We start from the raw sequence: 215,965 nt of genomic DNA, 5'->3' as shown, positions 1-215,965 counted from the left end.
ACGCGCGGCGTACTACGTCAGCGAACTACTCATCGCCAGCATCGTGCTCCGCCTCTGATGACACTTACAGGACACGACCTAGTCGTTCCAGACGGATGTGTCCCCGGCGGCGGTGATTTCACACACAAGGGTCGCTGTGGTGCCTTCCGTTTGCACTGGCGTCATGTACTGGTATTCGTGGGAATCTCCGTGGTCAATGGTTTCGGTGGGGTTATCGAGGTCATAACTATTCTCTAAATAGCGTTCGTTGCCTGGCATCGCGAACTCGTCAAAAATGGCGGTTTTACACGCCGCTATTTCTTCGCCCTTAGTGAGCGCGAACTCGACCGGTGATTCTGACGGTTCAGTGGCTTCGGTGGTCTCCACTGGGGCCGCTGAACCACACCCAGTTAGAACCGAAATTGCGAGCACTCCAACGACACCGACCAGCATCTTCTTCATGAACTGATCGTAACTCGACCATCCAACACCGCCACCCCACCGGGTGGCTCTTTTATGCCCAAAAGGAGGCAACCGCCAAATGTCCGAACGCGAAGCACACATTTACGAAGCCGAAGAAATCAAGACCGACGTCGAACAGATCGAAGAGATACCGCTAGACCACGCCATGGACTCCCCCACTGACGATGAGGCCAGCTAATGGCAACCGTAGACGGACCAAAGGGCGCTGACCGACTTCTTTCGTGGGCACCTATCGGGCGGGCTGGTGCCTGGAAGCGGAATCGTACGGGTTCAAGCCCCGTTGATCCCACCACTTTCATCAGGCGGGATCTAGATCAATCCCGCCCCGGCTCCCTATTCGCAACCCGTCGGCTACCCCGTACAGACTGCACTCCAGGCGGCGCATCCAATCGGCTCATCCAGGCGGCTCGTGCAGGCGCAGCCAATCGAGCAACCCTTCGGCAGGCTCGCCCCCATCCGAAGAAGTGCCACGAGACGGAATCTGTCCGGCGTGTCGCCGCGTGTCGACCCGTCCCGTGGCACTCTTTCAGTACTGAGAGATTGGGAAAGAGGCCTAGTTCGCGAAGTCAGTGATGACCACGCGGTTTACCTGTGGGTCCTTAAGCTTCGCGTAGCCCTCGTTGATTTCGCTCAGTGCGATTTCTGCCGAAACGAGGTCATCGAGGTTGAGCCGTCCGTTGAGGTACAGCTGCGTCAACGCTGCGATATCCCGTTTCGGTACACCCGAGCCCATGAACACGCCCTGGATCGCCTTGCGGTCAAAGATGTTCGGCAGGCTCGCCAATTCGAAAGTGTTGCCGGACATACCGATCTGGTAGAGGGTCCCGCCGCGGTCAAGCATGTCGTAGCCCTGTCGTGCGGTGGCGGCAATACCGACGATGTCGAAGGCGTACTGCACGCCGAATCCGCCGGTGAGCTCCTTCACCGCAGCAACTGGATCAGTGGTTCCCGAGTTAATGACGTGGGTGGCGCCGAACTTCTTCGCGGTGGCAAGCGTCTCGTCGTTGAGGTCAACCACAATAATCTGACCAGCGCCAGCCAATACCGCACCGCTAATCGCATTGAGACCGACCCCGCCCGCGCCAATAATGACAACCGATTCGCCGCGCTGCACCTTTGCTGCATTGAGTACTGCACCGGTACCGGTGACCACACCGCAGCCAAGTACAGCTGCCTGTGGGAAGGGCATTTCCTCGGGAATCTTGACGAGCATGTTCTCGTGTACAAGTGCCTGCTGGGCGAAGCCACCGAGTGCCATTCCCTGCGTCAACGGCTCGCCCTCAGCATCCTGGAGGCGTGGCGTTTCGCCTTCAGCACGCACCGTGTCTTCGGGATTGCGGCAAAGTCCGACCTCCCCCGAAAGGCACCGTTCGCACTTGCCGCAGAACTGTACGAGGCACCCGGCAACGTGGTCCCCCACCGCAAAGGTGGTGACGTTCGGGCCAACCTGCGTGACGACGCCGGCAATTTCGTGGCCGAGCACCGCGGGCGGTGGATAGTTCACCTCGGTGGACATCTCCATGTGGTCGCTGCCGCAAAGACCCGAGGCTCGAATCTCCAGGAGCACCTCGTTTCCTGTTGGCTCCGCGATCTGAATATCTTCTTCAACCCAGCCTCCGCCGAGTTCACGTACGACCATGGCGCGCATTGCATCCACCCCTACTTCTCTTGCTCTGTGACGATGGTCTCTCTACCGTATTGCCCAAACTTTGTGGGCCCTCAGGATTCGACCGGTTCGAGAGCGCTCACCCTTGGCCAGTCAGCGCACACTTCGGGAACTATTCGGCGACAGCGTGACAACGGTTCGCTTACTGGCACCAATGTCAGCCCACAGTGGAATTGCATGCCAATTGAGGTGAACCTAAGTAAGGTGGTTGAAATGCCTTAACGGCAACATGCAATGAAGGAGCCAAGTGACTGAGAAACGTGTTCGTCCCCCGAAGCCACAAACCGTGTTGGAGGTCCTCCGTCGAGAGCAGCTCACCCCGCACATGGTCCGGCTCTTTATCGGCGGACCACACTTCGAGAAGTTCAACGCGAACGACTTCACCGATCCGTACATCAAAATTTTCTTCGCGAAACCAGAACTCGGCCTCGAACCACCGTATAACGTCGCTGAATTGCGCGAGTCGCTCGCACCGGACGATCTTCCGGTCACCCGCACCTACACCGTGCGTGAGGTCAACGCCGAAGAACAGTGGATATCGGTGGACTTCGTAATCCACGGTGATTCCGACGGCCTCGCAGCCCCCTGGGCCGCAGCAGTCGAACCTGGCGAGCGAGTGGTCTTCGCAGGGCCCGGTGGCGGCTACGCTCCCGATCCAACCGCCGACTGGCATCTCCTCGCCGGTGACGAATCAGCATTGCCGGCCATCGCATCCTCCCTCGAAGCAATGTCCGAGGACGCCACCGGTGTTGCCCTGATCGAGGTCGGTGGCAAGGAAGACGAGCAGCCGATTCGCAAACCGGCGGGCATCGATCTGCAGTGGGTCTACCGCGGTGAGAATGAAGAGCCGGGTACTTCGGATGTGCTGGTCGACGCTGTGAAGAATGTCCCGTGGCGAGAGGGCCGAGTTCAGGTATTTGCTCACGGAGAACGCGAGGCCATCAAGAAGCTACGCGATGTGTTCTTCAAGGGCCATGACCTCGAGCGCAAACAGGTCTCGATTTCCGGGTACTGGGCCTATGGCCGAACCGAGGAGAAATTCCAAGCCGAAAAACGCACCCCAATCGGCGTAATCCTCCCACCCGAAGAGAAGTAGCGCTACACGGTCGCTGACTGACTAGTCCCCTTTTCGCGCGACAGTTCGGAGGATGCTCGGGATCGCCGCCCACGCGATGATCACGAGCACTCCGAACACGATCGCCGCAACAATCGCGGCGCCGCGCCCCGCGACCACATCGAACACAAACGCCACAACCCCGACGATGAGTGCTGAGACAGCAGCAAGTGACACAAGAAGCATGATGTTGCCGAATCGTACGGTTCGATCTTTCATCTGCTTCTTGAAGAGGAATCGGTGGACCGCCACCGGAGCGAGCGCAATAATAGCTGACAGGGCAGCGACCACGACAAGTCCCAAATAGAAGACGCGCTGATCCGGCTTGAGATCGCTGAAGGCCGGTTGAAAAGCGAGCGCGAGCAGGAACCCGGTGAGGATCTGCGCACCGGTCTGCAATACGCGTAATTCCTGGAGCACTTCGTTCCAGTTTCGATCCGCGCGTTCCGCGACAGTTTCGTCACGCTCCGCATGTGGGTGACGGTGCGATGTGCTGTCAGGTACTCCGTTGCCAGACATGTACCGACGCTAGCAGCGCTGCCCACAAGAGTCCCGAGCGCTAGGATAAGTAAGTTCGCTCGCGTGTGTCGAGCGAACCCCCGCTTGCTCCGTCATCCGCTGTCGGATCCTTTCGGGTCGTTCAAACAGGAGCACGTGAATGCGTTCCGCTTTCTTTGGCGCAATGGCCGGTTATAAGGCGCTGCCCGGTATAGCTGGCTGGCCCCAAATGGTCATCGCCGTATTCGCGAGAATCCCAGCGGCGATGGTGCCGCTCGGTGCAATGGTGGCCTTCACTGACTCAACCGGATCAATCGCTACCGGCGGTTTAGCAACGGGCTTCGTGGCGATCGCCACCGCAATCTTCTCTCCCCTGATTGGCCAGTGGGTTGACCGCTATGGGCAGCGCCGGGTGCTTTCGATCTTTGCGCCACTTAACGCGATTGCGCTCCTGGCGCTGTTTCTTGCCGCAATATGGGGCCTCGATGAGGCCCCACTGTTTCTGATCTGTGCCCTCACCGGCGCCACCACAATCCCAATCGGATCCTTCACGAGGGCTCGCTGGAGCGAGGTGACACAGAATCCAAAAGAACTGGGTACGGCGTTTTCATACGAGTCCACCGTGGACGAACTTGTTTTCGTACTCGGCCCGGCGTTCGTGGGTTTTGCGGCTTCAGCCGCAGTCTCTGCAGCGCCACTCGGTATTGCCGCGGCACTGGTGATCGTTGCGGTGTTGCCGTTTGCGCTGACCTCGCCAAAACGGATGCCCGCATCCCCTGCGGAAGAGCCGGGTGAGGATGCTCCGGTCACGCGGCCGGGCATCCTCATGACTCTGAGGAAGATCTCACCGGCGCTGATCATCATGGGCTGCATCGGCACGTTCTTTGGGTCGAGTCAGGCTGCGATTACGGAGCGTGCTGCCGAGTTTGGTTCGCCTGACGCTGCGGGGCTTTCCTATGCGCTCATGGGCATTGGTTCGGCAGCGATGGCTCTCCTCATGGTGGTGGTGCCCGACAGAGTGAGCCTGGCCACACGCGTACTGATAGGTGGACTTGGCATGGCGGTATTCACACTGATCACCATCGTTCAGGGAAACCTGGTGATGACTTCGGTGATGCTCTTGTTCACCGGTTTGTTCCTTGGGCCTACCCTGGTAACCGCATTCACCGCCGCGGAAAGGCTCGCGCCAAAAGGAGGGATGTCATCGGCGATGACATCCCTCCAGGCGTCACTCACAGTCGGTGTGTCGGTTGGATCCGCGATCGGTGGTGGCCTTGCCGCAGCGGCCGGGTCGGCAGGTGCCTACCTGTTCGCCGCTGCGTTGCCGGTCGTGATCGTGTTCGTTGGGGTCATACTCGCGCGAATCCGGCCGTAGCCGACTCCTCGGTGGTCTCGCCAGCGTTCGCCGCACCCTCCCGAACGCTTGCGAGCACGGAGTCTGCCCAGGTGATTGCGAGTGCGGGTGCGAGCTCGCGACCACCGGCGTCGTGTCGACCGTAGTCCCCGACTCGCGTGGCCCCGAGTTCAGTGAAGGCTTCATCCATGATCTCGCTGCCGCGAGAGTATGTCTCGTGATAGCTCCGGTCCCCCAGACCAAACATGGCGTATCGAACACCGGCGAGGTCGGGTCGGTCCCGAAGGAGTGCGCCGTGGAACTCGCGCACAGTCGTTGGCAATTCGCCGTCGCCGTAGGTCGAGCACACCATGAGGAAGAGTCGATCCGCACTAAGATCGGCTGCGGTCATCTCCGCCATGTCCACGACGTGCACATCGTTGTGATCAGCAAGATGTGTGGCAAGTTCTTCCGCGACCAGCTCGGAGTTGCCCGATTCGGTGCCGAAAGCGATGGTGATCGCGGTACGAGGTCCGCCAGCAGCCGCAGTGGCAGCGTCATCAATTGAGCGCTCGGTGGGGAGACTCAGTGCCGAGCCGGCAATAAGTCGCAGCTCGTGTTCGTCTGTGATCTTTGCACGCACACGACCGACCGCAGCGTTTCGCTCTTCGTGAGCGTCGATGAGCAACCAACCGTCGTAGCTGGTCGATTTTGCCAGCGCACCTTCGAGCGCCTTTCGACCGGGCTTCTTCGAAGCCGCAACCAAGTCACCAACAATCGTCTCGGCAAGTTCGCGCGAGTCGGTGCGTTGGGAGGGGATGGTGCCACGGGGACCCCGCCTGGCCCATCCGGCAACGTAGAGTCCCGGTTCGATGCGTCCAGATTCACGTGCCTCAGGCGAGACCGCAGCGAGCTGCTGGCCCTCCTGGGCAGCAAAGCCGATCGCGCTGATGACTCCGGAGACTTCCAGCGCCTGTGTTTCGAGACCGTCACACTGCGCAATTTCAAGCTGCGTCACCGCATCCTCACCCAAGATCTGCGCCGGTGAGTAGCCGAACCACCATTCCACGGTCACGCGAGGCTGTGCGGGTCGCGGCTGTCGGATGAGTTCGAGGATGACTTGGGAACGGGCATCCTCAGCGCTTGCGAGTGATTGCTCGCCGACACCGTGAACCACGTGGGCAACATCCTTGAGATCAAGCAGTTCCCGGACCATCACCGGGTCAAATTTGGCGAGGGCGGGGAGAGAGCGCCCCACCGCGTGGATGGTGTGGAGTTGATCGGTGAGCGCCTCATGTGCTGCGTCATCGATGTCGGAACCGTCGAGGTCCTGCGCTTGCTTTGCGAGCAGGCGGATGAGGTCCATGGCGACGTTCCCGTGGCCGATGAGCGCGACGCTCTGGCCGAGACTCTCGATCGTGCGCGATTCGTGCACGTGGCCATTGAGCAGTCGCGTCACACGGCCCGCACCGAAGACTCCTGGGAGCTCGGCGCCTGGCACCACGAGCGGAACGTCTGCGTGGAGACCGTTCGCGAGCACGACCGCATCAAATGCGGAGCGAAGCGAAGCGAGATCGAGGTCCTTGCCGATCTCAATGCCGCCAATGAAGTTGACGTTCTGCTTCTCAAACAACCGCGAGAACTGCTGCGCGACTTCTTTGGTCCCCTGGTGGTCGGAAGCGACGCCGTGACGAACGAGTCCGTAGGGTGTCGGGAGTTTGTCGATGATGTTGATCTCGGCGTCGGGAAGTTGGCGCCGCAGCGCCTGTGCCGTGAAGCATCCCGAGGGGCCCGAACCGACAATGGCGACGCGCTTGGGTGCGGCGGTCGAAGACGCTGCGCCGGTCTTGTCGGTCCACTGCACCGGCATTTTCGTCATGCCACGGAAAACCCAGCCGCCCACTTCGGCGGGATCCTGCGGGTCCAGGCGCAGGTCGGGTAGCCGTTCGAAGAGCTTCGGCAGCGCGGTGGCGGCCACTTCGGCCCGAGCGACCCAGGCTCCGAGGCAGACGTGGACGCCCTTTCCAAAGGCCAGGTGGGTGCCCTCGTTTTCGCGGGTGATGTCGAATCGGGCCGGGTCATTCCATTGGTTCTCATCACGGTTTGCGGAAAGGAGCGAGATGCCGAGTTTGGCACCGGCAGGGAGCTTCACACCTTGCAGCACGACCTCGCGAGTGGTTTGTCGTGAGTACATCCCAATCGGTGCAACCCAGCGAATGGCTTCATCGAAAGCATCGTCCCAGGTTTGCTGTCCGCTACGGATAAGTTCGAGTTGCTCTGGCTGCTGCAGCAGTCCCCAGGCAGCGACGCCAATTGCATCGCGGGGCTCATTGAGTCCGCCACCGATGGTCATTTTGACGTTGGCGCGGATCGACTCAATCGACATTTGATAGTCGGGCAGCCGCAGCAGTGCGGACATGAGGCTGTCATCGGGGTGCTTGCGATGCCAAGCAATCATTTCATCGAGAGCAGCATCCACCTCGTTATAGGAAGCTTCACCCTTCGCCCAGATCACCGGGTCATCGGCGTAGTTGCCGGTTGCGGCGATCATTGTGGTGGACCAGCGCTGCAGGTCTTCAGCAGTGGCATTGTGCAGGCCTATCACTGCGCGGAGGTTTTCTGCCACAAATGGCGAGGCGAAGTCCCACACCAGATCGGCGCCGGGACCCTTGTCGATGAACTCCTGCAGGTACTTATCCGCATTACGTTCAAAAATCGGAGTCCAGGTGCGCTTCACAATGCCCGGGCGAAGCACCGGCTGCCAGGCGCGTCGTTCCACGTAGTGCTCCGGGTCGTCCTTCCGCAGCATCGAGTGGCCCATGGCGCGAATCATGAGCGAGCCCTCTTCGTTCGCCGAGAAGGTCTCTTGATCGAGTTCGGTGTCGTGCGCCGCATCGTAGGAGGTGATGAGGTAGCGCCCGATCGCGGGTACCCAGTGCACGCCACCCTCGGCGCGAAGTCGCTCAAAGCTCGGGAATGGGTCGCTGTACAGCTCGGGAATCGTTACCCAGTCAGCAACGGGTGCGGGACGGCCGGTCGTAGTCATATCGGACTTCCTTGTCGTTCAAGTGGCGCGTCAGTGCGCCGAGTTTTAGGAGTTGAGATTGGTGTTCGGTGGCGATGGATAGCCAGCGGGAGTCGAGTGTCAGGAGTCGCTAATGTCAGGACGGGTCGATTGACAGCGTGAGTGCGTCGAATTCGGTTCCGGGGCGATAGTTTTCAAAGTAGAGATCCGCGCCCTCTTCGGTGAGGGTCGGACTCGAGTAGACGAATGCATGGCCGTCCGAGGTCGATTCTCGCTCCCCCAGGGTCATGAATGGCAATCTGCCTTCCGGTGAGTACGCATCCGCGATCGATAGGATGCTCTGGTCGCCCTCCCCGGTAATCTCCAGGCCCTCAAGAATGAGGGCCAGCATCCCACCGTGGCCGGTGAACTGCACCGCCCCCGCGAAGCGAAGCCCCCCGTCAGTACCAGAGCCAGAGTTCTGAACGGCAGCTTCCTTCTGCACTGGGAAGAAGAAGGAGCCGTCGTCCAGACGAATCGCTCCGTCGAAGACGGTGATATTTCCGTCCCGCATCTTCTCGATATAGGCCGTGAACGAAGCCTTGACCGACCAGCGGATTCCAGCTTGGGTGACCACCGGGATGGTGGTCGACAATGATTGTGCAGTCATGAGCACTCCCTTGTAACTCTTGTTGCTACCAGGATGCTCCGAATCATTCCACTGCGCAAACGGTTTATATTGCGCTGATTCCCAACTTAAACTGCGCTTACGTTGCGATCGTTCTCTGACTTCCGTTCAAGGGCGGCGCCCTCCACATCCACATTCGGCAGGATGCGGTCGAGCCACTTCGGCAGCCACCAGGCAGAACCACCGAGCAGGTGCATAATCCCGGGGATGATCAGCATCCGCACAAGGAACGCATCCACGAGCACACCGAACGCGAGAGCAAAGCCCATCGAGCGGATCATTGCCGAGTTCGAGAAAATGAAGCCCGCAAATACCGAGATCATGATGATCGCGGCAGCAGTGACCACGGTTCGGCCGGCGCGGAATCCTTGCTGCACCGCAACACTGGGATTAGAGCCGTGCGCATAGGCCTCCCGCATTCCCGACACGAGGAATAGCTGATAGTCCATCGCGAGGCCGAACAGGATTCCGATCACGATGATGGGTAAGAAGCTCAGTACCGGACCCGGATCATGGACGCCAAAGACTGAGCCCAGCCAGCCCCACTGGAAGATCGCCGTGATCGCGCCGAAAGTGGCAAAGAGTGACAGCACAAAACCGAGCGTCGCCGTGATGGGCACCAGGATGGAGCGGAATACGAACACCAGAATAAGGAGCGAGAGACCGACCACGAGCACCAGGTAACCGGGCAGCGCATCCGCCAGCTTTTGGGAGATGTCGATATTGCCGCTCGCACTGCCGGCGACACCAATCTCGATTTCGCCGCCAACGGGCGAAAGCCCACGAAGCGTATTGACCAGTTCCTCAGTGGACTCCGCCGTGGGACCATCCACCGGAATCACCTGGAAGGCAAGGACACTGCCGCTATCGGACACACCGATTGGCGCCACAGCGGCCACATTCTCCTGTGCAAGGAGCAGTTCTCCCAGCTCAACCTGCTCTGCGATCGCATTCTCGTCAGCAATCACCTCCGGATAGTCGGCAACCACCAACAGCGACCCGTTTACTCCGGCACCAAATTCTTCCTCGGTGATCTTGAAGGCCTGGTACTGAGTGGAATCCTGCGGTTCGCTCGAGCCGTCGGGAAGACCGAGGCGCATGTCCAGCGCCGGGATGGCGATCACGGCGAGAAGCGCAACACCGATGACCACCGAGAGAATGGCACGACCCGTACCCATCGGCTTGACGTCAACCCGCGGCAGCTCTTCTTGCGCAGTCTGCGTGCGCACCTTGCGAGGCAGGATGCGCATCCCAACCATGCTCAACAGTGCTGGAGTGAGCGTGATCGCGATCAGGATGGCCACCGCGACACAAATTGCGCCTACCGTACCCATCATCCCGAGGAACGGAATACCGGTGACGTTCAGGGCCACGAGCGCAATAATTACCGTGGCGCCGGCGAATACGACCGCATTTCCGGAGGTTCCGTTGGCCAGACCGATGGAGTGTTCGAGGTTCATCCCGTGTCGCAGTTGACTGCGGTGGCGGTGGATGATGAACAGCGAATAGTCAATACCGACCGCGAGACCGAGCATCACGCCGAGTACGGGAGTGATGGACATCATCTCGAAGACCCCGCTGAGGGCGAGCGAACCCGCAACCCCGACGCCCACGCCGAGCAGTGCGTTGATCAGCGGCAGGCCGGCACCGATGAGGGTCCCGAGCATGATGAAGAGGGTGATTGCCGCAATGAGCACACCCACGGCTTCGCCGATTCCGAAGATATTCGGGATGGCCTGCATGAGCTCTTGCGACAGTTCGACCTCTACGCCGTCGATTCCGGCAGAGGTGATCACCGCGGCGACATCGTCTTTGACTTCGGGGAGCACTTCGGTAATCGGCTCCGTGAACATCACGGCCCCCACGGCGGCGCTGCCGCTATCGGATACCTGCTTTACGCCACTGGCGAGCTCAAGGAGCGCTGCCCCGTCATCGAGCGCTTGCTGCTGCGCGTCAAGTTCGGCCAGCCCCTCATCGAGCTCGGCCTGCCCGGCGTCAAGTTCTTCACGAGCACCGTCGAGCTGCGCTTGCTGCGCATCCAGTTCGGCAAATGCCTCCTCGGGATATCCAGCTTGCTCCAGCTGCTCTCGTGCCGCATCAAGCTCGGCCTGCCCCACGTCAAGTTCCGCATAGCCGCCATCAAGTTGTGCTTGGCCCGCCTCGAGTTCCTCACGACCGGCGTCCAGCTGGACCTGGCCGTCTTCAAGCTCCTGCGCCGAATCGGCAATGGTCGATTCCGTTTCGAAGGGGTTAACGGCATCGATCACCCCCTCGCGTTCACTCACCTCGGCAAGCACTGCCGCGATCTCGTCCCGCTGTTCGGCAGTGAAGGCTTCGCCATCGGTGGTGTGGAATACGACCGATGCGGTGCCGCCGCTAGCATCCGGGAAATCTTCGGCAAGTTGATCGGTCACTTTTGCGGTGGCAGTTCCAGGAATGGTTACCGCGGAGTTCAGCGTGCCACCGAGCGTCAAGAATCCTGTGACTGCCAGCGCGAGCAGGACCAGCCACGCGACCAGAGTCTGCCACGCGTGTCGTGCGGTGAAGCGTCCGAGTCGATACAGGAGCTGAGCCATGCGATCCCTTCGAGTGAGTGCGACGGCTGAAGAGTAATCCGTCGCGGAAATACTCATTGATGATACGCGACGTCTCGTCAAGTCAAAATCCGGATAGCATGAGTGGATGAGTCGACACAGAAGTGGGCCGGTCCGCAGCGAGCACGCGCGGCGAGCGATCCTAGAAGCGACCGCGCGCCAGTTCTCCGCGCACGGCTATGACGGTTTCACCATCCAGGGTGTTGCGGATGAAGCGGGCGTCGGCAAGCAGACCATTTACCGCTGGTGGTCTGGCAAACCAGAGTTGCTAACCGACTGCCTCCTCGAGGGACTCCTGTGGGACAAGAGAATGTCCCCAAGCAACACTGGCGACGTGGAAAAGGACGTCAGGGAATGGTTGATGCTTATCGCGCAGGCCGCATCCTCGACCGAGGGGGCGGCGCTGTTGCGCTCGCTCATGTCCGCGGCGACCTCGAATGAGGTCTTTGGTGAGCGACTCCACCAGGCACTGAGTGGTGAGGGCGCTCTCCAAAATCGCTTAGAAATCGCGCAGCGCGATGGTCAACTCGCCGCAGATGCCCCGGTGGCTCTCCTATCAGACCTGCTCATTGGCGCGATCATCCTGCGAACGCTCTCCTGGCAGGACACCGATGCCGAAGTCGTGGCAACCCTCACCAGGTTTACGCTCAAGGTGCAACGCGCAGGGCAATAGGCGCAGCGCAATAGGTGCAGCGCAATCGCCTAGTGGCGAACCTGCCCCTGGCCGTTGACGATCCACTTGGTCGTGGTGAGCTCGGTGATTCCCATCGGCCCACGAGCGTGCAGCTTTTGCGTCGAGATACCGAGTTCTGCGCCGAGGCCGAACATGCCGCCGTCCGTGAAACGCGTCGACGCGTTGACCATAATCGCGGCCGCATCGATCTCGTCAACAAACTGTTCACTCGAGGCAAGCGACTCGGTGAGGATCGCTTCGGTGTGGCCCGAAGTATAGGTGCGGATGTGTTCAATGGCTTCGTCGATCGAGGCCACCACCTTGATCGCCAGATCCATCGAGAGGTACTCGGTTTCCCAGTCCGTGTCGGTGGCAGCCGCAATAGCAGCACCGCCGGGAACAAGGTTGCGAGTCGCGTCATCGGCGTGCAGATTCACACCACTCTCGGTCAGCGCGGCGTAAGCGCGTGGGATGAATTCCTCAGCGACATCTTCGTGCACGAGCAACGTTTCGGCGGCATTGCATACCCCGACACGCTGCGTCTTCGCGTTCATTACGATCGGCAGCGCCTTTTCGAGGTCGGCACTGGCATCCACGAAGATATGGACGTTACCCACACCGGTTTCAATAACCGGCACCTGCGATTCGGTGACCACCGTCTGAATCAAGGCTGCGCCACCGCGCGGCACCAACACATCCACGAGCCCGCGAGCTCGCATCAGCGCAACGCCACCCGCGCGACCATAGTCGTCTACCGTCTGCACCAGATCGCGAGGCAGGCCCTGGGCCTCGAGCGTGTCGCCGATGATCTGCACGAGTTTGCGATTCGATTCCAGTGCGGCAGAACCACCGCGGAGAATCACCGCATTCCCCGATTTCAGGGCAAGCGCGGCCGCATCGACGGTCACATTCGGTCGCGCCTCGTAAATCATGCCAACGACGCCCATGGGCACACGGATCTGCTTCAGTTTCAGACCATTCGCCAGTGTTGAACCCCGTACGATTTCGCCGACGGGGTCGGGCAATGTTGCCACTTCGTGGAGTGCCGCAGCTATCCCGTCGATCCGTGGCACGGTCAGCTCGAGTCGATCGAGCAAGCCCTCGGTGAGGCCGCGTTCACGACCACGTGCCATATCTTCCGCATTCGCCGTGACGATTTCCGCAGCGTTGTCGATCAGCGCGCTGGCGATTGCTTCGAGCAGCGCGTTTTTCGTGGTGCTCGTCGCATTCTGCAGTGATCGGGCAGCCACCTTGGCACGCTTCGCGATATCGCGTACTTCTGATTCGGTCGAAGCATCGAGGGCAGCATCGGGCGTAGTCGTGTTCGTCATGCCCCGAGTCTAGCGGCCACGCACTGACTAATCAGCGACGGGCAGGCCACTGCCGGTCACCACATCCGTCACGGTATTGCGCACCAGGATGAGATCGTCACGGTGCACGATCGATCGCCCGTAGTCCTCACCCAGATCCTCAACCATTTCAGCGGTCGAGCGACCGAGCATGCGTGGGAGTTCAATTGAGTCATAGGCGGTGAGTCCGTGGGCAATCAGCTCACCCTCCTCCGAAACGATCTCGACGGGGTCACCGGTGGCAAAGTCACCGCGGATCTCTCGAATACCAGCGGCGAGCAGAGATGCGCCACGGTCGCGAAGTGCACGCACGGCACCCTGATCAATCACCAGTCGACCGGTCATCTGGGCGGCGTGCTCGAGCCACACCTTTCTTCGCGTTCGCCGCTCATCGGTGGCACGGAACCAGGTGCCAACATCCTCGCCCGCCAACGCGGCCGCAACATCCTGAGCGCGGGTGAGCATAACCGGGATGCCGGTGACTGTCGCCATCTCCGCAGACTGCAGTTTCGTGATCATGCCACCGGTGCCAAAGGAAGAACCACGTCCGGTCACTTCCACCCCGGCCACATCCGTCATGTGCTCGACCACGGCGATGCGCTTGGCCCCCGGATGCGAAGGCGGCGCGTCATAGAGGCCATTGACATCCGTGAGCAACACGAGTGCGTCCGCGCCAATGAGCTGCGCGACCAAGGCAGCAAGCCGATCATTATCACCGAAGCGCAGCTCACTTGTTGCCAGTGCGTCGTTTTCGTTCACGATTGGCACGGCACCGAGCTCGAGAAGTCGCTCGAAGACCTGCAGCGCGTGACGATAGCGCGAGCGGCGAACGGTGTCCCCGGCGGTCATAAGAATCTGACCGACCTGTATGTCATAGGCGCCGAAGGCGTCGGTGTAGGTGGACATCAGCGCAGATTGACCGACGGCTGCGGCCGCCTGCGAGGTACTCACATCGGTTGGCCGCTTATCGAGACCGAGCGGCATGAATCCCGCTGCGATTGAACCGGACGTAACTAGAACGATTTGCTTGCCGCGAGAGACCTCTTCCGCGAGCACATCCACGAGCTTTCGAAGGGCCGGGACGTTCAGGCGACCATCCGTTCGCGTCAACGACGAGGAGCCGATCTTTACCACCACACGGTGGGCATCAGGAAGCTGTGATCTGTCGCGGATCGCTGGTGTCATGCGTCTATTCTGCCGTGGACTCGTGTCTTCATGCGAAGTTGCATCTTCAGCCGCCACACTATTGAGCATGATTGCAGCATTCTCAATTGCCCCTTCCGGTCCCCCGTCCGATGACTCCGTGCTTGCCGATGAACCCGGCTCCTACCATCGCGCCGTTGCCGCAGCGCTCGAAGTGGTGCGTGCTTCGGGCCTGCCGAATCAGACCGACGCGATGTTCACCACGATTGAGGGTGATTGGGAGGAGGTAATGGCGGTGTTGAAAGCTGCGACGGATGAGATCGGCCGCTATGGTTCGCGCGTGTCGCTCGTGCTCAAGGCAGATATTCGCCCGGGACACACCGGAGAGATCCAGGGCAAGGTCGAACGTGTCGAAGCCGAGCTTCAACGTCGCGCGGAAGAATCCTGACGCCCCGCGCACTGTCTGAGCGACGCGAAGGCGGGATGCACCCGGAGTAGTTCCGGATGCATCCCGCCTTCGTTCTCGTTGGGTTGTTGCTACCTACGTGAGGTTTAGAGCGAAGCCCGACGACGCATCACGAGCACGCCGGCACCTGCGAGGGTGATGAGTGCTGCAATTGCGAGGATGATCACGAGGTGGTCGGCACCGGTCTGTGCCAGGCCACCTTCGTGGTCATTGTTGCCGTAGTCGTTGCCGTTGTCGCCCTTACCGCCATTGTCGTCCTGACCACCGTCGTCATCGGAACCGCCAGCGGGGTCCGTTTCCGTCGGAGTCGGGGTTGAGATGGGGCCGGAGCCGTCAGCGATCACTTCGAAGGTGGCGACAACGAGGATCTGCTCACCGTCGGCGGTCTCCTGGATGAAGCGCACGGTGTGCGTACCGGCGGGCATGGGCTCGCCAGTTTCTTCGCCCTCTGGGCCGTAGATAATCGTGCCGTTGAATGCGCCGTCGATAACCTCGCCGGCCTCTTCGATGACGGCAACTTCACCGTTGGGCTCGATCAACTCGATGCGAACGGTGCCCTCGCCAAAGTTCGAGCCGGTGTACTTGATGCCAGCGGCCGAGTCAGCCTGGTTGACGGTCTCGGGGTCGAGCACCACCGATGCAGCTGGCTGCTGCTCACCATCGGTTTCGGTGGGTTCTGGCTCGTCGGTGCCGGTCGGGACCGGAGTACCGGTCTCGGTGGGTTCGGTCGTGTCGGTTGGCCCAGGCGTCTCAGTGGGTTCCGGGGTGTCGGTGGGCTCAGGAGTGTCGGTCGGACCTGGTGTCTCAGTCGGACCCGGGGTCTCGTCAGCTTCTTGGGTGAGCGTCACCTTGTCGACAACTTGGAGACCGTTGACGTTATAGGTGGTAAAAGTCAGCTCGGTGGGGCTGACCTGGACGTTGGTGAAGTCAGGGTTGTTGTCCTGGTTCCACTTTGCGGTCCAGTACTGCTCACCTTCACCGGCGGGGTCGTGGAAGGCGTAGAACTTTGAGCCGCTCGAGGAGTTGGCCGTCAGGTAGAGGACCTCATTCTCGGCAGGAGCGAGCACGTCGCCGGTTGCCGGCTGTGCCTCGGGCACGACCGGGGTGTCACCATTCATGAGGTATGAACGAGTGTGGATGTGGTCGTGTCCGGCGAGCACTGCGTCCACGCCCTGTTCCGACATGACCGGGGTCAGGCCTTCGCGAAGGCGCTCAACGTTGGCGTCATCCCAGTGATTTGCCTGGCTGTATACCGAGTGGTGCCAGGTGACGATCGTCCAGTCGATCGAGTCATCGCGCTGCTCGGCAATCGTGGTTTCAATGAATGCCTTGTGGTCTGCGATGTCCGAAGCGTTGTTTTGGTTCGAATCGAGCGAGAGGACGAGAACGTTGTTGTGCTTGTACCAGTGGTTGCGGTCTGCGACGTTCGGCATGTTGAAGTGCTGATCGTAGGCAACGCTGTTGGTGTCGTGGTTACCCACATTCACACCAAATGGCACCTCACGGACTCCGTTCGGGCTGAAGAAGCCCTGGTACTCGTTGTAGTTACCCGCGGTCTCCACCTGGTCACCCAGGGAGATCATGAACGAGGTGTTGGGGAAGAGCGTGTTGGATGCGCTGACCGCGTTGTTCCAGCCAGCCGTGTCACGCTCAACATCACCGGAGGAACCGATCTGGGCGTCACCGAAGTAGGTGAAGTTGAACTCGTCGCCGAAGGTTTCGGTGGAGTATTCGTAGACATCTGACCAGCCAGCTTCTTCGCTACCCACGCGGTAGATGTAGTCGCTGTTCGCTTCGAGGCCGGTGACCGTCGCAACCCCGGCACGCAGGTCGTTGTACGCGTCGTCGGTGTGGGTTGCTTCAACCACGGTGGTCTGGTCCGCAGGGAATTCTGCACCCGCGGATGCCGGTGCAAACTGCACCTGTTCGGCACCGTCATGGCTGGTCATCCAGTTAAGGTTGACCGAGGATTCATCCGAGCCAACGTTGAGACCGAGCTCGGTGATCGTCGGCGGAGCCGGCGGTACGTAGTCGCTCGACACGAGGCTCTGCATTTCGAAGAAGATGTCGGAGCTGCCAGCCGAACGGTTGTGGAGCGAGATCGCGATGGTGTTCTCACCAGCTACGAACAGCGCTGGGTCGAGCGTGAAGTTGGTCTGCTCGTAGTCGCCGGTCTGACCGTTGCTGTACTGGATGTTGTTCGCAGCAAGATCCTGGCCGTCGAGCGTGTACGTGCGGAAGCCCTCGACACCGTTGACGTAGACCGCAATCCCGTCATCGACTCGCGTCTTCACGTCGAATCCGGTTGCAGCCTCAAGGTCTTCAGCTGGGATATCTACTGTGGTACGGAGGAAGAAAGTCTCGATCGAGTCGCTGGTGCCCGGGTGGTTGAGTTCAAACGGTGTTTCAATCGCCGGTGCACCGCCGCTGGGTTCGTGTCCCATGGTGCCGGTTGCGCCGGGTGTCCAGGCGCTGTCATCAAATTCTGGGAGAGTCCAGTCGAGCGTGTTTCCGTCGCTGACGGGATCGGTTCCTGCGGTCCAGACGTTCCAGGCCGAAGCGCCGTTGAGATATTCGTCACCGATTGCGGCCTGCGCCTGTGTGGGCGCCGCAATAAGTGTCCCGGCGAGGCCGAGTGCAGCAATGAGTGCCACACTTCCGCGCCGAGTTCGGGCAGAGAGTTGCATTAGTCATCCTCAGTTCACGAGTAAAAATGTCAGATTGGTTGGTGTACACCACACGCAACGCGCAGACTTCATCGCAAACAGATAACAAAATGCAGGTCCTCCGGTTACCCGCAGGTTAACGGTCGTTGTCTTTGGCGCCTCGGTTCACCGTTGGAATCGAACCCGTCACTGCCTCGACAACATTATCGAGAGAGTCGTCCTGCTCGTTCCATGAATCAAGACCGACATCCGCAGTGGATTCTCCCCGGTAGAGACGCTCGAATAGGTTCATTGTCGAGTCAATATCGTGATCCTGGACCATCCGCAAACCATTGCGTCCCATCCGATCGCGTTCTTCTTGCGACATCTCCAAAACTCGTTCAAGTGCGAGTTGAAGGTCGGCGACATCCCCGGCGCGGAAGAGATACCCGTTCTCGCCGTGGTGGACGAGGTGCGGTAGCGCCATGGCGTTGGCTGCAACAACCGGAAGCCCAGACGCCATGGCTTCCATCGTTGCGATCGACTGCAGTTCGGCGATGGAGGCGATCGCAAACACGCTCGCGTCCGAGTAGATCTGCCGCAGTTCCTCATCGGTGACGTAGCCGTGGAAGGTGGTGTCCGCAGCCACGCCTAATTCACGACTGAGCTTCTCGAGGGCGTTTTTCTGGTCTCCCCCACCGACGATCTCCAGCTTTGCACCGAGCTTCGGGTTGAGTTTCGCGAACGCACGAATAAGTACGTCGATCTGCTTCTCACCGGTGATGCGGCCCACAAACACGATTCGCGGGGGCTTCTTCGCGCCAAACTTCGGGGAGTAGTCGCTTGCACGCAACCCACAGGAGATGGCGAGTACGCGATCGAGATTGCCATTGCGCTCAAGGAAATCCGCAGCCCGTCGAGTTGGCGTGGTGAGTGCTGCCGTTGCGTCAAAGGTTTTGTGCGCATCGGCCCACCAAATCTTGGAGCCAACCTTTTGCAGTGGCTGCGGCAGCAGCGTGTGCTCGAGGATGTTCTCGAGCATCAGGTGGTTCGTACCAATGATTCGGATGCCTCGTGGAGCGCCCTCGCGAACGGCAGCGCGGCCCAGCACGACGGCGGACTGGTAGTGAATGACATCGGGCTTCACCTCATCAAGTACGCGACGCATGTGCGTACGGGCCCGCCACGGTTTCACGTAGCGTAGCCAGTCGTGGGGCCACCAGCGGTCCGAGGGAAGCCGATGTACCTGAATTGATTGACCGTCGTATTGTTCCCGCCACGTCCCGTGACGTCGGGATGCGGCTGGAACCACGACATGCACGTCGTGGCCTCGCGCTGCCATCTCGGCCGCCAAGTTGACAGTGAACTTCGCCGCCCCGTTGACATTCGGCGGAAAGGTATCGCCCGCGATCAGGATCCGCATGGGACCGTCTTTTGAGTTTGATTGCGGTAGGTCAGGCAAAATCTCAGTTTCCTCGGTGTGGATCGTTGTCGGAGACGCTGACGCACTGCTCCGACGTTCGCATCAGCCTAATTGCCATCCCGCGAATTTGTCGTCATCACGCCCTGCGACTGAAGTATCGAGTTTGCCACGACCATTGTTGTGAAATCATTCGGGTTTTCCAGAAGACTCTTCTGGTGGCACCGTGAGTGCTCCCGTCGCAACCCCGAGCGCACGCCTCCGGGCCGCACGAATTTCGGCCTCCGACTGATTGATCTCCAGCAAAAAAACGCCGGCTACGGCGATCGCGCCAAACACGACGAAGAGCACATAGGTCAGCAGCGTTGCTCCCGCAACCTCACCGAGCACTGCGATTCCGATCGTGACTGCCACGATCGGATCAACCACCGTGAGCCCGGCAATCACCATCTCCGTGCTGCCGGATGCGTATGCGGTTTGCACGAAATAACCGCCGACCACCAGTGTCAAGAGCAAGCCAACCAGGCACAGCAGCACCAAACTGTCGAACCCTTCGGTGCGAAGTCGAGCGAGGATGACTTTGGCGAATGTCGCCACGAATCCGTAGAGTGCACCGCCGGCAACGATATAAAACAGATTCCGAAACTTTGTGTGACGAAGCGCGAGGAAGGCCGCACCGGTAAGCAGCACGTCCACCCCCGCGATAATGAGCACGGTAAACACTTCCCGCTCGGTGACGGGTGAATCGGTAGCGACGGTGGAGGCAACGGTCACAAACCCGGCGATTCCCACCACGCTCGTGAGCACGGCAATGATCTTTCCGCGTCGAAGTGGAATTTTTGTCTGCTTGGCTGCAATGAACGTGGTGACAATGAGCGACACCACACCCAGGGGCTGCACAACCACCAGTGGCGCAAAGAGTAATGCGCCGAGCTGCAGCAGTATTGCCACGCCGATAAGCAGCGTCCCAAACAACCAGCTTGGCCGGCGCAAGAGTTGCAGAAATTGCTGGATGCCCAAGCCGTCGGCACCTTTGGAGCCGCTTTGTTCATCCACTTTCGAAACCCCGCGGTGCTGGAGCATCGCGGAGAGCGACATCAGCACCGCACCGGCGATGGCAATAGGGATACCAATCATCTGAAAGGGCGTAAGGCCCGTCTCAAGTGGGGCGGCGAGAACAATAAGCGACTGGAAATCCACAAACCGGAGTCTACGAGCACAATCATTGGGTGCCCTGTCGGTACCCTTGCTCCATGACAATTCTGCCGATTCGAATCTATGGCGAAACCGTCCTGCACAAGCCCGCCGAACCCGTTGGTGAGATCACCGAGGACATCCGCACGCTTGTCGCCGACATGTACGAGACGATGGACCTCGCTCCGGGAGTCGGCTTGGCCGGACCTCAAGTCGGCGTGAACAAGCGCTTATTCACCTATTCCTGGGAAGACGAGAGCGGCGAGGTACTTCGCGGCGTTGCAATCGATCCGCAGTTATGGATCTCCCCGGCACCTCCCGAATCGCTCGAGGAACTGACTGAGGATGAGGAAGAGGGTTGCCTGTCGGTGCCTGGCGAGCGATTCCCGCTGCGTCGCGCCGAATACGCGCTCCTGCGTGCACGCGATCTTGACGGCAAGCCCTACACGCTTGAAGCCTCCGGGTGGTTCGCGCGCATCCTGCAGCACGAATATGACCATCTCGACGGAGTGATCTATGTTGACCGGCTCAAGCTGCCCCTGTGGAAGCAGGCCTTCAAGGTGATGCGCAAGCGTGGCTGGGTACAGCCGGGGCAGTCGTGGACACCGGGTATCGACAACCTCGAGGGATGACCGTCGCGCCGCTGATGGAACACACTCTTGTTGGAATCAGTCGCGCGCCGGATATGACCGGACCACTGTTTTGTGCGAATGTTGATGCGTGACCGAGCAGAGCCCACCGAACCTAACGACCGTACGCACCCTGAGTGCGCGCGGTCTTACTTGGCGCGGCAGCTACGAACACTTCGAGGACCTCGCCACTGAGGCGGAGCTGTGGATGCAGCAGGACTGGGATTCGGCGCGAACGATTCATGAGGAACGGCTTGCCGAAGAACTGGCACAGTACCCCTTGGCGGGAGATGACCTCGATGAAAGCCGTCGCTACTCGAATGAGTTGTACCGCGAAGACACCAAGAACTGGGCACGTCTGCGGTGGGAACTCGATGGCCCCGAGGCCAAAGTGCAAGTACAGGCGCGGGAGTCTAAAGACACTGAGCTTGGGCTCAGCGGTACTGCCGAAGAAGTGACCACGCTGCTGCGCGAATCGGCCGCATTGCCCATCAGCATCAACCTTCGCGGAAGACTCGACGCATCCAAGCGCATCCGCATCGAGTTTGATGAGAACACTGGCTGCTCGCTCGAGGTCACATCCTCAGACCGCGATTGGCGCAATCGCACCTTTAGCGCCCTTGAGAAGCGAATGCGCGTCTCGCAACCGGGATGGCGCTGGCTTTCCGGTCCAACTGGAATCGCGCTGCGGCTGATTGTGACGCTGGTACTACTCACGGTGCTTGTGCCAATAACGGCGAACTGGCTGCCGACATTCGTGCAAAGCACGATTGCGTATTACCTGGGCCTCGGCCTCATTATCGGCGCACTCGTGTTCTTCTTCTTTGAATGGTTGGCACCACGGTTTCTGATCACAGACCACGGTCGCGCGCGAGTGCGCGTCACGGTGGCGTCGATTTCCGCGGCGCTCATTATTGGATTCCTCGGTGGTCTCGTCGTCAGCTTCCTCCCGCTGTAACCACACGAGACCCCCGAAATCCCCCGACACCGGCTAGAGGTCAACGACCTCAAATTCGAGAAGCTCTGCCCCCGTGGCTACCGGCTTCTTATCCGAGGAGGCACCGTGGGCCGCAGCTGCTCCGTTCTCACGCCAATTCTCGAAATCTTCGCGAGTGGCCCAGGTGGTCACCACGAAATAGCGATCTTCACCGGCCGTGGGGCGAAGGAGCTGAAATCCCTCAAATCCCGGCGAGCTATCGACAGCGTGCTTGCGCGCTGCAAATCGAGATTCGAGTTCCTGACCCTGTCCTTCGGGAACCGAGATTGCGTTAATAACTACGACCGACATGCTGTCTTGCTCCTTTGGTGAGATTACGAATAGTCAAACAAACCACTCGTCTTGCTGATCGTATCGATTCAAAATTGGGCAGGGCTTAAAGGCCTGACCCGGCCGCAGACAATTCCTCTTCGGATTCACTATCGACGCGAAGAATTTGCATGGATGTTTACCTGCAGTTAATCGGATGTGTCATCGTTCGCAGTGCGCGAGTCGTTATTCATTTCATTCGCATTTGGAGATTCCGTTGAGCAAGTCTGAGGTCACGTATGAGTCGTGCACTGTGGCGTGAGCTGCTCGATAATCCCACCGTCGCGCTCGACCCTGAATCTGCAGGCATCACGATTATTTCCAGTGGGCAGGATGCCGCGCATCGATACGCGGTCCGCCGCTGGCTCGGCATCCGCACCGGTGAGCATCGAGACCAGTTGGCCGCAATCGCAGTGATTCTGGCAGAAGCCTTTGCCGATACACGCGCCCTCGAGTCAATGGCGGCGGCGCGCTCGGAACCCTATCCCGATGAAATCGGCCGGTTCGATGCCGCACTCGGACCGCAAAGTCCGGTCGCGGAAGTATTTGGCGAGCGGATTCTGGGAGGTCTGCGGCGGTATCTCGATGAAGAGGCGGACCTACCGTTTACCCTGCTCGCGGCGGCACACCGTTTTGAACTTGACGATCAGGGGGAACTCTATTTGCCGCTGCGGCGAGTCGCAATCGAGCGCACCGCGGGCAGCTCAAGTGCAACTCTTGGCGAGAGTTTCGCAGACCGAGCTTTGGAAACCGCAACCGTAGCGACGCCAAACCGCCCCGAGATTCAGCGAACGGTACTCGCGCAGTGGGGTGTTGACATTCCACTTGACGAGGCACCGATTGAGGAGTCTCGGCCCGGATTCGCGCCCACCCGCTGGATCGCCACTTGCAATCTCATCGCTCGAGTGCGCTCGGTGGGCGTTGCGAATCGACTTATTGAACTTGCTCGTTCCGATTCTTTTTGGGAAACACCAACCACGGATGCCGCCGCCTTCGTGCACGCACTCGAAGCGAGTGTGGGGAGGAATGCGCAAGCTGCGTTGCTTGCCATCACAAGAGCAGACGTATCGGTGTCTCGCACCGCACTGAGGGCACTGAGTGATCGTGAACAACGAGTGATTAATGAGACGCCCTCGGCACGTTCTCGGTTTGACGCGGTGACCGCGCTGCTGCGATCGATTGTGCCCGATACCGCCATCCCCGACGAGGATTCGGCCACGGCAATTATCGAGCGGATCGTCCACGATCGAGAAATGACTGATCGGCAAATCGTTGTCGAAGTACTCCGTCATACCGGTCGCGCGCAATCAACCTCGCTCATCGGGCAGTTTGAGCCGCCCTTCGTGGAGGTGATCGACGCAGTAGTCGCCCTCAGTGGCAATGCGAGTCGCTATGAAAGCGCCTTTGTCGATCCGGCCGAATCGCCCAATGAATGGACGCTCCGATATGTCTCCGACGGCAAGCCGGAGGTCCACACCGTCTACTCGGCTGCCAATCGCATCCCGGAAGCGAGTCTCAGTGACCTCCTCAGGACCATTGCGCACACAGATGCGCCGCGCAGCATCGTCCTGCTCGAGTGCGATGGCTTGGATGCGGTGATCGGACTGCTTGACTCTGCCGCTTGGGAGGAATTGGAAGCGGCGCTAGAACCATAGGTCGGCTAGCACGGTCTTCGAGAATGCCCACGCCACAGGACGCTGCCACTGGGCTAACCTTGCCCTTGGTCTTTTCACTCGGCTCCGGCGAAAGGCGCTCATGAATACGCTGCTGCGCACCCTCATCGACCTCATTCGCGGCGCGCTCATCGGTGTGGTTGAAATCATTCCGGGTGTGAGCGGTGGCACCGTCGCGCTCATCATCGGTGTGTACGAGCGGCTCATCGACTCGGCCAGTGAGTTTGTCCGCGGCGTAGTGCACCTGGTCATTGATCCGCCACGCGGTCGTGGGCTGAAAAAGTCGAAAGAGCACTTCCGTCAGGTTGCTTGGCCACTCCTGATCCCCCTCGGGGTTGGCATGATTGCCGGGCTCCTTGCCGCAGCTGCAACCATCGCACCGATCGTCGAAGCGTACCCCGTGCAATCGCGGGCATTTTTCGCCGGACTCATTGTGATCGCCCTGTGGGTGCCCGCGCGGATGGTTGGCGGCCGCTGGACCTGGCGCGAGTGGGCACTCGCGATCCCGAGCGCGGTGCTCGCATTCTGGTTCACCGGTCTGCCGGGCGGCACCATGTCCGACCCGAGTCTTGTGATTGTGATGCTCGCGGGTGCCGTGGCTGTCTGCGCGCTCGCGATCCCGGGCATGTCGGGTTCCTTCATCCTGCTGCTCTTTGGGCTCTACGAGCCAACGCTCGCCGCGGTGAATAATCGCGATTTTGCGTACCTCGGCACCTTTCTGTTGGGCATGGTGATCGGTTTCGCACTGTTTGTCCGCGGACTCCAGTGGCTCTTAAACCATCAGCGGCGAATCTCCCTCGCCATCATGACCGGATTGATGGTCGGATCGATTCGCGCGCTGTGGCCCTGGCAAACCGAGGACCGCGTGCTCGAAGCCCCCGGTGCCGATGTGGGGGTGACGATTCTCTGGTTCGTCATCGGTGCGGTGATCGTCACGGCCACGCTCCTGGTTGAATCCTGGCTCGTACGTCGCCGGATCGCGAACGGTGTGGATGTGTTCAGGGCTTAGATCGCGCTGCCACCGGTTGCGAGTTTCATCAGATCAGTGTTGAGATCAATGTCATCGCCGCTATTCGCACTGCCGTAGTCGTGCTGGTAGCTATCCCAGTTTGATTCGCGAAGCTGCCGCGAGAATCGCGATTTCATCAGCATCCACAATTCGCGGGATGCTCGCCGAATCCGGCGAGTGAGCGCAGGATCATTCCAGTCCTCGCTTGCTGCAAACAAGGACGTGGGCACCACGAGGGCACGCATATAGGCAAATATCGAGCGCATCTGGCCGTCAACGACGAGTGCGTGGCGAGGGGTACCCGCGGTGGCTTCAAGCACCACCGGAGTCCCGATCAGCACATCCCGTTCCAGCAGCTGGAAGAATCCGTCAAACAGTGCGGAGGAACCGGCCTTGAACACCGGGGTCGCGACAATCACGCCATCCGCCTTCGAGATCGTGTCATTCGCCTGCTCAATCCCGGGACCGCTCAATCCGCTCACGAGTCCGTTGCCGATCTCAGTTTGGAGATCACGTAACTCGATCACCGAGATTCGTAGTTCAGCTCCTTCATCCATCGCAGCTTGGGAGAGGCATTCGCGCGTCTTCTCGGCGAGCATGGCAGTCGATGACGGATTCGATGTTCCGGCATTGACCACCACGAGGTTGTACACGTGGTCGGTGGCAAATTCTGTGGGGTTGGTTTCAATCATTTCGAGTGAGCCATTCCTATTCAAGCTGGTGGTGGATGCGGCGGCAGCGGAGACTATTCGTCGCCACCCTGGAGGTCGATATAGGGCGAGCCGCCGGTGACGTTATCGCCTCGGTTCGCTGCCGGGCGCGGCTGACGAGGTGCGGCGTCACCGTACTTGGCCTTGACGAGCGAAGCGTGCGTTGGCGCATCCGCCGATTCGGTGTCGCGACGCGATGCGATTTCCTTGCGCACCACCGGGATGACCTCTGTGCCGAGAAGTTCAATCTGCTCAAGCACCATTTCCAGAGGCAGGCCGGCGTGGTCTTGCAAAAAGAGCTGCCGCTGATAATCACCGACGGATTCCTGGAACGTGAGAATCTTGTCAATCACTTCCTGCACGCTGCCGACGGCGAGCGGGGTGCCGGAAGAGAACTGTTCGAGGGTGGGGCCGTGACCGTAGACCGGTGCTTCGTTGAAGTATGGGCGGAACTCCTCGAACGCCGACTGCGTGGTCTTGCCAATGTGCACCTGACCGCCGAGTCCCACGATTGCCTGTTTCTTGGTGCCGTGACCGTAGTGTTCAAAGCGCTCGCGGTAGAAGTTTACGAGGCGAACCGCGTGGTCGGTCGGCCAGAAGATGTGGTTGTGGAAGAAGCCGTTGCCGTAATAGGCCGCCTGCTCGGCAATCTCAGGCGTGCGGATCGAACCGTGCCACACAAACGGTGGAACGTCATCGAGCGGGCGCGGTGTCGAAGTGAATCCTTGCAGCGCTGTGCGGAACTTCCCTTCCCAGTCAACAACGTCCTCGCGCCAGAGGCGGTGTAAGAGGTTGTAGCTCTCGAGTGCGAGCGGCAGACCCTGGCGAATGTCCTTACCGAACCAGGGGTACACGGGAGCGGTATTTCCGCGCCCGAGCATCAGGTCCATGCGGCCGCCGGAGACGTGCTGCAGCATCGCGTATTCTTCCGCGATGCGAACCGGGTCATTGGTCGTGATGAGCGTTGTCGAGGTGGTGAGGATAATTCGCTCGGTCTGGGCCGCAATCGCAGCCAGCAGGGTTGTGGGCGAAGAAGAGAAGAACGGCGGGTTGTGGTGTTCGCCGATGGCAAAGACATCAAGCCCGACCTCTTCGGTCTTCTTGGCGATCGCGATGGCGGCGCGGATGCGTTCTGCTTCGCTGGGTGTCTCACCGGTGATCGGGTTACGGGTTACGTCGCTGACCGACATGATTCCGAACTGCATGGCACGCTCCTTTTGGGATCTTTCTATGCGTTTACATAGAATTACAACGCCTGCAGTCGCACACTATTCCCGCTCCCCCAAGATTCTGTGAGCGTTCTTCAGCTTCTGCTCATTCCCTCGATAATCACCGCGCGCTCCCGTTCCACTGGGCGCGATGAGGAAGCTACCGACGCGGCGACGAAGATGGTGCCGACTTGGATGGCGCCGGCCACACACTCGGTGCCTCCGCCATCCTCGGTGGGAGACGGAACTGCTCGGCCCACTGTGCAATCTCCGGGTCAACCTCCCACGCCGTCCAGTCGTGCCCGGTCACTGCTTTGAGGTCTGTGGTCTTCAGCGCACCGGCGTCCTTTTGAATGAGCCGTCCGCGTACGACCCCGCGGGCGTAGATTTCACCGTTAACAACGAAACGCTGCTCAATATAGAACGCGCGCTCATCCGTACCGATCAGTCGGGACTCGAGCGTGAACGCCTGAAAAAGATTCAGCGACTTCCGATAACTCATCGTATTGGAGGCGACAACGGCGTGGATGCCGTGACTCGTCAAGGCCCGGCTCAGCCCGGTACGTTCCGTGAGATCCACGCGTCCCAGATCCATATAAGAGAGGTAGCGGCCATTGTTCATATGCATGAGCAGGTCGACATCGGTCGGTAAGACCCGATAGCGCATCCGCGAAACCGCGGTGAGGTCGAGCCGAGGTAGGCGTCGGCTTCGAACGAAGAGGGCAAGGATCCACTGAAACCACATATTCACTCGCCCGATTATGCTCCTTTGCGGGAATTCGGTCGATTCGGCTGTGGGAAACCCACAGAATCAGCATCGGCATCCTTCGCCGGTACGATTCGAGCATGGATGCGATGGGAACGACCTCGCTCGCTGGCGGAATCCGCATTGCTTGGGCGAATACTCAAGGAACTCCCCGGCGCCAGGTGTCTCGCGAGCTCTTGCGGTCACTGCTCGGTGAGAACTCGCGCGGTCATTCTCTGACCGCTCACGACCTGCCCGCGACGACGACGCCTGCGGCCACGTTCATCCAAGAGTGTCCGGTCTGCGGGGCGGAAGACCACGGTCCGCTGCGGGTGCTGGTACCCGATGCGGTCGCGCCGCTGGTCAGTGTGAGCTACGCAGGGCAGTTCGCGGTCGTCGCCTGCGCGCCGGCCCAGACCCGAGCCTTCGGAATCGATGCCGAGTTCAATACCGCGCGCACTCGCGCCGCGATCGCGGAATCACTCGCGAGCATCCCATTCGATCAATATTCAAGTACCGCGGCTGTCTACACTTGGACCCGGCTGGAAGCCATCGCCAAGGCGCGTGGCACCGGCCTTCGCGGAGAGTGGGAGCTGCCGGATCCATCCGGCTTCGAGTTCATTGATCACGTGCTCCCCACCACACCGGAAGCACTATTTCTGTCCGTCGCGATCCAGCGCTAGGGCGTAGCTGGTGCGATCAGCGGTGGCAGTGCGCGGTCGTAGAGCCATTTCTTCCAGACGTCGTCCTGACCGGTGATGCCACCGACCTCCTCAACGAGGGCAATGAAGTCCTCGCTGGTAACGAGCTGGTGCTTATATTCGACCGCCCAGCGGCGCATCAGGACTCGGAAAGACTCATTCCCGAGCATCCGGCGTAGCGTTTCAAGCAGCAGCGCGCCGCGCTTATAGACCCGATCATCGAAGAGGTCGTGTTCGCCCGGGTCGATGAGCAGGAGGTCTTTCGATTTGCGCGCGAGCTCGGCGTAGTGCTGGTTCGCACATACTTCGATGCTTGGGCCACCGGAAGCCTCCGACCAGACCCACTCCGCGAAGCACGCGAACCCTTCATTGAGCCAGATATCTGACCAGCGACGAATATCTACGCTGTTACCAAACCACTGGTGCGCGAGCTCGTGTGCGAGCAGGCGCTGTTCTTTAGGCGCGCAGTGGTTGATACCAAACGTCGCCATCCCCTGCGCCTCAAGTGGGATCTCAAGTTCTTCCGCGGTAACCACGGTCGTGAGATCCTCTTGCGGATACTCACCAAACCAATCCTCAAACACATCCTTCATCCGGGGAATCGGAGCAAATGCAGTTCTCACCCGTGGCCATTGCGAAGCGGGGGTCAGGATGCGGCCGTCCCCAAGCGAATACTCGCGATACTCCCCCACATGCAGGGCCACCAGATAGGTTGCGGTCGGGACGGAACTACTGAAGGTCCACGTGCGCTTACCGCCTCGGGAGGTGACCGGTCCCTGTGCACCGGTCATCGCCACAAAAAACTCTCGATCACAGGTAAACAGGGCTTCGTACGTCGCCCGGTCATCGACTCGGTCGTTGCAGGGGAACCACGTCGGGGCACCGGTGGGTTGCGAGGCTACGAGTGCCCCGGTGTCGAGCTCTTCCCAACCAATTTTCCCCCACTTCGAGCGAGTGGGAGCGGGCCTGCCCGCATACTCAATGGCGAGGTCGAGTTCTTCGCCGACCAGCAATATCCGATCGAATTTGATCTGGAGGTGTCGCCGACTGTGGGTCACCTGCCGATGCAGCCATCCGTCTACCCGCACCTTTGATGCCTTGAGCCCGATCAAATCCACCCGCAGCGACTTGGTGTCCTCGAGTACGCGGATGCGTAGGGTCGCGGTTCCTTCGAGTCGGTTTGTGCGCGGGGTGTAGTCAAGCTCGAGTCGATATTGGGCGACGGCGTAACGAGTGTCCCCCGACTCGGTCATATAGGCGTTCGGACGTGTGTCAAGGATCGGGAGTTTAAACGTCATCGGGGTATTTCAGCGTGCTCGCTCAATTAGTGGGTGGATTGGTATGGACGCACTTTAACAGCGCGCCAGGGACCGATGGGGTTGCCGCTCCAGCGCGACCCGACGGGTACTGCTTCACCGCGCATCACGAGCGAAGCCGGTCCTACCGTGGCGTGGGCGCCAATCGTAGCTGCGGGAAGAATAACACTGTGCGGTCCGAGTGTTGCGCCCGCTCCGAGTTCGACGGTGTCGATGCTCATGATCCGGTCGTGGAAGAGGTGGGTCTGCACAACGCAACCACGGTTTACGGTGGCACCGTCACCGAGGGTGACGAGGTCAGGCTCCGGTAGCCAGTAGGTATCGCACCACACGCCGTGGCCAATCTTCGCGCCGAGGGAACGCAACCATACCGCCATCGCGGGAGTGCCAATTGCGGACCGGGCGAACCACGGGGCAGCGAGCATTTCGGTGAAGCAGTCACTCACTTCGGTGCGCCACACAAAGCTAGACCACAGCGGGTGCTCCCCCGGGCGAATTGGCCCAACGATGAGCCACTTGGCAATCGTCGTGATCGCAGCGGCTACCGCTCCGGCGACCAGCATGACCACGCCGGAAAGGAGCAGGGTCGCGAGCGGGCCGAGCAGGGGCCAGAGCCAAGCAAAGGTCAGCAGGATGCTCAGGCCCAGTCCGCAGGTAACAAACACCGGCACGATCCGACACAGTTCCCAAATAGTGCGGGCAACCCGGAGTTTTGCGCCTGGACTGTAAGTCCGTTCGTCTTCCACTTCCTGGCTCGCGCGCCGCATGCGTGCCGCTGGTGAGCCAATCCAAGACGAGCCCGCCTTGGCTTTAGTGGGAGCGACCGACAGTACTGCCACGAGAGAGTTTTTCGGCACCTTGTGCCCGGGACCCGCCATACCCGAGTTGCCAACGAACGCGCGCTTACCAATACGTACCTGGCCGATGCGCAGCCAGCCTCGGTGGAGCTCGTATGAGGCGATCATCGTGTCATCGGCGAGGAATGCACCGTCACCGATGCGCGCCATCTTGGGGAGCAATAGCACCGTGGAGGCCTCCACGTTCTTGCCCACCTTTGCACCCAGGAGCCGCAACCAGGCGGAGGTGAACAGACTGGAGTAGATCGGGAAGAGGAAGTTTCGCGCGGCATCGAGGAGGCGTTCAGTGGTCCAGGCTTGCCAACCGATTCGGCTGTGGACCGGGAAGACGCCTTCGTGCATGCCGATTGAACACAGGCGAACGAGCACTACCACGGCGCCGGCGTACACGAGGCCGGCGATCAGGACACCGGGGATCAGCCATGCAAATGCCGCTCCGGCAGCTTGGCCGAGGGTGTCGGAACCGTGCACACCGCGGATCACCGGAAGTGCGCCAGCCGTGAGTGCAATAAAGGGCAAGAGAGCGAGGCCCACGGAGGACAGCCCGTAGGCAAATTTCCAGAACGCTCCTTGTTTTGGCAGCTCTGCGGGCCAGCCATCGAGTGCCTTGCGGCGCTTCGAATCCTTTGCGCCGCCAATGCGAACGGCGGGTGATCCTGCCCAAAGCTGGTCGTGTTTTGCTCGCCCAAAGAGTGAGGATCCCGGTGCAATCTCCGCACCATCATCGATCCGCGTACCAGGAGCGAGGGTGGAGCGTGCACCCACTGTGACGTTCTCACCGATCTGGACGCCACCCAGTCGGAGTACGTCTCCGTCGATCCAATAGCCGGTGAGATCCACTTCCGGTTCGATCGCCGAGCCCTGCCCGACCTCGAGCATCCCGGTAATCGGTGGCAGCGTGTGCATGCTGACGTTGCGGGCGATCTTGGCGCCGAGGGCCCGCGCATAGACCGTGACCCACGGCGCTCCGGCCAGGCCCACGGCGTCAATTTGGGTGGCAAACTGCTCCGCTAGCCAGAGTCGCATGTGCACGGCACCGCCGCGGGGATAGTCACCCGGTTTCACGCCAGCCAGGAGCAGTCGCGCCGCAATCACCGCAATACTCATCCGACCAAACGGCGTCGACACCACGAGCAATGCGATCACAAGCACCCACCAGGGCACCGCGGGAAGCACGGCAAAGGCTTCCCCATCGATGGCGCGCAGAATCGTACCTGCGGTGAGGAGGTAGAGCAGCCAACGAACTCCGCTGGCAATAAACAGGGGAATGCCGGCAAGGGTTTGTGCCCACTGCGTACGACGCGGCGTGGGTTGTGGTTGGTGGTAGCTGTCAGGGTCTGCTTGCGCGCCTGTAGCCGCCACTGCCTTTGCCATCGCGGCGAGTCGAGGGACATCGTAGATGTCGGCGACGGTGAATTCCGGCACTCGCGTACGGATGCGTGACACCAGCTGGGCAGCGGCGAGCGATCCTCCGCCGAGGTCAAAGAAGTCGGCGCGGGTTGAGGGCACCGGCACACCGAGCACGGATTGCCATTGCTCGGCGAGCCAACGCTCAGCATCGGTGAGCTCCGGGTCGTTTTCGATCCCTTCACCAGCTCCCGCCCCGGGGATCGGCCACGGCAGGGCAGCTCGATCGACCTTGCCCGACGTACGGATAGGGAGTTCATCCACCACGGCAAGCAGGGGCATCACGCCTGCTGCGAGGCGTGATGCGAGATATTCGCGGGCGTGCGTGCGGTCGAGTTCCCCATCATTGCCCTCGACAACGAGGTAGCCAACGAGTACCGAAACTCCTGCTTCAGTCTTCCGTACCGCGGAGGCCGCTGCCGTCACACCTGGCAGGTCCTGCAGGGCATTCTCCACCTCACCGAGCTCAATGCGTCGACCGCCGACCTTGACCTGGTCATCGGCGCGACCGAGGAACATCAGTCCCGACTCTTCAAATCGAACGAGGTCGCCCGAACGGTAGGCGCGTTCCCAACCGAGTGACGGCATGGGTGCGTACTTTTCGGCGTCTTTGGCGGGGTCAAGATAGTGTGCCAGCCCCACGCCACCAATAATGAGTTCGCCCTGTTCGCCCGGAGCAACACGATTGCCTTCCGGGTCAACCACCGCGAGATCCCAACCATCCAGTGGCAGGCCGATACTCACCGGGTTCACGCCGTCAAGGATGCAGGCGCAAGAGACCACGGTGGCCTCGGTGGGTCCGTAGGTGTTCCAGATCTCACGGTCTTCGTCGACGAGTCTCGCCACCAGCTCCGGCGGGCATGCCTCGCCGCCCACAATGAGCAAGCGAACATTCTCGATTGTCTCGGCGGGCCACATGGCTGCGAGCGTCGGCACGGTAGAGACCACTGAGATGCTCTGACGGACGAGCCATTGCGCGAGATCTTCGCCGGAGCGGACCAGGGCTCGCGGTGCAGAAACGAGGCAGGCTCCGTGCCGCCAGGCAAGCCACATTTCTTCACAGGATGCATCAAATGCGACAGATAGCCCGGCGAGTACGCGATCGCCCGGACCGAGCGGATCCTTCTGCAGGAACATGTTTGCTTCGGCATCCACGAATGCTGCCGCCGAACGGTGCGTTACCGCAACACCCTTCGGCACACCGGTCGAGCCCGAAGTGAAGATGATCCACGCGTCGTCTTCCAGCTGCGGATAGTCCTCCCCCTCGGCCGGCTGCGCGGGATCGACCTGCGCAGCTTCAGCGCCGTCGTCCGATTCGGCGCTACTGGCTGATTCAGCGTCAACGCTCGTCGCGATTGCCTCGTCTGTGTCCCGCAAGCTGGGCTGAAAGCCGTCATTGGTGATGATCCCCGCGACCTTGGCTTCGCCGAAGACGAGTTCGGCGCGCTCTTCCGTATCGTCCGCATCCACTGGGACGTACGCGGCCCGGGCTCGCATGATGGCGAGAATCGCGATGTACAGCGATTGTGAACCAGAGTCCACGCGGACTCCGACGCGGTCTCCGGCACGCACGCCTTGGGCTCGAAGCACCGCGGCCGTCGCATCAACCTCGTCAATCAATTGTGCGTAGCTCAGCGCTGCTGAGCCATCGTCGATTGCTGAGGCTTCAGGATGCTCAGCTGCGGTCGACAGCAGAATGTCAATGAGCGTGCGTGGTTGAGGAGCCCAAGCACCACGACTGAGGACAGTCTGGGAGCGATCTATATCGGGAATCGCTGGCTCAGCCTCTGGATTTGTATCCAATTGCTCCATACTCCTTGTTCGACGTCGATAGACGCAATGCAAATGTCGTCATTCTTCCACCAGGAAGTGACGCACCGGTGACGCCCGCGCTGCAGATGGCGCAGTTAAGAAAAATCCGGGGTCTGCCTTCGCAGACCCCGGATTCTTATGGAGCTCCCCGAGTTGGATTCGAACCAACAACCTGCCGGTTAACAGCCGGCTGCTCTGCCATTGAGCTATCGGGGATGACAACTCGAATACTCTAACACCAGTTCTCAGCAGAAGTGAAATCGGGTGCCGGTGCCCGTGTCGTCGGTGGTCTTTCCGCGGTTAGTAGCCGATCTTTGGGTCGGCAATACCCACGAATTCGCCCGTCTCCAGGAAAGCTCGGACGTTGTCGCGGATGCGGCCAGCAATGAGCGGACGAACCATATCGGGAGTGTCTGCCGCATGCGGTGTGATGATGCAGCGCTCGTGCGAGTAGAGCGGGTGACCGGCGGGCAGGGGTTCGGGATCGGTGACGTCGAGCCCCGCCCCGTAGATTGCACCGTTGTCGAGTGCCTGCACCAGTGCATCGGTATCCACGAGCGGCCCGCGCGCAATATTCACCAGTACCGCGTTCGGTTTCATGGCGGCGAGTCGATTCGCGTTGATGAGTGAGCGAGTTTCTTCGGTAGCCGCGGCGGCGAGCATCACCACGTCCGCGTCGGCCAGGACTTCGTCAAACTGCTCGAAGGTCACGGTGCGGTCAGCACTCGCCACCTCGGTGGCACGACGGCGCACGATCGTGCTGCGCACGCCAAAGGGTCGCAGCAACCGCAAGTACTCCAGCGCAATACCGCCCGCACCGACGATCACCACATTGGCGCCGTAAAGGGAACGACCAGTCTTCTCTCCCCATTCCGTGGCGCGGAGTCGGACGCCGAGATCACGTTGCAGTGCGAGCGTAAGCATGAGTGCGTGCTCGGCAACGGGTTGCGCATAGGCGCCCTTCGCTGAGGTGAAGAGCACGCCCTGTTCCGCGAAGCCGGTGATTGCCTTGGCGAAGTTATCAATACCGGCGAACGGCAACTGCACCCAGCCGATGTCAGGATGCGCCTCCAGCGTCTGCACGAGCGTTTCCACATCCCTTGGCGAGGTGTAGATCAAGCCCCGCGTAGCATCCGAAAGCGCTGCTACTTCTCCCCCGGCTTCACGCACGGCAGCCGCGGCCGAACCGGCGCCATCATTGTCCGGGAGCACCGAAATCGGTCCAACCTCTGGACGCTGGTCCTCGGCCAACGCTTCCGGCTGCTCTGCCAGAACTTCACTGTGGTTAAACTCCGTCATTTCTCCTCGTCCTCTTCTTCGTGCGCAGACGCGCTCTTTGGCTTGTCACTGCGTGGCTTGTCTTGGTCATCCGATTCATCCGCAGATGTCTCGCTAAAGCGCGCGAACTCCGGTCGACTCTCCAAGAGCGTCCGGCGATCATTCTCTTCCGCTTCGCGCCGAGCCTCTTCAGCGTGCTCATCTTCGTCAGGGAAGAGGCCGCTCACGACGCGATTCACCGCTGCATCCATGTCTTCGGGCATCGTTCCTGCGACCGGTGTGCGAGCAAATTCGCGTGCCTCGCGCATCCGCACCAAATATGGGTCGGTTGCGTTGTCGAGGACCTGATCAATATCACCCTGCGCAATGACGACGCCGCGATGGCAGACGAGCACGCGGTTCGTGAGTCGTTCCACGGTGGCGAGTTCATTGCTGATCACAATGATGCTCATCGAACGCACTCGGTTGAGTCGTTCGAGCAAGGACATGATCGCGGGCTGCGCGAAAATATCCACACCCTGAGTCGGTTCGTCCACGATCAGAATTGTCGGTTCCACGATGAGGGCCTGCGCAAATGCGACGCGCTGTCGTTGACCTCGACTGAGTTCGAAAGGGAACCGATTGAGCATCCCGAGTTCGAGATCCACGGCATCGATGAGCATTGCTGCCGCGCGACCCAGTGCGCGACGATCGAAGTCGCGATCACGCCGCAGTACCGGGTCGGCAATGTTCTCGGCAACGGTGAGGTCATTGCGCAGTCGGTCACCGGAGTCCGGGGCGAGATAGCCGACTTCCAGGGTGAGCCGTCGACGATCCGCGCGCGTCGGTTCACGCAGGTTGATGCCGGCAATTTCGGCCTCACCGCCGGAGATCCACGGATCCCCCGGTTCCGCATCGGAGAGCATCGAACGCCCGGAGAGCACTCGCCCTAGCGCGGTTTTACCGCTTCCCGATGCGCCAACCACGCCGAGGATGCCGCCGCGCGGCACCGTGACGTTGACGCCCGAGAGCACGCGACGATCGGCCGAGCCGAGCTGTGGCCCGAAAGACATCGATAGGTCGAAGGTGCGCAACACTGGCCCGGAATCCTTCGCCTCCGCACGCTCGGTCAAGGCGGTTTGTTCCTCGTCGATAGAACTCACACTCATGCGCTCGAGCCTAGCCGCCAGCGGCCAACAACCTGCCGGTTAACAGCCGAAGGAAGTACATAGAGCAATCTATTGTTCGAGGCTTTCGCGCATATCCCGCTTGCGTCGTTCCACATCAACGAGCCGTTCGCTCAATTCGCGGTGGCGCAGCGGATCGGTTTCGATATCGGTGCGCCGCAGTTCGCCGAGCAGTTCCGCTTTGCGATGCAAGAGATCCCGCTCCACCAGTGCCGCCGTCACCGAGCGGACGTACGCCGCCACCTGCTCGGGTCCGGGTCCTGCCGGCATGGGCGCCATCGACAGATCGTTTACGAGTGGTACGAAGGAACTCGGCACTTCCTCATGGACGCGCGGTAGCCACTGCGGAGTGCCAAGATCTCCCTGTGTGGTCACGATTGCGTCGCGAACGATCGCGAGCGAGGCGTCCGAGAAATTCGCATCAAGCACATTATTGAGTTGCGCATCCGAGAGCATCTTCGGGTACTGCAGTACCGCGGTCAGCGAATCTCGCTCGAGCCGCGTAACCGGATCATCGGGCAGGTCCCGCATCCGCACGGTCGGGATCGCATAGTTCGGTGCGCCCGCTTCTTCCGGCGGGTACTCCGCGGCCTGACGAAGCTGTCGTTCCGCGCTGGCCACCGCATACTTCACCTGCTCGAGATCCATACCCAGCCAGCCCGCGAGCTGCCGCTCGTATTCGGGACGCAGCGCTCGATCACGAATGCCCACAATGATTGGCGCTGCTTCCCGGAGCGCCGCGACACGACCCTCCGCAGTCCGCAAATTGTGCGCCCGCAGTTGTTCGCGAATCACGAATTCGTACATGGGTTGTGGATGCTCAACCATGCTCCGCACAGCCTGATCGCCGCGGTGGAGCCGCAGATCGCAGGGGTCGTAGCCATCGGGAGCGACCGCGACAAAGGTCTGCGCAACGAAACGGTTCTCCTCGGCAAACGCTCGCATGGCCGCTTTTCGTCCCGCCTCATCGGGGTCGAAATTGAAGATCACCCGGCCGCGATGGGACTCATCGTCCATGATCCGACGCAGCACCTTGATGTGTTCCACGCCAAAGGAGGTTCCACAGGTGGCTACCGCAGTGGTCACTCCCGCGAGGTGCGCTGCCATCACATCGGTATAGCCCTCGACCACGACTACCTCGTGATTCCGACCAATGTCCTTTTTTGCCAGATCGAGACCGTAGAGCACTCGAGACTTGTGGTAGATCTCGGTCTCCGGAGTGTTCAGGTACTTCGGGCCCTTGTCATCGTCGCGCAGTCGTCGCGCACCGAACCCGACCGTCTGTCCGGAAGTATCCCGAATCGGCCAGACGAGGCGGCCGCGAAACCGGTCATAACTTGAGCCGCGCTCATTCGTGGAGACGAGCCCCGCATCCTGCATTTCCTGTAGCGAAAAGCCGCGGCCGCGCAGGTGCTTGGTCAGTGCATCCCAGGATTGCGGTGCGTAGCCAATGCCGAATCGTGAAGCGGCGGCCGGGTCGAAACCGCGACTGCCGAGGAAGTCGCGACCGGGCTGCGCGGCAGCGGTCGCGAGCTGGCCTTGAAAGAACTGTTCGGCCTCCGCTGTGGCCTGCAGCAGCCGCACCCGCTTCGAGTGGTCGGGAGCTTCTCCCCCGTCCTCGTAGGTGAGCTGATATCCGAGCGCGCCAGCAAGCCGCTCGACCGCCTCAACAAAGGTGACGTGGTCCATTTTCTGCAGGAACGTGAACACGTCACCGGATTCGCCACACCCGAAACAGTGATAGAAACCGAGCTGCGGCCGCACGTGAAAGGACGGCGTGCGCTCGTCGTGGAAGGGGCACAGTCCCTTCTTCGAACCGACGCCGGCGGACTTCAGCGTGACATACTCGCCAACGATGTCTTCGATATTGGTGCGGGCACGAATCTCATCAATATCTGATCTCCGAATGCGCGCCATAGGGGGCATCCTACGCGGTTAGGGCCGCCGTTGTGCGCCGATGACGCGGCTGTGGAGAGCGAGTGCCGACTGGTCGGTGAGCGAGGCAACTTGATCAACAATCACGCGGCGACGGGCCCGATCATCGGTGGCTTCACGAAAGAGCGCGGTGAAGCCAGCGTCGAGAAATTCCTCTCCGGAGGCCCAGAGGGCGTCGAGCAGTTCCGTGAGCAGTTCACGCTGTCGGGCATAGACCGGCTGCCGCATCGGCAGAGACATCACGAACCCAGATACGGTGCCTTTGAGCAGCGCAATCTCGGCTTCGGTATCGCGCGGAATGATGACGTCCGCCGCAAACCGTGTCAGGCGCGCCGCCTCACCGTAGTGCTCGAGGGTGGCGTGCGTGGCGCTTTGCGCGAACCTGCCGATGAGTTGCGAAGTGAGATTCTTCAGACTTGCCTGGGTGCGCATTGTGCCGTCGTATTCGTGCACCCAGTACGGGGTCGCGATCAGCCGGTCGAGGGCCTGCTCCATTTCTTCCTGCGTGAATTCGCCCTTGGACCAATCGACGGCGTTATAGAGAATAGCCTCGCGGTTCTCGGCCCACTCGAGTTCTTCAAGGGGAATGTATCCCTCGACCACCGCATCCTCGAGATCGTGCACTGAGTACGCGATGTCATCGGCGAGGTCCATGACCTGCGCTTCGATGCATTTTCGGCCCTCGGGCGCATCTTGCCGCAGCCATTCGAATACTGCGCGATCATCCTCGTAGACCCCGAACTTTCCCGTACCCATGGCTTGCGCTGCCTCGTAGTCCCAGGGGTATTTGCAGGATGCGTCGAGGCAGGCCCGGGTGAGATTCAGTCCGTAGGTGCGGCCGTCCTCGCCGATCACTTTCGGTTCCAGTCTCGAAATGAGCCGCAGTGTTTGGGCATTGCCCTCAAAGCCGCCGATATCCTGCGCCCATTCCGCAATCGACCGCTCACCATTGTGACCGAAGGGTGGATGCCCGATGTCGTGCGCAAGACAGGCGGTATCGACAACATCTGGGTCGAGGGCGAGCACTCCGGCAAGTTCGCGGCCCACTTGCGCGACTTCAAGCGAATGCGTGAGTCGGTTTCGGGCAAAGTCAATGCCCTGGGTAGGTGACAGCACCTGGGTCTTTTGGGCAAGGCGACGCAGGCCGGATGAGTGCAGCAGCCGAGCGCGATCGCGCGCGAACTCGGAGCGGTTGCGATTCTCGTGGTGTTCCGGCAGGAACCGATCGCCATCGGACGGGTGATACCCGGGTGCCGGGACTTCGGCATTCGCTAGCGTCACGCCGCTAGCCTCCCGAAATATCAAGCTCGGCCGAAGCAATGTCCTTCGAGTCTGCCGAATTCATGGTGCGTGAATCGAGCCAGCCTTGCGGCAGTGCGGCACGACGCGGTGAACCGGCGCGTCCTCGGGGGCCCATGGCGCTGGATCCGGGCCACGGCTCATCGGGCAGTGCGGCAACGAGTTCTCGGAGTTGGTCGAGGTTTTCGATCAGCGCGAAGGCACGACGAACGTCCCCGCCCACCGGGTAGCCCTTGAAGTAGTTCGCCGCGTGCTTGCGGAAATCTCGGCAGCCGTAGAACTCATCCTCGAAGAAGTCGACCAGCAGTTCGGCATGACGAATCATCGCGGCACCGACTTCGCGCAGTCCGGGCTGGGCACGCTCGGGACGGCCCGCGAAAGCAGCCTCGAGATCGGCGAACAGCCACGGTCGGCCCAGCACGCCACGGCCAACCACGACACCGTCGCAACCGGTCTCGGCGACCATCCGCACGCCATCCTCACCCTCGAAGACATCACCGTTACCGAGGATTGGAATCGAAGAGATTTCCTCTTTGAGGCGGCCGATGGCGGACCAGTCTGCCTTACCCGAATACTGCTGTTCGAGGGTGCGCGCATGCAGGGTGATGCCCGCGATGCCGGAGCCTTCGGCGATTCGGGCGGTTTCTAGATAGGTTTCGAGCTCCTCGTTGATCCCCTTACGGATCTTCACCGTGACTGGGATATCGCCCGCTCGACGGACCGCTTCGCGACAAATGGCTTCGAAGAGATCCCGCTTCCACGGCAGCGCGCTGCCGCCACCGCGCTTGGTGACCTTGGGCACTGGGCAACCAAAGTTGAGGTCGAGGTGGTCGACCTTGTTCTCGTCCACGAGCATCGCCACCGAGTCGCCAACGATTTTCGGGTCCACGCCGTAGAGCTGAATCGAACGCACCTGCTCCTCGGGATGGTGCCGGATGAGGCGCAGCGCGGTGGGATTTCGCTCCACAAGCGCCCTGGTCGTCACCATTTCGGTGACGTAGAGACCCGCACCGTATTCCTGGCACAGTCGACGGAACGCCTCGTTGGTGATGCCCGCCATCGGGGCAAGCACCACCGGTGAGGCGATCTCGATGGGTCCAATTTTTAGCGCCGGGGCCGGTGCGGCCGGGGCGTTCGTTGGTGAAAGTGTCGTGGTCATATGCTCCTGATTAGCAGCCGCGCAGGCGCTCGGCGAGGTAGCCGAAGAGACGGTCGATGGATACGCGTTCCTGCTGCATGGTGTCGCGCTCGCGAACGGTCACTGCCTTGTCATCGAGCGAGTCGAAATCGACGGTGACACAGAACGGGGTACCGATCTCGTCCTGGCGACGGTAGCGGCGGCCAATTGCGCCGGCATCGTCGAAGTCGATGTTCCAGCGACCACCGTTGCGGATTTCGTCGGCAACCTCGCGAGCAAGCGGGGTGAGCTTCTCGTTGCGGGACAGCGGCAGCACCGCAACCTTGTTCGGTGAGAGGCGCGGGTCGAGTCGCAGCACCTTGCGCTTGTCCACCCCACCCTTGGCGTTGGGTGCCTCGTCTTCTGCGTAGGCGTCCACGAGGAATGCCATGAGTGAGCGGGTGAGCCCAAAGGAGGGCTCAATGACATACGGGGTGAAGCGTTCGCCCGCGGCCTGATCGAAGAAACCGAGTTCGACGCCCGATGCCTCGGCATGCGCCGACAGGTCGAAGTCGGTGCGGTTCGCAACACCCATAAGCTCGCCCCACTCGCCGCCTTGGAAGCCAAAGCGGTACTCGAAGTCGATGGTGCGGTCCGAGTAGTGTGCGCGCTCGTCTTCGGGCACATCAAACTGGCGCATGTTCTCCGGGTTGATGCCGAGGTCAACGAACCAGTTCCAGCAGGCCTCGACCCATTCGCTTAAGTGTTCCGTGGCGCTTTCGGGCCGAACGAAATACTCAATTTCCATTTGTTCGAACTCGCGGGTACGGAAAATGAAGTTCCCCGGAGTGATTTCATTCCGGAATGCCTTACCGACCTGGCCAATGCCGAATGGCGGCTTCTTTCGAGCGGTGGTCAGTACGTTGGCGAAGTTGACGAAGATTCCCTGCGCCGTTTCGGGACGCAAATAGTGCAGCCCCTCTTCGTTATCTACGGGACCGAGATAGGTCTTTACGAGTCCCGAGAAGAGTCGAGGTTCGGTCCAGGAACCCTCTTGACCGGTTTCGGGGTCGCGAATGTCCGCGAGGCCGTTCTCCGGTTCTTTACCGTGCTTGGCCACGTACTTCTCGATGAGGTGGTCGACGCGGTAGCGCTTGTGGGTGTGGAGCGATTCAACGAGTGGGTCGGTAAAGGTCTCCACGTGGCCGGATGCGGCCCAGACGTCGCGCGGCAGGATGATCGAAGAATCGAGTCCGACCATGTCGGCGCGTCCCCGCACGAAGTTATTCCACCACTGCTGTTTGATGTTCTCTTTGAGCTCGACACCAAGCGGGCCGTAGTCCCATGCGGATCGCGAACCGCCGTAGATTTCACCGGCCTGGTAGACGAATCCGCGCTGTTTCGCGAGGGCGATTACCTGGTCGAGCTTCGAGGCTGCCATCTAAAGAACACTCCTGGCTGTTGGGGCCGAACCTGCTGGCTGCAGGCTAAAGACAATCAGCTTCCCAGTCTACCGCGGGGATGGCATCCTACGGAAACGACTAAATTGCCGAGTTGCCTGAGGATTCCTCGAGTGTGGCATCCGATTCGGGGCTGTCTACCGCGCCACCGAAGCGACGGTCGCGATCGATATAGAGGCCGATCGCGCGCCACAGGTCCTCGCGCGTGAAATCCGGCCACAGCGTGTCGAGGAAGACCATTTCAGCGTAGGCAGATTCCCAGAGCAAAAAGTTCGAGGTGCGCTGTTCCCCGGAGGAACGCACAAACAGGTCGACATCGGGCAGGTCGGGCTGATAGAGATACTGCTCGATCGTGCGTTCACGAATGCGCTCGGGCTTGACGCGCCCAGCTGCGGCATCCGCAGCAATCTTCCGCACTGCTTCCACGAGTTCAACGCGCCCACCGTAGTTCACGCACATATTGAGCGTCATCGTGGTGTTGTTACGGGTGAGCTCTTCGGCTGCTTTCAGGTCGGTGATTACGCTCTTCCAAAGGCGTCGCTCCGCTCCGGACCAGACCACCCGCACATCCCACGCATTGAGCTGGTCACGTTGACGCCGCAGTACTTCGCGGTTGAAGCCCATCAGAAACCGGACTTCTTCCACGGAACGCTTCCAGTTTTCAGTCGAAAATGCGTAGACGGAAAGATGCTTGACCCCAGCTTGCACGGCTCCCGCGACGACATCGAGTAGCGCTTCCTCACCCGCTCGGTGGCCTTCAGTTCGAGGCAGGCCTCGTCGGTTTGCCCACCGGCCATTGCCGTCCATCACGATCGCTACGTGCCCGGGGACGGAACCGGCGGGGAATTCGGGTGGCGTGAGCCCAGTCCAATCGAGTGGCTTGAACTGTTGGGGGTTCGACTTGCTCATGGAGTTAGATTACTGATCTTGGGGCGTGCTGGCTGCACTCGGTCGGATGCGCCACGCTTCATCAAGCGCGGTGAAGGAACGAAGCGGCCGACCGATGTGGAAGCTCGCATAGGCTTTGATGATGCGGGATGCCGCGGCCCTGATTGCATCCTGGCTTTGACCCGCGACGCGCCAATTGCCTGCGAGCAACGCCCACAGCAGTCGCATAGTGTCGGTGTCGGCAACCATCGTTGCGCCACTCGATGGTGCACAGTCATCGCAGACCGCGCCCCCGGTGGAAAAGGAGATGCGGTGGTGTGGGCCGGGCTTACCGCATTTGGCGCACTCATTGAAGCTCGGTTCCCAGCCCGCCAGCGAGAGCGCTCGCAGCAGATATGAGCCCACTTCCAAGAGTGGATCGTGCGCCTTTGTCGCCAGCGTCCGGAGCCCTCCAATGAGCAGCGCATACTGCAGCGGTGCCGCTTCGGCGTCGATAATCTCGTCCACCGTTTCGACCATCACACTCGCCGCGGCATAGCACTCGAAGTCAGCGACGAGCCGCTCCGCATAGCTTTCCACCGTGACTGCCTGTGTGACGGTTTCGAGCCGGGAACGATCCTCCGGATTCTTTGAATAGAGCTGCGCATCCACAACGGCGAACGGTTCGAGTCGGCCACCGAACTTTGAATTAGTTCGCCGCACTCCTCGGGCCACGGCGCGGATCTTGCCGCGCTCGCGCCCGAAGAGCGTGAGGATGCGATCGGCCTCACCGAGCGGCTGGGCACGCAGTACGACGACTTCTTCGCCGTAGCTGCGCATTTGAGCCACCAAGCGGCCTAGTGGCCGTTCGCGCGCAGTGCCCGGTTGACTGAAGAAACGATTGCCTTCAGCGAAGCGTTGGAGATGTCGGGGTCAATTCCGACTCCCCACAGCCGCTGGCCGTTCGTTTCCAGTTCAACATAGGCCGCCGCAAGCGCATCGCCGGATGCGGACAGCGTGTGCTCCACATAGTCGAAGAGCTTCACTTCGTAGTTCTTGCTTTCGAGTGCCTTGAGGAATGCATCGATGGGGCCGTTTCCAGTGGTCTCAATAGTGCGGGTCTCGTCCGCGACTCGCAGCTTCACCTCGAGTACGGTCGTGCCGTCCATCTCGGTTTGCGTGCGGGTACCGAAGATTTCGAGACGACCCCACTTCTCGCCGTCCTCAGCTGCGGGTAGATACTCGTCGTTGAACTGCTCCCAGATCTGGCCTGCCGAGAGCTCGCCACCGTCGGTATCGGTCTTCTGCTGCACGATTCCCGAGAATTCGACCTGCAGGCGGCGCGGCAAATCGAGGTTGTGGTGTTCCTTGAGCAGGTAAGCGACACCGCCCTTGCCCGATTGTGAGTTGACACGGATGACCGCTTCGTACGTGCGGCCGAGGTCGCGCGGATCGATAGGCAGGTAGGGAACCTCCCAGGCGATGTCATCAACATTCTTGTCGATTTCATCCGCCTTGGCCGACATTGCTTCAAAGCCCTTTTTGATCGCATCCTGGTGCGAACCCGAGAATGCCGTGTAGACCAGGTCGCCGCCCCAGGGGTGTCGTTCGTCAACCTTGAGCTGGTTGCAGTACTCGACCGTGCGGCGAATCTCGTCAATATCTGAGAAATCAAGTTGCGGGTCAACGCCCTGCGTCAGCAGGTTCACCCCGAGGGTCACGAGGCAGACGTTACCGGTGCGTTCACCGTTGCCGAAGAGGCAACCTTCAATTCGGTCGGCACCGGCCATGTAGCCGAGTTCCGCGGCAGCAACCGCGGTGCCGCGGTCATTGTGCGGGTGCAGCGAGATCAGGACGGAGTCGCGGCGATCGAGGTTTCGGTGCATGAATTCGATCTGGTCGGCATACACGTTGGGAGTTGCCATCTCCACGGTGGCCGGCAGGTTGATGATCATCTTGTGCTCGGGTGTGGGCTCGAATTCAGCGATGATCGCGTTGCAGACTTCGAGTGCGTAGTCGAGTTCGGTGCCGGTAAAGCTCTCCGGAGAGTACTCGTAGTAAATCTCGGTGTCGGGGATCATGTCTTCAAAGCGCTTGCACATCCGCGCTCCCTCGAGTGCGATCTGCTTAATGCCCTCGCGATCCTGACGGAAAACCACCTCGCGCTGCAGCGTGCTGGTCGAGTTATAGAGGTGCACGATCGCCCGCTTCGCACCCCGCAGCGACTCGTAAGTGCGCTGCACGAGATGCTCGCGTGCCTGCGTCAGCACCTGGATGGTGACGTCATCGGGAATCTTGTCTTCGTCAATCAGCCGGCGAACGAAGTCGTAGTCGGTCTGGCTGGCCGATGGAAAGCCAACCTCGATTTCCTTATAGCCCATGCGTACGAGCAGGTCGAACATGACCATCTTGCGCTCCGGTGACATGGGGTCGATCAAAGCCTGGTTACCGTCGCGGAGGTCAACGGCGCACCAACGTGGGGCTTCGGTGATGACCTTGTCCGGCCAGGTGCGATCTGGCAGTCGAACCCCAAACTGCGTGTCATAAGAGACATAGCGGTCAATGGGCGAATTCGATGGCTTCTGGAAGTTTTGCATTTCTGGGTGCTCCTGTGGGTGTTTTGCTTTGGCTAAGCCAACACAAACTCCGCGACGAGGAAGGCCTAGTTGCTAAGCCTCGTCGCGGCACAGAAGGAGGAGCGTGCCAAAAGCGTGCATGGATCTAGACTAACACCCGCCGAGGCTGGGAATCACCTAGTAGCTGCCAAAGGTGCGTTGAATCTCAACCCAGCCGTGCACATCCTCAACCACGCGACCGCCGCTTATCCGCACCACGTGATGGCCACGGGTTGCGCTCTCGACGTGATCGGTGGCGTACAGCACCGGCAGCCCGTAGTCGGAGGCAATGACGCGCATGAGCCCCTCGAGCATGCGTCGTTCTCGGAACGGCAGCTGCGAGAACGGATTGTCAGCGGCGAGCATTGCCGGCGCTGGCGCCAGAGCCCGGCCAATCGAGACGCGATGCTGCAGCGCCGGAGGCAAATCATCGACTCGTGCCGTACCGAGTCCGTCGAAGCCGAGCGACTCACCAACGCGTCGGATGCGTTCTTGCCGATCGAGATCGGGCGCCTGGTCGAGCCACTGACCAATATGATCGTCTACCGATTGGCCCGGCTTGGACATCGGCTGTTGGCTAAGCAGGCCGACCTGCAGAGGTGTGAGCGAAATGGGTTCTTCCGGTTGTCGCGACAGCGTGTGGCCCTGCAGCACACTCGCGCCCCGGTCGACGGCTTCAATACCGACCGCTGCCCGAAGCAGCGCCTGCCCAGAGAAGTCCTCGGACAGCAACACGGTCATCTCTCCCGGCTCAGCCGAGAAGGTCGCCTCAGTCAGTGGCGCACGACCCGATCTGGTGAGACTCCGGGCGTGAAATCCCGTCTCCGAACCACCCAATGAGCGTGGAGACAGAAGCGGCGCAGACATGACTCAAGCGTAGGAAAGCTGTCAAATAGTCGCGTCAACAGCGCTACGGAAGCCTGATCATCCGTCAGTATGACTGCGCGATTAGAGCAGACCGTGCTCGTACGCGAATACCACCAGCTGGACTCGGTCGCGAAGTGAGAGCTTCGCAAGGATGCGGGAAATGTGGGTTTTTACCGTGGCTTCCGAGAGGAATTCTTGCGTGGCAATCTCGCCGTTCGACATCCCCTTTGCCGCGAGGAAGAACATTTCTCGCTCGCGTTCGGTGAGGGCCTTGAACTTTTCCGGCTCGCCGCCGAGCCGGTTGGGTGACTGCGAAAAGCGACGAATCAAGTCCGCTGTTGCCTGCGCCGCGAAGACCTCCGAGCCGGTGTGCACCGTGCGGATAGCTGCGAGGAGAAACTCGGGATCGGCGTCCTTGAGCACGAAACCGGATGCGCCAGCCGCCACCGCTTTCGCAACTGCTTTGTCGAGGTCAAAGGTGGTGAGAATGAGGATGCGGGTATCGAGTCCACGAGCAACGATCTGTTGCGTTGCTTCCAGACCGTCCATGATTGGCATGCGCACATCCATCAGAATGACGTCGGGCTTTGCAGTCTGAGCGAGACGGACTGCCTCTGCGCCATCGGAAGCCTCCGCGACAAACTTCATGTCCGGTTGGCTTTCTACCAGCATGCGAATTCCACCACGGAAGAGTTGCTGGTCATCAACGAGAGCGACACGAATTGGCGCGTTGGTTTCGGGTTGTGCGTTCACATTAGGCTCGATTCTGGTTGGGACCGCTTGCGGCAGTTACTGGATCAACATTAGAAGGAAGCTGCTGCGAGTCTTCCTGCCAGCCACCGATACCCGGTTCCGGTTGGTTGCTGGCGTCTTCGGAGTCCGAGGGCCCGGGACTCGGGCACGGGGTCACATACGGGGTCTCGGCGCGAACAACCCAGTAGCAACCTTCTAAGCCAGCGGTGGTGTCGCCGCCCACCGCCAAGAGCCGCTCGCGCATCCCGATCAGTCCGTGCCCACCGCCCGCTTTGATCTTGGGTTCCTCAGCAATCTTATTGCGCACTACGAGCCGGAGCTTATCCTGCCAGTAGGCCTCGAGGCAGGTCGCATCCTTGTTATCGCCGTACTTGAGTGCATTCGTGAGTGCCTCTTGCACTACTCGAAATACCGCCAGTTCGGCGATCGCGCCAATGGGTTGCCGTTCGCCGACGATCTTGACATCTAGTTTGAGTCCGGCAGCACGGATGCGTTCGAGCACCGCGGGGATGTCATCAAGACCTCGCTGGGGGCCTTCGCCCTGGGTGTGGCGAAGCTGTCCAAGGAGCCCTCGGACATCGGCGAGCGCTTCACGGGCGGTCTCGGAAATGGTGGTGAGCACCGGTTCTGCTTTCTCCGCATCCACTTTCATGAGATAGCGGCCGCCGTCCGCTTGAGCAACAACAACCGCAAGGGAATGTGCGACGACGTCGTGCATGTCACGGGCGATTCGGTTGCGTTCCTGCTCAACGATGAGTTGTTCTTGCGTGCGTTGATAGTCAATCTCGGCAAGCTCAGCCGCGTGCCCAAGCTGATTCGCCTTGATCTGAACGCGCTGGATCATCCCCGAAAGCCAAATGAGCATCGTAATGAGCATCAGCGGGAGTGCAAACAGCAGCGTCGTCACAATGAAGGCGCCCGACCCGTAGAAACCATCTCCGGCATACTCGTCGAGCCAGGGCAGGTCCAGCGGGAAAAGAGAGAGATAAATGGCTTGCAACAGCGGGTAGACCACCGCCGCTATGCCCGATACCCAGACGCGTAGGATTGAGCCGTTCGCGGCGAAGCTGAAGAGGACAATGAGCAGCGCGCAGTCACCAAATGACGGTGGTGCTCCCATGAGCAGCTTGATGTTGAACGCCAGCGTGACCGCCACGAACGCCGGCCAGGGCGCCACACGTCGGATGACGATACCGACGGTATACGGCACCCAGCTGGCGAAGAGTCCCCAGTCGAAGTAGACATTCCAGTCCGCGGTAATCGACAGCGGCAGACCGACTGTGAGCATGATGACCAGGCCCACGATAAGGTCCGTGAGCCAGATATGCCGTGGCTGTTCGTGGAGTGAGTCGCCCAGCCATTCGCGGCCGACTCGACCGGGGTTAAAACCCGAGTCGGCCAAGCTGCTTTGCGTCACGTTGCCAATCCTTCGCTACCTTCACGTGCAGCGTCAGACTAATTCGTCGGTCGCTTATTGCGTTGATTGCTCTGGTTGCAAATTGTCGTACATTTTTGAGCCGAGAGCCATTGTGCCCAATGATGATTCCCTTCTGCGTCTCACGTTCGACATAGATGCTCGCGTAGATCTGTCGCTTACCGTCTTCTTCATCCTCATCGAAGATGTCCTCAATGGTGACGGCGATGGAGTGCGGCAGTTCATCGTGGACTCCGGCGAGAGCGGACTCACGGATCAGTTCCGCAACGCGCTGCGAATATGTCTCCTCGGTGATCATGTCGTCCGGGTAGAGCTGTGGCGATTCGGGGAACTGACCAATGAGCTCATCAATCAGCGGCTCAAGGTTGATCGCGTCCACGGAGGAAACTGGAATGATGACGTCCCAGTCACGCAGCGTTTCTACTTCCATGAGCTGTTTCGCGACTTCCGGCCTCGGTACGGTTTCACACTTGGTGACGAGTGCGACTTTCTTCGCCTGCGGTGCTCGATCGAGCCATTCGTTGATCATGCGGTCACCCGGGCCAATTGGTTCGTTGGCGGGTACGCAAAACCCCACGACATCGACGTCGGTCAGTACATCTTCGACGAGGTCATTGAGACGCTGACCGAGCAGCGTTCGCGGTCGGTGGATTCCGGGAGTGTCGACAATGATGATCTGCCCGTGGGGCCGGTGCACGATTCCTCGCACCGCGCGTCGTGTGGTCTGTGGCTTGTCGGAGGTGATTACGATCTTCTCGCCGACGAGTGCGTTCGTGAGCGTTGATTTGCCGACGTTTGGCCGGCCCACGAACGTCACGAATCCGGCGCGATATTGCGGCGCCTCTGGCGAGCGCTCAGTGTCTTCGTTACTCATTGCGTGTCCTCGGCGATCGATTGATTGCGGTGATGTTGCTGCTGTCGCTGACTATAAAGTCTCCCATGTGGGGACTCTTCGCGATCATCGAGCACTCGCGTGAGCGAATCCTCGAGGCCCCCGGGCCACGCATCCTTATCCTCATTCTCGCCAAGCATCCGGACGCTGATCTCAGTCACGCGGTGTCGGCGACCAACACGGTCCGCGGTGAGTTCGAGACCGTGGACAACGACTCGATCTCCCAGCTTGGGGATCTTTCCGAGTTCCTTGGAGACGAGACCGCCGACGGAGTCCACATCCTCATCGTCAATCTCGATATCGAGGAGCTCTCCGAGATCACTCGTGGACATGCGCGAAGACACCCGCATTCGACCGTCCGGGAGCAGTTCCACGTCATCGGTATCTCGGTCATGTTCATCGCTAATCTCGCCGACGAGCTCTTCAATGAGATCTTCAATCGTGACCAGGCCCGCGACGCCACCGTATTCGTCGATGACGATGGCGAAGTGGGTGGATTCGCGCTGCATCCTTCGGAGCAGCTCGCTAGCATTTAGCGATTCCGGCACGAAGGTTGCGGGACGAGCCAGAGTGGCCACAGTCCCCTGTGCCGGAGCCGAACCTCGGAGTATTTCTCGAGAGAGATCCTTTTGATAGGCAACGCCGCGAATATCATCGCTGTCTCGACCCACAATTGGTGCTCGGGAGAAACCTGCGTCGAGCAACTCAGTAAGCGCTTCATTGAGCGTGGTCTCGGCATCAATCGTGACCATGTCTGTGCGGGCAACCATCACCTCGCGCACGAGACGGTCCGAAAAGTCAAAGATCGAGTGAATCAGTTCTCGATCTTCTTCTTGGAGCACATCATCTTCAGTCGCCTCATCAACCATTGAAAGCAACTGTTCCTCGCTCGAGAGCGATCCCGATCTTGCCGTACGACTCGGGGTAACCGAGTCACCGATCGCGGTGAGCAAATCGGCGAGTATGCCCGTAATTACGCGAACGCCACGCACGAGCCAAGAAACGGCGCGCAGGGTTGCTTGCGGATGCGCGTGACCAATGGATCGCGCGCTCGAACCGCTCAGGAGGAAGTGCACGAGCAGCATCACGATTGCGGTGATGAGGAGCGCGAGCCACGGTCCGTCCATGCGGTCCGTAAGCCATACTGCTAGGAGTGCAGTCGCGATCGTCTCGCTACCGGCTCGAGCGAACTTAACGGAGTGCTCATGCCCTTCCGCATTTTGCGCGATACCCGGCAGAAAGCGATTCTTGGGATGATCATCCGCAAGATCCGAGAGTTCAGAGCGCGGAAGTTCGGAGAGTGCAGACTCAGCCGCTGATAGCAGGGTCGAGATCAGCACCAACACGATCAAGATGCTGATCACGAGTAACCAGGTCACTTGCGAAAACCGGCCTTTCGTTCGGCGACTGCGAAGCTCAAGAGGAGGTCTCGCTGCAGGCCAAACATTTCTTTGTGTTCTTCCGGGTCGGCATGGTCGAAACCAAGCAGGTGCAGGATGCCGTGCGTCACGAGCAACAGGACCTCATCAACGGTGGAGTGCCCAGCAGCCTCGGCTTGGCTTTGCGCAACTTGTGGGCACAGGACGATATCGCCGAGGAGTCCCGGCGGCGTTTGCCGCTCGATTGAACCGGGACGCAGCTCGTCCATCGGGAAGCTGAGCACATCTGTTGGACCGGGTTCATCCATCCACTGCACGTGGAGCTCTTCCATCGGTCCGACGTCCACAAACACGACGCTCAGGTCAGCATCCGGGTGAATGAACATTTGGTCGAGCACGTGGGTGGCAAGCCGCAAGATTTGTGTCTCGTCGACCGCCATATTCGACTCGTTATTGATCTCAATGCTCAAAATCGGCCTCCGGATTTTTTGCGTTCAGTTCGTACCTGATTCCTTGCATCGTGTGCAGTGTAGGCGTCGACAATTTCGCTTACGAGCGTGTGCCGGACCACATCCTTACTCGTGAGATACGCGAAGTGAATGTCATCGATGCCCTCGAGGACGCGCGAGGCCTGTTTGAGCCCGGACGCACCGCTCGGTAGGTCCACCTGGGTGATGTCACCGGTCACCACCATTTTCGAGCCAAAACCGAGCCGCGTTAGGAACATTTTCATCTGTTCCGGCGTGGTGTTTTGTGCTTCGTCGAGCACCACATACGCGTCGTTGAGTGTTCGCCCTCGCATGTAGGCCAATGGCGCGACCTCAACCACATTCGTCGACATGAGCTTGACGACAAGATCTGGTTCGAGCATTTCTCCCAGGGCGTCGAAGAGCGGACGCAGATAGGGGTCAATTTTCTCGGTGAGCGTGCCGGGTAGGAACCCCAAGTTCTCCCCCGCTTCTACGGCGGGGCGGGTCAGCACGAGCTTCGATACTTCCTTGTGCTGCAGAGCCTGGACGGCTTTCGCCATCGCCAAGTACGTCTTTCCGGTACCGGCTGGACCGATGCCAAAGGTGATCGTGTGCTCGTCGATGGCATCGACATAGTTCTTTTGCCCGAGCGTTTTTGGACGTATTGTGCGCCCTCGCGAAGTGAGGATTGACTCCCCGAGTACCGCCGCCGGTGATGGCGCTCCCGGTGTCTCGAGCAGCTGATTCGAACGGCTCACCGCTTGCGGATCGAGCAGGGTGCCCGATTTCGCCATTTCAGTGATCTCACGAACGAGCAACTCTGCCCGTGCAACATCATCGCGATGTCCGGAGATGGTGAGTTGATTGCCACGCGCGAGCACCCGTACCCGGGGATGTTCGCGTTCGATAGTGCGAAGAATCTGGTCACCCGGGCCGAGCACGCTCACCATCGGCACATCATCGATGGTGAGCGTACGCTCGACGTTCTCGGGTTGCAGCGGATCAGTTTCCGGCAAGAGTGCCTTCCTCGAGGCCGCCGGCCAGCACGTGTGCATGCACGTGGAAGATGGTTTGACCGGCCTCGGCCCCAGTATTGAAAATAAGACGGTATTGGCCGCCAGCGTGTTCCTCAGCCAGTGACTGTGCGGTGGCCACCACGTGTGCGAGCAGCGAGGCATCAGCCGCGGCAAGCTCTGCAACGTTTTGGTAGTCAGGGGCTTTTGGCACCACGAGTAGGTGCACTGGTGCCTGCGGATTGATGTCACGGATGGCGATCACGCGCTCATCCTCAAACACTATTTCGCTCGGAATCTCACGATTAATGATTTTGGTAAAGATGCTATCGGCCATGGCGGTAATACTACTGCTCACCACCGACGCAGTTTGGTCAATATCGCCGCAACCGCCGCGGGACCCGCAGTGGATGTGCGCAGCACATTCTCACCGAGCCGCACCAGGGATGCTCCACCCGCGCGGAATCGATCGAGCTCACCTGGCGAGATGCCACCCTCCGGGCCGATGATGAGCGCGAGTGTGGGGCTCTCGGTGGATTTTTCCGTGCCTAGTTCAAGTTCGCCAATTCCGGTGTCACCATCTGGGTCGAGTACGAGTACCCGTGCCTGCCCAATTCGCTCAGCCAACTGCTTCGTGGTTGCGACGGGCAAGATTTCGGGGATTCGGGCGCGCATAGATTGTTTCGCCGCTTCCCTGGCAATGGTGTCCCATCGCTGCTGTTGCTTTGGCGTCTTTTCGGGCGACCACTTCGCCACCGACCGCTCTGCTTGCCACGGGAGCACCGCATCCACCCCGAGTTCGACTGCGGCTTGCAGTGCCATTTCGTCACGGCCGCCCTTTGCGAGCGCCTGCACGAGCACAAGTCGCGGTGAAGGCTCTGGTTCCCTCACGGAATCAGCGGTTGCACGAACCCGAAATTCGGTCGCGTCGACCTGCACCACTTCGGCCGCCACACGCGTTCCGCGCCCGTTGAGCAGCAAGATTTGCTCGCCCGCTCGTAATCGCGCAACTTTCACCGCGTGACGCGCCTCCTCACCGGTCACGGTGAGTTCATCCCCGGCAGTGGCGGAATCCCACTCCTGCTGAAGATAGGCGTGTGCCACTAGCGGCCAAACTTTCCACGCAATTTGGAGAACAGACCCGGCTTCTCGCGAGAGAGTTCCGGACCGGCCTCGTGCTTGGAGCGCTCAGCGAACTGCTGCAGTAGCTCTTTCTGTTTGTGATCGAGTTTCGTCGGGGTCCGAACCTGCAGCGTGACCTCGAGGTCGCCGCGCTGAGTGGATCGAAGCCGAGTGATGCCACGACCACGCACCGTGAGGACATCGCCTGATTGCGCGCCGACCGGGATCTCCAACTCAATATCACCGTCGAGCGCTGGCAAGGTGGTGTTCGTTCCAAACACGGCGTCGATCATCGAGATTTCAAGAAGACACTCGAGGTCGTCACCGTTGCGGACAAATACCTCGTGTTCGCGCACTCGCACCTCGAGATAGAGGTCACCATTCGGTCCGCCGCCGGGACCGGCCTCACCCTGGCCCGGCAGGTGGAGTCGCAGACCGGAGTCGACGCCGGCTGGAATGTCGACCGGAATTGTCGCCTGAGCGCGAACACGGCCCTGACCGTGGCAGGTTTCACAGGCGTGTTCGATAACCGTACCGAAGCCTTGGCAAGCGGCACACGGTGAGGTCGAAATAACGGGGCCGAGGATTGAGCGAACCTGTCGACGAACCTCACCGGAACCGCCACAATCCGCACAGGTCACCGGAGAGGTGCCCGGTGCCGCGCCGCTGCCTGCGCAGTCCTCGCAGCGTGCGGCAGTGGCGACTTGCACATCTCGGTGGGTGCCGAAGATCACTTCATCGAGGTCCAGGTCAATCCGCACGAGCGCATCCTGGCCGCGTTGCGCGCGAGAACGCGGCCCGCGACCGCCGCCCTGGCCACCGCCGAAGAAGGCATCAAAAATATCGCCAAAGCCAAATCCGCCGGCAGCATCCTGACCACCCATGTCGTACTGTTTGCGACGCTGCGGGTCGGAGAGCGTGTCATAGGCCGCCGTGACGTCCTTGAACTTCTCCCCCGCCTCCGCAGAAGGGTTCACATCGGGGTGAAGTTTCCGAGCGAGCTTGCGATACGCCTTCTTAATCTCATCTTGAGACGCATCCTGGCTCACGCCCAGGGTTTCGTAGTGGTCTGCCAAAACTGGCTGCCTCCTTGGTTATTCGGCGTGATCGTTGAACACGCGCGAGAGATACCGTGCGACTGCGCGTACAGCCGCAATATTGCGCTGATAATCCATTCGGGTGGGTCCGAGAATACCGAGTCGAGCTTCGCCACTGTCCGCAACATAGCCCGAGGCGAGGATGCTCGTCTCCTCAAACGAAGAATCCTCGTTTTCGTGACCGATCGACACCGCGACTTCATGATCCTGCAAGTCAAGTTCGGCGACCAACCGTAGCAGGACGACCTGCTCCTCCATCGCTTCCAACACCGGCAGAATCGAAGAAAAGTCGCGCTCCGTTCGCGCGAGATTCGCGGCTCCGGCGATGATGAGCCGATCGTCGCGATTCGAGTTGAGCTGGTCCACCAGTGCGGTCACGATTTGTGAGGCGATGGTCTCTTCCGTACCCGTAAAGGGGTCAGTAAGTGGTTCCAATTTGACGCTCGCATCATGCAGCGTTGTGCCGACAAGCGTCTCATTGAAGTGGTGCCGTAATTTGACGAGGGCCGTCTCACTCACCTCGTGGTCGAGCTCGATAATGCGCTGCTCAACCCGACCCGAGTCGGTGATCAGCACCGTCAGGATGCGCCGCTCACTGAGCGCGACGAGTTCCAGTCGATGAATCGACGAGGTCAGCAGCGAAGGTAGGTGCCCGATCGCCACGGAGTTCGTCAACTGCGCGAGCGTTCGAACCGAATGCACCACGAGTTCTTCCGGATCGCTCGAACGTTCGAGGAACTCCTCAATCGCGCGCCGCTGCACCAGCGAGAGCGGTCGAATCCCCGCGAGCTGGTCCACGAATACGCGATAACCCTTATCGGTCGGAATGCGGCCAGAAGATGTGTGCGGCGCGGCAATGAGCTCTGCCTCTTCCAGTTGCGCCATGTCGTTGCGAATGGTTGCCGCAGAGACGCCGAACTTGTGGCGCTCGACAAGACGCTTTGACCCCACGGGCTCTTTCGTCTCGACGTAATCGCCGATGATTGCCCGAAGCACCTCCAGGCTTCGATCACTCACCACCGACACCACTCCATCCTGATCTCATGTTCTGCAGTGCCACCGCGGCGCAGTTTCCACTGCATCACTACTGGCACTGTCAAGGTACGACTGCTAAGTCTACGCGCGTTCCCACGAAAGACACCTTCGCAGCCACCGCACTGAGATACGCTGCCAGCGAGCAAAATCAATCACCACACGAAGGAAGACGTCGTGACGCAGTACCCACCGAACGATCCGAACGGCCCGCAGCAATCCGCAAGTCAGCCCTCGGGACCCGCCCACCAGGGTGATGTGTCGATGTGGGCTCACCTGCTGAACATCGTAACCGTGATCGGCCCGCTGATCTTCTGGCTCGTGATGCGCGAAAAAAGCTCGAACTACGATCGCGAAGGCAAAGAAGCCCTCAACTTCGGAATCACCGTCTTCATCGCTTCGCTGTTGGTAAGCGCGATCACGACGATCCCCTTTATTGGTTGGATCTTGGGCGGCCTGTTGTCATTCGCGCTCGCTGTCGCCGTGATCGCGCTGGCAGTAATGGCGGGAATTCAAACGAACAAAACGGGCGGCTACCGTTACCCGTTCTCGCTGCGTCTCATTAGCTAAGGCCGGTGCCTCATCGAGGCTGCGCGGTATTCGCTACGTGAGTGTCCGAGCGATCACGTCGGCGAGCAACCTGCCTCGAAGGGTCGGAATGATTCGGCCCGCCAATGCTTCTCGGGCATCGATGAGTTCGTTACCGATCAGTTCTGCCACACCGGTGCGGGCGTCCGCCGGAAGCTCGCTAATTGGCAGCCCCTCTCGCAGTCGTGTGCGCAGCAACACGAACTCGTCGAATCGCTGTTCGCTCGTGAGAGCTTCGTGCCCCGCTGCGGGAGACTCTCCGGAATTGAGTCGATTCGCGTAGGCAGCGGGATGCTTGACATTCCAGAACCGCACGCCGTTGATGTGGCTGTGGGCACCCGGACCAAATCCCCACCAGTCGGTGTCTTGCCAGTACGCGAGATTGTGTCGCGAGGGAAATTTCCCACCCTTGGACCAGTTCGACAATTCGTACCATTCGAACCCAGCGTTGCCGAGTAACTCGTCCGCGAGCTCGTACATGTCCGCTTGCAGGTCATCATCCACTTCGGCAATTTCGCCGCGGCGGATTTGCCGGGCAATTGCGGTCCCGGCCTCAATGATGAGCGCATAGGCAGAAATATGATTCGGTGACATCGAGATCGCGTGCTCGAGAGAAGCGCGCCAGTCTTCAAGGCTCTCTCCCGGCGTACCGTAAATGAGGTCCACCGAGACCTCGAGCCCCGCATCCTTCGCGGCCTGCACCACTTCGGGGACACGCGCCGGGTCGTGCGTGCGATCGAGCGTTGCGAGCACGTGCGGAACCGCGGACTGCATCCCGAAACTCACGCGGGTGACGCCACCCCGGCGGAGCTCCTCAAGGTAGGCGCGATCAACCGAATCGGGGTTGGCCTCGACGCTGACCTCGGCACCCTCGCGAATCCCGAAGGTGTCACGCAGCCGAGCGAGCACGTCGATGAGTGCGGATGCGGGTAGCAGCGTCGGTGTGCCACCGCCGAAAAAGATTGTGCTCAGCGGAGCGTCCTGACCCGCATCGACAAGTACGCGGCGCGCGAGCGCGATTTCAGCGAGGACTTTCTCCGGATATGACTCTTGCGATACCGAACCCAGCTCGGTGGCGGTGTAGGTATTGAAGTCGCAGTAACCGCACCGCACCCGGCAGAACGGAATGTGCACATAGGCACCGAACTGTCTACCGGCGATGCCCTCCCGGACAGACTCGGGCAGGGCACCATCGGTGGGTACTGGCTTACCGTCAGGAAGGGCGCTAGGGGGCAACTCGGCCGTTCGCGTTGAAGACCTCGGCGGTGAGCGGCATTTGCTCGGCCCAGAGCGTTTCCATCTGCTCCGCGCACAGTTCAATTTCGCGCTGCGGGAAGGACGGGAATGCCGAGCCTTCGACGAGGCGACGCAGTGACAGGAAGTTCATGAGTGAGCGGGCATTCATGGTCACGTACATCGAAGAGTAAATGTTCAGTGGCAGCACCATACGGGCCACCTCTCGGGCAACACCCTCATCAAGCATCCGCTGATAGCTCGCGTAGGCAGACTCAGACTCCCGGCGAATTTCGGCGGCAACCAGTTCAGTTTGCTCCGGCGTGCCTGGGAAGAACTCGTACTTTCCGGGTCGACCCTCTTGGCGAAGATTGCGTTCCGGCGCGGGAATGTAGAAGGAAGGGCGCAGCTGACGATAGCGGCCCGATTCTTCGTTATAGCTCGCGATTCGGTGCCGCTGGAACTCACGGAATACGAAGATAGGTGCCTGGACGTAGAAGGTCATCGAGTTGTGCTCGAAGGGAGTGCCGTGGCGATCGCGCATCAAAAAGTTGATGAGTCCTCGATCTCGTTTTTGGAGTTCTTCACCGTCGCCTTCGACCGGGATACTCTGTTCTCCGATTGTCGAGACCCGTGCGGCAAAGAGCACATCGCGGTCCTGGGCTTGCGATCGGACAAGTTCGACGGTGACGTCGCTGCGGAATTCAATCTCTTCACTCACTCGTCAAGCCTATCTGTTTCTAGCTCGATTGCCTTCCGCATTGCCTGTCGTGCGCGGGCGGTGTCGCCGGATGCGCGATACGCGAGAGCGAGCCTCGCCCAGGTGCGGTAATCCTCGGGCGCGGCTTCAACTTCTGTTTTCCAACGGGGAAACTCTTCGTCTGCAGCCTGCCGCACCGGGAGCCCCGAAGGTCGCTTGGGCAAGGTGTCCTCGGGCAGTTCACCCGCATCCGCCATTTTGGCGAGCACGCGGTCTCCCTGCTGGGCAAACCGGACATCACGCCAAATGAACACAATTCCTAGCAGCGGGAAAACTATCAGCGCCGCACCCATGATGATGCCGATGAGTTCACCGCTGGTGATCATCCCCCAAACCATGCCACCAATGGCGATCAGGTAAATGACGATCAGCGCGAGTAACACGTAGACACCGATGCGGGCGCCGGACCATCGTTTCACTTGCTGTCGCCGATTCCTAAGAGTCGATCAATGCCCACGGTGAGGCCCGTTGTCTCGGGCCCCGCGTGAATAGCGAGGCGAATCCCCTGCTCATAGGCCTGATTTGACATTGTTTCGTGCCGAATCGTGAGGGTCTCGCCCCTGCCGCCGAAGATCATCTGCTGATCCGCGACCACACCACGCAGTCGAAGCGCGTGTACCGGGATGCCGGCAACGACTTGCCCGCGTGCCTCCTGGTCGGGGTTTGGTGGCGTCGGTTCGTTTCCGCGTGCCGCAGCGATGGCTTCGGCAGCTCGAACAGCGGTACCGGACGGTGAGTCGACCTTTTTGTCGTGATGTGCCTCGATGATCTCGATCGAGTCATAAAACTGCCCGGCAATGGTTGCGAGGTGGGTACCGAGCACTGAACCCACTGAGAAATTTGGGACGACGATGACCCCTCGACCAGCAGGGATGCGCTCTTCGAGACTCGCAAGGCGTTCCTGGCTCCATCCGCTGGTACCGATCACGGCGTTGATGCCATTGTCGAGTGCGAAGTTCACGAGCTTTTCTGAGACTTCGAGTCGAGTCACATCGATCAAAACATCCGCACCGAGCATCTCTTCCGGCGAGGACTTGCTCGTGAGGGCGGCGTGCAGTTCGAATGCGTCCGTCTCCTCGATGATCGACTGGATGAGCGTTCCCATCCGACCGCTGGCTCCCGACAGTGCCACTGAAATTGTCATGGCATCTACGGTACCGCCACCCAGGAACAGTTTTTGCCACACACCATTAGCATTGCGACCATGATTCATCTGGTCGATATCAGCACGGACACCGCGATCGCGAAAGAACTGCTAGAAGAGTACGTTGCCGATCGACTGCGGACCAGACCGGCTTCCGCGTCCGACTACCGTGCGCCACGACCCCACCCATCACAGTTCATCGCACCTGCCGGTCGATTCGTGATCGCCTACGACGAGGATGCTGCGCTCGGCTGCGCGGGTATTCGCAGCATCCAGCCGGGTCGGGAGTTCGTCGACAATGGTTTTGGTGGCAGCCGATGGTACGAACTCAAGCACCTGTACACGCGACCGACGGCACGCGGTCGCGGGATTGGTCAAATCATCATGGCTTCATTGAGTGAGAGTGCCAAAGTCTTTGGCGGTGACCGTCTCGTTCTCGACACTCATTCATCGCTCGATTCCGCCGCCCGCCTCTACACGAAACTCGGGTTCGTAGAGATTCCACGCTTCAACGACAATTCCAATGCCGACCGCTGGTTGGGTAAGACGCTCTAAAGGTCGGGGAACCAGTTCACACCGGTGCGCTCGCTCGGTTCCAAATGCGAGAGGTCACCAAAGAGTTTGAGTTCATCGGGCCGGATCGAACGTCGGCGAAGTACCGTAAGCGCCGTGTTCCCGGTACCGAGGGTGAGCCAATTCCATTCGGGCAAACCGAGCAGTTCTCGTACGAAGTAGCCGATCACGAAGTTGTGGGTCACGAGCAGGGTGTGTTTATCCTCGCGGCTGCGGGTAAAGAATGTGCTGATTGCATCGTTCATTTGTGCCTGGCCGGCTTCGATATCGGCAGGATTCACCCCCGAAAAGAAGCTGTCATAGTGCGCGGGTGCGTCCTCGCCCGAAGACGGCACGCAGTCGAAGAGCAGATTCGTGGGCGTCACGGAGGGGCCCTGCGTGTAGCTGTCGATAATCGCCGCGGTCTCCAGCGCACGGTCCAACGGCGATGTGAAGGACTGCGAGAAAGGCACCGTCGCAAGCCTGCGTCCGATCGCGTGTGCCTGAGCACGACCCCGCTCCGAGAGCGGGCCATCGTCGATACCGTGTTCGGCGTGTTCCTGCTGTCCGTGCCGAACCAGGTAGAGGAAATGGCTCATTAGAGCGCCTCCAACTCCAACTGTGCTTCATCGGTAAGCGGCCCAATGGTTTCCGCGGTCAGATCTCCCGCCACGATTTCCTGGGCAAGCTCCTGAATCTCCTCGCGCGTAGTCGCATTCATCCGCGCAATTGCCGTGTCGAGGTCGATGAATTCGCCCAGTACGAGTTCCGATCGCGACAAGCGATGCATCCGACTATTCATCGATTCGAGGGCGAGTGCTCCCCCACCGGCACCCGCACCCTGGGCATCCGCAAGTTCTTCCTCGGTGACTCCCGAGGCCGCGATCTTCTCGAGTTCGCCACCAATAACGCGAATCGCTTCGGCAGCTTTATTCGGCAAAAATGATGCCGAAACTCCTGTCACGCCAGCATCGGCGTGGCTCGCACCGAATGAGAAGACCGAATACACGAGGCCACGCTTCTCCCGCACTTCCTGGAAAAGCCGCGAAGACATTCCCCCACCGAGAATGTGGTGCAACAGACCGTATGGGGTGCGTCGATCGTCGACCGCGGTGATACCGCGCGTGCCGAGGATGATGTGGGTCTGTTCAAGCTCTCGCGGAATCACTTGAATCCGCTCTCGCCGCTGATAAACGGCTGGGGCGTCGCCACGGCGTTGTATCGGTTGCGCCGCACGACCCAGGTTCCAGCCGCCCTTTTCTAATCCCTGTTCGAGTCGACGCAAGGCCTCATCGTGATCAACACGTCCTGCAATCGACACCACGAGTCGTTCGGGACGGTAGTAACGCTGATAAAAATCCCACACTTCCTCACGCGTGGAGGCGAGGATTGATTCCGGCGTACCGGCGATAGGCCGGCCCAGCGGATGATCGCCAAAGAAGTTGCTGTAGAACCGGTCCCAGAGCACATCCCTGGGATCGTCTTCGGCCATCGCGATCTCTTCGAGGATCACGCCTCGTTCGAGCTCAAACTCAGCGGGATCGAGCAGCGAAGAGGTGATCATATCGCTCAGGACATCGATCGCCATTCCGAGATCTTGGTCACGGACCCGGGCGTGGTACACGGTCTGCTCACGCGAGGTGGCAGCGTTGAAGTCGCCCCCGACACGCTCAAAGTCGAGCGCCACATCCCGTGCGGAACGGTTCGGCGTGCCCTTAAAGAGCAGGTGTTCAAGGAAGTGGCTCGAGCCGTACTCTCGATCGGTCTCGTCCCGTGAGCCCAGCGGTACGAAGAAGCCAATGGCTGCGGACGCCGCGCCCGGAACATCTTCGGTGATGAGGCGGACACCGGAGGGAAGGATGGTTCGTCGAAGCGTGGCACCCCCTGCGACTTCTTCTTCAAGTGAGGGCAGGTCTAATGGCAGCGGAATCGGCGAGGTCATAGCGTGCCAAAGCCTACCTGTTGCCGGTGATACCTGCTGGGGTCGGTGTCGATTCGTGACGTTTGTGTTTAACGATTGCCTTGAGGCGGCTGTCATACCGGCTCTGGCACTCTTGAGATGTCCGAACTAGAGAAAGGGCCACATGTCGACGCCAAATACCCCATCAATCCCGCAGAACAATCCGTACGAGCAGGTACCCGAGGCTCCCGCGATGACGCTCCGGGCAGCGTCCTTCAACGATGGCGAAACGTTGCCGCTGGCGCATGTCGGTGCCTCACACGGTGGTGAGGCACTCTCCCCCGAGCTGAGTTGGGATGCTGTTGAGGGTGCCGAGTCCTATACGGTGACCGTGTACGATCCGGATGCTCCGACGATGTCGGGCTTCTGGCACTGGGTGGTGTACAACCTGCCAGCCGAGTGCACCAGTCTCGCGCAGGGCGCCGGCACCGGAGACCTCGCCGATCTTCCAGAAGGCGCCGCGCTCGGCTATAACGAGGCGCTCGGCCGCGAGTTCATCGGTGCCGCACCTCCTGCCGGTCACGGTCCACACCGCTACTTCTTTACCGTTCAGGCCCTGAACACGCGCCTTGACCTGCCCGATAATCTCACGGCGGCCCGGGTGCACTTCATGCTTCGTGAGCACGTGATTGCTCGTGGTCACCTCATGGCGACGTTCGAGCAACAGGCCTAGATCAGTAGGCGGGCTTCCCGTCCTGGAACATGAATAAGGTCGGCACCTGCGTTTGCGGGTGCCGACCTTATTCATGAGTCGCGTGAGTTGCGGGAATTAGTCTTCCGAGGCGACTTCCTCTTTTGCTTCTTCTTCTTCCTCTACCACTGGCTCCAGCGAGAGCTTGCCGCGGTCGTCAACCTTGGTGATGCGAACGAGCAGCTTCTGGCCGACGTTGAGGACATCCTCAACGTTCTCGACGCGCTTACCACCCACGAGCTTGCGCACCTCGGAAATGTGAAGCAGTCCGTCTTTGCCCGGGAGCAGCGAAATGAATGCGCCGAAGGATGCAAGCTTGACCACGGTACCGAGGTACTGTTCGCCCACTTCGGGGACCTGCGGGTTCGCGATCGCGTTGACGGCGTCACGAGCGGCGTCCGCTGCGGGACCGTCTGCAGCACCAATGAACACGGTGCCATCATCTTCAATCGAGATGTCGGCGCCAGTGTCTTCCTGGATCTGGTTGATGATCTTGCCCTTGGGACCAATCACCTCACCAATCTTGTCGACCGGGATCTGTACCGAGATGATGCGCGGTGCCGTGTCGGCCATCTCGTCGGGCTGGTCGATGACGGGGTTGATCGCACGGTCGATGATCTCGATGCGAGCATCATGTGCCTGCTTCAGTGCTGCGTCGAGCACCTCGGAAGGAATACCGTCAAGCTTGGTGTCGAGCTGCAGTGCGGTGATGAACTCGGGCGTACCGGCGACCTTGAAGTCCATGTCACCAAGCGCATCCTCAGCACCGAGAATGTCGGTGAGTGCGCGGTACTGCGTCTCGCCGTCAACCTCTGCGGACACGAGGCCCATTGCGATACCCGCAACGGGCGCGCGAAGCGGCACACCGGCGTTGAGCAGCGATAGCGTCGAAGCACACACCGAACCCATCGAAGTCGAACCATTCGACCCGAGTGCTTCGGAGACCTGGCGGATCGCATAGGGGAAGTCCTCGCGCGAGGGTAGAACCGTGAGCAGTGCCTTCTCGGCCAGGTTGCCGTGACCGATTTCGCGGCGCTTGGGTGAGCCAACACGGCCGGTCTCACCGGTCGAGTAGGGCGGGAAGTTGTAGTGGTGCATGTAGCGCTTCGAAGTCTGGGGTGACAGCGAATCGATCTGCTGCTCCATCTTCAGCATATTCAGCGTCGTGACGCCAAGAATCTGCGTCTCACCACGCTGGAAGATAGCCGAACCGTGCACGCGAGGAATCACATCCACTTCAGCATCAAGCTGACGGATGTCGGCCACACCGCGACCGTCCATGCGGAGTCCTTCGGCGAGGATACGACCGCGAACAACGTCCTTGGTAACGGACTTGTAGGCAGCCGAGACCTGTGTCGACGCACCCTCTGGCAGCGTTCCCGCTTCGATCTTCGCGGCGATTTCGGCCTTGACGCGAGTCTTGAGCTCATCGTCGGCGTTCTGACGCTCGATCTTGTCGGCGATCTGGTAGACCTTCTCCAGGTCCGAAGTTGCAAGCTCGGTAACGGCTGCGAGAACTTCCTCGGTGTAGGACGGGAAGGTCGGGTATTCCTGTACCTGCTTGTTCACCTGGCCGGCAACGTCGAGCTGGGCCTTGATGAGCTGGGTAATAAACGGCTTGGATGCTTCGAGGCCCTGGGCGACGACTGCCTCGTCTGGCTTCTGGCCACCATCCTGGATGAGCTGCCAAGCGTTGTCGGGTGCCTGTGCCTCGACCGTCATCACTGCGATATCTTCGGAACCGTCCTTGCGGGTGATGAGGCGACCGGCAACGGTGAGTTCGAAGGTGGCTTCCTCTGTAACCTGCGTGTAGGTCGGGAACGCTACCCACTGGCCGTCAATGAGCGCAATGCGAACGGCACCGATTGGTCCCGAGAAGGGAACACCCGAAATCTGCGAGGACATGGAGGCAGCGTTAACTGCGAGCACGTCGTAGGTCTCATTGGGTGCGATGGACATCACCGTAATTACGATCTGCACCTCGTTACGCAAACCATCGATGAACGATGGGCGCATCGGGCGGTCGATGAGACGGCAGGCGAGAATAGCGTCGGTCGAGGGTCGTGCCTCGCGGCGGAAGAACGAGCCGGGGATAACACCCTTCGCGTAGCTGCGTTCCTCAACGTCCACGGTTAGGGGGAAGAAGTCGAAGTTTTCCTTGGTGTTCTTCGAAACACTCGTGGCGCTCAGCAGCATGGTTTCGCCGTCGAGGTAGGCAGCTGCCGAACCCTGCGACTGCTGTGCGAGGCGGCCGGTTTCAAATCGAATCGTGCGGGTGCCGAACTTACCGTTATCGATTACGGTCTCGGCGAACTTAATTTCTGGACCTTCCAAAGGTCATCTCCTTGTGTCGTCCGCACGCGCACAGCACGAACCGCAACCACTCTTGGGTTCCGGGCTGACCGTCAGTAGGAGCTCACCGGATATCTACGTTGCGAAAGCCGGGGTGCCGCCACCGAAGATCAGCATGAGCTAATCCGCGCGCGGGTGAATACGAACTTCCTGATCGTACCAGGGCGCCCCGGCCTTGCCTTGGAGCTACTTCGCCGCGTCGAGTCCCGCGATCAAGTCGGCGATGAGATCCGCCACTGGCTCGATACCCACAGAGAAGCGAAGAAGACCCGCGGTGATCCCCGCAGCATCCTGTGCCTCCTGTGTCATTGAAGCGTGAGTCATCGTTGCTGGATGCGCTACGAGCGACTCGGTACCGCCAAGCGACTCGGCGAGGCTAAAGAGTGCAATGCGTTCCACAAAGCGTCGAGCCGCCTCCTGTCCGCCGGCGAGTTCGAAGGAGAACATCGCACCGAAGCCATTTTGCTGCTTCGCCGCAATATCGTGTCCCGGGTGTGATTCGAGGCCGGGGAAATAGAGCTCTTTGATCGCGGGGTGACCCTCGATGGCCTCAACAATCGCGGTCGCGTTCTCGAGGTGACGTTGGATGCGCACATCGAGGGTGCGAAGGCCCCGCAATACCAGGTGCGAGTCTGCCGGGCTCGCGGTGAGTCCGAGCACATTAGCCCACCAGCTAAAGAGTTCAGCGTGGTCGTTACTCTTGGCGATAACGGCGCCTTGGACAACATCTGAGTGGCCGTTGAGGTACTTGGTGACCGAGTGCACAATGGCATCAACACCGAGATCGAATGGTCGCTGGATGAGTGGCAGGAAGGTGTTGTCAGCCACAACCAGGGCACCGACTTCGTGGGCAACCGTAGAAATCGCCGTGATGTCGGTGATTCGTAAGAGCGGGTTGGAAGGCGTCTCAAGCCACACCAACTTGGGGCTCAGCGTTCGAAGTCGTGCCGATGCGGTTTCTGTGTCAGAAAAGTCCACCGGCTCGAAGGTGAAGTGGCCCTTTTTGCCGAGCTGTTCGAACACCCGCCAGCTACCGCCATAACAGTCGTGTGGGTACGCCACGACATCTCCCGGCTCGAGCAATGCGATCAATGAGAGGGTAACCGCGCCCATGCCCGTGGCGACGATGGTTGCCCCGGCGCCACCTTCGAGTTCTGCAAGTGCGTCGCCAAGCAGGGCGCGAGTGGGGTTTCCGGAACGCGTGTAATCGAATTCTCGAGGCACCCCAAACTCGGCGAAGGTGTAGTTCGAGGAACTGTACAGCGGAGGCACCACCGCGCCCTGTGCCGTATCAGTTTCGATTCCGGCACGGATCACCCGGGTGAGGCTCGAAAATTCGGTCATGACGCACTTCTCCTTGTCTCGACTGCTCATAGTTGAGCGATGCACCGACTGTATGACGGGACAAAGTGTCAACGCTTCGACCGCGACTCTTGACGTCACAATCGATCGCGCGAAATAGTGCGGTGAAATACCAAGCTGCCCCCACCGAATTGGCGGGGGCAGCTGGTAAGTACTGGCTATTCGGCTCGCTGGCCGAGCAGGTTAGCGACGCAGGCCGAGACGACCAATGAGCGCACGGTAGCGCTCGATGTCCACATCAGACAGGTAGCTGAGGAGACGACGACGCTGACCCACGAGCAGCAGCAGGCCGCGACGCGAGTGGAAGTCGTGCTTGTGGAACTTGAGGTGCTCGGTCAGCTCGTTGATGCGAGCCGAAAGCAACGCAATCTGCACTTCGGGGCTACCGGTGTCGCCCTCGTGAGTTGCGTACTCATCAATGATGGCTTTCTTCGTTTCTGCATTCAGCGCCATTGGCGTAGTGCCCCTTCCATTCGCTGCGCGGCGTTCTCGAACCGATTTCGAAAACTCTCTTTACCCGCGGCCGTTACACGGCAACCTTCCGATAGTACCAGACTCGCCGATACCTCTACTACTTTGCGTCAAGCAGATCAATAACGAAGATCAGTGTGCGACCCGAGAGCGGGTGGCCGCCAGCTTCCCCGTAGGCCAATGCTGGAGGAACGATGAGCTTGCGACGCCCGCCCGCTTTCATGCCTGGAATCCCCATCTGCCAGCCCTTCACGAGCATTGCCAGTGGGAATTCAACGGGTTCGCCGCGCGACCAGGAGGAGTCAAACTCATCCCCGGATTCGTAGTCAACGCCCAAGTAGTGCACCTTAACGGTGCCGCCCTTTGCTGCTTCCACACCGTCACCGACAACGAGATCTTCAATCTCGAGCATCGTGGGTGCAGGTCCTTCGGGGAATTCGATTTCTGGTTTCTGCAGTTCACTCATGCATTCAAGCGAACCACATTTTCTCGCTAGTTATCCGCGCGCCGCGGTTCTATTTCTCTGCGTGTCGACGTTTGCGCGCGTCGGCAAGGATCTCCCGATGCGCGCGCGTGGTGTCGAGAAGCTGCTTCTCAATATTGCGTCGTTCAGGATCTTTTTTGTCGATTGCCGCGTGCTCTCTCGCGAATGCGAGGCGTGTCGCATCCGTGATGAACCCTCGCATCGCATCCCCCACCTCGGGAGACTGATTCCGAGCCCACCGAAGTGCTGAGCGGCGCACCGGCCAGTCTGTAATCATCCGCAATTCCCCCGCGGTAAACCAGCCGGCTTTCCGATACTCCCCGAGTCGTAACAGGATGACTTGCTGGTCATGCTCTTGTAATCGAATGAGGAACCACGCAGCAACCATGAACAACGGCACTTGGACCACCGCGTAGTAAATGATCCAGCCGAACGGGTTCGTTGGCTCGATTCCCAGCAGTGGCAGCACCAACACGCTGCCTCCGTTCCACAACGCATGCAAGGCAATCGCGAAGGCCAATCCGCCGATCGTTGCGAGGACGAATCGCCAGATTTCGCTCCGTCGTGCCGCCCAGCCAATGGGCATGCCGATCATCCCGGTGAAGAGCACGTGCGCGAATGGCGACAGGATGCAACGGACGACGAGTAACCACACGAATTCAATCCCCGTGGAACCTGAGGATGCGAAATAAACAATATTCTCGGTAAAGGCGAACCCCGCCCCGATAACCGCCCCGTAAATGAAGCCATCCAGCGGCCCATTGAACTCACGGCGGGCAATAATGAGCAGGATCACCAGGCCCAAGCCCTTAATGAGCTCTTCCGTGACCGGTCCCTGTACAAGCACGGAAAATGCATCCACACTCCCGCTGTCACCCAAAAAGTCTTGGGCAACATCTAAGAGAAAGTTGCCGGTGACCAGCGTGCCCAGAATGGATGCGCCGGCACCGTACAAGAAACACAGGGCCAAGAGCATCGGCGGCTCGGGTTCCCACCGATCAAGCCACCGCACCACGGCGAGCACAATGCCAAGTGGAATGAGCGCCGGAATGGCCATGATGATCGCATTCACCTGCCAGTTGACCAGAAGCCAACCGACCACGATGAGACCCACCATGAGCACTACGGCAAACACCGTCCACCAGATCATTGGCACACGGGGAAGCCGCAAGCGTGCGCGCTGACGCGGGCTTGGTGTACTGGTTGACGAAGCGTTCACTCAGAGTCCACTACTGGTCGAAATTCGGATACAAACCTCACAAAGGGTAGCGCGAGCCACCGACGTCGCGCCTCTAACTCGATCGCGTGTGGGCAGGTAGATTGGAAACATGAAGCGAGTGATGTTTATCGTCGGAGCTGGTGTGGGTTTTGTACTCGGAGCGCGGGCTGGCAGAGCCCGATACGAGCAAATTAAGTCAGCTGCGATCCGCGCGTCCGAGTCAGCGCCGGCGCAGAGCGCCTATCGCCTCGCGCAGCGCGGCAGCGATTTGGCCAGTGATCAACTCGCGAGACTTTCCGGCAAGGTTTCCGAGTCCTCGCGAGAGTTCCCCTCGAAAGTGGTGCACACCACGGAATCGCTGAAGGCGGATCTGCGCCGTCGAGCCGATGATGCGCGCACGAGTCTCGATGAGGCGCGGAGTTCTGCCAAGGAATGGGTGGACCAAACCAAGGAGCGCAGTCTCGAGATTCAAGCGCAAAATGTGCTTGCGGTCGGAGACATGCGCAACGAGGCCCTCGCCGACCTCACCGATGATGAGGATGCGATGGTCGACGAGGGCCGTGCAGACGAGCGAAATCTGCGCGAATAGTTAGAAGAATTCCGCCAGTTCGGTGGTGTCGAGCGAGTCGATCTTGCGTTCCTGCTCCTGGATTTGCTCCTCGGTCAGCAGGTCAAGTGCCTCATCCGGGTGTGGACCAGCAAGCGATTCCGGCACGAGCATCTGATCCACCTGTTCGCGGCTCAAGAGCCCCTCGGATACGACGATGTCGCCGACATTCTCATTCGTCTTCTGCGCACGCTTAGCAACCTTGGAGGCTGCTGCGTAGCCGATGAGCGGGTTGAGTGCGGTCACAAGCCCGATGGAGGCGGCCACCTGAGCCTCGGTCTTTTCCGGGTTCGCAGTGATGCCCGAAACGCAGTTCACGCGCAGCGTGCGCATCGCGCGACGCAACCAGACCGAGTTCTGCATCAGCGTGTGCATCATGACCGGTTCGAATGCATTCAGTTGTAACTGCCCCGCTTCGGAAGCAAATGAAATCGCTACGTCACCGCCGGCAACGATGAACGCCACCTGGCTGACCGCTTCGGGGATTACCGGGTTCACCTTGCCCGGCATAATCGAGGATCCCGCTTGACGCTCCGGAAGGTTGATCTCGCCGAACCCTGCCTGCGGCCCGGAAGACAGCAACCGCAGGTCATTGCAGATCTTGGAGAGCTTCATTGCGCCGCGCTTCATGACTGAGGACAGCGACATAAACACGCCGGTGTCGCTCGTCGCCTCGATGAGGTCGGTCGCGGTTTTGAGGTGGTCGTAACCCGAGATATCGCGCAGGTGTTTGATGACCGATTCTCGGTAGCCCGGGTGCGCGTTGATTCCGGTACCGATCGCGGTAGCACCGAGGTTGAGTTCGAGCAGCAGCGGCTGGACATCCCGAAGTCGCTGAATGTCTTCGCCAATCGTGACCGAAAAGCCGTGGAACTCCTGCCCCAGCGTCATTGGCACCGCATCCTGCATCTGCGTGCGACCGACCTTGAGGATTTCGCGGAACTCGTACCCTTTCTTGCGGAAGGAATCACGCAGCAGCTCGTACTCGGCGATGAGGTTGTGTGTCGAGTGCACGAGCCCCAGCTTGAGCGCGGAGGGATACGCGTCATTCGTGGACTGCGACAGGTTGACGTGGTCATTGGGCGAGATGAACGTGTAGTCACCACGAGGACGACCGGCAAGCTCCAGCGCCCGGTTCGCGATGACCTCGTTGGCGTTCATGTTCGAGGAGGTACCCGCCCCACCCTGAATAACGCCGACGATGAACTGATCGTGGAGGTTGCCGTCAATGATGTCCTGGCAGGCGCGATCAATGAGATCCTCACGTTCCGCGTCGAGCACCCCAATTTCAAGGTTGGCACGAGCTGCGGCCTGCTTTACCTGAGCGAGTCCGACCAGGAAGTCGGGATAGACACTAATTTGACGGCGAGCGATATCGAAGTTCTCCACCGCTCGTGCCGTATTCACACCCCAATACGCATTTGCGGGGATGCGAATTTCCCCGATCGAATCCTGTTCGACACGGAACTCCTGATCAGCCATTTAGTGCTCTCACCTTCGTTGAAATACGGGCTACATTGCCGCAGTCAATTCTAGGATCCAGCCTCTTGGTGATCGGTGTACAAGAGAACGAGCGGGCGTGTTATAGGTTGGTCAAATGCCCAAACGCTGCTTGAGACCCTCGTGCAGCATCGTGACAATCGCTTCCACCTGGATGTCCTCGCTCTGAATTTCGCCCTCATCGGTGCCTTCGAGTGCGCGTGCCGCGAGTCCCTGCTTCGAGTCGATCAGTTCAGCAACATGTGCGTCGATGGTTTGGGAGGCAAGGATGCGCCAGGCCGTGACCGGCTCCTCCTGACCGATTCGGTGCACGCGGTCAATTGCCTGGGTCTGTTCAGCCGCTGTCCAGCTGAGTTCAGCCAGCACGACGTCGCTTGCGACTTGGAGGTTAATACCCACGCCAGCGGCCATCAGCGAACAGATAATTACCTGTACTTCGGGATCCTTTTGGAAGGATGTGATGGCCCGATCCCGCGCGGCTTGGGTTTGGTCGCCGCGAATCGAGGCGGTGCGGATGCCCTCGTTTTCGAACACGGCCTGGGCACGGTCCATCGATTCGATGTGCTTCGCAAAGAACACCACCTTGCCGACCGAGTGCGCGAGTTGCGCGGTGTATTCCGCAGCAAGCTCTGACTTTGCCACACCGATGCGGTGCAACATCGTGAAGATCGAATCGCCGGCCGAGGAAGCTTTGGACTCCTCAATCTCTTGTCGCGCCAGCATCCGCAACCGGTTGACGTCGATGGTGTCTGCGGGAAGATCGGCGGCCGCGAGCATCCGACCGTAGCGGCCAAGAAGCCTGTCAACCAGTAGACGTTCAGCACGTCGAATCGAGTTGCCCTCTTCGCCATCGAGTTCGACGGGCATGTCGATGACCCGCTTGGATGGCAGCGACTTCGCGACATCCACCTTCCGGCGACGCACGATACCGAGATCGATCACGGCCTTTCTAGCTGCCGCGAGGAACCCCGCATCCGAAGGCACGAGACCGGTTTCATCCAGCGCATCCATGAGGACCGGTGCGGGCTTATCACCGTCAAGCCAGCCCAAGAATTGCCAGATCGCCTTGAAGTCTTCGACATCGTTGATCAGCGGCGTACCGGTGAGTGCCATCAGCAAGGGGTCGACACCGGGGATGTGCTTGCGGATGGAGTTCGCCAGCTGCATGACCAACTGTGAGCGCTGCGACTGCAGATTCTTAATGAAGTGCGCCTCGTCAACCACCATGCCGCGGAAGCCGATCTTCTGGAGCCAGCCAATGTGGCGATCAAGAATTTCGTAGTTGACGATGAACACGTCGCTGAACGCATCCACATCCTGACCGTCACCGGAAATCACGGTGGCGCGTCGCCCCGGAGTCCAACGTTCGACCTCTTGCTGCCAGTTTGTCTTCACGACGTTTGGCACCACGCAGAGCAGTGGATAGGCGTCGGCTACGGAGGCGGCGAGGATGGACTGGGCAGTCTTTCCGAGTCCGGGCTCATCTGCGAGCAGGAAGGTACGGTGCCCTTCTCGCACGGACTCGATCAGCTGCGACTGGTGCGCCATCAGTTCGAGATTCTCGGGTGCGACTCGATCGAATCGGGGCGGATCTGGCAACGGCATCGAGGCTGCTCCCCCGCCCGCGCCCGTTTCAAACGCTTTGAGGAGGGAGGAAAGCAACTCCCAATTATGAAGTCTCGAGTAGTGCTGCTCAATTGGCCGGATCTTGTCAAGATCCGGTGCGAGGAACGGCGAGGAACGAACGCGGGTTTTGACGCTCACCGGTAGCACTTGCCGCTCTAGGATGCGCTGCGGCAGCAGCTGGGTTGGCGTTTCCTGCTCGGGCGTCTCGTCGACAACCATGTCGACTCCGCCAGCGAACAGAATCTGCTTCCGCAACTCACGCGCCTGCGGTGTGGTCGGTGCCTTCGCGTCAAGCAGCGCAATCAGTGTGGTGTCGCGTGCAGCGGTCTTCGCGAGGATCGCGGCTAGACCATCGAGACGCTTCATCGACTCGTTGCGCTCTTGCTCGGTCACACTGGCATCGGTCTTCAGCCGTGCGCGCTCTTCGCGCATGAGCAATGCCGCCACTTGGAACTTCGTGCGGTTCGCGGGCGACACTCGGCCACGCGATGCGGCTGCCTCGACCTCACGTGCTGCCTTGGCCAACTGCGGGATCACTCCCGTGTTGTCGACGGAATTGCGGTTGCGACGGCGCGATGCGTGATGGTTCAGGCGCGATCGGGTCTTGGGCGTCATGCCCCTCCTTCGGTGAACAATCTGGCGGTAAACCGCCGATGTCAACGTCTCGCCGCCGCTGTGACGGCAATACGCAAAAACTGTGTGGGCGTTACGATCGGGCCGTAACTGACGCGGACTCGGGGACATACAGAGATCCCGGGAATGCAGGCGTCTTGATAAGTGTACCGCTTCGTGTTCCAGATGGGCGAATCGCCGGGCCATGCTCTGTTTGGACAGCGATGCAATAATTGCCTCCGTGACGACTCCCATTGATCCAGAACACTTGCCCGTTGGTGAAGATTCATTTTCGCGACCCACAAAGAAAAGTTCTGGTGACTGGAGTGCGCATATCGCGACCACCCTTGAGCGGCTCGCAGAAGTGCTCGAGTCGCTCCCCGAAGACCAGTGGCAAGCACAGAGTCTGTGCGATGACTGGCTGGTTCGAGATGTCGTCGGCCACATTATTTGGCGGCTCGGTGAGGGCGGTGGGGCGATGGTCCGCCGTGGACTGCGTGGCATCGGCCGCGCTCGGCTGAGCGCAGCCCGCCTGGTATCCCAAATCGCGATCGACGAGGGCCGCGCAACGAACGAAGAACTTATTTCGAGCCTGCGAAGCATCGCCTCGGAAAAACTACAGGGCCACGGTCGCACCGGATTCATTGAACTTACCGAGGCGGTAGTCCACGCCTACGACATTACCGAGGCCATTGAGGTCCCCATTCGCCTCAGTCCCCGCATTACTGGAGCTGTCGCGCTCGCGCAGTCGCGGTCAATGATGGGTGGCAAATTTGTGAAAATCGCCCGACAGCATTCGCTTCGCGCCACGGACGCACGCTGGCTCATCGGTCAAGGTTCACCCATCGACGCCACCGCCGGTGAAATCATCATGCATCTATACGGTCGCCGCTCGCTCACTGCGTAGTCGCGCGAACAGACCTCTACAGTTGCAATAGCGTTCGAGTTTCGTCCACATCGAGTTGGATGCGGTCGATGAGCGCCTCGAGCGAATCGAATTTTTCCATCCCGCGCAGGCGTCGCACGAAGAGCACCTCGACGCGCTTGTCATAAAGGTCAATGTCGTCGAGATCGATGATGTGCGCTTCAACCTGTTTCTGCGGCACACCCTCAAAGGTCGGGTTATTACCCACCGAGATTGATGCCGGATAGTTCTTACCCTCGGAGCGCAGCCAGCCTGCGTACACGCCGTCCGCGGGGATGAAACCCTCGAGTGTTTCGGCCTCAAGATTTGCGGTGGGAAAACCGAGTTCACGACCACGCTTTGCACCGTGCACCACCGTGCCGCGAAGCATGTGGTACCGGCCAAGGACTTCGGTCGCGCTTTCGACGTCGCCGCTCTCCAAGCATTCGCGCACCCACGTCGATGAAGCGCGGCGACCATTTTCGCCTGCTTCATCCTCCACAATGATCACTTGGTAGCCGAACTCACGCTCGTGCGCGATCAAGAAATCCACGTCCCCGAGTCCCTTGTGACCAAACTTAAAATCCCGACCAATCACAATGAGTCGCATCCCCAATTGCCCGACGAGCAGGTCGCGGACAAATTCGAGGGGTGGCACGTGCGAGAGTTCCCGGTTGAACTCGAGCACGACCGTGGCATCGATATTCTGTTTCGCAATTAGGTCGACTTTTTGCGCTACTGAGACGATCGGCTTCGGCGCCTTTTCTGGCGCAACAAGCGTCATCGGATGACGATCGAAGGTTACCGCGACGGGTGCGAGTCCGCGTTTTTGCGATTCGAGTCGCAACTGCGAGATGAGCTTTCGGTGACCAAAGTGGAGGCCATCAAATTTTCCGATGGTGATCGCTGTCGGACCAATCTCCTTCGGAAATTCGGTTTGATCGGTGACGACCTTCATACTGTGATCACCTTCCCGCGCGGTGCACGCATTGATTCAAGGTAAGAGATTCCCATCAGTGGCAGCACAAGAGGAATGTACACGTATCCCCGACCGAAATCGCTCCAAACAGTATCGGAAGGAAAAAGCTCTGGGTGTATCCCGGAGAGCACCCCGACAATGAGCACTCCCGCGAGTTCAAAGCAGATCGCGAACCACGCGATGGTTGACCAAGCGCGATTGCGATGAGCCAGGGCAAGGGATACGCCAGCCAGCAGGTATACCACGGCCGCAACCGCGCTCAGGGAATACGCCAAGGGCGCGGCATCGAAGTTACGCACGATCTGGTAAACACTTCGACCTGTTGCCGCGAGAAAAAGTACCACGTACACCGCAACCAGGATCCTGGAGGCTCCAGTTTTTGGTTCTGCGTCGGATGGCGTCGAATTCGGCATAGTGAGTCAAGTATCCCACTACTGACGATGCCCGGAGCACTACGCGCTGATGAACGGGGACGAGTCCTGCCAAATCTGCTGCATCCGAAAAACCATGACCGCGATCGAGAGAGCCGCGACGCCAAGAACCGCGTTTGACCAGCGGCTTCTTTCAATGAGCGCCCAAACAATTGCGGCCGGCGGGATGATTACCGCCGTGACCATGTACATCCAGAATTCGAGCCCATCGCCCTGAATCGAATTGCCAAACAACGGTGCCAAAAGCGCCACAATGAGCTGGATAATGGTCAGGATTGCCACGATCACCACGCCGCCAGCGGTGTAATCATTTGGCTTGCGATTCGCGAACGCCGCGATGAGTGCGAAAAGTCCCACTGCGATTCCGATCCCGAACTGCAGCCAGGTGAACCAGACAAACACTACTCAGACTCCTGCCTTTCAGGCATATTCATGACGGTCTTCGTCTTGCCTTCGAGGATTTCCACAAGACCGATGAGTTCTCCCGGCGCATCCAAAACCGCCAGCTCACCCTCGTGGTTGGTGAAGCCTTCGGGAGCGGCGATTCGCTGGCCGTATCGGAGCGCTTTCGCCTGGTCGGCCGTGACCGTTACCGCTGGAAATCGCTTCTGGATTGATTCCGCGGGTGAAATCAACCGGGGTGCGGCTGCTCCAGCATCCAGCTCCTCCCGGGTTGGCAATTCGCGGGCATCCTCGAGGCTCAGGTCGCCGATGCTGGTGCGAGTGAGTTTGGTCAGGTGGGCGCCCACGCCCAGCTTTTCGCCGAGATCCCTTGCGAGCGCCCGAATATAGGTACCGGAAGAGCAGTGCACGCGAATTCTTGCGTCGAAAACCTGCGCCTGCGCGCTATCGGTGCCACTTGTGGTGCGCGGCTCTGCACCCAGCAATTCAATGTTGTGGATGGTGATGGGGCGGGCCTTGAGCTTGACGTCCTCCCCCGCACGCACTCGCTCATGGGCGCGCTTGCCATCGACCTTGATCGCGCTCACCGCACTCGGTACCTGTTCGATTTCGCCGGTGAGCGTAGCCGCGGCGGCAAGGATGCGTTCGGTCGTGATCGCTTGCACGAGCTCCGCGGAGGATGCCCCGGTGATCTCGCCGTCTGCATCCTCGGTGCTCGTAGCCTGGCCAAATCGCACCGTAGCTTCATAGGTTTTGTCCGCACCGACGAAGAACGTCAGCAGTCGCGTTGCATCTCCGACCCCGAGCAGCATCAACCCGGTAGCCATCGGGTCGAGGGTACCGGCGTGACCTACCTTTCGGGTGCCGAGTGCGCGGCGGGTGCGCGCAACCAAATCGTGACTCGTGATGCCGCCGGGTTTATTGAGTGGAAGAAGCCCGTGCGGGCCTTGCGGGCGCGTTGACATAGTCTCAATAGTCTAGTTCGCTCGCGCGCTGCTCGGTTCGCTCCGACCCCTCGTGAGCGATACACTCACGAGGTCTTGGGGTGGTGAGGATGCGGATATCGGTAATCGGGCTCGGCGCAGTTGGCGGCGCCTTAGCCGCCCTGCTCGATCGTGCCGGTCACGAAGTTACGGCAGTCGCTCGTCCAGAGACCGCTGCGGTGCTTTCGGACCGGGGCCTCACCCTCCATGGCTCGCGTGGTGAACACAACGCCCGGCTGATGGTCTCCGCATCCCCAACCTCTGATGCTGAACTGGTGCTTGTTGCCGTGCGGAGCTACGACACGGTATCGGCGCTCCCTCCCCATGCTGAGGCTATTGGGGAGGCCCCGGTGCTGCTCCTGCAGAACGGACTCGACGGGCCCGATATTGCCGCCAGAATCTTGGGCCGCGATGCGAGTCAAGGTATTTTTGCGGGTCTCGCGCTGTTTCCCGCGACTCGCATTTCTCGAAGCGAGGTGCGTTTAACAGGGCCCGGTGGACTTCGAGTCGGCGCAGCGCATCCGGGCGAACACGCGATGGCTGAGGTGATTGCCAAGGTCCTGAACGATGCAGTCCCGACAGTGACCACCACGAATTTGCGGGGTGCGCTGTGGTCGAAGCTGCTCGTCAATCACGTCAACGCACTGCCCGCCATCACCGGCACGAGTGTGCAGTCGGTGTGCCGCCATCCCCTGCTCCGTCACGTACTTGCACAGGCGCTCACCGATGCCGTTCTCACTGCGGATGCGGCGCGGGTGCGTTTCGCTGGCGTCGGTGTCATCGAACCCGCACACGTCGCTCGCATCCGCGCCGGCCGAGCGCTCGAAGTCGTTACCGGGAGACTCGCTACTGCGTTCGGGATCGTCCCGAATCCCGCATCCACCTTGCAGTCAATTCGCCGCGGCCAGCCGACTGAGATCGAGGACCTCGACGGTGCCGTAGTTCGGGCTGCAGCAGCGATGCGGATGCGTGCCCCAATTCATGAGGTAATGGTCGAGATGGTGCACGAAGTGTCGAGAACCGGGCAATTTGTTTCAGCCTCACGGGTGGCCGATGAGGTCGCGCGCCGTCAACGAGAAAGCCTTCGGGGATGAATGGTTCAGTGTCGAGCGTCTCGGCCGAGGCGGTGCGGCGTCAGCAGATTGTGGCGCGAACGATCGCCTGGTTTCAAGCGAATCAGCGCGAGTTCCCGTGGCGGGACCCCAGCTGCGGAGCGTGGGGTGTGCTGGTGAGCGAAGTGATGTCGCAGCAAACACAAATGTCGCGCGTGGAGCCGAAGTGGTTGGAGTTTATGGCGTTGTGGCCGACGCCGACCACGATGGCTCAGTCGCCGGTGGCCGAAGTGATTCGCTGTTGGGATCGGCTTGGCTACCCACGTCGAGCTGTGAATCTGCATCGCTGCGCGACCGCGATTGTCGAGCTCCACAACGGCGAAGTACCGTCCGACCGCGAAGCGCTCCTCGCGCTTCCGGCGATCGGCGCCTACACGTCGGCAGCGGTGGCGTCCTTTGCTTTCAATAAGCGGGAACCTGTTGTCGACACGAATATTCGCCGCGTACTTGCACGTGCGGTGAATGGCGAGGCGGTTGCGTGGCCCGCGAACGTAAAGCGCGATGACACCGAGATGATGGCGCTGCTGCCTGAAGATCCCGATCAAGCCAAGCTCTGGAACGCCGGATCCATGGAGCTCGGGGCACTGATCTGCCAGTCAAAGAAGCCGTTGTGTGACGCCTGTCCGGTAGCGGATCTGTGCGAATGGCGGGCGCGTGACTATCCAGCCGCGACCGTGAAGCCGCGTGTTCAAGCTAAGTTTGCGGGCTCTGACCGGCAATATCGCGGCCGGATCATGGCGCTCTTGCGGGCGCATCCCGAGGGCGTCGAACTTGAGGACATCCCCCAGCTTTTGGGATCGGTCTCAGCGCAATCCGGGTCGTCCGAGCGCCCCACCGAGTCGCGCCAAACCACCGACCGCACTGCCGTGACGAGCGCAGAAGCCTTCCATTCCAGCGAGACGAGCGCAGACGCCTGCCGTTCCAGTGAGTCGAGCGCCGATACTGACCGCAGGAGCACGATGCGCGTCGACATTACTCATGCTGAGCGACTCTTGAGCCTCGCCGATGCGCTCATTGCCGACGGTCTCGCCGCACGAACCGAGTCCCGCATCCATTTACCCGTCAATTAACGATCGCCATCATTGCAGCTAGCGTTCATCATGGCCAGTCGCGCCCGTAATCATTGCAGCTAGCGCTCATCATGGGTCGTACTTCAACCATGATGACCGCTACCAACCCGGGCTACGACGCCCCAGCCGCGGTTATGAACCCGCAACCGCGGTTGCGACGCCGCAACCGGCGTTTCGCCGCCGCAGACGCAGTCACGCCGATCCAATCGGAGTTATACCCCGCTTGCACCGCGGCATCCTCGACCGGGACCGCGAATCATTGCAGCCAGCGGTCATCATGGCCGGTCTCGTTCGTCATCATGGCAGGTGGCAGGCGTCATCATGGCCAGTCGCGCCCGTAATCATTGCAGCTAGCGCTCGCCATGGGTCGTACTTCAACCATGATGACCGCTACCAACCCGGGCTACGAACCCGTAGCCGCGGTTACAACGCCGCAGCCACACCGACGACGCGGCCGCAATGACGACGCAGCCGCAGCTACACCAACGGAATCGGCGCAACTGCGGCTGTGAAAGCGAACGACGAGAACGCACTCTGCGGAAAAGCAGCCCGGACTCTAGTCTTCCTCGTCCAACTCGTAGGGGTTCTCGTCCCCGGCGTAGGACTTGCCGTCGCGCTCCCGAGCGACCACTTCATCCTGAGCCTTCGCTTTGGCAAGCAGTTCCTCAAGGTGAGCGGCATTCTCGGGTAGCCCGTCGTGCACGAACTCGAGCGTTGGTACCAGCCGGATGTTGAGGTTCTTCCCCACTTCCGACCGGATGCGACCGGTTGCTCGCTTGAGCGCGATACCGGAGCTTGTTCGCTCTTCGTCCGTGCCATACACGGTGTAGAAAATCGTTGCATGCTGCAGGTCGCCGGTCACCCGCACGTCGGTGAGGGTGACGAAGCCGAGACGGGGATCGCGGATCCCACGCTCGAGAATCTTTGCCACCAGCACCTTGATGCGGTCAGCCAGCTTTGCAGCGCGGCCATGGTCAGTCACGAGGCTTCTCCACCATCTCGGTCGTCTCGATCTCGTCACCGATCTGCAGATCGTTGAACTTACCGAGACCGATACCGCACTCGTAGCCCTCACGAACTTCGGTCACGTCATCCTTGAAACGACGCAGCGATTCGATCGCGAGACCATCGGCCACTGCAACTCCGTTACGCAGGATGCGTGCCTTGGCGTTGCGGGTGATGGTACCGGACTGCACAAGCGCACCGGCGATGTTGCCGAACTTCGAGGAGCGGAAGATCTCGCGAACCTCGGCCACACCGGACTGGACTTCCTCGTACTCGGGTTCGAGCATGCCCTTGAGGGACTTCTCGATGTCGTCGATTGCATCGTAGATAACCGAGTAGAAGCGCGTGTCCACGCCTTCGGATGCAGCCTTCGCGCGGGCCTTCTGGTCCGGGCGAACGTTGAATCCGATGATGACAGCGTTATCGATGGTTGCCAGGTCGACATCCGACTCGCTAATCGCACCAACGGCACGGTGGATGATGCGCAGCTGTACCGAGTCGTCCACCTCGATCTTGAGGAGCGAGTCTTCCAGTGCCTCAACGGCACCCGAAGCGTCACCCTTGAGGATGAGGTTGAGCGACTGGACCTTGCCCTCTTCGAGTGCGCGAGTGAAGTCCTCAAGCGACATGCGCTTGCGAGCCTTCGCGAGCTGAGCATTGCGCTCGGCTGCCTCACGCTTCTCAGCGATCTGTCGCGCGGTGCGGTCGTCGTCGGTCACGATGAACGTGTCACCGGCGCGAGGCACCGAGCTCAGACCCTGGACCTGTACCGGTCGCGAGGGACCTGCGGCCTTGACCGAGTCACCGTTCTCGTCGATCATCGCGCGAACACGACCGTGGGCCGTACCCGCGACGATGGAGTCACCAACGTTGAGCGTTCCCGACTGGATCAGCACGGTTGCAACCGAACCGCGACCGCGGTCGAGCTTCGCTTCAATCGAGGTACCGCGCGCATCCTTATTCGGGTTTGCACGCAGGTCGAGCGCAGCATCTGCCGTGAGCAGCACTGAGTCGATCAGGTCGCGGATACCCTCACCCTGCTTTGCCGAAACATCGACAAACATGGTGTCGCCACCGAACTCTTCGGCAATCAGTCCGTACTCGGTGAGCTGCGAACGCACCTTCTGTGGGTTCGCGCCCTCAACATCGATCTTGTTCACCGCCACCACGATCGGCACATCTGCCGACTGTGCGTGGTTCAGCGCCTCAATCGTCTGCGGCATGATGCCGTCGTCGGCGGCAACCACGAGGATCGCCACGTCAGTCACGTTCGCACCGCGGGCACGCATGGCGGTGAACGCCTCGTGGCCCGGGGTGTCAATGAAGGTGATGGCGCGACGGACTCCGTCGTGCTCGCCCCAGACCTGGTAGGCACCGATGTGCTGGGTGATGCCACCAGCTTCGCCACCACCGACGTCGGCTTGACGGATAGCGTCGAGCAGTCGCGTCTTACCGTGGTCGACGTGACCCATGACGGTCACGACCGGCGGACGTGCCTCGAGCATGTCATCCGACTCTTCGGCTTCTTCAGCTTCGAGATCGATATCGAAGTCCTCGAGCAGCTCGCGGTCTTCGTCCTCGGGCGAAACAACTTCGATCCGGTAGCCGAGCTCTTCACCGAGGACCTCGAAGGTGCCTTCGTCGAGCGATTCGGTCGCCGTTGCCATTTCACCGAGGTGGAACAGGATGGTTACGAGATCGCCTGGCGAGGCATCAATCTTGTCGGCAAAGTCCGAGATGGATGCGCCGCGACGCAACCGGATCGGGGTTTCGCCGGTACCGCGCGGGACCTTTACACCGCCAATTGACGGTGCCTCCCGCATTTCAAATTCTGCCCGTTTCGTCCGCTTCGACTTGCGCGACTTGGACTTGCCACCGCCGCGGCCGAATGCACCAGCGGTGCCGCCGCGACGGCCACCGCCGCGACCACCACCGCCGCCACCGGGACGAGCAGTTGTGAAACCGCCGGGACCGCCGCCACCGGGACGACCGCCGCCGCCACCGGAACCGCCGCGACCCTTGCCGGGGCCCTGTGGACGCTCGCCCGGCAGCACGCGGGGCTGACCCGGACGTGGCGCGGATGGACGTGCGCTCGTACCTGGCGTGGGCGCACCGCCACCGCCCGACCGGTTCCCCGGACGGTCGTTACCGGAGCGCTGGCCACCGCCGCCGCCCTGCTTCGAGGCAAACGGGTTGTTCCCGCCGCGTGGCCGTCCCATTCCCTGCGCGGATGCGTAGGGGTTGTTTCCGGGGCGGGGTCCGCGAGGGCGTGGGATGTTGTTGGGATTCGGTTTGGGGCCATCCTGACCGGGCTTCGGTGCGGCAGCGCCAGGTTTCGGTGCGCCCTGGCCGGGCTTCGGAGCCGCCTGACCCGGCTTTGCCGCAGTCGGCTTGGTACCGCCTGCTGCCGGCGCGGGCTTCGAGCCCTGCTGCGCCTTGTCATCCTTTTCGGCCGGGGTTGGCGTAGGCGCTACCGCGGAACGAGTAGGCGGTGCCACGGGCGCCGTAGAGTCCGGCGTCGGTGCGACGCTCGAACGACTCCGCGGTTCGGGAGCCGCTGCTGGCTTCGGCGCGGGAGCCTTCTGCCCAGGCTTCGGCGCAGCGGATCGCTGACCGGGCTTTGGCGCGGCTGGACGCTGACCCGGTTTGGGTGCAGCGGGACGCTGGCCCGGCTTCGGCGAAGCGGGGGTCGGTCCAGACTTCGGCGTCGCCGCGGGGGCTGCCTTGGGAGCCGGCGTTTCCGCGGGCTTCTCCGCTTGAGCGGGCTTCGCCTTTGCGGGAGCCGGCGCTTCGGCAGCACTATCTGAACCCTCGCCGGCTTCGGCGCGTCGCTTGAATTCATCGCGAAGTCGACGCGCGACCGGGGGTTCGACACTGGACGATGCCGTCTTTACGAATTCGCCCATCTCTTGCAAGGTCGATAGGACGACCTTTGATTCGACGCCTAATTCGGCGGCGATCTCATGTACGCGTGGTTTTGCCACTTTTCTCCTCACCAGGGTCTGCCCCGGTGGGGAGCAGACCAATTAACTTCGGTTGTGCCTCATCGTGAGCCACTCATGATTGGTCCATAGTCCGATCAACAACCTTTGCTGTCTGTGTCGAGGCGGGCGCCCCGACCACTTCTTCGGCATACTTGCGTATATCCGTGTCGTCTACATCGCGAATGCGCAAAGCCCTTCGGAAGGCCCGCCGTTCAAGTGCGTTTCGCACGCACTTTTCGTTCGGATGTAGCCATGCCCCGCGACCAGGTTGGGTCGCTTCCCGGTCAACCCGGAGGCGTCCCTCAGACACGACAATGCGTGTGAGTTCTGATCTTGGGGCGCGCGATCGGCAACTGATGCACGTTCGCACTTGACCCATAGTACTCCTTCTACGACTCGTCGGAGTCCTCAAGGATCGAGTCGGGCTGAATATCAATGCGCGCGCCGGTCAGTTTCGCGGCGAGCCGAGCGTTCTGGCCCTCTTTTCCAATCGCGAGCGAAAGCTGGAAATCGGGCACGAGTGCGCGAACGGCTTTCGAAGCGGGATCGAGCACGAAAGAACTCGAGACCTTCGCGGGGCTGAGCGCATTAGCGACGAAGGTGGCGAGGTCTTCGGCGTAGTCCACCACATCGATTTTCTCACCGCCGAGCTCGTTGGTCACTGCACGCACTCGCGCACCAAGTTCGCCAATGCAAGCGCCCTTAGCGTTAATGCCCTCGCTATTCGCGCGAACTGCGATCTTGGTGCGGTGACCCGCTTCCCGAGCCAGGGAAATAATCTCGACCACACCATCCGCAATTTCGGGAACCTCGTGTGCGAAGAGCTTCCGAACCAGTCCCGGGTGGGTGCGTGACACGGTGATCTGCGGACCGCGAAGTCCGCGCTCCACCTTCGTCACGAAGACGCGGATGCGGGTGCCGTGTGAGTAGTCCTCGCCCGGTACCTGCTCTTCCGGGGGCAAGACAGCTTCCACGGTTCCCAGATCCACCTGGATCATGCGCGGGTTTGGTCCCTGTTGGATCACGCCGGCGATGATGTCGCCTTCGCGGCCACGGAACTCGCCGAGTACCTTGTCATCGCCCAAGTCGCGCAGGCGCTGGTTGATCACCGATTTTGCGGCCGCCGCGGCAATTCGCCCAAAGTCTTCGGGCTCTTCAACGGCTTCGCCGATTTTCGCGCCGTCTTCGTCCAGCTCCGGCACGAGGATGTTCACTTCGCCGGTCTTCCGGTCAAGAACAACGCGCGATCCCGCTGGCGGAGGTGTCTTGTCGGCTTCCGCAATCGCATGCTTTTCATATGCGGTCAGGATGGCCTGTTCGATGATCGAGGCTAGCTCCTCGAAGGGGATCTCTCGTTCCCGTTCGAGCAGTCGCAATACTGCCAGGTCAATCTTCATTGGCACTCCTTATTCAGCTATGACGGTATTAAAATTTAACCGCCGAATGGAAGGCAAGAAGCACTTCCTATTTAGCAGCAGCCTCCAAGGATACCGCACGAGCTGCAAGGAGCGTGTTAATGGCCTGGTCGATCGCAACCTTGCTTCGCTCGTTCGTGCGACGGTTCCACAGCTCAACTTCGCCATCGGCAGCGGTTTTACCGGCGATGATGATCCACGGCACACCAATGAGTTCGGCGTCGCCGAACTTCACGCCCGGAGATTCCTTCGGCCGATCATCGAGCAGCACCTCGAGGCCGGCAGCGTCTGCTTCGGTGGCGAGAGTTTCGGCGACCTGGAGCGGCACATCCCCACGACCAGTCGCGACAATGTGCAGGTCAAAGGGTGCGAGTGCTTCAGGCCAAATCAGCCCGCGGTCATCGTGATTCTGTTCGGCAACCAGCGCAAGGTTTCGCGTCACGCCGATACCGTAGGAACCCATCGTGACCACAACCAGCTTGCCGTTCTTGTCAAGTACCCGCAGATCGAGTGCCTCCGCATACTTGCGTCCGAGTTGGAAGACGTGTCCGATCTCGGTGCCTCGACGCGTGGTAATTGGTCCCGAGCCGTCGGGAGCGAGATCACCATCCCGCACGTTCGCCGCTTCGATTCGGCCATCGGGAACCACGTCCCGGCCGATGACGAGATTGTAGAGGTGGGTGTCGGCCTTATTGGCGCCGGAGATCCAATTGGAGCCCTCACCGATGCGCGCATCAAGGTAGTAGGGCACACCCCAGGCCTGTTCAGCTCCGAGGACTTGATTACCGTCCAGCCAGGGACCGATATAGCCAGCGACGAGATCAGGATGCGACTTGAGGTCATCCTCGGTGGCAATTTCAACCTCGCGTGGGCTGAACGCAGCTTCGATGCGCCCGAGGTCTGCCTCTCGATCCCCCTCGAGCCCGACGACGATGACCTCGCGGTTACCTTCGAAGTCGACGAGGGTGAGCACCACGTGCTTGAGGGTGTCAGCCGCAGTCCATGCCTCGTCACCGGGTACTTCAGCATTGGCCGCCGAGACGAGTGTCTCAATCGTGTTGGAGCCGGGCGTCGTGAATTCGGTGACCGCACCGTCGTCGCTGAAGTCGCGTGACGGTGTCTGGGTCGAGACATAGGCTTCGACGTTCGCTGCGTATCCGCCAGCCGATACCACGAAGGTGTCTTCACCGACGTCTGTGGCATGGAGGAACTCTTCTGACTTTGACCCGCCCATGGCGCCAGCCTGCGCATCCACAATCACGTACTCGAGGCCAAGGCGCTTAAAGATGCGCTCATAGGCATCCCGCTGCTTTTGATAGCTCGCGTCGAGGCCCTCATCATCCACGTCGAAGGAATACGCATCCTTCATCGTGAACTGCCGACCGCGCAATAGCCCCGCGCGGGGACGTGCTTCATCGCGGTATTTGTCCTGGATCTGGTAGATCGTCAGCGGCAAATCCTTGTACGAGGAGTACATGTCCCGCACCGCAACCGTGAAGGCTTCTTCATGGGTGGGCGCAAGCACCATTGGGGCGCCCTTGCGGTCTTCCAGCCGGAACATTGAGTCGCCGAAGTCGTTGATTCGTCCGGTGGCCTCATAGGTTTCGGCGGCAAGCAGCCCCGGGAACAAGACTTCCTGGGCACCTGCCCGCGCCATCTCCTCACGGATGATGTGCTCGACCTTTTGCTTCACCCGTAATCCGAGTGGGAGCCAGGCAAATACCCCGGGCGCTTGGCGACGAATATATCCCCCGCGCACGAGCAGTCGGTGGCTGGCAACTTCCGCATCCGCCGGGTCTTCACGCAGCGTACGGACAAACAAAGTAGAAAGGCGATCAATCACGCGAGCTATCGTACCGCCCCACGAACTGTCTGGCTGACCTACCAGGGCTCATCCACCTGGCCGCCGCCACCGCCGCCCCAGTTTTCATCGTCCTCGAGCTGATCTTCGCGGTCCTCGCGGTTCCCGTCGAGTCCGTCTTCTAGCTCATCGAGTGCGTCCGGGCTGGGTTGCGACTCGGGTGGTGGGGTACTTTCCGGGTCTTGCTCATCGGGTTGCGGCTGCTGTTGCTCTTGTTGCTGCAGCTTTTCTTCAATCCGCACCTGGCTGTCGTCGAGCGAGCGGTTGGATGTGCTTTGGTCGCAGGATTCATCCTGCGCCGCAATCATGTCGAGTGCCTCACGATATTTGGTCAGGGCACCCTCGGTGTCGCCTTCCGCCATGAGACCGTCGCCTTCACGCTCGATTGTGATCGCATAGTTCGCACGGATGGGACACTGTTCCGCCGGTGACGCAAGCCCCAGCGCGGTGGTGAACTGCTCCCCTGCCTCGGTGAGGGCATCGAGTTCGAGATAGCTCGTACCCATGTTGTAGTGCGGTTTCCAGCGCTCAACGAGATTGACGAGCGCGAGCTGACCCGAGGTGTTGAGCGCCTCTTCGTGCTCCTCATTCAAATGCTGAGTCACCGCGGTTCTCGCAATCAAGTGCTGACCAATCAGGATCAATCCAAAGGCGCCCACCAGCAACACAACGGGTAGCGTCCAGAGGATCAGCCGTCGGCGCAGTTTCCGGCGTTCAGTGCCGTGTTGCGTTGTCATTCCACCAGCTCCCGTGCTCGACGCAATTCGCTTGCTGCCCGCCCAAGCACCCACACTTCAACGAGTAGCCAGCCAAGGACCACCAGTGCAAACACCCAGTACAGCGGGAACGTAGTGAGCTGTGTTGAGCTACCTTCGAGGGCCTGGCCTCGCCCCGGATCCACCTGTGCCGGGGTAATTTCGTCCTCGGCGCTACGCAGCTCGTAGGGCACACTGAGTTGTTCGGCTATCTCGACGAGGTTCTCTTCCTCAAGCTCTGAGATCGCGTCTTCGTCATTCTCATCCTGGATATAGTCCCCAGTCGCACCGTAGCGGCCATACTCAATCATCTGCCCGCCCGCTTCGGTGCCGTAGCCGTAGACGGCACCGCCCTGAATGAGATCCGCCGAGTCGCCAAAGGATTCGGGCGATTCCTCCGCGGTTTGTTCACCATCGCCGAGGTAGTAGACCACACGCACGCGGTCCGGATAGTCGGTGCTCGCACTGTCGAGAATTTCGTGGACCAGCTCCGCCGCCGCACCGACCGAAGAGCCCTGTGCATAGGCCACATCCTCTGGCTGCAGCCGCTCAACCGCTTGGCTCAGGGCCGAAGCATCGGTGGTGAATGGTAGCCGCTGCACCGCATCCGAACCGAAACTCACGAGTGAGTACCGGGCACCGGGATGCTGCTGGGCAAGCGTCGTGACGTCTTCGGCCATCCCTTCAAAGCGCGGACGACCATCAGCCCAGTCCTCCGCCGCGGAGGAAGCGGAGGCATCCACCACGAACAGCACATCCACGGATTCGTCGGCAACTTCCGCCGCCACCGAACCGACCCCGGGGCGCGCGAGTGCGCCGATCAGTGCGACCACCATGACAGCGCGGCCCAGCCACAGCATCCGCGTGCGCCGCGACGCACGAATGCCCGAATAAATCACCCAGGCCAAAAGAGCCACACCGAGCAGCACGAGGAGCCAGCTTGGCAGCAATGGATTGAATGTCACAGCCGCAACCTCCTCGCGGCGACGAGGTATATCGGGACGAGCACGAGCATCCACCACAGCCAAGTTTCGGGGCGATCGATCACCAAGAGCTGCGGTGTGCCCTGAATCATATTGGTCTGGTCGCTCGTAATCTCATCGACGATGGCATCGATAGCGGTTTCGTCCTCCAGCTCGTAATAGGTGCCACCGTGTTCCTCGATCACCGATTCATATTCGGCGGCGTAGGCGTCACCGAGGTTATTCGCGTCGAGTGCGTAGACGTTGACGAAGTGTTGCTGCGCAAATTGCGCGGCCTGCGGCAGGGACACCGTTTGCGAGCCGTTGACGACATTGTCGGTCGCGAGGATCACCGAGCGAGAGCGATCGTCGTCGACGGGCTGGTCGCCTTCCGAGGGCGAGGCACCCTCGAACTGCATGATGCAGGATGCGAGCCCGTCACCCACGAGCGAGGCGCCGGGGCTATTGAGCGTGCCGGTGTCGTAGTAGCTCGTATTGCTTCCGGTGCGCATGGCATCCCGCACCTGCGTGAGCTGCTCTTCAACAAATCGATAATCATCGGTGAGCGGGAAGACCGGCACCGCGGATGAGTTCCACAACACGAGCGACATCCGCTCCCCTTCGAAGCCGGGCAGCATCTCGAGATATCGGTCGATCACCTCGGCGTCAAAATCCACCATCGATCCGGAGACATCCAGGCAAAGCACGATGTCACGGTTGTACTTTTCTGGCGTCTCGACCTGGGTATATACCCAGCGCGCGCCAGCCATCGTCGTAACCCCAATGAGGCACACAAGCACGACGCCCGTGAGGATCGCCGCGAAGTTCGCTCGGTCAATGGCCTTGAGGTAGCCCGGGAGCTTCGTGAACCGTTCCGAGTTTGCAATGGGCACGCCACCAACCTTCCGGCGGGGTGACCGGACGAATACGACGACCGCGAGAACCACGACCACCGCAGCAACGAGGAAGGGCAACCACCAGTACGCTAACGCCATCCGGCAAGCACCTCCCTCGCCATTTGGATGCTGCGATCGAGATCGCGATCCGGCTCGGCACCGAAGACGCCCGGGTAAAACTGCTGAACCGCGCGAGTGGTGCCGACGAGGTCCGTGCGCTGCAGATCGGCGAGCGTCATATGGTCGGCGGGGATGCCGGTGGACTCGGCAACGTAGTTGCGCACCACCGCGCTCAGCTGCTCGTGGGCGGATCTGGTGTCGATCTCGCCCCGCATCGAAGCGGTTTCGATCTGCGCAACGCGGTCGTATGCCTCGGTCTGGAGCTGGGCAATGTCGACCGGAGGTTCGATGGATTCCGCGGTTTCGTTGGCCCGTGACCGTACCGAGGTCAGCAGTGCCACCACAACGTAGAACGCCACGATCAACGCAATGATCGCGATACCGAGCACGAGCCAAAAGGGGCTGTACCCGACCAGCGGCATTACCTCGCCGGGGTTCGGTTCCTCGGTGCTCGCAGCGAGCACCTCGCTCGTGAACAGGTTTGCGGTGAAGATGTAGTGTGCGTCAGCGACGAGCATGTTGCCTCGCCTTCAGCGCCCGCAAGAGTTGCGGCACCGCATCATCAGTTCGCCCGATGCGTACCACGGTGACCCCGCGATGTTCCAGCAGCTCGCGCATCCGCTCGCGCCGGGTATCGTACTGCTGCAGAAATTCCCTGCGCAGGCGTGAGTTCTCACGCAGTGCCGCGGGCATCTCCCATTCACCTGCGACATCGAAGATCCGAGCTTCCTTGCGCGCGTGGTTGGTGGGGTCGGCATCCAGCACTTCTACCCAGAACAACTCGTGTTGCGCCGCCAGGGCAATCACGCTCGTCTCAAGCTCTTCGCTGAGTCCGATCTCGTCGGTCACCACGACGACCATTGCGCGATGCTTGAGGGTTGTTTGTGCTCGAGCAAGCAGTGCCGACATATCGGACACCGGCGCCTCGAGTGAGGCGGAGTCATTGATTTCCCGCAGCATCCGCTCGAGTGCACCCTCGGTGCTAAGAAATGGCCGCTGTCGGACGCTGTCTTCGTCCCCCGAGATCAGCCCCACTTCGTCCCCGTGCCGAATGGCGAGGTAGCCGAGGGTTCCCGTCACAGCGACGGCTATATCTCGCTTAAGGTCATCCGCGATCGATCGAGCGGCCATATTCCGTCCCGAATCCACGATGAACATCACGCGGTGGCGCCGTTCGTCGGCCCAGCGGCGTACCAGCGTGGTGCTTGCGCGCGCCGACGCCTTCCAGTCGATATCACTCACGGCATCCCCCGGCACGTACTCGCGCAGGTCGTCAAAATCAAGGCTTCGACCTCGGTGGATGGATGCGTAGTGCCCGTCGAGCAGGTGCGTCGCCTTTCTCCGCGAACGCAGAAAGAGCTTGGATTTGATGCGCTGCAGTAGCGGTGCCGTCACGTTATGGTGTCCGAACCGAAGCGAAAATGGCGTCGACTACGCGTTCCGGTGTCACCCCGGTCGCTTCCGCTTCGTAGCTCAAAAGCGTACGGTGACGCAGGATGCGGTGGCCGAGTCGGCGCACGTCCTCGGGAATGACATGGTCCCGGCCTTGGAGCAACGCTGCCGCTCGAGCTCCCGCGATGAGGTTGATTGACGCGCGCGGTGAGGCGCCGACTTCCACCAGCCGAGCGAGTTCCGGTTCGAGATATTGCTCAACGTGCCGCGTGACGTAGGTGAGTGAGACCACGTATTCGGTGATCGCGGGGTCGACGTAGATGCGCTTCGCGAGCCGCTGCAATTCATTGATCTCAGAGAGGGATGCGACCGGCTCACTGTCCTCTTCAAATACGCCCGCGTCGATACGGCGGAGAATTTCCGCTTCTTCCGCGGGAGTCGGATAGTCGAGGACGTCCTTGAGCATGAAGCGGTCCAGCTGCGCTTCGGCGAGCACGTAGGTGCCCTCTTGCTCGATAGGGTTCTGCGTTGCCATCACGAGGAAGGGTTTCGGCAGTTCGTGACGCTCGCCACCGATCGTGGTCTGCCGCTCCTGCATTGCTTCGAGCATTGCCGATTGCGTTTTGGCGCTGGAGCGGTTGACCTCATCGAGCAACACGAAGTTGGCGTGCACCGGACCGAGTTTCGTGAGGAACTGGTTCTGCTGGGCGTCATAGATCTGGGTGCCAATGATGTCGCTCGGTAGCAGGTCGGGGGTGCACTGAATGCGGCGAAAAGAACCGCCAAGCGAGGCGGCGAGTGCCTCTGCCGCCGTAGTTTTCGCGAGCCCCGGAACCGATTCCAATAAGACGTGGCCGCCAGTCAGCAAAGCGACTAAGAGGGTCTCGCGCAGTTGATTCTGGCCGACGACCTTCCGGCTAAACGCCGATACGATTCCCCCGATGACCTGATTCGCGTTGGCAAGTTCTGCTGGGGTAATGCGTTGGCGTGAAGAAGTCATGGCCCTCATCGTAGGTGTTGGAAGCGTCACGATTCGTCATCCCGAAGTTGCCCGGGGTCTCCGGCCGGGGTTGTTTTGACGCGTAATTGCGGGTGACAGCCTAGGTGAGCACTTCTGGGCTGCCCACGGATTCCGTCGGCATGTCTGCGGCAATCCGCTCAGCCTCAAGAATCAGGGTCTCAACAATCTCGGATTCCGGGACGGTGCGAATGACTTCGCCCTTGACGAAAATCTGACCCTTCCCGTTGCCGCTGGCGACGCCGAGGTCCGCTTCGCGTGCTTCGCCGGGTCCATTGACGATGCATCCCATGACGGCAACGCGAATTGGCACCGTGAGGTGTTTGAGGCCCTCCTGCACCGAGTCGGCGAGGGTGTAGACATCCACCTGTGCGCGACCGCAGGACGGGCAGGACACGATCTCCAAGCGCCGCTCTCGCAAATTGAGTGACTGTAGGATCTGGAACCCCACTTTGATTTCTTCCACCGGCGGTGCCGAGAGCGAGACTCGGATGGTGTCGCCGATGCCGTCCGCGAGAAGTGAGCCGAAGGCCACGGCGGACTTGATTGTGCCTTGAAATGCGGGGCCTGCCTCGGTGACGCCGAGGTGCAGTGGCCAGTCGCCACGCTCCGAGAGCATCCGGTATGCCTTGACCATCACTACCGGGTCGTTATGTTTTACGGAAATGCCGAAGTCGTAAAAGCCGTGTTCCTCGAAGAGGCTCGCTTCCCACACTGCGGATTCCACGAGGGCCTCTGCGGAGGGTCGGCCGTACTTCTCAAGCAATGATGGCTCGAGCGAGCCGGCGTTCACGCCAATGCGCAGTGCCACTCCGGCGTCGCTCGCGGCCTTTGCAATTTCACCAACTCGGTCGTCAAACTTACGGATGTTCCCCGGATTCACGCGGACGCCAGCGCATCCCGCGTCGATCGCTTGGAAGACATAGTTGGGCTGAAAGTGGATATCGGCGATGACCGGAATCTGGCTCTTCATCGCAATGATCTTGAGCGCTTCGGCGTCTTCTTTTCGCGGTACCGCGACCCGCACGAGGTCACAACCCGCCGCGGTGAGCTCAGCGATCTGCTGCAGGGTTGCGTTGATGTCGTGCGTGGGTGTCGTGGTCATTGACTGCACCGTCACCGGAGCATCGCCACCGACGTATACCGATCCCACCTTGACCTTGCGCGTTTTTTTGCGCGGGGTGATGAGTTCGGGGATCTTTGGCATTCCGAGATTCACAGCAGACACGTTCGCCAGTCTACGTGGCCGCAGTGTGGAAGGTTCCTACTCGAACAGCCGGATGGGGTTGACGAGGTCGGTGAAGATAAACAGGGCGCCAATGATGAGCCAAACGATGGCCATGACCATGGTGACCGGCAAGAGTTTTGCCGCGTCGAAGGGGCCGGGATCTGGCTTGCAACGGATTTTCGCGAACCAGCGTCGGAGTCCGTCGTAGAGGGCCGCCGCCACGTGACCGCCGTCCAGAGGTGGCAGCGGGATGAGGTTGAAGATCGCGAGGGCAACGTTCAAGGAGCCCAGGATCTGCACCACCGTCGCGATCCGATCGACAACCGGGATCGTGTCTTGCGCCACGATTTCACCGGTGATCCGTCCCACACCGACCACACTCATCGGCCCGTTCGGGTCACGCTCTGCCCCGAGGAATCCTGCCTGGAACATTTGCATGACGCGCTCCGGCAGCGTGACGACCACGCCCACGACACCGTTAACGGTCTGCCCGTACATTTCTCCGACATACGCAATGTCCTGCTGCGTGCGCTCGCTCGTGGCAGTGAAGCCAACAAAGCCGACGGTCTGCGTAACCGGTTCGCCATTTTCGTCCTCGAGCACCGCACCGGTCGCTTCGTCCAGCACGTACACCTCGTTCGGACGAGGCGTGACCGTGAGCTCGAGTTCGGTGCCGTCTCGGTTGACGGTCAGGTTCATCGGCTGGTCGACGCTCTCGCGGATGCGCCCCTGGAGTTCATCCCAGCTCGAAATCGGCTCACCATCAATGGCAAGCACCTCGTCCCCCGGTTCGAGCCCTGCGGCAGCACCCGGTGCCGGTTCGGGGCACACCTCGGGGACCTCTTCGGTTCCCGCGGGAACGACGCATTCATAGACGTCACCCACGGTCGTGGTGGGTTGGTAGACGCCGAATCCGAGCCCCACGATCGCGAAGCACACGCCTGCGATGACGAGGTTCATGAACGGACCGCCGAGCATAATTAGCAGTCGCTGCCACACTGGTTTGCGGTAGAACGCCCGATCCTCTTCTCCCTCGGGAATGCTCTCGGCGCTGGCTTGTCGACCATCCTCGATCATTCTCGAGACGAAACCGGGGTTTGACGAGGCGGCGCCGCGGTCCCGTTTCGCGGCCTCATCACTGCGGCGCTGTTCGGCGCCATCCATGACGGGCGACACAAATCCGGTGCCCTGGGCTGTCGCGCGCTCGCCCGGAGCCGGCGGGTACATCCCGATCATGGAGATATAGCCGCCGAGCGGAATCGCCTTTATCCCGTACTCAGTTTCTTTGCTTTGCTTCGACCAAATCGTTGGGCCGAAACCAACCATGTACTGCGGAACACGCACGTTGAACAGCTTCGCGAAAGATAGGTGTCCGATTTCGTGGAGCGCGATGGAGATCGCGAGCCCAATGAGGGCCGCGACGATACCAATGATAAAAAGCAGTACGCCGGTCACGGGCGACTAGCCTACGCCGGGATGCGCTGATGTGCGGCTGAGCGTGCCCAGGTCTCAGCTTCCAGCAGGGACTCGCGGGTCACCTCGGCGTTAGTCGCCGTCCACTGGTCGATGACCGCTCGTACCGTGTCCAGGATGCCGAGGAAGGGAATCTTTCCGGCATGGAAGGCATCCACCGCCTCCTCATTCGCCGCGTTGAACAGCGCCGGGTATGCGCCGCCGGCTGCGCCCACTTCTTTGGCGAGTTGCACTGCGGGGAATGCCTCGTTATCGAGCGGTTCGAAGGTCCATTCTTGGGCTCTGGTCCAGTCCATCGGGGTGACTGCGCCCGGGACTCGCTCGGGCCAGTTGAGTGCGAGCGCGATGGGCAGGCGCATATCCGGGATCGAAACCTGCGCAATCGTCGCCCCGTCTACGTACTCGACCATGGAATGAATGATGGATTGTGGATGCACGACCACGTCAATTCTGTCGAAGGGCATATCGAAGAGCACGTGCGCTTCAATCACCTCGAGTCCCTTATTGACGAGCGTCGCGGAATTGGTGGTGACCACACGTCCCATATTCCAGGTGGGATGCGCAAGGGCTTGCTCGGGCGTGACGCTGACGAGTTCTTGGCGCGATTTGCCTCGAAACGGACCTCCGGATGCGGTGAGCACGAGCCGGGCGACTTCCTCTTTTCGCCCGGCCGTGAGGCACTGAGCGATGGCCGAGTGTTCGGAGTCAACGGGGATGATTTGGCCGGGCTTTGCAAGTGCTCGAACGAGTGGCGCACCGACGATGAGTGACTCTTTATTGGCGAGCGCGAGGGTTCGTCCACCCGCGAGTGTTGCGAGGGTTGCACCAAGACCCGCGGAGCCGGTGATGCCGTTCACGACGACGTCGGCCTCGATGTCTCGAGCAAGCAGCTCAGCCTCTTCCGCGCCCAATGCGGTTGCCTCCGGTGACACACGAAACTCGGTGGCCAACTGGTGCAGGGCGTCGACCTGGGTACCGGCGCTGAGTCCGACCACTCGATAGCGATGCGGGTTGCGGCGGATGATGTCGAGTGTTTGCCTACCGATCGACCCGGTGGCCCCCAAAACAAGCACCGTGCGCGGGGATTCATTCATCGTGGTTCTCCTCGAAGTAGTCTCGTCAACGGTAGCCGGATCGCGAGAACCGCGTAGCATGGCGTAGTTACTCACTTTGGTGCGGAGGTATTTGGTGGCAGGCACATTCTTGGGCAAGGATGCGGTGGAATTAGCCGTGGTCACGCGCGGAAATTTCATTGAGTCGCGTCACCTGGGTGCCGCGGCGGTGGTTGACGCCGATGGCGAATTGCTCGCTTCCTTGGGGAATGTCCGCGCACCGATTTTTCCGAGGTCCACACTGAAGTTCGTGCAAGCTCTCGCGTCGCTTGAGGCTGGCGCAAGCTTGGACGGCGAGCACCTCGCCGTGGCGTGTGCCTCCCACGTCGGCACTCCCCTGCACATTGCGCTCGTGCGTGACGTGCTGGGCCGTGCCGGGCTCAATGAGGATGCGCTGCAATGTCCCGCGGCGTGGCCCGCGGATCGTGCCTCGCGTGACTCACTCATCCGTTCCGGTGAACCGAGCGCGAAAGTGTACATGGAGTGTTCCGGCAAGCACGCTGGCTTCCTAGCGGCCTGCGCTACCGCGCTGTGGCCAACCGAGAACTACTTGTCACCCGATCACCCGCTGCAGAAGCTCGTGCGCGAATCGCTCGCTCGCTTCGCTGGCGAGCAAGTCAGCATCACCTCCGTTGACGGCTGTGGGGCGCCAATTTTTGCGGTGTCGCTCGCCGGTATGGCCCGCGCAATGTCGCGCTTCGCGACGTCACAGTCGACCTCGCCGTTTGGGATATTCCGGAATGCCGCCAAAATCTGGGATGCGACGCTGCAGCATCCATGGACCATCGCCGGTCACAACCGTCCCGATTCGGTGGTGATTGAAGAGCTCGGCATCCTCGCAAAAACGGGTACCGAAGGGGTCCTGGTATTGGTCGCTCCCGACGGTACTTCCGTGGCAATCAAGTCACTGGATGGTTCAAGTCGCGCCAATATGCTTCCCGGGTTGCAATTGCTCGTTGCAGCCGGTGCGCTCGATGCGGGTAAGGCCGAGGCCGTCCTACCGAAATTGCGGCTCGGCATCATGGGCGGCGGTCAGCCCGTCGGTGGGATCATGCTTGGCTCCGATATCCCAAGTGTCATTGAACGCCACTCGTGAAGTGGAGTTCGGCTCCTCGACTGCTGTGGTTCACCTGCGCTTGCAGCTGTACCGGTGCACCTTCGTGGAGGGCAACTCGATCGACTTTCCCTGATGGATGGCGCAGCAGTCCCCGTGCGAATGGATCCGCCAGCGCCGGGTAGATTGGATCACCGCGAAAAATTCCACGCCATTCCCCCGGTGTCATTCCGATAGCAAGCACCGGGACCCGCTCGGCGAGTTTCGGCAGGGTGCCATAGGACGCGTTCCACTGATCAGTGTCGCCGAGGATGACTTGGCCACCGATTTCAACGGCCAAATCGCCGGTTCGCATCGCAGCGGCGTTCGGGACCCCGCCGACCGAGTGACCGAGTGCAGTGAGCGCTTCACGGACGGGACCGAGTCTTCTGCCGGTGACAAGCAGGCCCTCCTTGGGCACCCTGAACGATTGCCACTGCTGGTGCGCTACTTGGCTGTCTAGGTCGTTTCCCGGGCTTGCTTTCGTTATTTGCACGAGCATCCGGCCGAGTCGCCCACGGCCCGGTGGCAGTGATTCAGTCCAATCGCCGGGGTCGGCTCCCTGTAGGACCCACTCTTGTCGCGAGGGTGCGGCAAGGAACAGAGTGGCGCCGCAGAGGCTGCGGAGTTTCTGTAGCGATCCGCTCACCCGTCGGGCAGTGATTATTACGCTGAGGCGAAGCTGGGTGGCGCTTCTGAGCAGTCGTTGTACGCGATCGAGCCATTCGGATCGGTGTTCTTCGTCAAGGTGCTGCTCGATGAGGTCAATGTCGTCGATCAGCACCACTCGCCACACAGGCGATGGTCCTCGCAAGAGGTGTTCCACTCGATCCCATGCCGCTTCGATCTCGGGGCCGATTCGCACCACGGGAATGCTGCGCTGTGCAGCCCCCTCGGCGACCGCGTCAATCATGCCGCTTTTGCCGCTCTCGGCCATTCCCACCACGAAGATGTGCTCGCCTGGCCGGTCAATTCCCACCACCGGTTGGAGTTGTCGCTCAGGTAGGTCGCCCATCCCGAAGGGAATGCCGCCGGGGATGGTTGCCAGTTGCAATTGCTCGGTGCGTAATTCAAGCGGGAGCGAGGGATGCCATGGGCGAGCAACTGCCCCTCGGTGCTCGGCGCTTCGGCGTGCCTCCTCGCGCGTCGCCAGTTCCGCCACAATTTGCGGTCGGGCAAGTGCGACTTGGACGGTGCGAATCTCGCCGCTCCCGATTCGTACGAGCGCTCGCCCACGCAACCCGCGGTCCAGATGGGCACCGTCCGGTGCTCCGAGAAGCGTGGCGGAGTCGCTGGGTTGTTCAACACGAAGACATACTCGGATTGCGCAGTTCGCGAGGAGATTTTCGCGAAATGTACCCGTCGGCCGCTGCGTACACAGAATCAGGTGGATGCCGAGGCTTCGCCCGCGCGCACCGAGGTCACCAAATACCTCCTGCAGTCCCGGATGTGCTTCGAGCAGTGCTTGATATTCATCCACCATGACCACCAACCGCGGCATCACTCCAGGCATGAGAGCGGCTATATCCCGGACTCCAAGATCGCGTAGTTGTTGCTCGCGTTTTCGCACTTCTGCGCGCATGCTCGAGACCACGCGAACCGCTTCATCTTCGTCCAGGTCGGTGACCACGCCGACGCAGTGTGGCAACTCCGCGATGGCATCAAAGGTGGCGCCACCTTTAAAATCGACACAAAGAAAATTGCATTCCTCGCTCGTGTGGCTCGAGGCCAGTGCGGCAGCCCATGCAATCAGAAGTTCACTCTTTCCGCTCCCGGTTGTTCCGCCAACAACCGCGTGGGGACCGTCGGTGACCAGATCGAGCGTGACGGCGCCATCGGCACCAACCATGAACACCGCGCCGATTCCGCCCGGTGGGGCGGCAGGCAAGTCAACGAGGTCGCAGCTCGACGGCACAATGGACGCTGCACGAACTCGTGCTCGCTGGGCAGCAACCACACGAGGCAACCAGGCTGAAAGTAGTCCCGCGCTCAGGGAATCAACGTCGATTCGTGTCATGCGACCATCCGGTGCCGTGAGCACGCTCGCACCACCAACGCCGATTCTGATGCTCGCTTCGTAGTCCTGCTCCCAATCATCCGCTCCCGAAACTCGCGGATCGGTATTTGCGCCAATGACCACCTCCGCCTCGTGAACGCTGCTGAGCTCAACCCCCGCCATCCGGAGTTCACCAGCCACAGCGGCGGAAAGGTCACCTGTCAGTGCAATCGGTGCCGCAGGATCTTCGGTAAGTAACTGCACCACAAGCGCCCGGACCGCACCGGACACTTCCGCACGCGGTCCGGTCACTGCGATGCTTCGGCACTCCACCGAAACCGGGGCACCCGCAAGGCGACCGGCGAATTGCGCCAGTGCCCTACTGCGTTCATCACTACCGGTGCCCTCTGTGCGCAGTCCGCTTGCCACAGTGGCCACGCCGACTGCGATCCCCTGTTCTACGCGAACCGCACCGGCAATGAGGTCGCGAGCAAGCGGCAGCAGCGCCCGCTTCCGCGCAATAAGCCGACGATGCGCCGCATTGATTTCTGCCGTTGCAAGGACTGCCTGCACTTCGAAGTCGGCCTCGGCGCGCCGGCGCCGACGTCGCCTGCCGATGCGCTGATCAATAACATTTGCCGTGCCAAGGACCGGCCCCAGTACCGCAAACATCAGCACATATGGTGTTTTCAGAATTGCGAAGAGTATGAGTGCCACTACGACAGGCGCAACCACCATCAACACTGGAAACCCATTCGGCGCGGGTTCCTCAGGAATACTCGGGAGTCGAATCGCTGGTTCTTCGCGGTCGGCCGGGGCCTCGACAATGAGTGTCATTCCGTTGCCTCAAGCAGTAGATCGAAATCATCCTCCGTAAATCCACCCGTAGCGCCGACCTCGCGAATCCACCCCGGCGTAATCGAGTTCTCGCTCATTGCGTACACGATTCGCGCGAGGGGAATATCTTCGCTGCCATCCAACGCCTCGTGAGCGTAGTAGCTGGCCAATGAACTTGACCCACGAGCCCATTCCAGCCAGCTCAATGCGGCTAACGCAGTCGAACGGTCGGTGCCGGGCGAAAGCGTGCCAATGATCGTGCGAAGGATTACCGCACCATTCGCGGTGCGTTCGAGGTCAATCGGCTCCGTTTCGATTCGTTCGGAGATGATGCTGTCAATGTACTGGTCGCCGTCGTTGAGTAATGCTGACCAGACACGTTCCAAGTCCAGCGAAGCCTCGGAGCCGTATACCGCGTTGGCCAGGATGCACCCGGTCATCAGCGGGTCTCGGAGCCCCACGGCAACGCTCGCGCGGGCGCGCACCAATAACTCCTCCGAGCTACTTGTACTCCCGTCGAGCAGAGTCTCCCACGCCATGAGGACTTCGGGCCCATCGAGCGCTTTGATCCCGGCACCCTCACGCATTGCTTTTCGCAGTGCACGTCGCGCTGCTGCATCAACTACGGGGATTTGTGCAAATTCTTCGAAACTCGATGCAACGGTGTTAGGAATTGCCCGATCAAGGTCTCGGAGGGTGCCGCGCTCCTCGCCGTTGTAGCTCATCCAGCCATTGCCAGCACAGCACAGGGCCCACTTGACCCGTACTCCGTAGAAGTCGATATAGGCCATGAGCGTCGCCATGTGCAAGCTAAACGGAGCGCGGTCATCGATGATGGGGTTCTCGGAGAACAGGCAGATGATTACGCTGCTCGTATCTCGCAACTGCTGCAGTTGTTCGACGACTTTGACGGCGTACTCGGTCGGACTTACGCCCTCATTTGCGGGCAGATCGACGCGGATGCACGCGCGTCCGTGACCGTAGGTAAGTGGGATTAAGACGAGTGAGTTATTGGGGAAATAACCGACCATTTCTGGCGCGGTGGCAAGGATATCGAGGGCGGTTCGGAGTTTCTTAGGCTGCTTCATGCCGCACACAGTACGAGGGCCGGTGAGCGTAATGCTCACCGGCCCTCGTTTTCTGTGGAGAAGCTTGGTTCAAGCGTTCCTGTGGAGAACTCTCGCGCTAGTTGCTCGAGCCATCTGGCTTGTTGCCGTAGGGGTTATCGCTATTCGGGGTGTCGTTGCCGTACGGGTTATCGGTTTGTCCCGACTGTCCGCTGGACTGCCCAGGTGCCTGGTACCCGCCGGACTGTTGACCCGACTGACCCGGTGCCTGATATCCACCCGACTGACCCGGTGCCTGATATCCACCCGACTGCTGGCCAGGTGCCTGGTACCCGCCGGACTGCTGACCCGACTGACCAGGAGCCTGGTAACCACCGGACTGCTGACCCGACTGACCGGGAGCCTGGTAGCCACCCGACTGACCTGGAGCCTGGTAGCCGCTCGACTGACCCGGCTGTCCGCTGGACTGTCCTGGTGCCTGGTAGCCACCTGGCTGCTGGCCAGGAGCCTGGTACCCACCGGACTGCTGACCCGACTGACCTGGAGCCTGGTAGCCACCCGGCTGCTGGCCAGGAGCCTGGTACCCACCGGGCTGACCCGACTGACCAGGTGCCTGGTAGCCACCCGGCTGGCCTGGCTGCTGGTAGCCGCCGGGCTGCTGACCAGGTGCCTGGTAGCCGCTTGCCGAGTATGGGGTCACACCGACGCCAGCTGCAGCGGCGGTCGGTCCGGGACGTGCGCCGTCAGGAAGGCCGCGCCACTTCGAGCTGTCAAAGGCGAGGATACCCATCCAGATGAGACCGAGGAAGAAGTAGAGGACGACCCATGCACCACTTTTGCCGAAACCGACGCCGATCCGATAGGCGGCCATGCAGAGGAAGACGAGGGCAACGATCGAGCCGATCCAGCCAATAAAGGGGATGAATCCCGCGAAGTTAAGCAGGATGATCCAACCGGGATATCCACCAGCTTCAAGGAAGACCCAGTTATTGAAGACTGGAACCCAAGCCTTCCAGCTATCGATTCCCATCTTGTTGAAGATTTTCATCAAGAAGAAGGCCGAGATGGCGTAGAGCAGCAGACCAAAAATAAAGATGACGCCGATATATGCCAGGAGGAATCCGAAAACGGTTTCATCCGATGTGGAGTAGGAGTACAAGGAGTACATAGGGGTTCCTACCGTTCCTTTCGGTTCGTTGGGGACGGCTGGATTAGCCACCCTAGGACATCGTTAGAGTAGCGCGGATAAGCGGTGCCACACCACAAAAACGCGAACGGTTCGCACTTCCGCAACAGTCCGGTCACCCAGACTCAACTCGCTACTGAACCAGCGTCATCCTGAAGTATGACCACGGACAATATTGATGAGGTTGTCCTCGCCTCGTGAGACCTCAAAGTCTGGGCTTACGGCACTTGCAAGCGCTTCGAGCGTGGTTGGTTCTTCACCGCCGGTACAACGCTGGGCAAGCAATCGGACAAACTGGCCCTTAGCCTGCTTATTGAAGTGATTGAGCGAGCGCAGCGACCCGTCATCCATTCGCTCTGCAACATTGCCCCACGCACTGCGCGTGCTAGATGGCACAGGACCTAAATCCACGTAACCCTTCGAGCGAAGGTCGAGAATCGGGCCGGGATGCACCGCTAGCGCTTCGCTAATCGCGTCACGCCACCGTGCTTTCAGCGTCGCACCGCCCAGTCGTGAGTTATGCGAGAGTCGATAGGCGGCAATGCCGTCGTTCGCACTCACTAGGCCGTACAGCGCGGAGTGAATTGCGACGTGTTCGCCGAGCCATGCGCGTTGCTCCTCGGTCAGTGAAGCCGCGTCGAGCGCGTCATAAAGCACGCCCGTATAGCGCTCCGCCGCGGGCCGCAATGGCGGTGAATCAAGTAGCTTGAGATTCCTCGACAGCTCAATATCGGCAAGCTTCGCCGAAATCTTCAGTGCCTTTGCCGCATCCCCTGGTGCGCCTCGAGACAGTTCGACGAGATCCGCTCGAGTTGCTTCGCGTACCGGCTCGAGACTCGGCCACTGTGGACTACTGGGAAACACACTGTTGCCGCCATCCGTTTTCGTTTCGGATGGCGGCAACAGAATTAGGAGACGCTCGCTCACAGGGTGACTGCGGCCTCGCCAGCAATTACGGTCACGAGGTCGTTGGATACCGAGAGGAAGCCCTGTTCGGCCTGTGCCGAGACGGTCTTACCTTCAGCAGTGATTACGCGCACCTCGCCTACGGCGAGCGTTGCGAGCACCGGGGTGTGGCCGGGGCGGATACCGATCGATCCCTCGGTGGTGTAGGCAATGACTTCTTTCGCCTTGCCTTCCCACACCTGTTCGGTGGCGTTCACAACGTTCACGTTCAGCATCGGTACACCGAGACTCTCTGCGTTCGACACTAACCGAGTTCCTTCTGGAGCTTGGCGTATGCCTCGAGCACGTCGTCGATCGGGCCGACGTTGAAGAAGCACTGCTCCGGAATGTGGTCGAACTCACCCTTGGTGATGGCGTCGAATGCTTCGACGGTGTCCTTCACCGCAACGGTTGAACCCTCAACACCGGTGAACTGCACAGCGGTGTAGGTGTTCTGCGAGAGGTACTGCTGGATACGGCGTGCGCGAGCAACCGTGATCTTGTCCTCTTCCGAGAGTTCGTCAACACCGAGGATCGCGATGATCTCCTGGAGTTCCTTGTTCTTCTGCAGGATTTCCTTCACCGTGGTGGCCACGCGGTAGTGGTCCTCACCGACGTACTGTGGGTCGAGGATGCGGCTCGTCGAGGCGAGCGGGTCCACGGCCGGGTACAGACCACGCGAAGCGATTGCACGCGAAAGCTCGGTGGTCGCGTCAAGGTGGGCGAAGGTGGTCGCGGGAGCGGGGTCGGTGTAGTCGTCAGCAGGGACGTAGATTGCCTGCATCGACGTAATCGAGTGACCGCGGGTCGACGTAATGCGCTCCTGGAGGATACCCATTTCGTCAGCCAGGTTGGGCTGATAACCCACAGCCGAAGGCATACGGCCCAGCAGAGTCGACACCTCTGAACCGGCCTGCGTGAAGCGGAAGATGTTGTCGATGAACAACAGCACGTCCTGGTTCTGCACATCGCGGAAGTACTCCGCCATGGTCAGACCCGTCAGTGCGATGCGCAGACGCGTCCCGGGAGGCTCATCCATCTGGCCGAACACCAGCGCGGTGTTCTTGAGCACGCCCGACTCTTCCATCTCGAAGATGAGGTCGTTACCCTCACGGGTGCGCTCACCAACACCGGCGAATACTGACACACCACCGTGGTCCTGGGCAACACGAGTAATCATCTCCTGGATGAGCACCGTCTTACCCACACCGGCACCACCGAAGAGACCGATCTTTCCACCCTGTACGTACGGGGTGAGCAGGTCAATCACCTTGATACCGGTTTCGAACATCTCGGTCTTCGACTCAAGCTGGTCGAAGGCCGGTGGCTCACGGTGAATTGGCCAGCGCTCGGTGATCTCGTAAGGCTCAGAGAGCATCGACTCATTGAGCACGTCACCGGTGACGTTGAAAACCTTGCCCTTGGTGACGTCACCGACGGGGACGGTGATTGACTCACCGGTGTCGACAACTTCCTGACCGCGAACGAGGCCGTCAGTCGGCTTCATCGCGATTGCGCGGACAAGGTCATCACCGAGGTGCTGCGCAACCTCAAGTGCGAGCTCAAAGCTCTGCTCGCCCATGTTCACGTGGGTGGTGAGCTTGTTATAAATGCCGGGCATTGCGTCGTGCGGGAACTCGATGTCTACCACCGGGCCCGTGACACGCGCGATGCGACCGACGCCGGCGGGCTTAGCCTCCGCCTGCTGATCGAACGTCGCGTTCGTCGTCATTTGCGTTCCTTTTCTTCGTGTTCAGCGCGGGTTAGGAAGCGAGCGCGTCCGCGCCGCTCACGATTTCACTGATCTGCTGCGTAATCTCGGCCTGGCGCGCGTTGTTCGCCAACCGGGTGTAGTCGTCAACCAGTTCTTGTGCGTTGTCAGACGCCGACTTCATCGCGCGCTGGCGTGCGGCCTGCTCTGAAGCAGCCGAGTGCAGCATTGCGTTGAAGAGTCGCGATTCGATGTAGATCGGCAGCAATGCGTCAAGCACTGCTTCCGGATCTGGCTCGAACTCATAAAGCGGAAGAAGCTCATCATCCGAAGGCTCCTCCACACCGTCGACTACTTCAAGTGGGAGCAAACGAACGACTGTCGCTTCCTGCACCACCATGTTCTTGAAGCGGTTGTAGATGATGTGGATCTCTTCGACGCCACCCTCTTCAAAGGGTGCCGTGAAGTGGTCCACGAGCGCGTTGCCGATTTCTTTTGCGGTCGTGAATACCGGCTGCTCAGTAGAGCCAGTCCATTCACGCTCGAATTCGCGGTCACGGAAGGTGAAGTACCCTACGGCCTTACGGCCAACGAGGTAGTACACAACTTCCTTGCCCTGCTCGCGCAGCAGCTTCGTCAATTGTTCGGCCTCTTTCAGGACGTTCTGGGAGAACGCACCGTTGAGACCGCGGTCACTGGTGAACAGCACGACTGCTGCTCGGCGAACCTGCTCCGGCTCCGTGAGGAGCGGGTGGTCGATGGTTGCCGAGTGAGTCGCTGCTGCCGAAACTGCCTGGGTCACGGCGCGGGCGTAGGGGTTTGACGCCTCCATCCGCGCGCGTGCCTTGGTAATGCGCGAGGTCGCAATCAGCTCCATGGCGCTCGTTACCTTCTGCATCGTCTGCGCAGATTTAATCCGCGCGCGATACTCGCGAAGCTGTGATCCCATGGTTCTCCTGTACCTCTAGTCTCTCGCCGGGCTAACGCCTAGTGGCGCTTCCCGCGGACGATCTGCTCTTGCTCGACGTCCTCTTCCGAGGTCGCCTCAAACTCTTCACGTCCTACTGAGTAAAGGGACTTGCCGTCAGAGAGCTGGAACGTCTTCGAGAACTCGTCGATGTTCGATTCCATCGCTTCAAGAACCTCGGGCTCGAGCTTTCCGCTGCTGCGAAGGTCGTCAAGGACGGTCGAGTTGCGAGCGAGGTAGTCGTGCAGCTCGGATTCGTAGCGAAGCACGTCTTCAACGGGAACGTTGTCGATCTTGCCGTTGGTGCCGGCCCAGATCGAGACAACCTGCTTCTCAATCGGAAACGGGTTGTAGTTCTTCTGGCGCAGGAGCTCGGTGAGGCGTGCACCGCGTTCAAGCTGACGCTTGGTCGCTGCGTCAAGGTCCGAAGCAAACATCGAGAACGCTGCGAGGTCGCGGTACTGTGCAAGTTCGAGCTTGAGGGTACCGGAGACCTTCTTGATGTGCTTGCGCTGTGCCGAACCACCCACACGCGAGACCGAGATACCCACGTCAACAGCGGGGCGCTGGTTTGCAAGGAAGAGGTCGGACTGGAGGAAGATCTGGCCGTCGGTGATCGAGATCACGTTGGTCGGGATGTATGCCGACACGTCGTTCGCCTTGGTTTCGATGATCGGAAGACCGGTCATCGAACCGGCACCGAGGCCGTCCGAGAGCTTCGCGCAACGCTCGAGCAGACGCGAGTGAAGGTAGAACACGTCACCGGGGTATGCTTCACGCCCTGGTGGACGACGCAGGAGTAGCGACACCGAGCGGTATGCTTCAGCCTGCTTCGAGAGGTCATCGAAGATGATCAGCACGTGCTTGCCGCCGTACATCCAGTGCTGGCCGATGGCCGAACCGGTGTATGCCGAGAGGTACTTGAAGCCTGCGGGGTCAGACGCGGGTGAAGCCACGATGGTCGTGTACTCGAGTGCACCGGCTTCTTCGAGCGCAGCGCGAACGGATGCGACGGTGGAGCCCTTCTGGCCGATTGCAACGTAGACGCAGCGTACCTGCTGCGAGGGATCACCGGTTTCCCAGTTCGCCTTCTGGTTGATGATGGTGTCGATCGCAATTGCGGTCTTACCGGTCTGACGGTCACCAATGATGAGCTGACGCTGACCGCGGCCGACTGGAATCATGGCGTCAATCGCCTTGATACCGGTCTCCATCGGTTCGTGAACCGACTTGCGGTCCATCACGCCGGGAGCCTGGAGTTCCAGCGCACGGCGGCCATCAACGTCGGTGATTGCACCGAGACCGTCGATGGGCTCACCGAGTGGGTTGACCACGCGGCCGAGGTAGCCCTCACCGACGGGTACGGAGAGCACTTCACCCGTGCGGGTGACGCTCATTCCCTCAACAACACTGGCGAAGGGGCCGAGAACGATTGCACCGATCTCGTCTTCGTCGAGGTTCTGGGCGAGGCCGAGCGTGCCGTCCTCGAATTTGATGAGCTCGTTGGCCATGGTCGAGGGCAGGCCCTCGATGCGGGCGATGCCGTCGGCGGCGCTAACTACCGTACCGACTTCGGTGGCCGACGCACCCTGTGGACGGTACGAGGTCGCGAAGCTGGCAAGCGCATCGCGGATCTCGTCCGGATTGATCGTAAGTTCTGACATGTTCTTCCCTTGTCGTTGGGGCTGTGCCCCGAAGTTCACGTGCGCAGCTAAGCGAGCTGCAGGCGAAGGTCGTGGAGTCGAGCCGCCGCGGTGTCGTCGATTACGACGTCACCGAACTCAATGCGCATTCCGCCGATCACAGCGGAATCGATGAGCTGGTTGACCGCTACCTCTCGACCGAAGCGAGCCGCGAGGCCTGCCCGAAGACGAGCGAGCTGCGTATCACTCATGGGCTTTGCCACGGTGATGACGGCAACCTGGCGATTTGCCTGGTCAGCGATCGCTTCCCGCGCCCAGCTAACGAGGCGACGCGTACGGCGGCCGCCCGAGTGGGTGAAAAGCGAGTTCAGGATGCGGATCGTGTCACCGCTGAGGCGCTGGCCAAAGAGACGATTCACCAGCTCAACCTTGGTGTCGGCAGTCTGCAGACGAGTTCCGAGCGAAAGCTCGAGATCCCCGTTCGAAAGCACAGTGTCAAGGAATGCGTCCAACTCGTTACCGAGCTGATCGTGATTGCCGGTGGCTTGAGCGAGCGCGCGGATCGCAGCTTCTTGGGTTACGTGAATCAGTTCTGCGGCCGATTCCCACTTCTGTGCAGCCACAGTTGCGAGTACCCGGGTGGCGGCGCCACCCAACTGCGAACCAAACACGCGCTCAACCAGAGTGCGCTTTGACTCGGGGGAAGCCCCCCGCTCAACAAGCGCCGACGCCAGAAGCTTGGATTCAGCGAGGGCATCCACGACACCGAACAGATTGCGCACCGAATCGGTGTCCATCTGGGTGACCGTGTCAATCTCGCGCTTTACCGCGGCGAGTGCGTGCTGTGTCGCGCTGCGCATTATCGGTTCGTCCCCGCCTTCTGGTCGAGTTCGTTAAGGAAGCGGTCGACGTAAACGCTGGAGCGCTGGTCGTCAGCGAGGTTCTCCCCCACGACGCCCGACGCGAGGTCAAGCGCAAGCGAGCCAACTTCTTGACGCAGCGAGACGATTGCCGACTGGCGCTCTGCCTCGATCTGGTCCTTCGCTGACTTGGTCATGCGGTCGAGCTCGTTCTGGGTCTCCTGCTTCTTCTCAGCCTTGATCGATTCGCCTTCGGCGCGTGCCTTTTCGCGAATCTCTGCGGCTTCAGTGCGGGCCTCAGCCAGCAGCTGCTCGTACTCGTCCTTGCGGGCATCGGCTTCAGCCTGAACGGCCGCTGCTTGTTCGATGCCACCTTCAATCTTGGAGGCGCGCTCGTCGAGAATCTTGTTCAGCTGCGGAAGGACGAACTTCCAGAAGAACAGCAGGAGCACCACGAACACAACAAGTGACCACACGATGTCGTACGTCGCGGGAACAAGCAGGCTGGGGTCCCAGCCAAAGCTATTGTTGTCGGTTTCCGCAGCGAGTGCTGCGGGCCCGTTGTTAATGATGCTCATTGGTGGAAGTGCCTAACTAACCGAAGATGAAGGGGGTCGCGATACCGATGAACGCGAGCACCTCGGTGAATGCAATACCAAGGAACATCGTGGTCTGGAGACGGCCGGCCATCTCAGGCTGGCGTGCCATCGACTCGACGGTCTTGCCAGCAACGATGCCAATACCGATGCCGGGACCGATTGCGGCAAGGCCGTAACCGATGGTTGCAATGTTGCCGGTTACTTCGGCGAACGTGGTGGTGTCCACAGGGGGTTTCCTTCCGGTTGGGCGATTCCGCCAGGTCAGCGGAAATCGTCGTTATAGGTATTCGAGTGGGGGTTGAGGATCTATCGCAGAACTAGTGTTCTTCGGCAACAGAAAGCTGGATGTAGCTGGTCGTGAGCAGTGCGAATACGTAGGCCTGCAGTACCGAAACCAGAATCTTCACGAGCGTCATGAACATCGCACCCGCGAAGGTCAACACGCCCATCGTGCTCCAGACGTTGAGCAGACCGACGAAGAACCAGGTCGCGGAGAAGGCCAGCACAAGCAGGAGGTGCTCAACCATCATGTTGAGGAAGAGACGCAGTGCAAGCGATACGGGGCGGACCACAAAAGTGTTCACGAACTCAATCGGCGTCAGCAGAATGTACATGTACCAGGGCACACCGGATGGGAAGAGTGCGTTCTTGAAGAACTTGCCCCCACCGACCTCGCGAATACCTGCGTAGATGAATGCGATATACGAAGCTACCGCCAGTACCAGCGGCATACCGATCAGTGCGTTACCCGAAATATTGAGTAGTGGCACCACACCCGTGATGTTCATAAACAGCACGCCGAAGAACACCATCAGGATGTACGGCAGGTACTTCTTACCGATCCGCTCGCCCAGCATGTCGAAGACAATGCCGTCACGGACGAAGCCAACGCCCATTTCGATGAGCGACTGCAGCTTGCCCGGTACAACCTTCGGCTTGCGAAGCGCGAGCCAGAAGATGAGCATCAGCACGGCGACAGCGATGAGGCGAACCATAATGATTCGGTTGATCTCAAAAGGAGTGCCATCGAATAGAAGCGCGGGAGGGAAGAACTCCTCATCCACATTCGGTGCGTGGAACTCGCCACCGGCGGTGACCGCGATACCCGTCATCAGATTCAGGGCTGTGGGAATCAGGGGAATCTCCTGTCTCGAGGCGCAACTCTTGGGGCAGTTGCGCGGCATGTGACGGTGTGGGGTGACGGTCACAGATTTGTAACTGCCAACCACGGAAGCCTATCAACAAATCACCAGGTTCATGACCAGAAGAGCGGCAATCTCGTGGAGTTTTGTAAATTTCGGCCCGAACCACTAGGTGTTATCGGTGCTCGGTCGGGTTTCTTCCGATTCCGGCAGCTGGACATCACTTACATACGGCTGTCGTGAACGCAGCACAACAATTACGTCGATGGCCAAATGCCCAACGAGTGCGACGAGCATGGTGGACCACAGCATCCAATCGTGAGTGAAGTCAAAGGCTCGAACCACCGCAAGCACCCCGAGGAATGCGAGCAGCTTCACCAACCACGCACCGAGGATGACGGCCATGAAGAACGTACTCGGCATGCGTGCCGCAAAGATGATTGATATCGCCGTGACCGCGGTGAACATCAGCACGACTCCGGCAGCCACCACCGCAGACCAGGTACCGGGCCACCCGGCAATGAACCAGCCGATCACACCGCCGACCACGGCGATGATCACTGTCAGGATGACAGACCACCGCAACACGGTGTGCATGATTGGCACGCTAGACGGGACTGAATCTTGACTGGACATTATTGCTCCTGGTTGGGGGTCTTGTCGCCACGCGATCCAAGGTTGCGTAGCCGTTTGCCGAGTGCAACGGGCGCGGGATGGTTGGCACGGACTTTATCGGCGTGGTCGAGCCCGAGACGATCGAGTGGATCGAAGTGATCGTCGTCATCGCCATAGGCTGAACGCTGTGCCTGCGCCTCGAGTCGTTTACGCTGCGAGAGCGGTGCCACGGTGAATACCGTACAGACAATTAGGCCGACGATCATAAATACGATCGCGATCCACAGCGGCCGGACGAGGAAGGTCAGCAGCGCTCCCCCGCCAATGACGATCGCCCAGCCATAGAACAGCAGCACCGCTCGTCGCTGCGTGTGTCCCATATCCAACAGCCGGTGATGCAGGTGCTTTCTATCGGCCGAGAACGGTGATTTCCCGGCGAGAAGTCTCCGCAGTACTGCGAGGGTGAAGTCAACCAGTGGCACAATCAACACCGCGAATGGCAGCACGAGCGGCAAGAAGGCGGGAAAGAGCGCGTCTCTGCTGATCAGGCTAGGGTCGACCTCGCCGGTGACGGCGATGGTTGAGGTCGCCATCAGGAGCCCGACGAGTAGCGCCCCGCCATCACCCATAAACATCTTCGAGGGATTCCAGTTCCAAGGCAGGAATCCCGCGCAGATACCGACGACTATCGCCGAGAGTAGCGCCGCGAGCGAGAAACGACTGGTTTCCATCGATTCGCTGAGAAAGAAGGTGTAGATGAGGAAGATGCCGTTCGCGATGATCGCGATTCCGGCGACCAGGCCGTCGAGGCCGTCAATAAAGTTCACGGCATTCATCACGAGCACGACAGCGATCACCGTGAACGCGACACTCATCCACTGCGAGGCGACGGTGATCCCGCCGATGGGCAAAGACGTGATCGCCACGCCGGAGAATGCGAGGATCAGCCCGGCAACTATCTGCGCGGCAAGTTTGATCATCCAGTCGAGATCAACAATGTCGTCGATCACGCCGACGACAACAATCAGCAGGGCTGCGCCTAAGACGCCGAGGACGCGGTTCGGTGACGAGAAGACGATGTCGAACCAACTGATCTGCGAGGCCACCGCCAAGGCAATGACGAACGCGAGGAACATGGCTGAGCCGCCCACGCGGGGTTTCGGTGTCGTGTGTACGTCCCGCTCGCGAATTTTTGGGTACCAGCGGAAGCGCATAGCGAGTTGGTACACGACCGCGCAAAGAATGAACGAGGCCACCGCCGCGACCACAAAGATAAGAGCGAGGAATCGCAACTAGTTGGTCGCCTCTGCTGGTTTCAGGAGCTCGCCAAGCACTTCGGCGATCGCTTCTCGGGAAAGCGCACCCTGTCGAACGATGCTGGCGCCGCGACTGGCCTCTGCTGTCCCAGCAGCGAGCCCGGTGGCGTCAAGAATCGTCGAGGGCTCACCACCGACTTCACCAGCGTCGAGAAAGATTTCCACATCCTCACCGAGCTGGTCGATCGCTCCGTCGACGGTGGCGGGCGCGGGTTGCCCGTGTTTGTTCGCGCTTGAGACGGCGAGTGGCCCAGTTGACTGCAGCAATTCGAGCGTCATTGGATGATCGGGGATGCGAAGTGCGACGGTACCGCGGGTCTCCCCCAGGTCCCAGGAAAGACTCGGTTGTGCCGGCAAAATCACGGTGAGCGGCCCGGGTGCGTATCGCTCCAGCAGCGTTCGAATGACATCTGGAACCTCGGAGGCAAGTGCATCCACCGTTGCGACGCTCGCGACAAGCACCGGTGGTGGCGATTGCCGAGTACGCCCCTTGGCCTCCAGCAGTGCGGTCACCCCAGCAGGTTTGAACGCATCTGCGGCAATGCCGTACACCGTGTCGGTAGGGATCACGACGACTTCGCCGAGGGTGAGTGCTCGCTGCGCTTCACGCATGCCAGCAAGCAGTTCGCTCGGGGCAGCCAAGTTATAAGTTCGTGCCATAACGATCACATTCTATGCCGCGGGTCACGCGTGGCGAGCCCACGTAAATCGATTTCGTCCGCTGAGGTCCTTTTCGGTGTTTGCTTCACGGAGCCCTGCCGCCGTAAACAGCGCACGCACCTGTTCACCCTGCTGTTCGGTGTGTTCAACCGCCACCAGGCCATTCGGCTGCAGGAGTGCCGCCGCGGTGGTGGCGATCCGGCGAATATCGGTGAGACCGTCGGCGCCCGAATACAGCGCCATTTCTGGATCGAAGTGGCGCACTTCCGGATCCGCCGGAATCTGCGCGGCAGGTACGTACGGTGGATTCGACAGGATGCACGCATACCGGCGGGCTGGCTGCTGCGCGGCAAGTGCGTGGATGCGCTCATGCCAGTCACCGAACTGGGCGTTGACAGTCGGCGCGAGCCTACGAAGATTTCTCAGCAGCCAAGGCCAGGTAAACGGGGAGCCCTCGAACGCGAGCACATGTGCATCCGGATATTGAGTCGCAACCGCGGCCGCGATCGCTCCCGAACCGGATCCGAGGTCGGCAACCAATGGCGCGGGAATGCTGGAGTCGCGGAGGAAGTTCAGGGCAAATTCGACGAGAACTTCAGTTTCCGGGCGGGGTACAAACACGCCCTCGCCGACGTGGAAATCCAAGCCGTAAAACGGTGCTTGGCCCGCAAGATGCTGCAGTGGTTCCCTTCGAGCACGTCGCCGCGCGGCTCGAAGCAGGCTGTTAATGTCCTCACTCGCGAGTGATCTGCCGAGCAAATGATCCAGCTCAATATCACCGAGCGAACGGCCAAGAATCGCAGACATCAGCAGATCCGCTTCGCGATTCGGATTCGCAAAGCCAGAATGCGCCAGTTCTTCGCGAACCTGGGCCCTCGCCTGTGTCATATCCATTTGTTCCCCCAGTTCGAGTGTTTCGCATTGCGGCCGAAAGTATGGCCCAAATGACTACGTATTACAGTCCCGACGGAATTTTCCGGACTCCCAAAGGTTGCTACGACTAATTTGGAGGGTGTTCGGTTGCATTGTCCTGGTCACTCAAAATGCCAGTGAACTTCGCAAGAAAACACCCGCTGCAAGAAAGGCAGAAATGGCCGAGAAGATTTATAACGACGTCACCGAACTGGTTGGTGGCACGCCACTGGTTCGACTCAACCGCATCAACGAGACCGATGCGAACGTATACGCGAAACTCGAATTCAACAACCCCACCGCGAGCGTCAAGGACCGTCTCGCTTGGGGTGTTATTCGCGCCGCCGAGCGTTCGGGTGAACTCAAGCCGGGTGGCACCATCGTCGAAGGTACTTCCGGAAACACCGGTATCGCACTCGCCGCGATCGGTGCTGCTCGTGGCTACAAGGTGGTCATCGCAATGCCCGAGACCATGTCGATCGAACGTCGTGCGCTGATGAAGGCGTTTGGCGCCGAGCTCGTACTCACGCCGGGCCCCGAGGGCATGCGTGGCGCGGTAGCCAAGGCCGCAGAGATTCAGGCTTCGACGGAGAACTCAATTCTCGCCAGCCAGTTCGAGAACCAGGCGAACGTCGAAATTCACCGTGAGACCACCGCTGAGGAAGTGTGGAATGACACCGACGGCAAGGTGGATATCTTCGTTGCCGGAATCGGCACCGGCGGCACCGTCACCGGTGTTGGTCAGGTCCTCAAGGATCGCAAACCCGAGGTCAAGATCGTTGCCGTTGAGCCCGCTGACTCACCGTTGCTGACCGAAGGTCGTGCCGCAGGACACAAAATCCAGGGGCTTGGCGCCAACTTCATCCCGGAGATCCTCGACCAGTCCGTCATCGACGAAGTGATTGATGTCGCCCTCGAAGACTCGCTTCGGGTCTCCAAGGAACTCACCAAGTCCGAGGGATTGTTCTCGGGTATCTCCTCCGGCGCGAATGTCTGGGCTGCGCTCGAAGTGGCAAAGCGTCCCGAAAACGCCGGCAAGAACATCGTCGTGATCGTGGCCGACACCGGAGAACGTTACCTCTCGAGCATCCTCTTCGACGACATCCGCGAAGCTTAAGCTGCCTGATCGGGCACAATAGCTCTATGCCAGATTTGCAGCAGTACCGCCCCCGCCACCGTGTCGATGCCTTCTTCCGCACTCTGCGCGAAGATATCTACGCGGTGCGCCGGGGCGATCCTGCTGCCCGAGGCAAAGCCTCAATAGTCTTGAACTACTCCGGGCTGCACGCCGTGTGGGCCCACCGCGTCGCCCGCGCTCTCTGGGTGCGCAAGCAGTATCTCCTGGGGCGGATGGTCTCCCAGCTGAGCCGGTGGCTCACCGGAATCGAAATTCACCCCGGTGCTCAGATCGGTAAGCGTCTGTTTATCGACCACGGCATGGGCGTCGTGATCGGTGAGACCGCCGAGATCGGCGACGACGTCATGATTTATCACGGCGTGACCCTCGGCGGGGTATCCATCAAGCGAGTGAAGCGCCACCCGACGATTGGTGATGGGGTCATGATTGGTGCGGGCGCGAAACTACTCGGGCCAATCGAGATCGGTCACGACTCGAGCGTCGGCGCGAATGCGGTCGTCACGAAGTCCGCACCCCCAAACTCCATCCTCACCGGCATCCCGGCGAAGGCCAGGCAGCGTAAGGCTGCTGGCCACGCCGAGCCCGGTGACTGGATTATCTAGCTGTTCCCCAGTTTCGCGAGCCGGGCTTCTTCGTCGGCGACAATCGCTGACTCAATAACCGGCCCGAGGGCGCCGTCCATGACCTGGTCGAGGTTGTAGGACTTGTACCCGGTGCGGTGATCCGCAATTCGGTTCTCAGGGAAGTTATACGTGCGGATGCGTTCCGAGCGGTCCATCGACCGAATCTGCGAAGCACGCTGATCAGCCTCGGCTGCGGCCAATTCCTCTTGCTGGTGGGCAAGGAGCCGTGCCTGGAGCACGCGCATGGCCGCTGCGCGGTTTTGAATCTGCGACTTTTCGTTCTGCATCGACACGACAATGCCGGTGGGAATGTGCGTGATCCGTACGGCCGAGTCAGTGGTGTTCACCGACTGTCCACCAGGACCCGAAGAGCGATACACATCGATCTTCAGATCATTCTTATCAATCGACACTTCTTCTGGCTCATCCACTTCGGGGAACACCAGCACACCGGTTGTTGAGGTATGGATACGTCCCTGTGACTCAGTCGCGGGCACACGTTGGACGCGGTGCACCCCGCCTTCGTACTTCAGCGACGCCCACACCCCGTCAGCGGGATCGTTCGACGTTGACTTCACCGCAAACTGGACGTTCTTATACCCGCCCAAATCGGATTCGGTCTTGTCGAGCAGCTCGATTTTCCAACCGCGCTGTTCGGCAAAGTGCGAGTACATCCGCAGGAGGTCTGCGGCGAACAATGCGGATTCTTCGCCACCTTCGCCGCCCTTAATCTCCATGATCACGTCACGGCCGTCATCGGGGTCGCGTGGAATCAGCAGTCGACGGAGCTTCTCGATTTGTACCTCGAGCTGCGCTTCGAGCCCCTCGGCTTCCTCCGCAAAGGCCTCGTCTTCATCCGCGAGTTCACGGGCTGCTTCGAGGTCGTCTTCAATTCCGGATGCACGGTCATCCGCTGAGAGGATCTGTGAGATCTCGGCGTAGCGGCGATTTACCTTCTTTGACCGGGCCGGGTTGGAGTGCAGTTCCGGATCAACGAGCTGTTCTTGAAGTTCCGCGTATTCGGCGCGAAGAGCAGCGAGGGATTCACCGAATTCTTCACGGCTCACTGGGCACTCACCGGGCTAATTGGGTTCGCCCGCACCGAGGACAGGAAGTCCTCGTTCGATGAGGTCGAGGAAATCCGCTCCAGCACAGCCTCCAGCGATGCCTGAGCATCCCCGTGGAGTGCCCGTCGGATTCCCCAGGTCACTTCGAGTTCATTCGGGCTCAACAGCTGTTCCTCGTGCAGGGTTGAGGACTGCTGAATGTCGAGTGCCGGGAAGATTCGCTTGTCGGCGATTTCGCGCGAGAGTCGCAACTCCATGTTTCCGGTACCGACGAACTCTTCGAGGATCACCTCGTCGGTGCGGGATCCGGTCTCCACCATCGCGGTGGCGAGGATCGTGAGCGATCCGCCGTTTTCCACCTTGCGGGCGGCACCGAAGAAGCGCTTCGGTGGGTACAGCGCGGAGGCATCCACGCCACCGGCAATAATTCGGCCGGATGCGGGTGCGGTCAGGTTATAAGCACGGCAGAGCTGCGTGATGGAATCGAGCAGCATCACCACGTCGAGCCCCAGTTCCACCAAGCGCTTGGCGCGCTCAATGGCGAGTTCGGCAATGGTCGTGTGGTTCTCGGCAGGCATATCGAAGGTGGATGCGACGACCTCACCCTGGATGGTCCGTTCAAGTCGCGTGACCTCTTCCGGACGTTCGTCCACAAGGACGAGCATGAGGTGAGTGTCGGGGCTGTTCTGAGCGATTGCGTTCGCGATCCGCTCGAGCATGATCGACTTACCCGACTTCGGCGGTGCAATGATCAGACCCCGAGTTCCCTTGCCAATCGGGGCAAAAAGGTCAACCATACGCTGTGCGGCATGACCGCTCTCGGTCTCAAGTTGCAGTCGCTCATTCGGGTACAGCGGGGTGAGCTTGTCGAATTCTGGGCGAACACGGTTGGTGTCGGGTGCCTCACCGTTAATCGTGTCAACGCGCACGAGTGCGTTGTACTTCTGGCGGCCGCCCTGGTGCTCGCCCTCTCGTGGCTGGCGGATCGCACCAACGATCGCATCGCCCTTTCGCAGGCCGTACTTTTTCACCTGTCCGAGCGAGACGTAGACATCATTCACGCCGGCAAGGTAGCCGGAGGTCCGGACGAATGCGTAGTTGTCGAGGACGTCGAGGATGCCGGCGATTGGCAGCAAGACATCGTCCGGTGCTACCTCTGGGTCGGCATCATCGCGGTGGTTCCGCTTGCGGTCACGCTGACGCTGGTTCTGGTTTGGCTTCTGGTCATCACCGCGGCCGGACTGCTGCTGCCTGCTCGACTGCTGCTCATCCTGCTTCTGGGACTGGTCGTCATTCTGTTGACCCTTGCCGCGGTTGCGGTTCCGGTTACGCTTGCGGCTACCGGACTGGTTATCGCCGCGCGAGGAGTCCTGACCCTGGTCTTCGTCCTCTTCGCGAGCGGGCGGCAGGATGATGTCGTCAAGCGTCTTCGGCGAGCTCGACTTGTCATCGCTATCGGCCTTGTCGCTCTGCTGACGATCGCTCTGCTGACGGTCGGACTGCTGCTGTCGGCCACGCTGCGAACGGGAGCGGCCTCGCTGACCCGCGGACGCATCCTTCGTCTCTTCGTCATCAGCGCTGTCACCCGAGGGCAGCTGAATTTGGTCAAGCGAAGTGATTTCGCCCGACTCTGACTTCGCGGGTGTGGCGTCCGCTTCTGGCTTTGCTTCCGCCGCGGACTCATCCTTGCTGGCTGGCTGCGTCGACTGGGTCGTGACTCGGCGGCGCCGCGAGGCGGTCTGCTGCTTTGGCGTAGATTCGGCCTCCGGCTGAGCCTCAGCCGCTGCGTCTGACCGCTGCGGAGCATCCTGCTTCGAGTCGCTCTGCTTCGCGGCATCCTGCTTCGAGTCGTCCTGCTTCGGCGCTTCCGCTTCTGCCTGCTTCGGAGCAGTCTGCGTCGCCTCAGCAGCGGGCTGCGACTTGTCCTTCGAGTCGGCGGCTGCAGCGGCAGCGCCCGTGTTACCCGCTCGCGCGGACTCGATTGCTTCAATCAGGACCGTCTTGCGCATCCGGGCTGCGCCCTTGATGCCGAGGCCCTGTGCGATTGCCTGCAGTTCGGTAACGCGCTTTGCGCTGAGTGGCTGATCGCTATTTGCTCCTGCAGCCGACTGAGTGTCGGCGCTGTTCGGAGTGTCGTTCATAGTTGAAAAATTCCTTGTGGTGAAGTGCACTCGCTCGAATTGCGAGGCACGTAGTCAAGCGAGGCCACGGTAATCTCGAACGCCCTTGCGCGATACCGGCAAGAACTGATCCGCATTGAATTACGGCGTTGCCTCACATCAATTCACTTCAGAGGCTGCGCGCTACTGCGCTAAGCCGACGGTGACACCGTCTGTTTCGAAGCTTCCTCCACTGTAGCACCCTGAATGTCGACCGCAGTGAGATATGCGGTCCACTTCGTGTCGGTTCGTGCCTCGGCAATCTCTGCGGCACGCAATCGAGCGGCCGGCTCGTCCGCGAGGACGAGAACGCTGGGGCCCGCACCCGACACCACTGCCGCGAGACCTTGAGCGCGCAACTCGTCGATGAGGTCCTTGGTCTTCGGCATCGCCGATGCACGGTAGCTCTGGTGCAGCCGGTCTTCGGTGGATTCGAACAGCAACTCCGGACTCTGTGCGAGTGCCGCCACGAGGAGGGCCGCGCGCGAGAGGTTGAAGATGGCGTCCGCATGTGGAACTTGCGAGGGCTGCAGCGCACGCGCGACCGAGGTGGACATGGTCTCTTCCGGTACAAACACCACGACCGATACGCCACGGTCAACCAGCAGCTTCTTCGAACGCGGTTCGCCACTCGCCGTCACCCAAGCGATGGTCAGCCCGCCGAAAAGGCAGGGGGCCACGTTGTCGGGGTGGCCTTCAAGCGCGGTTGCGATGCTCAGTAGCTGATCGTTAGAGACTTTCTGCTGATCGCCGATGAGCCCGGCAGCGCCCACCACACCGGCGACAATTGCGGCGCCCGAAGAACCGAGTCCCTGGCCATGTGGGATGGTGTTATTCGCGCTAAGTCGGATCCCCGGCTTGTCATAGCCGAGTTGTTTCAGCGCGTAGTAGAGCGATTTCACCACGAGGTGAGATTCATCAGTGGGAACAACTCCCGCGCCAACGCCGGTGACGTCAATGTCAATCTCGCCCGGCTCGAGCGCTTCGATTTCGAGTTCGTCGTACTGTGCGAGCGCGAGACCGAGCGTGTCGAATCCCGGTCCCAGGTTGGCGCTTGTTGCTGGCACGCGGACTTTGACGGTACGCCCCGTGGTGACGGTGCGGGGCTTCGCGAGTTCGCGATCGACGCCCTGTGGTTCGTTGACCATAAAGAGATTCCTGTCGTTCGGGCTTGCCTTAGGAGTTCACGCCTTCGACGCGAAGTACGCCGTTCACCTGGTGAACCGCCGGGCTTGCGGAGAGTGCCTGCACGAGGCGTGAGAGCGATCCCTCTGTTGCCTGGTGCGTGCCGATAACCAGGGTAGCGCGAGACACAGGCTCAGCACCGGAGTGTGCTTCGGTTTCTTCTACCGGAGCGGCCTGTTCGAGAGTTTGGACGGACACCCCTTGATCGGCGAACGTTCTTGCGATACTCGCCAGGATGCCCGCCTCATCCGCCGCTTCAAGGGAAATTTGGTAGCGGGTCACGATCTCATCGACGGGCAGAATCGGAAGGTTCGCATCCATTGACTCCCCCGAACCCGGGCCACCGAGGAGGTGACGACGCGCCGCGGCGACCAGGTCGCCGAGCACCGCTGAAGCGGTCTCGACACCACCGGCACCGGCACCGTAGAACATCAGCGATCCGGCTGCCTTCGCTTCCACGAACACGGCGTTATTGCCGCCGTGCACGCTGGCCAGCGGGTGAGCGTTCGGGACGAGGGCCGGGTACACGCGTGCCGAAACCTGGTCCGGTTCTCCCGCCTCACCAATAAGGCGCTCGCAGATTGCCAGGAGCTTCACGACGTAGCCAGCTCGCTTCGCATCCTCAATCTCTTCGATCGAGACCGAGGTAATGCCCTCGCGGTAGACCTCCTCGACCGGCACCTTGGTGTGGAAGGCGATCGAAGCAAGGATCGCGGCCTTCTGCTGGGCGTCATAGCCCTCGATGTCGGCGGTGGGGTCGGCTTCCGCATAGCCCAGTTCCGTCGCGATGCGAAGGGACTCATCAAAGGTGTCGCCGCGGGTGTGCATCCGGTCGAGGATGTAGTTCGTGGTGCCGTTGACGATACCGAGGATGCGTTCCACCCGGTCGCCGCCGAGGTTCTCGCGCAGCGGACGAATGATTGGGATCGCGCCGGCCACGGCAGCCTCGTAGTACAGCTGTGCACCGACCCGCTCCGCAAGCTCGAAGAGTTCCGCGCCGTGGTGTGCGAGCAGTGCCTTGTTCGCGGTCACCACATCGGCACCCGATTCGAGGGCGAGGGTAATGAGCTCCCGTGCGGGGCTGATGCCGCCCATGAGTTCGATCACCAGGTCTGCCGAAAGGATCAGGCGTTCCGGGTCCGTCGTGAACAGTTCGCTGGGGAGATCCACATCGCGTTTCGCATCCGGATTGCGCACTGAAATCCCGATGAGCTCAAGGCGAGTGCCGACGCGGCGCTCGTACTCATCAGCCTGCTCAAGCAGCAGGCGAGCCACCTGGCTCCCCACCGATCCTGCTCCGAGCAGGGCTACCTTTATGGCGCGATTCTCGTTCATCTAGTTTTCCTCCGGGGACCAGGCGGCGTCGTGCGCAAGCTGGTCATTGATGGTGATGCGGCGGATGAGGGTGCGTGCTGCGCCGTCTCGGACCGCGATCACTGCTGGGCGATCAAGGTAGTTGTAGTGATTCGAAAGTGACCAGCAGTAGGCGCCGGTTGCTGGGACCGCGAGAAGGTCGCCGGGGGTGATATCTGCGGGCAAGTAGTCGTTGTTCACAACGATGTCGCCGGATTCGCAGTGTTTGCCCACCACGCGAGCAAGCTGCGGGGAGGCTTCAGATTCGCGGTTTGCGAGGCGGACGCAGTAGTCGGCTTCGTAGAGTGCGGGGCGGATGTTGTCGCTCATACCGCCGTCCACGGCGACGTAGAGCCGCTTGGCATTCCCTGCCTCCCCCGGTACGTCCACGGGCTTCGTAGTCCCCACGGTATAGAGCGTCGTACCGCCGGGACCGACGATCGACCGACCCGGTTCGAAGGTGAATTTGGGCAGGTCGCTGCCGGTCTCTTGAACGGCGCGAGCGACTTCTGCAGCGATTCCGCGAGCGAGGTCGGCGAGCACCGGAGCGTCATCGCTCGGCAAGTAGGCGATACCGAAGCCACCGCCGAGGTTCACTTCGGGAACCGGTCCGCCGCCGAGGAGTTCCGCGCGGAAGCTCATGAGTTTGTGGGCTGCAGCACCAAAACCGGAGGGCTCATAAATCGACGAACCGATGTGGGAGTGCAGGCCCAGTAGTTCGAGTGAGTCAAGCTCACGGATGCGAGCGATCGCCTCACGCGCGACATCAAACGTAAGACCAAATTTCTGGTCTTCGTGACTGGTGGCGAGATACGAGTGTGTGGATGCGTGGATACCCGCGTTGAGGCGAACCATCACCGGCTGAATTTTGCCCGCACGTGCGGCCGCATCCGCAATGCGTTCAACCTCTTGCAGTGAGTCGATAATGATCGAGCCAACCCCGACTTCCACGGCGCGCTCGATTTCTACTATGGACTTGTTATTGCCGTGCAGTCCGATTTCTTTGGGCGCAATTCCCGCGGCAAGGGCCACTTCGAGTTCTCCGCCGGAGGAGACGTCGAGTCCGAGACCGGCCTCGGCCATCCAGCGAGCAACGTCGATCGACAGGAATGCCTTGGAGGCGTAGTGCAGCTCCACTTCCGCGCCAATGTCGGTGAAGGCGGTCGTGAAATCCTGCGCGGCAGCGGCTGCTCGCTCGCGAACGTCGGTCTCGTCGATGACGTAGAGCGGCGAGCCAAAGTCTTGGAGTAGCTGCGAGGCGCGCACGCCACCGATTTCAAGTTCACCTTCGTCGGTGCGCTTGGCAGTGCGGGACCAGACTCCGTCATCGAGTTGGTTCACGTCACCTGCGGGAAACTGGAGCCACTCTGGTGCGAGCGGGCTGGGCAATGAGGAAGCGGCAGGGGTGTGCATCTCGGCCATACTACCGGGATATACACTCCCCTGCCGCTGTGAGCGACACGCTATTTTGCGCTATGCCATGCAGGTGACTTCTGCGAGCTCTTCGGTGTCGACGTCGTCGACCTCCCACTGGAAGTGCAAGCCCTCTTCGTCAACGAACGCTTCGGTGACATATGCCTCGAAGCCGTGCTCCTCGCAGGGATCGACCTGCTCAGAGAAATCCTCTTCCATTTCCGAGGTCATGTCTTCCCCATCCACCGTGACTGAGGTGAGTTCCATGACCATCCAGCCCTCTTCAGCGGTAATCTGCATGACCATTTCCATGGTCATGCCGTATTGCTCCATCGACAGGGTGAGGCCATCATCCGTGAGCTCAATATCTGCGCCATCGAGATCGGATTCGTCCATGCTCTCGAAGAAGCTGTCCAAAATCGCGTCGGCGGGCACAGTCATGTCGACGCGGACTCGCTCGATCACGCCGTCAGCGTTGGATGGTGCATCAATCATTGTGTAGGTGATGTCATACGGCACGTCGTTTGCGGTGAGTTCTGGGCCGCTGACCGTGACTTCTGGATAGGTGCCCGACATTGAGGCCAGCACGAAGGAACCGCCAGTAAAGGAGCCGTTCAGATCGCCTTCTGCTTCCTCACCGCCAATGTCAATGCCCTGCTCTTCAAAGAGCGCAACATAGCTATTGCCCGCGCTGCCGCGGCCGGCAAACTCCCAAATTGCGATGGCAGCGATGAGGAGGACTACCGCACCACCGGCAATGAGTGCGATGAGTTTGCCCTTGCCACCCTTCTTGGGTGTCTTGTCACCGGAGCTGGGCTGGCCGGAGTATCCGGCCGCACCGTAGGCAGCGTTCTGATCGTAGCCAGTGCTCTGCTGTCCGTAGGCGTCCTGCCCATAGGAGTCTTGGCCATATCCGCCCTGGCCGTAAGACTGCTGCGCTGAGTCCTGACCGTAGCCATAGGAACCTGCGGAAGCATCCTGACCGTACTGACTGGCTGCTGCGGAATCGGAGCCATACACCGCCTGGCCCTGCGGGTACCCGCCGCCACTTCCGGAATCGTAGCCCTGGTTGCCATAGCTTTGGTCACCATAGGAGGACTGGCCCTGGCCATAGGAACCGTAGTCTCCCGACTGCCCTTGTCCGTATGCACCGCCGCCCTGCTGACCATACGCATCCTGACCGTACTGGCCCGGCTGACCCTGGCCGTACGCATCCTGACCATACTGGTCTTGGCCGTAGGCGTTACCCGATTGGTCCGGGTCGCCCGGCTTCTGGCCCCAGGGATTCTGGTTACCAGCGTTCGGGTCGTACGTCATAGTCAATACTCCTTCGATCCACGTGGGCCGCACCTCGGTGCCAACTCCACTATTCAAGCACTCGCCGCGAGTGTTCCCAACGACCCGAGCTGGAGTTCCTCCCCCGGGATGAGTCATTGGTGCGCTATTCGCTAGGCGCCCGGGCAGCTCCCGAGCGTCTGAAATGACTCCTCCACAAGTTCGAAACCCTGCGTCGAGCGGAAGCCAATTTCGAGTGCGTCATCGACGACCTCGACAGAGGTAATTTCCACAATCTCGGGAAGGTGCTCAGCGACGCAAAGCTGCAGCGTAAACCGCTCCGCATCCACCGGAATATCGGCGCTCTGGTTGCCTGCCTGCAACGCGAGTTCTTCGGCAAGTATCTGGATCCGGCCACCGCTTTGGATGCGCACGCTCGCTTCGATGTCGATCGCCACTTCAGCCCCGAATACGTTCACCGAGGTTTGGTAGCCGAAGCTCCCGTCTCGCAGATCAAGGGAATCGACCTCAAAGCCGTAGTCGGCGGTCACCTCGTCGAGCAGCGTATTGAGTTCGTCTTCGCCGATCCGCAGCGATCCCTCGGCGGCACCCACTGACGACGGGTCTTGCAGCGTGATCGACTCGGCGAACAGGTCGATGTCCCCTGCGGCACCACCGAACTCGACGTTATCGCCAGAGATTTCGAGCCCGGAAAGCTCGCCACCGATGAGTTCGCACAGCACGCACCAGCCGGTGGGACTTGCCTCAACATTGGCTTCCACACCCTCGGGTAGTGCCGTTTCGATTTGATCAGCCGCGATTTGGCCGACGATCCCGCGGGCGATAAATTCGGCAATCACCATCAGGGCGATGATGACCAGCAGCAGGATGCCCAGGATCCAGCCCCAGCGTGCCTTGCGGCGTCGAGTTGGCCGGGGTTGCTGCCCGTCAAATTGCGACTGTCCGTAGAAGACGGGGTCGCCGTACTGATCGTAATTCTGCTGATTGGTTGGTTGGGAACTAAACGTCACCACTACATCCGCTCGGGGGCGTGGACGCCGACCAGGGTGAGTCCGTTTCGGAGCACCTGCGACGCCGCTTCATTAAGCACGAAACGGCTCGAGTGTACCGGTTCCACGGGTGCGTCTCCCTGCGGAATCACGCGGCACTGGTCGTACCAGCGGTTATATGCGGCTGCGAGATCTTCGAGGTAGCGAGTGACGCGGTGCGGTTCGCGCTCTGTCGCGGCGACATCGAGGATGCGCGGGAACTCGCGCAGCTGCCCGAGCAGGTTGTTTTCCGTGGGGTGCACGAGTGTGGCGGGGGCGAAGTCGGCACCGCTGATGCCCGTTTCGGTGGCATTGCGGTTCACCGCCCGCGTACGGGCGTGCGCATACTGCACGTAATAGACCGGGTTGTCGTTCGAGCGGCTGACCAGCAGGTCGAGATCGATGTCGATCTGCGAGTTCGTTGAAGATCGCACGAGGGAATAGCGGGCTGCATCGACCCCCACGGCATCGACCAGGTCGTCGAGCGTGACGATCGTGCCGGCACGCTTGGACATCCGGACCGGTTCGCCATCTTTGACGAGGTTCACCATCTGACCGATGAGAATTTGCATGTTGACGTTCGGTGTGTCGCCGAAAGACTCGGCCATGGCCATCATCCGGCCGATATACCCGTGGTGGTCGGCACCAAGCATGTAGAGGCATTCGTCGAAGCCACGTTCGCGCTTGTTCAGGTAATAGCCGATGTCACCGGCGAAGTAGGTCGGTTCGCCATTGGAACGGATGATGACGCGGTCCTTGTCGTCACCGAAGTCGGTGGTGCGCAGCCACACGGCTCCGTCCTGGTCGTAAATTCGACCGAGATCGCGGAGTCGTTCGATTGCGAGATTGACCGAACCGTCGGTGTGGACGGTGTCTTCGTGGAAGTACACGTCGAAGTGCACGCGGAACTCTTCGAGTTTCTGCTGGATGGACCCGAACATGAGCTCCACTCCGTGCTCACGGAATACCTCTTGCTTGGCGGCGCGGTCGGCTGCCGTCTCGAGTTCGCTCGCATGCGCGCTCGCGACCTCGCTCGCGATGTCGTGGATGTATTGGCCCGCGTAGCCGTCTTCGGGTGTTGGCTCCCCGAGGTGGGCGGCCACGAGCGAGTTGGCGAAGCGATCGATCTGCGCGCCGTGGTCGTTGAAGTAGTACTCGCGAGTAACGTCTGCGCCAGCAGCGCTGAGGACGCGCGCGAGTGAGTCGCCGACCGCGGCCCAGCGTGCGCCACCGAGGTGGATGGGGCCGGTGGGGTTTGCCGAGACGAATTCGAGGTTGATGTTGCGGCCAGCGAGTGATTCGCCGTTACCGTACTGCTCCCCTGCTTCGACGATTTGCTTTGCCAGTTCGCCGGCAGCTGCTTCATCGAGGGTGATGTTGATGAACCCCGGGCCCGCGACATCCACCTTTTTAATAGTCGGCTGCTCGGTCAGGCCTTCGGCGATCATCTCAGCAAGCGCGCGCGGGTTCGTCCCAACTCGTTTTGCGAAGCGCATGGCGACGTTGGAAGCCCAGTCGCCGTGTTCACGGTTGCGGGGTCGCTCAACCTTGAGGTCTTCGTCGGTGAGTTCGATGTCTTGCCCACCTTCGTGGCGGTCAAGTGCCGCGCGGATAGAGGCGGCCAGAGCATTAGAAAGAGTCGCGTCGTTCATCAGTGCCAATCGTAGGCGCTGATTCACTTGCTTGCCCATTCGAGCCGCGTAATGCTGCTAAGCTGGGCCAGTTGCCTCCGTAGCTCAGTGGATAGAGCGCCGGTTTCCGGTACCGTAGGTCGCAGGTTCGACTCCTGTCGGGGGCACTTCGAAACTGTTGCAACCGGCCGTGATTACGCGGCCGGTTGCTTATTTCTGTAGATGCCTTTGTGAGCTGGCACCTACCTTGGGGGGTTCTGCTTTGTCGCATCTCGCCTATCGCTGCCGATTCGGGGACAGAGCGTGAACGTTGTCGCTTGGGGCGCTTGGGGGACTCAAACTTTGCCCAGGCCAAAGAGTTGAGACTGCGCCTGAATGCTTACTCCCTTCCCGCGCCGCTTGATCGGCCTTTGCGGGTCAGGTAGTTTGGTATCTGTAATGCCCCGGGACTATTCGAGCCTTTTGGTTCGGACTCCCGGGGCAACAGTCTTTCTGCAGAAGGATCTTCGTGGACGCAGGTTCTGCCCCGCTTGGGCTTGACGGGCTCCTGAGTGAGGCGCGCCCTAGACCGCACGAGCCGTGGCGACTGGTGGAACGACACCCGCCTGCACCTCTGCCGCAATGAAGCTGACTCAATCGATTCCGCGGTCTCGACGCTGATTCGACGTGGCACCCCGACGCCTACTAGCGACCAGGTCGTTGCCGCCACCTCGTTTGGGCTCTGGACTGGATTGACAGGAGCCGGGATCGCGCGTGATCCTTTGCTGGGCTACGAGACAACGCTCTGGCAACCCCGCCTGCAACATGCTTTTCCGTATCGAGGGGACAGGCGACGCAAGTACATTCATGCCCGTCTCTACGAAGTCAGGGTGCTGCGTAACAGGATCGCGCACCACGAGCCGATCTACCGTTCCCCGTTGCAGCAGCTGCATGATGACATCCTCGAGATCGCCGGGATGATCCATCCTGATGCCCACGCCTACATCCAAGAACACAGCCGCGCCCAGGAACTCATCGATCAGATGCAGACGGCACTCACCACGGGCGAGATCAGATTCTAGGCCGCGCACCTAGAACGCACCTCCCGGAGGTCAATCGAGTATCGGGACCTTCGACTGCCAAGCAATACATCACCAACAACACGGCGAAGACTGACAGCTCGGCCTTGCGGCCCCCTCGCGCGGGAGCCCGTCCATATTCCGATCGCGCGATGTCTTGGGCGGCGCGGTCGTCCTGCTCCTATTTCGCAAGCAGTGTGTGAACGCCTTCGGAGTGCAGGGTGTTGCGAAGACGGTCAAACGTGCTTTGCACGAGGGCAGGCGGATAGCCAGGTCCCACAGTGCTGCCGTGATACCCCGAGGCCCGCGTCATCGCGCACCACCGTCCAGCAACCGTAACCGAGGCCGCTCGCGCGGCGGTGTTGATAGCGGTTCTGGGCCGTGTAGCCGCTCACGCACTTCCCGTTCGTCTGGTTGTGGCACAAACTTCAGGTAGTACGCGAGCGAATGCGCTTCCTTGAGTCCCGCCGCTGGCAATAGGACATCGGTGGGCGCTTGCGCGATCAAATGCGTCACGATCCAGGTCGCCCGCAGCCGGTAGGCGTCCGGTCGTCGCGTTGGGTCGTTCGTGCGCCCAAGGAAATCGCTTCCTGCATTCACCAAATTGCGGGGGCTATCTACCCGGCCCGGGCCGGAACACGTAGTCCTCCGTGCGCAGCGGCTTCACCGTATCCGCGATGATGCGCTCCCACTGACGCAGCATTGGTACAAACCGGCCATCACACGGGGTGACGACCACGCCCGCGTCATCTACATGGATATCGCGCACTTTCAGGTGATTAATGTCGCGCATGTTCAGCCCGGCGCCGAGCCCGAGCGCGAGAATCACGAACGCGTTCTCCCGGGACTGTTCGGAAGGCTGCGTGTTCGCCCACATCCCGAGGGCGATCTGCTCAGCCTCCGTATACGGCTCCGTCTCCACCCGCTGCGAAATCTTCTCTCGTTCAGGCGCCACAAACATTCTTTGCAGCACCACCCGTCCCACCGCGAATAAGCTGTCGCGCTGCGTCGCGCGTGTCTTCTCGGTGCGACCTTCGAGCGCGGATGCGATGAAGTCGTTCACGATTTCCTGCCGGAACAGCGTCCGCTCGAGTGGATAGCCCTGCTTGAAGTAGGCCCACACCACGAACCGGCCCGTAAGGTTCACGACACCGTGCCAGGTTTCCCGGTTCTTACCCGCGAGCCATTCCGTCGCGATCTCGTTAACGAAGTTTTTGATTTCATCCCACTGCTGTTGCGAACACGCCTTGGGCTTTCTCACCACGACCATTACCGCCCCTCCCCTGCAGAGTCCTCCAGGAGTGCTATGCACGGTGGAGCGAGCGGGGTGACCACCGACTGAGGCGCCAAGGTCGCCGAGTGGCCTGGCCGGGTTTCGCGACGCACCGCGAACGTCAGGGGCGAGTCGCCCCGCAGGATTTCCGTGGCTTCACGGATCGGGAACAGGGGTGTTCGAAGGTGGGTTTTCGTGTCATGGTGCCCCCTGTGCCCCAACCGCACTTTTCGGGGTTAAACCCCTACCTGTGAGGTAGCGAATTACTGTTCAGGTAGGGCTTTCATCGCGCCACATAGACCTTCTACACACATGACAGGCAACGTATTTCCTACTTGACAGGTAGCGTTTCCAACTATTGCTGCTCGGCGCATAGTCTGCCGATGTGCCAGCGCCACGAACTTATTGCGAGTGCCCTCACCTGTTTGGGAAGAATCTTGCCGCAGCGAGAACGGCTCGGCCACGCGACGGAAAGCGCAGTGCGGAATGGTTCGCTGCCGCAACCCACCATGCAGTCAGCTTCATTGCGCAGGCCTGAATGAAAGAGCTCGGGCTCAACCGCAAGACAATCGCCGCCGAAATGGGAACGAGCCAGGAATACTTGGGCCGCGTATTCCGCGGTGAAATCGCACTTTCCGCTCAGGTGCTTGGCGGACTCGAAATGGTGCTTGGCCCGCTCACGTTCGTCGCTCGGGAAGTCCCAACGCAAGCGAACGCGCCGCGCTACCGAACTACCGACGCTATTGCCGCAGCCAAGAATCGCGAGAAAGAGTTAATGAAACGTCGGGAGGTACGCACACAACAGCGCGGATAGCCTGACGCTATTCGTCCAACGATTTGGCGGTGCCGCTCACTCTGGAGTGTCTGAACCGGCACTGTCAACGACAGTCGTAACCGACGCTCAGCACATACTCGAGACCGGAAATTGCGAGGATCGCCGAATGCCTTCGGACGATGCGACTTATCAACGCATGGTTTGTGCGAACGCTTCCGTTTCGGAAGAGGTTCCTGATACACGTTCACGTTTCACGCGCCGATAGATGCTGAGGGCGCGCAGCGCCGACACGATTGCGACAAGATCAACGATTTCTTGCAAGAGGGCACCCAACACTGCTGGAAGAAACCCAAAGGCTGCGACAATCATCAACCCCACCGAGATGATGATTCCAATCCAGATCGATTGCAGTGCGATCGCAACGGTACGGCGGGCGACGTACATCACATCGGCTACCCGAGAAATGTCATCCGCGGTAATTACGGCAGAAGCTGATTCACTTGCCACGGTCGCACCGCGCCCGGCCATCGCGATCCCCACATCCGCGGCCGCGAGCACGGGGGCATCGTTGATGCCGTCACCGACCATGAGCACTGGCCCGGGGCTCATCGCCTGCACGAGCTCCACCTTGGTCTGCGGTGTCGTCTCGGCATGCACTGTCGTGATGCCCGCCTCGTGCGCAATAGACTCTGCGGTCGGCGCGACGTCTCCGGTCACCATTGCGATCTCGGCGACCCCGGCTGCTCGCAGACGAGCCACGGTGTCGGCAGCCCGCGGGCGAAGCGGGTCGGAAAGCACAATTACGCCGGCAAGCTCCTGACCAACGGCAACATAAACAGCGGTTTCGCCCGCAGCCAAGGTGGGGCGGGCGATGTGCCCAGTTACTTCTTCGATGAATGTGGGCTTCCCAACCCGCACCTGCGTGCCGTCAGTAAACTCGGCATGAACACCGTTCGTTGCCACTTCATCCGCTCGTACAACTTGTGGAAGTGTTAGCTTTTGAACCCGCGCCGCTGCAATGATCGGTTCGGCGAACACGTGTACCGAGGACTGTTCGGCGGCCGCCGCGAGTTGCAGCGTTTCCTTGGCCGTGCGTGCCTCCGGGTGAATGTTGACGACATCGGCTTTACCTTGTGTGAGGGTTCCGGTTTTGTCGAAGGCCGCCGAGCGGACACGGGCGAGCACTTCAAGCGCGCCGCCGTCTTTGATAATGACGTTCAGCTTCGCCGCCGAACTCATGCCGCCCATAAACGCGACCGGAGTGGCTATCAGGAGTGGGCAGGGCGTAGCGACGACCAGCACCTCAGCGAATCGCACCGGGTCACCGCTAAAAAACCAGGCGGCACCTGCAATCAGCAGTGCCAGTATCGTGAAGGGAACCGCGTACCGGTCAGCAAGTCGCACCATCGGTGCTCGCGAATCGACGGCCGCTTCGACGAGCTTCACGATGCCGGCGTAGTTCGATTCGCTCGCAACCTTTTCGGCCCTCATGGTGAGACTTTCGGTGCCGTTCACTGTTCCCGACAACAACGTGTCACCAGCTTGGTAGCTCACCGGCAGTGACTCACCGGTCACCGATGATTCGTCGATGCTCGCCTGGTCAGAAACGAGCGTGCCGTCAACGGGCAGCACTTCCGAAGAGCGCACGAGCAACTGATCGCCGACCGCCACGTCATCGATATGAATGCGTTGTACTTCACCCGTGATTCGGTCAACCCGCTGGGCGTAGGCGGGGGCGCGGTTTAAGAGTGTGTCGAGCTCACGACTCGCGCGCCGTGCCGCCACTGCTTCGAGTGCTTCGCCACCGGTGAGCATCAACGCGATGATGAGTCCAGCAACATATTCCTGTACCGCGAGGGTGGCAATCATCGCGACGACGGCGAGCACGTCGAGTCCCCAGTGCCCACTCATGAGGTCGCGGATCATGCCGATCGCAGTAGTCACGATTACTACGCCCACGACAAGGAAGGCTGTGATCGTGAGTGCGGTCTGTTGCCCGGTGGCCCAGAGTGTCACTCCAGTTATCAGACCAATGATGACAAAGACCATGAGCAGTCGACTCCGCAGGAACTGCAGCGTTTCGCGAAACAGCCCCGGCTTTGTTGCGGGGGCTGCCGGTGGAGAAATCGTCTGTGTCACAGTATCGCCTCGTTTTCGTATTTGGCTTTATTGCACATGGGCCGCGAGTGCCGTGAGCGCATCTGCATCGAGGATCGTGACACGATCTTTCGCCTCATGGAGGATGATTCCAGACTCACTGAGGGCGCGCAGCTGGCGGCTCAGTGACTCCGGAGTCGTATCGAGGAGCGACGCGATGTCTTTCTTAGTCAATGGAAGCTCAACTACGGCGTTGTGATCTGTCGTGGGTTGCGTCGGGAGGGTGAGGAGGTAGTCGGCGAGGCGGGAACTCACATTGCCGGATATCACCGCGGCCAATCGGGCTTCCGCTTCACCAAGCCGCCTGCTCACACCCTGCAGCATCCGCAATCCGATGCTCGCGTGCTTCTCAACGAGCTTGCCGAGATCGTCATGACGGAACACGCACAGCTGCGCAGCTTCGAGCGCGGTTGCAGCGTGATCGGGTCTCGTTCCGGTAAGGAATGCGGATTCGCCAATGAAGTCGCCCGGGCCGAGCACCCGGATGATTTGTTCGTGTCCGTCAGACCTTATCCGCGAGATTTTGATGCGTCCGGTGTGCACCACCATTAGCTGTGACACGTCGCTACCGGCGCCATAGACCTGCTGCAACCGGTCGAGCTGCGTGGGGTGCGCGACGCGGGCAACCTCAAGCTGCTCCTCGTAGCTCAGCCCTTGGAACAGGGGTACCAGGCTCACGCACAGTTCTGCTGCTTCACTCATCGCTGATGGCAGTGGCAGTGATGTTGACAAAGATGCTCCTTTCCTTCTCCTCCAGTATGGCAATGCGGTGGAATCAGGTGGTCACGACGACCTTGCCGGTGGCGTGCCCGGATTCGACGACGGCGACCGCGGTACGTGCGTCCACGAGCGCGAACTGCTGCTCCACGTGCGGATCAACGAGTCCGTACTCAACCACGCCAGTGATCTTCGCGAGGCTCTCAGCGGTGCGTACCAGCCCGGCTCCACCAAGATCAGACGCGGTTGCCGCATCGACGGCACTGACAATATTCTTGGGATTCTTCACGAGAGTGGCGAACTCGCGCAGAACCTCACCACCAACGAGGTCAAGAATGAGATCCACCCCATCTGAAGCGATTGCACGCGCCCGTTCGGCGGCACCTTCGCCTGAAAGGATGAAGGCTGCGCCGGTCGATGTGATGAGTTGTTGCTTAGATGCACTCCCGACCCCGATGACCGAGAATTTGTGAACGCGACCGATCTGGGCGGCCATGAGTCCGACGCCACCACCTGACCCGATGATCAGCATTGTTTGACCAGGCTCTAATTCGATCTGGTGAGTGAGGTCGTATGCGGTGGCACCAGCCACCGGAAGTACCGCAGCGTCAGCAAAGGAAATCTGCTCGGACTTCTGCACCGTGCGTGCAGCCGCCAGCACTGCGTGTTCAGCGATGCCTCCGAATTCTTCTGCCACAACTCCCAGGACTGCGTCGCCGATAGAGAAGCCAGAGACGTTGTCGCCGACTGCCCTGACGATTCCGGACGCCTCGAACCCCATCTCTTTGGGCAGCGTGTGATGTGTCCCGAATCGCCCCTCGCGAGTCTTCCAGTCAGCGGGGTTCACTCCAGCCGCTTTCACCTCAATCGCGACCTGATCCGGGCCGGGTGTGGGCATCGGACGCTCGATGATCTGTTCGGTCTCAGGTCCACCGTATGAGGTAAAAACGAGTACTTTCGACATCGCTGTGTGCACTTCCTGTGGCCTCAGTCGGTTTCAGTGTGCGCCCTGTGGAGGCGCGTCCTCGCCCGAAGCTTCGGCAGCATCCGCCAACTCCTTCGTGGCAAACACTGTGTCGATCGAATGTTCGGGCGGTGAATAGACCGTGTAGATCACGAGGGGTTCGTCACCCGTGTTGCGGAAGTTGTGGCGGGTACCAGCGGGAACTGCGCACAGGTCTCCGGCATCGACGGCATGGGTGTGACCATCAAGGTCGGCCTGGCCGGTGCCAGAGATGAATGTCAAGAGTTGATCGGTGGTGTCGTGCACCTCGTCACCGATTTCGCCTCCCGCGGGGATCGTCATCACCACCAGTTGGGAGTTTTCTCCTGTCCAGAGCACTTTACGGAAGTCTGGGTTCGCCTTGGCAACGTCAGTGATGATGAAGTGCTTCACGTTCCCGGTGACCGTGTGTTGTTGTTCGTTCATGTTTTCTTCTGCCTTTCTGAGAATTTCGATTAGCGGGTTCTATAGCGATGTTGCGCTGACGGCAGTGGTGTTCGTGCGCTCAGCTTTCGGCAGGGTTGTGTCTTCGCGTGTGTTGCGGAGCAGCCGCATGGCGTTGAGGATCACGATGAGCACCGACCCTTCGTGCACCAGCATCCCGAGCGACATCGTTACGCCTCCGGCGAAGACACCGATCAGCAGCAGGATCACGGTGATGAGCGCGATGGCAATGTTCTGTCGCATCACACTCACGGTGCGCTTGGCAAGACGGATCGCTTCTGGAAGCTTTAGGAGGTTGTCGCCCATCAGGGCGATATCTGCGGTCTCTACCGCTACCGCGGAGCCGGCGGCCCCCATGGCGACCCCGATATCGGCCGTCGCCAGGGCAGGGGCGTCGTTCACACCGTCGCCGACCATGGCGACGACATACCCTTCGCGCTGCATTTGTGCCACCGCATCGAGTTTGTCTTCGGGTAAGAGCGATGCGTGAATCTCGTCGATACCGGTTGCCTGTCCGATCGATTCGGCAACGAGGCGGGTGTCGCCGGTGAGCATGACCACCTTCTTGACGCCGCTGGCATGCAGTCGCCGGATCATCTCGGGCGCGTCTTCACGTATCGCATCCGCGACAGCGAGCACACCGATGACGGCGTCGTCCACCGCGACAATCATCGGCGTCTTGCCCGCCGCCGCCATCTCGTTCGCTGCCACTGCCGAACCCGCATCGTTGTCAATGCCGTACTGCTCAAGCAGTGCCGCATTGCCTATCAACACGCGCCCGCCGTCAACGTCGGCAACGATCCCCTTCCCGTTCACGGGGGTGACCGTGCCCGGGACGTCTACCGGCGCAACGCCTTCCGCACGAGCAGTGTCAAGGATGGGGCGGGCGAGCGGATGCTCGGAACCGGCCTCGGCTGCCGCCGCCCAGCGCAGCACGTCTCGACGCTCAAGTGCGGGATCGAGCACGACAATTTCGGCGAGTACGGGGCGGCCCTCGGTGAGGGTGCCGGTCTTGTCGACAGCGACGGCCGAGATCTTCGCGGAGGTCTCCAGGTATTCGCCACCCTTAATCAAAATTCCGTTGCGGGCAGAGCGCCCGATCCCCGCGACAATCGCCACCGGGATCGAGATCACCAGTGCTCCGGGGCAACCGATCACCAGCAGCGTCAAGCCCAGCACTACGTCGCCAGAGATGAGTCCCGCAGCAAGGGCAAGGACCATTACAGCCGGTGTGTACCATTTCGAGAATCGGTCGATGAATGCTTGCGTCTTCGCTTTCGCATCCTGCGCCTCCTCCACCCTGTGGATGATGCGTGCAAGGGTCGTGTCCGCTCCGATGCCCGTCGCCATGACTTGCAGGAATCCGCCGCGCGAGATGGTGCCTGCGAACACGTGATCGGACTTGGCTTTCTCGACCGGAATGGACTCGCCGGTGATCGATGCCTCATCGATCGCGCCCGTACCCGAGACGACCTGCCCGTCAACGGGCACTTTCGCACCGTTCTTGACGAGCACGATCTCACCCATGCGCACCTGCCCCGCGGGGATCTCCACCTGGTCACCATTTCGGAGCACCACGGCACGGTCGGGGGCCACCGAAACTAGGGCAGCGAGGGCGGCACGCGTCTTGTTCATCGTGCCCGCTTCGAGAGCGTGACCGATCGCGAACAAGAACGTGACCGCGGCCGCTTCCCAGAAGTTGCCGATGATGATCGCGCCGATGGCGGCAATCGAGACCAGCAAATCGATGCTGATGAACTTGACCATCAGCGCACGGAACGCCTTGACGACGATACCGTAGCCCGCAACAACGGCCGCGGCAAGCATGAACGCATTGGCGAGCGTGAACACCTCACCCGACCCGTGTGCGTGCTCACCCGCATGCACCCACCACCGCAGGCTCACGGTAACATTCAGGCCGCCGTCGAAGAGGTGCTCGATGCCGAACGAGATGAGAATTAGGACGCCGGACACGACCGGCACAAACCAGTTGCCGTACCTCCATTTGCGAACCACGTTCACGACCTCACCGCCCTTCGTATCGATGAAATGCGTGTTAGAACGCGGAGACCTTGGACGTGTAACCAGCCTTGCCGACCGCGGCGATCAGATCGTCGACCGAGGCCTTGGTCTCGTCATGATCAACCTCGACACGACCGGAAGCGAAGTGAACGGTGACGTTGTCGACGCCGTCCAAGCGGCCGACCTGCTTCTCGATCTTGGCGACGCAGGAGGGACACGAGAAGCCCTCAGCGCGTAGCAGTGTGTGAGTGGTTTCGGATGCGTTGCTCATGGTGATACCTTTCTCTCTCTATGTCAACATCAGGCGTTGACCGGGACTTCTTCCCGATGTGTGATGCTTACGCTACCGAGGAGCGTGAATTTTGGCCTTGACGCAGATCAAGTCGAAGACTCACGGAAAGGACAGGCCTCTTCACTTCGTGGGTGGTGGTCAGAGAATGACCCATCCAGCGAGAGCTGAGACGATGACAACTGCCCATGCAGGGGCCTTCCAAGCGGTGAGGGCAACAAACGCAGCAGCAGCGACGACAAGCGCGAGTGTGCTGGTGATCCCTTCGGTGAACACTGGCGTGTAAAGCGCCGCCGCGAGCAGGCCGACGACCCCCGCGTTCACTCCCATGAGGGCACGCTGCATGTACGGCGCGCGTCGCAAACCTTCCCAGAACGGCAGCACCCCGACGACCAGGAGCGTTGCTGGGAGAAAGACTGCACACAATGCAATCGCTGCTCCAAGGAGCCCCGATGGTGAAGTTTCAGCGACCGTGCCGAGGTAAGCCGCGAACGTGAACAGTGGGCCAGGTACAGCTTGCGCGGCACCGTAACCAGCGAGGAACGTGTCTTGTGCAATGAGCCCGGTCTGCACGGTCTCTGCCTGTAACAGTGGTAGCACAACGTGCCCGCCTCCGAACACGAGCGCTCCGGCCCGGTAGAAGATATCGAAGAGTCCGACGGCAGCATTCCCGGTCGAGGCGGCGAGAATCGGCAATCCCGCGAGTAAAGCGCCGAAGACCACGAGGCTGCTCACTGCGACCGAGCGTGGCACCCGCACCGTGAAGGGCACCGCGTCACCTCCTGTGGCAAGGCTAGGGCGCAACCACAGCAGGCCCGCGATTCCGGCAGTGACAATGGCTCCGACCTGAGCGACGATATTTGGTACGAGTAGCACGATGGTCATCGTGGCTACCGCGATTGTCGCCCTCCGTGCGTCCGGAGTAAGTGTGCGGGCCATGCCAAGCACCGCGTGAGCGACAACGGCGACTGCCGCTGCTTTGAGCCCAAGGATCCAGCCTGCATTCGCCATATCGCCGAGGGAAGTAACTCCATAAGCGAAGGCGATGAGCAGAATCGCTGAGGGAAGCGTGAATCCTGCCCACGCGGCTAGCAGCCCGCCAAATCCTGCCCGGTTGCAGATCGTTGATCTCCTCGCGATTGGAGACCGGTCGCCGGGAGAATTGCAGGCCGAAATTGGTGTGAGTTCGAACCTGCTCGCCCACCACCTTCGGGTTCTCGATGCCGAGGGTATCGTTACCCGCAACCGCTCCGAAGGGGATGGCCGTCGCTTCTACGTTCGACTAATGCCCGACACGTTAATAAGTCATGCGCCGGTACCCAAGCTGCCTGCACGGCGGATCGTATTCATCTGCACCGGGAACTCTGCGCGTTCCCCGCTCGCAGCAGCCTACTGGTCGACTGTGAGCCGAATCCCCGCCACCTCAGCGGGCACGCACCCGTCTGGCCACACCTCACCGAAAGCCATTGTGATCGCTAACCGTCACGGCCTCGATCTCACAGGACACACCCCGCAGCGCATCAGCTCCATATGCCTTGAGGGTGATTTAGTGGTCACCCTCTGTGATCGTGCACGCGAAGAACTAGCTCTGACGAGTGCGCTCCACTGGTCTATCCCTAACCCAGGGAAGATCGGCACAACCCAAGCTTACGAAGCGGCGTTCCGCGAAATCCGTCGGCGAGCAGCCGTTCTCGACACCTATTATTCCACCACTCAGTAGATGTACCTTTCCGTCGCACGATGCGCTCCGCTTGCAAGCTTGCGCTTGTATCGAATACTCTCTATATAGAGAGTCATCGAAGTAATGGCAGATCGAGCCTCGCTCTGCGTTTGCACGTCGATTCTCTGCCCCTTTCGAATTGAGGACATTATGACGAGCACCGAATGCACTCCCACGCCGACCCATGCGATCGGCAATGAAGCCGCCGTCACCGTTGCCGCCACGCTGAAAGCGATCGCCGACCCGCTGCGTTTGCGCATGCTGTCTGCAATCGCAAGCGATCCGCGCGGCGAGGCATGCGTATGTGATCTTGCCGAACTGGCGGACGTCTCGCAGCCCACCATCTCGCACCATCTCCGGGTAATGAAAGACACCGGACTGCTCGCGTCGGAGCGACGTGGCACCTGGGTGTACTACCGCATCCCTCCGACGCGAAAAACAGCCGTGACCGCACTGCTCGACTCGTTCGCCCCGGCAACCGTGGTTGCGCTTCCGAGCGATGTTAACGACCGAGCAAAGACACTCGCAATCCTCGATTCGCGAGTAGAACGACTGGCACTTGAAATCGCTGACGAGACACAGCACCTGAACCGAGATCTCGTCATCACGATCGTCCGCGAGTCGTATGCCGCACTGCTACGTACCGCGAGGCTGACGCAGCACTTGATCCCGCTCACCGAGCGCTTCGCCCGACAACGCCTCGCCGATCTGGATAGAGATCGCGAGGCTGGGGTTCCTCAAGTGCTGTTCGTGTGCCTCGCAAATGCGGGCAGGTCACAACTTGCTGCTGCCCTGGTGAACCAGCTCGCGGACGGCAAGGTCGTCGCCCGCTCAGCAGGATCGACGCCCGCGGCTGGCGTGCATCCACGGGTCCGATCGCTGCTGGTCGAGATCGAGGGTGATGAGGACGCATCCGCCGCATTCCCCAAACCGCTCACGGATGATGCCGTGCGCGCTGCCGATGTCGTGGTCACGATGGGCTGTGGTGACGTCTGCCCTGTCATTCCCGGAGTGCGCTACGAAGACTGGTCCGTTGGCGACCCCGTCCTCGCCTCCGACGAAGGCGTCGCCGCCATCCGGGACGACATCGAAGCACGGGTCAAGCACCTCCTCGACACACTCACCAGCCACTCAGAGAATGCAATCAAGCAATGACACATACAACCAAACCGAGCGTCCTGTTCGTCTGCGTCCACAATGCCGGACGTTCCCAGATGGCCGCGGGCTACCTGCGACACCTTGCGGGCGACCACATCGAAGTCCGTTCGGCGGGATCCATCCCGGCCGAGCACATCAACCCTGTCGCTGTTGAAGCCATGCACGAAGAGGGCATTGACATCGCCGGTGAATCCCCCAAGGTACTTACGGACCAGGCCGTGCAGGAATCCGACGTCGTGATCACCATGGGGTGCGGCGATGCTTGCCCGTACTACCCGGGCAAGCGGTACGAAGACTGGGTCCTTGATGATCCGGCAAGCCAAGGTATCGACGCGGTGAGACCGATCCGTGACGAGATCAAGCAGCGCGTCGAGCACCTCATCACCTCACTTCAGATCGACGACGACGCCCTCAATGCGGTGCCCTCAGTGCTCTTCGTGTGCAAGAAGAACGGCGGCAAATCGCAAATGGCAGCCGCCCTCATGCGGCAACATGCAGGCGGCGCGGTTCGCGTGTGGTCTGCGGGAACCGCACCAGGCGAAGCGCTGAACGATCTGTCGGAAGCGTCCGTGGCGGAGATCGGCGGGACGATGGACGGCGAGTACCCAAAGCCAATCGACCTTGAAATACTGCGGACAGCCAGCCGCATCATCGTGCTCGGGGCCGAGGCCATCGTCGAGCCGGTGCCGGGAATGCTGGGGAAGATTGAGATTTGGCAGATCGACGAACCTTCCTTGCGCGGTATCGAAGGCGAAGAGCGTATGCGCCTGGTTCGCGACGACATTGCCGCGAAAGTACGCGACCTGGCGATCGAACTTGCGGATCAATCTCTTCGATGACCATCAGCACAGCACCGAACGGTCGTCATCCACGCCCGCACCGGGATGCACAAGCCAATCCTGCAGAGGCACTGTGGCGGCGCGCCATCGCCGAAGCAATCGGCGCGGGCTTGCTTGTGGCGATCGTGGTCGGCTCGGGAATCGCCGCGCAGCGGCTTTCCCCGAACGATTCGGGGCTCATGCTGTTGGAGAATTCCCTGGCCACGGCGCTAGGACTCGCGGTGCTGATCGCAATGTTTCAGCAACTCTCCGGCGCACACTTCAATCCGATTGTCACGCTCGCTGATCAAGCGCTCGGTGCCCGTCGATCCGTCGTTGAGATCGGCGTGTACGTTGTCGCGCAAATGGCAGGCGGTATCGGTGGCGCCGTGCTCGCAAATGCTATGTTCTCCGTTCCCACGAGCATTTCGGCAACCGAGCGTGCGACAGCCAGCCATTTGCTGGCTGAAATCGTTGCGACGGCAGGCCTGGTGCTTGTCATCTTCGCGCTCGTGCGCAGTGGCCGCACCTCCGTGATCGGCCCAGCGGTGGGAGCCTATATCGGTGCGGCCTACTGGTTCACATCTTCGACCTCGTTCGCGAACCCCGCAGTGACCATCGGCCGTATCTTTACCGATACATTCGCGGGGATTGCACCCACGTCTGCGCTCCCTTTCCTCGGCGCGCAGCTCATCGGCGCCGCAATTGGTGTGGCGCTGACCATTATTCTGTTCCCATCTCGAAAGCACTGACTTCGTGCGGCGTTAGATCCGCCAGGCGGAGACCGACACGTGGCAGTATCGTGAAACGAACACGGGTGTCAGGGACATTTCAGCCACGCGGCACATTCGAAATGCCCGAGCACGCAGGCGAGCGATCTATTAGAAGCAAGACTGAGGATTTCTGGAACACCTTGACGGCCCTACGTATGAGTCAGCCCTTGCGGCCGCAGTGTAGCCCTGATGAGCATTAGGGCTGAAGCTGCCCGTCACGATTTGTGCGAACTCTCAGAGTCCACTTGCAATTCACCTGTCACGCGGCGAATTAGTTGGTTGTCCAACGATTAGAACTTCGGGAGATTCTAGCTTGGATGGCGAGACTGAGAGACCAATAAATCCCAGATCAACAGGTTTCGTAAATAGCCCCGTAACTTTATTGAGAGTCCTTCATCGCGCATGATTGGACTCTCAATAAAATTACGGGAATCGTCGGCCTGGGTGCCGGGCACGCACGCAGCCTCCTCAGGCATCTACTGGGTGGGTTTCACCGACGAACCCGAGTACTTCAAACAGAGCAGGTCCGGATAGTTACTGATTGAGAAACCGCTCGGCGCTGCGCTCCGGTGTGAGGTCGAGTCGTCGAAGCAGTTGCGCGTTCAGTGCGACAACAATCGTAGACGCCGACATCAGGAGTGCCCCCACGCTCATCGGCAGCACGAAGCCGATGGGCGCGAGAACACCAGCTGCGAGCGGCACAGCCAGGATGTTATAGCCAGCAGCCCACCAGAGGTTTTCTTTCATCTTTCGGTACGCGGCCCGGGAAAGCTCAATAATCGACAGCACCGATCGGGGATCAGAACTGGCGAGGATCACACCTGCGGAACCGATCGCGACATCGGTACCTGCACCGATCGCGATGCCCACATCGGCTTGTGCCAGCGCCGGGGCGTCGTTGACGCCGTCACCAACCATCGCGACCTTTTTTCCTTCGTGCTGCAGCTCGGCGACTTTCGCTGCCTTATCTTCCGGACGAACGCCTGCAAACACTCGATCGATACCAAGTTCCTGGGCGACGTGGTCCGCGACTGCTTGGGCATCACCAGTAATCATGACCACCTGCGCACCCGTGGCATGAAGAGCGTCCACCGTCTGTCGCGACTCAGCTCGAATCTCGTCCGCCAAACGCAACGCCCCGATCACCTCCCCGTCAGCAAGCACATGCAAAATAATTGCACCCTCTTGGCGCCATTCATCCGCGACCGCCAGCTCGGTTAGGCCATGCTGTTCAAGCAAGTTCGGTCCACCAACCTCAACCACAGCGTCAGCCACAGTAGCCCGCACCCCTACCGCTGGCGAAGACGTGAAATCAGTCGCCGTGGCAAGCGTAAGTTCGCGCGTTTCGGCCGCCCCAATGATGGCTTTCCCGAGCGGATGCTCGCTATAAGACTCCGCAGCCGCCGCCAGTGCGAGCACTTGTCCCGACGAATGCCCGGGGACAGGCTCGATCCTCGTCACCGTGGGTTCACCCTTCGTGAGAGTACCTGTCTTGTCGAACAGCACGGCGTCGACCAAACGCATCGACTCGAGCGCAAGCCGATCCTTAATCAGTACCCCGCCGCGAGCAGAGCGCTCGGTAGCGATCGACACAACGAGCGGAATCGCGAGTCCCAACGCGTGCGGGCATGCGATCACCAAGACCGTGATCGCGCGAACCACAGCAGCATCTGGCATCCCCAGGACAAGCCATACGATCGCGGTGACCACTGCCGAACCCAGCGCATACCAGAACAACCAGCCCGCGGCTTTGTCCGCAAGCCGTTGCGCCCGAGATGAGGAAGCTTGCGCATCGGCGACAAGTTTCTGGATCCCAGCAAGCGTTGTGTCATCGCCGGTCGCGGTCACTTCGACCCGAAGTCCCGAATCAGTCGCGACCGTTCCGGCGACGACCTGCTCGCCAATCGATCGCCGTACACTCTTGGACTCGCCGGTCACCATCGACTCGTCCATACTTGCCGATCCCTCGATAACGCGACCATCCGTCGGCACGGCAGCACCGGGGCGAACGATGACGACGTCACCGGTCTGAAGATCCGTTGGTAACACGGTGATGATGTCGTCACCAACGACCTTCTCTGCTTCGTCGGGAAGCAGCGCCGCCAGCGAATCCAGCGCCGAGGTCGTTTGCGCGAGTGAGCGCATTTCAATCCAGTGCCCGAGCAGCATGATGACGACGAGAAGTGCCATCTCCCACCAAAAATTGAGCTCATGACTCAGCACACCAAGGCTCGCCCCAACCGACGCGAGAAACGCGACCGTGATCGCAAGTCCGATGAGAAGCATCATCCCAGGTTTACGTGCCCGGATCTCATCCCATGCACCGGTGAGGAATGGTGCACCTCCCCAGAAATAAACCATGCTCCCAAGAATCGGGGATACCCAAGGCACCCATGCGACGTCCGGAAGCGAGTAGCCGAGAATGTCGGCAAACATATCGTTGAACCCGACCACCGGGATGGCAAGGACGAGCATGATCAAAAACAGACGCCGGTATTGCGCTACGTGGTCACCATGGCCAGCGTGGCTGTGATGCCCAGTAAGACCATCGTGACCAGCGTGGTTGTGGTGCCCGGTGTCATCTCGATGGCCAGCAAGATCATAGGTCTCACCACTATGCGCGTGAGCCTCCTGCTGGCTGTGGTCGTCGTGAGCAGAAGTTCGATCATGCTCGGTCGCGTTTAGGTCGTGATGGTGACGGTGCTCTTCGCTCATCGCAGTACTCTCTCTTCAATGTTGAACGGATGATTTGGTCAGCAAGCAATCTGGTCAAGACGCAAGCCAGTGTTGGTAGAAGTAGTTAGGGTGAGGGTGTCTGGTTCCTAGATCGGGGCGAGATACCCGGGGAGCATGGCAGCGACTGCGGAGGGAAGCATCTGCGACCCTCCGGTGACCATCAGCCCACCGATCACTATGAGCAGCGTTCCGCCTGCGATGTGGATGGTGCGGATAAGGGGGCGAAGCCAGGCCAGAGTCTTCGTGGCACGCCCCAGCCCGAGCGCAAATAACGTCGCGCCCAGCGCCACGCGCCGCTGACTGGTGACTGTGTTGGTATTCATCTGCTGCGGTCGTATCTCAACTGGAGTCTTACCCGAGCCGGCGTCTTGACCGGATACCGCCCCGACTAGGCCCAGGTATCTGGGTACCACCGGCAAAATGCATGAGGAGGCGAACGAGACCAGACCTGCCAGGAGCGCGAGCGGCAGTGCAACGAGCAGCTGGCCGCTCATAATGATCTCGCCCGGGCTACTGGCGAGCGCGACAGCGATGAATCCGCTCATTTTTCCGCTACCCCTATACGTGTTCGGCCTCTCGGATCCCAAAGCGGGCGAACGTTCCAGCGGTACATGTATCTACCCTTTCTTGTCCTAGCAACTACCTGACTGCCTGCGTTGTGCTGCACCGGACTGCTGTCCGGTGCAGCACAATTTCTCGAACAGTTAAGTGAGGCGAAGCGTCGTGATGCAGGTCGCTGCATCGCTCGAGGTGACGACTTCTGCCGTACCGCTGCGGCCTGCTTGACTGATTTGGATAGTGCCTTCAAGGTCGCGCGGCAGCCAATAGCCGATGAAGCCGTTTTCGTAGGTGGTCGTGACTTCGTCGACCAACACTTCCCTCGTGTTTTCATCGATGATCTGCACGTCGATTTCTTGGTTCGCAAGCTCCCCGCGGCAGGTCGTCAGGCTATGGAAGTAGCAGTCGTGGGTCTGTTCCAAGTAGGGCGCGATGGAGACGTATGCAAGGTCGTCTGGCAAGTCCAGCGATGTTTCTTCCTGACCGTCAGAGATTAGGAGAGTGTCAGGACGTACCGAGGCGATCAAGTCAGTCGGGCGATCCGCGACTTCCATCTTGTCGAGAGAGTCGATGATTTCAGTCGTGGACATGTCAGCAAGGCCGTGCTTATTCAGCAGCGGCGAGGACTCAGGCGCTTTCGCCGTCGAGGTCGGAGCGCAGCCAGCCAGGGCAAAACCGATAATTGAGGCACTGGCCAGCAGCGTGACGAGTCGCTTCATAAAAGAAGTTCCTTTCATCGGCCCTCATCCCGTCGACGTACAAGACGCCGACGATATGAGAGCCGAATGGTAAGTGTTGAGATTCGAATGCCGAAAAGACGGCAGCGAGTGAGGGGCTAGAGCGTCTCGAGAATTTCGCGCATCGTGTCGATTTCGCTGTTCTGCGTAGCGGTGATGTCTTCAGCCATCGCGATCGCTTCGGGGTTGGAGCCGGAAGCGATTTCCTCCTGGGCCATGTCGACGGCCCCTTCGTGGTGGGCAATCATCTGTTCAAGAAAGAGTCGGCTTGCGTCAGGCCCGGCTGCACTTTCGAGGGCTGCCATGTCATCGTCCGACATCATCCCGTCCATACTGCCGTGATCCATGTCGCCGTGACCCATGTCAGGAGACACCGGTTCGCCCCAAGCCTCGAGCATGTTGTTGAGCTGGTCGATCTCGGGCTGTTGGGCGCCTTTGATTTCTTCCGCCAGTTCGGTGACGCGCGGGTCGACGTCCTCTTTCGCGAGGATGATGTCGGACATTTCAATAGCCTGAGCGTGATGAGGGATCATCATGCGCGCGAACGTCACGTCAGCGTCGTTGAACTCGGAACTGACGCTCGGCGAGGGTGAGGCGTTCTCAGCGCTGTCGGTGGGAGAACCGTTGCTGCAGGCGGCAAGAGCCAACGAGACAGTCAACAGTGCGGAGACAACAAATATCGTGCGAATCTTCAAAGTGGTTCCAATCAAATCGGGTGAGCAATAACGACGCGTCATCGCAAGGCACTTTGTGGCACCTCGCAATGTGCGTGGAAATCAGGTCCGACTGATGGAAAGTTCTTGGGGAGTAGGAGTGATCCGGCGCAGACCGGATCGAATCGGGGCGATGACGAGCAAGAGCCATTCTCGGACGCGCATGCGGACGCCGCGACGTAGCAGCGTTAGGAAGAGCAGGCCGACGGTAAGCAGCATGAATATGCAGGTCAACGCTGTCAGAACAGGTTCGCCGCAGTGGCCAGCACAACCATGGTGCTGCTCTTGGTCGGGTGGCGAGGCGAGGTCATTCACGGTGCCATGCGTGAGAGCGTCAATGCCGACACCTGGCTGTTCCGCCGCGGAGACCGTCGGATTCTCATGCCCACTACCGGTATGAAGAAGCGACCCGCACACGAGCAGTGCAGTCAGAGCAAGCAAGGAAATCAGAACGCCCCGCCAGCTAACTCGAGAAGGGGACGCGGTGTGGTCAGAATTCACCTCTACCCCTTCATGGCATGTTCACAAATATACCCCGCAAGGGTATCAAAGGATCGAGTGGTCTTGACAATACCTGTATGGAAACTCTGGATCGCGGGTGCAGCAGGTTGTGTCATCATCCGACTGCCTGGTCTGCGCTGCGCACTTCCCCTCCAGCGCGTCCGAGACATTCAAACTTGTGGGAAATTTTCGTCCTACGTCTGGAAAGCGCTACTCGGAGGAATTCGCAAACGCCTGGTCAACGAGTTTCGCAAACGCCCCACTATTGGGATGTTTAGGGCTGACTCAACCGCGCATTCGCCGGTGAGCGGCGAAGATAGGCAGTTTCCTACGGGAATCTAGGACTGCAGCATCTGCCAGGAGCGTTCAAACCGCTTGTTCTCAAGGTCGTCGCTGTGGATCCAGAAATAGAGGCAACCTTCGTGCGGGCTGTGCCATTTCACTCACGGCTTTATTCCTGTTTACGTGGGGCTTACTCAGACCGATCGCACGGGATCGATTACTTTGAGTCCGAGACGCTCTGCGACGTCCTTCATATTCGCGTCATGACTCGCGACAGTGACCGACTCGCCGATCAAGAGCGCGGTGGCGAGGTGCAGGGCATCGAGTGTCTTTATATTCCGCTCGATCGACTCTGCAATCGAATGTGTCTCGCGAGTCACATCAAATAATCCGACACGTCCGAACAACGCATCGGCATCTGAGAGCACCCTTGAATCGCGGCGCAGCACGCGAATCACCTCAGTTCGCAGAAGCCGCGAAGACACGAAGCTCGCACCAATCGAGTCCATCCACGTCTGCAGTTGGATTCGCTCTGGGACATCAAGAATCGTGCGCAACGCCACCGATGAGTCGAGATACACGATGGCCATCGGTCAGTGCGCACCCTTCATGTCGTCGAGCATCGCATCGACTTCATCCGAGGTATACAGAGGTCCGTTGACAGCGTCAGGCCACGGCTCTTGCTGATTGCTCGGCGGGGTATAGCGCCCCTGCCTTTCGGCTCGGGCGAGCGCATCATCCTGGCCACGGTACGAGCTCACTCGCCAACGGGGCTCACCCCGCTCGGTCACAATCACCTCACCAACCTCGGTGGCTTGCGCGAGCACGGCTGAGGTCCGCTGGTTGAGATCTCGCTTCGATACATTCAACACGCACCCATTGTACTACTTATGTCAGACAACAATCCGCGGCAAGCTCATGCCGAACGCCCGACGTTTACCCGGAGCCCATCCACCATGAACGAATAATGCGATCCGTTTTCCTCGCTCCAGGTCGTCTCCGCACTGTCACTGCCTCACGCGCCTAGTATGTACACTGTACAATTCCTGTTAACCCAGTACTCACGGAGGTCTATTCACATGACAGTTCTTCCCATCACCCGCATCGGATCAGTGCTCGCAGCAATTACGCTGGCGTCGTCTCTTGCGGCGTGCTCGAGCCAGAGCGTCGACCAAGCCTGCCTGCAGACCAATGTCCTGCTCTCGCAGGTGAACGTCACGCTGGGGCATGATTTCAATGACGCGGTCCAGCGCGGGATGGCGGGCGAGCAAGTCGACTTCGATGAGGTGCTCGCACCCATAGACGAGGCCATTGATCAGGCGCAGAGTGATGTCTCGAATACGGAAGTCAAAGATGCGTTGAACGGGTTTGCCGATGCGTTTGAGACGTTCTCGACGGATCTCAAGAACCAGGACCTCAGCGCCCTCGCTCAGGACGGCGAACTCGATGATTCACTCAATGGTCAGACCGACGGTCTAATCGCGGCCGGCGACCAGATCACCGATATCTGCACACAATAAGTTCCCTTCAGCCGTCGGGTGTGCCGGGTCATTGCTAAGGTGACAAGCGTCATGCATGAACCCACGTCTCGCCACTCGATCAAGCGTGGCCCGCGCGGGGACATCGACCGGCACGTCATCCTCGAAGCCGCTGATCGGCTTCTGCGGAAGCGCGGGACCATCGACGGCATATCTTTGCGCGCCCTTGCAGCCGAAGTGGGGGTCGCCGCAAACGCGTTGTACACCTATTTCCCGTCACTCTCACGGGTCTGGCATGACCTCGGCGATGAGCGCCTCGGCACCTTACACCCGGAAGACCTTCTCGCCGTCAACTGCCGCAGTTGCGCGCTCGTCTCACTGACGCAGCGTGCGCAGGAGATGGCAATGATTCCCGGCACCCTCTCCCTGCTGCGCACGCAACCCATCCTGGGGGTACATTCGTTCCGCCTCAGCGAGACCCTCCTCACGCTGACCGCCAACGCCTCCGTCAATCCCAGAGATGCCCATGACCTACTGCTCGCCTGGTCCTATGGCAGCATGGCGCTCGCGGAGGAAGGCTGGACACGCAGTACCGATGAGATTCGGGCACAGCAACAGCTGCCCGAATTCCCGCTGGTCGCGGCCAGGTCAGACCCGGATCAGGGCGCGCAGTTGCACGCAATATTGCGCGGGATCGGCATCGAGCACACTTGCGAGTAGTCACTTTCTCGCTATAGAACGGCCTGACCTGCTCGTTACAGGCCTGCGCGCATTCTTTTCATTGTTGCGCTGCGAGACGGTTCCACGGAACGGAAACCCCATTTGAGTAACGCCGCCAAGCTCGACGAGCTCACCATCCCGGCCCCGCAAACCGGCAAACCACTGCAGCGTCTCGGCGTGACCGCCCAATTCCAGCTTCCGGATGGTCACCTATCTGAGTCGCGCCGAGCCGCGATCGACGTATTGCTGCAGTCCTATGAGATCGCGCAAGGGGCATTCGAACAGTGGATGATCGCTGCGGACAACCGCCCCGGCGGTTAGGCGGCGCCTTCACCACCGATGTTGAGCAGGCCCTCGCATCGGTCGTCCACGAACCCGACCGACCGCTAAACCTCGCTCTACTACAGCGTGCGAATCCACCACGCTGGCAAGCGGAAGCAACGATGCTCGCACACGAGCCGCGCAAACCATGGCAGTCCTACGTCGCCGTTTCTATGCCGCCATCTGCGGTGCTGCGCGACGCCGATGAATACGTTGCGTTGATCCTGTCCTGGAGCGCGGCAGTGCGACCACAGCAGGGAACGGCGGGGTTCGCGCTGGTCGACGAGATCGGCATGGCACACCATCGGCGCGGGGCTGCGTGGCAGTGGTGGGAACGTTATCCGGGCCTCGACTGCGCCGTATTCAATGTGCAATTAAAGCCCGGTCGGTACCAGTCGGTGAATTGGCTCACGATATTGGGCGACACTGTGATCAATCGTCTCGGAGGTCTTGAATCGCTGCAGGTTCGACTGCATGAGACGGCAGCAGAACGCCAAACAACCCCACCAACCGTCCACCCCTACGATGGCGGGGTACTCATTCGTGCCTGCGAACTGCCGCAACTTAGCGATCGCGGTAGAGGCGAGGTTCACCCTGCATACCGCGCCGTGAATGCGGCGCTGCGGCCGGGGCGTTTCGAGGACTACCCTGAGGGGCCGAACATCCACCTTATCGATGCGCCTCGCACCCGCAATCTCCGCCAAGCCACTCTCGACTGGGTACGACGCTTCGACGATTGAATGTCTATCGATCTGATGCAACTGCCAACCGAAATCTGGACAGTTAGATGCCGACCACGAAGGTGAGCGCGGCCCACACTGAAACGGTGGCGATGGTCGTCCAGATCACGATCGCGACGGCTTGCCACAACAGCACCCACCCGCGCGGTGTCCCACTCGCAACAAGGATTGCCGAGGTGAACTGCGTCGGAATAGCAAGCGGCCCGAGGATACTCGCACCTGGGACGCCGAACCGAACGACCCATTTCTTGAACCGTGCGCGACCCTTCGATTCAGGCTTGACGGATGTATCCTCGACCGATTCTTCGCCGACGAACTCGGCGCTGCCGGCACCAACGAGTACGGACTGCTGGACGCGGTGACGATTCACCACCGCGGAGCGAGCACCCGAGGTGAGGAGCACGACCACGAGCACGCTGAGGAAATTACCGGTTGCTGCCGCGATCGCTGCGACCAGCACAGGCATTCCACCGGCGATGCCAATCATCGCGCCGACTTCTCCCTCGAGAAAGGGCACGACGGCGGCGAGCATCACATAAGGGGCTGGATGAGTTCGGGCACTTGGCCCATCAACAATTGAAAGTTGGCGATGAGTTCCTGCACGGGGTTCATGGCAGAACCTCCTCCTTTGGGAGAATGGAGGTCGCATACTGGTGGTCGACCTCGCTGATGCAGTAAGTAGAAACTGTGTTCTTAGAACAGGGTCAAGTCGCCATCGTGAGGGTTCAGGTAACGCTCAGTTTTCGTCGCCCGGCTCGGGCGCATCTGCTGCCCCTTCGTCCTGCATCCGCCATTGCGCGAGACCCACCGCCCGGACGATCACATCAATTTGGGCCTCGTTATACAGTTCCAGGACCGCTTCCATGATCGTCCGTTGCACAACTTTTGCGCTCTGCGCGACGTGCTCCCCCGGCACTGCCAGCCACGGATACTCTGTAAGACTCTGCGCGATGCTCGGTGCAATCTGTGCCGCCAAACGCTCACGCGTCTCTTCGTCGGCATCATCAGCGAGCGAATCGAGCTCGTGACCAACCGACTCGCTCGTCGCATCCATCTCGATCATGCGCCGAAGGTCGGCCAGTGCATCCTGGTCATAGAGGCGGCTATAAATGTGGATGAACGCGCTATCCGTCTCGGTCATGAGCGCCGCCACAGACTCGAATCCTGCGGGAGAGTCGGCGGGCGCGTCATTGCGGAGCAGTGTCGCGATGTCTGACCGCGCCTGTTCCAAGCGGTGGATGCGCAGCGCAAGTTCCGCGTCGACCTCGCGGAGCGCTTCGGCCATGGTTTCGGATCCGTCGCCATCGGCAGCGATTTGCGCGAGTGGCACGCCCAATTCGGCGAGGCGACGGATGCGCAAGAGACGCACGAGGTGGGTTGCGCCGTACTGTTTGTAGCCGTTATACCGACGCGCGGGCTCATCGAGCAGCCCGAGCCGGTGATAGTGCCGCACGGTATTCGTCGTAGTGCCAGCCAACTCGGCGAGCTCTCGGGTGCTCCACGCCATGAGGAATCCTTCGTTGTGGCATGAATTCTACGGGCCGCGCAGGCGCGGGACGTGGGCAGAGCATATTCGCCAACCGCGCCCTCTTATTGATAATGACTATCAATAGCTTATGCTTGAGCGCAGTGTGCCTCACCCGGAGGCACGCATAGTCATTGAAAGCGATGGGCCAAGTGGCATCGAAACAACCCGGTCATAGGACTTCAGCGTTGATAGGCATTGCCCTGGCGGGCATCCTCACCCTCACTGCCTGCACGAGCGCAACGCCGCAACAAACCTCGGCGGCAAGCGAAAGCGGCGGGACGCTCCGTGCCGCCTTTGCCGGTGGTGCCGCTGAAACCCTGAACTACTTCCAAGGCCCCACCGCCTTAGATTTCGTTCGCGCGGGGTTGGTACACGCACCGCTATGCGAACTCGGCCCGAACGAGGAAGACGGTGTCTCGTACGGAGTACTGGAAAATATTGAAATCTCGGATGATCTTTCCGAATACACTCTCGATGTCAGAGAAGGCATCACCTTCACCGACGGCAGCCCCCTCACCGCGGATGACGTGCTCTATTCGTTGCAAGCTCCGACGTTGCTAGAAGGTCTGCCCTTCGTGCTGCACGTTTCTCGCAGCTTCGATCTCGACGCGGCCACAACACCGGACGAACACACCGTCGTATTACCTGCGACGACGCCAATCGCCGATGGTCGACTACTCCTATGCCAAAGCATGCTTGCGATCCAGGATGGCACCGTCGAATTCACCGAGTCAACGCCGTCTTCAGGGCCGTTCACTATTGCAGCATTCGAGCCTGGACAATCAACGCTCCTCGAGAAGAACCCTGACTATTACGGTGACGCCTCGGCGCTCGACGCGATCGAATTGATTTCGATTCCGGACGGCACAGCTCGGGTTACGGCGCTTGAGCAGGGCCAAGTCGACTACGCCAATGGCATCACTCCTGCCCAAGCACAAACATTGACCGGCAATGAAGAAATCAGTGTCGCGATGAGTGAGCCACCGTATGTGTCCTACATGCCGTTCACGATGAATATCGAAACGGAGCCTTTTGATGACCCGCGTGTTCGTGAAGCGTTCCAACTCGCAGTCGACCGCGATCGCATCCTAGAAAACGTGTACTACGGTCTCGGCTACCTGGGCAACGACTTGCCGGCTCTCGGTTTCCCGAACCACAACGACACGATTCCGCAGCGAGAATATGACCCCGACCGGGCGCGCGAACTGCTCGAAGAGGCTGGCGCCGTTGGCGTCAACATTGAGCTCACCGCCGGACCGGAGATAGCGGGAATGGTAGAAACCGCAACTCTCATCGTCGAAGATTTGCAGGCGATAGGCGTAAACGCGACGCTGCAGGAGCTTCCCGCGGGCCAGCTTTTTGCCGACTACCCGGCGTGGGAACAACTTCCGTTCAAGGCGGGATACAACCCACCGGTTTCCTTTGAGACCAACCACACGCCTGGCACATTCCCAGAGGTCGACGAGCTTGTACTGGCGGCTCGCAGCGGAGTGACACCCGAAGAGCGCCTACAAGCCTCGCACGATGCACAGCAGCTGCTGTGGGAAGAGGGCAACCAAATCGCGCCGGTCTTTGTCCCGTCAATCGGTGCTTCCCGTTCGGGTGTTGAGGGGCTCGTGGAATCGCAGTTTCCAGACCTCGCCGATGTCATCCTAATCGACTGACCTGTGCGTCACGCTCGTTGGGTGCTGATGAGGGTCGTTGCTGCGGCGGCGACCCTCATCGTGTTGTCCGTGATGGTGTTTTGGGCCACCGAAGTTCTCCCGGGTGATGCTACTGGCGTCGTTTCCGGTCCGAACGCCACGGATGCTGAACGGGATGCGGTGAGGGTGGCACTCGGTCTGGACCGTCCCGCGATCGAGCGATACGGCACCTGGCTACTCGGAGTAGTCCAAGGTGATTTGGGGAACTCACTGGTCTCGGGACGAGCCGTCGATGAGATTCTATTGAGCCGGCTCAGTGTCAGCCTCGCAGTCGTGATTCCAGCAGCAGGCATTCTGATCGTCGCGGGATCCCTCGGCACGACCATCGGTCTACGCGCCGGTACGCGCCTCGACAAGGCCCTCACCGCGATAACACTTGGCGTGATCGCGATCCCGGAATTCCTCATCGCAACACTCGTCGTATTCGTTTTTGCGGTGTGGGTCCCGCTTTTACCCGCCGTCGCCATCATCCCGGCTGGGCAGAATATTTGGCAGCATCCCGAACTCGTGGTGCTGCCTGCGCTTGCACTGGCTATTGGCGGGTTCGGGGCCACTATGCGGATGCTTCGGGCCTCGGTAGCTCAGACCGTGGCGACTCCTTACGCCGAGTCCGCCCGGTTGAACGGTGTCCGTGGTCTCGCATATATCCGGCTCGTCCTCGCGAATGCAGCAGGACCAGCGACGCAAGCCCTTTCGATTATGATCGCGGGGCTCTTCGGCGGCGCCATTGTCGTCGAAACACTGTTCAATGTGCCCGGTCTTGGTTATGAGATTACTCGCGCTGTCAGCAATCGCGATGTGCCACTCGTGCAAGCGTTGAGCCTCATTCTCAGCGCGGCTGTCCTTTGCATCTTGCTCTGTGGCGACGTGCTCTCACATTTGCTTCGCGAGCGAACCACACGACAGGAGCAATTTCGTTGACCCCACGCACGCTCGTTACCGGCGTTCCAGCCCTGCTGGTCGTGTTCGTAGGACTTGCCGGACCGTGGTTCCTCACCGGGAGCACCACGGCGCCGATTGGCGGGCCGTTTGAACCAGTATCTGCCAGCGCGGTTCTGGGAACAGATGTGCTCGGTAGAGATGTGTATTCTCGAGTACTCGCCGGTGGCCGCACGCTGATTCTGCAGGCAGTTGCGGCAACGATTCTCGGTAGCAGCCTCGGTTTATCCATTGGTATTTGGACAGCAATCACCCATCGTGCGGCACTCTCTCGATTCGTATTACGCGTCGTCGACGCAATCGCGGCCGTTCCCGCTCTTCTGCTTTTGCTGCTGATTGCTGCCGGCTTGCCCGGAAACGATGCGGTAATCGCGATCGCCATCGCAATCGTCAGCTTGCCGTTTTCGGTGCGAGTTGTTCGTGAACAAACCATGACCCTGGTATCGGCCGATTACGCCCAGGATGCGTTGGCTCGCGGGGACGGAGTGTGGTCGCGCATCCGATATGACATTCTGCCGGGCCTTGCGCCGGTCGCGTTCGCTGAGGCAGGTATTCGTTTCGTCGCAGCCACGCAGATTGCTGCGACAGCGGCATTCTTAGGGCTTGGTGCTGGCGCACCGACCGCCAGTTGGGGCCGGATGGTCCGTGAGAACAACACCGGATTGGAAATCAATCCACTAGGGGTACTCGTGCCGGCCCTACTTCTGGTGGTGCTTGCGATTGGGATCACCGCAGTCATCGACCGGCTCACTGACACACGGCCGCGACCACTCGTATTGACCCGAATCGAGCAACTCAATTGACCATCCTGTCGAATACGACGGCCGAGACTGGAGGCCAGATCACACAGCCTGCAATCGTCACCGTCTCCAAGCTAACCGTGTCCGCTCGTTCAAGTGCACAACCGACAGCGGCCAGCCGAATGGTCACGATTCTCAATGGCGTAGACCTCACGCTTCGATCAGGAACGGTCACCGGACTGGTCGGTGAATCTGGCGCCGGAAAGTCCACCCTTGCGCTCGCGCTGCTCGGACATCAGCATCAGAATCAGCACGTTGCTGGCCGCATACTGATTGCTGGGAAAGATCCTTTCTCGCGGGAAGGCTGTCGCGCAGTCCGGGGCCGCATCGCCGCATATTTGCCTCAAGACCCGTCGAGCGCGCTCGATCCTGCTCAAACTGTTCACGCGCAACTGCGCACTGCGTGTCGCGTGGCACATGCGGCAATGTCTCGGTCTGCGCGCAAGGCACTTATCCACCAGTCGATGCACAACGCCGCGCTCGAGCCAAGCCTATTGAGTCGGCGTCCGCTGCAGTTATCCGGCGGCCAAGCGCAACGTGCATTACTCGCGCGGACCTTCGTGACACAGCCCAAACTGCTCATCCTTGACGAGCCCACCAGCAGCCTCGACCCCGCAACTGCACAGCAGCTCGGTGAAACCTTCTCATCGCTCCCTTGGCGTCCAGCGGTGCTGCTGATCAGCCACGACCGGTCACTCGTCAGCCGGGTGAGTGATCGCATTCTTGAAATCGGTGACGATGGCCGCCTAACTCCCCTACCGCAAACACCGCGCGTTCCTACGACACCGAGAGGAAATGGCGCCCCACGCGCAACGTACACACCAATTGCGCCAAGGCTTACCGTCAACGGGCTAATGATTCAACGTGGCGGACAAACGCTGCTTCGCGATGCCGCGTTGGCAGTGGGCGCCGGAGAACTGGTAGCAATTCGTGGGCGGTCAGGTTGCGGGAAAACCTCACTCGCGCGCACACTGTGCGGCTTTGCGCCACCGACCAGCGGCACGCTCTGCGTGAACGAGCAATCGATCGACTGGGATGCGGGGGTTCGCGCGCGCCGCGGACAGCCCTACTTGTCCTACGTTGGTCAGGACGCGCGGGCTGCACTGCATCCGCAAGAAACGGTGCAGCAAACCCTTGACCGCGCGGTCGGTGCGGCACGAAAACGCAGCGCAATACCGGCACATGACGTCGCGGGTTTGTTGAAGCTCGTCAATCTGCCCCAAGAAATACGGGACCGAACACCCGGAGGGCTTTCCGGTGGACAGCGTCAACGATTGCTGCTCGCGCGCGCCCTTGCTGCGGCACCCGATGTCTTGGTCTGCGACGAAGTAACGGCCTCGCTCGATCATCACACTGCCGCGCGCATCCTCGACACACTCGACCACATCGGCAACCACACGAAACTTCCAGTCCTCCTAATTACCCACCAGGATTCGGTCGCCGCCCGAGCCGATCGGATACTCAGATTCGAGAAGGCCACCCTGTCATGAACGCAGTATCCCTATTGCGCCCAATCCGGTTGCCGCTCATCGCCGCGATCGCGCTGCAAGCACTTTCAGCACTACTCGGATTAATTCCAATACTTGCGCTGATCGCGTTCACCGGCGCTTGGCTCCGCGACGCCCCGCTGCCCGGCTCTGAGCTAGTTATTGTTGCCGTGATAAGTATCGTGGGTGCTGCGATCGCCGCAGCGGCCGCGACCTGGCTCAGTCATCGCGCCGACGCTGACCTCACGTGGTTACTCCAACGAGAACTCGCCGACACAATCCGGCGCGCTCCCCTGACGACTATTACTGGCCAGGGAGCAGCACGCATCCGCAAGGCAGTCCAAGACGATACCAGCGCATTGCACTATCTCGTCGCGCACACGGTCTTGGATGCGACGATGCTCATCGTCACGCCGATCGGCGGGTTCATTGCCCTCGCAGTAATTGATTGGAGGCTCGCGCTAGCAAGCCTCGTGCCACTTGGTCTCGGAGTGTGGTGGTATGTGCGCGCCATGCGCGGCTCGAAAGCCCAGTTCGCCGAATACGCCGAGCAACAGCGACGAATCAACGGCGCTGTCGTGGACTTCGTTCGGGGGCTACCGACCGCAAAAATCTATGCCGGAACCGAGAGCGCTCAGGCACGGTACAACGAGGCAACGACCGGGTTTCATCGGTTCTTTCGCTCTTGGTCGCGCCCGACGGCTGGCGTTACCACCGCATCCTGGCTTGTCGTGGCCCCGGCCTTGACCGCTGGGATGTTCGCGCTCGTCGGCGGAATAGGTCTGTTGACGGATGCGATCGCACCACCGGCGGTGATCGCAGGCGTACTGCTCGGCCCGGTAATCAGTGCGCCTGTCGCGGTGGCGGGCCCGCGTCTCCAAGCGATTCGCACGGGGCTGTCAGCTTTGACGACAATTTCTGATTTCCTCAGCATGCCTCGCCTCGCGTGGGTTGACAGTTCGGCACCGGAAAACACGGTTCCTGCACTGTCTGAGGTAACTGTTCGCTACGGCGACTCACTCGCACTCGACAACATCACACTCGAGCTCCCCAATCGCGGTTTCATTGCGGTGGTCGGCGCATCGGGTAGCGGGAAGAGCACCCTGGCGATGCTTCTGGCACGATTTTTTGACCCCGATAGTGGCCACCTCTCACTCGGCGACACCGACTATCGCGAGCTACGCGAGAAAGATCTGTATGAACGGGTCAGTTTTGTTTTCCAAGACACCGCGCTGCCGGATGCGCCGATTCGCGACATCCTCGCTGGTGGACGCCCAATTTCAGACAGGCAAATGCGCGTCGCGGCGCAACTCGCAGTGATCGACGAGCCAATCGACGCACTCCCGAAGGGTTACGACACGACGCTTGGTGATGACCTCGAGTTGTCCGGTGGCCAGCGCCAGCGCCTCGCACTCGCACGCGCACTACTGCGCGAGCCGGCGCTCCTGGTCCTCGACGAAACGCTATCGGCGCTCGATCCGATCACCCGACAGCAGATACTGGGTGTCTTGCACGAACAAGCGAAAGCCCGCACCGTGCTGCTCATCGCTCACCAGCTGCAACTCACCGTGCACGCCGACCGCATCCTGGTGCTCGAGGCGGGTCAGCTCGTTGGTGACGGCCACCATGCCGATTTGCTCACGGGGTGCGCCGCTTATCAACGCCTGTGGCAGGCACAGATGGGCCCCACTACCGGCAACCACCTCGGTGAACAGGTCCACCAAGAAACCGACACACAGGACACGGGTTCTCGTGCTTTCGATCGCTCTCATGGGGGTCAATGATGCTGCGAACCTTACACCGGCTCCTTCCTCCGGCAGCCGCCAGACGATTTACTGTGCTGGTCATGTGGCTGACCGCGGCAGCGGTTCTACAGGGAATCGCGTTAGGACTCACCGGCGTTGTGATAGCCACCAGCCTGGATGCGAGCTCGGATGCGATTGTGTGGATGCTTGGGCTCGCGATGGCGATGGTCGCGTACCTCCTCGTGCAATGGCACGCGCAAATGCTCGCATTCCGAATTGATAGCGCGGAGGCGCTGCATTTGCGGCTCGGTGAATATCTCGGCAGGCTCCCGCTCGGCTGGTTCACGCCAACCAGGCAGGCAGAGCTTATCGATCTGGCCACGGCCGGGATTCCTCAATCTATGTCCTTCCCGTCGATTCTGCTGCGCCCTGCTCTGACCGCAATCGTCACCCCAGTCGCCAGCGCACTGACGCTCTTACTCCTTGACTGGCGATACGCGCTCGCGGTCAGTCTCGCAATCGCAGTCGCCTGGGCAGTGAGCCGAGTGAGCGGTCAACTCGCCAAAGACGTCGATGAGCGCCGTCATCGAGTCGGTGCTCAAGCCACGCGCCGGGTACTCGAATATGCTGCGCTTCAGCCGGTAATTCGCACCGATCAGCGCCCCGCAGACGGCGACGCACTGGAGTGTGCGCTCGCAAATGTTCGTGACGACTCCCGCCGATCTTCTGGAACTGTGATTCCTGGCCTGCTCGCATTCGGCCTCACGTTGAACATTCTGTTTGCAGTCATGATCGGTTGTGGAGTCATTTGGTTGACCGCGGGGAACCTCAGTACCCCCGTGTTTCTCGGCATCATCGTCGTCATTGCGCGTCTTACAAGCATTGCCTCGGCGGGTGCAGAACTCACCGCGGGTCTCCGCATGCAACGAGGCATCCTCGAACGACTCAGCGCCGTGTTCGACACGCCACCACTTCCGGTTCACCCTCAACAGGCGGGAAACGAACCGCTGCGGTCCGAATCGAGCAATGGCACAGCCGCACTTTCGAATGGCGTGCTGTTGCAGGCCAGAAACCTCTCGTTTACGTATGACCGCGAAAACGGCACTTCGGTACTGGACGATGTCTCCTTCGAGCTACCGAAACGAGGTCTGACCGCGGTGGTCGGACCGTCGGGTTCTGGAAAGACCACACTCTTGCGCCTGCTCGCTCGGTTCTGGGACCCAACCTCCGGGAGCATCCTGCTAGGTGGAAGCGACCTGCGCGAATTGACAGCAGCGGAGCTTGCGAGCCAACTCGCCACCGTGCTCCAAGACGATTACCTACTCGACGCATCCATACGCGCGAATATTCTGCTTGGACGACCGAACGCAACCAATACACAACTCGCTAATTCTGTAGACGCCACAGGACTTCGCTCGTTCATTGACAGCGTGCCGGGAGGCCTGGATGCGCCGGTCGGGCCCGGTGGCAGCAAGCTCTCGGGCGGGCAGCGACAACGCGTTTGTGTGGCGCGCGCCCTGCTCAAAAACGCGCCGCTGACGATCATGGACGAGGCAACCTCCGCTGTCGACCCGGCCAACGCTCGAATCATTAGTACCGCGGCGCAAGAGCTCGCGCTTCACAGAAGCGTGTTGCTCATTGCACACAATCTCGACACGGTCATACACGCCGACCAGATCATCGTGCTGGATCAAGGTCAGATCGTCGAACGCGGCGACTACCAGGGTCTGGTTGCTGCCCGGGGTATGTTCCATACGCTGCTGCAGGAGCATGGGAGCTCACTGAACCGCACCAAGTTCCGTGACAATTAGCCGGTACTAGAAGACGGTCAGCAACATTGACGATAGACCGAGAATCTGTTGCACAAGGAGTCCACCCGAGATACCAATCGCAATGCCTGCTTGCAATCGATCGAAGCCTTTCCTGACTGCCTGGATGCCGAGGACCAGTGCAGTGATCGCGAGTCCCAGCGTCACAATTAACCTCACTGCGCTGAATGCGGCAGGCACGCCTCCCGCACCGCCGATGTAATAAAAGAGCACTTGGAGCCATGCGAGAAACACGCCAGCCGCGAGAGAGGCGATTGCGAATATGAGCGCTGTCCTTGCGATTCCGGCGAATTGCTGCGGGGCGCCGTTGTTGTGTCCCAGACCCGAGTGCGCCTGGCTAGCGTTTCCTTGAGCCGGGTCGCCGTACCCAAAATTGTCCTGTCCGGAATGCGGCGGTTGCGGGCGGTACTGCTCGTGGGAATTCCAGTCGCTCATATTGGAAATACTAGGCGACCTGCGGTTTATCCAGGACGGAATGGCTCCATCCTCGCACCAGTGACAAAGTCAGCATCTTGGATTTCGGGTAAATGATGCGCAGAGGACCAAATCGATCTCGGCGCGGCACGCGGCCATGAGCAACGTGGTCGACGTCTTGGTTTGGTGATCTCACCTTCAGAATCGCCCCTTTCAGTTGTGACAGTGATCCCTACCTCAACATCGGCTCAACCCGCAATTCATCGACCTGAACTCGCGGTTGCTGGCAAGTCGACACGCTTTCTAATCGACCAAATACGTTCGATCGATACGAATTATCTCGTTGGCGATCCCCTGGATTTTCTCTCGAGAGGTGAAATGGCTGAAGTTGAATTCGCTCTTGCTCGCTACCTCGGTATCGACACCAACATGTTGCATCCGGGGTCTACGCCAATCCAACGGTAAAACAAACACCGCATCGAGCCGCCAGCGTACCGGGACTGTCAGTCCGCTCCAGTTTCGATACGCAAAAATACTGGCATGGACAATGGGCCAGCATCGAATTCCTCATTAGACGGCGCCTTGGACAACACGAAAGGCGCACTCAAAGACGCTTCGCGCAAGGCTGAAGCGGCATCGGATCATCCCTGGTTTAGGAAAGCCGCTCGCCTCGGCCACATTGCGAACGGCGTCCTCCACTTCGTCATTGGCGTAATTGCGCTGAATCTTGCGTTCGGTTCTGCACCTGAAGATGCGGACCAGTCCGGCGCGATCGCCTTGCTCGCTTCCAATCCCCTCGGCATGGCGCTGGTGTGGATTTGCGCAGCCGGATGTGCGCTATTGGGTCTATGGCACCTCAGCGAGGCGATCTGGGATCGCGAATCCGTCACTGATGCACTGAAGAACGTCGCGAAGACGGTCACTTATTTTGCCATCGGGGTGTCGTTCACCGTTGCCGCGCTTGGCGGAAATCAGGACTCCGGTGAGTCAACCAGTTCGCTGTCCGCCACGCTCATGTCGAATCCGGTCGGGGCGGTTGCGCTGATCGTGCTCGGTGCGGCCATCATCATCGTTGGTGGGTACCACGTCTACGTGGGCATCACGCGAAAATTTGAGGAGACCCTCAGGACTTCGAAGGAACGAAAGATCTCCCAGGGAATCCGAGTCGTGGGCACCATCGGTTATATCGCTAAGGGTGTCGTACTCGCGCTCATCGGCCTGCTGTTCGTCATGGCAACAATCAATCAGGACCCCGAAGATGCCACCGGTATGGACGGTGCGCTTCGTGCCTTGCTCGATCAGCCGTTTGGCAACTGGATCCTCGGCGCGATCGGCATCGGCCTCATGATGTTCGGAGTGTATTGCTTCATGCGATCGCGATTCGAAGTCGAGAAGTAAATACGACAGGGGTCGACTACCGATTACGAAGCTGCGACCAGGATGTCGGTCGATCCCCTGTCGTAAGGACCCGTGCCGCAGACGATCGAATCCGCTTTCTGCCATGGCTGCTGTTCGATGAGATAGGGCACCTCTTCGCGCTGCCAGTCGTCCCAGAATGCCGCCGCTGCAGCTCGGTCGCCATTCACGCCGGATTCTTCGTCCCGATCAAGCGCACCTTCGCGTGCAAGGTCATAGTCGCTTTGTACCCAGATTCCGCGATCCAGGTAGGGCTGGATGCGGTCGTTCAGCGATCCTGTTCCTTCGATCACGAGGATACGAACATCCGCGCTGACCGCAATCGCGCCCTGCCTATCCCGCCGGGCCCACGCATCCGGGCGATAGCGCACCGCCTCGCCTCGCCGAACCGGCTGCAAGACATGTTCTACGAGCAGGTCGTGCCAGGACAGGATGGAGTGGTGCCAGGCAATATCGTCGGTCGACACAATCTCGACACCGTTCAGTGCTGTCTGGATACGATATGCCAGCGTGGTCTTGCCAGAGCCACCGCGACCGTCGATGGCGATGATGGTTGGGGCCACGTCAGGTTCGGCTGACAATAGCGCGGTCAACCAATGGGAGAAGCTCTGCTCTTCCCAGTCCCTCACCGTTGGCTCACCGGGACCGGGATTCAAATCAAGGCGCATAGGCAATAGCCAAGCACACTGTCGCCGGCCAACTTCACGCTCGAGCAAGTTTCGGTGCCAGCGCCGTCACACGTCGAGCGATCTCGCTGAACGCCACTTCATAGACGTCGAGCGTTCCCACCCATCCCGGATTGGGAACCGACCAATGCAATGCTCGCGGCCCCGAAAATGCTTCGTGTGCGCGATCGCACACGGTCACCAACAGGTCGCCATCAGTCAACACTCCAGTTATTCGACGCGGTACGTGCTTGGTCAAATCCAGTCCGTGTCGTTCAGCGATCGACAGTGCTGCCGCCGAGGTGTGATCGGCAGGATTCACCCCCGCCGAAATCGTTGGAATGTCACTGACTGTCCCCCAGTACGCGGCGGCCAGCGGTGAGCGTGCGGCATTGCCGGTGCACACGAACACCACGCGTTTCGCGACCAGCCTCGCTTGTGGCGCGAGTGTGGCGAGGGCTTCGGGAACAAGCTTGACGTAGCTACGGCTTTTGTCACCTTCCGAACGAGTGCGATTAACAATGCCCTCATCTTCAAGCGTCCTGAGGTGGTGAGCGAGGAGGTTTGAACTCATCCCAAGCCTCGATTGCAATTCACTCGGTGAAAAGTCGCCCACCCCGAGGAGGTCCACAATCAGCAATCTGGCAGGGTCAGATAGTGCAGCGTGACGAGCTGCGCGGCGCTCCAGATCAGTTTGCTCAGTGTTCATTGCCTCAATCTTGACTGAGCCATATGCGTTGCGTCAAGATGCAGCCATGCATACTTCGTCTGTCGAGGACACCGCACGCCGTTATCCGGGGACAATCGCCGAAGTCTTTTGGGTGTTTCTTCGCCTTGGCCTCACATCCTTCGGCGGTCCAGTCGCCCACTTGGGCTATTTTCGAGAGGCCTTCGTCGAGCGCCGTCGTTGGTTGGATGATCGTGCGTATGCGGATCTCGTCGCACTTTGCCAGTTCCTGCCGGGCCCCGCATCGAGCCAGGTCGGGATGGCGCTGGGCCTCCAGCGTGCGGGTTTCGGCGGGCTATTGGCCGCTTGGGTGGGATTCACGCTCCCCTCGGCACTGTTACTCCTCGCTTTTGCCTACGGCGTCACTGCCTTCGGTGACTTCACCGAAGCCGGGTGGCTGCACGGACTCAAGGCTGCCGCAGTCGCCGTCGTCGCACACGCGCTATTCGGCATGGCCCGCACACTCACCCCTGATGCGAAACGAGCCACCATCGCGGTCGCCGCGATGATTGCGGTGTTGCTCGCCCCGAACGCCTTCGTGCAAGTTGGCGTGATTCTGGCCACCGGCATCGTCGGCTTGCTTTGGCTCCGACCTGATCCTGCCGCTACGGATAATTCCCCTTCGTATTCGATGCGGGTCCCCCGCTGGTTGGGAATCAGCTCACTCGCGACGTTCGGTGGTTTGCTCCTCGGCCTGCCAGCACTCGCTGCGGCAACGGGCAATGCTGCGGTCGGTCTCTTCGATACCTTCTACCGTGCCGGAGCACTCGTATTCGGCGGCGGCCACGTGGTGCTACCGCTCTTGCAGGCAGAAACCGTACAGACCGGGCTCGTCACGCAGGATGCATTTCTCGCCGGCTACGGTGCCGCCCAGGCGGTGCCCGGCCCGCTCTTCACCTTTGCGGCCTATCTCGGTGGGGTCACCGCATCCGGCCCCTCCGGAGCGGTTGGTGCGTCGATCGCCCTCGTGGCAATTTTTCTGCCCGCGACGCTGCTGGTCATCGGAGTCATGCCTTTTTGGGATCACCTCCGCCGTGCCCCATGTGCCCAGCGCGCGCTCATGGGTGTCAACGCCGGCGTAGTCGGGATACTTGCCGCTGCCCTGTACACCCCGGTCTTCACCGATGGCATCACCGGGATTCCCGCCTTCGCAATCGCAGCTGCCGCATTCGTTGCCCTGACTTCGTGGAAAGCTCCGGCCTGGACAGTCGTGCTCGCGGCCGCACTTCTCGGCTGGCTCATTCTGTAAGGCACGCTCTATGTACGTCGGCGCACCGAGAGCAATATGACACGTACGACCCTGGCAGTAGATCGCGGAAAATGCAGGCGTAACCGAGGGTTTCCCTTCATGATGAGAAGCATGAAACGAAACGCACTCACCACGTTAAGCGTCTTCGCAGTCGCTGGCCTCGCGCTTGCTGGCTGCTCCACCGAACTCACCGTTCCCGCCGATGAAGTCGAGACTCAGGCTGCCGAAAGCCTCTCGGGGCAGCTCGGATTCACTCCAGAAATCGAATGTGCAGAAGACCTCCCCGGTGAGGTCGATGCCGAAATCACCTGCGACCTCTTCGATGATCAGGGCGGTCGCTACGACGCCATCATGACGGTCACCTCCGTCGAAGGCACCGATGTGCAGTTCGACGTGACCGTTCCGCCGGGACAGTCTGGCGAATAAGTCGCCGGGAAATTAGTTCGGCACCCCACCGAAATTCTGGTGGGGTGCCGAACGTTCATTAAAGCTGAATGGGAGCTAGTTTTCCGTACCGTGCTCGAAATCCAGGAACGCCTGCTTGAGGCGATCTAGGAATTGGTCCACGTCGTGAGGGTCATATCCCTCACGAAAACGCGTGGGAGCGAATTGCACTGACTGCACGGTAGCTGCAGTCACGGGTTGGCGCTCGATGGTCTCTCCAGATTCGTGTTTCCGAAGAGTATCCACGACTCGGTCAAGGAAGTGGTCGACTTCCCGCTGGTCGTAACCGACCGAGTATTTTGTGGCACGGAACTGCTCGTTCAGCACTTCATCACTTCGCATTTTCTGCCTCCGTTGATTGGTGCGTCCGGACAGGACCGACAGCAATGTTACGCGCAAATATGCCGGGACCGGGCCCCACAACACGCATCTCGCAAACCTTGTGCATGCTCCACATCGGATTCGCTCTTCACCCGGATCGGTGATATGAAAAATCATTCTTCTGTGGTTGTTGTGATGGATGCGATGATCGAGTCATGCTTTTTCGCTTGGCTCGTGAAATCTTCCTCGACTCCCCTATCTCCCGGCTCGGTGCGACAATCGCCACGGGCATCGCCCTCACCTACGGCGTACCTTTATCCACCGGCAAGATTGAACGACACAACAAACTCATCGTGCTTCGCGGGCTGCCGAAGTGGGCCTTTAAACGCGGTGGCGTGTGCGTCGGCCGCGTGTACCTCACCAACCAGAATGTGTCACCGCGCGTGCTCAAGCACGAACAGGTACACCTCCGGCAATGGCAGCGTTACGGACTCCTCTTCCCCATTCTCTACGCATTCGCCGGCGCCGATCCCCTCAGGAATCGCTTTGAAATTGAAGCGGGACTCGAAGACGGCGGCTACGTCCGCAAAGGTAGGAAGGCTCCCAAAGCACAAAAATAGCGTTAGGCACCGCAACCGAGCTGCACGGGATTCGTCACCCGGACCGGCATAGTTCAGTCTCAGATGTCGACAATGATTGCCAATGTATTCCGAATTTGTCGAAGCAGAACGGGGCTGACGTTACCGATCTGCGCCCCTATGCGTTCTATCGCGATCGACCTAATGTGCTGGCACTGAGCGGCGGAGATCGCAACGAGTCCGTTTAGTTCGTCAGGGTCGACAATGACTTCAGCGCCACTTTCACGAATCGTGCGGGTTAGCGGAACGACTTGCACGACGTTTGGCCTGCCGCGGAGAATCCGATCTGCAGTGACGACAATTGCAGGCCTCCGCAACTCTGCCTCCGCACTAACGGGCGTACCGAGGTCGAGTTCTACAACGTCACCCGGCGTCAGCATCTAACCAAGCAATTTCGTCGTCCCGTAGCGGTGTTGAGAGGTCGCGGCCGATCGCTTCCTGCTCGAGAAGTCTAGTGGCGCGGGTGACCGTATCGGTCACTGTCTCACCACGGCGCGCCGCGAGGACATTGAGTGCGTCTCGCACATCGCGAGTGACGCGGATAGTGGTTGTGTCGCTCATGCTTCAACCATACGCGCTGTAGACAATTCAATCTACAAAGATATCTTCCGATACGCGAGCCACCGGCCGCGAGCAGCTCACCACACCGGAGGGTGGCGCTGGGGCCAGGCGAGTTCGCGTTCCAGTTCGCGGCCGAATCGCAGCAGTGTGGACTCGGCGCCGGGGCGACCAATGGCTTGCACGCCCCAAGGCAACGGATCGACCGCAACGGGCAGGCTCAACGCAGGCAGCCCCGCGACGTTGAGATAGCTCGTATACGGCGTGTACTGGCACTGCTGAATGAAATTTCGGTCTCCGTCAGCGTCGTCGTACCAGCCAATCGGACGCGGTGACATTGCCAGCGCGGGAGTGAGGATGAGGTCATACGGTTCATAGTCGGCGATGATCTGTCGTTCGAAGGCGCTGAGGCGTCGAAGTGCCGCAACCACAACACTCGCGGGAAGCTTTCGCCCTTCTTCCACGATCCAGCGCGTGAGGGTTTCGACTCTCTCGAGCGCTTCGTCGTCGAGCGGCACGGCGGATGCACCTCCCTGCCAAATTGCGCGGAAGGAATCCACGTAGTCGGGGAACGGTCGCGGCGTCACTTCCGTGACTGTGTGGCCGAGCGATTCTGCGAGCCGAATTGTGTCCTGAAGGGCGGTCGCCGCACCGTCTTCGAGGGTGATGTCGTAGTGCGTTGCCCACGGTGACCAGGTATTCCAACCAATCTTGAGTCGACGCTGCGGATGCGAAAGCGCATCGAGGTACGACCGCTCGCCAACCGGTGCGGTGAGTGCGAACTGATCGCGCGGTGCGCCGCCCGTGCGCTTCGGAATCATGCCGTCCAGCAGCAACGCAACGTCTTCGATGGAACGCCCGATTGGCCCTTCAACGCCGAGTCCGGCCAGCGCATCCACGCCCGAGCCACCGGGAATCCTGCCGCGCGAGGGTTTGAGCCCCACGAGCCCGCAGGCCGCGGCCGGGATGCGGATCGAACCGCCACCATCGCTGCCCGGCGCAAACGGCAGCAGTCCTGCCGCAGTCGCCACGGCGGCTCCCCCAGATGAACCACCCGGTCCGAGCGAAGGATCCCAGGGATTGCGCGCGACACCACCGTCAAGGAGGTTCTCGGTATAGCTCGGAAATCCGAATTCCGGAGTGTTTGTTTTACCGAGCGAGATTCCTCCCGCCGCATCCATCGCCTGCACCGTCGCCGAGGATTCCTCGGGCACGTAGCCGAGCATGGCGCGTGATCCATAGGTCGAAGGAACCCCCGCTCGGTCGGTGAGGTCCTTATCGCCGAAGGGCAAGCCCCACAGGGGATTCGCTTCGATATCTTGTGCCGCACTTGCGTCTCGGTCGCGGTCGGTATCGAGCTCGGATGCCCGCTCGCGCGCGGCGTCATCGGTCACGGTGATGAATGCGCGCAGTTCGTCGTTCTTCGCGTCAATACGGTCGAGGTAGTGGTCTACGAGATCGGTGCTTCGAAGCTCTCCCGAGGCGAGCATCCGTCGTTGGTCTACAGCCGAGAGATCATGCAGTTCGCTCATGCGCTCACCCTACGTGGTGCACTGTCGCGTGCGCCCAGACATCTTGTGTGCACAGACATCTTGTGTGCCCACGACCTAATCGGCCGCGTCAACGCGCCAATCAATCGGCGACGCACCCTGAGTCTCAAGCAGCGCATTCGCTTGCGAAAACGGTCTCGAGCCGAAGAATCCGCGCGAGGCCGACAGCGGCGAAGGATGCGCGGATTCGACCGCGGGTACCTCACCCAAAAACGCCTTGGTCTTGCGCGCGTCATTGCCCCAGAGGATCGCGACGAGTGGGCCGCCGCGAGCCGCAAGCCCGCGCAGGGCGCATTCGGTGACCACTTCCCATCCGCGTCCGCGGTGCGAGGCGGGCTTGCCGGGCTGCACCGTGAGTGCCCGGTTGAGCAGCAGGACACCCTGTTCACTCCATCGGCTCAAGTCACCGTGTGCCGCCGGTGCGATACCGAGGTCTTCGTGGAGTTCGCGGTAAATATTGCTGAGTGACCGTGGCAATGGCTGTACGTGCCGGTCCACGGCAAAGGAGAGCCCGATTGGATGCCCCGGAGTCGGATACGGATCCTGCCCCACCACGACCACGCGTACCTCGCTCAATGGCTGCTGAAAGGCCCGCAGCACATGCTCACCGGCGGGCAAATAGCCTCGACCGGCCGCGTTCTCCCCGCGCAAGAATGCGCCGAGTTCGGTGATGCGCTCTTCGACGGGTCCGAGCACCTCAGCCCAGCCCGCATCCATTCGCCCGGATGCAACCAACTCTGCCAATGACACCGCTGACTACTCCGCCCGTGAGGTTGAAACCGAGACGCCTTCGGCGCTGCCGGTGATTTGCCAGAGTGAGCCGGTGCCGCTGAGGCCCAGCCCCGCTTCTGAAATCTCAATCGCAGTTCCCTCGTCGAGGGCAAGTACCCGGTCCACGAGTTCGGCTTCGCAGCACGCCACCGCGAGCCCCACTGTGCCGTGCTGCGCGGCGTGTGACAGCACCGTGAGGTCGATCAGTCCGAGGCCAGCATCGAGCCGCACTTCACCGGCCGAGCCGTGCTTGGGTGCGACGGGGACGCCGCCGATCATATTGCCGGATACGATCGCCGCTTCCGAGGCAATCACCGCGCCCGCGCCAATGCCAAAGAACGGCACCTGTTCGTGCGCGAGACGACGGATGTCCGCCACCCGGTGGTGCAGCGCGGCGAGCAGTTCTGCGGGCTGAGCATCCGCAATCAAAATCCCATCGGCGGTGAGCAACTCCCCACCGTCGAATCCCTGCGTGACGGTACCGGCGGCATCCACCTTCGCGATGAGCGGTACCAACTCAATACCGACCTGCGCAAAACCAAGTCGAGCAAGTTCCGCAAGCGACTGTTTGGCGTGGCTGCCCACGATCACCACCGCCACCGTTGCGGAACTCTCGGATGTGCGGGCAGCGACCCGCGCGATGAATTGATCGGCGATCGGGCGCAATGCCTCGACGTCGCCGCCTCCGGCCAGCAAAATACTCACCCCGATATCGTGCCACGGATGCGTCCTCACGTTACGGGCAAACTTGGTGGATAGGGTTCCTCTCGGCATGATTGCGAGTGTGCGAGTCTCGCCGCCAGTCCAGCCACACTGTTCGACCAACACTCATGAGGAGTATCGATGACCGAGCGCTTTGAAACCAAGCAGGTGCACGCAGGCACCCAAACCGATCCGACCACGAATTCCGTGATCACCCCGATCTACCAGACCACCGCGTACGCCTTCAATGATGCAGACCACGCGGCGAACCTCTTCGCGCTCACCGAATCGGGCAATATCTACACCCGCATCATGAACCCGACCACCGACGTCCTCGAAAAGCGCGTCGCCGCACTCGAAGGCGGCACGGCAGCGCTCGCCGTGTCCTCCGGTCAGGCTGCCGAGCTCCTCGCCGTGCTCAACATCGCGGGTGCGGGCGACCACATTGTGTCCTCGTCCTCGATCTACGGCGGTACCTTCAACCTCTTCAAGTACACGCTCGCCCGCCAGGGCATCGAAGTAACGTTCGTACGCAATCAGGAGGATGCTGAAGAGTGGCGCGCCGCGGTTCGTCCGAACACCAAGCTATTCTTCGCCGAATCCATCGGTAACCCGGCCATCAATGTGCTCGACATAGAGCTCGTCTCAGGAGTCGCGCACGAATCGGGTGTCCCGCTCGTTATCGACAACACGGTTGCCTCGCCATACCTCATTCGTCCCTTCGAGCACGGTGCTGACATCGTTGTGCACTCGGCAACGAAGTACCTCGGTGGGCACGGTTCGGTCGTCGGCGGCCTCATCGTCGACGGCGGTAACTTCCCCTGGAGCGAGCACGCCGACCGCTTCCCGAACCTCACCGAGCCCGACCCGACTTACAACGGCCTCAGCTACACCGGTGCACTCGGTAATGGCATCGCCTACATCATGAAGGCGCGCGTGCAGCTGCTCCGCGACATGGGCACCTCAATCGCACCAGCATCCGCCTGGCAGATTCTGCAGGGCATCGAGACCCTGAGCCTGCGCATGGAGCGCCACGTCCAAAACGCCCAGGCCGTTGCCGAGTGGCTGGAAAGCCACGGCTCTGTCGTTTCGGTGAACTACCCGGGCCTGCCCTCAAACCACGGGCACGAGCTCGCGAAGAAGTACTCCCCCAACGGTGCCAGTGCGCTGCTCACCTTCGAGCTCAGTGGCGGCCTCGACGTGGGCCGCAAGGTCGTCGAGTCGGTCAAGCTGTTCAAGCACGTGGTCAACATCGGCGACGTTCGCTCGATCATCACGCACCCCGCATCCACCACCCACGCGCAGCTCTCACCCGAACAGCAGCTCGACGCCGGTGTGACCCCTGGGCTCATTCGCCTTTCGGTCGGTATCGAGCACATCGATGACCTGATTGCCGACCTCGAGCAGGCAATCGGACAGGCTGCCAACTAGGCTATTCGGATGCAGTGGAGTGAATCACTTTTTCGGGCGAACGACCTTTATGGCACGGAACTGCCCGGTAGTCGTGGATCCTCCACCATTCGCCCTCCGGCCACGGGTGCGTGGTTGGAGGGCGATAACCCCGGCCAACGCCAGTTCGTTTCGGTCGGTGACTTTGAATTTGAGCACGGTGGTGCGGTGCCGCTGCGCATCGCCTATGAATCCTGGGGCGAACTCAATGCGGACCGTTCGAATGCGGTGCTCGTCCTGCATGCGCTCACGGGTGACTCGCATGTTGAGGGAGCCGTTGGTCCCGGGCACGCCACCGCCGGCTGGTGGCCCGGTCTGATCGGCCCCGGTCTCCCGCTCGACACCAATCGCTATTTCATCATTGCGCCCAATATGCTCGGCGGCTGCCAGGGCACCACCGGGCCTGCCTCAATTGCCCCGAACGGTCGCGAATGGGCCGCTCGCTTCCCCCGCACGACGATTCGCGATCAGGTACGTGCCCAGGCCGCACTCACTGACGCCCTCGGAATCACTCGCCTAGCCGCAGTGGTCGGCGGTTCCATGGGCGGGATGCAGTCCCTCGAATGGGGCATCATGTTCGGTGATCGAGTCGAGCAGTTGCTCGTGTTGTCGGCACCGCCGGTCATCGATGCGATGACGATCGCGCAGAACACACTGCAGGCTGACGCGATCCGGCTCGATCCGCTCTGGGCCGATGGCGACTACTATGACGCTCTTGCTGGCGAGGGCCCCAACCGCGGTCTCGCACTCGCACGCCGCCTCGCAATGCTCATGTATCGCTCCGATAGCGAACTCGATAATCGCTTTGGCCGCTCCTGGCAATCCGCACTTGCGCCAGAAGATGGCATAGGGCGTTACGCCGTGGAGTCCTATCTCGACTTCCACGGCAACCGCTTCACCCGCCGCTTTGATGCGAATAGCTACGTCACGCTCACCACCGCGATGAACACGCACGATATCGGTCGAGACCGCGGTGGGGTAGATGCTGCGCTGGCGCAGGTCGTACCGCCCACCCTCGTGCTGGGGATTGATAGCGACACGCTCTTCCGGATTGATACACAGCATCGCATTGCCGCGGGTATCCCGAACTCCATCACTGGCGATACCGCGCACGTGATCGAATCGCCATTCGGCCACGACGGATTCCTCCTCGAAATCCCCGAGGTCAGCGCGGCGCTTCGCGGCGTGCTCGGTTAGCACTACGGGACGCTAGCGCGCCGCTCCTTCGAAGGTGACGCGGCCCGCGGCTACCGACTCAATCGCGTCGGTGAGTTCGCGTTGCGTTGCCCGAACATGGGTGAGCTGAATCGGATGCGCGGAGCCGAAGATGCGGCGGCTATTGAACCCGCTCAGCAGGCTGAATGCACCTTTATTGGAACGCTCGCGGAAATCTGCCTCGTTTTCCAGCCGGAACACCAGGTAGTCGTGTTGTCGGTACAGCACGAAGTGGAAGCTGCGGCATTCTGACCATTCAACGAGACGTTCCGGTGAGGTGTGCATGGTCCGATCGATGAACCCGTCGGCAGTGATCTCGAGTGCGGGAAGGCTGCCCGATTTCAGGAACAGCCGCAGTAATCGATAGGTCAGCACCCCGTAGAACGCGGCACCGAGTGGGCCGATGACGAGCGACAGAATCTTAAAGAATCGGTCGCGCGAGGACATCCCACTCGCATCCGCAGCAATGCCGTAGACCAGGATCCCCACACAAAGGAGCGTCATGAAGGCGGCCATCGAAATGAAGAAAATTCGGTTCGCCCGCTTCAGCCCAAAGCCATAAGATTCAGTGCCGTTCGACGCGCCATCAGACGGTTTCGGTGCCACCGGAAACTCCTTGGAACGGTACGAGCCCGCCAGTTACTGCCCCGATCGCCTCGACCAGTTCATCCGCAGTGACCTTGAGATTGTTGAGGTGCACGGGATGCACGGGGCCGAGCAGTCGCTGATTTGCAGCAAATGCGGCGCGCTTCATCCGGTTGTAGTTGGCACGCTCTGGAAAGCGTTGCGGCTCCGTCAGCACGAACGCGAGATAGCGCTGACGCCGTTGCTCCATGAACCCAAATCCACTGATCTCCGACCACGGCACCAATTCGTCGGGCGACAGCTGAGACGTCCGGTCGAAAAATCCTTCCGGAGTCAATACCAGCCCCGGGCGCGAGCGGTTCTTCACGATGCTCCGAGCAATTGCGAAGGTCGCGAACCCGAAAAAGACCACTGCAATCGGGCCAATGATCTGTCTGACAATACCACCACTGCGCCGCCCCTCACCGATGGTGTTGTAGCCATCGTCCGCCGGAGCCCACGCCGTGATCGTGATCAGTACCCCCGCGACCACGAACAGAATCGATAACACGAGCAGCAGAATGATCTTCCCCCGCTTCAGTGCGAAGGAATGGCTGGGCGTGTTCGGTTGCTGAAAAGTCACTAGCGTGACCTTACTCGCGAGCCGGCGTCATTCCGTCCATCCCCCGGACTAATCGCGCTTGTGCTCTCGACGGATCCGCTTGAGTATCACGCGCGCAGCCACAGCGCACGGGATCAGGCAGAGCCCCACAATGATCACGATGGACCACCACGATGCGCTAGCTACCGTGAAACTATTCGACTCCCAGTCACGCGTGAACCACGCGAACGCGCCGACTCCGATCAGCAGCACCATGCTGCCAGCCACGAGCCCGAGCTGGATGTAGTCGCGCCGCAATCTCGCTTTGCGCAGCACTGCCGGATCCTGTTTGCCGGAATTTCTCGATTTCCTAGGTGGCCTTGCCATCGACTTTTACCGGAGTCAGGATGCGCTCGACGGCTTCGGAGTCTTCCGCGGCGCAGCGATTCCTGGTGGCCACATCCGCCAAATCGAGGCGATCAGCAGGCCCAGCACCAGGAGGTTTCGCACCAGGAGGGTGAAAGCAGCCCACGGCACGGCTGTAGTGACCCAGCCGTAATACCAGGGATAGATGATCTGGGTCAGGCCTGCCACCACAATGCCAACAAGCGCAATCCACCGGAACCAGCGACCATCCCAGAGCAAACCGATGATGATCACCGGGGCGAGCCAGGTAAAGAACTGTGGCGAACCGACCTTATTGACCACGATGAATGTCGCCACGAGCGCCAGCGTGAGGGAAGGGAAGAGCCGCGCGAGCCTCGTGCCCGCCCACTTCACCATTGCCGCATAGATCAGTAGACCTGCCATGACGATGAACATCAGCGGGGTGAGGATCTCGGCGATGAGTTGCGCGCCGGGGCCGGTGATCTGCGTGGTGAGAATTTCCGTGTCGAAGGCGACGTGATAGCCCTCGGCTCCGAGCGCCTGCAGCATCAGCAGGATGCTCGCCCCAAGCGATTCGACTTGGAGCCCGCGCCCAGTTTGCCCGCTCACGAAGCTCGCGAGATTTTCCAGCGACCAGCCGGGGATGAACAGGATGATCGGCAGCAACACCAGCGCGCAGGCAATCACCGCGCCAAGTACGAGCCGCCAGCGCTTGCGGAGCACAATGAACGCCGCCGCAAACGGTGCCGCGGGCCACACCTTGATCCACGCACCCAGGGTGAACGCAAAGCCCGCTCCGAGTGTGTACTCGCGCATCGCGAGCAGCCCAATGATCACGATCGGGACGGTGATCGCGTCAATCCGACCGATCCCGATCGGTCCCACCGCGAGCATGAATGCGAGCCAAAACCAGGCCGCCCACCGGCGCATCCCCGAACCAACAGCGGTGCGATTGCGGACGGTAAGCCACCACAACGCCACCAAGTTGAGTGCCAGCACGATGATGACCCACGCGGTGCCGTATCGATCGTGTCCTCCGAAAACATCCGCCAGCCACATCGGTACGAGCGCGGTGACCGGATAGATGAATGGTTCGTGGATGCCCGGAATCGACCCGGTAAAGGCGGCACTATCGAGCCAACCTCGATACACCTGCGTGACATCGTTCATCGGCCGAGAGCCGTGCCACGCCGATACCCAGCCGTAGAGGATGTGGACACCAATAAAGCCAAGCCAGATCAGCAGAATCTCGCGTTTGACGCTGAACCATTTTGGGCGCGTGAGTGAGCGGCGCCGCTGCGTGAGCGCGCTCACCCGGCGAGCACCGAAGCTATCACTGCCGGCATCGCCTCGGCAACGTGTGACGCGAGGATTGGTGCGCCGATTGGTTCGCGCCGGAATGATTTATCCGTGGCCAGCAGCTGGAATGGGTCGGGGTTATGGCCAGCATTTCGTTGCGAAGCGAGCCAGCCGGCCCGGCTGTGCAACCAGGCTGCGGCAGCGGCATCCGTGGCGTGGTCTGCAACCTCACCGCGCGCGTGTCGCGCAGCCAAGAGCGTCCCGAGAATGCCTGCGAGCACGTCGCCGGTACCGGCGGTGGCCAGCCAAGAATTCAATGCCGTAATCCGTAGCTGCGTCTCGCCCTGCACCACATGCGTCACGCGTCCTTTGAGCAGCACTGTGCAGCCGAGCTCTCGCGCGGCAAGACGAGCAGAAGCACCCGGGTCCGCTTCGATTTCTTGGCGCGAAAGCCGCGCGATCTCCAGCCTCTCGAGCAGGTTCGAAAGCTCTCCCGCATGCGGGGTGATGATGGTGTCGCGCTGACCCGGCTCCAAGAGCGTGAGCGCGCCCGCGTCGACCACCGTGGGGTACTTCGCTTTCGCCTTGCTGGGCATGAGTGAGCGACGTTCATCTTCGCGAATATCGGGCACGCCCGAACCGATGACGAGCGCATTGCAGCGACCCAAACCCCGAACCACCTCGGGACGGGTAGAAAGCACCAATTCGGCGACTTTCTCCGGCCCGGTGTAGCGAATCATTCCCGCGCCGGAGTGCCCAGCAGCCTGCGCGCTCAGTACCGCGGCCCCCGGATACATTTGCGAGCCGGTGGCGAGCATCACGACACCGCGGCTGTACTTGTCATCCTCCGGGCCCGGCGCGCGCACGGAACTGCGTAACTGCTGGACGGAAAGCTCCTGCCAGGATGCGTTCGTGTCTGTAGACATGTTCGTCACCCTATCGCCGCGCGGTTGCGTCGCGAACTTCACCGACAAGCTCTTCAATGACGTCTTCGAGGAAGAGCACCCCGACGGTCTGGCCGCTCTTGTCAATCACCCGAGTGAGGTGCTTGCCGGTTCGGCGCATCGATGCGAGAGCATCCTCAAGTTCCGTTCCGACATAGAGCGAGGTGAGCGGCCGGATGAGTTCGTCCGCCATTGGTTCGTCATAGTGCTCGTCATCGCCGCCGATGAGATCCTTGAGGTGGACGTACCCGACTGGGACGCCGTCACGGGCAATGACATAGCGAGAGAAGCCGTATTCCGCCACGGCCCGCTGCAGATCGTGCGGGGTTGCGTCGTGGTCGAGCAGATGGATGTTGTCAATGGGGACCGCAACTTCGCCCACCTTCTTGGAAGTGAACTCAAAGGTGTTCGAGAGTGTTCCGGCTTCATCGGTGAGCACCCCCTCACGCTTGGATTGCGCGACAATTCCCGCAACTTCATCGAAGGTGTAGGTACTTGTGGCCTCCGATTTGGGCGTCACACCGAACGCGCGCAGTGTCAGGTTCGCGATCTCATTCAAGAACCAAATAATCGGCTTAAAGATTCGGGCCACGAACACGAGCGGTGGCGCCAGGATGAGCACCGCCCGGTCCGGGATCGAGAATGCGATGTTCTTCGGCACCATTTCGCCCAATACGACGTGGAGATAGGTGACGACGAGCAGGGCGATCGTGAAGCCCAAAATGTTGACCCATTCGGGGCTCAAGCCCGTCCAGGCCAGCGGTCCTGAGACCAGGTGGTGAATCGCGGGTTCCGAGACGTTCAGGATGATCAGCGAACACACGGTGATGCCCAGCTGGGAGGTCGCCAGCATGAGGGTGGCGTGTTCCATCGCGAAGAGCGCGGTTTGCGCCGCTTTCGAACCGCGTTCTGCTCGCGGTTCGATCGAGCTGCGGCGGGCGGTGATAACGGCGAATTCTGCGGCGACGAAGAAGGCGTTGAGCGCCAGTAGTACGACAAGCCATACGAGGCCCATGACGTCTTGGTTCACGAACGGGCCCCCTTCTCATCATCCTGTCGTTCTCGGCGAACGCGTTCTTCACGCGTTTCGTAGGAGTCATTCGGGATGAATCGGATCCGGCTAATGCGTCGACCATCCATTTCTTCCACTGTCATCGTTCCCTCGTTGATGTCAATCTGTTCGCCGATCGTGGGAACTCGGGCAAGGGCGTGGACCATGAACCCGGCAACCGTTTCATAGGGACCGTCCTCATCAATTTCGATATTGAGGCGCTCGCGCAGTTCGTCGGGGCGCAGGAGGCCATCGAAGATGATCCGGTCGCGACTTCGGATGATTTCAGCATGAGCGAGGTCGTGTTCGTCGACTAGCTCACCGACGATCTCTTCCACGAGGTCTTCCAGGGTGACGATGCCGGCGGTGCCGCCATATTCATCCAACACAATCGCCATCTGGTAACCCTCACCGCGCAATTCGCCAAGCAGTGCATCCAACGCGATCGTCTCGGGGACCAACACGGCATCGGTCTTGATCGCACCGACCGGTACGGAGGCTCGACGATCGCGGGGCACCGCGACGGCGTATTTGAGGTGGGCGATACCGATTACGTCGTCAATGTCTTCATCAATTACCGGGAATCGTGAATAGCCGGTCGAGTGCGCGAGCTGAATGAGTTCCTCGACCGGAGCATCCGCACCAATCACCGCGACTCGAGGTCGGGGTGTCATGACCTCATCTGCGGTGTGCTCACTGAATCGAAGAGTTCGGTTGAGGAGCACCGCCTTATCGGTATCGAGCACACCGACCACCGCGCTGCGGCGGACGAGGCTCGAGAGCTCTTCAGCAGTGCGGGCTCCGGACAGTTCTTCCTTTGGCTCGATGCCCATACGCCGAATCAGCCAGTTGGCAGAGCCGTTCAAACCCGTGATCGCGGGACGAAACACCGCGGTGAAGGCATTCTGTGCCGGCACCACGAGCTTCGCGAGGGTGTCGGGAAGGGAGAGCGCAAAGTTCTTCGGGATGAGTTCGCCCACAACCATCGACAGCACGGTGGCAACGATCATTGCCACAACCGTGCCAACGCTGCTGACCCAGTCCTCCCCCACCCCGATCGCGAGCAGGGTGTCACCAAGGAGCGAGGAGATCGCGGGTTCCATCGTGTACCCGGTCAACAGAGTGGTGAGGGTGATGCCGAGCTGCGCGCTCGAGAGGTGAGTAGAGGTTTCTTTGAGTGCCGCAATCACCGGTCCGAGACGCTTTTCGCCTCGTGCCTGTCGCGCCTCAAGTTCGTGTCGGTCAAGGTTCACGAGCGTGAACTCGGTGGCAACGAAGATGCCAGTTCCAACACAGAGAAGAAAACCGACGGCCAGAAGTATCCAGTCCATAATTATGGCCGAGTCTAATGGAGTTCTGTCACCAAGAAACCGGGAGTGGCTTGCCTTCCTCGTATCCAGCCGCGGACTGCACGCCTACCTTCGCGCGCTCACTAAACTCAGCGAGGGTGGCGGCGCCCGCGTAGGTGAAGCTCGAACGCACTCCGGTGGTGATGATGTCGATCAGGTCATCCACGCTCGGCAGGTTCGGATCCATCAAGATCGTGGAATTGGAAATGCCCTCTGCGAACAGCATCTTCCGGGCTCGTTCATAGGCGTCGAGTTTGCCGAACCGGTCAGTAACCGCGCGAGTCGAGGCCATGCCGAAGGACTCTTTATAGAGCCTCCCCTCGGCATCCATTTTTACGGTGCCGGGTGCCTCGCAGGTACCGGCAAACCAGGAACCGATCATCACCGCGGTGCCGCCCGCAGCCAACGCGAGGGCGACATCGCGCGGATAGCGCACGCCACCGTCAGCCCACACCACGGCCCCGTGGTGCTGCGCAGTTTCGGCGCACTCGAGCACTGCAGAGAACTGTGGTCGGCCCACCGCCGTCATCATGCGCGTGGTGCACATAGCCCCCGGACCAACCCCGACCTTGACGATATTTGCGCCAGCACTGACGAGGTCCCTCGTGCCCGCACCGGAGACCACGTTTCCGGCTGCGATCGGCAAGCCGAGGTCCGCTTCACGCACCTTCGTAATTGCCCGCAGCATGCTTTCTTGGTGGCCGTGCGCGGTGTCGATGACGAGTGCATCGGCGCCCGCATCGCGGAGTTTCTCGGCCCGCCCCACAATGTCACCGTTGATGCCGAGTGCCGCAGCGACGCGCAGACGACCATCCTCACCAATATTCGGGCGATAAATCGTCGACCGTAGTGCATCCCGCTGCGAGAGCGCGCCCACAAGTTGGCCGTGATCCTCCACGGCGACGAGTTTGCCGGGAACCTCCTCGAGGAGATCGAACGCCGACCTCGGGTCCGCGAGTTCCTCGGCCCCAACCATCGGTGCCGAAAGGTGCCCCAGGTCGCCGAGACTCGCATCCTCTGGCAAACCGTCGAGACCGCTGGCTTCAAAGATCAGTTTCACCTCGCCACCCTCGCGGACGGCAATGGACTGACCCGAAATTGCGGGCACAATTTGCAGCACCTCGGCAATGGTTGCACTGGACTCGAATTCAAACGGCACCGACCAGACCGGATGCTGTGCTTTCACCCAGCGGATTCCGTCAGTGAGTTGTTCATCGCTGAGGTCTTGTGGCAGCACGGCAATTCCGCCTCGTCGTGCCATGGCGCTCGCCATGCGCGGCCCGGTGACCGAATTCATATTGCTCGCCACCAGCGGCAGCTGCATCCCGGTGGCGTCATTGGTTGCGAGATCAACGTTGAGTCGCGAGCCAACTTCAGACCTCGATGGGATGAGAAAAACATCCGAATAGGTCAGGTCATGTTGCGGCTCTTGTCCATAAAACTGCATGAGACAAGCCTAGGTGGGCAGAATGTCGTCCAGTGTCGGTAATCATTAGCGCGCGTTCAGCGACGGACACTATGAAGCACTATGCTAGCTGTTCGACAGTGCCGAAGTTTTTGACAACTTCTGGGCTAGCATCGACAAGCAGAAAAGGCGGCGATTCCCGAGTGTCGACCCCCACATCAGGTTTGGAAACCCCGAGCAACATGCCCAGTTACGGAGCCAATGACTGGCTCGTAGCGGAGATGTATGCGAAGTTCCAAGAAGACCGCGACAGCGTTGACGAGGCCTGGTGGCCGACGCTGGAACGATTTGACGCCGCGCTGAAGCAACAGCGAAACCACGATCCCCAAAAGTCTGAGGGCAAAAAATCAGCTACTGAGGTAACGAAGCCTGAGGAAAAGTCCGCCACCGCGGATGAAGCTGAGGGAGGCAAGAAGCAGGCGCGCACCACCGCGCGTCCCGCTCGTTCGCAGCCGATCCCCGCGGAAGCTCCCACGGAGAAGAAGGAGTCGACTCCCGAGCGCGAGGCCAAGGCTGAAGCACTCAAGGGCATGTCGAAGGCCATCGCCAAGAACATGGATATCTCACTCGAGATTCCAACGGCGACGAGCTACCGCGAGATTCCCGCGAAGCTCATGATCGACAACCGCATCGTGATCAACAATCACCTGCGCCGTACGCGCGGTGGCAAGATTTCGTTCACGCACATGCTTGGGTACGCGATCGTCCAGGCGCTCAAGATGTTCCCGAGCCAGAACGTCTACTACGACATCATCGACGGCAAGCCGACCATGGTCACCCCCGCCCATATCAATCTTGGTATCGCGATTGACGTGGCGAATAAGGATGGATCGCGCGGTCTGGTTGTTCCCAGCATCAAGCGCGCGGAAGAGATGAACTTCCGCGAGTTTGTGGATGCGTACGAGCAGCTCATCGCGAAGGGTCGCAACGGCACGCTCACCGCGGCAGACCACGCAGGCGCGACAATCTCGCTCACGAATCCCGGCGGAATCGGTACCGTACAGTCGGCACCGCGACTCACGAAGGGTCAGGGCGCGATTATTGGTGCCGGTGCGCTCGACTACCCCTCGGCGTTCCAGGGCATGGCGCAGGAAACCATCGACCAGATGGCGATCTCGAAGCGCATGACGGTTTCCTCCACCTATGACCACCGCGTGATCCAGGGTGCTGGCTCGGGTGAGTTCCTCAAGGTCGTCTCCGAGCTCCTTACCGGGGGCTACGACTTCTACGAAGAGATCTTCTCCTCGCTGCGCATCCCCTACCGTCCAATCAAGTGGTCGAAGGATGTGCACGTCGATATCGCTGCGGCGATCAACAAGACCGCACGCGTGCAGCAGGTCATCAATATGTACCGCGTGCGCGGTCACATGATGGCCGATATCGACCCGCTCGAGTACGTGCAGCGCACGCACCCCGACCTCGAGATCGAATCGCACGGACTCACCTTCTGGGACCTTGAGCGCGAATTCGTGACCGCCGGCTTCGGTACCAAGCGCATGATGAAGCTGCGCGATATCCTCGGTATCCTGCGTGACACCTACTGCCGCACGATCGGTATCGAGTACATGCACATCCAGGAGCCGGAGCAGCGCGCCTGGTTCCAGTCCGAACTTGAGCACCCGTACGTGCCACCCACGCACGAAGAGCAGCTGCGCATCCTGCAGAAACTCAACCAGGCTGAGGCCTTTGAGACCTTCCTGCAGACCAAGTACGTGGGCCAGAAGCGTTTCTCGCTCGAAGGCTCTGAGTCGGTCATCGCCTTGCTTGACCAGATTGCCCAGGATGCGGTCACCGCGGAATTGCGCGAGGTCGCCATCGGTATGGCGCACCGCGGCCGCCTCAATGTGCTCACGAACATTGCCGGAAAGACCTACAACCAGGTATTCCGCGAGTTCGAAGGTGCGAAGGCGGGGCGTGTTGCCGGTACCGGTGACGTGAAGTACCACCTCGGTATTGAGGGGACGTACACCTCACCCGAGGGTGACGAAATGCCGATTTACCTCGCCGCGAACCCCTCGCACCTGGAAGCGGTTGACGGCGTCCTCGAAGGTATCGTCCGCGGTAAGCAAGATCGCTTCGGCGAACACGACTACTCGGTGCTGCCCGTGCTGGTGCACGGTGATGCCGCGTTCTCGGGTCAGGGCATCGTCTTTGAAACACTGCAGATGTCACAGCTGCGCGCCTACCGTACCGGCGGCACGATCCACGTGATCATCAATAACCAGGTTGGTTTCACCACCACACCGCAAGACGGCCGCACCTCGATGTACGCATCCGATGTCGCCAAGGCCATTCAGGCACCCGTGCTGCACGTGAACGGTGACGACCCCGAGTCGGTCGCGCGCGTGGCACAGCTCGCCTTCAAGTACCGCCAGGAATTCAATAGCGATGTGGTTATCGACCTCGTGTCCTATCGCCGCCGCGGTCACAACGAGGGTGACGACGCGTCGATGACGCAGCCGCTCATGTTCGACCTCATCGAAGCGAAGCGTTCGGTTCGTCGCATCTACGCCGACAACCTCGTCGGCCGTGGCGACCTCACGAAGGATGAGTACGAGAACGCGCAGGCCGAGTTCCACAGTGAGCTTGAAAAGGCCTTTGCCGAGACGCACAACGCCCACACCGAGTCGATCACCGCGACAGAACTCTCCACGGTGGGCTCGCGTGAAGAGCAGATCGCCTCCGTTCCGGAGACCACCGGGGTCAGCCGCGAACTCATCGAGGCGATCGGCGACGCACACCAAAACGTTCCCGACGGCTTCACGGTGCACACCAAGCTCCAGCGCGTGCTCGATAGCCGCTACAAGATGACTCGCGAGGGCGGTATCGACTGGGCCTTCGGCGAGCTGCTCGCACTTGGAACGCTCCTCGTTGAGGGCACTCCGGTGCGGATGTCCGGCCAGGACTCCCGACGCGGAACGTTCACGCAGCGCCACGCGCTGCTGCACGACCGTCTTACTGATCAGAACTGGCTGCCGCTGCAGAACATCGATAACCGCCAGGCGCGTTTCTCGATCTATGACTCACTACTGAGCGAATATGCCGTACTCGGCTTCGAGTACGGCTACTCGGTGGAGCGCCCGGATGCGCTTGTGCTCTGGGAAGCCCAGTTCGGTGACTTCGTCAACGGCGCGCAGACCATCATTGATGAGTTCATCGCCTCGGGTGAGCAGAAGTGGGCGCAGCACTCGAGTGTGGTCATGCTGCTCCCCCACGGCTATGAAGGTCAGGGACCTGACCACTCCTCGGGTCGCATCGAACGCTTCCTGACGCTCGCGGCACAGGACAATATGAACATTGCCCAGCCCTCGACGCCCGCGAACTACTTCCACCTGCTGCGTCGCCAGGCCTATGCCCGTCCGCGTAAGCCGCTCGTGGTGTTCACGCCGAAGTCGATGCTTCGTCTGCGCGGTGCATCCTCTGATGTTGAGGACTTTACCTCGGGTCGGTTCCGTCCGGTACTCGACGACACCCGGATCACCGACGCATCCTCGGTGCGCCGCGTGCTGTTGCACTCGGGCAAGATCCACTACGAGTTGAAGCAGCAGCTGGAGAAGACCGGCGACACTTCGGTCGCGCTCGTTCGACTCGAGCAGTACTACCCGCTGCCGCTCGACGAGCTGCGCGAAGTCGTCGGGCGCTACCCGAACGCAGAGCTGATGTGGGTTCAGGAAGAGCCCTCGAACCAGGGCGCGTGGCCGTTCCTGCAGACTGCGCTCGTGCCCTTCCTCGATCGCCCGGTGATCCCCGCAACCCGCCCCGAGGCATCCGCACCTTCGGTCGGAACGCTCAAGGCGCACCAGGCGCAGCAGGCCGAGCTGCTCGGGCTCGCACTTAAGTAGTTCGGGCGTCTGAGGGGCGTCTGCCGCAGAGTGGTCGGCGCCCCACCCGCGCAGAGTGGTCAACGCTTGTTGTTATCCGCAGCGATAGCAACAACCAGTGACCACTCTGTCAAGGGTCACTCATACCCACCTCGCAGAGTGGTCAATACTTGGTGCTAACCGCAGCGATAGCAACAACCAGTGACCACTCTGCGGAGAGGTGGCAGGCGTCCGACGCTGCGGGGAGGCGGCGGAAGTCTTGCGCTGCGGCGGCTAGCGGCCCGCGGCTAGTGACTCGTGGCGCGGAGAGCGGAGCGGACGCGATCCTGCAGGTCGGCGGGTGCCGCCTCGCTATTGCACGTGCGGCGCACAACGTCAGTGATCACGGTGTGAATGTGGGCCTCGCTCGAGCAGTCCTGGCAGCCCTTGAGGTGTTCGTCGATCTCGGCTCGGTAATCGGCCGCGAGTTCGTCGCGGAGATAGTCTTCGAGCCCATTCTTGGCTTTATCGCAACCACAATCGCTCACTTGTCGTCCTCCTTCTCAACGCCGATTCCATACTCGGTCGCATAGTCACGCAACTTTTCGCGCAAGAGCTTGCGACCTCGATGAAGTCGACTCATGACCGTCCCCACCGGGGTGTCCATAATTTCTGCAATTTCTTTGTAGGCGAAGCCCTGCACATCGGCGAGCAGCACGGCCATCCGGAACTCATCTGCCAACTCGGCCAGCGCATCCTTCACGGCATCGGAAGGAAGGTTGTCGAGCGCCTCGGCCTCGGCAGACCGCGAAGACGAGTCCGCGGTATACGAGGACGCTCCCCCAAGCTGCCAATCCTCAAGCTCATCGAGCGCATTCGGGTACGGCTCGCGCTGCGCCTTGCGGTACTGGTTGATATAAAGATTCGTCTGGATGCGGTAGAGCCACGCGCGCAGGTTCGTCCCTTGGCGATACGACCGGAAGGACTGAAACGCCTTCGTGAAAGTCTCCTGCACAAGGTCTTGGGCATCGGCCTGATTGCGCGTCATGCGCATGGCGTGACCGTACAGCTGATCAAGAAGCGGCATTGCCTGTTCGTCGAACAGTTTGGCGAGCTCTTCATCGCTGTATTCCGCGTTGCGAGTGTCTGAAGCATTCATCAATTGAGAGTCTACGACGGGGCGGTCCATCAGTCCGACTGCCATTGATTCCTCCACTCCTCGCGTTGGGCCGGTAAGGTGTGTAACCGATGGAGATCTTCAATTATTCCGGGCCCGATTTCGACCTCTACGGCGATCAACAAGCCGATCCGCTCATCCTTGACGACGGTCCCTGGGCCGCGCCGCAAGCGGAAACACCACTCGACGTGGAAGTGGAAATACCCGGCTCGAAGTCGATCACGAACCGCGAGCTCGTGCTCTCGGCGCTCGCAGCGGAGCCTTCGACACTTCGACACCCGCTGCACGCCCGCGACTCGCAGCTCATGCGTGATGCGGTGAGCCAGCTCGGCGCCACGGTAACCGAGCAGGAAGGCTCTGGACGTTACGGCCCCAACTGGGAGATCTCCCCCGCCGAAGAACTCGAAGGCGGCGTCTCGATTGACTGCGGACTCGCGGGTAATGTGATGCGCTTCGTTCCGCCAATGGCCGCCCTCGCGCTCGGCCCGGTTGCCTTCGATGGCGACAAGGCGGCCCGCAATCGGCCGATGGCCGGCACGATCAACGCCCTGCGTGCCCTCGGCGTCAACGTCAACGACGATAAGCGCGGCAAGCTTCCTTTCTCGCTCTACGGAACCGGCGAGGTCGAAGGCGGAGAGCTCAAGATCGACGCATCCGGCTCGAGCCAGTTCGTCTCCGGATTGCTGCTCGCAGCCCCGCGGTTCAAGAAGGGCCTCACCTTCCACCACACGGGCGACACGCTTCCCTCGCTCCCACACATCGAGATGACGCTCGAGTCGCTCCGCAACCGCGGGGTGGATGCGCGCACCATCGATGAGCGCACCTGGCGGGTCGAACCAGGACCGATCTCCGGCATCGACCTCACGATCGAACCCGATCTTTCGAATGCTGCGCCGTTCATGCTCGCGACCGTGGTCGCCGGCGGTGAGCTGCGCATCCCGAACTGGCCCGCCGAGACTACCCAGGTCGGTGACCTGCTGCGGGAGATTCTGCCGCTGTTCGGTGCTGAGGTGTCGGTGGATGCGGATGGGCTACTCACCTGTCGCGTCGAGCAAGGCATCGTCCAGGGTGGTTCCTTCGAGGCCATCACGCTTGACTTCTCGGAGGCCGGCGGCGAGCTTGTGCCGAATATTGCCGCGGTCTGTGCTTTTGCTTCGAGCGAAAGCACCCTGACGGGAATCGGTCACCTGCGCGGCCACGAAACGGACCGGGTCACGGCGCTCGCGACGGAGCTCACCCGAATTGGTGCCGATGTGGATGAACTCGAGGAGGGTCTCGTGATTCGTCCCGGTGAGCTGCATGGCGCCGAATGGCAGTGCTACGCGGATCACCGCATGGCCACCTCCGGCGCACTCGTGGGGCTCGCGGTGGCGGACATCACCCTCGACGATGTGAAGAGCACTTCGAAGACGTTGCCGCAGTTTGTTGAGCTGTGGGAAGGGATGCTCGCGGGCGATACTTCCGCGCCGGTCGAGATTGATCCCGTGACGACTGGTTTTCTGACCACCGAGCTCTAGGCCGGACTGTGAGTTGGGAACGCACTGACGCGTACGACCAATACGGTGGTTGGAACGAAGACGATGTGCGCGTTCGTGCGAACCGTCGCGGCTCGCGCCCCCGCACGAAGCAGCGCCCCGATCATGAGGATGCGGTCGAGGGCTTCGTCCTGACGGTGGATCGCGGACGCTACCGAGTGCTCGTCGACGAGGGGCACAAGAAGCGCGAACGGACTGTGATCGCCGCGACCGCGCGGGAGTTGGGCCGCAAGTCGGTGGTGGTCGGCGATCGGGTATCACTCGTGGGCGATGTGACCGGGGATGCCGGCACGCTCGCGCGGATCGTGCGCATCGCCGAACGCGAAACGCTGCTTCGGCGATCGGCGGACGATTCCGATCGGATCGAGCGGATTATTGTGGCGAATGCCGACCAGCTGTGCGTGGTGGTGGCGGCCGCGCAACCGGAACCGCGCCCGCGGCTCATTGACCGCTATCTGGTGGCGGCCTACGACGCCGGAATCGAACCGATCGTCGTGATCACGAAGACGGACCTCGCTTCGGCCGCGCCGATCCGGCAGCTCGTCGCCTCACTCGATGTGCCCGTCTTCGAGTCGGCGCTAGGAGCGGAGGCGCTCGGGGTAGGTGCGACCGAGGCGGACGCGACCGAAGAGTCAGGGCCCTCCCCCGAGTTTCGCGAAATGCTGACCGGCCACACAACCGTCATGGTCGGCCATTCGGGTGTGGGCAAGTCCACGCTCGTGAATGCCCTTGTTCCCAAAGCGGGCCGCGCTACCGGTCACGTCAACGTGGTCACCGGACGTGGCCGACACACTTCCTCGTCCTCGGTCGCGCTGCGGGTCGAGGATGCGCAGGGTGCCGACGGGTGGATTATTGACACCCCCGGCGTGCGCTCCTTCGGGCTCGGCCACGTGAACTCGGATTCGGTGCTCAAGGCCTTTCCCGGTATCGCAGCTGTGGTCGCCGAATGCCCCCGCGGATGCACGCACCGGGAGGACTCGCCAGATTGCGAACTCGACGCAGCCATTAGCGATGGTCGGTTGGATGCGATCGGCGCTGCCCGAGTCACCTCGCTACGCCGTCTACTCACCTCGATGGACCCGGACGACTCGAGCAGCGCATCCGCCGCGGAGCAGCCGGAGGAATAGTCTGGCGCGTCAACCCCAAGCGAAGTCACCCTGAGGGGCCGTGTTCCCCCAGGGTGACTTCGAACGGACAGGCTGCCGTTGGCTATTCGCGCGGCAGTCCCGGTGGGTTCTTGAGCGATTCATCGATCGCTTCATCTTCGAGCGCCCAGCGATCGATGACCTCCTGGTAGGCGCCACTGGTGTAGGCCTCTTGCAACACCAGGTGCACCGGGTCGATCAGGCCATTGTCTTTCGCAGTTGCGGCACCGATATTGGCGGTCTCGGGCCAGCCACCGTTGAGCGTGCCGACCACTTCCGTGTCACCCGTGGATGCTGCGGCAAAAGCGAGCACCGCGTTTGGTGAAAGCAGCGCATCCACTCGGCCGGAACTGAGTGCGAGATTCGCGGCAGCGTTGTCTTCGAAGTACACGAATTCCACCGGTTCGAGGCCGTTTTCGACGTTCTCCGCATCCCAGGCCTGCAGTATGGCTTCCTGGTTGGTGCCGGAACCGACGACGATTTTGAGCCCGGCAACATCCTTAGCCTCGGTGATCGAATCAATTTCGGTGTTGTCAGCGGCGACCGCGAATCCGAGGACGTCCTCGCGGTAGGTGGCGAAGTCGAAGAGGTCCTTGCGTTCCTCCGTGACGGTGACGTTCGAGGTAATCAGGTCGTATTTGCCAGATTGCACGCCGAGCGGCCAGTCTGCCCAGGACACCGGCTGCAGGTTCAGCTCGAGTCCGAGACCATCGGCAATGAGCTGCGCGAAGTCGGCTTCACTGCCCAGGACGACGTTCGGGTCGTCTTCCGCAGCGAAGGCGAGCGGTGCCGTGTACACACTGATCGCGACCGTAAGCTGCCCTTCTGTAATCGGTTCGAAGCCGCTTTCCTCAAGCGCGTCAATGGCTTCCTGAACCGGTTCAAGGTGCGGGCGGGCGTCCACATTGCTCGAGCTGAGGTCGAAGCCCGAGGTATTGCTGGTTTCCGTGCCGGCCACGCTCGTCGGATTCGCGCAGGCGGCAAGTGCGAGTCCGGATATTGCCAAGAGCGGCAGGAGTTTCGCGAATGGGTTGCGAATGGTCATGGTGGTTCTCCTCAAGGGGGTGTGAAAAGCGTTTGCGTGGATAGTGTTGAAATGTGAAGGGATGGAAGCGCCGGACTCGAGGCGAGGCAGCCGCTCCTGTTAGGCGAGGAACCGACGAAGGAAGTCGCGTGTTCTCGCCTCGCGCGGATGCTCGAGCACCGCATCCGGGGTGCCCTGCTCGACGATTCGCCCGTCAGCCATGAATACGACGCGATCGGCGACGTCCCGGGCGAAACTGATCTCGTGGGTGACCACGATGAGCGTGCGTCCCTGTTCGGCGAGTGCGCGGATCACTCGGAGCACTTCGCCCACGAGTTCGGGATCGAGCGCCGAGGTGGGTTCGTCGAAGAGCATCACATCGGGGTCCAACATGAGCGCGCGGGCGATGGCGACCCGCTGCTGCTGACCTCCTGAGAGTTGGCGCGGATACCGATCCGCGAGTTCGCGAAGTCCCACTCGCTCAAGCAACTCGAGCGCTCGGCTGCGCGCCGCATCCTTCGATTTCAATCGCCGGGAGGTGACTGGAATCGTGACGTTCTCGATTGCGGTGAGGTGCGGAAAGAGATTGAACTGCTGGAACACCATCCCGACACGGAGCCGTCGATTGAGGACTTCGTGTTCGGGCAGTTCAACGAGATCATTGCCTCGCTCGGCGTAACCAATGAATTCGCCGTCAATGGTGATTTCACCCTGCTCGATCGGCTCAAGGTGGTTGATCGCGCGCAGCAGCGTCGACTTGCCAGACCCAGAGGGACCGAGGAACACCACCACTTCGCCGGGCTCGATGGTGAGATCGATGCCGTGCAACACCTCAACCTCGCCGAAAGATTTGTGGACGTCGCGCAGTTCGACGTGGCCGCGGGTGATTGTAGATGCGCTGGTACTGGTCATCGTTCGTGGCCTTTCGCGTAGTGGCGTTCGATGTAGTGCTGAATGACGTTGAGGAGGGTAGTGATGACCGCGTACCAGACCACGGTCACTAACAGCAGTGGGATCACGAGCTGGTTGCGGTTGTAGATCACCTGGGCGGTGTAGAAGAGTTCCGGGAGTGCGACGATGAACACCACCGAGGTGCCCTTCACGAGGCCAATGACCGAGTTGAAGGCGTTCGGCACGATGGACCTGAGCGCTTGCGGCAGCACGATGCGGAAGAAGCGTGTTCGGCGCGGGAGCCCGAGTGCACGGGCAGCTTCAACCTGACCTTGGTCGACCGAGAGTAGGCCGCCGCGTATGATTTCGGCCGAATATGCGGCTTCGTGCAGTGAGAGTCCGAGGATCGCGGCGGTGAACGCGGAGATGAGCGTGACGGTGTTGAACTCGAAGAGCCAGAAATCGGTCGTAAACGGGGTGCCGAAACCGAGGGTGGGCCAGAGGTAGCCCAGGTTGTACCAGACCACGAGCTGCACGACGAGCGGCACCGCGCGGAAGAACCAGATATAGCCGCTGGCGATGCTTTTCAGGATCGGCGATTCAGACATCCGCATCACGGCAAGAATTGCCCCGAGCAGGAAGCCGATTACTGCCGCGATTGCGGTCAGCAAGAGCGTCAGTATGAGCCCTTCCACGATCGCTTGCGACAGGAAGTACTCGGCGAACACATCCCAGCGCCAGTTCGGGTTCTTGACGAGCGAAACCGCAAACTGCGAAACGAGGAAGAGCACGATGAGCGCGACCGCCCAGCGACCCCAGTGTCGTCGTGGCAGGATGCGCCGGGTCGTTGAGTTGGTCGGCGCGGTTCCAGTTTGCGCTGTACCAGTCGGCGCAGTTCCAGTTTGCGCGGTTCCAGTTTGCGCGGCTCCAATTTGCGCTGTTCCAGTTTGCGCGGCGTCCGTTCTCGCCGCGCTTATTTGCGCCGCGGCAGTCTGCGCGTCGCCTGCCTGCGCAACGAGCTCTGCGAAATCGATCCCGAGTCGCTCCTGGCCTTCGGGCAACTCGGTACCGTCAATCCCCGCAACAAGCGCTTTGGTATAAGGATGCACGGTGGGCGCTCCCGGTTCATAGTGCGCGGTGTAGCCGCTGCGTTCATACAGCCGGTCGGCTTCCGGTTGACGCGGACCGGTGGTGAGGAAGACTTTCTCGTAGCCGACCCCACGCGCAACGTCTTCAAGCTCCACGAGCAGTCGGGATGCGAGCCCTTCACCACGTCGTTCCGGATGTGTCCAGATCTTCTTGAATTCGACGGTGTCCTCGGTGAGTGAACGTGCCGCGCCCGAGGCGATCGGTGCATCCCCATCGAAGAGGACGAGGAATACGCCACGTCGCTCGCGCTCGTAGGCTTCGAGTTCCCGGTAGACCTCGGCACGCGCATTGTGACCGTCGATATTCCCGTATCGGGTGTCGTACTCGCGAACGAGGTCTTCGAGCACGGACTGCACTCGAGGATCGCTCGGGCTCACGACCTCGAATCGTGTGCTGGTGTCGGTGGTGGTCACGGTGTCTCCTCCGGTCATAGGGCTTCGACCTGTAGGAGGCAATCTTGAGCGGCGCCCGGCCGCATCGCCACTGTGTGACGTCACGAAATCGCGCAGAACTTCACGGCACGAAATCTTGCGTCACATCAGCTCCGGGCTCTCGACAAGACACCGATTTCAATGCATGCGCAGTATCGATGCGTGGCAGTAGTAATGCCCGCGCGCAATGCATCGATGCTCGACACTCGACACTCGACGCTCGACGGGTCGCGCCATCACGTCATTCCGAACGCGACCCATCTCACTCCGGAAAACGATGACCGCCGCAGGTCCCCCACCACCAGGGTTGCTGGCGGGGTACCTACGGCGGCGAAGTTGCGTGCGCGTCAGTTGTGCTCGGCAACTCCGTTGAATTCGAAGAGTTGCGCAATGCTCGAGGTGGGGAGTTTCGAGGCGTCTGCCTCGGGAATGAGTGCTTTCACGTACGCGTGCGCGGTGAATGCTTCGGGATCAAAATGAGGGGTGTAGCCCTGACGTTCGTAGAGGCGATCTGCCTCGGGCTGTCGCGGGCCGGTGGTGAGATAGACCCGTTCATAGCCCATCTCGAACGCGGTCGATTCAAGTTTCTCAAGCATCCGGCTGGCGAGTCGCTGGCCGCGACGTTCTGGATGCGACCAGATCTTTTTAAACTCGGCGGTCCGCTCGTCGTATTGGCGGATGCCACCGGTGGCGATGGCAGTGTCCCCGTCCATCAGTGCAATAAACGCCCCGCCGTGTTCGGGGAGGAACCGATCAGCCGTGCCGTCATATACCTCAGCTTTAGCGTCATGTCCCTCGAGATCGCCATAGCGTGCGTCATATTCCCGCACGAGATCTTCGAGGACCGGCGTAAGTCGAGCATCCTTGGGGTCAAGGATTTCAAAGCGCTCCGTCGCAGTGGTGGTAATCGTCAAGGGGTCTCCTCGCTGCTGCGTACTTGGGTCACCCACAAAAATGGGCACCTGCACACTAACGCACTCCGGAAACCCGATATTCCCGGAGCGTGCGGACTTTAATTGCGTGTTCAGAGGCGATACTGAGGTTATGGCCTATGAACTCCTGCATTCGATCACCGCTGACCTTCGTCTCGCCCGCCAGCTCGCGGATATCGCTGATGCCATGTCCATGGACTATTTCAACCGCCGCGACCTCGGCGTGTATGTGAAAGAGGACCGCACGCATGTCACCGACGGTGACCGTGCAGTGGAACAGGCCATCCGCGCGAAACTTGCCGACGAGCGGCCAAGCGACTCGGTCTACGGTGAGGAGTTCGGCACCGAAGGCACCTCGCGCAGGCAGTGGATCATTGACCCGATCGACGGCACAGCAAACTTCATGCGCGGCGTTCCGATCTGGGCAACGCTCATTGCGCTGGTCATTGACGGTCGCCCCGAGGTCGGTGTGGTCTCGGCGCCGGCGTTGAATCGCCGCTGGTGGGGATCAACCGGGCACGGCGCGTACCTCGACGACGACCTGGCCGACTCCGACACCGCAACCGACCGCCGCATCCATGTCTCTGGCGTCGACCGGCTCGAAGAAGGACAGTTCAGCTACGGGTCGATGCAGTATTGGTTGCAGGCGGGGCAGCTCGCGCCGGTCGTTGAGTTCAATGAGCGGATGTGGCGTTCGCGCGCGATCGGAGATTTCTGGCCGTACATGCTGGTCGCGGAAGGCGCCTTTGAGGTCGCCTGCGAGATCGATCTGCAGGCCTACGACATGGCGGCGCTCGTGCCGATTATTGAAGAGGCTGGCGGGCAGTTCACCTCGATCGATGGCCAGGATGGGCCGTGGCACGGCTCAGCACTCGCGACGAACGGCGCGCTGCACGATGAGGCGCTTGCGGTGTTCCGGGCGCACCGGCAGTAGGGCGGCTTCTGGTTGTTTGTTCTAGTTCCTGGTTCTGGAACTAGGCCGGGTGAGAACTGCTGGTCCTGAAAAATTTGGCGTACTGGGGCACTCAGGAAGCGCATTTGGTGCCGTGCTCCCCCATGTACGCCAAATTTTTCAGCAAAGTGAACGTCCCTAGGTCTCGAGATCGACGTCCAGGTACGGTTCAGGAGTCCCGAACGGCAAGTCTGGCACGCCGCCGGCTCCACCGCTTGCAGATCGAACAGCCGCAGCAGCAAAGTCCCAAAGCACGTGGCTGACCGTTGTTGCATGACGTTCGAGAAATTTCCGTATCTCGTTGCCATCCTGGAGATCAACTTCGGCCCCCTTCAAAAAAATCATCGGTGCCACAACATCGGCCACGTAGGTATAGCCAGCAAGGCGATGATCTAGGTGCCCCACGACACCAAGCTTGGGATCTTGATCGCGGATAAGCACCGATAGTGCCCAGGTCGTAACTGCATTGCTATCGTGCGGATTCTCATCCTGTTCATCCGTGACCGTAGGCGAAATCATTACGCCTAATAGCTGAAGACCTCCGGGAACGGCAAGAATGTGATCGACCTGCAGTTCCTGAATCGGTGAGCGCATCATCGACGGCCTCTTTTCGCCGAACCTGTCCATGCCTCGGTCAGGTCTTGCCTGTCAGGCAGTTGGTAGCCACGGCCAACCGGCCCACTCAAGTCCTTCGGTTCCCAACGGAGTTTCAACTCAGCAATCGGGATAACGCGGTGTTCGATCAATGCGCCGACTGCGTGCGCATAGCGACGAAGGGTTGACAGCCTGGGGTCACGCTCACCACGTTCGATGCGGGCGACTGCGCTTTGGCTGATGCCCATTAGCTCACCGATTTCTTGTTGGCTCGCTTTGAGCTGCTCTCGCAGCGCCACCAACTCCTTGAGCATCTCGTGATCCTCGCGCACGAGTTCGATGGCGAGCCGCTGTTTAGGATCACCAGTATCGACACCAAGAAGTTCGTCAATACTCATGGCACTACCTCGCAACACTGTCCTAGTTCGGTGAATATGACTTTTAGATCATACACGCCCTATTTTAGGGTGTTACAGGAGTCCATTCTGCCTGCAGTGTTCGTCAGCGATCTTGGCGGCTTCTCTCGCGTGAGCGTTCTGTTCTTGTAGTCCGATTTTGCCTGGTGGTTTGGATTTGATTAGAAGCAGGAGCAACAGTTCAGAGTCTTTGGCTGGCTCAACATAGTAGAGACGTACATGTCGGTGAGCCGGTTCTTGCTCCGCATCACCAGGATCTGCGGCTCCAACACTTGACAATCGCAGCTCGAGAACAAATCGACTCGAGGCAATGAGATCGACATCGTGCTCTCTTCCCGGCCCGAATACGAGTTCCCCTCGCGAGCCAAGTTTAAGCTTCTCACGAAGCTCGGCACGAATTAGTTCGCGTTCACTTGGCGGTAATGATCCCAGAAACTGACGCAGTTGTGTGTAGAACTCGTGACCTCCATGGTCATGCTGTGCGGGCTGCCATTCGCCTCCCGGTCCGGGCACCTCAAACGGGACCCTCCAGGTGGTGCGTGATCCCGGCGGCAACGCAATCCGAACCAAGACCACTCCCACCGTATTATCGCGCCAGCACGGACTAACAATGACAACGGGAGTATAGCGACCGAATTAGTCCACGCGACCAGTTGATATGGAACGAGCCAGTGCCGATAGTGGCTGTTCCCGCGGCAGCGAGAAACGTTTGGCGTACTGGGGCACTCAGGAAGCGCATTTGGTGCCGTGCTCCCCCATGTACGCCAAATTTTTCAGCAAGCTGAACGAACGCGGTGCAGTACCACTTGCCGAAACAGTCGGTTTCGTCAGGGATATGCCTGCAGAGTGCATGGGACGTGCGTGCCACTCGAGATGTCCGCATTTGAGATCCCCGCATCCCTTGTTGGTTGCATCTGCGCGCCAGAACGGCTCCATTCACAGCGAACTCTACATTTCTCCGACACATGTCGGATAACCTGACTCCTATCACCTCAGATCGATGACGATGCTGAGGACCAAAACTAGATCGGATCAAGGGAGACGCCGTGAAAGCAGCAGTATTAACTGAATTCAATCAACCGTTCCGAGTCGAAGAAATCGAACTCGACAGTCCACGGAACCGAGAGGTTCGCGTTCAGGTCAAAGCATCGGGACTATGCCACTCCGACCGACACATCCAGCTGACCGATCCAGAACAAGCCGCGAACGTGCTGGGACTAACTGCCCCACTGGTTGCCGGGCATGAGGTTGCCGGTATCGTCACAGAGATCGGCCCCGATGTGCAGGAACTCAAGGTCGGTGACCACGTCGTATCCAACCTCATCAGCTACTGCGGCGTGTGCGAAGAGTGCGTGAAAGGCCATGTGAATTCATGCTGGCACCCCGAGGCCGTCCGTCGCACCAATGAAGAACCGGCCCGTCTTACCCAGAACGGTAAGCCAGTCTTTCAAATGGCGGATCTGTCTGGATTTGCGGAAGAAATGTTGGTGCACGAGAACTCCGTGGTCAAGGTTCCGAAGGAAATCCCGTTTGATCGCGCTTGCCTACTTGGTTGCGGTGTCATCACCGGCGCCGGCGCCGTGATCAACGCAACGGATCTCGGGGTCGGCGACACTGCGGCAATCATTGGATGCGGTGGCGTCGGGCTCAACACGATCCAGGCGGCACACCTTGCAGGTGCCAAGACAATCATTGCGATTGACCTATCACCCGAGAAGCTTGAACTCGCGAAGAAGTTCGGTGCGACGCACACCATTAATTCTGGCGAAGTGAAGGACCTCGCTGCAGCGGTTCGCGAGCTCACGAATGGCCGCGGCGTCAACTACGCCTTCGAAGTTATCGGCCTCAAGGTTACTGCTGAGCAGGCTTGGTCACTACTACGTACACGTGGGACATTCGTGCAGGTTGGCATGCACAAACCCGGTGTGGAACTCTCCTTACCGACGATGCCCGATATGTTGCAGGGTCAGAAAGCGCTTCAGAGCGTGTACATGGGGCAGTCAAACCCGAAACTCGACATCCCAATGTATGCGGAGTTCTATTTGCAAGGCCGGTTCAACCTCGACGACCTCGTGTCGCGACGTATCCGCATTGATCAGATCGACCAGGCCTACGAAGAGCTCGAGGGCGGTGCGATCGCCCGAAACGTGATCGTGTTCGACTAGTAAACCATCGAGCAACGAAAGCCAGTGCTGGGGCCACAGTGAACAATTCGCTGTGGCCCCAGCACGCTGCGGGGCAGCAATCGGATTGCGACCGTAGACCACGGACCTACTGGGCCTGTCGAAGGGTGTCTCGGGGCGTCGGTCCGGCGTAGTCGGTACGGAATACCCCGCGGCGTTGCAGCTCAGGCACGACCCCGGCGACGAAGTCCTCGAACGACGAGTGGTAAAGCGCTGGGAACACCACAAAGCCGTCGGCTGCGCCGCTGCGGAATAGGTGTTCAAGGTGGTCGGCAACGGTCGCTGGCGACCCCACGATTTGTGGATGCAGTTGGTTCAGCGACTGCTCGATCGCAAGATCCGCGACGGTGTAGTTTTGCCGCTCGCTGACCGATGCCAGCATGTCTTCGAACCCGACGCTGCCGGTTGCGCCGCGGTGTTCCGCGAGCACATCCGTCGCTCTGTCCTCCGGGTTGAGCTCCTCCGCATGCAACAGCCTCGCAAGCTTCGTGAGTGCCGAAGGCAGATCGATTTGATCTCGCAGCGTGCGGAGTTTCGCGGCTGAATCCTCGTCGGTCCACCCCACAACGGGCTGAATCCCTTGCAATACCTTGATGGTGCTCGAATCACGCCCATAGTCGATCCGAGCCCGCTCGCGCAGCTCGGTTCGTAGCTCGCGCATCCCTTCTTCGGAGTCGCCAATCGCGAAGATAACTTCGGCCCAACGAGCCGCAAAAGCGCGTCCGCGCGGTGAGGAACCTGCCTGCATGAGCACCGGATTCCCCTGCGGGCTGCGCGGCAGCGTGAGTGGTCCTCGCGAGAGGTCACCGGATACCCGGTGCACGCGTGCAGGATCGGCAAAGGTGCCCGACTCTCGATCGCGGATGAGCGCATCCGGTTCCCAAGATCGCCAGAGATCGACGACTGTCTGGACCACCGCATCCGCGTTGTCGTATCGCTCGCCCGGCGAGGCGATTCCGTCGTGGCCCATATTGCGGGCCTCGGCGTCGGTGGTGGAGGTGACAATGTTCCAGGCTGCCCGTCCTCCGGAGAGGTGATCGACGGACAGCAACTGCCGGGCGATCGTGTAGGGCGGCAGGAAGCTCGTCGAGACCGTTGCGCCAAGGCCGATGTGGTTGGTTACTGCCGCTGCGAGCGAGATCGTGGTGATCGGGTCAAGGTAAATGCTGCCTTTGCCCGCGGTTTGCAGCGTCGTGCCGTAGTCCCCTTCGCGATCTTCGGGGACGGCGAGGGCATCGGCGAAGAACATCATGTCGAACTTGCCGCGCTCAAGCATGCGCGCGAGGTCGGTGTAGAACCGCGAGGACAGCCAGTCTTCGCGACCGAGCGGATTTCGCCAGTTCACCGCGTATTGGCTCGTTGGCGGATTCACCATCGCGACCAGATGCATTTGCGTAGCGGACTGTTGTTCGGGGACACGGCGGGATGGAGTCACGATCGACAGCCTAGATGAGGGTCGGGCTCAAAATCCGGCGGCCAGAGCTTCACGCCACCGGCCGCCGGAATTCATTCCTTGCAGGACACTCAGCCGTTCAACGGCGCTTTCTCTCGCAACATGGCGATGAACTTGCCGAACCAGGGACCGTTGTCATTCCAAGCCCGCGAGGTCACCAGGTTGCCGTCGACGAGGGCTTCCGAGTTCACGTAGGTCGCTCCAGCGGCGGTCACGTCCGGCGCGACTTCGGGGAATGCTGAGGACTGGCGCCCCTGCAGCACTCCAGACGACGCCAGAATCAGCGGTCCGTGGCAGGTTGAGGCGACCGGCGCCGACTCGTTGAAGAAGTGCTGCACGATGCTCTGCACATCCGGGTTATTGCGCAAGTACTCGGGTGCGCGACCACCGGGAACCACAAGCGCGACATAGTCAGCCGGGTTCACGTCCGCGACGGCGATATCCGCATCCCACCCGTGGCCGAGCTTCTCAGTGAAGGTGGAATAGCCGGGTTCGAAGTCGTGGACCACGAACTGCAGGCGCTTCTTTTCGAGGGATGCGATGACCGGCTCGTAGCCTTCCTCACGCAATCGCTCGTACGGGTAAAAGACTTCGAGGGTTTCGGAGAAATCTCCGGCAAGGATCAGGACTTTCGACATGGTTGACTCCATTCAGCAGCGTTGCTTAGGCACTATCGCAAGTAATTTCGTTCGCGAGACCTCGCAGCCGAGGATGCGCGGCTTCGCGATCTCAGTGTTGCCCTGGAGCCTGAAGACTGCCCGCACGGTAGCTATTTCAAGTGCTTGCGCTGCATTTCTGCGTGGGGTTGGCGCACAATCACCCTTCCCAAGTTTGCAGATTTCTTCCTTGTCTCTGCCCTCATCACATACAGACCTGTCCTCGGGCTCACGCTGACGCCGTTGACCAGGAATATACCTTCTCCAATGGATTGAAAACTGACGCCGCTTCTGTCCATCATTCCTTTCCTTTGACTCAAAATAGAATTCCGTTTGTTCGCGATCGCGCTGTTTGCCAATGGTCCTGGCAACTATTCAGATTCAAAATCCTTAGAGAAACATGTTCGGTGCTTGAGATGCTTCCTGCCACGCCAGTTACATCCTCAAGTTGAGGGAATACCCTGCTCGTCTAGGTACGAATCAATTTCCATGAAGCGCAATAGTGGCTGATACAGCAAGGCCCGACTCGATCCTTCAGTCAAGGCAGCGACGCACTCAACGCGATCAGTGACCGCACTGCCACAAAGCTGCACGACAGTAGAGTCGGTCGCGTCGGAGATACGGATTACTTCCGTCATCTTAATGGGCCGCTCGCCACTCAGAATACGATTCAGCGTGGGCTGCGATATCTCGCACAGTTCGCCCAGGTCACGCTGAGAAAGTCCAGACGAGGCTCGGGCTCTCTCGATCACGGCAATTATGTCGTTCACCATCCACCTATTTTTATACATTTGGCACGCGCTGATTCAGTTTTGCGTTAGGCACCCACTACGGCCTGTCGGCGATGAGCCTAATCACCTGGTCGGCGCGATGGACGTTCCATTGCTCACACCTGCAAAAATCCTTTGCTACTTGCTCAATATCGCAGGCGACCCGCTTCGCCGGATCCTCAATTGCTACTGCCCAGACCAAAGAACCGTTCAAAGAACGCCCCGAGCCGCTCCAGCACCCGCTGCTTCTTCTCACCCTGGTTCTTCTCTCGTGAGAACCTGGAGACAGGAGGCAGAATCTTCATCACAGCTGTCCCGCGGGTTCGCACTTCACCATCGCGGAACGCTGACTGCATGAATTCCCGCGTCGGCTCCACCTTGAGCTTCTCTTCCTCGATGATCGTGTTCAGTTCTCGCTCGAGCCGCTGCGCTATATACGCCGCCCACTCTTCATCGACCTTCCCATCAATCGACACGGAGTCGACGAAGTCTTCGATCAAATCCTTCTTGTTGCGCAGTGTCGGTGAAGCGTCAATGGCGCGAGAAATCTCTGCTCGAATCTCTTTATCCTCACCATCGCCGTGCCGCTCCTTGTATTTCTGCACGAGTAAGAGGATGTAGTCGACATTGATCTCAACCTGTTTGATCAGCTCAATCTCGAATACCACGTCATCGTTGATCGATTCTTTGTCACCGTCACGAACTGTACGAAATTCGTTCCAGAGATCAAGATAAATACTGCGGTAATCCTGCTCCTGCCGCTCCGACAACAACGCGTGGCCCTCGAACTCGTCAAATGAGGTGAGGATGTTCTGCAAGCGGAGGATCGCACTAAAGGTACTGATGAAGTCCTTTTGCGCTTGCTCCCCCACGATTGTTTCGCCCGGTACGTAGTTGTTGAGCAACTCGTGCACCTTGTCGGCATATTCGGCGTAGTACTCCAAGTAGGGTCTAAGCAGCACGACGCCTCGGGCATCCTTATTGCCAAACAGCTCCAGAGCAGAATTCGTCTGGTCCTCGAGATTTCGGAATGACACTATATTGCCGTACGTCTTCACCGAGTTCAGGATGCGATTCGTGCGCGAGTAGGCCTGGATTAGCCCGTGCGCGCGCAAGCTCTTGTCGACAAACAGAGTGTTGAGCGTAGTTGCATCGAAGCCTGTGAGGAACATGTTCACGACTATGACGAGGTCGATCTCGCGCTGCTTCAACTTAAGCGAGAGGTCTTTGTAGTAGTTCTGGAACCGGTCGGCGGAAGTGTCGAAGGACGTGCCGTACATGTCGTTATAGTCCTGGATCGCATCCTCAAGGAAGGATCGCGCGTCCATGTCCAGGGCGTCCGTGTCGAAGCCCTCTTCGTCGAGCCCTCCGTCTTCGACGGCGTCGTTCGCGCCGTAGGAGTAAATCAGGCCAATCTTTAATTGTTTGTCGGACGGTAGGCCTATCTGCTGCATCTGGAAGTGGTTGTAGTAAACCCGCGCAGCCTCGATCGAAGCGGTGGCGAACAGTGCATTGAAGCCTCGAACGCGTCGCTCACCGAGCGTGTAGTGCTCAGCACGCTTCGTCTTTTGATCGAAGTGCTCGAGCGTGTACTTCACGATCTGGCTGATCCGATCTGGGGCGAGAAGTGCTCTCTCGGTGTCGATCGAGGACACCTGTTTGTCGACCACATTGCCGACTTCAACGGTGTTGACGTAGTCGATCCGAAACGGCAGCACGTTCTTGTCCGTGATCGCATCGACAATCGTGTACGTATGTAGCTTTTCGCCGAACGCCTGCTCCGTGGTCTTGAGCTGTGGGTTGCCGCCGCTACCCGCATTCGTGGAAAAGATGGGGGTGCCAGTGAAGCCGAAGAGGTTGTACTTATTGAATGCCTTCGTGATCTGAGTGTGCATGTCGCCAAACTGCGAACGGTGACACTCGTCAAAGATGATGACCATGTGGCCTTTGTAGATCTCGTGACCAGCATTGGCCTTAATAAACGTCGACAACTTCTGGATGGTGGTGACCGAAATCTTCCGGTTCACGAGTGTCTCGTCGCCACGCTTGCCCAGCACAGCGCCGACTGGCAGTGACAGCTGTTTCGCAAGCTGAGCGGTGTTGGTGCTGCCGTTAACCGAGCCTGGTGAGAATCGCTCATACTCGCGCATCGTCTGGTAGTCAAGGTCTTTACGGTCAACTACAAACAGGACTCGGTCGACTTCCGGGATCTCGGAGACCAACTGCGCCGACTTAAACGACGTCAGGGTCTTGCCGGAGCCGGTAGTGTGCCAGACATAGCCGCCCGCGTCGACCGTACCGAGCTGCCTGTAGTTCGTGGAGATCTGCACTTTCTGCAGGATCCGTTCCGTCGCCACAATTTGGTACGGGCGCATCACCAGGAGCATCCTGTCGGCCGTCAACACGCAGTACTTCGTTAGAATATTCAGGATGGTGTGCTTTGCGAAGAATGTCTTGGCAAACGCATTGAGGTCTTGTATCGGGCGGTTCTGTGCGTCTGCCCACCAGGACGTGAACTCGAAGCTATTGGAGGTCTTCGACTTCCGCTTTTTCTTTGAGTTCTCGTCGATGTGGTGACGACGAGTTGTGTTCGAGTAATACTTGGTGAGTGTGCCGTTCGAGATGACAAAGAGCTGCACATACTCAAACAAACCGGAGCCTGCCCAGAAGCTGTCCCGCTGATAGCGATCAATCTGGTTGAAGGCTTGCCTGATATCGACGCCGCGTCGCTTCAGTTCGACGTGGATCATCGGGAGACCGTTGACCAGCACCGACACGTCATAGCGGTTCGAATAGTTTGCACCACCCTCACCCTGATCAACCTCGTACTGGTTGATCACTTGAAGGTGATTGTTGTGGATGTTCTTCTTGTCGATCAGAGTGATGTTTTTGGTGGTCCCATCATCCCGTTCGAGGAGCTGAACATGGTCCTCGTGGATGCGCACGGTCTTCTCGACGATGCCGTCATTCGCGCCCGAGATTTTGTGTCTGAAGAACGAGTCCCACTCCTTGTCGGAGAAGCTGAGTTGATTAAGTCGTTCGAGCTGTGCCCGGAGGTTAACGACCAGCTCTAATTCGGAAGTGATCTTGAGCCGCTCGTAGGCCTGGGACTCCAGCTGCTTGATGAATGCCTTTTCGAGCGCATCCTCGGACTGGTATGAGGCGGCAGAGTGCTCGTCGGGAACGTATTCCGCAACGACGGTGCTTTCGGATGAGACCGCAATTGGGTCGTACTTGCGACCGGGGTTCTCGCTCATTGCGCAAGTTCCTTGAATGTCAGCAGCTTGTCGCGGTAATACTCGTACTGTTTACGACGCGCGGCAATCTCGGCGGGCAGACCGATCCTGATGTCGTTGACGAGGGCATCGAACTGATCGAGTAAAGATACGATTCTGTCCTGCGCATTCCGACTCGGCACTGGTATAGCGATCTTCGAGAGCCCTGCCCCCGACAAGCGTTTCATTTTGCCTCGCGCGACGTGGTTCTCTTTCTGCCGGTGAAAGTCTTGAGATTGAACCGCATAGGCAACGTACTTCGGGTTTAGATCGCTTACAAAGGTGAATGTATCGTCATGAACTGCAATAGGTTCATCTCCAAGCCAGGCAACGGCCTTACCAACGTCCTCAACAGTCTCGCTCACGCCTGCAAAAATGACGCTACCGGATGGCGCAAAACGCAATTGACTACGCATATCTTCACGAACAGAGTTGATTGATTGGCTCGCCGATACGCCGAAATCAGTGTAAATCTCACCGTAATGGAGGCTAGGGATTCCTCCCGCCAGGTAGTCCTTCTTCGTAAATCGCCGCCCGCGCGTGAAGCTCCCTAATTCTCCCATTTCAACCATCGCAGATTCAGCCCCAACCAGTATCGAATCGCGGTAGTAGGCATACTGCTGCTGCCGGGCCTCCAGCTCCGCCTCCAGCTCCGCCTCCAGCTCCGCCTCCAGCTGTGTGAACTGATCCAATATTCTCACGATTTCTCGCTGAATTTCGAGAGGCGGGACGGGAATTCGTATCTTCATGAACCGCGGCTTTGAGATATTTATACGGGTAACACCGTTCGCCGTGCTGCGAATTTGCTTTCGCACGAATTCGCTTCGGAAAAGGTATTTGACAAACCCAGCATCAAATATGGTCTTGTCAATAAATCGCACGACAAAACAAAAACTATTAAAGTAGATCCGCTCTGTCGGTTCGCTAGTAACAACAGATGACATACCTACTTCGTCAAGCGATTCTGACGAACCTGTGATGAGAACGTCGCCCAGCTGTATGGCGTTCTGTTTCTCGCCATCTTTCACCTTGACGTAATCATCGGCCTGCTGGTCGAGGCTGAGGTTCGAGAATATATTTCTATAGGATGCGAATCGAGCGTTTCCGTCTATAAAGTCGGCTTTTGTCTTCCCTGATAATCCAGGAACAGTGATGGCTAAGTCGCCAAGTAACTTGAACGTCACTCCTTGGGGACTCAGGCTCGCTACTAAGCTGTCGATACGATTCACGACATATCCTCCGCCAACATATTTACGATCAAGGCGATCATGAGGTCTTTCTCCTTCGGCTCGCTCATCGCGACCATTAATGTCACTGCCGCCAACGCGTTATTAGAAATTAATGGCTGGTCATCGTGGCCAAGTAACGCATTGTTCTTCGCGAGGAACGTGACGAACAGTGTCGCAGCCGTGCGCTTATTGCCATCAGACAGCGGGTGATCCTTCACCACGAGGTAGAGCAGGTTGGCGGCCTTCTCCTGCGTGCTTGGGTACAGTTCGTTGCCCCCGAATGATTGGTAAATCGCCTGCACAATACCTTCTAGGTTGTCGCTTCGCTCCCCGCCAAAGAGCGAATCCTCCGGGAAAGCCGCCTGAAGTTGTCCGATCACGCGTCGAGTTTCTTCGATCGTGAGCTCCCAGCGAGGCACCCCTCCCTCCGGGATCCCCAGGTCACCTGCGTCAAACTGACGGAGCAGCCGCAGACTGGGCAAATAGCCGGTGAAGATCTCAGCTACGCCGGATACCAGTTGATCAACGGAACGCGACAGAATTTGCACCATCTGCCCGAGTTGTTCGAGACGACGCTCGTTCACGACCACACCGCCCACGATATAGTTCCGCAACTGTTCGGTAGCCCAAATACGAAACTGCGTGGCGACCTTACTCTTGACTCGGTATCCAACCGAAATAATTACGTCGAGGTTGTAGTGCACTATCCGTCGCCGAACGGTACGCCTTCCCTCCTGACGAACTTGTAAGAAATCCTTACTAGTTGCCGATTCGCGCAGTTCTTCCTCGTCATAGATATTGCGAATATGGATCGCAATATTCTCTCGAGTGGTTTGAAACAGTTCCGCCAACTGCTGCTGACTCAGCCACACACTTTCAGATTCCAGCCGAACCTCGAGCCCGGGAAGACCATCCTCTCGTTGGTAGAGAATGATTCCATCGGTTGAGGCGTCCGTCATTGCGCACCCTCAAGATCCGCCACAATCTCATCAATCGAGTCACGCAGTACCTGCTGGCGCGCGACGATCCGCTTAATTTCGGCGTTCAGCTCAACGATGTCGATGACTTCGCGTGTGTCTTCTTGCTCGACATAACTCGACACCGCGATGTTATAGCTGTTCTCGGCGATCGCTTCGTTTGCAACCACCTTCGCGAAGTGGTCCACGTCTTCACGCGCTACAACGGCGTCAAGAATTGTCTTCCGGTTCTCCTCGGTGAGTTTGTTCTTATTGCCCAAACGCTTAAACTCCGATGAGGCATCAATAAACAACACTGAGTTAACTGTCTTGGACTTCTTCAACACGATGATGCAAGTGCCGATCGTGGTGCCGAAGAAGAGGTCCGGCGGCAGCTGGATGACCGCATCCACGTAGTTGTTATCGACCAGGTACTTGCGGATCTTTTGTTCCGCACCGCCACGATAGAGAACGCCCGGGAACTCAACAATCGCCGCAGTGCCATCCACTGCCAGCCAGTGCAGCATGTGCATGGTGAACGCTAAGTCAGCTTTCGACTTCGGCGCCAGCACCCCTGCCGGCGCAAAGCGTGGGTCGTTGATCAGCAGCGGGTTCGCGTCGCCATCCCACCGGATGGAATACGGCGGGTTCGAAACGATCGCTTCGAATGGCTCATCGTCCCAATGCGCGGGATCGGTCAGGGTATCACCGTGCGCAATATCGAACTTCTCGTAGTTAATGTCGTGCAGGAACATGTTGATGCGCGCGAGGTTGTACGTGGTCAGGTTGATCTCCTGACCATAAAAGCCCTGCCGGACGTTGTCCTTGCCAAGCACTTTCGAGAACTGGAGCAGTAGCGAACCAGAACCCGCAGCTGGGTCATAAACCTTGTTTACCTCGGTCTTCCCGATGACCGTGATTCGAGCAAGCAACTCCGAGACTTCCTGCGGCGTGAAAAACTCACCCCCGGACTTGCCAGCGCTCGAGGCGTACATCGTCATCAGGAACTCGTAGGCGTCACCGAACAGATCGATCGAGTTGTCTTGCAAATCACCGAGAGGTAACTCCCCCATTGCGTTCAGGAGTTTGACTAGCTTCTCGTTGCGCTTGGCCACGGTGTTGCCGAGTTTTGAGCTGTTGACGTCGAGGTCATCAAACAGGCCCTTGAGGTCGTTCTCACTGTCCGTACCGACCGCTGAGCCCTCGATGTTGTGAAAGACCCGCTCGAGCGTCTCGTTTAGGTTCTCATTGGTAGATGCCTGTGAGCGAACATTCGCAAACAGTTCCGAGGGCAGAATGAAGAAACCCTTCTCCGCAACGATGTCATCGCGAACCAAGCCGGCCTCTTCATCCCCCAGCAGTGCGTAGTCGAAATCTGGGGAGCCGGCCTCCTGCTCCCACCTATTGATATACGCCGTCAGGTTCTCAGAGATAAAACGGTAGAACAGCATCCCGAGCACGTAGGTTTTGAAGTCCCACCCGTCCACAGAACCACGAAGGTCATTAGCCACTCGCCATATGGTTTTGTGCAGTTCTGCACGCTGAGTTTCTCGAGTTGTCGGAACCATGTATGTGTCTCCTGCGCTGTTGCGCGTGATACTTCAGTTGTTTTGCTTGATAATTTCACCGTAGCGGCGGCCAACGACATTCATCGGTAGTTGTCGTGCCTGTCGCGCGTCCGCGGGGACAGGGCGCTCCGCGCTACGCCACCCCTTCGCGCCTCTCGCGCCGATCGATCCGCCAATCCGCGAACGCGAACGCAAGCCCGAGCAGCCCAATGCCCGATACAAACACCATCGCCGCCGTGAACGCCTGTCGATAGGTCTCGATCGTCTGCGGATCGGAGGGGTCGGGGACGCCGCCTATGAGTGGCAAGCTTGCGACGGCCGAGAAGAAGATCGACGTCGCGATCGCAATGCCGATCGCATTACCGAGTCGCTGCCCAACCTGCATGAATGAGCCGCCGACGCCGGCCGACTCCATTGGCACGTGCTTCATCGTGCGCATCTGGTTTGCCGACATCATGAGGCCCTGGCCGATACCGGCCACGGCGAGCACGGCCGCCATCCAAATCGGTGTCGCCTCCGGGTCTGCGAGCCGCGCGACCAGCACGAGTGAGCAGATCCCGATCCAGAAAATGATCATGCCCACGAGCACCAGCGTGGCCGCGTGCTGGAACGTGTATTTGCCAGAGACTGCTGCCGCGATTGCCGAGGTGATCGCGAAGGGGATCGTGATCATCCCGACCACGACCGCAGCGTGACCGAGCCCCTGCTGGTTGTACAGCGTCAAGACGAAAAACACCGGCGGCATCATCCCGAACAGGATGGTCGTGATCAGCACACCGTTGCGGTACGACGGCCACTTGAACAGGCCGAAATCGATCACCGGGTCCTTGCCCGCCGCGACGTAGCGTCGCTCCCACCACACGAATGCTGCACCGAAGAGCGCCCCGAGTGGCAAGAACCACCACCGCATTGGATCGTCTTCCTCACCACCCGTGGTGAGTACAAACGGCAGCATCAGGAACAGCACAGTACCGGCCATCAACCCGACACCGGGTAGGTCAAGGTCGCTGCGCGCTTGGTGCTTCTGCCGGCCCGGAAGGAGCCAAATCGCGAAGGGCAGGATGATCAACCCGAGCGGGACGTTCATGCCGAAGGTCCAGCGCCAGCCGAGATCCGGCCCGAGGGCGCCGATGAACAGTCCGCCGATCGTCGGGCCGAATGCGGTGCCGATACCGATCGCGGCCCCGAAGATGCCGAAGGCCTGGCCGCGCTCTTGCCCCTCGAACAGGTTCTGGATCATCCCGATCACCTGCGGCATCAGGATGGCCGCGGCAACGCCCTGAATCAAACGCGCGATCACGAGTTGGGTCGCATCCGGCGCGAGCGAACAGTACAGACTCGCGAGCACATACACACTCAGACCGATGATGAACATCGCCTTGCGGTTCCAGATATCGCCGAGCCGGCCCGAAGGCACCAGGAGAATACCGAAAGCCAGCACGTACCCCGCGACAATGAGCTGCGCTTGCGAGCTGGTCAGCCCGAGCGTCTCCTCCATTGGCGAAATGGTGACGTTGACCTTCACCAAATCAAGAATCGTCGCGATTGCAACGGCAATCGTGACGATAAACGCGGGCCAACGATTTGTCTGAGGATCGGCAGTAATGGACACTGCGCTAGCATATCCCCGAACGACCGCTTTCCCTCGGAACGGCGCCTGGGTGCCCACGCGGCACGGCGCCAAGACACAGCAGATATCCTGGCGCAATGAAGACTACGAGGCTCTCGACGTGCATCCTCGCTTGCATTGTGGCCAGCGGGGCGCTGCTGAGCGGCTGCGCCGTACAGGATGAAGAAAACGAACCGATCTCGATTTTCGAGACCGGCGCAGGTGACTGTTTCACCGCCGATGAGGGCAACGCGTTCGCCTATGTCGTGTCCTGTTCCGAACCGCACCTCTACGAAGTCACCACGGTGGTGGCTGTGGACGGGGACAGTTTTCCGGGCGACGAAGCGATCCAGCAGCTGATCGACGAGAACTGTCCACAGGCCTTCGCTGACTTCACTGGCGAAGCTCCGGCCACATCCACCGACTGGAGTTCGATGGCGTTCGCGCCCTCTGAGGGCGGCTGGAATGAACAGGGCGACCGCAATATTGTGTGCGTCGTGACGCCAAGTAACGGCGAGGCGGCCAGCGAAAGCGCGGAAGGAGTAACGTCAGAGGATCCGACTCCAGAAGGGACACCATGACGCAGCCAAATCGCGATCGCATCCAAACCACGCACGTGGGTTCACTCCCCCGCACCGAGCGACTGCTCGAGACTAATAAGCGCCACCAAGACGGCGAGTTGAGCTGGGATGAATTCACCGCGGCACTGCACGAGGAAGTGGTGGGCGTCGTTCGTCGGCAAGACGAGCTCGGGATCGCGGTATTGAATGACGGCGAATACGGCCACCTCATGACCCAGGCCGTGGACTACGGTGGCTGGTGGAACTACTCCTTCACCCGGCTCTCGGGACTCACGCCGGGCGATGAAGACCGCTGGGCGGCGGATGCGTCGGCTGACCCGATCCTCTCCGAGCCAGGACATGTTCGGTTGGCTTCCTTCGCGCACCGCCGCGACCGCGCGCGCTTCCGCGACGCCTATCTCAACCCGGAGAACGGCGTGCTGGCCGGGCGCAAGCCCACCGTGCAGCCTTCCATCACCGGTCCAATCGAGTACATCGGCCAGGATGCGGTGGCGGCGGATATCGCGGGGCTCCAGTCGTCGTTGACCGAGCTCGGTTCGTCGGCCGAAGGGTTCGTGGCGGCGCTCTCCCCCGGTTCAGCGGCACGCCTGCCGAATGAGCACTACGGTTCCGATGAAGAAGTCGTCTGGGCCTGCGCTGAAGCACTGCGTCACGAATACCGTGCGATCGTTGACGCCGGTTTCACGGTGCAGATCGACGACCCCTCAATTGCGGAGTCCTGGGACCAGGTCGTGCCCGAGCCGAGTGTTGAGGACTACCTGGCGTTTACGCAGGTGCGCATCGACGCGCTGAACCACGCGCTTGAAGGCTTGCCCGAAGACAAGGTGCGCTTCCACCTGTGCTGGGGCTCCTGGCATGGACCGCACACCACCGATATTGAGTTCAAGCACCTCGTGCGACAGATGCTCGAGGTACGTGCGGGTTCCTATTCCTTCGAGGCGGCGAATGTACGCCACGCCCACGAGTGGAAGGTCTGGCAGGATGTTGCGCTCCCCGAGGGGAAGCTCATCGTACCGGGTGTGGTGTCGCACTCAACCAATGTTGTCGAGCATCCAGAACTCGTTGCTGACCGAATCGAACAGTTTGCCTCGGTAGTCGGCGCGGAGAACGTGATCGCGTCGACCGACTGCGGGCTTGGTGGGCGCGTGCACCCGGACATCGCTTGGGCCAAGCTGGAGGCGCTCAGCGAAGGTGCGCGGATCGCCTCGCAGCGGTTGTTTTCGTAGATTTCCGGCGTTCTGCGGCTTCGGGTGTTCACCCCGAAGGCCCGCCCCCTCTGAAAGAGTGCCACGGTGGATGATTCCCACGGCGTGTTGACGGCGTGTCACCGCTCTTGTGGCACTTTTTCAGAAGGTAGGCATCCGTTGAAGTAGGAAACCTACCTTGGAAGGCTCGGCTATTAGCGCGCTCCGCGGCGAAATGCCGGAATCTTCAAGTGCTCGCCTCTTTGGATGATGAGCATCAGCTGCTCACTCGCGAACTTCCAGTTGCGCATCACATCGTCATAGGTGACGCGAAAAACGACGTAGCCGAGCCCCCTGAGGTACTGGTCCCGGTTGTAGTCCTTCTGTTGCTGTTCCCGCGACGCGTGATGCGCGACGCTATCGACCTCCAGAATCAGCCCCCTGCCGAGGAGAAAGTCTGCCCGCTGGCTGTCACGAAACATGAACTGCTGCACAAACGGAATCCTCATTTCCTCTAGCCAAAGGCGCACCAAGGTTTCCGTTCCCGATTCAGCAAAGCCGTTGATTCTCCTGACCGCTGCTCGAATACGCGGCGGGTAGCTTGCCGCAATCTCATCGATTTCAGTAATCGTGAGCAGTCCTCGCTGGACGATCGAGTCGCCGACCACGATCAAATCTGACGCATCCAATTTCACCAGGGCGACCTCGAAGGCGAGTTCGACTGGGTCAACCGCTGCTTCAACGGGAACGTATCGTCCATTCGACCTGCGTAACACCGTTGGCGTCGCGGGCCCGCGATTGTGATGCATCCTGCCGGTGCGCAGATACACGTGTTGCCGGTGCAGATTCCATGCTCCATGAAGAGCGAGAGCCGGGTCACCCGAATAAGCACAGCCTTGATTCACTGCCGCTTCAATTATGGGAGTGACTTCCACGTCGCTGTGCTTGTACCACCCTCGACGCACACGTTTCAGTAGTCCTGTTCGGACCCCTTGCTTAATTTGGTCGTCGTCAACTCCCACTTTGATGAGGTCGCTTCGTCGAAGGACTCCGTGTTTTTGTCTAAATGATTCCTCGAGCGCATCCATGCAGCAAGGTTCGCGAATGGTTTCTACTCGCGTTTTCTTGTGCAAGGAAACTGTGGACTCCGTGCATTTCCGTGAGCCTGTGGATTAGTTTCAGCTCCCGATGCTGCTCTACCGATCCATTCCGCCGGGCGTTGCATCACTACGCCGGGCGATGAGTTACCTCTACGCTCGGTGATCAACTCCATCTGCGCAGTTGATGAGCTACCGATGCCCCGACAAAACCAAGCTCAACGCACCAAAGACCAACACCCACTTCTGGAAAAGTGCCACGAGGAGGAAGTCCTACGGCGTGTCGACCGCGTGTCGCGGCTGTCGTGGCACTTTTTCAGAATTGAGACGCGGGATGCGCGGCCGATACTCGCGGGGTAGACCACGGATACGCGCAGGGCCCGACCACCCCAGCTACACCGAGTGCGTCGGTCGAAGGTGGTTAGCGAGCCACTCGAGGGCCAGCTCGTAGCCGAGCGGACCGGCACCGGCGATCACTACATTCGCGATCACCGAGACATACGAGTGATGGCGGAACGGCTCGCGTGCGTGCACGTTCGAGATGTGCACCTCAACCGTGGGACGCTCCGCATATTCGAGCGCGTCATGGATGGCGACCGAGGTGTGAGAATACGCCGCGGGATTGATCACAATGCCTGCGGCCTCACTGCGCGCCTGCTGGATCTTCTCGACGAGCTCACCCTCGTGATTCGACTGAAAGAACTCAATCTCGAGCCCCAGTGCCTCACCGCGCCGACGCACGCGCTGCTCAATCCCCGAGAGCGTCTCCGCCCCGTAGATCTCGGGCTTGCGGGTGCCGAGCGTATTGAGGTTGGGGCCGTTGAGAACGAAAATCTTCGGTCGCTGCATGATTCGATGCTAGCCGCCCACCGCATCCACAACGAAAAACCCGGCCGCTCGAAACTTCGAGGGCCGGGCTTTTCGTACCGGAAGGATTACTCTCCCAGGGCGGCCGAGGCGAGGTCCTGGATGGACGACACCTCATCCGCGAAGTACTCACCGAGCGAGGTACCGGTGGTGCTCATCGAGTACGCGCCTGGTTCCACTTCCTGCCAAGCCATGAGGAATGCCGTGTCCGCATCGATCTCTGCGTCGGATGCGGCCGGGCTCAGTGTGTCGAGCTCGGGATAGAGGGTCTCACCAACTGCGACCGTGGGCTCCGTCGAACGGAGGTGGTCCGAGACTGCCTGGTAGGCGTCGGCAGTCGTCTGGTATTCGGTCACGCCAACTGCGCAGACATCCGCGAAGTCCGCGAGGAAGCACTGCGATTCATAGAGATCCGCAAGTCCCTGGAAGTACGCAACATAGGTCTCGTCCCACGCGGAGGCGAACTGTTCTCGGGTGTCCGGGTCGTAGAGGTTGGCGCAGCCTTCGGCGACCGTGCACTCGTAGTAGACCGAACCGTCAGCAGTGTCGATACGCTCGCCCTGCTCGACCATGTAAGCGTCTTCCATCACGCCGGACTGGTTCGTCTTGAAGGTCTCGTAGAGGTCCGCGTAGGCCGCGTAGTTGCCGCAGAACTCGTTCATCTTTCCGAGCGAGGTCTCGCTACCGGCGAGGAATTCATCCGCTGCGGTGCGCTGTTCGCCGAGCGCCGCGGCATCTTCCTGTGCCTGCAGGTAAGCATCGGATGCTTCTGCCGCGTCTTCCTGGGGCAACTCCGGCACCGCCGCGTCCGCGAGCTCGGTGCGCTTGTCGAGCGCTGGAGCCACGTCGGCGCAGGCCTCGTCGAGCGAAGCACGCTCATCTTCGCCGAGGTCGTACCAAGTGAAGCCAGCGGCACTCATTGGCTCAGTGAGGTTCACTGCCGATACCGCAGCGAGATTCTCTTCATTCCACGCGGACTGGTATTCATCGAGCGAGTTCTGGAACGTTGCCGCGAGGTTGTCGCCTCGATCGACGTTGCTCTGGTGAATCCACAGCGGCGTAATGATGGCTGCGGCGATGATCAGCAGCACGACCGCAATTGCGGTGATGAGGAAGCCGCGCTTCTTGTACCAGGGCTTCTTTTTCTGCTGCTCTTGACCGTGTGGTCCCTCCGGACCATAACCGCCGGGGCCTCCGGGCCCGCCAGGACCTCCGGGGCCGCCCGGGCCTTGCTGTGCGCCCTGGAATGGAACGTTCTGGTCACCGGGGAAAGCAGCCGGCGGAGCACCAAAGACCTGCGTCGAAGCATCATCCTGCGACTCCCAGGATCCCTGCTGCGCGTCAGCATTCTGTTCCTGGCCCCACTGATTCTGCTGCGCCTGATCCGACTGTGAATCATTGCCGTTCCATGGCTGGTTCGCTGCAGCCCAACCAGCTGCTCCGGCGCCCGCAGCGCCGGCTGCGACACCCCAACCGGCACCGCCGCCCTGGTTATCGCCATTGTCATCACCAAAGCCCTGGCCCGGCTCGCTGAATCCGGCAGCTCCGTAGCCATCATTCGACTGGCCATCCTGCGATCGCTGACCGTATGCCTCGGTAGGTTGGTTATCTGACGAAGCTGCGCCCTGGTCGAAGCCGTGCTGCTGGCCCTGTCCCGAGTCCGGCTGTCCCGCAACCGGCCACGCACCAAACGCGGCGTTCGGCTGATTCGCCGAGTCCTCGCCTCGCAGATCCTCGCGGTCGAATGGGCGGGTGCTCTGGTCATCGGCGGGCTGGCCGCCCGGTTGCGATGCGTCAGTAATTGACGGCTGCTGACCCTCAACGAATTCTTCGTCAGGATGCGTTGCTCCAGCTTGGTTGGACTGGTTATCGGTCGATTGGTTTGCTGCAGGCCACGCACCAAATGCAGAGGTGGGCTGCTGCGGCTGTTCTGATCCCGAAGGCTGTTCCGGCACCGAGGATTGCGCGGGCGGTTCGAACCCCTGGTTTGTGTCATCGTGTCCGGATGCCGCCTGGGAGGACTGCTCGGCGCCCTGGTGAGAAATCGCTTGGGTTGGCTGATCCCATGAATTCCAGTCGTGTCCCGAATCCTGCTGGTCTGACCTGGCCGCGGCATTGGCGTCTGTGCCCTGCGACTCGGCTGCATTAGCGCCCTCGCCCTCGCCCTCGCCCTGGTCCGCTGCCGCGTCATCGCGGATTTCGGCGTCTACCGGCTGGTGTTCGATCGAAGGCTCTTCAGGCCCAGCCCAATTACTCCAAGCTGGCTTGCCTTCTTCTTGTCCGGATGCGTGCTGTTGCGGTGTGGACGCCTCGGGTTCACCGGAGGGCTGGTCTTGCTCGGCGTCTTGCGTCGCATTGAAGTTGGAATACGAGCCATCCCATTGCGTGTTTGCCTGGTTACCGCTCTGCTCACCGAAGTTCGGCTGCTGACCCTGCCACTGGTTCGGAGCCTGCTGATCGCCACCCTGGTCACCGAAGTTTGCCTGCGGCTGATTGCCTGGCTGCTGCCATCCGGCGTTCGGCTGCTGTTCTGGCGCACCGAAATTGGGCTGCTGCCATCCAGCGTTCCCCTGCTGCGGCGGAGCGCCGAAATTCGGCTGCTGACCTTCCCAGCCGTTCAGCCCCTGCCACGAAGCATTCTGTTGCTGCGGTGGCTGGAAGGCGCTATCGCCCGAGTCGTAGCCCGGAGCATCCTGCTGCCAACCCGTACCTTGCTGGCCACCAGCGGCAGCATCGTCGCTGCCAGACTGGTTGCCGGAATCAGTTTGGTTCGAGTCAGGCTGCTGCCAGCCGTCGGTGCTCCACTGCGGGGTGGACTTCGGCTCGTCGCCGTTGTTCTCGCGATCCTGGTCGTTTCCCTGATTCCAAGTCATAAGACTAAGAATAGGCGGCACAGCTTACGTATTGGCGCGTGCCTCGCTGAATCCACCTGAGGTCGTACCCAAGATACGCACGAGACAAACGCACGAAATTGGAATAGACTTGCACGTCTCAGGGTTACACCTGTTACAACTCAATAGCGCTGAGAAGTTTCAGCAGTACACGGGGATGATCGGTTTCGACATGGCTTGTGAAACTGCGTGAAGCGGGTCGAGGACGCGGGGTTATCTCGTTAACGCCCCTCGCAAACCATAAGTGCCAATAACAAGCGCACTGACTTCGCCCTCGCTGCCTAAGCAGCGAGCCCGAGTCCGTTAGCCCAGAATCGTGTTCGGTCTGGTTCCTAGCGTCATTTAGAACACTTGCTGCGTAGCCGCGTCACAGGGCTCCGCGGGACTTTTACTGTGACTGGGTTTGTGTCGGTCAAGGTGTTTGCCCCCATGGCCGGAACCGAGTAACACGCACGGCAAACTGCACCCGGAGAAACCGCAGAATCTCAGTCGTGGACGCGGGTTCAATTCCCGCCATCTCCACTTTGAGCCCCGTCGGGGCGCGCACACGGCAGCAGTAGGCCTGTGACGCGAATCGACGGGGTTCTTCTGTTTCCTCAGCAGTACTAATTCCTGGCAGCACTGCATAGCGAAGAACGACTACCGCCATCATTATTAGATAACAAACTATCTAATAACGACCTGTGTTCTGGTTATTAGATAGCGCGCGCCAGCGACGATCAGCTGAGGATGCGGCGCATCAGCTCCCCGCCGCTATTCCCCCACGTACTTCCGCGCGGCAATCGCGCGATCCGCTTCGCGCTTGTCCTGCCGCTCGCGCAGCGCCTGGCGCTTGTCGTACTCGCGCTTACCCTTGGCGACACCGATTTCGAGCTTGGCTCGTCCATCCGAGAAGTACAGTCGCAAAGGCACGATCGTGTAGCCACCTTCGCGAGTCTTCGCAGCAATCTTGCGGATCTGCTCTTTGTGCAGCAGCAGCTTCCGCTTTCGGCGTGGGGTGTGGTTATTCCACGTGCCTTGGAAATATTCGGGAATGTAAACGTTATCGATCCACATTTCACCGCGGTCCACGTAGGCGTAGCCATCGACGAGTGACGCACGTCCCTCGCGGAGCGCTTTCACCTCGGTGCCGTGGAGGACCATGCCTGCCTCGTAGGTGTCCTCAATGGTGTAGTCGTGCCGCGCTTTGCGGTTTGTCGCAACTACGCGCTCACCCTTTTCTTTGGGCATGTGTTTCCTCCTCCCCGCATCCGGGTGTATTCGCCGGCAACCCGGCACTTACACAGACCTCGCAGCAACAAGGTCAGCGTTCTAGCCTACAGGGTGGCGACGTTCCGTGCCTAGACGCGCAGGTATCGCCGGATCGAAATACTCGAGGCAATCCCCGCAAGCAAGAGACCGAGCACCACCAAGACGACTGAAGTGAGCACCGCATCCGGCCAAATGGTCACCATCTGAATGCCAGGCATCCTTGGAGCGAGGTAGCCCTGCACGAACCAGTGCGTCGCACCGATGATCGCACCTGAGGCGAGAAGCGAGCCGACAAGGCCGGCGAACAGTCCTTCGAGAATAAATGGCGCCTGAATGAACCCGTTCGAGGCGCCCACCAGGCGCATGATGCGGAGCTCTCGGCGGCGCGAGAAGGCAGACAGCCGGATGGTCGTTGCGACGAGCAAGACTGCCGCGACCAGCATGACCAGCGCGATGGCGAAGGATGCAAGGCTCGCCCCGTTGAGGACGGCAAAGATCGAGTCGAGGAACTGTCGCTGGTCCGTCACGGACTCCACGCCCGCCATCCCGGACACTGTTTGCACGATGATTTCGGAATCTTCCGGGTTCACGAGGTTTACCCAGAAGGCCTGATTGAGCTGCTCCGGCTGCACGAAAGACACCATCGGATCATCCGAGAACTGCTCAACAAAGCGGTCATAGGCCTCATCTTGGGATTCGAAGTAGTACTCATCGATATACGGCTCGATCGCCGGTCCGGTGAGTTCCGCTTCGACCGCGCCGATCTGCTCTTCGGTGGCGACCCCTGCCGAGCAGTCGGGTGAGGTGGACACATCCGTACAGAAATCAACCGCGACCTGCGCGCGGTCGTACCAGTAGGTTTTCATCGACTGGATCTGCAGCTGCAGGAGCATGGATGCGCCCACGAAAGTCAGCGACACGAAGGTCACCAGGATCACCGAAATGACCATCGAGGTGTTGCGGCGCAAACCTTGCCACATTTCGCCGAGTACGAATCCGAGCATTAGCGCACCCCTCCCTCGTGAAGGTCAGCACCGTCGTCTTCGTCCGCATCAGGCAGTCGAGTGGTCGGATGATCAATATCGGCCTTCTTCGAGCCGGGGCGCCGATCCGGAGCCGCCGTTCGCTCGGCCATGGCCGCCGCGATGGTCTGCCCACGAGTGGTCTCTGCAGCAACCTCGGGAGCCTCGGGCTCCTCATACTTGACGACCTCGGGCGTGTAGACGCCGCGTGCTTCGTCACGCACCATCGATCCATCCAGCAGCTCGATCACCCGCTGGCGCTCTTCATCCACAATCGACACGTCGTGGGTGGCCATCACCACGGCGGTACCGTTCTTGTTGATGCGACGAAGCACCCGCATAATTTCGCGCGAGGTCGACGGGTCGAGGTTACCGGTGGGCTCATCCGCTAACAGAATTGCCGGCTTGTTGACCACCGCACGGGCGATCGCCACGCGCTGCTGCTCACCGCCCGAGAGCTCGTGCGGGAAGCGGTCCTCTTTGCCCTTGAGGCCAACCGTCTTGAGTACCTCGGGCACGGCCTGGCGGATGTGTCCACGCGATTTGCCGAGCACTTTTTGCGCGTAGGCGACATTCTCAAACACCGTTTTATTGGCGAGCAGCCGGAAGTCCTGGAACACCATGCCGACGTTGCGGCGATAAAAGGGGACCTTACGGTTCGAGATTTTCGCAAGGTCCTGTCCGAGCACGTGGACCTGACCCTTCGTCGGGTAGTCCTCGAGCAGGATGTGCCGCAGCACCGTTGATTTGCCCGACCCGGAAGGCCCGACCAAGAAGACAAACTCCCCGCGAAGAATTTCAAAGGTCACGCTGTCCAGCGCGGGGTCGGTCTGCCCGCGGAATAGCTTGGAGACGTGGTCAAATCTGATCATGGCACGCCCACGCTACGTCGCGAGAAAGCAATTTGGCTGGCGACTCGCCCAGTCGCAAGTCGCCAGCCAAATTTTTCTGGATGCTATTGGTCGCGGTCGGTTCCGCGCATCCGCAAGTTCAGGGCAACGACCACGAGGCCGCCCCACACGGTGACCAGCGAGATCACCATCATTGTGATTGCAATGGGGGTCATCGGTTTTCCTCCTTCGCGGTAGTAGCGGTGCCGACAGAACTGGTGACGCCATCATCGGATTCGGTGAGCTGCCCGCTCATGAATCCGTCCACTTCCCGGTCTGCCTTGTCCTCATCAAAGTCTGGACGAACGCGCGAGGTCCACGGCAGCAGGCTCAATAGGATTCCGCCGACCACGAGCAGGATCGACATACCCCAGCCGTAAATCATCACGAATTCCGGCGGGTAGCCGCCGTAGACCTCGTTCGTCTTCGCAATGATCTCGGACACGAGCATCCCGATGAGGGCCAGTGGCACGATCACCGCAATCAGCGCGATCCAGATTCCGCGTGCCG

At 60.3% G+C, this 215,965-nt stretch carries 200 protein-coding genes, 2 tRNA genes, 1 other RNA gene and 2 pseudogenes (1 of these 205 running past the window's edge); 52 read left to right on the top strand and 153 right to left on the bottom strand.

Features of this window, described 5'->3' with window-relative positions:
- Positions 1-78: 78 nt before the first annotated feature.
- Positions 79-441: an LptM family lipoprotein gene (locus ACTHXA_RS01565; protein WP_441668636.1), complete on the bottom strand. Its 363-nt coding sequence runs from the start codon at positions 439-441 to the stop codon at positions 79-81.
- A gap of 574 nt (positions 442-1,015) precedes the next feature.
- On the bottom strand, positions 1,016-2,110 hold the full coding sequence (locus ACTHXA_RS01560; protein ID WP_441668660.1) for a Zn-dependent alcohol dehydrogenase: 1,095 nt from the start codon (positions 2,108-2,110) through the stop codon (positions 1,016-1,018).
- A gap of 265 nt (positions 2,111-2,375) precedes the next feature.
- Between ACTHXA_RS01560 and ACTHXA_RS01555 the strand changes: the two genes are divergently transcribed.
- Positions 2,376-3,224: a siderophore-interacting protein gene (locus ACTHXA_RS01555; protein WP_441668634.1), complete on the top strand. Its 849-nt coding sequence runs from the start codon at positions 2,376-2,378 to the stop codon at positions 3,222-3,224.
- Between the two features lie 21 nt (positions 3,225-3,245).
- On the opposite strand, the gene ACTHXA_RS01550 is transcribed toward ACTHXA_RS01555, so the two are convergent.
- A complete protein-coding gene (locus ACTHXA_RS01550) occupies positions 3,246-3,761 on the bottom strand; it encodes a DUF6328 family protein (protein WP_441668632.1) in 516 nt (171 codons plus the stop codon).
- Positions 3,762-3,900: 139 nt separating this feature from the next.
- On the opposite strand from ACTHXA_RS01550, the gene ACTHXA_RS01545 reads away from it, so the two are divergent.
- Positions 3,901-5,115 (top strand): MFS transporter, encoded by a 1,215-nt coding sequence (locus tag ACTHXA_RS01545; protein ID WP_441668630.1) that lies wholly within the window; start codon positions 3,901-3,903, stop codon positions 5,113-5,115.
- On the opposite strand, the gene ACTHXA_RS01540 is transcribed toward ACTHXA_RS01545, so the two are convergent.
- The 3 genes from ACTHXA_RS01540 to ACTHXA_RS01530 all read right to left on the bottom strand — a co-directional run bounded on the left by ACTHXA_RS01540 (position 5,090) and on the right by ACTHXA_RS01530 (position 11,341).
- The gene (locus tag ACTHXA_RS01540; protein WP_441668628.1) at positions 5,090-8,119 is read right to left on the bottom strand and encodes a cytochrome P450; all 3,030 of its coding nucleotides are present in this window, start codon (positions 8,117-8,119) and stop codon (positions 5,090-5,092) included. The two genes, ACTHXA_RS01545 and ACTHXA_RS01540, sit on opposite strands and share 26 nt — an antisense overlap.
- 115 nt (positions 8,120-8,234) lie before the next feature.
- Positions 8,235-8,747 (bottom strand): HtaA domain-containing protein, encoded by a 513-nt coding sequence (locus tag ACTHXA_RS01535; protein ID WP_441668626.1) that lies wholly within the window; start codon positions 8,745-8,747, stop codon positions 8,235-8,237.
- 86 nt (positions 8,748-8,833) lie between these two features.
- The gene (locus ACTHXA_RS01530) at positions 8,834-11,341 is read right to left on the bottom strand and encodes an MMPL family transporter (RefSeq protein WP_441668624.1); all 2,508 of its coding nucleotides are present in this window, start codon (positions 11,339-11,341) and stop codon (positions 8,834-8,836) included.
- A 106-nt stretch (positions 11,342-11,447) separates the two neighbouring features.
- Between ACTHXA_RS01530 and ACTHXA_RS01525 the strand changes: the two genes are divergently transcribed.
- The gene (locus ACTHXA_RS01525; protein WP_441668622.1) at positions 11,448-12,032 is read left to right on the top strand and encodes a TetR/AcrR family transcriptional regulator; all 585 of its coding nucleotides are present in this window, start codon (positions 11,448-11,450) and stop codon (positions 12,030-12,032) included.
- Between the two features lie 29 nt (positions 12,033-12,061).
- Here the strand turns inward: ACTHXA_RS01525 and ACTHXA_RS01520 are convergent, their stop codons facing one another.
- Both ACTHXA_RS01520 and proB read right to left on the bottom strand, forming a co-directional pair.
- The gene (locus tag ACTHXA_RS01520) at positions 12,062-13,363 is read right to left on the bottom strand and encodes a glutamate-5-semialdehyde dehydrogenase (protein WP_441668620.1); all 1,302 of its coding nucleotides are present in this window, start codon (positions 13,361-13,363) and stop codon (positions 12,062-12,064) included.
- A gap of 27 nt (positions 13,364-13,390) precedes the next feature.
- The gene (proB, locus tag ACTHXA_RS01515; protein ID WP_441668618.1) at positions 13,391-14,566 is read right to left on the bottom strand and encodes a glutamate 5-kinase; all 1,176 of its coding nucleotides are present in this window, start codon (positions 14,564-14,566) and stop codon (positions 13,391-13,393) included.
- Positions 14,567-14,633: 67 nt separating this feature from the next.
- On the opposite strand from proB, the gene ACTHXA_RS01510 reads away from it, so the two are divergent.
- The gene (locus tag ACTHXA_RS01510) at positions 14,634-14,972 is read left to right on the top strand and encodes a thiamine-binding protein (protein ID WP_441668616.1); all 339 of its coding nucleotides are present in this window, start codon (positions 14,634-14,636) and stop codon (positions 14,970-14,972) included.
- A 104-nt stretch (positions 14,973-15,076) separates the two neighbouring features.
- Here ACTHXA_RS01510 and ACTHXA_RS01505 read toward each other — a convergent pair whose 3' ends face one another.
- The 3 genes from ACTHXA_RS01505 to ACTHXA_RS01495 all read right to left on the bottom strand — a co-directional run bounded on the left by ACTHXA_RS01505 (position 15,077) and on the right by ACTHXA_RS01495 (position 20,255).
- Positions 15,077-17,677 (bottom strand): fibronectin type III domain-containing protein, encoded by a 2,601-nt coding sequence (locus tag ACTHXA_RS01505; RefSeq protein ID WP_441668614.1) that lies wholly within the window; start codon positions 17,675-17,677, stop codon positions 15,077-15,079.
- Between the two features lie 115 nt (positions 17,678-17,792).
- Positions 17,793-19,058, bottom strand: coding sequence for a glycosyltransferase (locus tag ACTHXA_RS01500; RefSeq protein WP_441668612.1), 1,266 nt, complete (start codon positions 19,056-19,058; stop codon positions 17,793-17,795).
- 186 nt (positions 19,059-19,244) lie between these two features.
- Positions 19,245-20,255 carry a DMT family transporter gene (locus tag ACTHXA_RS01495; protein ID WP_441668610.1) on the bottom strand — a complete coding sequence of 337 codons (1,011 nt, stop codon included), beginning with the start codon at positions 20,253-20,255 and terminating at the stop codon, positions 19,245-19,247.
- Between the two features lie 53 nt (positions 20,256-20,308).
- On the opposite strand from ACTHXA_RS01495, the gene def reads away from it, so the two are divergent.
- Entirely contained in the window at positions 20,309-20,881 is a 573-nt protein-coding gene (def, locus tag ACTHXA_RS01490; protein WP_441668608.1) for a peptide deformylase, read from the top strand.
- Between the two features lie 88 nt (positions 20,882-20,969).
- On the top strand, positions 20,970-21,836 hold the full coding sequence (locus tag ACTHXA_RS01485) for a hypothetical protein (protein ID WP_441668606.1): 867 nt from the start codon (positions 20,970-20,972) through the stop codon (positions 21,834-21,836).
- Positions 21,837-21,869: 33 nt separating this feature from the next.
- On the opposite strand, the gene ACTHXA_RS01480 is transcribed toward ACTHXA_RS01485, so the two are convergent.
- Complete coding sequence (locus tag ACTHXA_RS01480; protein WP_441668604.1) at positions 21,870-22,166, bottom strand: antibiotic biosynthesis monooxygenase family protein; 297 nt, start codon at positions 22,164-22,166, stop codon at positions 21,870-21,872.
- Positions 22,167-22,423: 257 nt separating this feature from the next.
- Here ACTHXA_RS01480 and ACTHXA_RS01475 point away from each other — a divergent pair, with 257 nt between their 5' ends.
- Both ACTHXA_RS01475 and ACTHXA_RS01470 read left to right on the top strand, forming a co-directional pair.
- Entirely contained in the window at positions 22,424-23,839 is a 1,416-nt protein-coding gene (locus ACTHXA_RS01475; protein WP_441668602.1) for a hypothetical protein, read from the top strand.
- A gap of 100 nt (positions 23,840-23,939) precedes the next feature.
- The gene (locus ACTHXA_RS01470; protein WP_441668600.1) at positions 23,940-24,866 is read left to right on the top strand and encodes a DUF368 domain-containing protein; all 927 of its coding nucleotides are present in this window, start codon (positions 23,940-23,942) and stop codon (positions 24,864-24,866) included.
- Here ACTHXA_RS01470 and ACTHXA_RS01465 read toward each other — a convergent pair.
- From ACTHXA_RS01465 to ACTHXA_RS01455, 3 genes are all read right to left on the bottom strand, one after another.
- Positions 24,863-25,558 (bottom strand): CE1759 family FMN reductase, encoded by a 696-nt coding sequence (locus tag ACTHXA_RS01465; protein WP_441668598.1) that lies wholly within the window; start codon positions 25,556-25,558, stop codon positions 24,863-24,865. The genes ACTHXA_RS01470 and ACTHXA_RS01465 overlap by 4 nt on opposite strands.
- Positions 25,559-25,611: 53 nt before the next feature.
- On the bottom strand, positions 25,612-26,781 hold the full coding sequence (locus ACTHXA_RS01460; RefSeq protein ID WP_441668596.1) for a CE1758 family FMN-dependent luciferase-like monooxygenase: 1,170 nt from the start codon (positions 26,779-26,781) through the stop codon (positions 25,612-25,614).
- Between the two features lie 163 nt (positions 26,782-26,944).
- Complete coding sequence (locus ACTHXA_RS01455) at positions 26,945-27,529, bottom strand: acyl-CoA thioesterase (RefSeq protein WP_441668658.1); 585 nt, start codon at positions 27,527-27,529, stop codon at positions 26,945-26,947.
- 101 nt (positions 27,530-27,630) lie between these two features.
- Between ACTHXA_RS01455 and ACTHXA_RS01450 the strand changes: the two genes are divergently transcribed.
- Positions 27,631-28,212, top strand: coding sequence for a hypothetical protein (locus ACTHXA_RS01450; protein WP_441668594.1), 582 nt, complete (start codon positions 27,631-27,633; stop codon positions 28,210-28,212).
- On the opposite strand, the gene ACTHXA_RS01445 is transcribed toward ACTHXA_RS01450, so the two are convergent.
- The 23 genes from ACTHXA_RS01445 to hrcA all read right to left on the bottom strand — a co-directional run bounded on the left by ACTHXA_RS01445 (position 28,209) and on the right by hrcA (position 55,407).
- Positions 28,209-29,528, bottom strand: a complete 1,320-nt coding sequence (locus ACTHXA_RS01445; protein ID WP_441668592.1) for a M1 family metallopeptidase — start codon at positions 29,526-29,528, stop codon at positions 28,209-28,211. The two genes, ACTHXA_RS01450 and ACTHXA_RS01445, sit on opposite strands and share 4 nt — an antisense overlap.
- Before the next feature lie 26 nt (positions 29,529-29,554).
- Entirely contained in the window at positions 29,555-33,622 is a 4,068-nt protein-coding gene (locus ACTHXA_RS01440) for a Pls/PosA family non-ribosomal peptide synthetase (RefSeq protein ID WP_441668590.1), read from the bottom strand.
- 144 nt (positions 33,623-33,766) lie between these two features.
- Positions 33,767-33,838, bottom strand: a tRNA-Asn gene (locus tag ACTHXA_RS01435).
- 84 nt (positions 33,839-33,922) lie between these two features.
- Positions 33,923-34,921, bottom strand: a complete 999-nt coding sequence (locus tag ACTHXA_RS01430) for a D-isomer specific 2-hydroxyacid dehydrogenase family protein (RefSeq protein WP_441668588.1) — start codon at positions 34,919-34,921, stop codon at positions 33,923-33,925.
- Positions 34,918-36,048 (bottom strand): ATP-binding cassette domain-containing protein, encoded by a 1,131-nt coding sequence (locus ACTHXA_RS01425; protein ID WP_441668586.1) that lies wholly within the window; start codon positions 36,046-36,048, stop codon positions 34,918-34,920. The genes ACTHXA_RS01430 and ACTHXA_RS01425 overlap by 4 nt, the downstream gene beginning before the upstream one ends.
- Positions 36,049-36,117: 69 nt before the next feature.
- A complete protein-coding gene (gene dnaG / locus ACTHXA_RS01420) occupies positions 36,118-37,983 on the bottom strand; it encodes a DNA primase (protein WP_441668584.1) in 1,866 nt (621 codons plus the stop codon).
- 18 nt (positions 37,984-38,001) lie between these two features.
- Positions 38,002-39,282 (bottom strand): deoxyguanosinetriphosphate triphosphohydrolase, encoded by a 1,281-nt coding sequence (locus ACTHXA_RS01415; RefSeq protein WP_441668582.1) that lies wholly within the window; start codon positions 39,280-39,282, stop codon positions 38,002-38,004.
- A gap of 4 nt (positions 39,283-39,286) precedes the next feature.
- On the bottom strand, positions 39,287-40,459 hold the full coding sequence (gene dusB / locus ACTHXA_RS01410) for a tRNA dihydrouridine synthase DusB (protein WP_441668580.1): 1,173 nt from the start codon (positions 40,457-40,459) through the stop codon (positions 39,287-39,289).
- Positions 40,460-40,469: 10 nt separating this feature from the next.
- On the bottom strand, positions 40,470-41,858 hold the full coding sequence (locus ACTHXA_RS01405) for a glycine--tRNA ligase (RefSeq protein WP_441668578.1): 1,389 nt from the start codon (positions 41,856-41,858) through the stop codon (positions 40,470-40,472).
- A gap of 100 nt (positions 41,859-41,958) precedes the next feature.
- Positions 41,959-42,786 carry an isoprenyl transferase gene (locus ACTHXA_RS01400; RefSeq protein ID WP_441668576.1) on the bottom strand — a complete coding sequence of 276 codons (828 nt, stop codon included), beginning with the start codon at positions 42,784-42,786 and terminating at the stop codon, positions 41,959-41,961.
- Between the two features lie 9 nt (positions 42,787-42,795).
- Positions 42,796-43,584, bottom strand: a complete 789-nt coding sequence (gene recO / locus ACTHXA_RS01395; RefSeq protein ID WP_441668574.1) for a DNA repair protein RecO — start codon at positions 43,582-43,584, stop codon at positions 42,796-42,798.
- Positions 43,585-43,601: 17 nt separating this feature from the next.
- Positions 43,602-45,341 (bottom strand): 2-isopropylmalate synthase, encoded by a 1,740-nt coding sequence (leuA, locus tag ACTHXA_RS01390; RefSeq protein ID WP_441668572.1) that lies wholly within the window; start codon positions 45,339-45,341, stop codon positions 43,602-43,604.
- Positions 45,342-45,497: 156 nt separating this feature from the next.
- Complete coding sequence (locus ACTHXA_RS01385; RefSeq protein ID WP_441668570.1) at positions 45,498-46,226, bottom strand: ATP-binding cassette domain-containing protein; 729 nt, start codon at positions 46,224-46,226, stop codon at positions 45,498-45,500.
- 81 nt (positions 46,227-46,307) lie between these two features.
- Positions 46,308-46,979, bottom strand: coding sequence for a response regulator (locus tag ACTHXA_RS01380; protein WP_441668568.1), 672 nt, complete (start codon positions 46,977-46,979; stop codon positions 46,308-46,310).
- Between the two features lies 1 nt (position 46,980).
- Complete coding sequence (locus tag ACTHXA_RS01375) at positions 46,981-48,396, bottom strand: sensor histidine kinase (RefSeq protein WP_441668567.1); 1,416 nt, start codon at positions 48,394-48,396, stop codon at positions 46,981-46,983.
- Positions 48,362-49,288, bottom strand: a complete 927-nt coding sequence (gene era, locus ACTHXA_RS01370) for a GTPase Era (RefSeq protein WP_441668566.1) — start codon at positions 49,286-49,288, stop codon at positions 48,362-48,364. Before era ends, ACTHXA_RS01375 begins: the two co-directional genes overlap by 35 nt.
- Positions 49,285-50,685, bottom strand: coding sequence for a hemolysin family protein (locus tag ACTHXA_RS01365; RefSeq protein ID WP_441668565.1), 1,401 nt, complete (start codon positions 50,683-50,685; stop codon positions 49,285-49,287). Before ACTHXA_RS01365 ends, era begins: the two co-directional genes overlap by 4 nt.
- Entirely contained in the window at positions 50,682-51,155 is a 474-nt protein-coding gene (gene ybeY, locus ACTHXA_RS01360; RefSeq protein WP_441668563.1) for an rRNA maturation RNase YbeY, read from the bottom strand. Before ybeY ends, ACTHXA_RS01365 begins: the two co-directional genes overlap by 4 nt.
- Positions 51,152-52,105 carry a PhoH family protein gene (locus tag ACTHXA_RS01355; RefSeq protein ID WP_441668656.1) on the bottom strand — a complete coding sequence of 318 codons (954 nt, stop codon included), beginning with the start codon at positions 52,103-52,105 and terminating at the stop codon, positions 51,152-51,154. Before ACTHXA_RS01355 ends, ybeY begins: the two co-directional genes overlap by 4 nt.
- 52 nt (positions 52,106-52,157) lie before the next feature.
- On the bottom strand, positions 52,158-52,505 hold the full coding sequence (locus ACTHXA_RS01350) for an HIT domain-containing protein (RefSeq protein WP_441668562.1): 348 nt from the start codon (positions 52,503-52,505) through the stop codon (positions 52,158-52,160).
- A gap of 17 nt (positions 52,506-52,522) precedes the next feature.
- Positions 52,523-53,272, bottom strand: coding sequence for a 16S rRNA (uracil(1498)-N(3))-methyltransferase (locus ACTHXA_RS01345; protein WP_441668561.1), 750 nt, complete (start codon positions 53,270-53,272; stop codon positions 52,523-52,525).
- Positions 53,272-54,366 (bottom strand): molecular chaperone DnaJ, encoded by a 1,095-nt coding sequence (dnaJ, locus tag ACTHXA_RS01340; RefSeq protein ID WP_441668559.1) that lies wholly within the window; start codon positions 54,364-54,366, stop codon positions 53,272-53,274. The genes ACTHXA_RS01345 and dnaJ overlap by 1 nt, the downstream gene beginning before the upstream one ends.
- An 18-nt stretch (positions 54,367-54,384) precedes the next feature.
- Positions 54,385-55,407 carry a heat-inducible transcriptional repressor HrcA gene (gene hrcA, locus ACTHXA_RS01335; RefSeq protein ID WP_441668558.1) on the bottom strand — a complete coding sequence of 341 codons (1,023 nt, stop codon included), beginning with the start codon at positions 55,405-55,407 and terminating at the stop codon, positions 54,385-54,387.
- A gap of 189 nt (positions 55,408-55,596) precedes the next feature.
- Here hrcA and ACTHXA_RS01330 point away from each other — a divergent pair, with 189 nt between their 5' ends.
- Complete coding sequence (locus ACTHXA_RS01330; RefSeq protein WP_441668556.1) at positions 55,597-55,989, top strand: DUF4870 domain-containing protein; 393 nt, start codon at positions 55,597-55,599, stop codon at positions 55,987-55,989.
- A gap of 33 nt (positions 55,990-56,022) precedes the next feature.
- Here the strand turns inward: ACTHXA_RS01330 and hemW are convergent, their stop codons facing one another.
- Genes hemW through dapB form a run of 4 tightly spaced genes read right to left on the bottom strand, consistent with a single transcriptional unit; the run spans position 56,023 to position 59,144 of the window.
- Positions 56,023-57,243, bottom strand: coding sequence for a radical SAM family heme chaperone HemW (hemW, locus tag ACTHXA_RS01325; RefSeq protein ID WP_441668554.1), 1,221 nt, complete (start codon positions 57,241-57,243; stop codon positions 56,023-56,025).
- A complete protein-coding gene (gene thyX / locus ACTHXA_RS01320) occupies positions 57,233-57,961 on the bottom strand; it encodes an FAD-dependent thymidylate synthase (RefSeq protein WP_441668552.1) in 729 nt (242 codons plus the stop codon). Before thyX ends, hemW begins: the two co-directional genes overlap by 11 nt.
- Complete coding sequence (locus tag ACTHXA_RS01315; protein WP_441668550.1) at positions 57,958-58,419, bottom strand: hypothetical protein; 462 nt, start codon at positions 58,417-58,419, stop codon at positions 57,958-57,960. The genes thyX and ACTHXA_RS01315 overlap by 4 nt, the downstream gene beginning before the upstream one ends.
- The gene (dapB, locus tag ACTHXA_RS01310) at positions 58,416-59,144 is read right to left on the bottom strand and encodes a 4-hydroxy-tetrahydrodipicolinate reductase (protein ID WP_441668548.1); all 729 of its coding nucleotides are present in this window, start codon (positions 59,142-59,144) and stop codon (positions 58,416-58,418) included. Before dapB ends, ACTHXA_RS01315 begins: the two co-directional genes overlap by 4 nt.
- Before the next feature lie 60 nt (positions 59,145-59,204).
- On the opposite strand from dapB, the gene ACTHXA_RS01305 reads away from it, so the two are divergent.
- On the top strand, positions 59,205-59,699 hold the full coding sequence (locus ACTHXA_RS01305; protein ID WP_441668546.1) for a GNAT family N-acetyltransferase: 495 nt from the start codon (positions 59,205-59,207) through the stop codon (positions 59,697-59,699).
- Here the strand turns inward: ACTHXA_RS01305 and ACTHXA_RS01300 are convergent.
- Together ACTHXA_RS01300 and ACTHXA_RS01295 are read right to left on the bottom strand one after the other, a co-directional pair.
- Entirely contained in the window at positions 59,696-60,295 is a 600-nt protein-coding gene (locus ACTHXA_RS01300; RefSeq protein WP_441668544.1) for a histidine phosphatase family protein, read from the bottom strand. The genes ACTHXA_RS01305 and ACTHXA_RS01300 overlap by 4 nt on opposite strands.
- Positions 60,295-61,638, bottom strand: a complete 1,344-nt coding sequence (locus ACTHXA_RS01295; protein ID WP_441668542.1) for a M16 family metallopeptidase — start codon at positions 61,636-61,638, stop codon at positions 60,295-60,297. The genes ACTHXA_RS01300 and ACTHXA_RS01295 overlap by 1 nt, the downstream gene beginning before the upstream one ends.
- A 142-nt stretch (positions 61,639-61,780) precedes the next feature.
- Between ACTHXA_RS01295 and ACTHXA_RS01290 the strand changes: the two genes are divergently transcribed.
- Positions 61,781-62,329 carry a YbhB/YbcL family Raf kinase inhibitor-like protein gene (locus ACTHXA_RS01290; protein WP_441668540.1) on the top strand — a complete coding sequence of 183 codons (549 nt, stop codon included), beginning with the start codon at positions 61,781-61,783 and terminating at the stop codon, positions 62,327-62,329.
- A gap of 96 nt (positions 62,330-62,425) precedes the next feature.
- On the opposite strand, the gene ACTHXA_RS01285 is transcribed toward ACTHXA_RS01290, so the two are convergent.
- The 5 genes from ACTHXA_RS01285 to ACTHXA_RS01265 form a co-directional block, all read right to left on the bottom strand.
- Positions 62,426-64,681 (bottom strand): polyribonucleotide nucleotidyltransferase, encoded by a 2,256-nt coding sequence (locus tag ACTHXA_RS01285; protein ID WP_441668538.1) that lies wholly within the window; start codon positions 64,679-64,681, stop codon positions 62,426-62,428.
- 204 nt (positions 64,682-64,885) lie between these two features.
- Positions 64,886-66,043 (bottom strand): cystathionine gamma-synthase, encoded by a 1,158-nt coding sequence (metB, locus tag ACTHXA_RS01280; protein WP_441668536.1) that lies wholly within the window; start codon positions 66,041-66,043, stop codon positions 64,886-64,888.
- 201 nt (positions 66,044-66,244) lie between these two features.
- A complete protein-coding gene (rpsO, locus tag ACTHXA_RS01275) occupies positions 66,245-66,514 on the bottom strand; it encodes a 30S ribosomal protein S15 (protein ID WP_441668534.1) in 270 nt (89 codons plus the stop codon).
- A 118-nt stretch (positions 66,515-66,632) separates the two neighbouring features.
- Positions 66,633-66,998: an FKBP-type peptidyl-prolyl cis-trans isomerase gene (locus ACTHXA_RS01270; protein ID WP_441668532.1), complete on the bottom strand. Its 366-nt coding sequence runs from the start codon at positions 66,996-66,998 to the stop codon at positions 66,633-66,635.
- A gap of 49 nt (positions 66,999-67,047) precedes the next feature.
- Positions 67,048-68,166, bottom strand: a complete 1,119-nt coding sequence (locus ACTHXA_RS01265) for a PrsW family intramembrane metalloprotease (protein WP_441668530.1) — start codon at positions 68,164-68,166, stop codon at positions 67,048-67,050.
- Positions 68,167-68,344: 178 nt separating this feature from the next.
- Here ACTHXA_RS01265 and ACTHXA_RS01260 point away from each other — a divergent pair, with 178 nt between their 5' ends.
- Positions 68,345-68,824 carry a hypothetical protein gene (locus ACTHXA_RS01260; RefSeq protein WP_441668528.1) on the top strand — a complete coding sequence of 160 codons (480 nt, stop codon included), beginning with the start codon at positions 68,345-68,347 and terminating at the stop codon, positions 68,822-68,824.
- On the opposite strand, the gene ACTHXA_RS01255 is transcribed toward ACTHXA_RS01260, so the two are convergent.
- Together ACTHXA_RS01255 and ACTHXA_RS01250 are read right to left on the bottom strand one after the other, a co-directional pair.
- Entirely contained in the window at positions 68,825-70,324 is a 1,500-nt protein-coding gene (locus ACTHXA_RS01255; protein ID WP_441668526.1) for an aspartate ammonia-lyase, read from the bottom strand.
- 111 nt (positions 70,325-70,435) lie between these two features.
- On the bottom strand, positions 70,436-72,583 hold the full coding sequence (locus tag ACTHXA_RS01250) for a DEAD/DEAH box helicase (protein ID WP_441668524.1): 2,148 nt from the start codon (positions 72,581-72,583) through the stop codon (positions 70,436-70,438).
- A 238-nt stretch (positions 72,584-72,821) separates the two neighbouring features.
- On the opposite strand from ACTHXA_RS01250, the gene ACTHXA_RS01245 reads away from it, so the two are divergent.
- On the top strand, positions 72,822-73,487 hold the full coding sequence (locus tag ACTHXA_RS01245) for a maleylpyruvate isomerase family mycothiol-dependent enzyme (RefSeq protein WP_441668522.1): 666 nt from the start codon (positions 72,822-72,824) through the stop codon (positions 73,485-73,487).
- Positions 73,488-73,503: 16 nt separating this feature from the next.
- Here the strand turns inward: ACTHXA_RS01245 and ACTHXA_RS01240 are convergent, their stop codons facing one another.
- Genes ACTHXA_RS01240 through truB form a run of 4 tightly spaced genes read right to left on the bottom strand, consistent with a single transcriptional unit; the run spans position 73,504 to position 76,261 of the window.
- Positions 73,504-74,442, bottom strand: a complete 939-nt coding sequence (locus ACTHXA_RS01240) for a bifunctional riboflavin kinase/FAD synthetase (RefSeq protein WP_441668520.1) — start codon at positions 74,440-74,442, stop codon at positions 73,504-73,506.
- Entirely contained in the window at positions 74,439-74,876 is a 438-nt protein-coding gene (locus tag ACTHXA_RS01235; protein ID WP_441668518.1) for a hypothetical protein, read from the bottom strand. Before ACTHXA_RS01235 ends, ACTHXA_RS01240 begins: the two co-directional genes overlap by 4 nt.
- A 39-nt stretch (positions 74,877-74,915) precedes the next feature.
- A complete protein-coding gene (locus ACTHXA_RS01230; RefSeq protein WP_441668516.1) occupies positions 74,916-75,296 on the bottom strand; it encodes a hypothetical protein in 381 nt (126 codons plus the stop codon).
- Positions 75,296-76,261 carry a tRNA pseudouridine(55) synthase TruB gene (gene truB / locus ACTHXA_RS01225; RefSeq protein WP_441668514.1) on the bottom strand — a complete coding sequence of 322 codons (966 nt, stop codon included), beginning with the start codon at positions 76,259-76,261 and terminating at the stop codon, positions 75,296-75,298. Before truB ends, ACTHXA_RS01230 begins: the two co-directional genes overlap by 1 nt.
- Positions 76,262-76,350: 89 nt before the next feature.
- On the opposite strand from truB, the gene ACTHXA_RS01220 reads away from it, so the two are divergent.
- Both ACTHXA_RS01220 and ACTHXA_RS01215 read left to right on the top strand, forming a co-directional pair.
- The gene (locus tag ACTHXA_RS01220) at positions 76,351-77,373 is read left to right on the top strand and encodes a ketopantoate reductase family protein (protein ID WP_441668512.1); all 1,023 of its coding nucleotides are present in this window, start codon (positions 76,351-76,353) and stop codon (positions 77,371-77,373) included.
- Positions 77,370-78,461, top strand: coding sequence for an A/G-specific adenine glycosylase (locus ACTHXA_RS01215; protein WP_441668510.1), 1,092 nt, complete (start codon positions 77,370-77,372; stop codon positions 78,459-78,461). Before ACTHXA_RS01220 ends, ACTHXA_RS01215 begins: the two co-directional genes overlap by 4 nt.
- Positions 78,462-79,017: 556 nt before the next feature.
- Here the strand turns inward: ACTHXA_RS01215 and rbfA are convergent.
- The 14 genes from rbfA to dxr form a co-directional block, all read right to left on the bottom strand.
- Entirely contained in the window at positions 79,018-79,443 is a 426-nt protein-coding gene (gene rbfA, locus ACTHXA_RS01210) for a 30S ribosome-binding factor RbfA (protein ID WP_441668508.1), read from the bottom strand.
- Entirely contained in the window at positions 79,436-82,450 is a 3,015-nt protein-coding gene (infB, locus tag ACTHXA_RS01205) for a translation initiation factor IF-2 (protein ID WP_441668506.1), read from the bottom strand. Before infB ends, rbfA begins: the two co-directional genes overlap by 8 nt.
- Positions 82,451-82,523: 73 nt before the next feature.
- Positions 82,524-82,829, bottom strand: a complete 306-nt coding sequence (locus tag ACTHXA_RS01200; RefSeq protein ID WP_441668504.1) for a YlxR family protein — start codon at positions 82,827-82,829, stop codon at positions 82,524-82,526.
- 10 nt (positions 82,830-82,839) lie between these two features.
- Positions 82,840-83,847 carry a transcription termination factor NusA gene (gene nusA, locus ACTHXA_RS01195; RefSeq protein ID WP_441668502.1) on the bottom strand — a complete coding sequence of 336 codons (1,008 nt, stop codon included), beginning with the start codon at positions 83,845-83,847 and terminating at the stop codon, positions 82,840-82,842.
- A gap of 67 nt (positions 83,848-83,914) precedes the next feature.
- Positions 83,915-85,708: a proline--tRNA ligase gene (locus ACTHXA_RS01190; protein ID WP_441668500.1), complete on the bottom strand. Its 1,794-nt coding sequence runs from the start codon at positions 85,706-85,708 to the stop codon at positions 83,915-83,917.
- Between the two features lie 38 nt (positions 85,709-85,746).
- The gene (locus ACTHXA_RS01185) at positions 85,747-86,463 is read right to left on the bottom strand and encodes a hypothetical protein (protein WP_441668498.1); all 717 of its coding nucleotides are present in this window, start codon (positions 86,461-86,463) and stop codon (positions 85,747-85,749) included.
- Positions 86,460-87,446 carry a vWA domain-containing protein gene (locus tag ACTHXA_RS01180; RefSeq protein WP_441668496.1) on the bottom strand — a complete coding sequence of 329 codons (987 nt, stop codon included), beginning with the start codon at positions 87,444-87,446 and terminating at the stop codon, positions 86,460-86,462. The genes ACTHXA_RS01185 and ACTHXA_RS01180 overlap by 4 nt, the downstream gene beginning before the upstream one ends.
- The gene (locus ACTHXA_RS01175; protein ID WP_441668494.1) at positions 87,443-88,438 is read right to left on the bottom strand and encodes a vWA domain-containing protein; all 996 of its coding nucleotides are present in this window, start codon (positions 88,436-88,438) and stop codon (positions 87,443-87,445) included. Before ACTHXA_RS01175 ends, ACTHXA_RS01180 begins: the two co-directional genes overlap by 4 nt.
- A complete protein-coding gene (locus ACTHXA_RS01170) occupies positions 88,429-88,977 on the bottom strand; it encodes a hypothetical protein (RefSeq protein WP_441668492.1) in 549 nt (182 codons plus the stop codon). Before ACTHXA_RS01170 ends, ACTHXA_RS01175 begins: the two co-directional genes overlap by 10 nt.
- The gene (locus tag ACTHXA_RS01165) at positions 88,964-89,854 is read right to left on the bottom strand and encodes a DUF58 domain-containing protein (protein WP_441668490.1); all 891 of its coding nucleotides are present in this window, start codon (positions 89,852-89,854) and stop codon (positions 88,964-88,966) included. The genes ACTHXA_RS01170 and ACTHXA_RS01165 overlap by 14 nt, the downstream gene beginning before the upstream one ends.
- A gap of 1 nt (position 89,855) precedes the next feature.
- Positions 89,856-90,851 carry an AAA family ATPase gene (locus tag ACTHXA_RS01160; RefSeq protein ID WP_441668488.1) on the bottom strand — a complete coding sequence of 332 codons (996 nt, stop codon included), beginning with the start codon at positions 90,849-90,851 and terminating at the stop codon, positions 89,856-89,858.
- Between the two features lie 100 nt (positions 90,852-90,951).
- Positions 90,952-92,097 (bottom strand): flavodoxin-dependent (E)-4-hydroxy-3-methylbut-2-enyl-diphosphate synthase, encoded by a 1,146-nt coding sequence (gene ispG, locus ACTHXA_RS01155; RefSeq protein WP_441668486.1) that lies wholly within the window; start codon positions 92,095-92,097, stop codon positions 90,952-90,954.
- Between the two features lie 36 nt (positions 92,098-92,133).
- Positions 92,134-93,552: a M50 family metallopeptidase gene (locus tag ACTHXA_RS01150; RefSeq protein ID WP_441668484.1), complete on the bottom strand. Its 1,419-nt coding sequence runs from the start codon at positions 93,550-93,552 to the stop codon at positions 92,134-92,136.
- A gap of 11 nt (positions 93,553-93,563) precedes the next feature.
- On the bottom strand, positions 93,564-94,664 hold the full coding sequence (gene dxr / locus ACTHXA_RS01145; RefSeq protein ID WP_441668482.1) for a 1-deoxy-D-xylulose-5-phosphate reductoisomerase: 1,101 nt from the start codon (positions 94,662-94,664) through the stop codon (positions 93,564-93,566).
- Positions 94,665-94,758: 94 nt separating this feature from the next.
- On the opposite strand from dxr, the gene ACTHXA_RS01140 reads away from it, so the two are divergent.
- Positions 94,759-95,778 (top strand): asparaginase, encoded by a 1,020-nt coding sequence (locus ACTHXA_RS01140; protein ID WP_441668480.1) that lies wholly within the window; start codon positions 94,759-94,761, stop codon positions 95,776-95,778.
- On the opposite strand, the gene ACTHXA_RS01135 is transcribed toward ACTHXA_RS01140, so the two are convergent.
- The 16 genes from ACTHXA_RS01135 to prmC all read right to left on the bottom strand — a co-directional run bounded on the left by ACTHXA_RS01135 (position 95,759) and on the right by prmC (position 112,213).
- Complete coding sequence (locus ACTHXA_RS01135) at positions 95,759-98,608, bottom strand: FtsK/SpoIIIE domain-containing protein (RefSeq protein ID WP_441668478.1); 2,850 nt, start codon at positions 98,606-98,608, stop codon at positions 95,759-95,761. The two genes, ACTHXA_RS01140 and ACTHXA_RS01135, sit on opposite strands and share 20 nt — an antisense overlap.
- Positions 98,605-99,696, bottom strand: coding sequence for a DUF4192 family protein (locus tag ACTHXA_RS01130; RefSeq protein ID WP_441668476.1), 1,092 nt, complete (start codon positions 99,694-99,696; stop codon positions 98,605-98,607). Before ACTHXA_RS01130 ends, ACTHXA_RS01135 begins: the two co-directional genes overlap by 4 nt.
- Positions 99,697-99,793: 97 nt before the next feature.
- Positions 99,794-100,843 (bottom strand): DUF5684 domain-containing protein, encoded by a 1,050-nt coding sequence (locus ACTHXA_RS01125; protein ID WP_441668474.1) that lies wholly within the window; start codon positions 100,841-100,843, stop codon positions 99,794-99,796.
- A 165-nt stretch (positions 100,844-101,008) separates the two neighbouring features.
- Complete coding sequence (locus ACTHXA_RS01120) at positions 101,009-101,788, bottom strand: YaaA family protein (RefSeq protein WP_441668472.1); 780 nt, start codon at positions 101,786-101,788, stop codon at positions 101,009-101,011.
- Complete coding sequence (locus ACTHXA_RS01115; protein ID WP_441668470.1) at positions 101,785-102,072, bottom strand: F0F1 ATP synthase subunit epsilon; 288 nt, start codon at positions 102,070-102,072, stop codon at positions 101,785-101,787. Before ACTHXA_RS01115 ends, ACTHXA_RS01120 begins: the two co-directional genes overlap by 4 nt.
- Positions 102,072-103,538: a F0F1 ATP synthase subunit beta gene (atpD, locus tag ACTHXA_RS01110; protein ID WP_441668468.1), complete on the bottom strand. Its 1,467-nt coding sequence runs from the start codon at positions 103,536-103,538 to the stop codon at positions 102,072-102,074. The genes ACTHXA_RS01115 and atpD overlap by 1 nt, the downstream gene beginning before the upstream one ends.
- Positions 103,539-103,569: 31 nt before the next feature.
- Positions 103,570-104,466: a F0F1 ATP synthase subunit gamma gene (locus tag ACTHXA_RS01105; RefSeq protein ID WP_441668466.1), complete on the bottom strand. Its 897-nt coding sequence runs from the start codon at positions 104,464-104,466 to the stop codon at positions 103,570-103,572.
- A 38-nt stretch (positions 104,467-104,504) separates the two neighbouring features.
- Positions 104,505-106,148 carry a F0F1 ATP synthase subunit alpha gene (atpA, locus tag ACTHXA_RS01100; protein WP_441668464.1) on the bottom strand — a complete coding sequence of 548 codons (1,644 nt, stop codon included), beginning with the start codon at positions 106,146-106,148 and terminating at the stop codon, positions 104,505-104,507.
- A gap of 47 nt (positions 106,149-106,195) precedes the next feature.
- Positions 106,196-106,987 carry a F0F1 ATP synthase subunit delta gene (locus tag ACTHXA_RS01095; RefSeq protein ID WP_441668462.1) on the bottom strand — a complete coding sequence of 264 codons (792 nt, stop codon included), beginning with the start codon at positions 106,985-106,987 and terminating at the stop codon, positions 106,196-106,198.
- Complete coding sequence (locus tag ACTHXA_RS01090; protein WP_441668460.1) at positions 106,987-107,565, bottom strand: F0F1 ATP synthase subunit B; 579 nt, start codon at positions 107,563-107,565, stop codon at positions 106,987-106,989. Before ACTHXA_RS01090 ends, ACTHXA_RS01095 begins: the two co-directional genes overlap by 1 nt.
- A 16-nt stretch (positions 107,566-107,581) precedes the next feature.
- Positions 107,582-107,812: an ATP synthase F0 subunit C gene (gene atpE, locus ACTHXA_RS01085; protein ID WP_441668458.1), complete on the bottom strand. Its 231-nt coding sequence runs from the start codon at positions 107,810-107,812 to the stop codon at positions 107,582-107,584.
- 91 nt (positions 107,813-107,903) lie between these two features.
- Positions 107,904-108,698: a F0F1 ATP synthase subunit A gene (gene atpB / locus ACTHXA_RS01080; protein ID WP_441668456.1), complete on the bottom strand. Its 795-nt coding sequence runs from the start codon at positions 108,696-108,698 to the stop codon at positions 107,904-107,906.
- 198 nt (positions 108,699-108,896) lie between these two features.
- The gene (locus ACTHXA_RS01075; protein WP_441668454.1) at positions 108,897-109,364 is read right to left on the bottom strand and encodes a hypothetical protein; all 468 of its coding nucleotides are present in this window, start codon (positions 109,362-109,364) and stop codon (positions 108,897-108,899) included.
- Positions 109,364-110,635 (bottom strand): MraY family glycosyltransferase, encoded by a 1,272-nt coding sequence (locus ACTHXA_RS01070; protein WP_441668452.1) that lies wholly within the window; start codon positions 110,633-110,635, stop codon positions 109,364-109,366. Before ACTHXA_RS01070 ends, ACTHXA_RS01075 begins: the two co-directional genes overlap by 1 nt.
- Entirely contained in the window at positions 110,636-111,319 is a 684-nt protein-coding gene (locus tag ACTHXA_RS01065) for an L-threonylcarbamoyladenylate synthase (protein WP_441668450.1), read from the bottom strand.
- Between the two features lie 24 nt (positions 111,320-111,343).
- Complete coding sequence (prmC, locus tag ACTHXA_RS01060) at positions 111,344-112,213, bottom strand: peptide chain release factor N(5)-glutamine methyltransferase (RefSeq protein ID WP_441668448.1); 870 nt, start codon at positions 112,211-112,213, stop codon at positions 111,344-111,346.
- Positions 112,214-112,409: 196 nt separating this feature from the next.
- Between prmC and cysK the strand changes: the two genes are divergently transcribed.
- Complete coding sequence (gene cysK, locus ACTHXA_RS01055; RefSeq protein ID WP_441668446.1) at positions 112,410-113,348, top strand: cysteine synthase A; 939 nt, start codon at positions 112,410-112,412, stop codon at positions 113,346-113,348.
- A gap of 26 nt (positions 113,349-113,374) precedes the next feature.
- A complete protein-coding gene (gene epsC / locus ACTHXA_RS01050) occupies positions 113,375-113,971 on the top strand; it encodes a serine O-acetyltransferase EpsC (protein WP_441668444.1) in 597 nt (198 codons plus the stop codon).
- Here the strand turns inward: epsC and prfA are convergent.
- The 8 genes from prfA to argS form a co-directional block, all read right to left on the bottom strand.
- The gene (gene prfA, locus ACTHXA_RS01045) at positions 113,968-115,059 is read right to left on the bottom strand and encodes a peptide chain release factor 1 (RefSeq protein WP_441668442.1); all 1,092 of its coding nucleotides are present in this window, start codon (positions 115,057-115,059) and stop codon (positions 113,968-113,970) included. The two genes, epsC and prfA, sit on opposite strands and share 4 nt — an antisense overlap.
- Positions 115,056-117,200 (bottom strand): transcription termination factor Rho, encoded by a 2,145-nt coding sequence (rho, locus tag ACTHXA_RS01040; RefSeq protein WP_441668440.1) that lies wholly within the window; start codon positions 117,198-117,200, stop codon positions 115,056-115,058. Before rho ends, prfA begins: the two co-directional genes overlap by 4 nt.
- 170 nt (positions 117,201-117,370) lie before the next feature.
- A complete protein-coding gene (gene thrB / locus ACTHXA_RS01035; RefSeq protein WP_441668438.1) occupies positions 117,371-118,366 on the bottom strand; it encodes a homoserine kinase in 996 nt (331 codons plus the stop codon).
- Positions 118,367-118,394: 28 nt separating this feature from the next.
- The gene (locus tag ACTHXA_RS01030; RefSeq protein ID WP_441668436.1) at positions 118,395-119,738 is read right to left on the bottom strand and encodes a homoserine dehydrogenase; all 1,344 of its coding nucleotides are present in this window, start codon (positions 119,736-119,738) and stop codon (positions 118,395-118,397) included.
- Positions 119,739-121,169 (bottom strand): diaminopimelate decarboxylase, encoded by a 1,431-nt coding sequence (lysA, locus tag ACTHXA_RS01025; protein WP_441668654.1) that lies wholly within the window; start codon positions 121,167-121,169, stop codon positions 119,739-119,741.
- A gap of 60 nt (positions 121,170-121,229) precedes the next feature.
- Positions 121,230-122,486: an LmeA family phospholipid-binding protein gene (locus ACTHXA_RS01020; protein WP_441668434.1), complete on the bottom strand. Its 1,257-nt coding sequence runs from the start codon at positions 122,484-122,486 to the stop codon at positions 121,230-121,232.
- Positions 122,487-122,617: 131 nt separating this feature from the next.
- Positions 122,618-123,475: an LmeA family phospholipid-binding protein gene (locus tag ACTHXA_RS01015; RefSeq protein ID WP_441668432.1), complete on the bottom strand. Its 858-nt coding sequence runs from the start codon at positions 123,473-123,475 to the stop codon at positions 122,618-122,620.
- Positions 123,476-123,477: 2 nt separating this feature from the next.
- A complete protein-coding gene (gene argS / locus ACTHXA_RS01010) occupies positions 123,478-125,145 on the bottom strand; it encodes an arginine--tRNA ligase (RefSeq protein ID WP_441668430.1) in 1,668 nt (555 codons plus the stop codon).
- Positions 125,146-125,218: 73 nt separating this feature from the next.
- On the opposite strand from argS, the gene ACTHXA_RS01005 reads away from it, so the two are divergent.
- Both ACTHXA_RS01005 and ACTHXA_RS01000 read left to right on the top strand, forming a co-directional pair.
- Positions 125,219-125,291: transfer RNA gene (locus tag ACTHXA_RS01005), tRNA-Arg, on the top strand.
- A 384-nt stretch (positions 125,292-125,675) separates the two neighbouring features.
- Positions 125,676-126,185: a hypothetical protein gene (locus ACTHXA_RS01000; protein WP_441668428.1), complete on the top strand. Its 510-nt coding sequence runs from the start codon at positions 125,676-125,678 to the stop codon at positions 126,183-126,185.
- Positions 126,186-126,491: 306 nt separating this feature from the next.
- Here the strand turns inward: ACTHXA_RS01000 and ACTHXA_RS00995 are convergent, their stop codons facing one another.
- Complete coding sequence (locus ACTHXA_RS00995; RefSeq protein ID WP_441668426.1) at positions 126,492-126,785, bottom strand: hypothetical protein; 294 nt, start codon at positions 126,783-126,785, stop codon at positions 126,492-126,494.
- A 10-nt stretch (positions 126,786-126,795) separates the two neighbouring features.
- Positions 126,796-127,452 carry a hypothetical protein gene (locus ACTHXA_RS00990; protein WP_441668424.1) on the bottom strand — a complete coding sequence of 219 codons (657 nt, stop codon included), beginning with the start codon at positions 127,450-127,452 and terminating at the stop codon, positions 126,796-126,798.
- A gap of 541 nt (positions 127,453-127,993) precedes the next feature.
- Between ACTHXA_RS00990 and ACTHXA_RS00985 the strand changes: the two genes are divergently transcribed.
- Positions 127,994-128,269, top strand: a complete 276-nt coding sequence (locus tag ACTHXA_RS00985; protein WP_441668422.1) for a helix-turn-helix domain-containing protein — start codon at positions 127,994-127,996, stop codon at positions 128,267-128,269.
- Positions 128,270-128,419: 150 nt separating this feature from the next.
- Here the strand turns inward: ACTHXA_RS00985 and ACTHXA_RS00980 are convergent, their stop codons facing one another.
- The 7 genes from ACTHXA_RS00980 to chrA (ACTHXA_RS00950) all read right to left on the bottom strand — a co-directional run bounded on the left by ACTHXA_RS00980 (position 128,420) and on the right by chrA (ACTHXA_RS00950) (position 135,915).
- Positions 128,420-130,279, bottom strand: coding sequence for a heavy metal translocating P-type ATPase (locus tag ACTHXA_RS00980; protein ID WP_441668652.1), 1,860 nt, complete (start codon positions 130,277-130,279; stop codon positions 128,420-128,422).
- A gap of 117 nt (positions 130,280-130,396) precedes the next feature.
- Positions 130,397-131,119: a Crp/Fnr family transcriptional regulator gene (locus ACTHXA_RS00975; protein WP_441668420.1), complete on the bottom strand. Its 723-nt coding sequence runs from the start codon at positions 131,117-131,119 to the stop codon at positions 130,397-130,399.
- 43 nt (positions 131,120-131,162) lie between these two features.
- Positions 131,163-132,068, bottom strand: coding sequence for an NADP-dependent oxidoreductase (locus tag ACTHXA_RS00970; RefSeq protein WP_441668418.1), 906 nt, complete (start codon positions 132,066-132,068; stop codon positions 131,163-131,165).
- Between the two features lie 33 nt (positions 132,069-132,101).
- The gene (locus tag ACTHXA_RS00965; protein ID WP_441668416.1) at positions 132,102-132,533 is read right to left on the bottom strand and encodes a cupin domain-containing protein; all 432 of its coding nucleotides are present in this window, start codon (positions 132,531-132,533) and stop codon (positions 132,102-132,104) included.
- A gap of 39 nt (positions 132,534-132,572) precedes the next feature.
- Entirely contained in the window at positions 132,573-134,573 is a 2,001-nt protein-coding gene (locus ACTHXA_RS00960) for a heavy metal translocating P-type ATPase (RefSeq protein WP_441668414.1), read from the bottom strand.
- Positions 134,574-134,607: 34 nt separating this feature from the next.
- Entirely contained in the window at positions 134,608-134,844 is a 237-nt protein-coding gene (locus tag ACTHXA_RS00955) for a heavy-metal-associated domain-containing protein (RefSeq protein WP_441668412.1), read from the bottom strand.
- A 159-nt stretch (positions 134,845-135,003) separates the two neighbouring features.
- The gene (gene chrA / locus ACTHXA_RS00950) at positions 135,004-135,915 is read right to left on the bottom strand and encodes a chromate efflux transporter (RefSeq protein WP_441668650.1); all 912 of its coding nucleotides are present in this window, start codon (positions 135,913-135,915) and stop codon (positions 135,004-135,006) included.
- A gap of 61 nt (positions 135,916-135,976) precedes the next feature.
- Between chrA (ACTHXA_RS00950) and ACTHXA_RS00945 the strand changes: the two genes are divergently transcribed.
- The 5 genes and pseudogenes from ACTHXA_RS00945 (at position 135,977) to ACTHXA_RS00925 (ending at position 139,310) form a co-directional block, all read left to right on the top strand.
- The gene (locus tag ACTHXA_RS00945) at positions 135,977-136,582 is read left to right on the top strand and encodes an arsenate reductase/protein-tyrosine-phosphatase family protein (protein WP_441668410.1); all 606 of its coding nucleotides are present in this window, start codon (positions 135,977-135,979) and stop codon (positions 136,580-136,582) included.
- Between the two features lie 150 nt (positions 136,583-136,732).
- Positions 136,733-137,737 (top strand): metalloregulator ArsR/SmtB family transcription factor, encoded by a 1,005-nt coding sequence (locus ACTHXA_RS00940; protein WP_441668408.1) that lies wholly within the window; start codon positions 136,733-136,735, stop codon positions 137,735-137,737.
- Positions 137,734-138,132 (top strand): annotated as a pseudogene (locus ACTHXA_RS00935) (arsenate reductase ArsC); the annotation flags it as partial. The gene ACTHXA_RS00940 and the pseudogene ACTHXA_RS00935, both read left to right, overlap by 4 nt.
- A 75-nt stretch (positions 138,133-138,207) precedes the next feature.
- A complete protein-coding gene (locus ACTHXA_RS00930) occupies positions 138,208-138,579 on the top strand; it encodes an arsenate-mycothiol transferase ArsC (RefSeq protein ID WP_441668648.1) in 372 nt (123 codons plus the stop codon).
- On the top strand, positions 138,576-139,310 hold the full coding sequence (locus tag ACTHXA_RS00925) for an aquaporin (protein ID WP_441668406.1): 735 nt from the start codon (positions 138,576-138,578) through the stop codon (positions 139,308-139,310). The genes ACTHXA_RS00930 and ACTHXA_RS00925 overlap by 4 nt, the downstream gene beginning before the upstream one ends.
- 555 nt (positions 139,311-139,865) lie before the next feature.
- Here ACTHXA_RS00925 and ACTHXA_RS00920 read toward each other — a convergent pair.
- The 7 genes from ACTHXA_RS00920 to ACTHXA_RS00890 all read right to left on the bottom strand — a co-directional run bounded on the left by ACTHXA_RS00920 (position 139,866) and on the right by ACTHXA_RS00890 (position 145,730).
- Positions 139,866-142,046: a heavy metal translocating P-type ATPase gene (locus ACTHXA_RS00920; RefSeq protein WP_441668404.1), complete on the bottom strand. Its 2,181-nt coding sequence runs from the start codon at positions 142,044-142,046 to the stop codon at positions 139,866-139,868.
- 107 nt (positions 142,047-142,153) lie between these two features.
- Positions 142,154-142,612 (bottom strand): hypothetical protein, encoded by a 459-nt coding sequence (locus tag ACTHXA_RS00915; RefSeq protein WP_441668402.1) that lies wholly within the window; start codon positions 142,610-142,612, stop codon positions 142,154-142,156.
- Positions 142,613-142,771: 159 nt separating this feature from the next.
- Complete coding sequence (locus tag ACTHXA_RS00910) at positions 142,772-143,344, bottom strand: CueP family metal-binding protein (protein WP_441668400.1); 573 nt, start codon at positions 143,342-143,344, stop codon at positions 142,772-142,774.
- Positions 143,345-143,460: 116 nt separating this feature from the next.
- Positions 143,461-144,057 carry a DUF305 domain-containing protein gene (locus ACTHXA_RS00905; RefSeq protein ID WP_441668398.1) on the bottom strand — a complete coding sequence of 199 codons (597 nt, stop codon included), beginning with the start codon at positions 144,055-144,057 and terminating at the stop codon, positions 143,461-143,463.
- 857 nt (positions 144,058-144,914) lie between these two features.
- Positions 144,915-145,019, bottom strand: a complete 105-nt coding sequence (locus tag ACTHXA_RS00900) for a DUF1963 domain-containing protein (RefSeq protein ID WP_441668396.1) — start codon at positions 145,017-145,019, stop codon at positions 144,915-144,917.
- 33 nt (positions 145,020-145,052) lie between these two features.
- Positions 145,053-145,448, bottom strand: a complete 396-nt coding sequence (locus tag ACTHXA_RS00895) for a type II toxin-antitoxin system VapC family toxin (protein WP_441668394.1) — start codon at positions 145,446-145,448, stop codon at positions 145,053-145,055.
- Positions 145,449-145,451: 3 nt separating this feature from the next.
- Positions 145,452-145,730, bottom strand: coding sequence for a type II toxin-antitoxin system Phd/YefM family antitoxin (locus tag ACTHXA_RS00890; protein ID WP_441668392.1), 279 nt, complete (start codon positions 145,728-145,730; stop codon positions 145,452-145,454).
- Between the two features lie 207 nt (positions 145,731-145,937).
- Between ACTHXA_RS00890 and ACTHXA_RS00885 the strand changes: the two genes are divergently transcribed.
- The 4 genes from ACTHXA_RS00885 (at position 145,938) to ACTHXA_RS00870 (ending at position 148,117) form a co-directional block, all read left to right on the top strand.
- Positions 145,938-146,378 carry a hypothetical protein gene (locus ACTHXA_RS00885; RefSeq protein WP_441668390.1) on the top strand — a complete coding sequence of 147 codons (441 nt, stop codon included), beginning with the start codon at positions 145,938-145,940 and terminating at the stop codon, positions 146,376-146,378.
- A 51-nt stretch (positions 146,379-146,429) separates the two neighbouring features.
- A complete protein-coding gene (locus tag ACTHXA_RS00880) occupies positions 146,430-147,056 on the top strand; it encodes a helix-turn-helix domain-containing protein (RefSeq protein ID WP_441668388.1) in 627 nt (208 codons plus the stop codon).
- A gap of 102 nt (positions 147,057-147,158) precedes the next feature.
- Positions 147,159-147,377, top strand: coding sequence for a hypothetical protein (locus ACTHXA_RS00875; protein WP_441668386.1), 219 nt, complete (start codon positions 147,159-147,161; stop codon positions 147,375-147,377).
- Positions 147,341-148,117, top strand: a complete 777-nt coding sequence (locus ACTHXA_RS00870; RefSeq protein WP_441668384.1) for a type VI immunity family protein — start codon at positions 147,341-147,343, stop codon at positions 148,115-148,117. Before ACTHXA_RS00875 ends, ACTHXA_RS00870 begins: the two co-directional genes overlap by 37 nt.
- Positions 148,118-148,160: 43 nt before the next feature.
- Here ACTHXA_RS00870 and ACTHXA_RS00865 read toward each other — a convergent pair whose 3' ends face one another.
- Both ACTHXA_RS00865 and ACTHXA_RS00860 read right to left on the bottom strand, forming a co-directional pair.
- Positions 148,161-148,649 (bottom strand): small multidrug efflux protein, encoded by a 489-nt coding sequence (locus ACTHXA_RS00865; protein ID WP_441668382.1) that lies wholly within the window; start codon positions 148,647-148,649, stop codon positions 148,161-148,163.
- Positions 148,650-148,853: 204 nt separating this feature from the next.
- Positions 148,854-149,624 carry a helix-turn-helix domain-containing protein gene (locus ACTHXA_RS00860; RefSeq protein ID WP_441668380.1) on the bottom strand — a complete coding sequence of 257 codons (771 nt, stop codon included), beginning with the start codon at positions 149,622-149,624 and terminating at the stop codon, positions 148,854-148,856.
- Between the two features lie 206 nt (positions 149,625-149,830).
- Between ACTHXA_RS00860 and ACTHXA_RS00855 the strand changes: the two genes are divergently transcribed.
- The 6 genes from ACTHXA_RS00855 (at position 149,831) to ACTHXA_RS00830 (ending at position 158,130) form a co-directional block, all read left to right on the top strand.
- Complete coding sequence (locus ACTHXA_RS00855) at positions 149,831-151,309, top strand: ABC transporter substrate-binding protein (protein WP_441668378.1); 1,479 nt, start codon at positions 149,831-149,833, stop codon at positions 151,307-151,309.
- Positions 151,310-151,336: 27 nt separating this feature from the next.
- Entirely contained in the window at positions 151,337-152,269 is a 933-nt protein-coding gene (locus tag ACTHXA_RS00850; protein WP_441668646.1) for an ABC transporter permease, read from the top strand.
- Complete coding sequence (locus ACTHXA_RS00845; RefSeq protein ID WP_441668376.1) at positions 152,266-153,090, top strand: ABC transporter permease subunit; 825 nt, start codon at positions 152,266-152,268, stop codon at positions 153,088-153,090. The genes ACTHXA_RS00850 and ACTHXA_RS00845 overlap by 4 nt, the downstream gene beginning before the upstream one ends.
- 119 nt (positions 153,091-153,209) lie before the next feature.
- On the top strand, positions 153,210-154,577 hold the full coding sequence (locus tag ACTHXA_RS00840) for an ABC transporter ATP-binding protein (RefSeq protein ID WP_441668374.1): 1,368 nt from the start codon (positions 153,210-153,212) through the stop codon (positions 154,575-154,577).
- Entirely contained in the window at positions 154,574-156,358 is a 1,785-nt protein-coding gene (locus ACTHXA_RS00835) for an ABC transporter ATP-binding protein (RefSeq protein ID WP_441668372.1), read from the top strand. Before ACTHXA_RS00840 ends, ACTHXA_RS00835 begins: the two co-directional genes overlap by 4 nt.
- Positions 156,359-156,420: 62 nt before the next feature.
- Complete coding sequence (locus ACTHXA_RS00830; protein WP_441668370.1) at positions 156,421-158,130, top strand: ABC transporter ATP-binding protein; 1,710 nt, start codon at positions 156,421-156,423, stop codon at positions 158,128-158,130.
- Between the two features lie 6 nt (positions 158,131-158,136).
- Here the strand turns inward: ACTHXA_RS00830 and ACTHXA_RS00825 are convergent, their stop codons facing one another.
- Complete coding sequence (locus ACTHXA_RS00825; protein ID WP_441668369.1) at positions 158,137-158,583, bottom strand: hypothetical protein; 447 nt, start codon at positions 158,581-158,583, stop codon at positions 158,137-158,139.
- A 111-nt stretch (positions 158,584-158,694) separates the two neighbouring features.
- On the opposite strand from ACTHXA_RS00825, the gene ACTHXA_RS00820 reads away from it, so the two are divergent.
- Together ACTHXA_RS00820 and ACTHXA_RS00815 are read left to right on the top strand one after the other, a co-directional pair.
- A complete protein-coding gene (locus ACTHXA_RS00820; RefSeq protein WP_441668644.1) occupies positions 158,695-159,027 on the top strand; it encodes a type II toxin-antitoxin system PemK/MazF family toxin in 333 nt (110 codons plus the stop codon).
- A gap of 75 nt (positions 159,028-159,102) precedes the next feature.
- On the top strand, positions 159,103-159,960 hold the full coding sequence (locus ACTHXA_RS00815; RefSeq protein ID WP_441668367.1) for a DUF1206 domain-containing protein: 858 nt from the start codon (positions 159,103-159,105) through the stop codon (positions 159,958-159,960).
- Positions 159,961-159,983: 23 nt separating this feature from the next.
- On the opposite strand, the gene ACTHXA_RS00810 is transcribed toward ACTHXA_RS00815, so the two are convergent.
- Positions 159,984-160,646, bottom strand: a complete 663-nt coding sequence (locus tag ACTHXA_RS00810; protein ID WP_441668365.1) for a uridine kinase family protein — start codon at positions 160,644-160,646, stop codon at positions 159,984-159,986.
- 34 nt (positions 160,647-160,680) lie between these two features.
- A complete protein-coding gene (locus ACTHXA_RS00805; RefSeq protein ID WP_441668363.1) occupies positions 160,681-161,352 on the bottom strand; it encodes an arsenate reductase/protein-tyrosine-phosphatase family protein in 672 nt (223 codons plus the stop codon).
- 46 nt (positions 161,353-161,398) lie between these two features.
- Here ACTHXA_RS00805 and chrA (ACTHXA_RS00800) point away from each other — a divergent pair, with 46 nt between their 5' ends.
- Together chrA (ACTHXA_RS00800) and ACTHXA_RS00795 are read left to right on the top strand one after the other, a co-directional pair.
- Positions 161,399-162,619, top strand: coding sequence for a chromate efflux transporter (chrA, locus tag ACTHXA_RS00800; protein WP_441668361.1), 1,221 nt, complete (start codon positions 161,399-161,401; stop codon positions 162,617-162,619).
- Between the two features lie 111 nt (positions 162,620-162,730).
- Entirely contained in the window at positions 162,731-163,045 is a 315-nt protein-coding gene (locus tag ACTHXA_RS00795) for a DUF4333 domain-containing protein (protein ID WP_441668359.1), read from the top strand.
- 75 nt (positions 163,046-163,120) lie between these two features.
- Here ACTHXA_RS00795 and ACTHXA_RS00790 read toward each other — a convergent pair whose 3' ends face one another.
- Positions 163,121-163,405 carry a DivIVA domain-containing protein gene (locus tag ACTHXA_RS00790; RefSeq protein WP_441668357.1) on the bottom strand — a complete coding sequence of 95 codons (285 nt, stop codon included), beginning with the start codon at positions 163,403-163,405 and terminating at the stop codon, positions 163,121-163,123.
- Between the two features lie 194 nt (positions 163,406-163,599).
- On the opposite strand from ACTHXA_RS00790, the gene ACTHXA_RS00785 reads away from it, so the two are divergent.
- Positions 163,600-164,004, top strand: a complete 405-nt coding sequence (locus ACTHXA_RS00785; protein WP_441668355.1) for a Fe-S oxidoreductase — start codon at positions 163,600-163,602, stop codon at positions 164,002-164,004.
- A gap of 59 nt (positions 164,005-164,063) precedes the next feature.
- On the opposite strand, the gene ACTHXA_RS00780 is transcribed toward ACTHXA_RS00785, so the two are convergent.
- From ACTHXA_RS00780 to ACTHXA_RS00760, 5 genes are all read right to left on the bottom strand, one after another.
- Positions 164,064-164,402, bottom strand: a complete 339-nt coding sequence (locus tag ACTHXA_RS00780; protein ID WP_441668353.1) for a type II toxin-antitoxin system PemK/MazF family toxin — start codon at positions 164,400-164,402, stop codon at positions 164,064-164,066.
- Positions 164,386-164,583: a hypothetical protein gene (locus tag ACTHXA_RS00775; protein ID WP_441668351.1), complete on the bottom strand. Its 198-nt coding sequence runs from the start codon at positions 164,581-164,583 to the stop codon at positions 164,386-164,388. The genes ACTHXA_RS00780 and ACTHXA_RS00775 overlap by 17 nt, the downstream gene beginning before the upstream one ends.
- A gap of 77 nt (positions 164,584-164,660) precedes the next feature.
- Positions 164,661-166,112, bottom strand: a complete 1,452-nt coding sequence (locus ACTHXA_RS00770; protein WP_441668349.1) for an amidase — start codon at positions 166,110-166,112, stop codon at positions 164,661-164,663.
- Between the two features lie 75 nt (positions 166,113-166,187).
- On the bottom strand, positions 166,188-166,847 hold the full coding sequence (locus ACTHXA_RS00765; RefSeq protein ID WP_441668642.1) for a uracil-DNA glycosylase: 660 nt from the start codon (positions 166,845-166,847) through the stop codon (positions 166,188-166,190).
- Between the two features lie 39 nt (positions 166,848-166,886).
- Positions 166,887-167,606 carry a Type 1 glutamine amidotransferase-like domain-containing protein gene (locus ACTHXA_RS00760; RefSeq protein WP_441668347.1) on the bottom strand — a complete coding sequence of 240 codons (720 nt, stop codon included), beginning with the start codon at positions 167,604-167,606 and terminating at the stop codon, positions 166,887-166,889.
- Between the two features lie 138 nt (positions 167,607-167,744).
- On the opposite strand from ACTHXA_RS00760, the gene ACTHXA_RS00755 reads away from it, so the two are divergent.
- The gene (locus ACTHXA_RS00755) at positions 167,745-169,034 is read left to right on the top strand and encodes a bifunctional o-acetylhomoserine/o-acetylserine sulfhydrylase (protein ID WP_441668345.1); all 1,290 of its coding nucleotides are present in this window, start codon (positions 167,745-167,747) and stop codon (positions 169,032-169,034) included.
- Positions 169,035-169,043: 9 nt separating this feature from the next.
- On the top strand, positions 169,044-170,249 hold the full coding sequence (gene metX / locus ACTHXA_RS00750) for a homoserine O-acetyltransferase MetX (protein WP_441668343.1): 1,206 nt from the start codon (positions 169,044-169,046) through the stop codon (positions 170,247-170,249).
- A 12-nt stretch (positions 170,250-170,261) separates the two neighbouring features.
- Here the strand turns inward: metX and ACTHXA_RS00745 are convergent, their stop codons facing one another.
- From ACTHXA_RS00745 to ACTHXA_RS00710, 8 genes are all read right to left on the bottom strand, one after another.
- Positions 170,262-170,873, bottom strand: a complete 612-nt coding sequence (locus ACTHXA_RS00745) for a hypothetical protein (protein WP_441668341.1) — start codon at positions 170,871-170,873, stop codon at positions 170,262-170,264.
- Positions 170,854-171,474 (bottom strand): STM3941 family protein, encoded by a 621-nt coding sequence (locus ACTHXA_RS00740; protein WP_441668339.1) that lies wholly within the window; start codon positions 171,472-171,474, stop codon positions 170,854-170,856. Before ACTHXA_RS00740 ends, ACTHXA_RS00745 begins: the two co-directional genes overlap by 20 nt.
- Positions 171,475-171,522: 48 nt before the next feature.
- A complete protein-coding gene (locus tag ACTHXA_RS00735) occupies positions 171,523-171,768 on the bottom strand; it encodes a hypothetical protein (protein WP_441668337.1) in 246 nt (81 codons plus the stop codon).
- 66 nt (positions 171,769-171,834) lie between these two features.
- Positions 171,835-173,133, bottom strand: a complete 1,299-nt coding sequence (locus ACTHXA_RS00730) for a glycosyltransferase 87 family protein (RefSeq protein WP_441668335.1) — start codon at positions 173,131-173,133, stop codon at positions 171,835-171,837.
- Entirely contained in the window at positions 173,130-174,044 is a 915-nt protein-coding gene (locus ACTHXA_RS00725) for an ADP-dependent NAD(P)H-hydrate dehydratase (RefSeq protein ID WP_441668333.1), read from the bottom strand. Before ACTHXA_RS00725 ends, ACTHXA_RS00730 begins: the two co-directional genes overlap by 4 nt.
- 10 nt (positions 174,045-174,054) lie before the next feature.
- Positions 174,055-175,092, bottom strand: coding sequence for a hemolysin family protein (locus tag ACTHXA_RS00720; RefSeq protein WP_441668331.1), 1,038 nt, complete (start codon positions 175,090-175,092; stop codon positions 174,055-174,057).
- Positions 175,089-176,444 (bottom strand): hemolysin family protein, encoded by a 1,356-nt coding sequence (locus tag ACTHXA_RS00715; RefSeq protein WP_441668329.1) that lies wholly within the window; start codon positions 176,442-176,444, stop codon positions 175,089-175,091. Before ACTHXA_RS00715 ends, ACTHXA_RS00720 begins: the two co-directional genes overlap by 4 nt.
- 28 nt (positions 176,445-176,472) lie before the next feature.
- A complete protein-coding gene (locus tag ACTHXA_RS00710) occupies positions 176,473-177,909 on the bottom strand; it encodes a GuaB1 family IMP dehydrogenase-related protein (RefSeq protein ID WP_441668327.1) in 1,437 nt (478 codons plus the stop codon).
- 200 nt (positions 177,910-178,109) lie between these two features.
- On the opposite strand from ACTHXA_RS00710, the gene ACTHXA_RS00705 reads away from it, so the two are divergent.
- Positions 178,110-181,769 carry a multifunctional oxoglutarate decarboxylase/oxoglutarate dehydrogenase thiamine pyrophosphate-binding subunit/dihydrolipoyllysine-residue succinyltransferase subunit gene (locus ACTHXA_RS00705; RefSeq protein WP_441668325.1) on the top strand — a complete coding sequence of 1,220 codons (3,660 nt, stop codon included), beginning with the start codon at positions 178,110-178,112 and terminating at the stop codon, positions 181,767-181,769.
- Between the two features lie 266 nt (positions 181,770-182,035).
- On the opposite strand, the gene ACTHXA_RS00700 is transcribed toward ACTHXA_RS00705, so the two are convergent.
- Together ACTHXA_RS00700 and ACTHXA_RS00695 are read right to left on the bottom strand one after the other, a co-directional pair.
- Positions 182,036-182,275: a zf-HC2 domain-containing protein gene (locus ACTHXA_RS00700; protein WP_441668323.1), complete on the bottom strand. Its 240-nt coding sequence runs from the start codon at positions 182,273-182,275 to the stop codon at positions 182,036-182,038.
- On the bottom strand, positions 182,272-182,886 hold the full coding sequence (locus ACTHXA_RS00695) for a sigma-70 family RNA polymerase sigma factor (RefSeq protein ID WP_441668321.1): 615 nt from the start codon (positions 182,884-182,886) through the stop codon (positions 182,272-182,274). The genes ACTHXA_RS00700 and ACTHXA_RS00695 overlap by 4 nt, the downstream gene beginning before the upstream one ends.
- 89 nt (positions 182,887-182,975) lie before the next feature.
- Here ACTHXA_RS00695 and aroA point away from each other — a divergent pair, with 89 nt between their 5' ends.
- On the top strand, positions 182,976-184,421 hold the full coding sequence (gene aroA, locus ACTHXA_RS00690) for a 3-phosphoshikimate 1-carboxyvinyltransferase (protein WP_441668319.1): 1,446 nt from the start codon (positions 182,976-182,978) through the stop codon (positions 184,419-184,421).
- Between the two features lie 8 nt (positions 184,422-184,429).
- Positions 184,430-185,566, top strand: a complete 1,137-nt coding sequence (rsgA, locus tag ACTHXA_RS00685; RefSeq protein WP_441668317.1) for a ribosome small subunit-dependent GTPase A — start codon at positions 184,430-184,432, stop codon at positions 185,564-185,566.
- Between the two features lie 82 nt (positions 185,567-185,648).
- Here the strand turns inward: rsgA and ACTHXA_RS00680 are convergent, their stop codons facing one another.
- The 4 genes from ACTHXA_RS00680 to ACTHXA_RS00665 all read right to left on the bottom strand — a co-directional run bounded on the left by ACTHXA_RS00680 (position 185,649) and on the right by ACTHXA_RS00665 (position 189,993).
- Positions 185,649-186,629: an ABC transporter substrate-binding protein gene (locus ACTHXA_RS00680; RefSeq protein ID WP_441668315.1), complete on the bottom strand. Its 981-nt coding sequence runs from the start codon at positions 186,627-186,629 to the stop codon at positions 185,649-185,651.
- Positions 186,630-186,728: 99 nt separating this feature from the next.
- Complete coding sequence (locus tag ACTHXA_RS00675; protein ID WP_441668313.1) at positions 186,729-187,520, bottom strand: amino acid ABC transporter ATP-binding protein; 792 nt, start codon at positions 187,518-187,520, stop codon at positions 186,729-186,731.
- Positions 187,517-189,061 carry an ABC transporter permease subunit gene (locus tag ACTHXA_RS00670; protein ID WP_441668311.1) on the bottom strand — a complete coding sequence of 515 codons (1,545 nt, stop codon included), beginning with the start codon at positions 189,059-189,061 and terminating at the stop codon, positions 187,517-187,519. Before ACTHXA_RS00670 ends, ACTHXA_RS00675 begins: the two co-directional genes overlap by 4 nt.
- 365 nt (positions 189,062-189,426) lie before the next feature.
- Positions 189,427-189,993, bottom strand: coding sequence for a GNAT family N-acetyltransferase (locus tag ACTHXA_RS00665; protein ID WP_441668309.1), 567 nt, complete (start codon positions 189,991-189,993; stop codon positions 189,427-189,429).
- Between the two features lie 130 nt (positions 189,994-190,123).
- Here ACTHXA_RS00665 and ACTHXA_RS00660 point away from each other — a divergent pair, with 130 nt between their 5' ends.
- A complete protein-coding gene (locus ACTHXA_RS00660; protein ID WP_441668307.1) occupies positions 190,124-190,945 on the top strand; it encodes an inositol monophosphatase family protein in 822 nt (273 codons plus the stop codon).
- Between the two features lie 156 nt (positions 190,946-191,101).
- On the opposite strand, the gene ACTHXA_RS00655 is transcribed toward ACTHXA_RS00660, so the two are convergent.
- Positions 191,102-191,560, bottom strand: coding sequence for a hypothetical protein (locus ACTHXA_RS00655; RefSeq protein WP_441668305.1), 459 nt, complete (start codon positions 191,558-191,560; stop codon positions 191,102-191,104).
- On the bottom strand, positions 191,557-191,955 hold the full coding sequence (locus ACTHXA_RS00650; protein ID WP_441668303.1) for a helix-turn-helix domain-containing protein: 399 nt from the start codon (positions 191,953-191,955) through the stop codon (positions 191,557-191,559). Before ACTHXA_RS00650 ends, ACTHXA_RS00655 begins: the two co-directional genes overlap by 4 nt.
- A gap of 1,064 nt (positions 191,956-193,019) precedes the next feature.
- Here ACTHXA_RS00650 and ACTHXA_RS00645 point away from each other — a divergent pair.
- A complete protein-coding gene (locus ACTHXA_RS00645) occupies positions 193,020-194,138 on the top strand; it encodes a Zn-dependent alcohol dehydrogenase (RefSeq protein ID WP_441668301.1) in 1,119 nt (372 codons plus the stop codon).
- A gap of 106 nt (positions 194,139-194,244) precedes the next feature.
- Here ACTHXA_RS00645 and ACTHXA_RS00640 read toward each other — a convergent pair whose 3' ends face one another.
- The 8 genes from ACTHXA_RS00640 to ACTHXA_RS00605 form a co-directional block, all read right to left on the bottom strand.
- Positions 194,245-195,591 carry an NtaA/DmoA family FMN-dependent monooxygenase gene (locus ACTHXA_RS00640; RefSeq protein ID WP_441668299.1) on the bottom strand — a complete coding sequence of 449 codons (1,347 nt, stop codon included), beginning with the start codon at positions 195,589-195,591 and terminating at the stop codon, positions 194,245-194,247.
- Between the two features lie 89 nt (positions 195,592-195,680).
- Positions 195,681-196,247: a DJ-1/PfpI family protein gene (locus tag ACTHXA_RS00635; RefSeq protein ID WP_441668297.1), complete on the bottom strand. Its 567-nt coding sequence runs from the start codon at positions 196,245-196,247 to the stop codon at positions 195,681-195,683.
- A 461-nt stretch (positions 196,248-196,708) separates the two neighbouring features.
- The gene (locus tag ACTHXA_RS00630) at positions 196,709-197,038 is read right to left on the bottom strand and encodes a helix-turn-helix domain-containing protein (RefSeq protein ID WP_441668295.1); all 330 of its coding nucleotides are present in this window, start codon (positions 197,036-197,038) and stop codon (positions 196,709-196,711) included.
- A 176-nt stretch (positions 197,039-197,214) separates the two neighbouring features.
- Positions 197,215-200,292 carry a type I restriction endonuclease subunit R gene (locus ACTHXA_RS00625; protein ID WP_441668293.1) on the bottom strand — a complete coding sequence of 1,026 codons (3,078 nt, stop codon included), beginning with the start codon at positions 200,290-200,292 and terminating at the stop codon, positions 197,215-197,217.
- Positions 200,289-201,539 carry a restriction endonuclease subunit S gene (locus ACTHXA_RS00620; protein WP_441668291.1) on the bottom strand — a complete coding sequence of 417 codons (1,251 nt, stop codon included), beginning with the start codon at positions 201,537-201,539 and terminating at the stop codon, positions 200,289-200,291. Before ACTHXA_RS00620 ends, ACTHXA_RS00625 begins: the two co-directional genes overlap by 4 nt.
- Positions 201,536-202,498: a RhuM family protein gene (rhuM, locus tag ACTHXA_RS00615; RefSeq protein ID WP_441668289.1), complete on the bottom strand. Its 963-nt coding sequence runs from the start codon at positions 202,496-202,498 to the stop codon at positions 201,536-201,538. Before rhuM ends, ACTHXA_RS00620 begins: the two co-directional genes overlap by 4 nt.
- A complete protein-coding gene (locus tag ACTHXA_RS00610; RefSeq protein WP_441668287.1) occupies positions 202,495-204,063 on the bottom strand; it encodes a type I restriction-modification system subunit M in 1,569 nt (522 codons plus the stop codon). The genes rhuM and ACTHXA_RS00610 overlap by 4 nt, the downstream gene beginning before the upstream one ends.
- 133 nt (positions 204,064-204,196) lie before the next feature.
- Positions 204,197-205,675 carry an MFS transporter gene (locus ACTHXA_RS00605; RefSeq protein WP_441668285.1) on the bottom strand — a complete coding sequence of 493 codons (1,479 nt, stop codon included), beginning with the start codon at positions 205,673-205,675 and terminating at the stop codon, positions 204,197-204,199.
- A gap of 95 nt (positions 205,676-205,770) precedes the next feature.
- On the opposite strand from ACTHXA_RS00605, the gene ACTHXA_RS00600 reads away from it, so the two are divergent.
- Both ACTHXA_RS00600 and ACTHXA_RS00595 read left to right on the top strand, forming a co-directional pair.
- Positions 205,771-206,253, top strand: coding sequence for a septum formation family protein (locus tag ACTHXA_RS00600; RefSeq protein ID WP_441668283.1), 483 nt, complete (start codon positions 205,771-205,773; stop codon positions 206,251-206,253).
- The gene (locus tag ACTHXA_RS00595; RefSeq protein ID WP_441668281.1) at positions 206,250-207,479 is read left to right on the top strand and encodes a cobalamin-independent methionine synthase II family protein; all 1,230 of its coding nucleotides are present in this window, start codon (positions 206,250-206,252) and stop codon (positions 207,477-207,479) included. The genes ACTHXA_RS00600 and ACTHXA_RS00595 overlap by 4 nt, the downstream gene beginning before the upstream one ends.
- A gap of 173 nt (positions 207,480-207,652) precedes the next feature.
- On the opposite strand, the gene ACTHXA_RS00590 is transcribed toward ACTHXA_RS00595, so the two are convergent.
- From ACTHXA_RS00590 to ACTHXA_RS00575, 4 genes and pseudogenes are all read right to left on the bottom strand, one after another.
- The gene (locus ACTHXA_RS00590; RefSeq protein ID WP_441668640.1) at positions 207,653-208,246 is read right to left on the bottom strand and encodes an endonuclease domain-containing protein; all 594 of its coding nucleotides are present in this window, start codon (positions 208,244-208,246) and stop codon (positions 207,653-207,655) included.
- A 150-nt stretch (positions 208,247-208,396) separates the two neighbouring features.
- Positions 208,397-208,525 (bottom strand): annotated as a pseudogene (locus ACTHXA_RS00585) (type IV toxin-antitoxin system AbiEi family antitoxin domain-containing protein); the annotation flags it as partial.
- Positions 208,526-208,927: 402 nt separating this feature from the next.
- On the bottom strand, positions 208,928-209,383 hold the full coding sequence (gene aroQ / locus ACTHXA_RS00580) for a type II 3-dehydroquinate dehydratase (protein WP_441668279.1): 456 nt from the start codon (positions 209,381-209,383) through the stop codon (positions 208,928-208,930).
- Between the two features lie 86 nt (positions 209,384-209,469).
- Entirely contained in the window at positions 209,470-212,274 is a 2,805-nt protein-coding gene (locus ACTHXA_RS00575) for a hypothetical protein (protein ID WP_441668277.1), read from the bottom strand.
- Between the two features lie 171 nt (positions 212,275-212,445).
- Between ACTHXA_RS00575 and ssrA the strand changes: the two genes are divergently transcribed.
- Positions 212,446-212,817, top strand: a transfer-messenger RNA (tmRNA) gene (gene ssrA, locus ACTHXA_RS00570).
- 228 nt (positions 212,818-213,045) lie between these two features.
- On the opposite strand, the gene smpB is transcribed toward ssrA, so the two are convergent.
- The 5 genes from smpB to ACTHXA_RS00545 all read right to left on the bottom strand — a co-directional run.
- Positions 213,046-213,522, bottom strand: coding sequence for an SsrA-binding protein SmpB (gene smpB, locus ACTHXA_RS00565; RefSeq protein ID WP_441668275.1), 477 nt, complete (start codon positions 213,520-213,522; stop codon positions 213,046-213,048).
- Between the two features lie 110 nt (positions 213,523-213,632).
- Complete coding sequence (ftsX, locus tag ACTHXA_RS00560; protein ID WP_441668273.1) at positions 213,633-214,547, bottom strand: permease-like cell division protein FtsX; 915 nt, start codon at positions 214,545-214,547, stop codon at positions 213,633-213,635.
- Complete coding sequence (ftsE, locus tag ACTHXA_RS00555) at positions 214,547-215,437, bottom strand: cell division ATP-binding protein FtsE (protein WP_441668271.1); 891 nt, start codon at positions 215,435-215,437, stop codon at positions 214,547-214,549. Before ftsE ends, ftsX begins: the two co-directional genes overlap by 1 nt.
- Positions 215,438-215,520: 83 nt before the next feature.
- Entirely contained in the window at positions 215,521-215,631 is a 111-nt protein-coding gene (locus ACTHXA_RS00550; protein WP_441668269.1) for a methionine/alanine import family NSS transporter small subunit, read from the bottom strand.
- Positions 215,628-215,965, bottom strand: partial view of a sodium-dependent transporter gene (locus ACTHXA_RS00545; protein WP_441668267.1) — the 3' portion only. Its footprint extends 1,291 nt past the window's final position; 338 of the gene's 1,629 nt are visible here — the last part of the coding sequence; its start codon lies off the right edge, out of view — the gene reads right to left on this strand; its stop codon occupies positions 215,628-215,630. The genes ACTHXA_RS00550 and ACTHXA_RS00545 overlap by 4 nt, the downstream gene beginning before the upstream one ends.

The organism is Gulosibacter sp. (assembly GCF_052090685.1).
GTDB lineage: Bacteria > Actinomycetota > Actinomycetes > Actinomycetales > Microbacteriaceae > Gulosibacter.
The sequence above is the reverse complement of the archived record's forward strand: the minus strand, read 5'-3'. Positions and strand labels throughout refer to the sequence as shown.

Coding starts and splice junctions, on each gene's coding strand:
- ACTHXA_RS01565 (WP_441668636.1), bottom strand. CDS start 441: ATGAAGAAGATGCTGGTCGGTGTCGTTGGAGTGCTCGCAATTTCGGTT.
- ACTHXA_RS01560 (WP_441668660.1), bottom strand. CDS start 2,110: ATGCGCGCCATGGTCGTACGTGAACTCGGCGGAGGCTGGGTTGAAGAA.
- ACTHXA_RS01550 (WP_441668632.1), bottom strand. CDS start 3,761: ATGTCTGGCAACGGAGTACCTGACAGCACATCGCACCGTCACCCACAT.
- ACTHXA_RS01545 (WP_441668630.1), top strand. CDS start 3,901: ATGCGTTCCGCTTTCTTTGGCGCAATGGCCGGTTATAAGGCGCTGCCC.
- ACTHXA_RS01540 (WP_441668628.1), bottom strand. CDS start 8,119: ATGACTACGACCGGCCGTCCCGCACCCGTTGCTGACTGGGTAACGATT.
- ACTHXA_RS01535 (WP_441668626.1), bottom strand. CDS start 8,747: ATGACTGCACAATCATTGTCGACCACCATCCCGGTGGTCACCCAAGCT.
- ACTHXA_RS01530 (WP_441668624.1), bottom strand. CDS start 11,341: ATGGCTCAGCTCCTGTATCGACTCGGACGCTTCACCGCACGACACGCG.
- ACTHXA_RS01525 (WP_441668622.1), top strand. CDS start 11,448: ATGAGTCGACACAGAAGTGGGCCGGTCCGCAGCGAGCACGCGCGGCGA.
- ACTHXA_RS01520 (WP_441668620.1), bottom strand. CDS start 13,363: ATGACGAACACGACTACGCCCGATGCTGCCCTCGATGCTTCGACCGAA.
- proB (WP_441668618.1), bottom strand. CDS start 14,566: ATGACACCAGCGATCCGCGACAGATCACAGCTTCCTGATGCCCACCGT.
- ACTHXA_RS01510 (WP_441668616.1), top strand. CDS start 14,634: ATGATTGCAGCATTCTCAATTGCCCCTTCCGGTCCCCCGTCCGATGAC.
- ACTHXA_RS01505 (WP_441668614.1), bottom strand. CDS start 17,677: ATGCAACTCTCTGCCCGAACTCGGCGCGGAAGTGTGGCACTCATTGCT.
- ACTHXA_RS01500 (WP_441668612.1), bottom strand. CDS start 19,058: ATGCGGATCCTGATCGCGGGCGATACCTTTCCGCCGAATGTCAACGGG.
- def (WP_441668608.1), top strand. CDS start 20,309: ATGACAATTCTGCCGATTCGAATCTATGGCGAAACCGTCCTGCACAAG.
- ACTHXA_RS01480 (WP_441668604.1), bottom strand. CDS start 22,166: ATGTCGGTCGTAGTTATTAACGCAATCTCGGTTCCCGAAGGACAGGGT.
- ACTHXA_RS01475 (WP_441668602.1), top strand. CDS start 22,424: ATGAGTCGTGCACTGTGGCGTGAGCTGCTCGATAATCCCACCGTCGCG.
- ACTHXA_RS01470 (WP_441668600.1), top strand. CDS start 23,940: ATGAATACGCTGCTGCGCACCCTCATCGACCTCATTCGCGGCGCGCTC.
- ACTHXA_RS01465 (WP_441668598.1), bottom strand. CDS start 25,558: ATGATTGAAACCAACCCCACAGAATTTGCCACCGACCACGTGTACAAC.
- ACTHXA_RS01460 (WP_441668596.1), bottom strand. CDS start 26,781: ATGCAGTTCGGAATCATGTCGGTCAGCGACGTAACCCGTAACCCGATC.
- ACTHXA_RS01455 (WP_441668658.1), bottom strand. CDS start 27,529: ATGTGGTTTCAGTGGATCCTTGCCCTCTTCGTTCGAAGCCGACGCCTA.
- ACTHXA_RS01450 (WP_441668594.1), top strand. CDS start 27,631: ATGGATGCGATGGGAACGACCTCGCTCGCTGGCGGAATCCGCATTGCT.
- ACTHXA_RS01445 (WP_441668592.1), bottom strand. CDS start 29,528: ATGACGTTTAAACTCCCGATCCTTGACACACGTCCGAACGCCTATATG.
- ACTHXA_RS01440 (WP_441668590.1), bottom strand. CDS start 33,622: ATGGAGCAATTGGATACAAATCCAGAGGCTGAGCCAGCGATTCCCGAT.
- ACTHXA_RS01430 (WP_441668588.1), bottom strand. CDS start 34,921: ATGACGGAGTTTAACCACAGTGAAGTTCTGGCAGAGCAGCCGGAAGCG.
- ACTHXA_RS01425 (WP_441668586.1), bottom strand. CDS start 36,048: ATGAGTGTGAGTTCTATCGACGAGGAACAAACCGCCTTGACCGAGCGT.
- dnaG (WP_441668584.1), bottom strand. CDS start 37,983: ATGGCGCGCATTCGGAGATCAGATATTGATGAGATTCGTGCCCGCACC.
- dusB (WP_441668580.1), bottom strand. CDS start 40,459: ATGACCACGACACTTTCACCAACGAACGCCCCGGCCGCACCGGCCCCG.
- ACTHXA_RS01405 (WP_441668578.1), bottom strand. CDS start 41,858: ATGGCAGCCTCGAAGCTCGACCAGGTAATCGCCCTCGCGAAACAGCGC.
- ACTHXA_RS01400 (WP_441668576.1), bottom strand. CDS start 42,786: ATGAGCAAGTCGAACCCCCAACAGTTCAAGCCACTCGATTGGACTGGG.
- recO (WP_441668574.1), bottom strand. CDS start 43,584: ATGCGCAGCTACGGCGAAGAAGTCGTCGTACTGCGTGCCCAGCCGCTC.
- leuA (WP_441668572.1), bottom strand. CDS start 45,341: ATGCAAAACTTCCAGAAGCCATCGAATTCGCCCATTGACCGCTATGTC.
- ACTHXA_RS01385 (WP_441668570.1), bottom strand. CDS start 46,226: ATGTCTGCGCCGCTTCTGTCTCCACGCTCATTGGGTGGTTCGGAGACG.
- era (WP_441668566.1), bottom strand. CDS start 49,288: ATGAGTAACGAAGACACTGAGCGCTCGCCAGAGGCGCCGCAATATCGC.
- ACTHXA_RS01355 (WP_441668656.1), bottom strand. CDS start 52,105: ATGGTGAGCGTGCTCGGCCCGGGTGACCAGATTCTTCGCACTATCGAA.
- ACTHXA_RS01350 (WP_441668562.1), bottom strand. CDS start 52,505: ATGGCCGATAGCATCTTTACCAAAATCATTAATCGTGAGATTCCGAGC.
- dapB (WP_441668548.1), bottom strand. CDS start 59,144: ATGACAATTTCAGTGGCACTGTCGGGAGCCAGCGGTCGGATGGGAACG.
- ACTHXA_RS01305 (WP_441668546.1), top strand. CDS start 59,205: ATGATTCATCTGGTCGATATCAGCACGGACACCGCGATCGCGAAAGAA.
- ACTHXA_RS01300 (WP_441668544.1), bottom strand. CDS start 60,295: ATGAGCCATTTCCTCTACCTGGTTCGGCACGGACAGCAGGAACACGCC.
- ACTHXA_RS01295 (WP_441668542.1), bottom strand. CDS start 61,638: ATGACCTCGCCGATTCCGCTGCCATTAGACCTGCCCTCACTTGAAGAA.
- ACTHXA_RS01290 (WP_441668540.1), top strand. CDS start 61,781: ATGTCGACGCCAAATACCCCATCAATCCCGCAGAACAATCCGTACGAG.
- metB (WP_441668536.1), bottom strand. CDS start 66,043: ATGACCGAATTTTCGAGCCTCACCCGGGTGATCCGTGCCGGAATCGAA.
- rpsO (WP_441668534.1), bottom strand. CDS start 66,514: ATGGCGCTGAATGCAGAAACGAAGAAAGCCATCATTGATGAGTACGCA.
- ACTHXA_RS01270 (WP_441668532.1), bottom strand. CDS start 66,998: ATGAGTGAACTGCAGAAACCAGAAATCGAATTCCCCGAAGGACCTGCA.
- ACTHXA_RS01265 (WP_441668530.1), bottom strand. CDS start 68,166: ATGATCTGGTGGACGGTGTTTGCCGTAGTGCTCATGGTGGGTCTCATC.
- ACTHXA_RS01260 (WP_441668528.1), top strand. CDS start 68,345: ATGAAGCGAGTGATGTTTATCGTCGGAGCTGGTGTGGGTTTTGTACTC.
- ACTHXA_RS01255 (WP_441668526.1), bottom strand. CDS start 70,324: ATGGCTGATCAGGAGTTCCGTGTCGAACAGGATTCGATCGGGGAAATT.
- ACTHXA_RS01250 (WP_441668524.1), bottom strand. CDS start 72,583: ATGACGCCCAAGACCCGATCGCGCCTGAACCATCACGCATCGCGCCGT.
- ACTHXA_RS01240 (WP_441668520.1), bottom strand. CDS start 74,442: ATGAAGGTCGTCACCGATCAAACCGAATTTCCGAAGGAGATTGGTCCG.
- ACTHXA_RS01235 (WP_441668518.1), bottom strand. CDS start 74,876: ATGCCGAATTCGACGCCATCCGACGCAGAACCAAAAACTGGAGCCTCC.
- truB (WP_441668514.1), bottom strand. CDS start 76,261: ATGTCAACGCGCCCGCAAGGCCCGCACGGGCTTCTTCCACTCAATAAA.
- ACTHXA_RS01220 (WP_441668512.1), top strand. CDS start 76,351: ATGCGGATATCGGTAATCGGGCTCGGCGCAGTTGGCGGCGCCTTAGCC.
- ACTHXA_RS01215 (WP_441668510.1), top strand. CDS start 77,370: ATGAATGGTTCAGTGTCGAGCGTCTCGGCCGAGGCGGTGCGGCGTCAG.
- ACTHXA_RS01200 (WP_441668504.1), bottom strand. CDS start 82,829: ATGGGTCAAGTGCGAACGTGCATCAGTTGCCGATCGCGCGCCCCAAGA.
- nusA (WP_441668502.1), bottom strand. CDS start 83,847: ATGAAGATTGACCTGGCAGTATTGCGACTGCTCGAACGGGAACGAGAG.
- ACTHXA_RS01185 (WP_441668498.1), bottom strand. CDS start 86,463: ATGACAACGCAACACGGCACTGAACGCCGGAAACTGCGCCGACGGCTG.
- ACTHXA_RS01175 (WP_441668494.1), bottom strand. CDS start 88,438: ATGGCGTTAGCGTACTGGTGGTTGCCCTTCCTCGTTGCTGCGGTGGTC.
- ACTHXA_RS01170 (WP_441668492.1), bottom strand. CDS start 88,977: ATGCTCGTCGCTGACGCACACTACATCTTCACCGCAAACCTGTTCACG.
- ACTHXA_RS01160 (WP_441668488.1), bottom strand. CDS start 90,851: ATGACTTCTTCACGCCAACGCATTACCCCAGCAGAACTTGCCAACGCG.
- dxr (WP_441668482.1), bottom strand. CDS start 94,664: ATGAATGAATCCCCGCGCACGGTGCTTGTTTTGGGGGCCACCGGGTCG.
- ACTHXA_RS01135 (WP_441668478.1), bottom strand. CDS start 98,608: ATGACACTCATTGTCGAGGCCCCGGCCGACCGCGAAGAACCAGCGATT.
- ACTHXA_RS01130 (WP_441668476.1), bottom strand. CDS start 99,696: ATGAAGCAGCCTAAGAAACTCCGAACCGCCCTCGATATCCTTGCCACC.
- ACTHXA_RS01125 (WP_441668474.1), bottom strand. CDS start 100,843: ATGTACTCCTTGTACTCCTACTCCACATCGGATGAAACCGTTTTCGGA.
- atpD (WP_441668468.1), bottom strand. CDS start 103,538: ATGACGACGAACGCGACGTTCGATCAGCAGGCGGAGGCTAAGCCCGCC.
- ACTHXA_RS01105 (WP_441668466.1), bottom strand. CDS start 104,466: ATGGGATCACAGCTTCGCGAGTATCGCGCGCGGATTAAATCTGCGCAG.
- atpA (WP_441668464.1), bottom strand. CDS start 106,148: ATGTCAGAACTTACGATCAATCCGGACGAGATCCGCGATGCGCTTGCC.
- ACTHXA_RS01095 (WP_441668462.1), bottom strand. CDS start 106,987: ATGCGCAGCGCGACACAGCACGCACTCGCCGCGGTAAAGCGCGAGATT.
- ACTHXA_RS01090 (WP_441668460.1), bottom strand. CDS start 107,565: ATGAGCATCATTAACAACGGGCCCGCAGCACTCGCTGCGGAAACCGAC.
- atpB (WP_441668456.1), bottom strand. CDS start 108,698: ATGACGGGTATCGCGGTCACCGCCGGTGGCGAGTTCCACGCACCGAAT.
- ACTHXA_RS01075 (WP_441668454.1), bottom strand. CDS start 109,364: ATGTCCAGTCAAGATTCAGTCCCGTCTAGCGTGCCAATCATGCACACC.
- ACTHXA_RS01065 (WP_441668450.1), bottom strand. CDS start 111,319: ATGGCACGAACTTATAACTTGGCTGCCCCGAGCGAACTGCTTGCTGGC.
- prmC (WP_441668448.1), bottom strand. CDS start 112,213: ATGGATATGACACAGGCGAGGGCCCAGGTTCGCGAAGAACTGGCGCAT.
- cysK (WP_441668446.1), top strand. CDS start 112,410: ATGGCCGAGAAGATTTATAACGACGTCACCGAACTGGTTGGTGGCACG.
- epsC (WP_441668444.1), top strand. CDS start 113,375: ATGCCAGATTTGCAGCAGTACCGCCCCCGCCACCGTGTCGATGCCTTC.
- rho (WP_441668440.1), bottom strand. CDS start 117,200: ATGAACGACACTCCGAACAGCGCCGACACTCAGTCGGCTGCAGGAGCA.
- thrB (WP_441668438.1), bottom strand. CDS start 118,366: ATGGTCAACGAACCACAGGGCGTCGATCGCGAACTCGCGAAGCCCCGC.
- ACTHXA_RS01030 (WP_441668436.1), bottom strand. CDS start 119,738: ATGAACGAGAATCGCGCCATAAAGGTAGCCCTGCTCGGAGCAGGATCG.
- lysA (WP_441668654.1), bottom strand. CDS start 121,169: ATGCACACCCCTGCCGCTTCCTCATTGCCCAGCCCGCTCGCACCAGAG.
- ACTHXA_RS01020 (WP_441668434.1), bottom strand. CDS start 122,486: ATGACGTACGACCCGAACGCTGGTAACCAGAATCCCTGGGGCCAGAAG.
- argS (WP_441668430.1), bottom strand. CDS start 125,145: ATGAACGACGCGACTCTTTCTAATGCTCTGGCCGCCTCTATCCGCGCG.
- ACTHXA_RS00990 (WP_441668424.1), bottom strand. CDS start 127,452: ATGGTCGTGGTGAGAAAGCCCAAGGCGTGTTCGCAACAGCAGTGGGAT.
- ACTHXA_RS00985 (WP_441668422.1), top strand. CDS start 127,994: ATGAAAGAGCTCGGGCTCAACCGCAAGACAATCGCCGCCGAAATGGGA.
- ACTHXA_RS00980 (WP_441668652.1), bottom strand. CDS start 130,279: ATGGTCTTTGTCATCATTGGTCTGATAACTGGAGTGACACTCTGGGCC.
- ACTHXA_RS00970 (WP_441668418.1), bottom strand. CDS start 132,068: ATGTCGAAAGTACTCGTTTTTACCTCATACGGTGGACCTGAGACCGAA.
- ACTHXA_RS00965 (WP_441668416.1), bottom strand. CDS start 132,533: ATGAACGAACAACAACACACGGTCACCGGGAACGTGAAGCACTTCATC.
- ACTHXA_RS00955 (WP_441668412.1), bottom strand. CDS start 134,844: ATGAGCAACGCATCCGAAACCACTCACACACTGCTACGCGCTGAGGGC.
- ACTHXA_RS00940 (WP_441668408.1), top strand. CDS start 136,733: ATGACGAGCACCGAATGCACTCCCACGCCGACCCATGCGATCGGCAAT.
- ACTHXA_RS00930 (WP_441668648.1), top strand. CDS start 138,208: ATGGCAGCCGCCCTCATGCGGCAACATGCAGGCGGCGCGGTTCGCGTG.
- ACTHXA_RS00925 (WP_441668406.1), top strand. CDS start 138,576: ATGACCATCAGCACAGCACCGAACGGTCGTCATCCACGCCCGCACCGG.
- ACTHXA_RS00920 (WP_441668404.1), bottom strand. CDS start 142,046: ATGAGCGAAGAGCACCGTCACCATCACGACCTAAACGCGACCGAGCAT.
- ACTHXA_RS00915 (WP_441668402.1), bottom strand. CDS start 142,612: ATGAGCGGATTCATCGCTGTCGCGCTCGCCAGTAGCCCGGGCGAGATC.
- ACTHXA_RS00910 (WP_441668400.1), bottom strand. CDS start 143,344: ATGAAGCGACTCGTCACGCTGCTGGCCAGTGCCTCAATTATCGGTTTT.
- ACTHXA_RS00895 (WP_441668394.1), bottom strand. CDS start 145,448: ATGGCCATCGTGTATCTCGACTCATCGGTGGCGTTGCGCACGATTCTT.
- ACTHXA_RS00885 (WP_441668390.1), top strand. CDS start 145,938: ATGACAGTTCTTCCCATCACCCGCATCGGATCAGTGCTCGCAGCAATT.
- ACTHXA_RS00880 (WP_441668388.1), top strand. CDS start 146,430: ATGCATGAACCCACGTCTCGCCACTCGATCAAGCGTGGCCCGCGCGGG.
- ACTHXA_RS00865 (WP_441668382.1), bottom strand. CDS start 148,649: ATGCTCGCCGCCGTCGTGCCCTTTCTCGAGGGAGAAGTCGGCGCGATG.
- ACTHXA_RS00860 (WP_441668380.1), bottom strand. CDS start 149,624: ATGGCGTGGAGCACCCGAGAGCTCGCCGAGTTGGCTGGCACTACGACG.
- ACTHXA_RS00850 (WP_441668646.1), top strand. CDS start 151,337: ATGAGGGTCGTTGCTGCGGCGGCGACCCTCATCGTGTTGTCCGTGATG.
- ACTHXA_RS00840 (WP_441668374.1), top strand. CDS start 153,210: ATGGTCACGATTCTCAATGGCGTAGACCTCACGCTTCGATCAGGAACG.
- ACTHXA_RS00835 (WP_441668372.1), top strand. CDS start 154,574: ATGAACGCAGTATCCCTATTGCGCCCAATCCGGTTGCCGCTCATCGCC.
- ACTHXA_RS00830 (WP_441668370.1), top strand. CDS start 156,421: ATGTGGCTGACCGCGGCAGCGGTTCTACAGGGAATCGCGTTAGGACTC.
- ACTHXA_RS00825 (WP_441668369.1), bottom strand. CDS start 158,583: ATGAGCGACTGGAATTCCCACGAGCAGTACCGCCCGCAACCGCCGCAT.
- ACTHXA_RS00815 (WP_441668367.1), top strand. CDS start 159,103: ATGGACAATGGGCCAGCATCGAATTCCTCATTAGACGGCGCCTTGGAC.
- ACTHXA_RS00810 (WP_441668365.1), bottom strand. CDS start 160,646: ATGCGCCTTGATTTGAATCCCGGTCCCGGTGAGCCAACGGTGAGGGAC.
- ACTHXA_RS00805 (WP_441668363.1), bottom strand. CDS start 161,352: ATGAACACTGAGCAAACTGATCTGGAGCGCCGCGCAGCTCGTCACGCT.
- chrA (WP_441668361.1), top strand. CDS start 161,399: ATGCATACTTCGTCTGTCGAGGACACCGCACGCCGTTATCCGGGGACA.
- ACTHXA_RS00795 (WP_441668359.1), top strand. CDS start 162,731: ATGAAACGAAACGCACTCACCACGTTAAGCGTCTTCGCAGTCGCTGGC.
- ACTHXA_RS00790 (WP_441668357.1), bottom strand. CDS start 163,405: ATGCGAAGTGATGAAGTGCTGAACGAGCAGTTCCGTGCCACAAAATAC.
- ACTHXA_RS00785 (WP_441668355.1), top strand. CDS start 163,600: ATGCTTTTTCGCTTGGCTCGTGAAATCTTCCTCGACTCCCCTATCTCC.
- ACTHXA_RS00780 (WP_441668353.1), bottom strand. CDS start 164,402: ATGCTGACGCCGGGTGACGTTGTAGAACTCGACCTCGGTACGCCCGTT.
- ACTHXA_RS00775 (WP_441668351.1), bottom strand. CDS start 164,583: ATGAGCGACACAACCACTATCCGCGTCACTCGCGATGTGCGAGACGCA.
- ACTHXA_RS00770 (WP_441668349.1), bottom strand. CDS start 166,112: ATGAGCGAACTGCATGATCTCTCGGCTGTAGACCAACGACGGATGCTC.
- ACTHXA_RS00765 (WP_441668642.1), bottom strand. CDS start 166,847: ATGGATGCGGGCTGGGCTGAGGTGCTCGGACCCGTCGAAGAGCGCATC.
- ACTHXA_RS00755 (WP_441668345.1), top strand. CDS start 167,745: ATGACCGAGCGCTTTGAAACCAAGCAGGTGCACGCAGGCACCCAAACC.
- metX (WP_441668343.1), top strand. CDS start 169,044: ATGCAGTGGAGTGAATCACTTTTTCGGGCGAACGACCTTTATGGCACG.
- ACTHXA_RS00725 (WP_441668333.1), bottom strand. CDS start 174,044: ATGTCTACAGACACGAACGCATCCTGGCAGGAGCTTTCCGTCCAGCAG.
- ACTHXA_RS00715 (WP_441668329.1), bottom strand. CDS start 176,444: ATGGACTGGATACTTCTGGCCGTCGGTTTTCTTCTCTGTGTTGGAACT.
- ACTHXA_RS00710 (WP_441668327.1), bottom strand. CDS start 177,909: ATGCAGTTTTATGGACAAGAGCCGCAACATGACCTGACCTATTCGGAT.
- ACTHXA_RS00705 (WP_441668325.1), top strand. CDS start 178,110: ATGCCCAGTTACGGAGCCAATGACTGGCTCGTAGCGGAGATGTATGCG.
- ACTHXA_RS00695 (WP_441668321.1), bottom strand. CDS start 182,886: ATGAATGCTTCAGACACTCGCAACGCGGAATACAGCGATGAAGAGCTC.
- aroA (WP_441668319.1), top strand. CDS start 182,976: ATGGAGATCTTCAATTATTCCGGGCCCGATTTCGACCTCTACGGCGAT.
- ACTHXA_RS00680 (WP_441668315.1), bottom strand. CDS start 186,629: ATGACCATTCGCAACCCATTCGCGAAACTCCTGCCGCTCTTGGCAATA.
- ACTHXA_RS00675 (WP_441668313.1), bottom strand. CDS start 187,520: ATGACCAGTACCAGCGCATCTACAATCACCCGCGGCCACGTCGAACTG.
- ACTHXA_RS00660 (WP_441668307.1), top strand. CDS start 190,124: ATGGCCTATGAACTCCTGCATTCGATCACCGCTGACCTTCGTCTCGCC.
- ACTHXA_RS00655 (WP_441668305.1), bottom strand. CDS start 191,560: ATGATGCGCTCACCGATTCAGGAACTGCAGGTCGATCACATTCTTGCC.
- ACTHXA_RS00650 (WP_441668303.1), bottom strand. CDS start 191,955: ATGAGTATTGACGAACTTCTTGGTGTCGATACTGGTGATCCTAAACAG.
- ACTHXA_RS00635 (WP_441668297.1), bottom strand. CDS start 196,247: ATGTCGAAAGTCCTGATCCTTGCCGGAGATTTCTCCGAAACCCTCGAA.
- ACTHXA_RS00630 (WP_441668295.1), bottom strand. CDS start 197,038: ATGGTGAACGACATAATTGCCGTGATCGAGAGAGCCCGAGCCTCGTCT.
- ACTHXA_RS00625 (WP_441668293.1), bottom strand. CDS start 200,292: ATGAGCGAGAACCCCGGTCGCAAGTACGACCCAATTGCGGTCTCATCC.
- rhuM (WP_441668289.1), bottom strand. CDS start 202,498: ATGACGGACGCCTCAACCGATGGAATCATTCTCTACCAACGAGAGGAT.
- ACTHXA_RS00610 (WP_441668287.1), bottom strand. CDS start 204,063: ATGGTTCCGACAACTCGAGAAACTCAGCGTGCAGAACTGCACAAAACC.
- ACTHXA_RS00600 (WP_441668283.1), top strand. CDS start 205,771: ATGAAGACTACGAGGCTCTCGACGTGCATCCTCGCTTGCATTGTGGCC.
- ACTHXA_RS00595 (WP_441668281.1), top strand. CDS start 206,250: ATGACGCAGCCAAATCGCGATCGCATCCAAACCACGCACGTGGGTTCA.
- ACTHXA_RS00590 (WP_441668640.1), bottom strand. CDS start 208,246: ATGCATCACAATCGCGGGCCCGCGACGCCAACGGTGTTACGCAGGTCG.
- aroQ (WP_441668279.1), bottom strand. CDS start 209,383: ATGCAGCGACCGAAGATTTTCGTTCTCAACGGCCCCAACCTCAATACG.
- ACTHXA_RS00575 (WP_441668277.1), bottom strand. CDS start 212,274: ATGACTTGGAATCAGGGAAACGACCAGGATCGCGAGAACAACGGCGAC.
- smpB (WP_441668275.1), bottom strand. CDS start 213,522: ATGCCCAAAGAAAAGGGTGAGCGCGTAGTTGCGACAAACCGCAAAGCG.
- ftsX (WP_441668273.1), bottom strand. CDS start 214,547: ATGCTCGGATTCGTACTCGGCGAAATGTGGCAAGGTTTGCGCCGCAAC.
- ftsE (WP_441668271.1), bottom strand. CDS start 215,437: ATGATCAGATTTGACCACGTCTCCAAGCTATTCCGCGGGCAGACCGAC.
- ACTHXA_RS00550 (WP_441668269.1), bottom strand. CDS start 215,631: ATGACCCCCATTGCAATCACAATGATGGTGATCTCGCTGGTCACCGTG.